The sequence below is a fragment of the Acinetobacter sp. YH12046 genome (assembly GCF_013419905.1).
Classification (GTDB): Bacteria; Pseudomonadota; Gammaproteobacteria; order Pseudomonadales; family Moraxellaceae; genus Acinetobacter.
The window spans coordinates 1-213,308 of record NZ_VOZF01000003.1; the positions used below are offsets into that span (position 1 = coordinate 1).

General features: G+C 41.8%; 220 protein-coding genes, 13 tRNA genes, 1 other RNA gene and 2 pseudogenes. 104 read left to right on the forward strand and 132 right to left on the reverse strand.

Annotated features, from left to right (window positions below; all coding sequences use genetic code 11):
• Positions 1-158: 158 nt before the first annotated feature.
• Positions 159-1,340: a S1C family serine protease gene (locus FTU03_RS02955; RefSeq protein WP_004782756.1), complete on the reverse strand. Its 1,182-nt coding sequence runs from the start codon at positions 1,338-1,340 to the stop codon at positions 159-161.
• A gap of 170 nt (positions 1,341-1,510) precedes the next feature.
• On the opposite strand from FTU03_RS02955, the gene FTU03_RS02960 reads away from it, so the two are divergent.
• From FTU03_RS02960 to FTU03_RS02990, 7 genes are all read left to right on the forward strand, one after another.
• Entirely contained in the window at positions 1,511-2,269 is a 759-nt protein-coding gene (locus tag FTU03_RS02960; protein WP_179991999.1) for a Nif3-like dinuclear metal center hexameric protein, read from the forward strand.
• Between the two features lie 153 nt (positions 2,270-2,422).
• A complete protein-coding gene (locus FTU03_RS02965) occupies positions 2,423-3,049 on the forward strand; it encodes a superoxide dismutase (protein ID WP_004782758.1) in 627 nt (208 codons plus the stop codon).
• Positions 3,050-3,197: 148 nt separating this feature from the next.
• Positions 3,198-3,273: transfer RNA gene (locus FTU03_RS02970), tRNA-Asn, on the forward strand.
• A 6-nt stretch (positions 3,274-3,279) separates the two neighbouring features.
• A tRNA-Asn gene (locus tag FTU03_RS02975) sits at positions 3,280-3,355 on the forward strand.
• A gap of 277 nt (positions 3,356-3,632) precedes the next feature.
• Positions 3,633-3,708, forward strand: a tRNA-Asn gene (locus tag FTU03_RS02980).
• A gap of 6 nt (positions 3,709-3,714) precedes the next feature.
• A tRNA-Asn gene (locus FTU03_RS02985) sits at positions 3,715-3,790 on the forward strand.
• A gap of 71 nt (positions 3,791-3,861) precedes the next feature.
• Entirely contained in the window at positions 3,862-4,296 is a 435-nt protein-coding gene (locus FTU03_RS02990; RefSeq protein WP_125279766.1) for a DUF2726 domain-containing protein, read from the forward strand.
• Between the two features lie 5 nt (positions 4,297-4,301).
• Here the strand turns inward: FTU03_RS02990 and FTU03_RS02995 are convergent, their stop codons facing one another.
• The 6 genes from FTU03_RS02995 to glnA form a co-directional block, all read right to left on the reverse strand.
• The gene (locus tag FTU03_RS02995; RefSeq protein ID WP_179992000.1) at positions 4,302-4,562 is read right to left on the reverse strand and encodes a hypothetical protein; all 261 of its coding nucleotides are present in this window, start codon (positions 4,560-4,562) and stop codon (positions 4,302-4,304) included.
• Between the two features lie 110 nt (positions 4,563-4,672).
• Positions 4,673-5,923 carry a S9 family peptidase gene (locus FTU03_RS03000; RefSeq protein WP_179992001.1) on the reverse strand — a complete coding sequence of 417 codons (1,251 nt, stop codon included), beginning with the start codon at positions 5,921-5,923 and terminating at the stop codon, positions 4,673-4,675.
• Between the two features lie 106 nt (positions 5,924-6,029).
• Positions 6,030-6,908: a 4-hydroxybenzoate octaprenyltransferase gene (gene ubiA, locus FTU03_RS03005; protein ID WP_179992002.1), complete on the reverse strand. Its 879-nt coding sequence runs from the start codon at positions 6,906-6,908 to the stop codon at positions 6,030-6,032.
• 6 nt (positions 6,909-6,914) lie between these two features.
• The gene (locus FTU03_RS03010) at positions 6,915-7,436 is read right to left on the reverse strand and encodes a chorismate lyase (protein ID WP_257224146.1); all 522 of its coding nucleotides are present in this window, start codon (positions 7,434-7,436) and stop codon (positions 6,915-6,917) included.
• Positions 7,429-7,704 (reverse strand): hypothetical protein, encoded by a 276-nt coding sequence (locus tag FTU03_RS03015; RefSeq protein ID WP_179992003.1) that lies wholly within the window; start codon positions 7,702-7,704, stop codon positions 7,429-7,431. Before FTU03_RS03015 ends, FTU03_RS03010 begins: the two co-directional genes overlap by 8 nt.
• Before the next feature lie 86 nt (positions 7,705-7,790).
• Complete coding sequence (gene glnA, locus FTU03_RS03020) at positions 7,791-9,206, reverse strand: type I glutamate--ammonia ligase (RefSeq protein WP_171064793.1); 1,416 nt, start codon at positions 9,204-9,206, stop codon at positions 7,791-7,793.
• A gap of 990 nt (positions 9,207-10,196) precedes the next feature.
• Between glnA and FTU03_RS03025 the strand changes: the two genes are divergently transcribed.
• On the forward strand, positions 10,197-11,411 hold the full coding sequence (locus tag FTU03_RS03025; protein WP_179992004.1) for an integrase arm-type DNA-binding domain-containing protein: 1,215 nt from the start codon (positions 10,197-10,199) through the stop codon (positions 11,409-11,411).
• 12 nt (positions 11,412-11,423) lie between these two features.
• The gene (locus FTU03_RS03030; protein WP_179992005.1) at positions 11,424-11,663 is read left to right on the forward strand and encodes a hypothetical protein; all 240 of its coding nucleotides are present in this window, start codon (positions 11,424-11,426) and stop codon (positions 11,661-11,663) included.
• A gap of 193 nt (positions 11,664-11,856) precedes the next feature.
• Here the strand turns inward: FTU03_RS03030 and FTU03_RS03035 are convergent, their stop codons facing one another.
• On the reverse strand, positions 11,857-12,372 hold the full coding sequence (locus tag FTU03_RS03035) for a glycosyl hydrolase 108 family protein (RefSeq protein ID WP_179992129.1): 516 nt from the start codon (positions 12,370-12,372) through the stop codon (positions 11,857-11,859).
• Positions 12,373-12,620: 248 nt separating this feature from the next.
• Positions 12,621-13,181: a hypothetical protein gene (locus FTU03_RS03040; RefSeq protein ID WP_179992006.1), complete on the reverse strand. Its 561-nt coding sequence runs from the start codon at positions 13,179-13,181 to the stop codon at positions 12,621-12,623.
• Positions 13,182-13,328: 147 nt separating this feature from the next.
• On the opposite strand from FTU03_RS03040, the gene FTU03_RS03045 reads away from it, so the two are divergent.
• Complete coding sequence (locus FTU03_RS03045; protein ID WP_179992007.1) at positions 13,329-15,266, forward strand: acyltransferase family protein; 1,938 nt, start codon at positions 13,329-13,331, stop codon at positions 15,264-15,266.
• Between the two features lie 37 nt (positions 15,267-15,303).
• Here the strand turns inward: FTU03_RS03045 and FTU03_RS03050 are convergent, their stop codons facing one another.
• From FTU03_RS03050 to FTU03_RS03255, 42 genes are all read right to left on the reverse strand, one after another.
• Positions 15,304-17,358 (reverse strand): polysaccharide deacetylase family protein, encoded by a 2,055-nt coding sequence (locus tag FTU03_RS03050; RefSeq protein WP_179992008.1) that lies wholly within the window; start codon positions 17,356-17,358, stop codon positions 15,304-15,306.
• A gap of 39 nt (positions 17,359-17,397) precedes the next feature.
• A complete protein-coding gene (locus FTU03_RS03055) occupies positions 17,398-20,271 on the reverse strand; it encodes a host specificity factor TipJ family phage tail protein (RefSeq protein WP_179992009.1) in 2,874 nt (957 codons plus the stop codon).
• Positions 20,246-20,620 carry a hypothetical protein gene (locus tag FTU03_RS03060; protein ID WP_179992010.1) on the reverse strand — a complete coding sequence of 125 codons (375 nt, stop codon included), beginning with the start codon at positions 20,618-20,620 and terminating at the stop codon, positions 20,246-20,248. The genes FTU03_RS03055 and FTU03_RS03060 overlap by 26 nt, the downstream gene beginning before the upstream one ends.
• Positions 20,617-21,141, reverse strand: coding sequence for a DUF1833 family protein (locus FTU03_RS03065; RefSeq protein WP_179992011.1), 525 nt, complete (start codon positions 21,139-21,141; stop codon positions 20,617-20,619). The genes FTU03_RS03060 and FTU03_RS03065 overlap by 4 nt, the downstream gene beginning before the upstream one ends.
• Positions 21,141-21,617 carry a hypothetical protein gene (locus FTU03_RS03070; RefSeq protein ID WP_373684489.1) on the reverse strand — a complete coding sequence of 159 codons (477 nt, stop codon included), beginning with the start codon at positions 21,615-21,617 and terminating at the stop codon, positions 21,141-21,143. Before FTU03_RS03070 ends, FTU03_RS03065 begins: the two co-directional genes overlap by 1 nt.
• Positions 21,617-24,523: a hypothetical protein gene (locus tag FTU03_RS03075; RefSeq protein WP_179992012.1), complete on the reverse strand. Its 2,907-nt coding sequence runs from the start codon at positions 24,521-24,523 to the stop codon at positions 21,617-21,619. The genes FTU03_RS03070 and FTU03_RS03075 overlap by 1 nt, the downstream gene beginning before the upstream one ends.
• 60 nt (positions 24,524-24,583) lie before the next feature.
• Entirely contained in the window at positions 24,584-24,985 is a 402-nt protein-coding gene (locus FTU03_RS03080; protein WP_179992013.1) for a J517_1871 family lipoprotein, read from the reverse strand.
• A 9-nt stretch (positions 24,986-24,994) separates the two neighbouring features.
• On the reverse strand, positions 24,995-25,426 hold the full coding sequence (locus tag FTU03_RS03085) for a hypothetical protein (protein WP_179992014.1): 432 nt from the start codon (positions 25,424-25,426) through the stop codon (positions 24,995-24,997).
• A 64-nt stretch (positions 25,427-25,490) separates the two neighbouring features.
• A complete protein-coding gene (locus FTU03_RS03090) occupies positions 25,491-25,766 on the reverse strand; it encodes a hypothetical protein (RefSeq protein ID WP_306669514.1) in 276 nt (91 codons plus the stop codon).
• Between the two features lie 32 nt (positions 25,767-25,798).
• Positions 25,799-26,131: a phage tail assembly chaperone family protein, TAC gene (locus tag FTU03_RS03095; protein WP_179992015.1), complete on the reverse strand. Its 333-nt coding sequence runs from the start codon at positions 26,129-26,131 to the stop codon at positions 25,799-25,801.
• On the reverse strand, positions 26,128-26,610 hold the full coding sequence (locus FTU03_RS03100; protein WP_179992016.1) for a phage tail tube protein: 483 nt from the start codon (positions 26,608-26,610) through the stop codon (positions 26,128-26,130). Before FTU03_RS03100 ends, FTU03_RS03095 begins: the two co-directional genes overlap by 4 nt.
• 68 nt (positions 26,611-26,678) lie before the next feature.
• Complete coding sequence (locus FTU03_RS03105) at positions 26,679-26,900, reverse strand: hypothetical protein (protein ID WP_179992017.1); 222 nt, start codon at positions 26,898-26,900, stop codon at positions 26,679-26,681.
• Between the two features lie 3 nt (positions 26,901-26,903).
• On the reverse strand, positions 26,904-27,275 hold the full coding sequence (locus FTU03_RS03110) for a DUF3168 domain-containing protein (protein ID WP_179992018.1): 372 nt from the start codon (positions 27,273-27,275) through the stop codon (positions 26,904-26,906).
• Positions 27,272-27,730: an HK97-gp10 family putative phage morphogenesis protein gene (locus FTU03_RS03115; protein ID WP_179992019.1), complete on the reverse strand. Its 459-nt coding sequence runs from the start codon at positions 27,728-27,730 to the stop codon at positions 27,272-27,274. Before FTU03_RS03115 ends, FTU03_RS03110 begins: the two co-directional genes overlap by 4 nt.
• A 26-nt stretch (positions 27,731-27,756) precedes the next feature.
• Entirely contained in the window at positions 27,757-28,032 is a 276-nt protein-coding gene (locus FTU03_RS03120; RefSeq protein ID WP_179992020.1) for a hypothetical protein, read from the reverse strand.
• Between the two features lie 104 nt (positions 28,033-28,136).
• The gene (locus tag FTU03_RS03125) at positions 28,137-28,466 is read right to left on the reverse strand and encodes a phage head closure protein (protein WP_179992021.1); all 330 of its coding nucleotides are present in this window, start codon (positions 28,464-28,466) and stop codon (positions 28,137-28,139) included.
• A gap of 146 nt (positions 28,467-28,612) precedes the next feature.
• The gene (locus FTU03_RS03130) at positions 28,613-28,903 is read right to left on the reverse strand and encodes a head-tail connector protein (protein ID WP_179992022.1); all 291 of its coding nucleotides are present in this window, start codon (positions 28,901-28,903) and stop codon (positions 28,613-28,615) included.
• Positions 28,900-30,342 carry a phage portal protein gene (locus tag FTU03_RS03135; protein WP_179992023.1) on the reverse strand — a complete coding sequence of 481 codons (1,443 nt, stop codon included), beginning with the start codon at positions 30,340-30,342 and terminating at the stop codon, positions 28,900-28,902. The genes FTU03_RS03130 and FTU03_RS03135 overlap by 4 nt, the downstream gene beginning before the upstream one ends.
• 10 nt (positions 30,343-30,352) lie before the next feature.
• On the reverse strand, positions 30,353-30,520 hold the full coding sequence (locus tag FTU03_RS03140; RefSeq protein WP_179992024.1) for a hypothetical protein: 168 nt from the start codon (positions 30,518-30,520) through the stop codon (positions 30,353-30,355).
• Between the two features lie 83 nt (positions 30,521-30,603).
• Positions 30,604-31,938: a phage major capsid protein gene (locus FTU03_RS03145; RefSeq protein WP_179992025.1), complete on the reverse strand. Its 1,335-nt coding sequence runs from the start codon at positions 31,936-31,938 to the stop codon at positions 30,604-30,606.
• Positions 31,935-32,543: an HK97 family phage prohead protease gene (locus FTU03_RS03150; RefSeq protein WP_179992026.1), complete on the reverse strand. Its 609-nt coding sequence runs from the start codon at positions 32,541-32,543 to the stop codon at positions 31,935-31,937. Before FTU03_RS03150 ends, FTU03_RS03145 begins: the two co-directional genes overlap by 4 nt.
• 54 nt (positions 32,544-32,597) lie before the next feature.
• A complete protein-coding gene (locus FTU03_RS03155) occupies positions 32,598-34,277 on the reverse strand; it encodes a terminase large subunit (protein WP_179992027.1) in 1,680 nt (559 codons plus the stop codon).
• A gap of 4 nt (positions 34,278-34,281) precedes the next feature.
• Positions 34,282-34,734 (reverse strand): terminase small subunit, encoded by a 453-nt coding sequence (locus FTU03_RS03160; RefSeq protein WP_179992028.1) that lies wholly within the window; start codon positions 34,732-34,734, stop codon positions 34,282-34,284.
• A 114-nt stretch (positions 34,735-34,848) separates the two neighbouring features.
• Positions 34,849-35,628 carry an AAA family ATPase gene (locus FTU03_RS03165; protein ID WP_179992029.1) on the reverse strand — a complete coding sequence of 260 codons (780 nt, stop codon included), beginning with the start codon at positions 35,626-35,628 and terminating at the stop codon, positions 34,849-34,851.
• Positions 35,629-35,633: 5 nt separating this feature from the next.
• The gene (locus FTU03_RS03170; RefSeq protein ID WP_179992030.1) at positions 35,634-35,831 is read right to left on the reverse strand and encodes a hypothetical protein; all 198 of its coding nucleotides are present in this window, start codon (positions 35,829-35,831) and stop codon (positions 35,634-35,636) included.
• A 53-nt stretch (positions 35,832-35,884) separates the two neighbouring features.
• Positions 35,885-36,373 carry a recombination protein NinB gene (locus tag FTU03_RS03175; protein ID WP_179992031.1) on the reverse strand — a complete coding sequence of 163 codons (489 nt, stop codon included), beginning with the start codon at positions 36,371-36,373 and terminating at the stop codon, positions 35,885-35,887.
• A 19-nt stretch (positions 36,374-36,392) separates the two neighbouring features.
• Positions 36,393-36,599, reverse strand: a complete 207-nt coding sequence (locus tag FTU03_RS03180) for a hypothetical protein (protein ID WP_179992032.1) — start codon at positions 36,597-36,599, stop codon at positions 36,393-36,395.
• Positions 36,600-36,633: 34 nt separating this feature from the next.
• Positions 36,634-36,909 (reverse strand): hypothetical protein, encoded by a 276-nt coding sequence (locus tag FTU03_RS03185; RefSeq protein ID WP_179992033.1) that lies wholly within the window; start codon positions 36,907-36,909, stop codon positions 36,634-36,636.
• Complete coding sequence (locus tag FTU03_RS03190; protein ID WP_004731361.1) at positions 36,902-37,075, reverse strand: hypothetical protein; 174 nt, start codon at positions 37,073-37,075, stop codon at positions 36,902-36,904. Before FTU03_RS03190 ends, FTU03_RS03185 begins: the two co-directional genes overlap by 8 nt.
• Positions 37,076-37,456: 381 nt before the next feature.
• Positions 37,457-37,777 carry a hypothetical protein gene (locus tag FTU03_RS03195; RefSeq protein ID WP_179992034.1) on the reverse strand — a complete coding sequence of 107 codons (321 nt, stop codon included), beginning with the start codon at positions 37,775-37,777 and terminating at the stop codon, positions 37,457-37,459.
• A gap of 189 nt (positions 37,778-37,966) precedes the next feature.
• The gene (locus FTU03_RS03200) at positions 37,967-38,407 is read right to left on the reverse strand and encodes a hypothetical protein (RefSeq protein WP_179992035.1); all 441 of its coding nucleotides are present in this window, start codon (positions 38,405-38,407) and stop codon (positions 37,967-37,969) included.
• Positions 38,408-38,418: 11 nt separating this feature from the next.
• Positions 38,419-38,931, reverse strand: coding sequence for a RusA family crossover junction endodeoxyribonuclease (locus tag FTU03_RS03205; RefSeq protein WP_004645338.1), 513 nt, complete (start codon positions 38,929-38,931; stop codon positions 38,419-38,421).
• Complete coding sequence (locus FTU03_RS03210) at positions 38,924-39,424, reverse strand: hypothetical protein (protein ID WP_179991996.1); 501 nt, start codon at positions 39,422-39,424, stop codon at positions 38,924-38,926. Before FTU03_RS03210 ends, FTU03_RS03205 begins: the two co-directional genes overlap by 8 nt.
• Entirely contained in the window at positions 39,417-39,701 is a 285-nt protein-coding gene (locus FTU03_RS03215; protein ID WP_179992036.1) for a DUF3310 domain-containing protein, read from the reverse strand. The genes FTU03_RS03210 and FTU03_RS03215 overlap by 8 nt, the downstream gene beginning before the upstream one ends.
• Positions 39,698-39,862: a hypothetical protein gene (locus FTU03_RS03220; RefSeq protein WP_179992037.1), complete on the reverse strand. Its 165-nt coding sequence runs from the start codon at positions 39,860-39,862 to the stop codon at positions 39,698-39,700. Before FTU03_RS03220 ends, FTU03_RS03215 begins: the two co-directional genes overlap by 4 nt.
• On the reverse strand, positions 39,859-40,176 hold the full coding sequence (locus FTU03_RS03225; RefSeq protein ID WP_179992038.1) for a hypothetical protein: 318 nt from the start codon (positions 40,174-40,176) through the stop codon (positions 39,859-39,861). Before FTU03_RS03225 ends, FTU03_RS03220 begins: the two co-directional genes overlap by 4 nt.
• Positions 40,173-40,343, reverse strand: a complete 171-nt coding sequence (locus tag FTU03_RS03230) for a hypothetical protein (RefSeq protein WP_179992039.1) — start codon at positions 40,341-40,343, stop codon at positions 40,173-40,175. Before FTU03_RS03230 ends, FTU03_RS03225 begins: the two co-directional genes overlap by 4 nt.
• Positions 40,340-40,939 carry a restriction endonuclease gene (locus FTU03_RS03235; RefSeq protein ID WP_179992040.1) on the reverse strand — a complete coding sequence of 200 codons (600 nt, stop codon included), beginning with the start codon at positions 40,937-40,939 and terminating at the stop codon, positions 40,340-40,342. Before FTU03_RS03235 ends, FTU03_RS03230 begins: the two co-directional genes overlap by 4 nt.
• On the reverse strand, positions 40,939-41,694 hold the full coding sequence (locus FTU03_RS03240) for a replication protein (protein WP_179992041.1): 756 nt from the start codon (positions 41,692-41,694) through the stop codon (positions 40,939-40,941). The genes FTU03_RS03235 and FTU03_RS03240 overlap by 1 nt, the downstream gene beginning before the upstream one ends.
• Complete coding sequence (locus FTU03_RS03245; protein WP_179992042.1) at positions 41,691-42,410, reverse strand: phage antirepressor KilAC domain-containing protein; 720 nt, start codon at positions 42,408-42,410, stop codon at positions 41,691-41,693. Before FTU03_RS03245 ends, FTU03_RS03240 begins: the two co-directional genes overlap by 4 nt.
• Before the next feature lie 51 nt (positions 42,411-42,461).
• Positions 42,462-42,926, reverse strand: coding sequence for a phage regulatory CII family protein (locus FTU03_RS03250; protein ID WP_179992043.1), 465 nt, complete (start codon positions 42,924-42,926; stop codon positions 42,462-42,464).
• A 51-nt stretch (positions 42,927-42,977) separates the two neighbouring features.
• A complete protein-coding gene (locus FTU03_RS03255) occupies positions 42,978-43,181 on the reverse strand; it encodes a helix-turn-helix domain-containing protein (RefSeq protein ID WP_179992044.1) in 204 nt (67 codons plus the stop codon).
• A 110-nt stretch (positions 43,182-43,291) separates the two neighbouring features.
• Here FTU03_RS03255 and FTU03_RS03260 point away from each other — a divergent pair, with 110 nt between their 5' ends.
• The 16 genes from FTU03_RS03260 (at position 43,292) to trpC (ending at position 51,337) form a co-directional block, all read left to right on the forward strand.
• On the forward strand, positions 43,292-43,957 hold the full coding sequence (locus FTU03_RS03260; protein WP_218949846.1) for a S24 family peptidase: 666 nt from the start codon (positions 43,292-43,294) through the stop codon (positions 43,955-43,957).
• A 301-nt stretch (positions 43,958-44,258) separates the two neighbouring features.
• A complete protein-coding gene (locus FTU03_RS03265; RefSeq protein ID WP_306669515.1) occupies positions 44,259-44,555 on the forward strand; it encodes a hypothetical protein in 297 nt (98 codons plus the stop codon).
• Entirely contained in the window at positions 44,552-44,887 is a 336-nt protein-coding gene (locus tag FTU03_RS03270; protein ID WP_179991997.1) for a hypothetical protein, read from the forward strand. Before FTU03_RS03265 ends, FTU03_RS03270 begins: the two co-directional genes overlap by 4 nt.
• Positions 44,884-45,183 carry a hypothetical protein gene (locus FTU03_RS03275; protein WP_179992045.1) on the forward strand — a complete coding sequence of 100 codons (300 nt, stop codon included), beginning with the start codon at positions 44,884-44,886 and terminating at the stop codon, positions 45,181-45,183. The genes FTU03_RS03270 and FTU03_RS03275 overlap by 4 nt, the downstream gene beginning before the upstream one ends.
• Before the next feature lie 10 nt (positions 45,184-45,193).
• On the forward strand, positions 45,194-46,069 hold the full coding sequence (locus FTU03_RS03280; RefSeq protein ID WP_179992046.1) for an ATP-binding protein: 876 nt from the start codon (positions 45,194-45,196) through the stop codon (positions 46,067-46,069).
• Complete coding sequence (locus FTU03_RS03285; protein WP_179992047.1) at positions 46,066-46,422, forward strand: hypothetical protein; 357 nt, start codon at positions 46,066-46,068, stop codon at positions 46,420-46,422. Before FTU03_RS03280 ends, FTU03_RS03285 begins: the two co-directional genes overlap by 4 nt.
• A 1-nt stretch (position 46,423) precedes the next feature.
• The gene (locus tag FTU03_RS03290; protein WP_179992048.1) at positions 46,424-46,660 is read left to right on the forward strand and encodes a hypothetical protein; all 237 of its coding nucleotides are present in this window, start codon (positions 46,424-46,426) and stop codon (positions 46,658-46,660) included.
• Positions 46,657-46,944: a hypothetical protein gene (locus FTU03_RS03295; protein WP_179992049.1), complete on the forward strand. Its 288-nt coding sequence runs from the start codon at positions 46,657-46,659 to the stop codon at positions 46,942-46,944. Before FTU03_RS03290 ends, FTU03_RS03295 begins: the two co-directional genes overlap by 4 nt.
• Positions 46,941-47,327 (forward strand): hypothetical protein, encoded by a 387-nt coding sequence (locus FTU03_RS03300; RefSeq protein ID WP_179992050.1) that lies wholly within the window; start codon positions 46,941-46,943, stop codon positions 47,325-47,327. The genes FTU03_RS03295 and FTU03_RS03300 overlap by 4 nt, the downstream gene beginning before the upstream one ends.
• Positions 47,320-47,709, forward strand: a complete 390-nt coding sequence (locus FTU03_RS03305) for a hypothetical protein (RefSeq protein WP_179992051.1) — start codon at positions 47,320-47,322, stop codon at positions 47,707-47,709. The genes FTU03_RS03300 and FTU03_RS03305 overlap by 8 nt, the downstream gene beginning before the upstream one ends.
• Before the next feature lie 14 nt (positions 47,710-47,723).
• Positions 47,724-48,143 carry a hypothetical protein gene (locus FTU03_RS03310; protein ID WP_179992052.1) on the forward strand — a complete coding sequence of 140 codons (420 nt, stop codon included), beginning with the start codon at positions 47,724-47,726 and terminating at the stop codon, positions 48,141-48,143.
• Positions 48,140-48,484 carry a hypothetical protein gene (locus FTU03_RS03315; protein WP_179992053.1) on the forward strand — a complete coding sequence of 115 codons (345 nt, stop codon included), beginning with the start codon at positions 48,140-48,142 and terminating at the stop codon, positions 48,482-48,484. Before FTU03_RS03310 ends, FTU03_RS03315 begins: the two co-directional genes overlap by 4 nt.
• Positions 48,474-48,743 carry a hypothetical protein gene (locus FTU03_RS03320; RefSeq protein ID WP_034701783.1) on the forward strand — a complete coding sequence of 90 codons (270 nt, stop codon included), beginning with the start codon at positions 48,474-48,476 and terminating at the stop codon, positions 48,741-48,743. Before FTU03_RS03315 ends, FTU03_RS03320 begins: the two co-directional genes overlap by 11 nt.
• 118 nt (positions 48,744-48,861) lie before the next feature.
• Positions 48,862-49,446 carry an aminodeoxychorismate/anthranilate synthase component II gene (locus FTU03_RS03325; protein ID WP_004782771.1) on the forward strand — a complete coding sequence of 195 codons (585 nt, stop codon included), beginning with the start codon at positions 48,862-48,864 and terminating at the stop codon, positions 49,444-49,446.
• A 17-nt stretch (positions 49,447-49,463) separates the two neighbouring features.
• On the forward strand, positions 49,464-50,510 hold the full coding sequence (trpD, locus tag FTU03_RS03330; RefSeq protein ID WP_034590018.1) for an anthranilate phosphoribosyltransferase: 1,047 nt from the start codon (positions 49,464-49,466) through the stop codon (positions 50,508-50,510).
• A 20-nt stretch (positions 50,511-50,530) separates the two neighbouring features.
• Positions 50,531-51,337, forward strand: a complete 807-nt coding sequence (gene trpC / locus FTU03_RS03335; protein ID WP_159124402.1) for an indole-3-glycerol phosphate synthase TrpC — start codon at positions 50,531-50,533, stop codon at positions 51,335-51,337.
• Between the two features lie 67 nt (positions 51,338-51,404).
• On the opposite strand, the gene FTU03_RS03340 is transcribed toward trpC, so the two are convergent.
• Positions 51,405-51,845, reverse strand: a complete 441-nt coding sequence (locus tag FTU03_RS03340; protein ID WP_179992054.1) for a GFA family protein — start codon at positions 51,843-51,845, stop codon at positions 51,405-51,407.
• Between the two features lie 252 nt (positions 51,846-52,097).
• Between FTU03_RS03340 and FTU03_RS03345 the strand changes: the two genes are divergently transcribed.
• From FTU03_RS03345 to FTU03_RS03360, 4 genes are all read left to right on the forward strand, one after another.
• Positions 52,098-52,781 carry a Smr/MutS family protein gene (locus FTU03_RS03345; RefSeq protein WP_034590020.1) on the forward strand — a complete coding sequence of 228 codons (684 nt, stop codon included), beginning with the start codon at positions 52,098-52,100 and terminating at the stop codon, positions 52,779-52,781.
• A gap of 93 nt (positions 52,782-52,874) precedes the next feature.
• Positions 52,875-53,423 carry a GTP cyclohydrolase I FolE gene (gene folE / locus FTU03_RS03350; protein WP_171064799.1) on the forward strand — a complete coding sequence of 183 codons (549 nt, stop codon included), beginning with the start codon at positions 52,875-52,877 and terminating at the stop codon, positions 53,421-53,423.
• A 64-nt stretch (positions 53,424-53,487) separates the two neighbouring features.
• A complete protein-coding gene (locus tag FTU03_RS03355; protein WP_159124404.1) occupies positions 53,488-53,847 on the forward strand; it encodes a cupin domain-containing protein in 360 nt (119 codons plus the stop codon).
• 267 nt (positions 53,848-54,114) lie between these two features.
• Positions 54,115-54,669, forward strand: coding sequence for a DUF4385 domain-containing protein (locus FTU03_RS03360; protein WP_179992055.1), 555 nt, complete (start codon positions 54,115-54,117; stop codon positions 54,667-54,669).
• Here FTU03_RS03360 and FTU03_RS03365 read toward each other — a convergent pair.
• From FTU03_RS03365 to hemE, 5 genes are all read right to left on the reverse strand, one after another.
• A complete protein-coding gene (locus tag FTU03_RS03365; protein WP_179992056.1) occupies positions 54,666-56,063 on the reverse strand; it encodes a diguanylate cyclase in 1,398 nt (465 codons plus the stop codon). The two genes, FTU03_RS03360 and FTU03_RS03365, sit on opposite strands and share 4 nt — an antisense overlap.
• 204 nt (positions 56,064-56,267) lie before the next feature.
• Complete coding sequence (locus FTU03_RS03370; RefSeq protein WP_179992057.1) at positions 56,268-58,154, reverse strand: DUF4105 domain-containing protein; 1,887 nt, start codon at positions 58,152-58,154, stop codon at positions 56,268-56,270.
• Positions 58,155-58,227: 73 nt separating this feature from the next.
• A complete protein-coding gene (locus tag FTU03_RS03375; protein ID WP_004782788.1) occupies positions 58,228-58,698 on the reverse strand; it encodes a DUF3015 family protein in 471 nt (156 codons plus the stop codon).
• Between the two features lie 143 nt (positions 58,699-58,841).
• Positions 58,842-59,645, reverse strand: a complete 804-nt coding sequence (locus FTU03_RS03380; protein ID WP_179992058.1) for a DUF817 family protein — start codon at positions 59,643-59,645, stop codon at positions 58,842-58,844.
• 10 nt (positions 59,646-59,655) lie between these two features.
• Positions 59,656-60,726, reverse strand: a complete 1,071-nt coding sequence (hemE, locus tag FTU03_RS03385; RefSeq protein WP_179992059.1) for a uroporphyrinogen decarboxylase — start codon at positions 60,724-60,726, stop codon at positions 59,656-59,658.
• Positions 60,727-60,932: 206 nt separating this feature from the next.
• On the opposite strand from hemE, the gene FTU03_RS03390 reads away from it, so the two are divergent.
• The 5 genes and pseudogenes from FTU03_RS03390 (at position 60,933) to FTU03_RS03405 (ending at position 67,463) form a co-directional block, all read left to right on the forward strand.
• A complete protein-coding gene (locus FTU03_RS03390; protein ID WP_179992060.1) occupies positions 60,933-62,150 on the forward strand; it encodes a L,D-transpeptidase family protein in 1,218 nt (405 codons plus the stop codon).
• Between the two features lie 163 nt (positions 62,151-62,313).
• Positions 62,314-63,012 (forward strand): pirin-like bicupin family protein, encoded by a 699-nt coding sequence (locus FTU03_RS03395; RefSeq protein WP_179992061.1) that lies wholly within the window; start codon positions 62,314-62,316, stop codon positions 63,010-63,012.
• A gap of 305 nt (positions 63,013-63,317) precedes the next feature.
• Entirely contained in the window at positions 63,318-64,298 is a 981-nt protein-coding gene (locus FTU03_RS03400; RefSeq protein WP_179992062.1) for a class I SAM-dependent methyltransferase, read from the forward strand.
• A gap of 236 nt (positions 64,299-64,534) precedes the next feature.
• Positions 64,535-64,882: a hypothetical protein gene (locus FTU03_RS16155; RefSeq protein ID WP_257224147.1), complete on the forward strand. Its 348-nt coding sequence runs from the start codon at positions 64,535-64,537 to the stop codon at positions 64,880-64,882.
• Positions 64,883-64,930: 48 nt separating this feature from the next.
• Positions 64,931-67,463, forward strand: a pseudogene (locus FTU03_RS03405) (ImpA family metalloprotease).
• Between the two features lie 104 nt (positions 67,464-67,567).
• On the opposite strand, the gene FTU03_RS03410 reads toward FTU03_RS03405, so the two are convergent.
• The 8 genes from FTU03_RS03410 to FTU03_RS03445 form a co-directional block, all read right to left on the reverse strand.
• The gene (locus FTU03_RS03410; RefSeq protein ID WP_034706081.1) at positions 67,568-68,053 is read right to left on the reverse strand and encodes a CinA family protein; all 486 of its coding nucleotides are present in this window, start codon (positions 68,051-68,053) and stop codon (positions 67,568-67,570) included.
• 476 nt (positions 68,054-68,529) lie between these two features.
• Positions 68,530-68,727, reverse strand: a complete 198-nt coding sequence (locus FTU03_RS03415; RefSeq protein WP_034706083.1) for a hypothetical protein — start codon at positions 68,725-68,727, stop codon at positions 68,530-68,532.
• A 70-nt stretch (positions 68,728-68,797) separates the two neighbouring features.
• A complete protein-coding gene (locus FTU03_RS03420; protein WP_004782813.1) occupies positions 68,798-69,025 on the reverse strand; it encodes a hypothetical protein in 228 nt (75 codons plus the stop codon).
• A 64-nt stretch (positions 69,026-69,089) separates the two neighbouring features.
• A complete protein-coding gene (locus tag FTU03_RS03425; RefSeq protein WP_004782814.1) occupies positions 69,090-69,305 on the reverse strand; it encodes a cold-shock protein in 216 nt (71 codons plus the stop codon).
• A gap of 427 nt (positions 69,306-69,732) precedes the next feature.
• Entirely contained in the window at positions 69,733-71,433 is a 1,701-nt protein-coding gene (locus tag FTU03_RS03430) for an NAD-dependent malic enzyme (protein ID WP_179992063.1), read from the reverse strand.
• A 424-nt stretch (positions 71,434-71,857) separates the two neighbouring features.
• Positions 71,858-71,948, reverse strand: a tRNA-Ser gene (locus FTU03_RS03435).
• 87 nt (positions 71,949-72,035) lie between these two features.
• The gene (locus tag FTU03_RS03440) at positions 72,036-74,072 is read right to left on the reverse strand and encodes an NADPH-dependent 2,4-dienoyl-CoA reductase (RefSeq protein WP_179992064.1); all 2,037 of its coding nucleotides are present in this window, start codon (positions 74,070-74,072) and stop codon (positions 72,036-72,038) included.
• A gap of 147 nt (positions 74,073-74,219) precedes the next feature.
• Positions 74,220-74,573 (reverse strand): hypothetical protein, encoded by a 354-nt coding sequence (locus tag FTU03_RS03445; protein WP_004782834.1) that lies wholly within the window; start codon positions 74,571-74,573, stop codon positions 74,220-74,222.
• Positions 74,574-74,818: 245 nt separating this feature from the next.
• Here FTU03_RS03445 and argG point away from each other — a divergent pair, with 245 nt between their 5' ends.
• Positions 74,819-76,162, forward strand: a complete 1,344-nt coding sequence (argG, locus tag FTU03_RS03450) for an argininosuccinate synthase (protein WP_005234795.1) — start codon at positions 74,819-74,821, stop codon at positions 76,160-76,162.
• A gap of 57 nt (positions 76,163-76,219) precedes the next feature.
• Here the strand turns inward: argG and FTU03_RS03455 are convergent, their stop codons facing one another.
• Complete coding sequence (locus FTU03_RS03455; RefSeq protein WP_166138230.1) at positions 76,220-77,491, reverse strand: GGDEF domain-containing protein; 1,272 nt, start codon at positions 77,489-77,491, stop codon at positions 76,220-76,222.
• A 152-nt stretch (positions 77,492-77,643) separates the two neighbouring features.
• Here FTU03_RS03455 and pyrC point away from each other — a divergent pair, with 152 nt between their 5' ends.
• The 13 genes from pyrC to FTU03_RS03520 all read left to right on the forward strand — a co-directional run bounded on the left by pyrC (position 77,644) and on the right by FTU03_RS03520 (position 87,395).
• On the forward strand, positions 77,644-78,678 hold the full coding sequence (gene pyrC, locus FTU03_RS03460) for a dihydroorotase (RefSeq protein ID WP_179992065.1): 1,035 nt from the start codon (positions 77,644-77,646) through the stop codon (positions 78,676-78,678).
• Entirely contained in the window at positions 78,663-79,322 is a 660-nt protein-coding gene (gene rnt, locus FTU03_RS03465) for a ribonuclease T (RefSeq protein ID WP_179992066.1), read from the forward strand. Before pyrC ends, rnt begins: the two co-directional genes overlap by 16 nt.
• Before the next feature lie 20 nt (positions 79,323-79,342).
• Positions 79,343-79,418, forward strand: a tRNA-Glu gene (locus FTU03_RS03470).
• Positions 79,419-79,577: 159 nt separating this feature from the next.
• Positions 79,578-79,733: a hypothetical protein gene (locus FTU03_RS03475; RefSeq protein WP_004782839.1), complete on the forward strand. Its 156-nt coding sequence runs from the start codon at positions 79,578-79,580 to the stop codon at positions 79,731-79,733.
• A gap of 132 nt (positions 79,734-79,865) precedes the next feature.
• Entirely contained in the window at positions 79,866-81,296 is a 1,431-nt protein-coding gene (locus FTU03_RS03480; RefSeq protein WP_179992067.1) for an amino acid permease, read from the forward strand.
• A gap of 210 nt (positions 81,297-81,506) precedes the next feature.
• A tRNA-Glu gene (locus tag FTU03_RS03485) sits at positions 81,507-81,582 on the forward strand.
• A gap of 109 nt (positions 81,583-81,691) precedes the next feature.
• On the forward strand, positions 81,692-83,104 hold the full coding sequence (locus FTU03_RS03490) for an amino acid permease (RefSeq protein WP_179992068.1): 1,413 nt from the start codon (positions 81,692-81,694) through the stop codon (positions 83,102-83,104).
• An 84-nt stretch (positions 83,105-83,188) separates the two neighbouring features.
• A complete protein-coding gene (locus tag FTU03_RS03495) occupies positions 83,189-84,082 on the forward strand; it encodes an alpha/beta fold hydrolase (RefSeq protein WP_179992069.1) in 894 nt (297 codons plus the stop codon).
• 248 nt (positions 84,083-84,330) lie between these two features.
• Positions 84,331-85,242, forward strand: a complete 912-nt coding sequence (locus FTU03_RS03500; RefSeq protein WP_179992070.1) for an alpha/beta hydrolase — start codon at positions 84,331-84,333, stop codon at positions 85,240-85,242.
• Positions 85,243-85,373: 131 nt separating this feature from the next.
• Positions 85,374-85,449: transfer RNA gene (locus tag FTU03_RS03505), tRNA-Glu, on the forward strand.
• A 24-nt stretch (positions 85,450-85,473) separates the two neighbouring features.
• A tRNA-Glu gene (locus FTU03_RS03510) sits at positions 85,474-85,549 on the forward strand.
• A 45-nt stretch (positions 85,550-85,594) separates the two neighbouring features.
• Positions 85,595-85,670 (forward strand) — tRNA-Glu (locus FTU03_RS03515).
• 303 nt (positions 85,671-85,973) lie between these two features.
• Complete coding sequence (locus FTU03_RS03520; RefSeq protein WP_179992071.1) at positions 85,974-87,395, forward strand: iron-containing redox enzyme family protein; 1,422 nt, start codon at positions 85,974-85,976, stop codon at positions 87,393-87,395.
• Positions 87,396-87,462: 67 nt separating this feature from the next.
• Here the strand turns inward: FTU03_RS03520 and FTU03_RS03525 are convergent, their stop codons facing one another.
• The 5 genes from FTU03_RS03525 to FTU03_RS03545 all read right to left on the reverse strand — a co-directional run bounded on the left by FTU03_RS03525 (position 87,463) and on the right by FTU03_RS03545 (position 96,062).
• Positions 87,463-88,707, reverse strand: coding sequence for an NADH:flavin oxidoreductase/NADH oxidase family protein (locus FTU03_RS03525; protein ID WP_179992072.1), 1,245 nt, complete (start codon positions 88,705-88,707; stop codon positions 87,463-87,465).
• A 127-nt stretch (positions 88,708-88,834) separates the two neighbouring features.
• Complete coding sequence (locus tag FTU03_RS03530) at positions 88,835-89,845, reverse strand: ABC transporter permease (protein WP_166138250.1); 1,011 nt, start codon at positions 89,843-89,845, stop codon at positions 88,835-88,837.
• Complete coding sequence (locus FTU03_RS03535) at positions 89,845-90,888, reverse strand: ABC transporter permease subunit (protein WP_179992073.1); 1,044 nt, start codon at positions 90,886-90,888, stop codon at positions 89,845-89,847. Before FTU03_RS03535 ends, FTU03_RS03530 begins: the two co-directional genes overlap by 1 nt.
• A gap of 22 nt (positions 90,889-90,910) precedes the next feature.
• Positions 90,911-92,743 (reverse strand): extracellular solute-binding protein, encoded by a 1,833-nt coding sequence (locus FTU03_RS03540; protein WP_179992074.1) that lies wholly within the window; start codon positions 92,741-92,743, stop codon positions 90,911-90,913.
• Between the two features lie 16 nt (positions 92,744-92,759).
• Positions 92,760-96,062, reverse strand: a complete 3,303-nt coding sequence (locus FTU03_RS03545; protein ID WP_179992075.1) for a LysM peptidoglycan-binding domain-containing protein — start codon at positions 96,060-96,062, stop codon at positions 92,760-92,762.
• 208 nt (positions 96,063-96,270) lie between these two features.
• On the opposite strand from FTU03_RS03545, the gene dnaQ reads away from it, so the two are divergent.
• The 3 genes from dnaQ (at position 96,271) to nudC (ending at position 100,193) form a co-directional block, all read left to right on the forward strand.
• The gene (gene dnaQ, locus FTU03_RS03550; protein ID WP_179992076.1) at positions 96,271-97,644 is read left to right on the forward strand and encodes a DNA polymerase III subunit epsilon; all 1,374 of its coding nucleotides are present in this window, start codon (positions 96,271-96,273) and stop codon (positions 97,642-97,644) included.
• 126 nt (positions 97,645-97,770) lie between these two features.
• Entirely contained in the window at positions 97,771-99,414 is a 1,644-nt protein-coding gene (locus FTU03_RS03555; protein ID WP_179992077.1) for a chemotaxis protein, read from the forward strand.
• Positions 99,414-100,193, forward strand: coding sequence for an NAD(+) diphosphatase (gene nudC, locus FTU03_RS03560; protein WP_125278943.1), 780 nt, complete (start codon positions 99,414-99,416; stop codon positions 100,191-100,193). The genes FTU03_RS03555 and nudC overlap by 1 nt, the downstream gene beginning before the upstream one ends.
• 69 nt (positions 100,194-100,262) lie before the next feature.
• Here the strand turns inward: nudC and FTU03_RS03565 are convergent, their stop codons facing one another.
• From FTU03_RS03565 to FTU03_RS03580, 4 genes are all read right to left on the reverse strand, one after another.
• On the reverse strand, positions 100,263-101,141 hold the full coding sequence (locus tag FTU03_RS03565; RefSeq protein ID WP_179992078.1) for an alpha/beta hydrolase: 879 nt from the start codon (positions 101,139-101,141) through the stop codon (positions 100,263-100,265).
• The gene (locus FTU03_RS03570; RefSeq protein WP_159123345.1) at positions 101,131-101,823 is read right to left on the reverse strand and encodes a BON domain-containing protein; all 693 of its coding nucleotides are present in this window, start codon (positions 101,821-101,823) and stop codon (positions 101,131-101,133) included. Before FTU03_RS03570 ends, FTU03_RS03565 begins: the two co-directional genes overlap by 11 nt.
• A gap of 136 nt (positions 101,824-101,959) precedes the next feature.
• Positions 101,960-102,373 carry a YraN family protein gene (locus FTU03_RS03575; protein WP_159123344.1) on the reverse strand — a complete coding sequence of 138 codons (414 nt, stop codon included), beginning with the start codon at positions 102,371-102,373 and terminating at the stop codon, positions 101,960-101,962.
• A gap of 9 nt (positions 102,374-102,382) precedes the next feature.
• The gene (locus FTU03_RS03580; RefSeq protein ID WP_166138268.1) at positions 102,383-103,342 is read right to left on the reverse strand and encodes a penicillin-binding protein activator; all 960 of its coding nucleotides are present in this window, start codon (positions 103,340-103,342) and stop codon (positions 102,383-102,385) included.
• Between the two features lie 10 nt (positions 103,343-103,352).
• On the opposite strand from FTU03_RS03580, the gene rsmI reads away from it, so the two are divergent.
• Complete coding sequence (rsmI, locus tag FTU03_RS03585) at positions 103,353-104,195, forward strand: 16S rRNA (cytidine(1402)-2'-O)-methyltransferase (RefSeq protein WP_179992079.1); 843 nt, start codon at positions 103,353-103,355, stop codon at positions 104,193-104,195.
• A 68-nt stretch (positions 104,196-104,263) separates the two neighbouring features.
• On the opposite strand, the gene FTU03_RS03590 is transcribed toward rsmI, so the two are convergent.
• The 4 genes from FTU03_RS03590 to FTU03_RS03605 form a co-directional block, all read right to left on the reverse strand.
• Entirely contained in the window at positions 104,264-104,515 is a 252-nt protein-coding gene (locus FTU03_RS03590) for a hypothetical protein (RefSeq protein ID WP_004782870.1), read from the reverse strand.
• Positions 104,516-104,689: 174 nt separating this feature from the next.
• The gene (locus FTU03_RS03595; RefSeq protein ID WP_179992080.1) at positions 104,690-105,937 is read right to left on the reverse strand and encodes an FAD-dependent monooxygenase; all 1,248 of its coding nucleotides are present in this window, start codon (positions 105,935-105,937) and stop codon (positions 104,690-104,692) included.
• Complete coding sequence (ubiH, locus tag FTU03_RS03600; RefSeq protein ID WP_034703738.1) at positions 105,934-107,142, reverse strand: 2-octaprenyl-6-methoxyphenyl hydroxylase; 1,209 nt, start codon at positions 107,140-107,142, stop codon at positions 105,934-105,936. The genes FTU03_RS03595 and ubiH overlap by 4 nt, the downstream gene beginning before the upstream one ends.
• A 412-nt stretch (positions 107,143-107,554) precedes the next feature.
• Positions 107,555-107,995, reverse strand: a complete 441-nt coding sequence (locus FTU03_RS03605) for a BLUF domain-containing protein (RefSeq protein ID WP_004782875.1) — start codon at positions 107,993-107,995, stop codon at positions 107,555-107,557.
• 1,200 nt (positions 107,996-109,195) lie between these two features.
• Between FTU03_RS03605 and FTU03_RS03610 the strand changes: the two genes are divergently transcribed.
• Entirely contained in the window at positions 109,196-110,239 is a 1,044-nt protein-coding gene (locus FTU03_RS03610; RefSeq protein WP_257218392.1) for an acyltransferase, read from the forward strand.
• A 190-nt stretch (positions 110,240-110,429) separates the two neighbouring features.
• Here the strand turns inward: FTU03_RS03610 and FTU03_RS03615 are convergent, their stop codons facing one another.
• From FTU03_RS03615 to FTU03_RS03625, 3 genes are all read right to left on the reverse strand, one after another.
• The gene (locus FTU03_RS03615; RefSeq protein ID WP_034703714.1) at positions 110,430-110,669 is read right to left on the reverse strand and encodes a DUF378 domain-containing protein; all 240 of its coding nucleotides are present in this window, start codon (positions 110,667-110,669) and stop codon (positions 110,430-110,432) included.
• A 393-nt stretch (positions 110,670-111,062) separates the two neighbouring features.
• Positions 111,063-112,397, reverse strand: coding sequence for a Xaa-Pro aminopeptidase (gene pepP / locus FTU03_RS03620; RefSeq protein ID WP_179992082.1), 1,335 nt, complete (start codon positions 112,395-112,397; stop codon positions 111,063-111,065).
• Positions 112,398-112,547: 150 nt separating this feature from the next.
• Positions 112,548-113,180: a UPF0149 family protein gene (locus FTU03_RS03625; RefSeq protein WP_179992083.1), complete on the reverse strand. Its 633-nt coding sequence runs from the start codon at positions 113,178-113,180 to the stop codon at positions 112,548-112,550.
• 65 nt (positions 113,181-113,245) lie between these two features.
• On the opposite strand from FTU03_RS03625, the gene FTU03_RS03630 reads away from it, so the two are divergent.
• The 5 genes from FTU03_RS03630 to lon all read left to right on the forward strand — a co-directional run bounded on the left by FTU03_RS03630 (position 113,246) and on the right by lon (position 117,813).
• Entirely contained in the window at positions 113,246-113,803 is a 558-nt protein-coding gene (locus tag FTU03_RS03630; protein ID WP_004782884.1) for a hypothetical protein, read from the forward strand.
• Positions 113,800-114,087, forward strand: coding sequence for a cell division protein ZapA (locus FTU03_RS03635; protein WP_005234746.1), 288 nt, complete (start codon positions 113,800-113,802; stop codon positions 114,085-114,087). Before FTU03_RS03630 ends, FTU03_RS03635 begins: the two co-directional genes overlap by 4 nt.
• 97 nt (positions 114,088-114,184) lie before the next feature.
• Positions 114,185-114,369: non-coding RNA, 6S RNA (gene ssrS / locus FTU03_RS03640), on the forward strand.
• Positions 114,370-114,657: 288 nt separating this feature from the next.
• A complete protein-coding gene (locus tag FTU03_RS03645) occupies positions 114,658-115,239 on the forward strand; it encodes a 5-formyltetrahydrofolate cyclo-ligase (RefSeq protein WP_159123362.1) in 582 nt (193 codons plus the stop codon).
• Positions 115,240-115,386: 147 nt separating this feature from the next.
• Positions 115,387-117,813, forward strand: a complete 2,427-nt coding sequence (gene lon / locus FTU03_RS03650) for an endopeptidase La (protein ID WP_034703702.1) — start codon at positions 115,387-115,389, stop codon at positions 117,811-117,813.
• Positions 117,814-117,878: 65 nt separating this feature from the next.
• On the opposite strand, the gene FTU03_RS03655 is transcribed toward lon, so the two are convergent.
• Positions 117,879-118,838, reverse strand: a complete 960-nt coding sequence (locus FTU03_RS03655) for a M28 family peptidase (RefSeq protein WP_179992084.1) — start codon at positions 118,836-118,838, stop codon at positions 117,879-117,881.
• Between the two features lie 155 nt (positions 118,839-118,993).
• On the opposite strand from FTU03_RS03655, the gene rlmH reads away from it, so the two are divergent.
• From rlmH to FTU03_RS03670, 3 genes are all read left to right on the forward strand, one after another.
• The gene (rlmH, locus tag FTU03_RS03660; RefSeq protein WP_179992085.1) at positions 118,994-119,476 is read left to right on the forward strand and encodes a 23S rRNA (pseudouridine(1915)-N(3))-methyltransferase RlmH; all 483 of its coding nucleotides are present in this window, start codon (positions 118,994-118,996) and stop codon (positions 119,474-119,476) included.
• A 106-nt stretch (positions 119,477-119,582) separates the two neighbouring features.
• Positions 119,583-120,359, forward strand: a complete 777-nt coding sequence (locus FTU03_RS03665) for a dioxygenase (protein WP_004782897.1) — start codon at positions 119,583-119,585, stop codon at positions 120,357-120,359.
• 139 nt (positions 120,360-120,498) lie between these two features.
• Positions 120,499-121,281: an META and DUF4377 domain-containing protein gene (locus tag FTU03_RS03670; protein WP_179992086.1), complete on the forward strand. Its 783-nt coding sequence runs from the start codon at positions 120,499-120,501 to the stop codon at positions 121,279-121,281.
• A gap of 69 nt (positions 121,282-121,350) precedes the next feature.
• On the opposite strand, the gene gdhA is transcribed toward FTU03_RS03670, so the two are convergent.
• Positions 121,351-122,694 carry an NADP-specific glutamate dehydrogenase gene (gene gdhA / locus FTU03_RS03675; RefSeq protein WP_179992087.1) on the reverse strand — a complete coding sequence of 448 codons (1,344 nt, stop codon included), beginning with the start codon at positions 122,692-122,694 and terminating at the stop codon, positions 121,351-121,353.
• A 347-nt stretch (positions 122,695-123,041) separates the two neighbouring features.
• Between gdhA and FTU03_RS03680 the strand changes: the two genes are divergently transcribed.
• Entirely contained in the window at positions 123,042-123,833 is a 792-nt protein-coding gene (locus FTU03_RS03680; protein WP_179992088.1) for an RnfABCDGE type electron transport complex subunit B, read from the forward strand.
• A 4-nt stretch (positions 123,834-123,837) separates the two neighbouring features.
• Positions 123,838-124,551 carry an endonuclease III gene (gene nth, locus FTU03_RS03685; RefSeq protein WP_034703692.1) on the forward strand — a complete coding sequence of 238 codons (714 nt, stop codon included), beginning with the start codon at positions 123,838-123,840 and terminating at the stop codon, positions 124,549-124,551.
• A gap of 35 nt (positions 124,552-124,586) precedes the next feature.
• Here nth and FTU03_RS03690 read toward each other — a convergent pair whose 3' ends face one another.
• The 4 genes from FTU03_RS03690 to FTU03_RS03705 form a co-directional block, all read right to left on the reverse strand.
• Positions 124,587-124,796 carry a hypothetical protein gene (locus tag FTU03_RS03690; protein WP_004782905.1) on the reverse strand — a complete coding sequence of 70 codons (210 nt, stop codon included), beginning with the start codon at positions 124,794-124,796 and terminating at the stop codon, positions 124,587-124,589.
• 82 nt (positions 124,797-124,878) lie between these two features.
• The gene (gene adk, locus FTU03_RS03695) at positions 124,879-125,538 is read right to left on the reverse strand and encodes an adenylate kinase (RefSeq protein ID WP_004782907.1); all 660 of its coding nucleotides are present in this window, start codon (positions 125,536-125,538) and stop codon (positions 124,879-124,881) included.
• Positions 125,539-125,620: 82 nt separating this feature from the next.
• Positions 125,621-126,937 carry a membrane protein gene (locus FTU03_RS03700; RefSeq protein WP_034170491.1) on the reverse strand — a complete coding sequence of 439 codons (1,317 nt, stop codon included), beginning with the start codon at positions 126,935-126,937 and terminating at the stop codon, positions 125,621-125,623.
• Positions 126,938-127,002: 65 nt separating this feature from the next.
• Positions 127,003-127,521, reverse strand: coding sequence for a hypothetical protein (locus FTU03_RS03705; RefSeq protein WP_034170492.1), 519 nt, complete (start codon positions 127,519-127,521; stop codon positions 127,003-127,005).
• Positions 127,522-127,755: 234 nt separating this feature from the next.
• Here FTU03_RS03705 and mrdA point away from each other — a divergent pair, with 234 nt between their 5' ends.
• Positions 127,756-129,798 carry a penicillin-binding protein 2 gene (gene mrdA / locus FTU03_RS03710; RefSeq protein WP_179992089.1) on the forward strand — a complete coding sequence of 681 codons (2,043 nt, stop codon included), beginning with the start codon at positions 127,756-127,758 and terminating at the stop codon, positions 129,796-129,798.
• 3 nt (positions 129,799-129,801) lie between these two features.
• Complete coding sequence (gene rsmD, locus FTU03_RS03715) at positions 129,802-130,359, forward strand: 16S rRNA (guanine(966)-N(2))-methyltransferase RsmD (RefSeq protein ID WP_179992090.1); 558 nt, start codon at positions 129,802-129,804, stop codon at positions 130,357-130,359.
• A gap of 75 nt (positions 130,360-130,434) precedes the next feature.
• Here the strand turns inward: rsmD and FTU03_RS03720 are convergent, their stop codons facing one another.
• Positions 130,435-130,641, reverse strand: a complete 207-nt coding sequence (locus tag FTU03_RS03720; RefSeq protein ID WP_004782913.1) for a hypothetical protein — start codon at positions 130,639-130,641, stop codon at positions 130,435-130,437.
• 244 nt (positions 130,642-130,885) lie between these two features.
• On the opposite strand from FTU03_RS03720, the gene FTU03_RS03725 reads away from it, so the two are divergent.
• The 3 genes from FTU03_RS03725 (at position 130,886) to FTU03_RS03735 (ending at position 132,937) form a co-directional block, all read left to right on the forward strand.
• Positions 130,886-131,635, forward strand: a complete 750-nt coding sequence (locus FTU03_RS03725; RefSeq protein WP_166136933.1) for a sulfite exporter TauE/SafE family protein — start codon at positions 130,886-130,888, stop codon at positions 131,633-131,635.
• Positions 131,636-131,719: 84 nt separating this feature from the next.
• Positions 131,720-132,481 carry a 3-oxoacyl-ACP reductase gene (locus tag FTU03_RS03730; RefSeq protein WP_179992091.1) on the forward strand — a complete coding sequence of 254 codons (762 nt, stop codon included), beginning with the start codon at positions 131,720-131,722 and terminating at the stop codon, positions 132,479-132,481.
• A gap of 132 nt (positions 132,482-132,613) precedes the next feature.
• Positions 132,614-132,937: a hypothetical protein gene (locus FTU03_RS03735; protein WP_125278719.1), complete on the forward strand. Its 324-nt coding sequence runs from the start codon at positions 132,614-132,616 to the stop codon at positions 132,935-132,937.
• Between the two features lie 64 nt (positions 132,938-133,001).
• Here FTU03_RS03735 and FTU03_RS03740 read toward each other — a convergent pair whose 3' ends face one another.
• A complete protein-coding gene (locus FTU03_RS03740; protein WP_125278720.1) occupies positions 133,002-133,580 on the reverse strand; it encodes a 1-acyl-sn-glycerol-3-phosphate acyltransferase in 579 nt (192 codons plus the stop codon).
• Between the two features lie 308 nt (positions 133,581-133,888).
• Between FTU03_RS03740 and FTU03_RS03745 the strand changes: the two genes are divergently transcribed.
• Entirely contained in the window at positions 133,889-135,073 is a 1,185-nt protein-coding gene (locus FTU03_RS03745; RefSeq protein ID WP_179992092.1) for a hypothetical protein, read from the forward strand.
• Between the two features lie 38 nt (positions 135,074-135,111).
• Here the strand turns inward: FTU03_RS03745 and FTU03_RS03750 are convergent, their stop codons facing one another.
• Positions 135,112-136,266 carry a helix-turn-helix transcriptional regulator gene (locus FTU03_RS03750; protein WP_179992093.1) on the reverse strand — a complete coding sequence of 385 codons (1,155 nt, stop codon included), beginning with the start codon at positions 136,264-136,266 and terminating at the stop codon, positions 135,112-135,114.
• Positions 136,267-136,496: 230 nt separating this feature from the next.
• On the opposite strand from FTU03_RS03750, the gene FTU03_RS03755 reads away from it, so the two are divergent.
• Positions 136,497-137,003, forward strand: coding sequence for a copper resistance protein NlpE (locus FTU03_RS03755; protein WP_179992094.1), 507 nt, complete (start codon positions 136,497-136,499; stop codon positions 137,001-137,003).
• Between the two features lie 70 nt (positions 137,004-137,073).
• Here the strand turns inward: FTU03_RS03755 and FTU03_RS03760 are convergent, their stop codons facing one another.
• On the reverse strand, positions 137,074-138,750 hold the full coding sequence (locus FTU03_RS03760; RefSeq protein WP_179992095.1) for a YadA C-terminal domain-containing protein: 1,677 nt from the start codon (positions 138,748-138,750) through the stop codon (positions 137,074-137,076).
• 510 nt (positions 138,751-139,260) lie between these two features.
• Between FTU03_RS03760 and FTU03_RS03765 the strand changes: the two genes are divergently transcribed.
• Entirely contained in the window at positions 139,261-139,638 is a 378-nt protein-coding gene (locus tag FTU03_RS03765) for a hypothetical protein (RefSeq protein WP_179992096.1), read from the forward strand.
• A gap of 432 nt (positions 139,639-140,070) precedes the next feature.
• On the opposite strand, the gene groL is transcribed toward FTU03_RS03765, so the two are convergent.
• The 4 genes from groL to FTU03_RS03785 all read right to left on the reverse strand — a co-directional run bounded on the left by groL (position 140,071) and on the right by FTU03_RS03785 (position 143,939).
• The gene (gene groL / locus FTU03_RS03770) at positions 140,071-141,705 is read right to left on the reverse strand and encodes a chaperonin GroEL (protein WP_005234685.1); all 1,635 of its coding nucleotides are present in this window, start codon (positions 141,703-141,705) and stop codon (positions 140,071-140,073) included.
• A 69-nt stretch (positions 141,706-141,774) separates the two neighbouring features.
• On the reverse strand, positions 141,775-142,065 hold the full coding sequence (gene groES / locus FTU03_RS03775) for a co-chaperone GroES (RefSeq protein WP_004646315.1): 291 nt from the start codon (positions 142,063-142,065) through the stop codon (positions 141,775-141,777).
• Between the two features lie 178 nt (positions 142,066-142,243).
• Positions 142,244-143,020 (reverse strand): metallophosphoesterase, encoded by a 777-nt coding sequence (locus FTU03_RS03780; RefSeq protein ID WP_179992097.1) that lies wholly within the window; start codon positions 143,018-143,020, stop codon positions 142,244-142,246.
• A complete protein-coding gene (locus FTU03_RS03785; RefSeq protein WP_179992098.1) occupies positions 143,001-143,939 on the reverse strand; it encodes a diacylglycerol kinase family protein in 939 nt (312 codons plus the stop codon). Before FTU03_RS03785 ends, FTU03_RS03780 begins: the two co-directional genes overlap by 20 nt.
• A 414-nt stretch (positions 143,940-144,353) precedes the next feature.
• Between FTU03_RS03785 and FTU03_RS03790 the strand changes: the two genes are divergently transcribed.
• From FTU03_RS03790 to FTU03_RS03800, 3 genes are all read left to right on the forward strand, one after another.
• Complete coding sequence (locus FTU03_RS03790; RefSeq protein WP_034706283.1) at positions 144,354-146,183, forward strand: phosphoenolpyruvate carboxykinase (GTP); 1,830 nt, start codon at positions 144,354-144,356, stop codon at positions 146,181-146,183.
• Between the two features lie 355 nt (positions 146,184-146,538).
• Positions 146,539-147,891 carry an MFS transporter gene (locus FTU03_RS03795; RefSeq protein WP_171523054.1) on the forward strand — a complete coding sequence of 451 codons (1,353 nt, stop codon included), beginning with the start codon at positions 146,539-146,541 and terminating at the stop codon, positions 147,889-147,891.
• 136 nt (positions 147,892-148,027) lie between these two features.
• Entirely contained in the window at positions 148,028-148,450 is a 423-nt protein-coding gene (locus tag FTU03_RS03800; RefSeq protein ID WP_034590028.1) for a hypothetical protein, read from the forward strand.
• A gap of 55 nt (positions 148,451-148,505) precedes the next feature.
• Here the strand turns inward: FTU03_RS03800 and FTU03_RS03805 are convergent, their stop codons facing one another.
• Complete coding sequence (locus tag FTU03_RS03805; protein WP_179992099.1) at positions 148,506-149,174, reverse strand: methyltransferase; 669 nt, start codon at positions 149,172-149,174, stop codon at positions 148,506-148,508.
• Between the two features lie 263 nt (positions 149,175-149,437).
• Entirely contained in the window at positions 149,438-150,286 is an 849-nt protein-coding gene (folD, locus tag FTU03_RS03810; RefSeq protein ID WP_004782941.1) for a bifunctional methylenetetrahydrofolate dehydrogenase/methenyltetrahydrofolate cyclohydrolase FolD, read from the reverse strand.
• Between the two features lie 153 nt (positions 150,287-150,439).
• Between folD and FTU03_RS03815 the strand changes: the two genes are divergently transcribed.
• Together FTU03_RS03815 and FTU03_RS03820 are read left to right on the forward strand one after the other, a co-directional pair.
• Positions 150,440-150,513 (forward strand) — tRNA-Cys (locus FTU03_RS03815).
• Between the two features lie 11 nt (positions 150,514-150,524).
• A tRNA-Leu gene (locus tag FTU03_RS03820) sits at positions 150,525-150,610 on the forward strand.
• 131 nt (positions 150,611-150,741) lie between these two features.
• On the opposite strand, the gene FTU03_RS03825 is transcribed toward FTU03_RS03820, so the two are convergent.
• From FTU03_RS03825 to FTU03_RS03835, 3 genes are all read right to left on the reverse strand, one after another.
• Positions 150,742-151,647, reverse strand: a complete 906-nt coding sequence (locus FTU03_RS03825; protein WP_179992100.1) for a YafY family protein — start codon at positions 151,645-151,647, stop codon at positions 150,742-150,744.
• Positions 151,648-151,786: 139 nt separating this feature from the next.
• Complete coding sequence (locus tag FTU03_RS03830; protein WP_179992101.1) at positions 151,787-151,987, reverse strand: hypothetical protein; 201 nt, start codon at positions 151,985-151,987, stop codon at positions 151,787-151,789.
• A 237-nt stretch (positions 151,988-152,224) separates the two neighbouring features.
• Positions 152,225-153,217 (reverse strand): NAD(P)H-quinone oxidoreductase, encoded by a 993-nt coding sequence (locus FTU03_RS03835; protein ID WP_179992102.1) that lies wholly within the window; start codon positions 153,215-153,217, stop codon positions 152,225-152,227.
• 129 nt (positions 153,218-153,346) lie between these two features.
• On the opposite strand from FTU03_RS03835, the gene FTU03_RS03840 reads away from it, so the two are divergent.
• Together FTU03_RS03840 and FTU03_RS03845 are read left to right on the forward strand one after the other, a co-directional pair.
• Positions 153,347-153,787, forward strand: coding sequence for an N-acetyltransferase (locus tag FTU03_RS03840; protein ID WP_179992103.1), 441 nt, complete (start codon positions 153,347-153,349; stop codon positions 153,785-153,787).
• Positions 153,788-153,811: 24 nt separating this feature from the next.
• Complete coding sequence (locus FTU03_RS03845) at positions 153,812-154,162, forward strand: co-chaperone YbbN (RefSeq protein ID WP_179992104.1); 351 nt, start codon at positions 153,812-153,814, stop codon at positions 154,160-154,162.
• A gap of 17 nt (positions 154,163-154,179) precedes the next feature.
• On the opposite strand, the gene FTU03_RS03850 is transcribed toward FTU03_RS03845, so the two are convergent.
• Genes FTU03_RS03850 through FTU03_RS03860 form a run of 3 tightly spaced genes read right to left on the reverse strand, consistent with a single transcriptional unit; the run spans position 154,180 to position 155,295 of the window.
• Positions 154,180-154,440: a DUF2798 domain-containing protein gene (locus FTU03_RS03850; protein WP_179992105.1), complete on the reverse strand. Its 261-nt coding sequence runs from the start codon at positions 154,438-154,440 to the stop codon at positions 154,180-154,182.
• An 18-nt stretch (positions 154,441-154,458) separates the two neighbouring features.
• Complete coding sequence (locus FTU03_RS03855) at positions 154,459-154,770, reverse strand: DUF3861 domain-containing protein (protein ID WP_179992106.1); 312 nt, start codon at positions 154,768-154,770, stop codon at positions 154,459-154,461.
• 9 nt (positions 154,771-154,779) lie between these two features.
• Complete coding sequence (locus FTU03_RS03860) at positions 154,780-155,295, reverse strand: PadR family transcriptional regulator (RefSeq protein ID WP_179992107.1); 516 nt, start codon at positions 155,293-155,295, stop codon at positions 154,780-154,782.
• A 162-nt stretch (positions 155,296-155,457) separates the two neighbouring features.
• Here FTU03_RS03860 and FTU03_RS03865 point away from each other — a divergent pair, with 162 nt between their 5' ends.
• Entirely contained in the window at positions 155,458-156,072 is a 615-nt protein-coding gene (locus tag FTU03_RS03865) for a hypothetical protein (protein WP_179992108.1), read from the forward strand.
• A 21-nt stretch (positions 156,073-156,093) separates the two neighbouring features.
• Entirely contained in the window at positions 156,094-156,930 is an 837-nt protein-coding gene (locus FTU03_RS03870) for a hypothetical protein (protein ID WP_004782954.1), read from the forward strand.
• A gap of 45 nt (positions 156,931-156,975) precedes the next feature.
• On the opposite strand, the gene FTU03_RS03875 is transcribed toward FTU03_RS03870, so the two are convergent.
• The 3 genes from FTU03_RS03875 to cysD form a co-directional block, all read right to left on the reverse strand.
• The gene (locus tag FTU03_RS03875; protein ID WP_179992109.1) at positions 156,976-157,242 is read right to left on the reverse strand and encodes a hypothetical protein; all 267 of its coding nucleotides are present in this window, start codon (positions 157,240-157,242) and stop codon (positions 156,976-156,978) included.
• Between the two features lie 146 nt (positions 157,243-157,388).
• Positions 157,389-159,002 (reverse strand): sulfate adenylyltransferase subunit CysN, encoded by a 1,614-nt coding sequence (gene cysN, locus FTU03_RS03880; protein WP_179992110.1) that lies wholly within the window; start codon positions 159,000-159,002, stop codon positions 157,389-157,391.
• 153 nt (positions 159,003-159,155) lie between these two features.
• A complete protein-coding gene (gene cysD / locus FTU03_RS03885; RefSeq protein ID WP_034170514.1) occupies positions 159,156-160,070 on the reverse strand; it encodes a sulfate adenylyltransferase subunit CysD in 915 nt (304 codons plus the stop codon).
• 317 nt (positions 160,071-160,387) lie between these two features.
• Here cysD and FTU03_RS03890 point away from each other — a divergent pair, with 317 nt between their 5' ends.
• The 3 genes from FTU03_RS03890 (at position 160,388) to FTU03_RS03900 (ending at position 163,605) form a co-directional block, all read left to right on the forward strand.
• Complete coding sequence (locus FTU03_RS03890) at positions 160,388-160,930, forward strand: hypothetical protein (protein WP_034704963.1); 543 nt, start codon at positions 160,388-160,390, stop codon at positions 160,928-160,930.
• Positions 160,931-161,199: 269 nt separating this feature from the next.
• Positions 161,200-161,835: a YqiJ family protein gene (locus FTU03_RS03895; RefSeq protein ID WP_004782965.1), complete on the forward strand. Its 636-nt coding sequence runs from the start codon at positions 161,200-161,202 to the stop codon at positions 161,833-161,835.
• Between the two features lie 51 nt (positions 161,836-161,886).
• The gene (locus tag FTU03_RS03900) at positions 161,887-163,605 is read left to right on the forward strand and encodes a flotillin family protein (RefSeq protein ID WP_179992111.1); all 1,719 of its coding nucleotides are present in this window, start codon (positions 161,887-161,889) and stop codon (positions 163,603-163,605) included.
• A 101-nt stretch (positions 163,606-163,706) separates the two neighbouring features.
• Here FTU03_RS03900 and sucD read toward each other — a convergent pair whose 3' ends face one another.
• The 9 genes from sucD to sdhC form a co-directional block, all read right to left on the reverse strand.
• Positions 163,707-164,597, reverse strand: coding sequence for a succinate--CoA ligase subunit alpha (sucD, locus tag FTU03_RS03905; RefSeq protein WP_004782969.1), 891 nt, complete (start codon positions 164,595-164,597; stop codon positions 163,707-163,709).
• 11 nt (positions 164,598-164,608) lie between these two features.
• Entirely contained in the window at positions 164,609-165,775 is a 1,167-nt protein-coding gene (gene sucC / locus FTU03_RS03910; protein WP_004782971.1) for an ADP-forming succinate--CoA ligase subunit beta, read from the reverse strand.
• Positions 165,776-165,959: 184 nt separating this feature from the next.
• Positions 165,960-167,390 carry a dihydrolipoyl dehydrogenase gene (gene lpdA / locus FTU03_RS03915; protein WP_179992112.1) on the reverse strand — a complete coding sequence of 477 codons (1,431 nt, stop codon included), beginning with the start codon at positions 167,388-167,390 and terminating at the stop codon, positions 165,960-165,962.
• Between the two features lie 95 nt (positions 167,391-167,485).
• Positions 167,486-168,700, reverse strand: a complete 1,215-nt coding sequence (gene odhB, locus FTU03_RS03920) for a 2-oxoglutarate dehydrogenase complex dihydrolipoyllysine-residue succinyltransferase (RefSeq protein ID WP_179992113.1) — start codon at positions 168,698-168,700, stop codon at positions 167,486-167,488.
• A gap of 18 nt (positions 168,701-168,718) precedes the next feature.
• On the reverse strand, positions 168,719-171,541 hold the full coding sequence (locus tag FTU03_RS03925; protein WP_005234618.1) for a 2-oxoglutarate dehydrogenase E1 component: 2,823 nt from the start codon (positions 171,539-171,541) through the stop codon (positions 168,719-168,721).
• Between the two features lie 822 nt (positions 171,542-172,363).
• Complete coding sequence (locus FTU03_RS03930; protein WP_004782977.1) at positions 172,364-173,074, reverse strand: succinate dehydrogenase iron-sulfur subunit; 711 nt, start codon at positions 173,072-173,074, stop codon at positions 172,364-172,366.
• 14 nt (positions 173,075-173,088) lie between these two features.
• Positions 173,089-174,987 (reverse strand): FAD-binding protein, encoded by a 1,899-nt coding sequence (locus tag FTU03_RS03935; RefSeq protein ID WP_004782979.1) that lies wholly within the window; start codon positions 174,985-174,987, stop codon positions 173,089-173,091.
• A gap of 12 nt (positions 174,988-174,999) precedes the next feature.
• Entirely contained in the window at positions 175,000-175,365 is a 366-nt protein-coding gene (gene sdhD / locus FTU03_RS03940) for a succinate dehydrogenase, hydrophobic membrane anchor protein (protein ID WP_004782980.1), read from the reverse strand.
• Positions 175,365-175,763, reverse strand: a complete 399-nt coding sequence (sdhC, locus tag FTU03_RS03945) for a succinate dehydrogenase, cytochrome b556 subunit (RefSeq protein WP_034705238.1) — start codon at positions 175,761-175,763, stop codon at positions 175,365-175,367. Before sdhC ends, sdhD begins: the two co-directional genes overlap by 1 nt.
• A gap of 1,004 nt (positions 175,764-176,767) precedes the next feature.
• Between sdhC and gltA the strand changes: the two genes are divergently transcribed.
• The 3 genes from gltA (at position 176,768) to FTU03_RS03960 (ending at position 180,714) form a co-directional block, all read left to right on the forward strand.
• Positions 176,768-178,042 (forward strand): citrate synthase, encoded by a 1,275-nt coding sequence (gene gltA / locus FTU03_RS03950; protein WP_004782984.1) that lies wholly within the window; start codon positions 176,768-176,770, stop codon positions 178,040-178,042.
• A gap of 169 nt (positions 178,043-178,211) precedes the next feature.
• The gene (locus FTU03_RS03955) at positions 178,212-178,715 is read left to right on the forward strand and encodes a hypothetical protein (RefSeq protein ID WP_179992114.1); all 504 of its coding nucleotides are present in this window, start codon (positions 178,212-178,214) and stop codon (positions 178,713-178,715) included.
• A 373-nt stretch (positions 178,716-179,088) separates the two neighbouring features.
• Positions 179,089-180,714, forward strand: a complete 1,626-nt coding sequence (locus tag FTU03_RS03960; RefSeq protein ID WP_159122816.1) for an NAD+ synthase — start codon at positions 179,089-179,091, stop codon at positions 180,712-180,714.
• Positions 180,715-180,915: 201 nt separating this feature from the next.
• Here FTU03_RS03960 and FTU03_RS03965 read toward each other — a convergent pair.
• Positions 180,916-180,992: transfer RNA gene (locus FTU03_RS03965), tRNA-Met, on the reverse strand.
• Positions 180,993-181,317: 325 nt separating this feature from the next.
• Here FTU03_RS03965 and FTU03_RS16160 point away from each other — a divergent pair.
• The gene (locus FTU03_RS16160) at positions 181,318-181,584 is read left to right on the forward strand and encodes a hypothetical protein (RefSeq protein ID WP_257218389.1); all 267 of its coding nucleotides are present in this window, start codon (positions 181,318-181,320) and stop codon (positions 181,582-181,584) included.
• A 564-nt stretch (positions 181,585-182,148) separates the two neighbouring features.
• Positions 182,149-182,589, forward strand: a complete 441-nt coding sequence (locus FTU03_RS03975) for a universal stress protein (protein ID WP_004782991.1) — start codon at positions 182,149-182,151, stop codon at positions 182,587-182,589.
• Positions 182,590-182,627: 38 nt separating this feature from the next.
• Here the strand turns inward: FTU03_RS03975 and FTU03_RS03980 are convergent, their stop codons facing one another.
• Both FTU03_RS03980 and FTU03_RS03985 read right to left on the reverse strand, forming a co-directional pair.
• Complete coding sequence (locus FTU03_RS03980; protein WP_125278749.1) at positions 182,628-182,924, reverse strand: MGMT family protein; 297 nt, start codon at positions 182,922-182,924, stop codon at positions 182,628-182,630.
• A 65-nt stretch (positions 182,925-182,989) separates the two neighbouring features.
• The gene (locus tag FTU03_RS03985) at positions 182,990-184,489 is read right to left on the reverse strand and encodes a sodium:proton antiporter (protein ID WP_179992115.1); all 1,500 of its coding nucleotides are present in this window, start codon (positions 184,487-184,489) and stop codon (positions 182,990-182,992) included.
• Between the two features lie 216 nt (positions 184,490-184,705).
• On the opposite strand from FTU03_RS03985, the gene FTU03_RS03990 reads away from it, so the two are divergent.
• Positions 184,706-185,260: a hypothetical protein gene (locus FTU03_RS03990; protein ID WP_179992116.1), complete on the forward strand. Its 555-nt coding sequence runs from the start codon at positions 184,706-184,708 to the stop codon at positions 185,258-185,260.
• A gap of 49 nt (positions 185,261-185,309) precedes the next feature.
• Here the strand turns inward: FTU03_RS03990 and FTU03_RS03995 are convergent, their stop codons facing one another.
• Complete coding sequence (locus FTU03_RS03995; protein WP_179992117.1) at positions 185,310-186,212, reverse strand: neutral zinc metallopeptidase; 903 nt, start codon at positions 186,210-186,212, stop codon at positions 185,310-185,312.
• A gap of 48 nt (positions 186,213-186,260) precedes the next feature.
• Positions 186,261-187,187 carry a DUF808 domain-containing protein gene (locus FTU03_RS04000; RefSeq protein WP_166137010.1) on the reverse strand — a complete coding sequence of 309 codons (927 nt, stop codon included), beginning with the start codon at positions 187,185-187,187 and terminating at the stop codon, positions 186,261-186,263.
• Between the two features lie 190 nt (positions 187,188-187,377).
• Here FTU03_RS04000 and trpS point away from each other — a divergent pair, with 190 nt between their 5' ends.
• Entirely contained in the window at positions 187,378-188,391 is a 1,014-nt protein-coding gene (gene trpS / locus FTU03_RS04005) for a tryptophan--tRNA ligase (RefSeq protein ID WP_005234596.1), read from the forward strand.
• A 344-nt stretch (positions 188,392-188,735) separates the two neighbouring features.
• Here the strand turns inward: trpS and FTU03_RS04010 are convergent, their stop codons facing one another.
• Together FTU03_RS04010 and lysS are read right to left on the reverse strand one after the other, a co-directional pair.
• Entirely contained in the window at positions 188,736-190,187 is a 1,452-nt protein-coding gene (locus FTU03_RS04010) for a capsule assembly Wzi family protein (RefSeq protein ID WP_179992118.1), read from the reverse strand.
• Between the two features lie 271 nt (positions 190,188-190,458).
• Positions 190,459-191,985, reverse strand: a complete 1,527-nt coding sequence (gene lysS / locus FTU03_RS04015) for a lysine--tRNA ligase (RefSeq protein ID WP_034704199.1) — start codon at positions 191,983-191,985, stop codon at positions 190,459-190,461.
• Positions 191,986-192,363: 378 nt separating this feature from the next.
• Between lysS and FTU03_RS04020 the strand changes: the two genes are divergently transcribed.
• The gene (locus tag FTU03_RS04020) at positions 192,364-192,858 is read left to right on the forward strand and encodes a YqiA/YcfP family alpha/beta fold hydrolase (protein ID WP_034704192.1); all 495 of its coding nucleotides are present in this window, start codon (positions 192,364-192,366) and stop codon (positions 192,856-192,858) included.
• Positions 192,859-192,897: 39 nt separating this feature from the next.
• Here FTU03_RS04020 and FTU03_RS04025 read toward each other — a convergent pair whose 3' ends face one another.
• On the reverse strand, positions 192,898-193,440 hold the full coding sequence (locus tag FTU03_RS04025) for an adenine phosphoribosyltransferase (RefSeq protein WP_004783009.1): 543 nt from the start codon (positions 193,438-193,440) through the stop codon (positions 192,898-192,900).
• Positions 193,441-193,916: 476 nt separating this feature from the next.
• On the opposite strand from FTU03_RS04025, the gene rubA reads away from it, so the two are divergent.
• From rubA to FTU03_RS04050, 5 genes are all read left to right on the forward strand, one after another.
• Positions 193,917-194,081, forward strand: a complete 165-nt coding sequence (rubA, locus tag FTU03_RS04030; RefSeq protein ID WP_004783011.1) for a rubredoxin RubA — start codon at positions 193,917-193,919, stop codon at positions 194,079-194,081.
• 88 nt (positions 194,082-194,169) lie between these two features.
• Positions 194,170-195,348: a rubredoxin reductase RubB gene (rubB, locus tag FTU03_RS04035; protein ID WP_175967056.1), complete on the forward strand. Its 1,179-nt coding sequence runs from the start codon at positions 194,170-194,172 to the stop codon at positions 195,346-195,348.
• A 57-nt stretch (positions 195,349-195,405) separates the two neighbouring features.
• Positions 195,406-196,344 carry an esterase EstB gene (gene estB / locus FTU03_RS04040; protein ID WP_218949847.1) on the forward strand — a complete coding sequence of 313 codons (939 nt, stop codon included), beginning with the start codon at positions 195,406-195,408 and terminating at the stop codon, positions 196,342-196,344.
• 13 nt (positions 196,345-196,357) lie between these two features.
• On the forward strand, positions 196,358-197,266 hold the full coding sequence (gene oxyR, locus FTU03_RS04045) for a LysR family transcriptional regulator OxyR (protein WP_005234587.1): 909 nt from the start codon (positions 196,358-196,360) through the stop codon (positions 197,264-197,266).
• 232 nt (positions 197,267-197,498) lie between these two features.
• The gene (locus FTU03_RS04050; RefSeq protein ID WP_179992119.1) at positions 197,499-198,095 is read left to right on the forward strand and encodes a response regulator transcription factor; all 597 of its coding nucleotides are present in this window, start codon (positions 197,499-197,501) and stop codon (positions 198,093-198,095) included.
• Positions 198,096-198,143: 48 nt separating this feature from the next.
• Here the strand turns inward: FTU03_RS04050 and ppk1 are convergent, their stop codons facing one another.
• The gene (gene ppk1 / locus FTU03_RS04055) at positions 198,144-200,225 is read right to left on the reverse strand and encodes a polyphosphate kinase 1 (RefSeq protein ID WP_034704182.1); all 2,082 of its coding nucleotides are present in this window, start codon (positions 200,223-200,225) and stop codon (positions 198,144-198,146) included.
• 111 nt (positions 200,226-200,336) lie between these two features.
• Positions 200,337-201,011 (reverse strand): monofunctional biosynthetic peptidoglycan transglycosylase, encoded by a 675-nt coding sequence (gene mtgA / locus FTU03_RS04060; RefSeq protein ID WP_179992120.1) that lies wholly within the window; start codon positions 201,009-201,011, stop codon positions 200,337-200,339.
• Positions 201,012-201,088: 77 nt separating this feature from the next.
• On the opposite strand from mtgA, the gene FTU03_RS04065 reads away from it, so the two are divergent.
• Positions 201,089-201,919 carry a rhomboid family intramembrane serine protease gene (locus FTU03_RS04065; RefSeq protein ID WP_179992121.1) on the forward strand — a complete coding sequence of 277 codons (831 nt, stop codon included), beginning with the start codon at positions 201,089-201,091 and terminating at the stop codon, positions 201,917-201,919.
• Between the two features lie 3 nt (positions 201,920-201,922).
• Here FTU03_RS04065 and FTU03_RS04070 read toward each other — a convergent pair whose 3' ends face one another.
• Both FTU03_RS04070 and FTU03_RS04075 read right to left on the reverse strand, forming a co-directional pair.
• Complete coding sequence (locus FTU03_RS04070; RefSeq protein WP_179992122.1) at positions 201,923-204,418, reverse strand: ABC transporter permease; 2,496 nt, start codon at positions 204,416-204,418, stop codon at positions 201,923-201,925.
• 1 nt (position 204,419) lies between these two features.
• The gene (locus FTU03_RS04075; protein ID WP_179992123.1) at positions 204,420-205,145 is read right to left on the reverse strand and encodes an ABC transporter ATP-binding protein; all 726 of its coding nucleotides are present in this window, start codon (positions 205,143-205,145) and stop codon (positions 204,420-204,422) included.
• An 11-nt stretch (positions 205,146-205,156) separates the two neighbouring features.
• Here FTU03_RS04075 and FTU03_RS04080 point away from each other — a divergent pair, with 11 nt between their 5' ends.
• The gene (locus FTU03_RS04080) at positions 205,157-205,786 is read left to right on the forward strand and encodes an arylesterase (RefSeq protein ID WP_179992124.1); all 630 of its coding nucleotides are present in this window, start codon (positions 205,157-205,159) and stop codon (positions 205,784-205,786) included.
• Between the two features lie 34 nt (positions 205,787-205,820).
• Here FTU03_RS04080 and FTU03_RS04085 read toward each other — a convergent pair whose 3' ends face one another.
• Positions 205,821-206,435 carry a carbonic anhydrase gene (locus tag FTU03_RS04085; RefSeq protein ID WP_004783034.1) on the reverse strand — a complete coding sequence of 205 codons (615 nt, stop codon included), beginning with the start codon at positions 206,433-206,435 and terminating at the stop codon, positions 205,821-205,823.
• Between the two features lie 308 nt (positions 206,436-206,743).
• Between FTU03_RS04085 and FTU03_RS04090 the strand changes: the two genes are divergently transcribed.
• Both FTU03_RS04090 and FTU03_RS04095 read left to right on the forward strand, forming a co-directional pair.
• Positions 206,744-207,781 (forward strand): alpha/beta fold hydrolase, encoded by a 1,038-nt coding sequence (locus FTU03_RS04090; RefSeq protein ID WP_179992125.1) that lies wholly within the window; start codon positions 206,744-206,746, stop codon positions 207,779-207,781.
• A gap of 14 nt (positions 207,782-207,795) precedes the next feature.
• Positions 207,796-208,803 carry a hypothetical protein gene (locus FTU03_RS04095; RefSeq protein WP_179992126.1) on the forward strand — a complete coding sequence of 336 codons (1,008 nt, stop codon included), beginning with the start codon at positions 207,796-207,798 and terminating at the stop codon, positions 208,801-208,803.
• Between the two features lie 38 nt (positions 208,804-208,841).
• Here FTU03_RS04095 and FTU03_RS04100 read toward each other — a convergent pair whose 3' ends face one another.
• The gene (locus FTU03_RS04100) at positions 208,842-210,911 is read right to left on the reverse strand and encodes a TonB-dependent receptor domain-containing protein (protein ID WP_179992127.1); all 2,070 of its coding nucleotides are present in this window, start codon (positions 210,909-210,911) and stop codon (positions 208,842-208,844) included.
• A 178-nt stretch (positions 210,912-211,089) separates the two neighbouring features.
• Positions 211,090-211,728, reverse strand: coding sequence for a Fe-S biogenesis protein NfuA (gene nfuA / locus FTU03_RS04105; RefSeq protein WP_034705129.1), 639 nt, complete (start codon positions 211,726-211,728; stop codon positions 211,090-211,092).
• Between the two features lie 158 nt (positions 211,729-211,886).
• Between nfuA and FTU03_RS04110 the strand changes: the two genes are divergently transcribed.
• From FTU03_RS04110 to FTU03_RS16080, 3 genes are all read left to right on the forward strand, one after another.
• Positions 211,887-212,504: a rhomboid family intramembrane serine protease gene (locus FTU03_RS04110; protein WP_004783040.1), complete on the forward strand. Its 618-nt coding sequence runs from the start codon at positions 211,887-211,889 to the stop codon at positions 212,502-212,504.
• A 116-nt stretch (positions 212,505-212,620) separates the two neighbouring features.
• Positions 212,621-212,803, forward strand: a complete 183-nt coding sequence (locus FTU03_RS16165) for a hypothetical protein (RefSeq protein WP_179991998.1) — start codon at positions 212,621-212,623, stop codon at positions 212,801-212,803.
• A gap of 3 nt (positions 212,804-212,806) precedes the next feature.
• Positions 212,807-213,148 (forward strand): hypothetical protein, encoded by a 342-nt coding sequence (locus FTU03_RS16080; RefSeq protein WP_257225549.1) that lies wholly within the window; start codon positions 212,807-212,809, stop codon positions 213,146-213,148.
• Here the strand turns inward: FTU03_RS16080 and FTU03_RS04120 are convergent.
• A pseudogene (locus tag FTU03_RS04120) lies at positions 213,137-213,308 on the reverse strand (IS982 family transposase); the annotation flags it as partial. The gene FTU03_RS16080 and the pseudogene FTU03_RS04120 sit on opposite strands and share 12 nt — an antisense overlap.

Here is a 213,308-nt window from a genome sequence, read left to right on the forward strand (position 1 = left end):
AAGTGAAGGTAAAGAATGTTGAAGGGTGCAATCTAAATTTTCAGATAAAGTCATAAAAAAATGAGCGTATTTACATACACTCATTTTTACTACATTTTACTAATATTTGCTTAACTGACTGGCATTACTCACATGGAGGGATTTTCCTGAAGAAAAAATTACTGACCTGGTAAAGGAATATATTGTGAAGAACTGCTTTGCGTTTTACGTTCACTAATCACCACATCCAGTGTCATAGTTTTTCCAGCGCGTTCTACTTCAATCTGAACAGTACTGTTTGGGGCCTGTAAAGCGACAAAATTAATCAGATGTGAGGCAGAAGTAATCACTTCATTATTCACCTTAATGATTTTATCACCACGCTGGATGCCAGCTTTTGCTGCAGGTCCATTTTCCAGCACTTCAGCGACCACTACACCTGATTCTTTAGGTTGTAATACATCATTACGTTCTGTCGGCAACAGACTGATACCCAGCCAGCCACGAACGACACGGCCATCTTTCAGGATTGCATTCATCACTTGCTGACAGATTTTAGCGGGAATCGCAAAACCAATCCCCAGTGAGCCACCTGTTTGGGAGAAGATTGCTGTATTTACCCCGATCAGGTTACCAGCAACATCAATCAATGCACCACCCGAGTTACCCGGGTTAATTGCAGCATCTGTCTGAATAAAGTCTTCATAGGTATTGATGCCCAGATCAGAACGGCCTGTCGCAGAAATAATCCCCTGAGTCACGGTTTGACCGACACCAAACGGGTTACCAATAGCCAGAACAACATCACCGACTTCATTGCCACTCAGCTTGAATGGCAAAACTGGCAATTGTTCAAGTTCGATCTTGATTACAGCCAAATCCGTATCTGGGTCTGTACCCACGACCTTGGCTTCGGCACGGCGTCCATCATGCAAAGCCACCACAATCTGGTCTGCTTGTGCAATCACGTGGTTATTGGTCAGGATATAACCATCAGGACGTACAATTACACCTGAACCTAAACTGTTTTCATTTGGACTCTGACCAAACTGGTCTGGCAACTGATCACCGAAAAATTCACGGAAGACTGGATCAGTCAGTAAAGGGTGCGCCTGCTGTTTTACTTTTTGTGTGGTAAAGATATTCACCACCGCAGGTGCTGCGACTTTCACGGCGGCACTATAGGAGACAACCCCTCCAGAACGCGAAGTATCAATCAACGGTTCTACTTTTTCAGCAGGCATTTTTACGCCATCCGGCGCAATCGGTGATTTAGGTTTCTGCAGCTGCTGCCACCCCAAAAAACCGATAATGACTAAAATCAGTAACACCCAAGGTAACCATGTAAAGGTGCGGCGCACTTTGCTATCCTCTAAAATATTTTAATTCGTTGATGACTAAGTAATTTGTATCCTATTGTAATGCCAAATACATAACTAAACACAAAAAAATCCACAGAGATTTGTGCTGCTTTAGTTACAATTGGACAAATAAATAAGAATTGGCAAGTTTATAAACTGACAGGAATTTTATGGCGAATTTAAACGATATTATCCGCTGGTGCGATCAGACTTTGGCATCTTCCGAATTTAAGGACTATGCACCGAATGGCTTACAGATCGAAGGCCGCACTGAAGTCAATAAAATTTTATGTGCGGTTACTGCCTCACAAACTGCTATCGAAGCTGCGATTGAACAAGGTGCTGATTTGTTACTGGTTCACCATGGTTATTTCTGGAAAGGTGAAGCCTACCCGATTACCGGGATGCGTGGTAAACGAATTAAAAGCCTGATCCAAAATGATATTTCGCTTGTTGGTTATCACCTGCCTTTAGACAGCCATCCAACTCTGGGAAATAATGCTGCGATTGCAGACCTGCTGGAACTGGAAAACCTTGAACAGCTTGATCCGAATGAGCGCCGTCCAATTGGGAATATTGGTTATTTAAAACAGGCCATGACGCCAGAAGGATTCAAAGCCTATGTTTCAGAAAGACTCGGTTATGATGCGTTACATTTACCTGCTGAAAAAAACCTGATTCAAAAAGTCGGTTTCTGTACCGGTGGTGCACAGGATTATATTCATAAAGCGGCAGCACAAGACTGTGATGCTTATATTTCTGGCGAAGTCAGTGAACGTACTTTTTATGATGCTCAGGAACTGGATGTCCATTATTATGCCTGCGGCCACCACGCCACTGAAAAATATGGTGTACAACGTCTGGCTAAAGCTATTTCAGAACAATTTAATATTGAGTATAGTTATTTCGAATTAAACAATCCGATTTAATTTCGATTGGCAAGTAGATGAGTGGCTTTATCTTTAAATTTTCAGGCTTTATTCTGTATTGTTATTTATACACAGTGCCCATTTTTGCCTAAGAATCTATTACAATAACGCCACTTATTGTCAAAACCCAGCAAAATGCAAGGAATTGAAAACATGACAACCATTACTTTACCACCATTACCATACGACTACGACGCTCTTGCTCCACACATCAGCAAAGAAACTTTAGAATACCACCACGACAAACACCACAATACTTATGTGGTTAACCTGAACAACCTGATCGCTGGTACTGAGCTTGAAGGCAAAACGCTAGAAGAAATCATCAAAGCAACTGCTGGTGATTCATCTAAAGCAGGTGTATTTAACAACGCTGCGCAGGTATGGAACCACACATTCTACTGGAACTGCTTGACTAAAAACGGTGGCGGTAAAGCAACTGGCGCTTTGGCTGCAAAAATTGACGAAGCTTTCGGTTCTTACGAAAAATTTGCTGAAGAGTTCGCAACTGCTGCTGCAACTCAGTTCGGTTCAGGTTGGGCTTGGTTAGTTGCTGATGAAGTAAACGGCAACCTGTCTATCCTTAAAACTTCAAATGCTGACACTCCAATGGCGCACGGTAAAATTGCTGTGTTGACAATCGATGTTTGGGAACACGCTTACTACATCGACTACCGTAACGCTCGTCCTAAATACATCTCTACTTTCCTAGAAAGCCTGGTGAACTGGGACTACGCAAATGCGAAATATGCAGGTCAACCTGCTGGTGTTGAGAAATAATTTTTTATTTCCAGCTTAAAAAAATCACCCTTCATGGGTGATTTTTTTATTTTTAGGTCTGAGATGCATATTAAAAAAGCAAATGATTCATTTCTTTACAGGAATTGATTGACGGTCTTTGTTTTCCTGCCTAAAATGCGCATCAGATTCTCCAATAGCTCAGTCGGTAGAGCGACGGACTGTTAATCCGCAGGTCCCTGGTTCGAGCCCAGGTTGGAGAGCCAATCTATTCTCCCATAGCTCAGTCGGTAGAGCGACGGACTGTTAATCCGCAGGTCCCTGGTTCGAGCCCAGGTGGGAGAGCCAAGATTCTGAAAAAACCCACTCATTATGAAGTGGGTTTTTTTATGTCTGCATTTTGGATTAAATATTTATATGAGTCCTGTTTGTAGTTTTAGCGACTTGCAACCATGGCAGCGAATAATCACACAACCCCTCTACCCTTAATCTGGGTTTACATAAACATAACATTTTGAACTACAATCATTTTTGATTATTTTTAAAACACTTGATTCAGTTTTTTTAGCTTTTTTATAAAAGTGCCTTGACCCCTTTTTAAATCTCTCTATAATCGCTTGCAGATTCTCCAATAGCTCAGTCGGTAGAGCGACGGACTGTTAATCCGCAGGTCCCTGGTTCGAGCCCAGGTTGGAGAGCCAATCTATTCTCCCATAGCTCAGTCGGTAGAGCGACGGACTGTTAATCCGCAGGTCCCTGGTTCGAGCCCAGGTGGGAGAGCCAAGATTCTGAAAAACCCACTCATTGCGAAGTGGGTTTTTTTATTCTTTTCTCTTTTATGATCCGTATTTGATTTGAGTCAGTTTATATTCTTTGTGATTGGCTGTCTGGCAAGCTTTGCCTTAATTTGCCTGCTCTTCCCCCATCTGTTTACCCGCCAGACGAAATTCTATCCCAAGCGTGTCATTACAGCTTTCGAAAGCAAGATGTTTACTCGCCTGAAAGATGCTTTTCCGCATCATCACATTCTGGCACAGGTCGCATTTAGTGCTTTGATCACACATGACAATATGAAAATGCGCAGCAAGTTCAACCGTAAAGTGACCGATTTTGTGGTGATGGACCGGGAATATAATGTAGTGGCGATTATAGAACTGGATGACCCTAGCCATATTGGCAAGGAACAGGAAGATGCGGAACGCGATGCGATGCTGATTGCTGCCGGCTACACAGTCATCCGCTACACTGAAATTCCAACGATCCGGCAGCTTCAAAGAGATTTGAGATAAATAGTTTAATGAGAGGAATTTGTTTCAGCTTCGGAAGCAGCTTGAGTTGCTTGAGCCGCCTGCTCTGCCTTTGATTTTTCAGCCGCTTCGCGTGCTTCAATCTGGGCAATCATGTCAGCCTGTTGCTGTTTATATTTTTCCTGATTTTTCGCATCGCTATTAACTGCCAGAAATGCCATGGTCACCAAAAAAATTGGAACACACAAAGCCAAGGTTCCAAAGATAAGCAATTTTTTGATACTGCGGGGTTTTGTCTGTTCCGACATAACGAGCCTACACTGATAACCTATAATCTTAAGCCACTATAACAAACTTAAATGATTGCTCAAGGCCTAGCATCACAAGGAATAAAAAGGAGCCGAAGCTCCTTTTAGGATTAAGGATTGACAGAAATACCTGAAGGCATATAGGTATTAATAAAGGTCAGCAGCTGGGTTCTGCTTTGTACAATGGCCTCGGTATGTGAAGCATTCTTTACCTCTACAAAATTCACTGTGGTTCCCATATCTTTCAAGCCCTGTTGTAAAGTATTTGTTACTGGATACGGAACAGCCATATCTGCAGTACCTTGAATGATCATCACAGGAACATTAATTTTTTCAGTTGCAGGCTGATTGTTCTCAAGGAACTTTTCAACCGACGAATTATTCTGGAAGTTTTCTACTAATCCCGGATAGTCCACGACCGTTTTTTCCGGATTATTCACCAGATAATCATCAATATCTTGCATATATTCAGTAATCAATGGCCCTAAACAAAGTCCATTTTCTCCAGTCGTGCCTTCCGCCTTTTCAGCCACAATCCCTGCACGGCTTGAGAATATATTGCGATAGTTAAAGCCTGGTTCATAAGCTTTAATCCCTACAGCCACATAAGCCGCATATGCCAGTAATTCTGCATAGACCGCTTTCGCAGCATTATCTTGTCCAGCCTCAACCAAAGCATTAAGCGCTTGCGGTGCTACTTCACTGATAATATAACCCAGACTTGAAGCCGGAGCTGCTGCAATTGCTGCCTTATAATTTGGATCTTCATCGGCAAACTGGGCTGTGGCAAGTGATGCGTGTCCTCCCTGGGATTGTCCCACTGAGACCCAGGCACCATTAAATCGATTTCCTTGTTGTTCTTTAAAGGCTCTTACTGCATAGATAGCCGATTGTGCCGCACTTTTTAAATTTAAATAAGGATGGATCCCCCGAGTACCTAATCCTTCATAATCGGGTGCAACAATCACATATCCCTGTGCAAGCAAGCTGCTGGCCAATCCTCTAAAATTATTATTCAGCTGGTTATTACTTGGTGCACAAGAATCACCGCTACCCACCGTGCCATGTTCCCAAACCACCACCCTCCATCCGTTTTGAGGTTGAGGTATATTTGGATAAAACACCATGGCTGTCGCTTCAGCCCGTTCACCATTTACGTTTGGCATATTATAGCGTATGACTTGAATATCCGATGCTTCAGGCAAGGTATCCTCATCATAAGACTGTTGACTTAAAAATACCCTTTCCTGTGGTCGGAACGAATCATTATCATCGTCATTACACGCAGTCATAAACAATGACATGGAACATACCAGTGCCAGACAGGTTTTTTTGAAACCGTTTTTCACTACATTATTCATATTCTAACCCCTTATTGTTGTTTATGATTTTCATGAAGAATCTTGAATTAAGCATAAAAAAAAGCACCCTTATAGGATGCTTTTGTTATGAATCGACAAGGTGCAGTTACAGAAGCGCGGCAAAGATTCCAAGAAAAATCATCAGCCCCACCCAACGGTTATGACGGAAAGCCCAGAAACAGCGCTGCGGGTCCTTATCTCGAGTTTTTGACCATTGATAAATAAAATCAATTGCGACGGCTAGAAGCCCCATCAGGCCAAATGGAACAAGCAAATCCTCAATCCATAATGCCGTGCCAATCAAGACCAGACTTAGAACCTGTAAGGTACTAATGATCTGAATATCATGCTGACCGAATAAAATGGCTGTCGATTTTACTCCAATCTTTAAATCATACTCACGATCGGTAATCGCATATTGCGTGTCATAGGCTACGGTCCAAGCCAGATTGCCAAAATAGAGAAGCCAGCAGGTTAGGTCTGGTGTCTGCCCGACAGCGGTATAGGCCATCGGAATGGACCAGGAAAATGCAGCTCCCAAAAATACCTGCGGCAAATGGGTATAGCGTTTCATAAACGGATAAATGAACGCTAAAAACAAGGCTCCAAAGGACCAGTAAAAGGTTTCAATCGGCAGGAAAAATAACAGGCAGGCACTGACTGCGACGAGCACCAGAAAGACCATCACTGCTTCTTTAGCACTAATAATACCGGTGGCTAAGGGACGGGTTTTGGTACGCTCGACATGCGCATCCACTTTACGGTCGGCAAAGTCATTAATGGCACAGCCCGCTGCGCGCATAAAAATTACACCTAGAATCATCAGCACTAGAATACTGAGATCAGGGATTCCTTTTGCTGCGACCCATAGCGCCCATATGGTCGGCCAGAAGACCAGCTCTGTGCCAATTGGCTTATCAAAACGACAAAGATAATAATAGGCGCTCAGACGTTCACGCCAGGTAATTGCTTGTGCAGTTGCCATATCAAGTTAAGCCTGTTGATTTTGTATAAAGTGTTCAAATGCCGGTAAAAATGTTTCTTGTACGATAAATTTACAACCATGCCAAGTATAGCAGCTCTGACGGGTCCAACCCTCTTCCAGATAAATCACACGTCGTTCACAGTTTGGATTGGTCCGCTGGAATAATAGCCAGCCAATCGGCTTCGATCCAATATGCTGAAAAATCCGCGCACGTTTTTGCAAGCTTAATATCGGAAATATACTTTTTGCTTTGACCCAAGGCTGCTCTTCACAGCCATATAAATAACTTTCTCGCACCCAGGACGTATGCTGATGTGGCATCTGCATCCAACGGGAATCTACAAATTCCAGACGCTGAAAATGTTCCTGCTGTGGTTCTACCCGAAACTGTCCACCGGCCAGATCTGTTAACTGCTGCGTCAATGATCCCGAGGCATACAGCCATTCTCGAAGCGCGGCGGGTATATGCGGTCCATGCAGATTTTTAAATTTTACACTCACAACGTTATCAACTTCACGATTAGGCATTATCTGTCTTGGCAATCACTTCATACTTTCCACTTGGCAGCTTTTTCAAAATCATGCCATCTGTGGTGAGATAAAAACTTTGTGGATAGTCATAGTTCAGAGCCAGCTCAGGATGACGTAATGCCACAAACTCGACCTGCTTATAACCCTCAGGTGTACGCGCTACTTCTACATAGGTCACTTCAGAAAAATTCAGTTTAAAGCCTTTGCTATGATCCTGAGGATCAATCCAGGGAAAAAAGCCGGTATGTCTTTTACGTTGTGCCATAACTTCATATCTTTGATCAATAACAGCATCATACAAAAAAACCCGCACAAAGGCGGGTCTTTTTTACAGTGAAATTCAGATCAGAATTACAGGCTGTAGTACATGTCGAATTCAACTGGGTGAGTAGTCGTGTTTAGACGACGTACATCTTCAGTCTTAAGTTCGATGTAAGCATCAAGCATTTCTTTAGTAAACACGCCACCTTTAAGCAGGTAGTCATGATCTTCTTTAAGAGATTCAAGTGCCATTTCAAGGCTGTGTGCCACTGTAGGGATTTTCGCTTCTTCTTCAGGAGGAAGATCGTACAGGTTCTTGTCAGCAGCTTCACCTGGGTGAATCTTGTTTTGGATACCGTCGATACCCGCCATCAACAATGCAGCGAAACCTAGGTACGGGTTCATCATTGGATCAGGGAAACGTGCTTCAATACGTTTGCCTTTAGGGCTAGAAACGTAAGGAATACGGATAGAAGCTGAACGGTTACGCGCTGAGTAAGCAAGCATAATCGGTGCTTCGAAGTGCGGTACCAAACGTTTGTATGAGTTTGTAGATGGGTTAGTGATCGCATTCAATGAACGAGCATGTTTGATCACACCACCGATGAAGTACAATGCCATTTCTGAAAGGCCTGCATATTCATCACCAGCAAACAGGTTCTTGCCATCTTTAGAGATCGACATGTGAACGTGCATACCTGAACCGTTATCGCCTACCATTGGTTTAGGCATAAAGGTTGCAGTTTTAGCGTATTGGTGCGCAACGTTCCAAACAGCATATTTGAACTGTTGTACTTCGTCAGCTTTACGAACCATTGTGTTGAAGCTCACGCCAATTTCTAACTGGCAAGATGCAACTTCGTGATGATGTACTTCTACACGACCTGGGCCCATGATTTCTTCAATTTTTGCACACATGTCTGCACGCATATCTTGATGAGAATCAACAGGAGGAACTGGGAAATAACCACCTTTAACACGTGGACGGTGACCTGAGTTACCTGCTTCGTAATCTTTACCAGTAGACCAGGCAGCTTCTTCAGCGATCAATGTGTGGCGAGCGCCAGACATGTCGATGTCCCATTTCACTTCGTCAAATACGAAGAATTCTGGTTCTGGACCGAAGAATGCAGTATCACCGATACCTGTAGATTTCAGGTATTCTTCTGCACGGCGAGCAATCGAACGTGGGTCACGTTCATAACCTTGACCAGTTGATGGTTCGATAACGTCACAAGTCACAACAACAGTTGGCTCTGCAAAGAACGGGTCGATGAAACCTGTTTCTGCATCTGGACGTAAGATCATGTCCGATGCTTCGATGCCTTTCCAACCTGCGATTGAAGAACCGTCAAACATTTTGCCGTCTTCAAACGTATCTTCATCAATACTGTCTGCTGGATAAGTAACGTGCTGTTCTTTACCCTTGGTATCAGTAAAGCGAAAATCGACCCATTTCGCGCCACTTTCTTGTATGAGTTGAAGGACCTTGTTCGCCATGCTCATTTTGCTCCGATGTTTTTTGTTGCACTCGCAAAGTGCGTGTTAGAAGTTGGTATCTATTAAGCAATTAGCGTACCAACTTTTAAAAGTATATCTAAAATCTTGAAATCTTTATAAGAAAACATAGGAAGATAAAAATACCTTGTCGCTATTATACTGTGACTTAAACTAAATGCACTATATTCAAGCATTCTTCCTGAGATTTGTTACAGGTATTTTTTTAGCGCACCTAAATAGTGCGACGATTTCATATTAGGTAAGAATAGGAGCACTTTTCAGTGAGGATTTGCGTTTTTATGCTAATTTAGTTTAAAAAATATTCAATTTCGTTTAATTCTGGTTAATTTTTACCAGTTACAAAGCGCAATATGTAGGTTTATGTACTTAAAAATATCACTATTTTGAGTCACTTTTATTCAAATTGCCGATCTTATCGTTTGATTTATCCCATGCATTATTATTCAAATGATGTTTTTTTCAGCATCATTACTTTAATAATTTAAAACCTATTTATTTTTAATTTAAAAAAATAATAACTGCAATATTTATTTAAACTTACTTTTCGTCAGTTAATTACTTATACGCACATTTAAAATATTTAAAAGGCTGTGAGCTAATCACCAGGCTGAAAATTGAAAAATTATTGCGCCCGATGTGGCTATTTTTTGCTATGATGAGGCGTGCTTTATTTTCACACAATGAAATCAACGATTTAGTCGTGTATTCCCTAGACTTGCAACAAGTCCCGATAAAGCTCAATCTGGATCACTTTAGCACAGTTAAGTGCAATAATTTCAATAGGTTAAGCTCATGCTTCTAATGATCGAAAATGAGCACAGCAATTAAATACTATAAAATGCCATTAAACCAATTTTTCACCTTCTTTATTTTCCAGCCTTCCGTATTAAATGCCCTTAAATGGAATTAAATTGTATTAATCACATTTGTGAGTAAGATTGTGAGTAACAACATTCAATTTTTTTCGTTACTCACATGCTCAACGATACAAAGCTCAAAAAACTAAAACCAATGGAGAAGGCATACCGTATTGCCGATCAAGGCGGCCTATGTATTGAAGTCCGTTCCACCGGTGCAAAGCTCTGGCGTGTTCGCTATCGTTTCGCTGGCAAGGCATCCATGATCAGTCTGGGTGAATACCCTATTGTTAGCCTGGCTGAAGCACGGCAAAAGCAGGAAGAAATTAAATCGCTGCTTGCTAACAACATCGATCCGGCTGTACATCGCCAGCAGGAAAAAGCCAGCATGTTGTGTGATGAGAATAGTTTTGAAGCCATTGCCAAAGAATATGCCGCTAATCGCCTGCAGGATAAATCTCAAACCTATATCGATGCCTTTCACCGGGCAATGGAAAAAGACATTTATAAAGTGATTGGTCACAAGAATATTAAAGATGTCACCTCTGCCGATGTTCTGAAGATCATGCAAAATACGGTGAAACGGGTTAAAGGTCAGGATAACCATGGCACTGGTGAAGTGACCGCGATTGAAAACAGAAAGAAGGTTGGTTCTGTGATGCGGTATGCCATTGCAACATTAAGAGCCGAGAATGATCCAACTTATGCAGTCCGTGAAGTCATCGCACGACCAGATGTAGAACATGCCAGACCATTAACCCTGACCGAAAGGAAAATGTTTAGAGCACGGATCGATAGTTATGGTGGTGCTGAGTCAACGGTCAATTCTATTTTATTTTTGTTCTATACCATGCTTCGTACGATTGAAGTGCGGCGTCTACAGTGGTCATTTATCGACTTTGAAAACCGCATTATTACGTTTGAAAAGCAGTCTAGGGAACAGCTTAAAAAAGGCATGCGCCTGACTAAGAAAAATAGAACCCATGTTGTTCCGATGTCAGAGCAGGTGTATCAGTTGTTGCTTAAACAAAAGAAGCTTACTGGCCGCAAAAAGTATGTTTTTGAAGGCGTCTATAATGGTGGGATGATGCCAGCCACTACGATCAACCGGGCATTGCAGTATATTATGCAGAATGTCACAGCACATGATTTCAGGGCTACTGCATCCACCCTGCTGAATGAGCTTGGTTATGATGAAAAGTGGATTGAAACGCAGCTGGCTCATGCTGATGAGAATAAAACACGTGCCACCTATAACCATGCTAAGTATCTAGCGGACCGTAAAAAAATGATGCAGGATTGGGCTGATATTGTGGATGGGTGGAAACAATAAAAAGGAATAATAATGAGCTACGGCTACCCTCACTATATAAAGAAGAATGACAAATATTTGGCCTATCGGATCCAGACTGATGAGTATGATTTCTGGGAAGTGTCTGAACTGGATGCTATGTATTCAGGTGGCTGGTACTGGGATAAGGATTTTGAGAAAGCTAAACAGTTCTATAGCAAGTATGAGGCTGAGAAGTTTTTGAGAGATAAGCGCGGGGAGTTTTGGGAAGGTGTGGAGATAACAAGACAATGAAAACATGGACCTACTTTTATATAGTGCACACGATAAAGAATGGGGAGATTTTTAGGAAGGAAGCTGGGTGGGCAGTAAATAAGTAAATGTAGCCAAAGCCCTCACTTAGAGGGCTTTTACGCATATCCCAACATTCACATTCGTTGTAATTGAATGAGCTGTGCAGCCTGATAGGAGGAGGCACAGCATTAAACTAATTGTCTTGAGCTGCATATTTTAGATTATCCGCAACACGATTAGTCCAGCCTTTGCCCCATGTCGGCCAAGTGCTTAAGGACGTGTAAAACCTTAGTCGCTCAGCAGTTAAAGTTAGAATCACATCATTTAGATCTTGAGCATTCACGGCTTCCATGGTTTTAGGTCCAATAATTCCATCTGCAGTTACGCCAACCGCCTGCTGTAATTCTTGGATTGCACGCTTCTTACCGGCATTAATTGCGAAATCCCAGAGTTGAAAGGTAATCGCTGAATGTATGCCATTGCCGCCTAATTTATCCCACCAGTCTTTTTTGTAGATTTCTTTGGCCTGAGCAAGTGATAAATTTTTAATATCCAGATTTGGATAAGTATTTGCAGCAATACCGTACTTAGTGCCTTTTAATACGCCTACCCCTACCTTACCACCAGTCCAGTTGCCCGGGTCGCGCTTATCATTGGTATACCCGCCTTCATGACCGATCAAGCGCCGGAATGCTTCATCAAAAGTAATTGAATCCACTGGTAACTTTGCAAAGCCCAGAATAGTTGGCTCTGGGTGTAGCTCGGGCTGATATTTCTTTTTACCAAAGTAGGCCAGTGCAGGCAGTACGATGGTTAAAATCAGTGAATGGTATTCAGCCGGAATGAGCTGTGTATTGATTCCTTCCTGCAGTAAAACAGGAATAACGCCCAATAAAAAAGCCCCAATTAGGGGCCATTTAACACTGGTATATTTCAGTGCATTTTCTTGTATAAATTTCATTTTGTGTCACCCATATAGTTTCGTTCATAAAGCTTATTTCGGATTTCTTCCACTGTTCTTAAAAGCTGATCAGATTGTTTTTCAAGGACCTGAATTTTTTGACTATTCGCCATTGCCAAGGTATTCACCGTGTCACTCTTAGCTGTTTGATTGTTCCATGCAGCTGCAAATACCCCGATTATTGCTATACCGCCCCAACGTACCAGATTAGTAACGCTGTCGATTTTAGTCTTGCTTTCATTCAGCACTCGAATCTGCATATCAACTTCCTTATGCTTAACCTCAGCATCCATTCGCAGCTGCTTTATATCAGCTCGAATACTTGATTTTGTTCGGTCTAGATCTGCTTCAAAATCCCCTTTTGCCTGTTGCAGGTTGTTATCCAGGTGTTTTTGCTTTTCCTGAAGTTGATCAAACTGCATGCTCATCCGGTCAATCTTTTGAGGCACATCAGCCAATTTTTCCATGCTTTGCCGCAACTGATTGATGTTGTCTGAAATTGCGTAAAGCTGACTTGGTGTTATTGGTGGCGGATCAGTTGAATAATCGTTGGACATTGCGCCCCCTAAATTTTGGTAATAAAAAACCCTGATCTAATTAAAGATCAGGGTTGGTAGTGGTTTGTTGGGTAGTAAAAGTCATTTAACTTTTATCAGTTAGTCTATAAAATCGATTCGATTTTTTATAGAAAAATACAACATATTATGAGTCAAAAATTTAGATACGATATTAATGGATTAAGAGCCTACGCAGTTGCGCTGGTTGTATTATTCCACTTTGGAGTTTTTGGCTTCGCTGGCGGTTTTGTTGGTGTAGATGTTTTCTTTGTCATTTCGGGTTTTTTAATGACAAGTATCATTGTTAAGGGTTTAGAAAATAGAACCTTTAACTTTCTAAAATTCTATCTCTCACGCGCAAACCGAATAATTCCAGCCTTATTTGTCCTATGCTCTGTAGTCGGATTGGTTGGATGGTTCACCCTAACACCGCAAGAACTCAAGGAATACGCAAAACACGCCATAACCAGCTTAGGTTTTATTTCAAATATTCAGTACTTTAAAGAAGCCGGGTATTTTGATGCGGCTTCTCATGAAAAATTACTGTTACACACTTGGTCCCTCTCCGTTGAGTGGCAATTCTATATTTTATTGCCGATATTCTTATTCATTATTTATCGCATCAAACAAAGTAAAAATGCCATAAAAATTGCCTTTACTGGATTATTTGCAGCCTCTTTGGTTTTAGCTCTTTATTTGACTCCAAAAATGCCAACTGCATCCTTTTTCCTTTTGCCAACTCGTGCTTGGGAAATGCTGGCGGGTGGTTTAATATTTTTATTTTTCAATAAAATTAATTTAACTCAGCAACGGTCAACTGCAATTGAACTGGTTGGATTTGCATTGATTGCCCTATCCGTTGCTTCGTTCACCGGTTCGACACCATGGCCTTCATACAATGCAATATTGCCAGTCTTAGGTACTTTTTTAATACTATTAGCATCTAATCAAAGTTCATTATTAACGAACAATAAAGTTGCTCAGTTTTTAGGAAATACATCTTATTCAATATACTTATGGCATTGGCCATTGGTTTTCTATCTAAACTATTTAGAAAAATCAAATAATGCGTTGTGGATCATAAGTGCAATTATTTTATCTGTGGTTTTAGGATGGTTGTCATATAGATATATTGAAAATCCATCGCGTAAATTTTTATCAAATCTCAGCTTGACTAACGGATATGTGGTTACGTTTATCTATGTTGCTATTCCTATAGTTATTTTTGCTTTAATTTTTATCAAAAATGGATTTCCTTCTAGATTAACGCAAGAAGAACAAATAATTATTGCTCAAGCAGATAATAAAAATCCAATGATGTCAAAATGCCATATTTTCAGCGGCTTGAATCTTCCGGAGTGTGTGCACGGGAATGGAGATATAGGTTTACTTGTCGTTGGTGATAGTCATGCTATGGCAATGATGCCCGGAGTAATCAAGTCTCTTCCTTCAAACAAATCAGCAATAGAATGGAGTTATTCTGGTTGCCCTGCTGCTGAAGGTGTTAAGAAGTTAAATAGCCCTGAACTTAAATGTAGCGAATTTATTGATACTGTTCTTGAGAAAAAAGACAAATACCCTAATACCCCTATTCTCATCATCAACCGAACAAATACATTATTTCATGGTGCACCCGATGCTGACCCAGATCTAACGAAACCATTGCGATATATTGGAGAGCCTTCATCTACTTATAGCGATGTGTACTATGCAAAAATGAAAAATGCTTATATTGATACGCTATGTAAGTTTTCTGAAAACCATGAGGTGTACGTAACAACACCTGTACCAGTCTACCCAAGAAATGTTCCAAAATCACTAGCCCACCAATCCATGATAACTGGAAAATCAGATTGGAAAATCCCTTATATTGAACACAAAAAACTCAGCGCTATAACACTTGATGCTCTTAATATCGCATCAAAAAAATGTGGTATTAAGGTATTGGATACTACTGATTATTTCTGTGATTCTAATTACTGTTACCCGAATAAAGATGGTGTCCCGCTTTATTATGATGATGATCATCTAAGCGTTTTTGGTGCTGAGCAATTAACACCATTGTTCAGAACTATATTTGATTAACAAAAAAGCCTGCTTATTACTATAAGCAGGCTTTTTATCAACTTGCGCCAACTATTTTCCCATTTGCTGTAATCTTAAAACCACTATCATTTTCAACTATATTGCCGAAAGTCTGAAAAGCGTCACGTGGTTTCATAATCTTGCAGCCTTTCGACTTGATGTAATTAATTAATTCGGTTAAGTCAGCGTATGAATTAGCGTCCCAGAAGTTTATGGCAGAAACATGCGTACAGATGACAAGCCAACCATTGCTTGCGGCAGCCTGATCAACCAAAGCTTTGTGTCTTGCAACTCTATCGACTTGCTTACCCCAGCTTGTTCGGCTAATTAGCTCGTTTCTGATGGTTGTAAAAGTTTCAACCCTTACAGCGCCATCATAGTCGTAACAAGCAGGATAGTACATCTGCACAATACTTCGGGCTTCCGCATCATCTTTACCGTATGGCAAAACAAAACCATTCGCTTCAAATCCATTTTGAGTACACCATTGTTTTGCTTTGTAGACTTCTTGATGCTTTTGCTCTGTTGTTAGCCCACCTTCAACTAAATTAGCATGTGTGTAAGCGTGGTTTAACACTTCAAAATACTTTTCATCACTATGCAGTTCTTGTAGTTGAGCCATCGTCATAAAATTAGTCTGACCAATGTTTGTCGGTACAATTGCAGCACCGAAAGGGACATCCATACTTTTCATGAATGGGTATAGCCCACTATAAACTTCCGCCTTACCATCATCATCAATAAATGATACTACCCCACCAGTTGCGAGGCTAGGGGTTCTGTACAGTGAGTTAAAATCAAATACAGCCGCTTGACTAATCTTTTCACTTAAAGCGTTGACCTTCAGGTCAACATCACGTTTATAAGCAACATCGGAGCTATTAGTAATTTTAACCGCTGCGATAGCTTTGGCTAAATCAAGCGCAGTGCCTGCTTGATTGCGTAAAAAGAATCTAACATACGGGGCGCTTTCTGAGATTGTTATCGAGTATGAACTATTGTTGATCCAAAGAGTGCCATTGTGTGGTACTTTGGCTGTTTGTGAAGTATTTACGCCGAAAAAATACCCCCCATTTGGTCTTGAAAAGTTAATAACAGTACCCGGCAACATCTTGTAAACAGGCGATCTTGCAGCGATTGTTGATTCAGTTTCATCTCCAGACACATTAACGTACCCAAGAACAAAGTCGTTATACAGGTTTACACTAACTTTTTCAGCTTTTGCAGCGATTGTTGGATTTGCTGAAGCAGTAGTAACTTCTATAAATCTCTTAGCACCCTCATTGATAACAACTTTAGCCACCCCATCCTTATCAGTTAAAGGTGCGCCCATCCACTGCGAGCGGATAAAGCCATCCTCAGTAATGGTTGTTGTTGTTTCTATAGGTGTTGCATAAGTCGAAGGTTGTACAGAGCGTACAAATACGCCGCTTGCGTCATAAACAAGAATCGCAGGATAATTACCTCCCCCAGAAGAATTTGTTTTGGTAAACACGCTAACCACATCACCAGATTTCACAGAAATCAAGTCCGTAGATGCGGCGTTAGCAGATTGCAGCTTGTTATTATTTGCATTGTAATAATAGGGATCATAGAATGCAGAGCTATTGCACCGAGTAGCCCCGTCATTCGCGTTCACATAAGCCTTGGCATTCTCTTCCGCGGCATTGGCTTTGGTGGTTGCGTCTGCTGCTGCAAGATCCTTATCACTCAAACCAGTATCGACCCAAGTACCCGTAACAGGCGTGACTCCTTCAGCACTAGTGCGATTCCAACGATAGATTTTGCGAGTATCATCGGCACGTGCACGCATTTCAGCAACAGCGGGTTTGGCAGCCAGAAGTAGAGCTTCGGTGGTGTATCCCTTGTAGAAGCCCTGAGCCACCACTTGATCAGCCTTGGCATTCAAAGCAGCTACAGCTGCAATACCATTATCTTCAATTTCTTTAATCGCCAATGGAGCTGATTTATATTGGTCGCCATACCGAGGGGTTACAATTGTTTCCTCATTCACCGCCTTGCCAAGATTATCCACATCGATATCGGCATTAATTAACTTTTCTCTTGTCACTGGTTGTTGTTGATCAGCCATATTTCTCTCCGGCATTAAAAAACCACCCGAAGGTGGCTGTTAAATCAAATTGTTTATGTGGTCTTTGTCGTTGCTGTAGTAGCGCCTATCGTATTTGATTGCAGTTATCCCGGTTTCAAAAGTTCCACTCGGTGATTTTTCCTGTATCAAATAGGCTTCACTTTCCCGATCGCTTGCCTTGGTGATGCTATAGGTGGCACTTACAACCTTGCCTATAACCAAAGGCATAAGGGGTATTCGGGCCAACTGCACTTGGTTTGAATTAAGTTGGTCAACAATATTAATAACATCAACTGATCCATCTTTTAGCTGTAGGTGAATAACATAACTTTCACCTTCCTCAAGATTGACATCATTATCTAGAGTTAAAACTGTATTGTTCTGCGCTTCTACTTCACCACTACCGAGCATTTTAAAAACGTCATCAACTACAGCAATGCGGTCATTGCGTGTAACCAGATCAGCCTCACCGTAGGCGGTAAACTCAATATTTTTACGATTAAAACGAAGTTTATTCCATGCCCGATGTGCTAAAAGATGCGCCTGAACAGCATTGGTCACACCATTGCTTTCGATAGTCTTGTAGTTAGACAGACCGTCATGCGGCAACTTAATGACTGCCTCAGCATAATCATCAGCCTCATCACGCCACTTGAATTCAATGCCTTCATATCCCTCCTGCGTGCCAAACAATCTGGTTTTATTTGGGCTTTCAGGTTTTATATTCCGGTGATTGAATAAAATTAAGGAATTTGGCGTTTCTTTTTCAAAAGTGAAAAAGTGCTTTCCGTTTTCCTGACGCGCTGTACAGAAAACTGCCTCCGCTACTGCAAAGGCCATTTCCTGATAGCTAGATTCCTTGTTATCGAAGGTGTAATTAAACTCACATGCTTTTGATGTTCCGAAGTAAGCCTTAATTTCATCAGAAGCGTCATACAGCGAATCAACATCAACTTCCGATATATCAAAACGGCCAATGAGTGGATCGATAGCCATATTAATGACAATGTCTGCAAAGTTGCTAGTTGGTATGCGTTCAGCAGATCGAGTGCCACTGCGGTATGAATAAAGTTTGCGTACCACTGGCAGGTTCAGTTCTGATGCATTTGTACCAGATCCAATAGCAAGACGTTTTAATCTGATCGTCGTATCGTATTCATAAGCAGTCTTTTTCGTTTCATAGAAACTGTAAGCACTTTCAAATACCACATCATCAATCAGATTTGCACTACTGCCATTATCGTTAATACGCTTGGCACGGAAACGGAATTGACCGGTAAACGGTAATGCCTCACGTACCGTTGCCCCCACTTGGTCACGGTTGTTGGCCTTGCCCTGCATCCCCAATCCTGTTTTGTAGATTTGTCCAGTCGGCACACCGTCAACCACCTGTTGGTAGTGGACTTCAATAGCAACCTGCTTGGCTCGATCCCCTTCATAGATACCATTGGCCGCCAAAAAGTTCAGCATCATGCCTTCGGTGTCTTTATTTCCAGCATAGTACCAACCAATAAAGTTTTCGCTTGTGCCTTTGAATGTGATGCTCCGCCCAAGCATATCTGCAATCTGCTGCTGTGTAAGGCTTGATAAAAGAAGCCAATCCGGATTGACTGATGCTGGATTCACTAGGGTAATATCGTTGGCTGAAACCGATGAAATGGTGTATGTGCCACTAAGGTCGATATTCTCATCATGGTCTGTCAAGACAGCAGACAAAATACCGCTGCCATCCGCTGACATTCGGCCAAAATTAATATTGGTCTCCATATAACTGGATGCTAATTCAACTTCATAGAACCATGCTCCAGCTGAACCGGTCTTGGTGATGCTGGAAACAGAATATTCCCCCGCTAAATTTAATTGTCCTTCTACAGGATCATCAATCGTGAGCGAGGATATGCGAATTTTCTTATAGCTATCTGGATCACTGATATTTACAGAAGATGCAATTGTTAAAATACCAGCGGCCGAAACATCCGTGGTGCCTGAAATATTGGAATTGGGTGCCGAGCCATAAATCGCATTTTCAATAATGATCTGCTCACCATTGACAAAGTGGTCATTAAAGTCAGCGTATGCATTCTGAGATTGATACAAGAATGCCGCTGTGATGCTATCCCATGAATACTTATCTAGTTTTCCTTGCACAGTTGACCCTGAAACAGAAACCGTATTCCCGTTAAAACTTACGCCTTTGTAAACTTTCATGGCGTTATTTGGCGAAATTAACTTCTGTTTACCATCAACCGAACTCACTTGCTTTGCCACAATTGGTGGATCATTAAATGCTTCACCAATCTGAATCTGTGCAGTTCCGGTGGTCAGCGTATTTGGCTCATAAACGCTTAAACTCGCCCCTTCAATTGTATTGATCGGGGTTTCACCTTCTTTGATTTGGTCAGAATCTATTTCAAAATATCCGGTGCCAATCGAAAGTAATGCTTCCTCAACCTGCACATTGTCTGCGTAGTAGCGGTACAGAGGTGCAATCAGATCTGGGATAGATTTTACTTTCCCGTAGATGTCTGGTGCACGCTCACTGGTACGGTGTTTATTCTGACGTGAAGCCAGACTGTTGTTACCCGACCCTGATGCCTGATCAGGAATCTCAGGCATGTTCATGTAGGTGTAGATTGCCAGTGCTGCTGATAGCACGGTTACCACAACCAAGAATATGGTAAGTGGATCCCCAGCATGGCAAAGCACAAAATAATCACCATCTGCATGCAGCAATTGAAGTGCTTCTTCTTTGGTTTTTGGTGTTACATCATTCTGGGCGCAAATGCTGTCTTTATACAGGCGAGCTTCTGGATATTCTTCCCGAATATTTAGCCAGTCTTTAAGCAAGCACTCATACTCTTTTTCACTGTATTCAGTCGGATCAAGCTCATTGGGATAAATACGAAGCTTCATAAAATCTAAACCTTGAATAATTTCGCTCTAGAGACCGAAGTTCCTGAAAATGCACACCGATTTCGGACAGGTGTAAAACACGACCGCAATAAAAAAGCCCCACATGGGAGCTATTTAAAAGATTGGTCATTAGGACAATGCAGCCATCTTTCGGCCTCTCGATCCTTTTGTTTTTGATTGTCGTAACACGCGAAGTCTGGATACTTTGCTTTAAATCACCAGTTAGCCCTATAAAGCTTGGCGAATAATCCTTTTCAAAAAGGTGCTGTGCTGCTTCAATCAGAAAATGCACACAATGATATTTTTTAGGGTCATATTGCCGGTCCAGCAAGGCATCAACACTTTTCATATCAATCCTCTGAGGTCTGGATAGTCCTTAAAGTTATAGGTCCTGCCAGTCCTAACACTGTTCTTTCTAGTGTTTGCCGCTTCGAATGTTGTGGCCTGATAATCCTGATTCATTTGTGCCACATGCAGACCACGAATCAATTCAATCGGTGTGGCCTTGGTAAGCACCATAGAGGCAGCATCAAAAGCAAACGAGCGATAAATTACCTGTGGCTTTTCGTCACTCGATGCATCTTCAATCAACTTGATCAACGGTGGCACCACTTCACCTAAATCCCCAACTGTGATTTTCAGGGATTGATCCAGATCATCAGAGGTATTGCCTCGTTGGATCATCACCGGGATAAATTCAAACATGGCCGGCTGACCATTCTCCAAAGTGACAGAAATGCCATCCGGGTGATTAGTCACAAGGCGAATTGGGTTGGGCCAAAGTGAATGACTAATTTCAAGTGTTTCCAGCAATACCACGCTGGGCGCACTATCCAGATGAAAATCCTTAATATCATCAACTGTAATCATCACACCCCCAAGGCATTCGGCATTGTTTCGTTCACTAGCTTCTCAAGTAAATTCAGCATCTCAAGTGGACTACCTGATTCCCATAAGTCGATAATGCTTTGATCAAAAGCTAAATCACCATTGTTCAATGGTTTACATCGCACTTGAAATGACACGGAATAAACCACACCGCTACGCTCACCGACTGATATGGAATTAGCAACAAACTGACAGGTATGATCCTGTGCTTCAGCTGAGTCAGTTATCAGTCGCCATAAAAATGGCTTTGGATCGAGTGTATGCAATCGCCAAAATGCCCAGAAGTACTGAGCATGGGTTTTGGTTTTAAGCAGTACGGATACATTGGCCACATGCACGTTATTTACAAACATTCTTCGCTGACGGGCGAACCCACCAAGAAGTTGCTGCTCCAGCATGCTGTTGCCAGGTGAAAAGGAATACCCGGCTTGTAACGGGCATAATGCGAAACTGTTCACTATCGCTTCACTCCTGCTGTTGTATTGCGCTGGATTTGCTTGGATTCATACGAGTTAGGATTGCTAAGATTCCCCCAAGACCGCTTAATTTGCTTCTCAACAATATCAATCGTCACAGCACCATCAGCACCGCGACTTTGCTCAGCCGTGTACCCAGGAGGAACATTGATATTGATTTGAGGTCCATTGTTGTTCTGATTGGTAATCATGTTTTTCAAATCGGCATTCGTCCGACTATCAACAACACGTTCGCCCTTATCCAAAAGCCATGTGCCTTCTTTCGGGATATTGTCGATACCATCATGGGCCATACCTGCAATGGTTTGGCCGGCGATGATACCTGCGCTCATGTATCCATTGATCTTGATCAAGGATGAAAGTGGAGCACCAGCAACCGGCCCTAAACCAATAGGAGGTGGTGCCAACGCTGCCGCAGAAGCAACATTGGCATAGATAATTGCTTGGGCTGCTGCCATTGACTGCTGAATCAAAAACATTGCCTTGAAAGCGCTAGACTGCTCACCTTGGCTGTCTTTGACGAGTTGGGTCATGTTGCCCCAAATCGAACTGACTTGAGATAACATTTCACCATACAGGTTCATTTTATTGTTGTATTGCTGAAACTCTAACTCCCACTCTTGGCTTGCATACTCTTCCGTTAGAGCTTTTTTAGCGTCCAGATAGGTTTTATACGCATCATTGAGTCGCGCATATTTTTCTGTTTCACTTAAAAACTCATCATCTTCAATAGCTGCACGAGCAGAATAAAGACTATCAGCAAGCTGAGAATAACCATCTTGCTGGTTGTTATTAATGCTCCATTGGTCATACTGGCTGGAACTTAGAGATGCTTTTGCTCTGGCATTTACACCAATACCCACCATATCGCTGATCGGATTGTTTATTGCGCTGAATGCGGCTTGCTTTTTTGCATCCTGAGCTTTTTTAAACTCGGCGATATCTTTTTCATAAACCAGTCTTTGAAGCTTTAAATACTTCTCACGGCTTGGATCATTTTCTGCAAAAGCCTCCTTGATTTCTTGAATAGAAACGGCATTTTCATACTCAATTTTTTCCTGCCCAGAAAGAAACTCTTTAGCAATAGCATGCTGCTTTCTTAAAGCTTCTTCTCTCAGTTTTTGAGTATCCTCATTAGCCTTTGCAACAATTGACACCTCTGCCTGAGCGTCCTTGAGCATCTCACTCGTTCCTTTATAGCCAAGAACAGAGACATGCACGTGCCCACCAGTAGATCGCCCAGATGGATTCGCATATTCATTAATTGCCTTAATGGTAAAGCCGTATTTTTTGGCTACTTCTTGTAGTCGCTTAATTGAGGCATTGGCTTCACTTGCATCCTTAACAGTAAAGTCAAAAGCCTGACCAACTGCATGCTTGCTATTAGTACCTTTGTGATAGCTGTCATTAAAAGCCGTAAAACGGTTAAGCTGAGAACCCAAAGCATCCTGAGTTAATTTGGCAAATTCCGCTGTATAGCCTCTAACCTGACCACCAGCAATAGACTCACTGGACTTAATACGCAGTCCGTTTAATGCAGAAGCACCAACAAGACCATTAAGTTTTGCTTGTTCTTTCGCTAATTTTTCAGCTGCTTTTGCCTGCTTTTCTTTGGCTTTGGCGTTTTCATCAGCTGTTTTAGTGTCTAAAGCAATACCTTTTGCTGTTTGATTAGAAGCAGTGTTGACGGCCAGAATAGCATTTACCAAATTGTTAGATGATGTGCTTGCGGTTGAATTGGATTCACTTAGTGAATTTATACGAGTGCCATAATCGTCTAAAGTGGCAGCAATATCATCAAACATGATATTCAGGGTATTAATCTTTTCACCCTTAAGTGCTGCAATAGCTGCTGCCACACCACCAATCAATTTACCAGCTATGCTAAAAGCCGCTGAAACTCCAAGCGCAACTTTGGTTACTGTTCTTAATACAGAACCAATGCCCTCACCAACCTGTTGAAGCTGAATACCATTTTTCGATGTACCAAAAATTGCATTTGCTACATCCACGATTGCTGGCATAAATCCAGATACTAACTGGTTTTTCCAGCCTTGAAATTGAAGGTTAACAGCCTGTGTTTGTGCTGCCAGAAGTTGAGATTGCTTGATAGCTTCTTCTGTTTTGAGTATCCCGGCATCTTCCAATGCCCTGCCGTAGTCGTCCAGAAGTTTTCCATTTTCTGCGAATAACGGTGCAAGATTCCCTAGATCTGATGCCAAGCTTTCAAATACAAAGCGACGTTCTTGCGAGGTAACACCAAGCTCATCCAATTTATCATTAAGCATTTGGATTGCTTCAATACCATCCTTGCCCTGAAGTGTTTTGGCGAATGACTTGATCTGATCTTCAGATAGTTTTGTATTATTCTTTAGGGCATCAAAGAAGTCGGCAGCCCCACCACCCTGAGTTGCACTAAATTCACCCAGTTTTTCTTGTGTATCAGCCAGAATAGAACCTAGTTGATCTTGTGACACACCCAAACCTTGGGATGCATACTCCAAGATCTGAAAACTTTTTACGCTTGTATTTGCTCGGTTTGCCAAAACCTGTAATTGACTATCTGCCTTTGCTGTTTCAATTGCTAGATGAGTTAGCCCACCAACAGCAGCCGTTATACCTCCAACCGCCATACCAGCCAGTGCTGCGCCCGCAACAAGAACCCCGCCTTTTAGCGATGCCATTTTGGTATTAAATGAATCAACAAGCGATCCTAATTGCGTTCCACCTAATGCATCTGCAACTTGATCTTTAAATCCAGCAAATGCCTTATTCATGCCATCAGTGGTTTGTTTAGTCTTGCGTTCTGCCTGCGTCATACCCTGTTCAAATGAACCGAGTTTTACTGCTAAATCTAGGGTCAGTCGACCAAGGGATGCTGCTGCCATAACTTTTCCTCAGGCAATAAAAAAGCGCCCTTTCGGACGCTCTAGAACCATTAAATACTTCTATAGATTTTTTTCACAATAAGGTGATGCATTGGTTAATCTCGGATCGGGCTTATAATTAAATGTAGCAGATCCTAAATAGTTAACTTTCAGTGTAAGCTCTTCATTGGTGTTTTTAGTAATGGTTTGTTTTAATCCATTCTGCATATACATCACACCGTCAGCAATTTTAAGCTTTTCTAATGTATTTGAATCACCATAACTTGAACACATTAATCCGGTTCCATCACCATTAAATTTAAATGTCACTAGATAAGGGCCATTGTTGCCAGACCAGTACCCATTTAATGAATTATCATTAGGCAGAATGGTGGTGAAATTATTTTTCAGCATATCGCTGGTTGGGCTAGCGCATCCAATCAAACCCAGACATGCAAACCCTGCAAATAGTATTTTTTTCATACCCATTCCTTAAAGCAAATTATTGGTGTTTGTAATAGCTAGCTTTACACCATAACTACCCTCACCATCATCGTCAAGCCAACCGCCATCGATAACTGCTGGAACTGTTTTATTTATTACTCTTCCAGCTAATTTAGCTGCCTCAACCTTACTTATATAACCAACGGTCAAGCCATTAATCTCAACTTTAATTGCATTTTTATCATATTGGTTAAATGGATCTGACGAAACGTTTGCATAACATTCAAAAAACTTTGATTCTTCTTCTTTTGGTCCTGCTATTTTTTTTAAATTATTTTGATATGCTTGCTCACCCACAATGTTGTACGCGTATGAAATGTTGTTTGGGTTTGGATTTATACTTGTTTCACTTGCTGCCTTTTTAGCTTTCAAAACATACCAAATAATCACACCAACAATTACTGCTATTACTATTTCCACACCCCACCCCAAATATTTGTTATTCAGGACAAGATACTAATTATTAGGTGAAAAAGAAACCAAGCTAACCTGATTTCTTCTTAATAGCCTGCATGCGCTGCTCTTCAAAGGACATTTCTGGTTCATCCTCGTGAGGCATGTAATCATACGGATTGACTTCAACCTCTGGCCCAACATTATGTTGTCTATATTGAGCCATTAAAGCACCTATACTTTGCTCAATCCTGCGCCCTATGAAGAGTGAGCCGCGTTTATTTCTAAATGCAGCCCATTGTGAAACCTCAGCATTCGTCATGCTTAATTTGGCTTCAGCAATCGTGCGACCACCAACCCCATTCAAAACCAGTTCACACCAGAATTCATCATCCAGTGTTAGTCTGACTTTCCCTCTTCATCTAGAGGCGCTTTTTCAATACCAAGAATCGCATTGAAAATTGCTGAAGCTAGTGATTGAGTAAAGTTTGCGGCAACTTGTTTTTTGGTTAAATAAGCCTTGCCGCTTTCATCAACTAAAGCAGCAGAAATCCATTCAGCAACCACATCTTCCCCTTTATTCAAGCGAGTAAATAGTGGCTCTGTCACAGCATAAGGCAATTGTTTGATAGAGATTTCGACAGTTTCTTTTTTGCCGAAATGCTTAAATTCAACAGTCTTGTTATGGATTTCACTTACAAGTGAGCCTTGAATGATTTCATTTAACTTCACGGAGCCACCACCTTAAATTCATCAGTTACTTCAGTTTGGCGTTTCATTGGAATGGTGTGATTTACCAGCGCATCAGCATCAAATACCGGAGAGCCTTTGCGCAGAATTGCACGGAAAGATGACCATGTACGATCTTCTGGGAGTGTCACGGTATTTCCGGAAACTGTTGGTACAGATTCACCATCAGACCAGCCCACATAAACACCTACTTCTGCACGCTCAGCCGCAAGCTGCAGTAAGGTCATGTGAGTTGCGTTTTTAGGATCAGTATCAATCTGGATTGAACCTTCACCCGGTGTAGTTAAACCCCAATCCGAAGTTGCTGTGGTTTCTTCTTCCAGACAGGTTGTATTGATTTCTGTAGTACTGTCATCGCCAAGCACCAGGGCTTTGATGCAGTTCATTTTTGTTAGTGTTGGGGTTGTGCCATGTAAAATCCATACATGCGTACCCTGAGATAAAACACCTTTCTTCGCCATGAGTAGCTACTCCTCAATTTTAGGCATAAAAAAAGCACCCGATTGGGTGCTATGTGGAAATTTGGAATTTAGTTGCGTTTATATTCGACGCATTCTTGATTTGACTGTGGCATTAATTTGCCACCGATAATTACATTGGTTATGCGTGTTTCAGTTTTAACGCAATCCCATTCGGATTTATTTAATTCCATTTTTGGATTGGTAGATTCTTGCCAGATCACATACACCATAAGGCAGGTGAAAGCTGCAATCAGAAGAACAACTATTAGCGCTACAATTTTGTCTTTCATAACCTATCTATCCAAAAACCAATTCGCATCAAAGCCGCGACCAAAAATATTGGTATCGGCAATGCGTTCAAAATGGTTCGGGTGAATATTGGTGACATAGCAATGTGGCTCTAAAGCCTTTCTGATTGCAGCACGGATATCGGATGCTCTTTTCTGCTGAGTGTCGTAAACCACAATCTGGAAGGACACATGATCAAGGTTAGCCGGGCAATCCAAATTGTTTTCAGGATTGGCTGTGACCACCGACCAGACTGCATAAGGGTATGCTGTGCCACTTGGTGCAATATCTTCCCAGACCTTTAAAGGGCTGGTGCCGAGCAATGCTGTGACTTCAGGACTAGCTTTCAGTGTCGGAACTACGGGTAAAATGTTCATAATTTTGCGAGTTCCTTGTCGATTTCTTTATTGAAGTTTTCAGCAAAGCTATTGGTTACGGCTTGGATGTTGTTTTGCAGTGCTGGGCGCATGAATGGAGTTGGTGGATTATGTACAGAGCCAAACTCCAACCAACGCCAGTGACGCGTATCACCACCGCTTGTATTGGGTGGATTTGGATTAGAAAATGACGCACCACCTCGCACACCGACACGCATTATCACTTCATTTGGGTTTCGTGTTTTCCCTGCGCCAATGGCAATATTTTTCCAAATCTTTTCGCTTGTTTGCGGATCATCCAAAGCTTTAGCATTAGCTCTTGCCGCATCACGAACAATTGCCATGGCTTTACGCATTGAACGCCTTGCAGCATTCTTCATCAAGCGAGGATTTGCCAGTCTTTTAAGCTTTTCCTGAACTTCTTCCAAGCCTTCAATATTAAATTCTACTGACATAGACGCCTCGCATTAAAAAACCCGCACTAGGCGGGCTGTTTTTCAAAAATAAATTCCACTTCCATATAGCGCATGGGTTGGTCGGGATCTACTTTCTTAAAATCCAATATTTTTAGCGAATAGCTATTTTCATTCTTAGGCAACACTATGTCATCAATACCACCAATAGAAGTACTTACGCCTATTTGCTGCCACTCCATAATTGCGATAGATGTAAACTTACTACCTAATTCAGCATTTTGGATTTTGGTAATTTCTTCAGGTTTGAACCATTTTTCGAGTTCAATAATATTTTTATTCATTTGCACCTCTGCAAAACCTGATTAATGAGTGCGGAAACTACTCAGGTTAAGCAGCTTTCGGTGATCAGCCTATCCGCTTAATAATCATACCAAAATCAGCACAATTAAGACACTAAAGACAACTCCAACGTCATATAAATCCGACCATTTTCATTGTCTGGTTTAGGTGGTGATACGATCTGGAAGGTCTGTCCATCAAATAAAACACGCATACCAGTATCAATATCTTTGCGCTTGCGCAGTTTTAGCCGTGCTGTGGTTTCTGATCCTGCTGCCTTGGCATTAATGGAGTCTTTTACAGAAAGAAAATCCAGTTTACCCCAGAGCTTTTTGAGCTCAGTCCAGGCTTCAGTTTCATAGTTGTATTCATCATAGACCGTGGTTTTATGCTGAATCGTTACACGGTGGCATAGTTCGCCGGCACGTTGGGCCATACAACCTCCTATATTCTTCGTGGGGGTGCTTTTGGCTCACCAACTACTTTCTTGTGGCAAGGCTGATATCCACCACCTAAACGCACATTCTTACAGGCCCAACACGGGCAGCCCATTAATTTTTTTAGCCACTTCATAAAACCACCTCAAATCGCTGTAGGCTTACGATATGGATAAAGCAGGCTTTGTACTGGCATCGGCAGAAAGTTGCCGTTTACCGGCATTTCCTGCTCAGCGTTGCGGTACTGGTCCCAATATCCACACAGCAATAAAATTGCCTGATGAATTGCTTTAGGATAATCAGATTCAAACTCATCAGTGATGTAATTCAACACCACCGAATCTGCTGCATCCAAATAACCCTGAAGCATCAAGTCATTTGAATCATCGTCATAGCGCAAATGCTCTTTTAGGGTCTCAAGGCTTACAATACTCATTCTCCACCCCATTTCTTTTGCGCTAATTTGAAGTTTTCATGGCTAAATTCGCCCGAATGATCCCTTTCACAGTGCCATAATGAGCCTTTATGAGTCACAAACTGGCCTGATTTATACTGGTTTTCAGCCTTAAAAATGCCTTGATATTGGCTTTTTTGGTCTGAATTTTCGGTATTTTGAGGCGTATTTGGTGCAGATTTACCAAAAGGATCTTCTTTCTGGTCACGTTTAGACAATGCTTCCAACGAATAGTTCTGCTGTTGCATATAAACCGTGTCACCGCCTTCTAGTGGGCCTAAGCCAAGCTTTTGACGCGCTTCATTCGGTGTCATGATTGCTGCACCAACACCTTCTTTAAGTCGCTGCATCTGGGATACTGAATCCATGCGGATTAGTGTATCCAGATCAAGAAAGGCTTCCAGATTGGAGTCTTTAAGCCCCAGGCTTTCATCAAGTAGGTTTTCACGTGATTCAATCAGGCTTTGTAGACAGTCTGAATAATAGATTTCATTCAGATCTGAAACTTTTTGACCTGCCGGAATGGTGCCAATACCCAATTTAAATTGAGGTACATGGAAAACAGCGCAAATCACTTCATTTGTCATTCGCATCTGTTCAATCAACTGGGAATCTGCAGCTGAAACGGTAATGGCTTCAAATTTCAGACCATCGCCAACTACTGCAGTACAACCAGCATTGGCTCCACCGTAATTTTCGTTCCACTGCTGTTTTACAAACCTTGCCTTTTCTTCAGAGATTGGCCCGGGTGCTGTCAAGATCCCACCTGGTCGGCTGTTATTTCTGAAATGGGTGCGCTGGCTTTTCTGAATCTCTAAGCCATGTCCTGCTGCTACCGCACACGCTGTAATCGGTGATAAACCAACGAGCGGATGATAGAAACAGTTAATGCGGTCATGAATGATTTCGGATGCCGGCACGACTTCATGCGATGTCTGATTGAGTCGATCATCGTTAAGCTGATAAAAAACATCACCAGCATCACTAATCAATGGTTTCGTCAGGTCAGGGTTTAACACTTTCAAGCCGACAACTTTGCCTGAGAAGATATCCCGCACCTTCATCACATAGGTATTACCGCGAAGCAATAATGATGTGGTCCATTGTTCGCTAAATTGCTGCCATGTCTGATAATGATTTGGCTTTTTTAGAACATTGAATCGCTCTGGAATATCTTGATCAATCCAGACACCCTGCTGCTTCTTTTTCAGCAGAATCGGCATCTTGCCAATATCTTGCGAAATCAATGAAACGCAGCTAAAAACCGCATGGTGTGCTGCCAAATCTTCCCGGGTCAGCTCATCATTCTTTTGCCAGGCACCAGAATAAGGCTCATGCACAAATAAAGAAGTCCACCCTTGGTTTGAATGGACTCCTTGGAGGGATTTCTTTTTACCAAATAAATTTCCGAAAAAGCCCATTCTTTACATCCTATTCTTTGGTTTTATCTTCTTTTTTCGCTTTTGGTGCTGCTTTTTTCGGTTCTGTATAGACCTCTGCAACACCAATTTTGAGCAGTACATTTGCCTGAAAATCAGGAACCTCTTTCACATCCCCAACATTGGAATCGTGGGTCGTTTTTAAATATTTAATCTTCATAGACTGTTCCTATAGCTAAACAATTGTGATGCTTAGATATAAAAACAGCCCCGATTAAGGAGCTGTTTTTGAGCATTTATAGATTACGGTGTGCTGTAATCAAGGAATGCTGCTGCGATTGGACGACGTTTTGCCCAGGTGATGAACTTCTCAACACGTACCGCAAATTTGTTTTCTTGCCATAAGTAGTGAGTCGTATCACCATCAACCAGAGTTGCTTGGTCAGAGTAAGAAACATCTACGCCACCATCCTGAGCAAGCAGGATTTCAGAAGTTTTAACAAGAATAATCTTGTCGCCAACAGTCTGCGAGGTGATAACCGGAATGCCCATTAAGGTGCGTTCACCACGTAAAGCCATGCCTTGGAAGTAAGTGCCGCCTAGAGCATCACGTAGCAAGCTGATTTGTGCAGCACGTGTTTCTGACATGATGAAGTACGAACCATCAAGTGAAAGGTTTGCAGTCACAAAACTATTAATCAGAGCCAATAGGTCAGCTTCGTACGCTGCCGCAGTAGTGCCGGTATTTGCTGTTGCAGTCACAGCATTTAAAACACCAGCAGGACGAACAGCCGTGCCAGCAGTCGCATCAAGGAATGTGTTGTCAATCAGTGTTGCAGTTGCAGCGATTAAGTCATCACGAACCAAAACATCGACAGCAGGATCAGAGCGACGCATTAATTCCTGTGTATACACAGTAATTGCAGCAAGTTTGTGTTCCTTGATTTCAACTTCGTTGAAAGTTGGGTTTGTTAAAGGTTTTTTGGCACCCTCACCTACCCATGACGCAGTACCAGCAGTTGTTTGACTTGGGATTTTTGAATTAAATGGCACCGCACGGAAGCCGTTTAATTTATCGAATACTGTTGCAGCGCGAAGCATTTCAACAAATTCACCTACCAGGCGGTTTTCGGTAACAAGTGATGCTGCAAAACCAGAGTCTGTAGTAGTGCCCAAAGTTGCCTTTGTCACAAGGTCCTGAACCTCATCACCAAAGCCAAGCTGTTTTGCCATGTCCACTGGTGTGATGTAGTGGCCTTTTTTGGCCTCAAGTGCGGCTGCAAGTTTCGCTCGGGCATATTGAGCAAAGCCAATACCTTTAGCTAAAGGCACGATTTCAATTTTAGAATCGTTGCCTTCAGGGTTCGGATTGCCTTCAGCTGAGGCTTTTGCTTGTGCAGCGGTTTGGCCAGCAGCAGGAGTTGCATTTTTTGCAGCATCTTCTGCCTGTTTGATCATGTCTTTAACGCGGTCAATGTTTTTCTGAATAGTAGCGATTTCAGCATCAATTGCATCAATCTGCTTTTCTTCATCTTCGTTTGGCGTTTGACCACCATCAAGTGCTTTGGTTACGATGCCTTGCTTTTCAGCATTCTTTGCAGCAAGAGCATCAAGCAATTGTTTTAAATATTTATTCATAATTTCACTCCACCCTTTGTTGGGCAATTCAATTTGACTACTACGTGTTTTTGTTCTGCCGAATCGCCAGCAGGGGTCTTTTCTACTTTCGGTTTTTGCGGCTCGTCACCAATCGCGGATTTTTCTTGCTGCTCGAAAGATTTAGAAATCGATTTAACTTCTGTGATGGATGCTTCTGCATTTGCTGGGATAGTTACGGCTGATAATTCAAACCACTCCCACTCTTTAAAATGCAGACCCCATGAACGCGGAATGTCTTCAACTGTGAGGCCACGAAAGCCAATAGATAGACCTTTGACCAGACCTGACTTAATGGACTGCCAAGCCTCATCAATGCGGTCCTTTAATTTTCCTTCTTCTTCAATCTTGGCAATCTGAACAGTCACCTCGATGCCTTTGTCTGTCACCACAGCTTCAGTGACTTCGCCAATTGGCTGTGAGTGCATGTGCTGCCAAAGGAAAGGAATAGGCAAAGCGAACTTGGCACCTTGCGGATCCACAATATCGTCTGCTCGATCCGGGCTTGGGGTTGAAGCAATTCCCTTAATAATTCGTTGCTCAGCATCAAACGACTTGACCTGTAGCAAGCTGTAAGCTTTTTTCATTGGATACCCCAATAAAAAAGCCCGCTTAATGCGAGCTTTGGTTAATTGATTTGGTTAGATAAAGAAGACGTTATATTCTTTTTCGGCCTGTTCAGGGTTCATCGACATTAAGGCTACCGCGTTAAACGTAGCAATCAATGGGTCAATCTTCCCGACACCCGATTCCTGTTTGCTGATCATCATGCCGTTACCCTTCACGACTGCACGCGCATTACCAACACACCAAGTCATTAAGCCTTGGCCTGCATGGTAAAGATTACCTTCAGCTAATTTTCGTTCTGTAGTGAGGATATAGCCCATCAACTTAAAGCCCTGCTGGACCGCAATAAGCTTATCTTCAGGAATGTCAGCACTAAGCAGGCCATCCAGTAGACCGCCAAGCCCTTGTGGATCTAGGCCGATTTTGTCAAGCTTGCCAGAATCAAAAATCTTCTTAGCAATGGCCGCCAACTGATCAATGTCATCACCTACACGCTCAACAATCGTCAAACTACCTTCTTTTTCGTAGTCAGCGTACTTTGGAGCATTCTCTTTACGTCTCTCGACTGCAGTCTTATTACACCAAGCATGATTCCAGAGCCACCAGATTCGAGAATTTCCTTTTAGCCTACCAAGAGCACTAAACCCTAAAAGATCGTCGAGCCCCCCACCATCCACACCTAGTGTGATTAACTCTGATTTCTCAATCAGTCGATCCAGCGTGATAGTGTCTCTAGCCTGTTGCAGCCAATATTCAGCACCCGCCCAGCGATTAGCACGTAGGTTTAGGCCAATTGGTACGTTTAAGTGTTTTGCAAGGAAGTCACGCAGAGATTCTTCGCCAGCGTCTTTAACCTTTTCAAACTCATTAACCAGGTAATCCAGATCAACCGATGCACCTAAGTTTGGATTGGTGACATAGAAGTTTTCAGGTTTTAAGTGCTCACCTGCCTCAAGCATCCACTCAGGAAACTCGTAGATTAGCGGCAAGAACTGAGGATTGACCTTTACACCGTCCCGAATATCACGCGCATAGTCCAGCAGCTGCTTAAATACACCGCATGGAGTTTCATCCGACATGGTAGACAGGTAGATCACACAACCTTCAGGCCGTGATGCCAGACCACCTTTTGCTTCACGAAACATCGATTCAGCGTTTGAGCGTTTCCCAAACAGCCAAACCTCATCAATCAGGATGATTGAAGCCTTTTTACCCGCAGCAGCATTACTTTCCGCAGCAATCACTTTTAAGGTCGCATTGGTACCCAAGTGAGTGACTGTTTTGGTGTGCTCGGAGATATTGAACATTTCCTGTAGTTCGGGATCTGCTTTTATAAAGTCTCGGATCGGGTTAAATGAGTTATCAGCAACCTCTTTTGTCGGTGCCAGAATGATGAGCTCAGCCGACATACGATCATTTAAGATCAAGGCCACCATCATGATTCCAGCTGCAATCGTTGACTTGGTGTTTTTCTTGGATATCAGCAGAAAGAATTCACGGATTAAACGCTTCTTCTGCTCTGGGTCATAAGCACCAAAGATTGCCCGGACAAATTCGATCACCCATAGCAATGTGACTTCGCCCATTTTTGGGCTACCCATCACATCGACCAAGATTAATTCTTTAAAAATCCGCTCTGCTACATCGGCCACTTCTGGAAAAAGTGGCTCACATGGCATGAGTGACTTTTTAGCGACAATACGTTCCTCCCAGTCTGGGCAGGATGTTGTCCATTCTGGGAGCATTGCTGACATAAATTTAACTTCTCAATTGTGAACCCAACGTTCCAAACTTTCCGCCTTGAGTGGCTTTTTTGGCCTCATCAGCCTTGGTTTCTTTTTTGCCTTTCTCAGCAACCTTGCCGTGGAAATATGGAAGGGCTGCTTTTGCTGCATCCATTCGCAATTTCATGTCTTCAACTGGATCAGTCCAGATCTCTTCCAGAAACTTTAGTGGGTCAGCACGGCTGCCAGCAGTCTCAATATCTTTTTTGGTAACAATTGGTCGCGGCTCTGGTTTAGCGTCAGCTTTAACCTCGGTGTTAATCTTGAGTCTTTCGATGTGCGCAACCACATCGGGGTCTTTGGCTAATCTCGATCCAGCTTGTGAAGCTGATTCGGGACTGTAACCCGCGAAAATAGCGGCCTGCTTGTTATCTGCACCATCATGTTTAGATTGGGCAAATGCCTTCTTTTTTGCTGTTAAAGCCATAAGCCCTCCTTTAACATATTTGTGAAATGGGAAATTTTTTTATACGTGGGTCGGCTGGTGGTCAGGATTTTTCAATCGTTTTTTAAGAATCTTTTACCCCCCACCATCGGGAAATCAAATCTCCCATTTACCAACCGATTGAATCTGCTTCTGTTTAACCGACATGGTTCTTCTTTCATCATTCATAATCCTTTCAATGCATTCTTCTTTTGATGTCTCCATGATATGCACTGAGGATGGTTGAAGCTTAGAGACCCACCATCGTCGCTGTGCTGGAGTTGAGCCTGTAAGAATGAGATAGCCACTCTGATTATGCTTAGACATCTGTAGCAGCAAGCTGTTGCGCTTCCTGACAGCCAGTGCAAAGTCCTGCTTATTGCCTTTATAGATTGGCTTACCACCAATGTCAGCAATCATCTCATCCAAGTCGAGGACCACATCATTAGGCTTGGCATGCTCCTTCACCCATGTAGACTTGCCCGAACCTGCACAGCCGAACACGATTGTTAAGCGAGGTATTGGCTCTAACCAGTCAGGCATGAACACGTATGCTGTACTGTTCTTCGACCCTACTTCTTCACGCTGCTTGATAGATGAGTGACAGGACATGCATAGGCTTTGGTGGTTGTCTGTATTCCAGAATAGATCCTGATCACCACGATGCGGTTCAATGTGATCGACCACCTTGGCTTCAGTTACTCTATCTTGCTCCAAGCAGTACACACACAATGGATTGCGCTGTAAGAAGCTTAAGCGATACTTCTGCCACTTGTACCCATATCCACGCTCTGCCGTAGTCTTGCTATCACGCCATGAATCACTGACCTGTTTGATTGGTCTCGGTGCCTTCGGTGTCATCGCCTGTAGTTTGCTTTGCAGTCTGGGTAGTTTCATAACCATCAATCCAAATAAGGTGACTTCTTAGGCTCTTCCTCATCACCTTCCAACTGAATCAATAGCTCATTGATCTGAGCATTCTGTTCATTGTTGATCTGAATGACTTGGGCCACTTGGCTTATTAGTTGATTGTTCTGCTCGATTAGCTTTAGAAGTAAGTCGTTCGATGCACAACCGCATTCTTTCTCTTGATCGCTCATATTGTTTCTCTATCCATTTGCGTCTTGCTTCACAGCCTTGGCATGTCATTAACCTACTCCTGATAACACCACTTCAAATCATCCGGCACAGTCAAATGCACATGCAGCTGAGTCACAGCAAAGTCATGCACATAATTCAAATACTCGGTCATTTGCTTCACTGTCGCCTTGGTTGTACTGCAAAGCCTGATGACCTGTTCACCGATAGCCTTATACTCATCTGGTTCGGTTTGCTTCACCCTGGCAATGGCATGACACATTTCAGCAAACTGCTGGTCATCCCGACGATAGATATAAATCAGGAATTTCTTCTTGAACTCGTAATGGAGTGAATCTTCATCCTGACCAGTCTTTCTTCTAATCTCACCAATCCATTTCCAGTAAAGCCTATTCTGCGCTGCTGACCGCTCATCTGGTGTTTGATTGATCCTCACCACCAACGGCTTACCACTCTCAATCGCCTGAGTGTAATGGGTGTGCATGTAGTTGATGGCTTTGGTGATGTCGGCATGACTCTGGATAGGAAACACGGCTTTTTGCATTTCCTGCTCCTGCCATTACTTAAAACAATTCAATCCGACTAACAAGCAATGTGTAATACCAATTCATTGCATCGTACTGCTCGCTCAACAAAGTCCAATTCTTATCATCAATGAAAGTTGGCTGCTCTTTTTGCAGAAAATCACGCAACTTATCAAGTCGTTCTTTGAGTTGATCTTTTTCTTCAACTACGCGCTGCTCATGTGGTTGTAGTTCTTTATTACTCATCTTCTTCTCACATAAAAAAGAGCTATCTGCTCAGTTAAAAAATCTCTTTGTCTGTTTGACTCAACATCCGATTCACTCTCATCAACCACTGATCAAACATCGCTTCACTCTCTGCCCGATTACCCAATTGAAAGGTATCGAACCGATGGTGACAGGAATGGCATAGCGGCACGGTGAACTCATCACTGGCCTTAATCGATCTACCCTTACCATGCTTGGCACTATTTGAATGTGCAGCCTGACTATTGGGATTACCGCATCGAATACATGGCAGCTTTCTGATTGCTGCTAACCGTTTGGTATCACGCATACAGCGCTTCACGCAAATTCTTAATCCGCTCTTTCAACTTAATCATGATGCCATCGATTGCCAGCAGCTCATTACGCGTCAGGCCGGATCTACTGAGGTTCTGATACTTAGACAGCTCAGCACTGCAAAATTCTAAGTCTTGTTTAGCTTGTACTTTGTCTGTCATAGGTATCACCAGTCTTGTTCTTCTTCATCGAATTTTTTCACTTCAATGCACTTGTATGTTTTCGACCCAACAAAAAAGCCACCTAGCCGCTCACATTCATTTGCCACGTAGATATGCGTATACCAACTGCAAATAACCCATGCCACGATAAAACCAAGTAAAAATTGCCACACGGTCACCACCAATAAGAAAAGAAAAACCCCTCAACATCTAGAATGCGAGGGGCTTTGTTTGCCGTAATACGTTCGGCTAGTGTCACCGAAGTGACAAGGGTTTATTCATCCAGCCATTTACCACACTTACGGCATTCGATCTGGATAAAAATATCAGAGTGATAATCGTAGTGATGAAAGCAGAATAGGCGTTTTAGGAATTGGAGCATCACAGCACCTCGAATTGATCTCCCTCATACACAAACTGAAAACCTAAACAGCGTTCATCGTCGGTTAATGATGGGAACATTGGTGATTTCTCTTTCGAGCAGATAATGGCAATACATTCAGCCTTGCATTTATCTTCACGATCTACAGCAAGAATCTGCTCATTATCATCTTCATCGGGTAGAGACTCAATGACACATGGAGCCAAATAACCAAACTCGTCAGCAATACCCCAGGCGTAATCCCACGCTTTATCACCCGCTTTAGCAATATGCACATCAGCAAACTGGAATTCATTGTTTTGATATTTGATTGTTTTCATGGTTGGCTCGGTTATTTTTAGAATCTGGGTGGCGGCATTAATTTAAAAAGCACTAGAAATTAATGAAACCGCCATAATGCAAAAAGCCCACCATTTGGCGAGCTTCTTTGTCAGTCAAAGTGAATTACTTACACTTCGGTGACTTATAACACAAAATAGCATATTCACATTTAAACGCAAGTTATTTAATCACTTTAGGCGAAGTCTTTTGTCATGGCCTGCTAAGTAATAACTCCCTGCAAAAACCATGTTGTTTATCGAGCTTCTCGATAGAGTAAATTCTCTCTCCATCTGGCCTAATGACATTCCTCTCACATTCTTCTCAATGAATAATTGAACCGCACGCTTACCAGATTCACAAACCGAACTCGACTTATTGAAATCAACAATCAACTTCCGCACCTGCTCAGCCTCAAAGTCACTAATCTGGCAAATGATCTGGTCTTTACGTGGTGCTACCCCTTTGTTATTTTCAAGAATCAGCCAGTGAATCTGATTGATGCCCAAAGTATCAGGCATATTTCCAGACTTCATTCGGCAGGTCTGAATATATGCCCCATACTGCTTAAGCCAATCTTCAATACTAAAACGATCCCAGTTCATAATTTCCGCCTTAACCATCGCATTCATCCCTATTTCCCTCAAACCCTTAACTTTTCAACTTGAATAATCAGCTTCCCGCCTTTTTCTGATGGCAATCGCTTCACGAGCAATTCATCCACCTGGGAATCATCCAAAATCAACCCACCTTTTGATAAAGCATCAAAGCAAGGCTTCACGATGTTATCGATGTCCCGTATTTTCGCATCAGGTGGCGCGTATTCGATCTTTACGCGAACTCTGCCCTGATACCCTGCTGGCTCAATAAAACGCTTCATAACGTCAATAAAGTGGATTGCACGCTTACTTAATCGATTGGTCTTGTTAGCTCCACGAATCCAGTAGTGATTCACCGAAGGAGGTGTAATTAAAACCTCACACCAGAGCAATTCATCATTCATCACACCAAATCCTTTCCCTTCGACCAGATGAGCCGGAACCTTTGGCATTGGATCTGGATTGGATTTCTTTTTCCCCGACTTGGCTGTCACACCAAATCGAGGACCAATACCAGCTTTTCTCGCCTGTGCTGCGGTGATACGGAGATTAGTCATTGGCACCTCGCAGGGCTTCCAGTGCTGACTCAATACCTCTCTGAAGCTTATTCATGCCAGCTCGCGATAAGTCGAATGAATCTAAATGAGCAATTGCCATAGTCACTCGGTGCAAATAATCATGTTTTTGATTGACCAGGTTATTGATGCATTCACCATTCACGCGTTGATATTTTTCCAGATCAGCAATCTTCTCAGCATCCTTCTGCACATCCTCCTTGTAGACAGCTAATTGGGTTTTCAAGCTTTCAATCTGCTTCTCATACTTCCGCAGATCAGTGTCTTGGAGTTTGATTACTTCATCCATTTCTTGAATTGCGGCTTCTTTAAGCTTCCACACTTGCAGCTTATGGATAACAATGCCTTTTGCTGTTCTTCCTTGTCCGCTTGGCATTACAAAACGATCGCCTTCAAACCAGCACTCAATACCATCTTGAGCTATGTATTCAACAAACTCAGCCTTTGATTTTTCGCTTAAAATAAAATCAGTCATGAACAGGCCCTGCATAATTTGGTTGATATTTCTCAGCATCTAAAATCGCTTTAGGAACAATCACACGGCCTTCAACCTCAATCAGCTTACGTTGATACCATTCAGCCTTCTTTAAGTCCTCTAAGCCGTTTTTATGCTTATATCGCCACTGGTATTTGAAGGTGTTCCCGCGAAGGTAGCCAATAAACTCATCACGGCTTAACATGGACTCCATGGCATCGATGCATTCAATTGCACCAGATGCATAGTGACTCGGATTATTTACGTTATCTGTCATTCCCCACTCCAAAAACTGTTTTCAAATTTTTCCGATTCTTGCTTTTCAACCATTACCTGATGTCGCTTTTCCCATTCTTCTTGTGCAGCCTGTTTAATTTCTGGCGATGCTGTATGGCTGAGTCTGATGTCGTTGAGTTCTTTTAATGATTTGCCTGTCATGCTGCTCTCCCTAGTGCATCAACCCACTTATCCAATTCAATCTGAGCAAACTGCTTAATTTCATAGTCCTTGCTATGACTTAAATGGGCCGCCTTAATGATGATTTGCTCTATCTTTTTCTGACTGCTTTTCTCATCCAGCTCAATAATTGAGATGCCATAACTAATTGCATTCCACTGGCTTTCCGAAATCCCTTTTTCCATTAGTGAAACTTTGCTAACGAACTGCCGTGAACAATTTAAAACTTTGGCTAGAGCACTGGTCCGACCCACTCCCATCTCAAGCCAAGCACGTATTTTTTTATTTCTGCTCATCCCTGTGCTCCCACTGCCTGCGCTTCCTTCTTGCGCTTTCTTAAGTCAGCCATGTAGATTCGACATGCTTCACGAGTCTCTGGCGTTCTGATTCCATAGTTGTAGGCTTGGCGCTTTGCCAGAATTTCAACCCAATCCACGGTTTTATTGTCGTTTTGATCTTTCACACCCCACCCCCAAAACCTTTACCAACACGCTTAACCATCGCAGCCAATTCAGGTGGACACGGCACACCAGATCTCGGTGCATAGTTATGACCAATCGCTTTAACTTCCGGCTTTTTCCAAAGTTCCTGAGCACGGCCTTGATCTTTTGCCTTTTGCAGATAGTCCTCGTAAATGTCCTTAAATGCTCTGTGAGCGGCTTTTTGCCCTTCCACATCCAAGATATGGCGAACTTCATCCAAAGCGCATTTAGCGAGAGCTGTGATCGGTTTTGATGGGTCTCCTTCAAAATTCATTGCTTTCGCCCAAGCCTGATCAGCAGTCCACCAGTCAGCAGCAATACACCAGCTACGGAATTCTGGAAGCGATGGACACCATTTCTCAGTTAACATGCGATCTAAGCCGCGTTTGATGTCTTTAGGTGTAAGGCCATTCAAAACAGTACAGGTGGTTTGCTGTAATTGAACTGGATCAATGGATCCAAACTTCTTGTCGAACTCAGCACCGTAAAGTTGCTGTATACGACCTAAAATCTGATCTGCTACTTCAACTGGAAAATCCACAGCGAAGGCATCTTGAAACAACTGAATACTGTTCATTAGTTCACATCCTTCATCTGTGGTTGAGCAAAGCCTTGTCCAAAGCGATGTGCTTTAGGTTGGGTAGACTGATTTTGGTTTTGAGCTTTCACCCACTCCGCCATAAATCCTTTCCATGAGTTCACAACACAGTGTTCAAGGACCTGATTTAAAGTGAGACCAGATTTTTGTTGTTCAGAGATAAGAGACTTGAATGCTGTTTCTGAATTAACAGCTTTCTTCGCTTTACGAACTTCCATGTATTCAGAGATAAGCTTTTGATCTGCTCCTTGAGAAACTAGAGCGTTAGCAAAGTTGAATTTCTCCTTATATATATTTGCTTTTGTAATAGTTGTTTTTGAGTTGTTATTGTGGGTCGGTTTTTCCGACAAGCTCTTGTCGGTTTTTCCGACTACCCCTGTCGTATTTTCCGACAAGTCTTGGTTATTGGTATTCGGTTTTTCCGACAAGCTTGCAATTTCACGCTCAGCCAAATCGCTCAACGTGTAAAGTGTTGGTTGGCGTTCACGGCTAATGCGACTTACAAGACCAAGTGAAACAAGTTTTTCAGCACCAGAAATCACTGCATCTTTGCCATAACCAGTGAACTTCATGAATTGAGATATGCTGATAGCATCTGTTTCTTTCTGCCAGCCGCGAGTTTTACGGACGATCAGGATGTAGATTGCTAAAGCTGCGCCTTTCATTTCAGCCATCACACCATCATCAATTAGTGCATTCGGTAGCTGGAAGCTATTTGGGATAAAACTACTCATGCTGCCACCTCTTCCACTAAACCAGCTTGCTTAACCATTGCAGCTAGGCGAGTCAGCCCTTTTGAGGTGATTCGAGCCTGAGTGAAAACTTGTGGGCCTTTTGATGTTTCAATAACGCGAGTTACTTTTTCAGCCATAACCTTTTGGGCAAGACGTTTGCTATAAGCGCATATAGTGTTGCAGCCATCTTTTGAGCGATAAATCCAGTTCTGAGCCATTAGGAACTGAATAAATTTCTTTTCTGGAACTCCTACAGCTTTTGCAGCATCACGAATACAGAAAGTGCTTTTAGTGTCAGCGATCTGATCCAATGCATCAGCTTTAGGTTCCAGGACGGCTACTTTTTCAGAAAGCTCGATGTTGAGTCTGGCTTGAACTTCGATTGCTTGAAGGAGGTGAGCTGGATTGGTGATGTCGAATTGTCTTTGCTTTAGTACCGCCAAAACATTTTTTCGAACTGATTTTGATTCACGCATGCCAATCAAGGTGCATTGATCAATATTTAAATTGAAACCTTGAGATGTTGTGCCATTAGGATTTCTTACTACGAAAGTTTCGTAGTACTCCCCTTCAAGCTCATCAGCAATACGATTATTAAAATCATTTAGACGAACAGGCTTTTCATTAAATTCCTTTCGCGCCTGATTAATAACTTCCAACAATTCAATGTTGGACATGGTGTTTTGATTATGATTAAATTGTGTCATCATATTCATGTTTACTTTCCTGTCAGTTAGTGAACAACCGGAAAAGCCTGAGGTCGTAACTCAGGCTTTTTCTGTTTCTGGGTTATCAATACAAGCTTGGATTTGTTTATCCAGCTCAGCCAAAGCAACATGCATCTGGTGAATCACCTTTGACATGTCTTGCACTTCACCTTTCGTGATACGGCCATCCGCCATGATTTCGCGGAACAGACTCATTACATCACCGCCCTTCATACCAATGCACAGCACTTTGTCAGTCAGTGACATGTCGCGGCATTCAGGAATTTCAGGTAGATCAATTGCAACTTTTTCATGTTCAGCAGATAGAGCATGCAAAATGCGGAAATCACCAGTTAAAGCCATAAGCTTTGAAGCCTCGGCCAGTGTTAAGTGGTGAGTTTCAGTATTTGGATTTACTTTGCTGTTAAGTACAGCTGGACTTTTAATTCCCATCCGTGGGGCTAGAGCTGAAGCGCCACCCGGGTAGTCATGAACTGTGTTGTACGCTGCATCCGTTATGTTCATTTAAGGTTCCTTTGAACGTGGTTGTTTAAATTCAAATGCTTAATAATTAGATCAAGCAGTTAGGGGTAACTTTTTTCTACTAAGGGGTGTATGTGTTTCTACATTTAAAAATCGCTGGTATCCGGTTGGGACACCGTTGCTTCTCCAGACAGAAATCGTTCCTTTGGAGCAGCCGAGCAATTCTGCTAATTCGGTATCTGATTTGCAGCCATAACGCTCGCGCAAATCATCAACTGTGAATTGATAAACGCTCATAATATTAAACCTAAATCAATTAAAGTTTAACCTATTAAACAATATAGTTTAAGACTCTGTCAATCAATATGTTTAATATTCCAAACATCAACAAATAGGATTCAATTTCCATGATCGAGACCGTGGCCGATCGCATTGACAAGCGAATGAAAGAGCTAAAAATTAAACAGGTCGATCTAATTAATAAAAAAGTGGCAAGCAAAGGGACTATTTCTTTGTGGCTATCTGGTGGGGCTGTTCCAAGTGGCGAACGATTGGTTAAATTGTCTAATGAATTGAAAGTTGATGCGGCTTGGATTTTGACTGGTCAAGGCAGCATAAATGACCAATTGGACAATAATGTTGACTTAAATCCTTTGGCTACAGTAATTTATGCTCCTGTAATATCGTGGGTTCAGGCAGGAGATTTCACCGACATGGAGTCGATAAGCAATTTAGCGGAATGTGAGAAGCTCCCATTAGTACCAGGCGCAGGCAGAAAAAGCTTTTATCTTGAGGTGAAAGGTTTGAGTAATGCGCCATATTTCGAGGAAGGCGAAAAAATCTGTATCGATCCAGATTATCAACTTGAAGACATTCAGACTGGTGAGATGGTTGTTGTGAAGTGCAATGATACAGCAACCTTTAAGGCATTGATTTCAGAGTCAAACGGATACTTTTTAAAGCCTCTTAATCCAAACTGGAATGAGCAGGTAATCCCATTAAATGAAGATTGTATGCTTGTAGGTAAATACGTAGGCTCATTTAAGCCAGCTAAGAAGTTTAACCTGTTCTAAATCTTAAAAGTTTAATAGCCCGCCTAGTGCGGGTTTTTTATTGTCCAGAATTTAAGTATCCAAACATAAAATTAAAAAGTTGTTTAATTTGTCAAACTTTTATATTGACACCTAAGTTTAATTGTTTAAACTAAATATCACAGGAAATAAAAAGCCCCAGCGTAGCCTACGACAACTACCTGGAGCGTGACCCACCCTGAATGTGAGTGAAATTATTATGAATAAAAAACCAATTCGCTTCAACCCAAACATTACAGGAGCTTTGTTCCTGGGTATTTTGGGAACTCTTTCTCTGGGTGCTATGGCATTTGATTCAAGCAAGCCTGTGAGCTTTCAAGCTGAATCTATCCAAGATCAGCCACAAATCAACATCGCTGCCCCATCGTACCAGGTGGAAAACGCAGTCTGCCATCAGTACTGCACAGCGAAAGTTAAAGCTGACGATTACAGCATCTATGTCGAGTATGCCTTGGATGATGGCTCAGTCGAATTCCTAGACATTCTGAACGTGGTCCATTTTGACAAGACGATTAATGCCTATGTTGATCGTTATGAGATTGAAAAGATTAATGCTGCGATTGCTGGGGGTGTGAAGTGAGCTTCGAATATATCAACAAATCCTATGGCGTAAACGCTTGTGTTGGCCGCCGCGTAATCGTTGATGGCGAGCCTGGAATTATTGTTGGCACCAAAAACGCCCACATCAAAGTTAATTTTGATAACACAAAAGCAAGTGACTACTCGTATTGCCATCCTGCATGGCGTGTTGAATACCTTGAAATGGGTAAAGTGCGCAAATTAACTGCGGGTCAAAAGCGCTATCAAGAATATCTTGATGCAGATACAGGCTGCACGTTCGCGGAATGGCTTGGCGTGGATAAAGCATCAAAAGAACGTCGTGAACAATATAAGAACTGGGGGCTTGTATGAACACTTACGCTCAATTCTGTGGATGTGGTGCGGCAATCAGATCTATCGAAGTGGTACGCGCTGAAAGCCAATTGCTGCAGCTTGCAGATGAACTCGAGAGCATGTCTACCGCAGAAGATGTAATCAAGGTTGAAGGCAACACGATCACCCTGACGTATGTGGGTCGCGGCATGGAAATCATTTCCCTTTGTCTTGATGACAGATATTCAGACAGCGCACGCATTCAATATGCACGTGAAAACATAGCCCACCTTGAGAAGATTAGATCGGATCTTCTTGGAAACATGGCTGCCTAAGGAGAGGAATATGAACTCTGAAAATTTCACATTCACCAGAGCAGAAAGGAAAAAGGCAAAGCTGAAGCTAAATCTTAATGGTCCTTCTGGTAGTGGGAAAACCTACAGTGCCTTAAAAATGGCAAGCGGTTTGGGCTCTAAAATCGCAGTAATTGATACTGAAAATGAATCTGCATCTTTGTATGCCAGTGAGTTTACCTTCGACACATTACCTCTTCGCCCACCCTACACACCGGAGCGTTTTGCAGGTGCTGTGTATGCAGCCTACAACATGGGTTATGAGGTTCTGATTATCGACAGTGCTTCGCATGAATGGATTGGTACTGGTGGCTGTTTGGAAATTAACGACCAGACAGCACGAACTAGATTTAAGGGCAATACCTGGTCCGCTTGGTCTGATACTACTCCACGTCATCGTCGATTCATTGATGCGATCTTGCAGACAGATATGCACATCATTACTACCACTCGCGCCAAGACTGAAACAGTTCAAGGTGATGGTAAGAAGATTCTAAAACTCGGCATGAAGGCTGAGCAACGTGATGGGTATGAATACGAGCTGACTGTGGCTTTGGATGTGGTTCATGACAATCACGTTGCGGTACCCACAAAGGACCGTACCAAGTTGTTTAATCCAGATGGTGAGCAGATCACCAAAGAAACTGGTGAACGAATCCTTGCTTGGTTGAATGATGGTAAGTCACAAGAAGAAGCTTTACTTGAGGCATATCAGGAAGCTATTGCAAGAATTGGTGACACCAACGATATAGCGGAACTTGGCATCATCTATACGCAGTTCAAAGGTACTGACTACGAGCAGCAGATCATTGCTGAATGTGCCAATAAAAAGGCAAGTTTATCTGGATCTCAGGGAGTGGTGACATGACTGTGATGCTCTCCCCTAAAGATCAATGGCTTGAAGATTTTGATTCGATGGTCGCAGGTCGTCGCACAGTTAAATTGGTGGACTCGGTTCCGGTTGATGCAAATGGATATGAGTGCCGATTGGGTCAAACTGTTTATCACCGGATCGGTGCTGATGGCTTCTTTTTCTCAAATGGTCGCCTTTGGATTAGACATTCTCTTAATCGTCATTGTTGGGATATTACGAAGATCGGCTGCGATCTTCCAGCAAGCAAAAGGAATCGCATCCCAATGATGGAAGCGCGTATTAAGACAGCTTACAAGCCTCAAGCGACTGAGTATTACCGTCCAGGCTCGAAGTATGTTGGGGATTAAGATGAAAAAACACTACCGAGTCCATCCTCTAATGAGTGAAGCCTTCATTATCTGGCTCACTCACCTTGGGTATAAATGCGTAATTTCCGCTGGCGGTGCACAGTTTTATAACACTGCCACGGGTAAGGGCTTTCCGCGAAACGTAATGATTATGGCGAATGGTCGCTTGAATAAAGCAGCGACTGAGTTGTTTGAAGAATTTAAGAAATACAATCCTTTTGGTGAGGTGGCTACATGAAAAGTGTAATCAAACCTCTAAGCGATTGGCAGGTGCTACGAAATCGCTACTCAAGCACCAGATCATACAAAAACCGAAGTGCTTTAAGTGTATGGCGCAAAGAGGATTTTCAGAACTGGCTGGTTGATCAGGGCGCAGATGTTTTTAACCATACAGAACAGCATGAAGCGCTTAGATTCAAGCTGCATGGTCAATTGGGTATTTGGTATCAAACTGGTTCAGGAAATCTTTTGATGCATGATTTGGCTGAAAAATTTAAAAAAGAAATGGGATTGGTGGCGTGATGGATATTGAAAAATTAAAAGCTGAGTTTGAGCAGTCTGAATGCTTTAAACGTCTTGAGCATGTTGCACAGTACACCTTCTTTGAATTTGGAGCGTATATCAAAAGAACTGATGTGCCAGATGATGTTGAAAAGAAGTGTGAGCACTTAATTACAGCTCTGATTTTTAGCTGGAAAGCATGGAGGGAAGCCAAAGCCCGAGCGGTGCCGGAAGGATTTGTTTTGGTTTCTGCTGAGCAAATGAGCCAATGGGGCCACATGGCTAATTGCGCTCAAGAATATGGCTGCCCTGAATGTTATGAGGCCAGAGGGTATGCGCATAGTTTGGCTTGTGAAATTAATGAATTTTTTGCAATCGAAGCACAGGAGCCAGCCAATGACTGAAATTCAGCAAACGAACATTCAGGTGGCCAACTACATCATTGATCAGCTGTATAAAGAGAAGCCTTTTAATTTGGTTTTGGATGCAGGTCAGACCGGATCTTTATACAACATTGCGAGTGAGTCACATCACTTGCACAGTGACTTTGTGCGAAAACTGGAAGCAACCTTAAGACAGCGCGTGAGCAATGGTACTGGTGTGATTCTTGAGATTAATAGCAATGCTGACCTGTATTACCACATGCTTTCATCATATATCGCAAGGCATGAACAACCTACAAACAACATCGATCACTTCATCCAAAGCGGTGAATTTGATAAGGCTTTTAAAGATGTGTTTGGGTTGCCGAGTGGTGTGGTGAAGAGTTTGGGAGAAGTGTCGTGAAAGCAAAATTAGAAATGGCGCATGATTACTTGCTTAAAATCATTCCGGAATCGCCACTTGTTGATGACGGGGATATTGAATTTGCAGTTGATACAGCATGGAAATACGCCGACGCAATGCAAGCCGAATTAGATAAACGCAATAAGGCTGAAGCGGCGCAGAAACGAAAAGAAATCCGTGAAATGCTGAACGCTCCAAATACATTTGTTGAGCGTGAAGGTCAGCATTTTGATGATGTGGAAGAATGGCAACCAGACTGGAGTCAAGCGCCTGAATGGGCAAGGTATTGGGCAGTGAGAGAGGGTGGCGATACAGCCCTATGGTGCATCAATAAGCCAACCATAACAGACGATTGTTTTTTATCTCATGGTGGCTGTAGTCCAGCCCCAACCTTCGGCTCTACAGGTTCACACATCGTGGAGCGTTCACTATGAATTTAATTGAGCAGTTGGGCGGGTATGAACGGGCTAAACATGAATTTGAAATGATCAAGGAGATGAAGCCAATCTACCCAGGCGAAATTGAAACTAATAATCGCCTGCTTCTTGAATACCGCCGCCAGCACAATATTTTTGAGGTTGGGGATTTGGTTACATACAAAGCTCATTTTAAAGGGATGTGGCGTGAGGGTTTTGGAAAGATTACTGAAATCGATGAAGATTTAGAGATTGTAAATATCGATGAAAATGTAGGTGTTGCCATTTCCGAAATTGAACATGCCAATGATGAAGAAATCAAAGCAGGTAAAAGATTGGAGGTGAAAAGTGATAGTTGAATCTGAGCATAATCTACTCCAAGCCATTTTTGATGAAATGCAGGAGCTCAAACGAGCAATGGCTCATCAGGATGAACGTCGGGTAAGTATCAAGGAATTTGCCAAGCGCATGAACATGAGTGAACCAACTTTGTATGACCGGATCAAAAAAGGAGAAATTGAACAACCTCACAAAGATGGTCCACGAAGTTACTACCTTAATAGTTATGTGAATGAAGTTGTCACAAGGCATTGTAAAAGTGCTAAAGTAGCCGCTTGATTAAGCGGCTTTTTAATGCCCTTAAAATCAATCACTTTATGCAAAGTGAGTAACATTGTGAGTAACGTAATTTTGCAATGTTAAGTAATATACGAAAATTCAAGAGGTTAGGCTCAATATGCTTCTCATGATCGACAACTATGACTCCTTTACTTATAACATCGTCCAGTATTTTGGCGAACTAAATCAAGAAGTAAAAGTAGTCCGCAATGATGCCGTGACATTGGAGGATATTGAGCGATGGCAACCCAAGTATCTGGTGATTGGTCCTGGTCCATGTTCGCCAAGTGAAGCGGGAATTTCGATTCCTGCCATTCAGCATTTTGGCGGCAAGATTCCCCTGCTCGGTGTTTGTTTGGGGCATCAAAGTATTGGTCAGGCTTTTGGTGGCGATATTATTCGTGCCAAACGCGTCATGCATGGGCGTTTGTCTGATATGTATCACAGCGACAAAGGTATTTTCAGCAATCTGCCAAATCCTTTTTCTGCGACGCGTTACCACTCGCTGGTGATTGATCAGGCCACTTTGCCAGAATGCCTGGAAGTGACCTGCTGGACCAATGAAGAAGATGGCTCTATGGAAGAAATCATGGGGATTAAACATAAGACACTACCGATTGAAGGTGTGCAGTTCCATCCGGAATCAATCCTGAGCCAGCATGGTCATCAAATCTTTAAAAACTTTCTTGAAATTTACGCATAATGGGCAAAACGCAAGTCATGAATATTCAACAAGCTTTAAGCAATATTACTAAAAACATTCACCTGACTCAGGAACAAATGGAAGACGTGATGCGCACCATTATGTCTGGCGAAGCAACCGATGCCCAGATCGGTGCTCTGCTCATGGGTCTACGCCTGAAAGGCGAAAGTATTGACGAGATTACTGCTGCAGCACGTGTCATGCGTGAACTGGCAACCAAAATTGATGTCAGTGATGTCCCTCATCTGGTGGATATCGTCGGTACAGGCGGTGATGGACAAAACCTGTTTAACGTATCTACCGCTTCAGCCTTTGTAATTGCAGCAGCTGGTGCAACGATTGCCAAACATGGTAACCGTGGTGTTTCTACCAAATCAGGCTCTTCAGATTTACTGGAACAGGCAGGCATTAATCTTGATTTGAATATGCAGCAAACCGAACGCTGTATCCGTGATATTGGTGTGGGCTTCCTGTTCGCACCGAATCATCACAAAGCCATGAAATATGCGATTGGTCCACGTAAAGAACTGGGTATTCGCAGTATTTTCAACCTGCTCGGCCCGCTTACGAATCCGGCCGGCGTAAAACGTTTGGTCATCGGGGTATTTTCCAATGAACTTTGCCGCCCAATTGCAGAAGTCATGAAACAGCTCGGTGCTGAACATGTCATGGTCGTACATTCACGTGATGGCTTAGATGAAATCAGTCTGGCTTCTTCGACGCATGTGGCTGAGCTGAAAAACGGTGAAATCACTGAATGGGAAATCATTCCTGAACAGGTCGACATTGAATCGCAAACCTTAACTGGCTTAATTATTGAAAGTTCAGCAGAAAGTCTGGCTCTGATTAAAGATGCCTTAGGCAAGAAGAAATCTGAGATCGGTCATAAGGCTGCCAATATGATTGCCCTAAATGCCGGTGCTGGTATTTATGTATCAGGCCTGACTTCAAGCTATAAGCAAGGTGTGGCATTGGCACACGATATTATTTATGGTGGCCAGGCACTGGAAAAAATGAGCGTGCTGTCTGAATTCACCAAAACCATCAAACAATATGAAGCTTAATACGGTCAGGAATTTGAATCATGGTTGATATTGCAAATACAATTTTGGGTAAAATTGTTGATCGTAAGAAAGAAGAGTTCGCTCTTCGTTTGAAGCAGAAAAGCTATAAGGATATAGAAGAGTTAGCTCAAGGCGCGACACCTGTACGTGGTTTTGCTCAATCTTTAATGTCTAAACGTCCGGGTGTAATCGCTGAAATTAAAAAGGCTTCTCCGTCCAAAGGCGTGATTCGTGAAAACTTCAATCCTGCAGAAATTGCGGCGCAATATCAGGATGCCGGCGCTGCCTGTTTATCTGTACTGACTGATGTGGATTTTTTTCAGGGTGCTGATGAAAATATTCAGATCGCCCGTTCGCACTGTGACTTGCCTGCGTTGCGTAAAGACTTCCTGATCGATCCTTATGGCGTGATTGAAGCGCGTGCACTACATGCAGACTGTATCTTGCTGATCGTGGCCTGTCTGTCTGATCAGCAGTTAGAGGAAATGTCTAAAACCGCATTTGAGCATAATCTGGATGTACTGGTTGAAGTGCATGATGAAGAAGAATTAGGACGTGCTTTAAAACTTTCTGATCGTTGTCTGCTGGGTGTGAACAACCGTAATTTAAAAACTTTTGATGTCGACCTGAATACATCACTACGTCTGAAAAAATTACTGGATCCTTCACGCCTGCTGGTCACTGAAAGCGGTATTGCGACCCCTGCTGATGTTTCGATGATGCAGGAACATGATATTCATGCCTTCCTGGTCGGTGAAAGTTTCATGAAACAGCCACGTCCAGATCATGCTTTCCGTGATTTATTCGGTGAGCCTGAATCGGTTTAAAATATTAAGTATAAAAAAAGCCCCATCTCAGCATGGGGCTTTTTTTATTTCTATTAACCAAATTCATTTAATACTGAGTTGAATGATCAAAATAAGAGATTAATTTTTCAAATTCTGGCAGTTCAGAATAGGACTTATCCGCCTTGATTTCATCTGCCCAATCCACCTTCGAGTTCAGACAAAAACTCAGTCTGTGCTGAATTTTGGGTGCTTGATCCAGAAGCCCTAAAGGAATCCAGATCAATGCAATTGTACCTACCTGATTCGGTACAGGCGAGCCACAGTGTTGACAAAAATGAGAACGAAATCCGGTCTCTTTTTGATAGCAGGAAATTGAAGTCTGTTCTGAGGTCCATTCAAAATATTGCTGATGAACTAAAGTTGCTGCATTCGCGGCCGTACCACTCTGTTTACGACATAAACTGCAGTGACAATGATACATGGCCTGAATATTCGTATTTACTTTGAACTGGACATCGCCACACAAACAACTGCCTGAATAACTCATTTTTTTATTTTCCAGGTTTGATTGATTTATATTTAAAGAGAGATGTTCCATCGAGGCAACTGTTAAGATGATAAAAGGAGAATATTCATGAATTATTTTCTATTTAAAGTTCATCAAGCTATACAATCTTAGAAAACTATTGAGAAATTAATGCTGGGTTTGGGATATGTTGTATTTAGTGCAATTCATTTCTCCTTTCAGTCATTTAAGACTATAATTTACCAAATTCAGTATCTCCCCCGTTTCCAGATTATGAGCAAACACGATTCTTCGCTTTCTAAAGATCAGTACAATTTACTCAAAGATCTTAAAAAGCAAATTAGTCATCCTCAGCCTAAGGCTGAACCTGTTGCCCCTGTCGTGAAAACAGCGGAGCAGGAACAGGAGGAAGACCTCGATCTATTTCGCAAGCAGATGCAAGGCGTACAAAAAATTGATGCCGGCAATATTGCGAAAATAGAAAAATCTCCCAAGAAAAAAGTCGATGCGCAAACTTTGGCCAAGCGTGCTGCTGCCGAAGGCCCCATGCATACCGATGAAACCGTCCTGTCTGATACTCAAGCCATGCTCAATCCGGTTGGCAGTCAGGCGAGCTTAAGCTACCGCATTGCGACCTTGCAGCATAAGGTTTTTGAAGATTTAAAAGCAGGCAATCTGCGCTGGTTCGAAGCTGTCGACCTGCATGGTTGTACGGTCGAAGAGGCACGTCAGGCTGTGCTTCAGATTATCCAGATCGCCAAAGATGAAAACCAGAACGTGATCAAGATCGTACATGGCAAAGGGCCGGAAGCGATTTTAAAAACTTATGTCAACGGCTGGTTACGTCAGCACCGTGATGTTCTGGCCTTTGTCAGTGCGCCTGAAAAACAGGGTGGCACTGGCGCAGTTTTAGTTTTGCTAAAACGTGCAGAAAAAAATCCAAAGTTTAAACAGTAAGCGGATTTACCCCCAAAATAAGGCATTGTAAAAGATTTCTGCTACAATGCCGTCCTTGTTCATTCTCAGTTTAAGTGAATACGTCATATGACTATGCAGCAATCTTACGCAAACATTCTTACTGCCGTTGGTGAAGATCTCAATCGCCCTGGTCTCAAAGATACGCCCGTGCGTGCTGCGAAAGCGTTTTCGTATTTAACCTCAGGTTATAGCCAGACTCTGGAAGAAGTGACCAATAGTGCGGTTTTTCCATCAGATAACCGTGAAATGGTTTTAGTGAAAAATATCGAATTTTATTCACTCTGCGAACACCATTTATTGCCATTTTATGGCCGTGTACATATTGCCTATTTACCTGAAGGCAAGGTATTGGGGCTGTCTAAATTTGCCCGAATTACTGAAATGTTTGCCCGTCGTTTGCAGATTCAGGAAAATCTGACCCAGCAAATCGCAGAAGCGGTTGCTGAAGTCACCAATGCACGTGGTGTGGCTGTGATGATTGATTCAGCACATATGTGTATGATGATGCGTGGTGTTGGCAAACAGGAATCGACGACGCGTACGGTGTCATTTATCGGTGACTTTAAAACCGATAAAGAAGTCCGCCGTGAGTTTTTAGGCGCTGTACCAGAAAGTTATTAATATAGATTCATACATGAAAGCCTCAATTGATATTGGGGCTTTTTTACACGGTGAGGTTACGAAAATGTCATCTATTTGGATTGCGGGTCAAGGTTTAGGCCAGGCTGAAGAAAGTATCGATTATCCACGGCCAGACCGGCTGGTTAAAGGCAATCCTAAACGCCTGACTCAGAGTGCCTATCAACATCCCAATATGGATTGCGGAATCTGGCAATGTGAAGTGGGTGCGTGGAATATCGTATTTGCCGAGAATAAACAGGAATTCTTTCAGGTAATCGAAGGGATCGTCCGTTTACATGATGCTCAAAGACAATCCTTTGTTGAAATCAAAGCAGGTGAAGCCGGCATTATTCCACCCGGTTTTATTGGCACTTTTGAAGTGGTTGAAGCCGTTAAAAAATATTATGTCGTGGTAGAAAGTTAAAAGATAAGTACGAATTCAATATCTTCATCAGTTAAGGAATTTTGCAATCAATTCCTTAACTTTTCTACGTATTCATTCAATTTCTTAAAATTTTATCCCTACATTCTTTTCAAAAAGTTGTCTCATTAACTTAACTTCCCTAGTTTTAAAAATAAACAAATTGATGCTGCATAATTAATTTCCTGACTACATTTCCTGCCATGTTTAAATACAGATCTTTTGTTTAGAAGGCTGCATGATCCAAGTGTATAAATTCTGGAAACAGCCATGAGTAGAAAACAGCCTGATCCGCCTAAACGCCCTTCACGTGTTCATTCAAATAGTTTTGACTATAGTCTAGATTTTAAAAAAATTGATTTCCGTAAACGTCCAGACTTATACCGGATTGGACGCGGTGAGCAAGGCGTGCTTTTAGTAGAACCTTATAAGTCGGAAATTCTGCCCCACTGGCGTTTTGCAGATGCGGAAAAAGCCCAAGCCAGTAGTGAAAAAATTTATGCCCTGTTTCTAGAATATTTAAAACAGGAAGATTTCGTCGGGGCCGATATGGCACGCAAGTTTTTACAAATGGGTTATACCCGCGCCCGACGTTATGCCAATCATAAAGGCGGCAAAAAATACGATGGTCCGGTTCCAGATGATAAAAAGGGTTTAAGTGGTGCGCATGGGCGTGAGGAATTGCCGCGCAGTTCTGAAGATCCGGTTAAAGCTGCTGCAGCGAAAATATTTAAACAAAAATGGGATAAAGCCAAAGTCCATCCCGAATATGTACGGCAAAAACAGCAATTTCAGGCTGCGATTCAGCAGCAAATTTTAAATTAGACAGACGCTTTTTGTGCGCCCTGAATTTGAGAAGGTTGCGCCAGATAGACCCGGTTACGCCCTGTATTTTTAGCCATATACAGTGCAGCATCTGCGGCATCCAGGAATCTTTGGTAATCCGGATGACCATCAAATAACGCGCAGCCGATACTAACTGTGAGTCTAAATTGCTGTCCTTGAGCCGTACTGATCAGGCCATGCTCTACATATGTACGGATATTTTCAGCAATATTTAGCGCGCGTCTTTCATCGGAATCCACCAGCAGCAGCAGGAATTCCTCACCACCGACACGGAACGCATAGTCACTGCCCTGAATGTATTTCTGTAGGGCATCAGCAATAAATTTTAAGGCCAGATCGCCGGCTGCATGACCATATTTATCATTAATGGCTTTGAAGAAGTCGGCATCAATCGCTAGCAAGGATAATGGTGTCTGGTTATCACGAGAGAAATTGATTTCACGTGAAATAATGGTATTTAAATAACGGCGATTCAATAACTGGGTTAGAGAGTCATTTCCAGATTCGATGTAATCTGCAACCTGGAATAATTGATCGACCAAGTGCTGTATTTCACGGTTTAAGTCACGAATACTTTGAATCAGATTCAGCATCTGATCTTTTTCAGTACATTCCAGCACTGCCTGATTCAGCGTATCGATCTGATAAATTCGCTCGATAATTAAATCGACCTGATCAGAACCGGTAAAGGCATAAGACGCCTTATGAATAAACCATAAGCCAAATTCTGACTTGGACAGCATTTGATGTCTAATGCCTGTAGTTCCAGAAAAGACCTTGAACATCAGCTCATTTTCCCAATCCAGCAATGAACTGCGCTGTTTATCTTTTTGTACCGCGACATCTTGCATTGCAGAAAATACCCGGTAACTGTGCTTCATTTCCTGATTCTGGACGGATTTCGCCTCATAGGAACGACACATAATTTCTGTGGCAAATCCCATGATTTGTACAATATAACTACAGGTAGTAAGCATGTTCGGCTGCGGATTTAAACTCAGCAATTCAAACATTTTGCGCTGAATTTCTCGTACACCGCGCATAATCAGCCAGGATGGAATCCCGACGCGTGCATGCACATGTCCAACGATATTCTGTTTTTGCACAGCCTCTGCATAACGCTTATTCAGCGCTACACTAAAACTTTCTGAAAGCCATTGATGTAAAGTATCGCGTAAACGCTGCTGAATCAGCTCATCAGTAAAATACTGAGATGCTTCTTCTTCCAGAAGCATATTTTTATAGAATTCTTCTACCAGTACCAAAGAGTGGTCTTGAATAAACTGAAATGCGTGTAGCAAATCATCTGATGAATAATTTTGACAGATTTGCTTCCACTGCTCCGCCAGCATAGCCATACACTCATTATTCATATAACTTTTCCCGATACTTTGCGATTCGCAGTGATATTATGTGACAAATACAACAATATTCAGGCATTTTAACCCAATTATTGAATACAATCTTTGATAATATCGGTAGAAGTCTCCGAACATAAATTTATTTTAAACATTCAAATACAAGTCATTTGATCTATAAAATTAATTTACTCAATATTCGATGTTATGTTAGCCAAATTAAAAATAATGGACTAAGCCCAGACTCCATTTTTCCCAGTCTTTCGATTCCTGTTGCTGATATTCCCAGCCCGCCCGAATGGCATTTTGTGTATTCCATGCATATTGTAACTGGCTTTTCAATTTCAGTTGCCACTGATGGGAGTCTTCCCAATACGGCAGTTCCACCTGTACCAGACTATTGATCTGATCTGTCCAGATATTCTGGCAACCCACCGTTGGCCCCATACCGACACGCCATCCTTTGTCTAGTGCTTTTCCAGCCTGCACATGATTTTGTAGCTGCACATAGCAGAGATGTTCACGTGCTTCATTTGCCCAGCTATAGCCACCCTGAACCTGGAAATTGGCTACACCATGCTGTTGCTCGGTACTAAAATGGCCATACTGATCCAGTGCTTCCTGTTTCCAGCCTAAATTAAAGCCCCAAGATAACGGCGCTTTAAATGCATTGATCGGATTATAGGAATTCACTGTAAGTAGATCCAGGTGCTCCAGCTTCACGCGGTCATCACGGTATTGCAATGCACCATCCAGGAATAATAATTGGGTTCCAGTACGCAGCCCACCTTGCGGATCCATGAGGTCGTGATAAGCCTGACGATGACCCAACTGCACAAAAGTCTCACCCTGTACTTGCCCAGTTTCAAGAACGATATTTCGGGCATGATGGCTTTGAACCGGATCTATTTTTGGACGCTCTGGCTGCTGACGCTGTTTGTCTATCGCCAACTGACTTCTTAGGCCCAATAATTTGCGAAAGCGCGGCTGGGCAAAAGATTCATCTACTTCCTGGCGAAGGAAATCCAGATATAAATGGTCATAGGCCATTTCCAGAATCTTGGCTTGGTCTTCAGCCGGATAATGTTGCAGCATGGCTTCCATTTCAGAGGTTTCTGCATAAGCCACCTGATGCGCAGTTTTTGCCAAGGATTTGCCATGTTGCCGGGCTTGAGCCAGCAATTGAGTTTCCAGCGCCGGACGATAAATTTTCTTCCTGATCAGTCCCTGCTGTTCCACAACTTTTAAAGTTTCGACCGGAATCGCGGCGGTATCGAATTGCTGCTGCAAGTTCAGTTCAGGACGCACCAGATCAAAAAGCCCTAATAGACGATAGGCACAGTTATCATTAATGAAATAATAAGGGAAACTTACCTGCTGCATTTCCCAGAGATGCTTCACCAGAAAACCGGTTTCTTCAGGTGTTAAATTAAGTTCATATTCCCATAAATCGCGGCTTTCAAAGTCACCATATTCCTTGACTTTGCGGTAATACGGCATCAAGGAATATTCCCCCGGATATTGTCCGGTCAGCCCTTTCCAGGCAAAGGACCAATTATCATTACTGTCAACTGTGGCAGCATAATTGACCGCATAAGAAACCAGATTCAGTTGCTGCTGGTCTTTGGGATCCAGACGCAGCAAAGTATGACCAAACATGGAGCTGGGATTGCCCATATAATCGGTGGCATAAATCAGGGTCGCCTGATAAGGCTTGACTTCATTCATCCAGCGCTCAAAATCCGGGCAACTCGCTTCAGGCAATTGCTGTTCAGAAATATTCAGCTGTTGCATTAACCACTGACTACGTGCCGGGAATTTACATCGTACAGACTGATTGGGTTCTGCGGGCTCAAACAATGCTTGTATATTTTGCTCCAATTCAAGTTGCAGATCTGTCTTGCCCTGCTTTGCCAGAAAATAACCAGGATAGCTGACTTCACTTTTTCCTTCAGCATTGGCATACATCAAACGCTTCCAGGTCGCGGTCTGGTGCAATTTTTTTTGTGTGGCTTGTTCTAGATAAGCTTGAATATCTGGAGAAATTTCGGATGCAAAACTTAGGGGACTCCACAGCAAGGCTGGGAGCAAAAAAGCATATTTCATTCAGTCAACGGTTCTTTTCAGTTTTTATTTATAAGAAAACCCTGCCAGGACAGCAGGGTTTTTACAGCGATACTTAGATATAAGCTTTTAATACTTCATCTTTAGCCATGACTGTTTGTAGAGTACTTAACACTTGTAAAGTATTCTGGTTTTCTTCTGAATAGATTTCAGAGAAATTCTGCTTAGATACAGTGAAGAAACGTGCTTTGTCTTCTGCCTTGATATTTAGCAGTTCAGCCAGTACATTCAGGCTTTCACCTTCACCTACGGCCATATCACGTGCCAATGCCTCAGCATTTTCATTGGTAAAAGTCACGACTTGAGCCGTTACTGTACCGCCCTGGCTACATCCTAAAGTACCGAAAGTAATACCCAGCCACTGGTTAGTAAACAGGACGTTTGTTGTACCTGCAAGCAGCTTAGGAATAATGCCTGACTGGCCTGCCCATACCTGGCTACCAATACCACAACCTACATCTCTATCCGCCATCGCCATACCAGAACCCGTTGCCAATACCACAGCGAGCATAATCTTTTTTAACATACTTATTCTCCGGTTATTCTCATGCATCTTTTGTTATTACGCTAATGATGTAATCTTCATTACACATTCAGGAGAGTAGCGGGAAGTCTAATTTGGCGCAATGAAAAAACTGTCTGATTTACATAAAGATAAACAGAATAGTTTTACCGGGTTTTTAGACTCCAGTTACCTTGAGAATTACGCTGTCCTAGAATCTTTAATACCAGCACCAGACTGAGCAATAAAAGTAAATACCAGGAACCGAGCTTACCCCAACCGACCATGTGCCATTTTTCTACCTGGCTTGGATATAGCCAGATCTGATAAAAGGTACTGATGTTCTCAGCCACCCAGATAATGAAAGCCAAAATCAACAGGACAGGTAACATCGGCAGCTGAAAAGCATGCTGATTCAACTGAAATCGAATTCTGGTTTTCCAGAACATCACTACACTCCAGACAAATAACAGCAAACGATAGTCGGGAATGAAGAATTTACTCATAAAGTTGATGTAGGACAGTACTGCCAAAGCCAGCATATGGCTAAAGCGCGGCAATTTTTCAAATGAAACTTGGTATAAGCGTAAGGAACGTGCAAAAAAACTGCCGACAGCCGAATACATAAAGCCGGCAAATAAAGGCACCGTCAGTATTTTAAAAATCGCAGGTTGTGGATATTGCCAGGATGCAATCGCCGGATGGGTCAGGAAAATTTCCATGACCATCGCCATGATATGGAACAAGGCAATTACTTTGGCTTCGGCCCAGGATTCCAGTTTGGTATAGAGTAATACCACCTGAATCAGTAAAGCGAAAAATAATAGATAGTCATAGCGGTAGAAACCGTAAAATAGTTCACTACCCATTGATGCGGTTTGTGCAAAAGCAAGCAGGAGCAGAATCCCAAATAAGGCAGCCGAAGCTGCCTTATAGATAAATTCAAACCCTGATTTAAAAAAGTCGATCAAGGTTTACATCCTAAAGATATTTAGCGCTGTACTCATGTACGGTATCAATAAATACTTTAGGATTGGCTGGATCCACCCACTGGGTAATGCCATGACCTAAGTTGGCTACATAACCGGTTTTTTCACCGTTGGCATAGGCATCATCCAGCATCAACTTGGTTGCTTTAGCAATCGCGTCTGGAGTGCCATATAAAGTTGCCGGATCCAGGTTGCCTTGTAGTGCGGCACGGCCTGCAACAGTCTGACGCGCAACATTGAGCGGTGTAGTCCAGTCCAGACCAAAAGCATCTGCACCGGTCGCAACCATAGGCTCCAGCCATTGACCGCCACCTTTGGTAAACAGAATCACTGGAATCTTGCGGCCATCTTTTTCACGTTGCAAACCTGCCACAATTTTCTGCATATAATTGAGTGAAAATTCAATATATTCACGATGAGCAAGTGCCCCGCCCCAGCTATCAAAGATCTGTACTGCCTGAGCACCGGCATCAATCTGGGCATTCAGATATTCAGTCACAGCATCTGCTAAACGTTCTAATAAAGCATGCAGAACCTCTGGCTGTGCATACATCATGTTTTTAGTGAAGCGGAAGTCTTTGCTCGAACCCCCTTCAACCATATATGTCGCCAAGGTCCACGGACTGCCAGAGAAGCCGATCAATGGTACTTGCCCACCCAAAGCGGAACGAATGGTCGATACTGCATTCATTACATAATCAAGGTCAGACTTGGCATTGAATTTGGGTAAATTAGCCACATCCTGTTCAGTCCGCACAGTTTTGTGGAATTTCGGACCTTCACCTGCTTCAAAATACAGACCCAGACCTAAAGCATCTGGTACAGTCAGAATGTCCGAAAATAAAATGGCCGCATCCAGCTCATAACGGCGTAAAGGCTGCAAAGTCACTTCACAGGCAAATTCAGTATTTTTGCAAAGAGAAAGGAAATCCCCTGCTTTGGCACGTGTTTCTCGATATTCTGGTAAATAACGGCCTGCCTGACGCATCATCCATACAGGGGTAGTATCTACAGGTTCACGTAACAATGCGCGCAGAAAACGATCATTTTTTAAGGTCGTCATTCACTTTCCTATCTATCTTTGATATTGCCCACATCATAACAAAATGGCTGCATTTTGAATAACTTCTCATGACTTTAAAAACCGATCATGTTAAGTGATCAAATGTGAGGAACTACACAAAAGAACTACTGCATCTCCACATTTTTTCTGTAATACTTATAGTGTTTTTTCACATAGTTAACGAAATATTTTTAAGGTTGAGTTACATGTTCGTTCGCACAATGCTCGCTGTGAGTCTAGGTTGCATTTTCGCAGGTACTGTTTTCGCTGCGTCTAATGCTGAACAACCATTAAACCCCCAAGTTGTCACTGATGTTGCGGTTCAGGATCCGATTGATCCTTTAGCGACTGAAGCTTCGGCAGCACAAGCAGAAACTCGAATTAGTGCTCAAGAACAACAAGATCTGAAGAAAGCTTCTGAAGCATTAGATGTATTACAAGATACTGAAGACCAGACTGCCAATATCGGTGCTGCTCTAACCACGACTAAAGCACCGACAAATTCTGCTGCTGCGAAAGCATCTTGGACTTTAGACGGCCTTAATAATGCAAGCTGGTATGAAGATATTGGTAAAGGCCAATTTCCGGTATATGCACGTGCGCATGTCATGTTGAATAATGCCCATGCTTCTCCAGGTGCGATTGACGGTACTAGCGGTAAAAATACCTTGAAAGCGATCGCATCTTTCCAGCAAATGAATGGCATTAAACCAACAGGTACGTTGACTCAGGAAACTTGGGATGCCCTATTGGCTAAACAGGGTTCTAAGCCTGCTTTTGTTGAATACACCATCACTGAAGAAGACCTGAAAGGTCCTTATGCCGAGTCTATTCCTTCTGACTATGCCTTACAGGCAAAAATGAAAGGTCTGTATTACACTCGCGTAACTGAAATGCTGGGTGAAAAATTCCATATGGATGAAGACTTTTTGAAAAAGTTAAATCCAAAAGCTACCTTTAAGAAAGCTGGGGAAAAGCTGATTGTTGCCAATATCCGCAATGAAGTGCCTGAAGATATTCATTTAATTGTGGCGCATAAAGGTGCTAAGCAGCTTTATCTGTTCAATAGCCGTAACCAGATGATCGCTTCTTTCCCTGCAACGATTGGCAGTTCGAGTACTCCATCGCCAACAGGAACTTATAAAGTGACTGGCGTAGCGAAAAACCCATGGTATAGCTACTCACCATCTAACTTTGTTCAAGGCAACAACAAGAAACCACTTTCTTTACCACCTGGTCCAAACGGTCCTGTAGGTAATATCTGGATCGGTTTAAGCAAAAAATCATTTGGTATTCATGGTACGCCAAATCCATCTGCAATCTCTAAAACTGCGTCACATGGTTGTATCCGTCTGACTAACTGGGATGCGAATGATTTAGGCCGTAAAGTGAAATCAGGCGTAACTGTCCGTTTCCTTGAATAATCTTTATTTAAATACCTAAGCCCGCTTACGAGTGGGCTTTTTTATACCTGCTTTCTCTTATATCGTTGCAAAAATGCAATGATCTGTCGCCTGTTTATAATTTTTTAAGAATTAAAACAACGTTATGATGATCTCAAGTTAAAAATTAAAGTGAGATAAATTCATGAAAGCTTTTCTACATCCAAGTGAAAATCGTGGTCATGTAAAAATGGGCTGGCTGGAGTCTAAACACAGCTTCTCATTTGGCAACTGGTACAATCCGAACCATATGGGCGTGAGTGCATTACGCGTTATTAATGATGATCTGATTGATGCACATCAGGGCTTTGGTACCCATCCGCATGACAATATGGAAATCCTGACCTGTGTATTGAAAGGCACGATTACTCATCAGGACAGTATGGGCAATCATGGCGGTATTGCAGCAGGTGAATGGCAACTGATGAGTGCTGGAACCGGTGTACGTCATAGTGAAATGAACCAGGGCGATGAACAGGTGCATCTCCTGCAAATCTGGATCATTCCGAATGAACATGATGCTCAGCCAAATTATCAGCAAATTCGTCTGGACGCAAAAGAACAACCAAATCAATGGCATTTAATTTGTGGACCAAATGACAATGCACCCATGCACATTCGTCAAAATGCAGAAGTCAAAACCGCAGTGATCCAGCAAGGTCAAAGTCTAGATATTAAGGCAACCCAGCATATCAATTATGTACATGTGATTTCTGGTTCAGTACAAATTTCGGAATATACAGTTGAAGCTGGTGGTGCGATTGCCTTTATTGATGACGCAGAAATTAAAGCAATTGAAGATGCTCAGGTGATCTGGTTTGATTTACCAGAAGCTACCCATTAAAACTTCTATTTATATTCAGTCTATGCCGACTCATCATTTTGATCAGTCGGCATTTTTATAGAAAACATATAAAAATAAAAGTGATTCATTCTTTATAAGGATTTGGGCTTCAATATACCACTATACAAATTAAACCAATTCACATCAGTTTTTTACCGAACAACAGTAAATTTTGAGCGAAGATTGAGCTGATCCATTTTGATTGAATCAATATAGCGAATGGCTGTTCTGGTCATTATCTTGTATAGATTAAACAGGTGTATGCACCTTTTCATTTATTCTAAATAAACCGAAGAGCACATCTAATGAACCAGATTTTAGAAATCCAAAGCAGCCAGCAACAAGCTCTGCACTTTTTATTAGACTTTTTAAAACAGCAGCAATATCAGTTTACGGCCATTACCCCACTTTCCCATCAACGGATTCTGGATCGTAAAAGAAGCGAAAAAAATAAATATAAAACCCTACAGGATATCTTTGGCTGGAATCTGGAATTTACAATTACCGATCTTGATCCTGTTCTTTTTTCATTATTATTAGAGCATCAGCTTTTGGAAGTTCAGGATAATACATATAAAAGTCTGATCAGAGTCGCTTCACTCGAAGACGAATTATTTATTCACTCAGCCTTTCCCACCACCCAACAGGACGCTGTTTTTTTTGGTCCTGATACTTACCGTTTTGCCTATCATTTAAAGCAGTATTTATCTTGCCAGGCCAATTCTTTTAAACGGGCGGCTGAAATATGCTGTGGCACTTCTGCTGCTGCAATTCATATAGCTAAACATTTTCCAGATCATGAGGAAATCTTTGTCGCAGATCTGAATCCGAAAGCCCTTCTCTATAGCCAAATTAATATCGACTTTTCAGGTTTTGATACGATTCATCCTGTGCAGAGTAATTTATTTTCTGGTCTTGAAGGCCAGTTTGACCTGATTTTTGCCAATCCTCCTTATTTAATTGATCCAGATCAACGACAATACCGTCATGGAGGCAATGAACTGAATGGCAATGAATTGTCTTTTAAGATTATCAAACAGGGTTTACAGCGACTCAGTCCAGATGGACGTCTATTTTTATATACTGGCGTCACTATTTGTCAGGATGGCAATCGCTTCTTACAGCATCTGGAAGCTTTGATGAAACAGCATCAAAATATTGACTGGTGTTATGAGGAAATTGATCCGGATATTTTCGGTGAGGAGTTAGAGCAACCTGCTTATCAACATGTAGAAAGAATCGCGCTAGCCCTGCTCAAGTTCGAAGTCAAAACTGATAGAACATGAAATTTCAGCTGGGATTGAGGCTATTTTTAAACTGCGGCCTAATTAAAACAAATAAAAATTAAATCAACCCACATCACATTTAAAATTATTTTTAATAATTATTTACCATTGAAAAATATATACTTAAATTAAATATTAGTTCTATTTTATCGACACTTACTTCTATAATTCTCATCTGATATTTACGACAACTTTAAAAATAATGTCGTCTTTTTGGTTATACCTTGGGGAAAATTGTGGAAAGAAATTATTTGAGGTTGAGAACAACCTTACTAGCCTTATCGCTATCGATGAGTCTGATTGCCTGTGGTGGAGGTGGCAGTAGCGGAACATCTTCTCCTGCAGAAACACCAGATTCTGCTGTTAATCCACCATCAACAACTAATCCATCTGATAACGAGGAATCATCCCCCTCACCTGTAGAAACACCTGATGGCAGTACACCACCTTTAAATCCACAAATGCCAACAACCACCCGGATTAATAAGGCATTGAGCACAGGTGATGCCCGACCTTTGATTCAGCAAGATTCCGCTACATTGCTAGACTGGGCCCTGCAGCTCGCCAAGCAACAACAAACATGACAAAAGGGTTTAATTACCTCACTCTATACCAGTTCGAATGGCAAAGTTTTGCAACCTCAACTGCAATTTACGCCAACTGCTTCGATTAATCTTTATCCTTATGATTTAAGCGCAGCTTTACCAATCGCAGTTTCAGATCAAGCCTGCGGCTGGAATTTAAGTCAGCAGGCGAATAAAGGCTGTGGTTTGGGAGTCGCATCACAAATCGGTAAAGGCCGTGCGCTGGCTTTTGGCCAGAATATGCTTGGGGGGATCTCAGCGAATAATCCTGACATGGTAGATTTTGCACCCGTGCTCAACAATGGTTTTCGCTGGCTATTAACTGGGAAAACACAAGCACAGCCTAAACAAGAACTAAAACTTACCGTAAATGGTCTGGCACAAACCAACCTGAGCATGATAGAGAATTATTTTGCCCAGCATTTAGGGGTTAAAGTTACCTTTCTACAATGTAATGTACTGGATCAAACCAATACCTGCTGGAAAGATGCTGACCTGATGATTTTAGGCAGTAATATTGGCGCCAATAATTTTGAATCCAGCTTGATTCAGGAATATCTGGAGGCAGGTAAGCTAATATATTTCCAGGCAATGGGTTATAACGTCACTACACCGATGGAAAAAATCTTTTCGGCATTGAAGATTGAAACCAATAATAATTACTGGCGTGGCCAAGATACTTTACTCATGTCTTCAGGACGTTCCATCACAGATCAATGGAATAAAGTGAATGACATTGATAGTACGATCCAAATGTTGGAATATTTCAAGTCACCAAGTGCGGCACGTCTAGGTGATTTAAATGCCAATAATCCGTTGATTCAAACCATCAATAAAGCTTCTACCAATCTACAAAATTTAAATGCACAAGGCATTACTGCATTTAGCGCAAAAAATAATAATCAGATTCTAAAAGCTTTGGTGTTATTGGCAGATCTCTGGCGTCCAGGCGTGAATTACAGCGGACTGTCGAAAAATGGCGATGCTCTGACTTTTATGCGTACCTATGCCAGCGACTCCTGGACGGACTATAAACGCAAAACCACATTGGTGAATCCAAATGGTGCCGGCGATTATATGCCAGCCTCTGCACAAAACATGGCTGTCAGTGCTCAAGCCGAAACCATTACCGTGACCATTCCACAAGGCAGTGGAATTACCACAATTGGTCGTGCCAGCATTCCGGGCAAACCTGTCAGTATTGAGATTGTTGATGCTCAGGGTGCGCAGCTTTCAGTCCAGACCAGCTATTTACGTGCCTGGGGCAATCCCTTTGATGATGGCGGCTATAAACGTCCTCGCCGTCCCAATAGTTTCACCGTAAAATTAGACGCCACTCAAAGCAATGACTTTATTAGCCCGTTCGGTGGACCATTGATGTTGAATTACAGCAATGCCAAAGCAGGCTCGGTGGTGACCTTAAAAATCAAAGGCGCAGCAAAATATGCGCATTATGATTTTACTCAAATGATCACTGAAGCGGATATTAGCGAAGCAACCAGCATCCTGCAAAGTAGAAACTTCGGCTGGAACACTTTTAAATTTGTTGGTGGTGAAATTCAACAGACCAATGACTATGCCTTAAAAGCCATTGGTGATCGATCGGCACGTACCTATGTGGATCAGATTAAGGGCGTAATCTTTGACAGTAACCACATTGCCAACGGTTATAACAACATGCCGCTGGATAGCAGTACGGCACAGCGTTGTAATGAATTAGGCTGGGATTGTACCGGCACAGTTCATCGTGCCCCGTGTTCAACATTTTGTGGGCTGGATTGCGACCTGTGGCTTCCTGTGCTCAGGAAATCCATCAGATGGGTCAACTGGCATTGATACCGGTTGGGGCTGGGTGCATGAACTGGGACATAATACTGTTCAGGATGTCTTAACCATGGTATTCCCTTCCACTGAAACCGGGAAAACTATTGGTTGCGTAGTGGAATGTAATAACAACATTCTGGCAGGCCTAAGCATGATGCGTAAATATCATCTATATGCTCAGGACAGTAATGCCAGCAATTTCCGTCACCCAACTTTATATGCCAATATCAAGGATACACGAAGTCTTGGTCTGTCAGGTGAGGTACAACGTGCCGCCATGGAAAAACGCTTATGGCAAGATGGCTATCATGTATCGATGCAGGCCTTCCATATCCAGATGGCCATGAACTATACCCGTTTACATCAAGGTAAATCGCGACCTGATCTTCAGGGTGTATTTGAGTTCATACGCCTACTGAATACGGCACAACGTTTATATAACCAGATCGATTTAAGTAAAGCTTCTCAAGCAGATAAGAATAAACTGGGACTAGGTGCATTTAATGCGAAAAACATGAGCCGCCCTGACCTGATTTATGTACTCAGTTCAAAAATCATGGGCTATGATCTTAAAGATTTCTATGCACTTTATGGCTTGCCTTTAACTGCAACCGCACATGCTTCAGTCGCCATGCTTAATCTGCCTACCGCACCTTTGTATTTCTATGCGCAACCAGATGGCGGTTCAAATCGCCTGGCAACAGGACAATGGCTCACCATTCCAGCAAACGGCCCTCTCCCTAACTATCCTTACTAATTGACCAATTTAATATAAAAAAATCCCGGCTTCGGCTGGGATTTTTTATAGCAGAACATTTTCATGATCCGTGTATTAGCGATCAGTGAGAACTAAATAAATAGCTATTTATTTTTCTTGTCTCGACTGCCTTCAAGGATTTCAATTAAGCTCAGATTAATATTTCTCGCCAGTTTTTTTAATTTCTCTCTCGGTTTTCCTCTGCAAAGAAAGCGGAAACTATAGAGCTCATCTTTATAAGAAATCACATAGAAAAAAGTTCCTACTGGCTTTTCTTTAGTTTCTGTCCCGCCTCTTTTTAATAGTCCTGTACAGGCAATATAAATATCAGAATAAAACATTTTCTTGGCTTTTCTGACCATTTCCTGCGTGACTTCCATAGATTCTGGAGTATATTTTTTAATAAATTCAGGTTTGATTTTTAAAATATTCTCTTTGACACCCATGTCATAACAGACCAGTCCGCCATATAAAATATCACCCGAATATTTATTTTGGGAAAATCGGTAAGCCAGGTAACCTGCTGATGCACTCTCTAGAAAAGTAATACTTAATTTTTTTTTGGCGAGTAATTTTATACATTTATTCATAGAGTAAACTCCTGACTTTATGATCATCTATAGAGTATTAAATATTCAAAAATAAAAGATTAAATACTTAGCTTCTGAATGTCCTAGCAAAACTAAAACTGAACTGCCCTTGCTCACCACCTTAAACCAGCTGTATATCCTCAGTCATTTATATGACTTAAGTTCATACCAACGAAACTCATAATAACCTTGACGGGTTTTAACTCTGATTGGCTTTCTGATTTGATGTGTATTAGATTTTTTATAGATTCATGATAGTTTTATGCCTAAAAGCATAAGTAGTAGAAGATATAAAATATAGATCACTGAAATGATGGCTAAGTCGATTTAAGTGTGAACTAAAATGTGCTTATTAATTCAGGGTTTATTTATAAGACGATGAATAGGTTTAATTAAGAAGTGAATAATTTCAAAGACAAAATCCTGGCAAGATACCAGGATTTTTTATATTCACTTTTGGTCATGTCATATGACCACTAAATAATTTTGAAAATTTTGCCGCTGATGGTGCTTTGAAAAAACATTTCAAAACTTGGGCGAATATTTTCACCTTCAACCGTAATATGTTTAACGTTAGAATCCGATTGGGTATGAACAAAATCAGGGTCAACAGTAGCCTGAATCACGTATTGAACACCGAATTGATCTTTCACATTAATATTTTGCTTAAGCATAAATAAACCTTTAGTAATGATTATAAGAGAGATCGGCTAGAAATTGGTTAGCCAATATATAATTTAAATATTAAATAACTTTATGATTTAATTTAAATAATTGATTTAAAGATGTATAAAATGTACGACCGTCTAGATTCAGGTCAACTTCGATTCCTGATTGAAGCAGCACTCTTTTACCTACTTCAATTTCCTTAAAACCTTGACGTGTATTTTGCATTTTATTCAAGGGAATCAAAGAAACAATAATTTCTGTACCATTTTTAGATTTTGCAATTAATTCATTAATTTTTAACAACTTGTATCCTATTTTTATACTTCTTCCAATCTAGAAAAAGCTTTTTAACTTTTATTCTACAGACTTATAGCGCAGTAATATTTACAGCATTTGGGCCTTTTTGACCTTGAACTACGCTGAATTCAACTTGCTGACCTTCCATTAAGGTTTTAAAACCTGAACTAGCAATTTCACTGAAATGAGCAAAAACATCTGGACCAGATTCTTGTTGAATAAAACCGAAACCTTTAGTTTCGTTGAACCACTTTACAGTACCTTTAACAATATTTGAGTTTGACATAATAAAACCTACTAATTTTTAATAATTTTTAGTCATCTGAATGACCAGTTGTAACTTTGAAAATAATAAAGAATGGAACTTAAAATCTGGATAAAACGAAGGATTATGAATAAAACGACGATACTTAAGGAAGATTTTTTGCAACAAGACTTTTTTCTAGTTAAGGCCAGTATACAGGAAGATTTAAAATAATCAAGTTTTCTTATATATATATTTAATTACTTTATAAATATTATTTTATTATTTACAGAATTTTCATTATATTTTATTTAATTTCAACGACTTGATAAAATAAATCCATATTGCTTCAGTGAGTTAAACTTTTACATTTTAGTGTACTTTCGTTTCCTGCAAACAAAGAAGCAGAGAAATAACAATGTCATCGCTCTGCTTTACTTAATTTTAAACTGCCCTTTCCCTAATAATATTAAAAGGTCACACGCTTATATTCCCGGTATTCCGGTATCCAGAAATTCGCATCTATGGCTTTCTGCAGCACCTCAGAACCAACTTTTGGAGCGACGCCATCCTCAATCGCAGCTTGTGCAACCCTTAGAGCAATAATCTTGGAAATATGCTGAATCTGATCCAGATCTGGCAACAAATTGGCGGTTGGGTCTTGAAGTTTTGGAGAGCATTCTGCTAAGGCATTACTTGATGCCATCAGCATATTATCCGTGACTCGTGTAGCGCCTGAAGCAATCACGCCTAGTCCAATTCCCGGGAAAATATAAGAGTTATTACATTGAGAAATAGTATAAATGTGTTCCTGATAATTAACGGGTGCAAATGGGCTACCTGTAGCAATCAGAGCTTTCCCATTGGTCCATTGAATAATATCGGCTGGAACAGCTTCTACGCGAGAAGTAGGATTCGATAAAGGAAAGATGATCGGATGTTCACAATTTTCAGCCATGGTCGTGATTACTTCTTTACTAAATAATCCCGGCTGTCCAGATACCCCAATCAGTACTGTGGGTTTTGCATATTTGATGACATCCAATAGAGAAATAATCTCTTCGGCATTTCCCCATTCAGCAATATTTTCTGGTTCTTGAGCCAGTTTTCTCTGGAAATTTAATAGATTTGGCTGGTTTTGAGTAATAAGGCCGAAGCGGTCCACCATAAAGACCCGCTTACGGGCTTCTGCATCAGTCAGGCCTTCTGCCACCATTTTTGCCACAATCTGTTCAGCGATCCCACAACCGGCCGAACCTGCTCCCAAGAAAGCAATGGTCTGATCTTTTAATTGTTTGTTTGACGCATAGGAAGCTGCAATCAGACTTCCTACTGCCACAGCTGCCGTACCCTGAATATCGTCATTGAAGCAACATACTCGATCGCGATATTTTTCCAGTAAAGGCATGGCATTGTGCTGGGCAAAATCTTCAAATTGAATCAGCGCATCTGGCCATCTTTGCTGAATCGCCTGTATCACCATTTCGACAAATTCATAATATTCATCACCAGTGATACGAGGCTGACGCCATCCCATATAAATCGGATCATTCAACAGCTGCTCATTGTTTGTGCCTACATCCAAAGTAATTGGCAAGGTATAGGCCGGACTAATGCCTCCGCAGGCCGTATATAAAGCCAGCTTTCCAATCGGAATGCCCATTCCGCCAATGCCCTGATCGCCTAAACCAAGAATGCGCTCTCCATCCGTAATCACAATCACTTTGACATTTCTTCGATTTACGTTATGCAGGATGTGCTCAATATGATCCCGATCCGGATAGGAAATGAAAACCCCGCGATGACGACGATAAATCTCGGAAAAATGCTGACATGCTTCTCCTACCGTTGGCGTATAGATGATCGGCATCATTTCGCTTAAGTGATTTTCGATCAAATGATAGAAAAGCGTCTCATTGGTGTCCTGGATGTTACGTAGGTAAATATGCTTATTGATCGCATCATTGAATGAACAATATTGCTGATATGAACGCTGACTTTGTTCCTCAATCGATTCAATCGCTTGGGGCAAAAGTCCATGTAAATTAAAATGAATACGTTCTTCTACAGAGAAAGCTGAGCCTTTATTCAGCAATGGGAGTTCAAGTAATGCAGTACCTGCGTAGGGAATATAAAGTGGACGTTTAGGGTTCAGAGGTTCAGTTGCCATTTTTAACTCGCACTTTAAGATTCGACATAAATGAAAGCCGAAAAGAACAAAAAATTATCCTACTATCCTAGTCGACTTTCAGCTGTTTCAGTCATTCAGCGAATTAATAATGAAAAATGTTCTATTTAATAAACTGATAACGGCAATAAAATAAGCTTTAGATTTTTATATCCTATTGTCAGATAAAAATTTGGATCATACTTTTTTAATTTAGGCTTAAGCTAATTGCTTGAGATTAAATTTTAGAAATTAAAGCTATATATGCATTCGTTTTTATTCATTTATTTTTTAATAAGAAAATATTTTGGAAATTAGATTACTTAGTTTTTTATCTATCTACTCTATCTTAAGAATTAGACAATTTCTGAATAAATAAAACTTAGACAATAAAAAACCCCGATCATTGATCGGGGTTTTTCGTATCTGGCGGAAGCGGTGAGATTCGAACTCACGGAGGGGTATAAGCCCTCGTCGGTTTTCAAGACCGGTGCATTAAACCGCTCTGCCACGCTTCCATGTGCGCAATAATACGGAGCTTTTAGGTGACTGACAAGTGAAAATTACAGTGAATCTCATCAACTGCATATAGTTTCATCAAATCCTTACAATTTTGCTGCCAATTCAGCCCCTTCACGAATTGCACGCTTGGCATCCAGCTCAGCAGCCAGCTTTGCTCCACCAATAATATGGTAATTCGCTAAAGTCTTTTGATCCTCTGAAGGCATAACATCTTTGACTGACTCCTGACCAGCACAAACGACGACCGTATCTACACGCAGCAATTGATCATGCCCATCCACTTCAATCCACAAACCTTCATCCGTAATCGATTTGTAGTGCACACCGCGTAACATGCGCACGCCATGTTTTTTTAATTGGGCACGATGAACCCAGCCCGTGGTTTTACCTAAGCCTGCTCCTAAAGCAGTAGTTTTACGCTGTAATAGATAAATTTCACGTACAGGTGGCTCCACTTCTGCTGGCTGCAGTCCGCCTTCACTTACATAGTTTGCATGCAGATCTACACCCCACTCCCGTTTCCATTCATCTACAGGCTGCGGTTGCGGCTGATGCGGTGGCTTTAATAAAAATTCTGATACATCAAAACCAATTCCTCCGGCACCAATGACAGCGACACGATCTCCTACTGGTGCGCCGCGCAATACTTCAGCATAAGACAGGACTTGAGGTGCATCACTACCGGTAATTTTCAATTCACGCGGAACAACGCCCGTAGCCACAATGACTTCATCAAAACCTTCGCGTTCCAGTTGTTCCCGATTCACTCGGGTATTTAAACGGACATCTACCCCAGTTTTTTCCAGCTGCACTTTGAAATAGCGAATGGTTTCGTGGAATTCTTCTTTGCCTGGAATCACTTTGGCCAGATTAAATTGCCCCCCCACTTCATTAGTGGCTTCAAATAAAGTCACATCATGACCGCGGCTGGCTGCGACTGTGGCTGCGGATAAACCTGCCACTCCACCACCTACTACGGCGATGCCTTTAGGCTTTTTGGTTTTGACATAGACCAGTTCGGTTTCATAGCCGGCACGTGGATTCACCAGACAGGTAGCGCGTTTATTTTTAAAGGTATGATCCAGGCAGGCCTGATTACAGGCGATACAGGTATTAATTTCATCAACACGATTCGTTGCAGTTTTATTCACCCAGAATGCATCTGCTAATAACGGGCGTGCCATTTGCACCATATCTGCCTGTCCCGATGCCAAAATCGCTTCAGCCGTTTCTGGCATATTGATCCGATTCGATGCAATGACTGGAACAGCAACATGCTTTTTGACTTCTGCGGTGTAATCTACGAATGCAGCACGAGGAACAGAAGTGACAATCGTCGGAATACGCGCTTCATGCCAGCCAATACCGGTATTGAGTAAAGTTATTCCAGCCTTCTCCAATGCTTTAGCGACGGTAATCACTTCCTGCATAGTATTGCCATCATGCACCAGATCTAGCAAGGACAAACGGAAACAGATAATAAATCTTTCACCAATTTCAGCACGAATCGCTTTAACAATTTCCACTGCAAAACGCATGCGGTTTTCAATTTCTCCGCCCCAGCGATCAGTACGCTGATTGACATGACGGCTTAAAAATTGGTTAATCAAATACCCTTCAGAGCCCATGATTTCCACGCCGTCATAACCCGCTTTTTTAGCCAGTTTTGCAGTTTTAACATAGTCCTGAATCGTATCCAGAATCTGGTTTTCAGACATCTGACGTGGTTTAAAAGGTGAAATTGGCGATTTGATCGGACTGGCAGATACCACAAAAGGCTGATAGCCATAACGTCCGGCATGCAAAATCTGCAACAGAATCTTGGCCCCATGCTTATGCACGGCATGCGTAACCAGTCGGTGCGGTGCAACATCGCCCAAGGTATTCATGGTTCCGCCAGCAGGCAATAACCAGCCCTGACGATTCGGTGAAATCCCGCCAGTAATCAGGAGACCCACACCACCTTTGGCACGTTCACCAAAATAAGCGGCCAGTTTAGGATAATTATAAAAACGATCTTCCAAGCCCGTATGCATTGATCCCATCACCACACGGTTTTTAATCGTGGTGAAACCCAGATGTAATGGTTTTAAAATATTTGCATAGCGCGTCGTTGTCATAAAATATCCCTGATTCTTATTTGGCTAAAAGCTTAAATCTTATAAATGTACTTTAACTGATTTTCAGGGGCTTTTTATGACTATCAGGTCCGCTTTCTCAGGCACAAATACCAATTGTGATATTCATGCCGTACCTGAGTGATGGATTTATTGCTGCCATTGATTTTTACTGGATTTCCATAACGCAATTACTCCGAGTACTGTACCAATAGGAAAACTGAGCAGCATAAGGATCGCCATAATTCTGGACAAGGTGCGTCCTGAACCATTGCCCTGTTTGACCTTGAGACAGGCCTGAATGTTCAAAACAATCAGCACAGCTAAAAGTAGCAACACAATACCCAGACTCAGCATGGAAATCGTCGACTGCTGATATTCCAGATATAAAAATGCAACCGTACTAAAAACCAGCAAACCGGCATAGATTCCATGCACAATCGACAGGGTTTCATTTTTGGCAGCCGGTTGCAGATTAGGTAAAGGAGGAATATTCGGGCTCATGAGGGCTATCCTAAAGATGTTTTTTCTTAATGATGTTATTGAATCTTCCCAGATTTTCCTATTTTTTAAGCGTTTGTCAAAAATACGGTAATTTTATGATTATCTAAGCCTATTGAATCAAGATTTTGAAACGAGTTTTTCTTTTCTAAAGCAAACCTAAATAAAATAATGATACAATTGATGCAATATGTGTTTTTTCAGGCCACCACTTCTGGCGTGCCTATTTCATATCATTAGGATGAACAATGTCTGATAATGCAACTATCTTGCAGAATGTCCCAGTAGGCAAAAAAGTTGGTATTGCCTTTTCTGGCGGTCTAGATACTTCTGCAGCTCTTTTGTGGATGAAACAAAAAGGCGCTGAACCTTATGCTTATACAGCAAACTTGGGTCAGCCAGACGAAGACGATTACGATGCGATTCCAAAAAAAGCTGAGGCTTATGGCGCAGTAAAAGCACGTTTGATCGACTGCCGTTTACAGCTTGCATTAGAAGGTATTGCTGCAATTCAATGTGGCGCGTTCCACATTTCTACAGGTGGCGTTCCATACTTCAACACGACTCCTCTTGGCCGTGCAGTAACAGGTACCATGCTGGTAACTGCAATGAAAGAAGATGACGTGAACATCTGGGGTGACGGTTCTACTTATAAAGGTAACGACATCGAGCGTTTCTACCGCTACGGTCTGTTGACTAACCCTAACCTGAAAATCTACAAACCTTGGTTAGACCAGACCTTCATTGACGAGCTAGGCGGCCGTGCAGAAATGTCACAGTTCCTGATCGACAATGGCTTTGACTACAAAATGTCAAAAGAGAAAGCTTACTCAACTGACTCAAACATGTTGGGAGCGACTCACGAAGCCAAAGATCTTGAATACCTGAATGCCGGTATCAAAATCGTTGATCCAATCATGGGCGTTGCATTCTGGAAAGAAGAAGTTGAAATCAAACCTGAAGAAGTATCGATTACTTTTGAAGAAGGTTTCCCTGTTGCAATCAATGGTCAACGTATCGAAGATCCTGTTGAGTTCATTCTTGAAGCGAACCGTATTGGTGGCCGTCATGGTCTAGGTATGTCGGATCAGATCGAAAACCGTATCATCGAAGCGAAATCTCGTGGTATCTACGAAGCTCCGGGTATGGCCCTTCTTCACATCGCTTATGAACGTCTGGTCACTGGTATTCATAACGAAGATACCATCGAACAATACCGTATCAACGGTCTTCGTTTGGGTCGTCTTCTGTACCAAGGTCGCTGGTTCGATTCTCAAGCATTGATGCTTCGTGAAACTGCACAGCGTTGGGTAGCTAAAGCTATCACTGGTACTGTGACTTTAGAACTGCGTCGTGGTAATGACTACACCATCATGAACACTGAATCTCCTAACCTCACTTATGAAGCTGAGCGTTTGACTATGGAGAAAGGTGATTCTATGTTCTCTCCAGCGGATCGTATCGGTCAGTTGACTATGCGTAATCTGGACATCACAGATACACGTGCAAAACTGGGTATCTATACAGATTCTGGCTTACTTGCAGTAGGTACAGGTTCTGCAGTACCTCAGTTAAAAGACAAAAACAAATAAGTTTGTTTTAACGTCAAAAAAAACCGCTCATCTGAGCGGTTTTTTTATGGATTCGATTTAGGTATTCACGCTGTTCGGGTTTGCGGTGCGGATCGACTGATAATAAATCTGATTCCGTCCTAGCTGTTTGGCTCGATACAACGCCTGATCGGCAATTCCCAATAAGACATCCTTATCAATAAAGTCTTCACCACGATACACAGTGATGCCCAAACTGATGGTGATGTGATCAGCCACACCAGATTTCTCATGCGGAATTTCCAGACGCTCAATCGCATTAAAAATATTAGAAGCCACTGCATAAGCACCATGAGCATCAGTTTCTGGAAGCAGTACCACAAACTCTTCACCACCATAACGGGCCACGAAATCCATATGCCGGATCGCATTTTTAATAGTAAAGGCAATACTGGAAATGACATCGTCCCCTTTTTGATGTCCATAAAAATCGTTATAGTTTTTAAAATGATCCACATCGATAAATAAAATCGCTAAAGCATGCTGATTACGGCGAGAACGTTCAAAAAAGATATCCAGTGTTTCATCGAAAGTTCGTCGATTAGAGATTTTGGTCAGCTCATCATGCTGGCTTAAATGCAACAATTCTGTGGTATGAATCCGCTGAATTTTCTCACTGATTCTAGCCCGCATGGTATATAGAAAAATCATGCGCTCACGGGCAAAAAGCATATAACTAATCACACATCCCAATAGGCTACTGCCGATCAGAATCCGCCCCAAGACCAGTGCATTAAATTCGATCGATAACACGGATAACAGCCAGACCGTACAAAGTGCAGCAAACAACCCCGTGATTAACATCTGTAAAGGTTTTACTCCGGTCAGAATATAACCCAGAATGTAGATAATAGTGATGATCGCCATCGACTGATGTTGCAAGCTTACTGTTTGAATGGACATGGTCAGATAAGAGGTCGAGACTATCATCCAGAACATTAGCAGCATGGAAGCCTGCGGAAAAAAGCGTTTGATTTTAGGTAGACAGGAGAAGAAATAAAAAGCAAGTAAAGCGAGACTACCATTGATCAGCCCCAGCATGCAGCGCACAAAATCTTGCACGAAATATTGTGAATCGATAATCCAGTAGTCGGTCGGAATCATGACCAGCAGAAAAATAAAATAGGTCAGTACACCTGCCCAGACATACTTTTCGACATGTTTACGTGCCCGCTCCAGGTTTTTGCTCCAGAACTCCTGTTCCAGATTCTGAGGGAAAACCGAGCCTACACGCTGACTTTGCCGTGTGATTAATTCTTCTATTTTTTCTTTTTCATCTTGCAATTTTGCTAGATTGTACTTGTATTCCATTGCCAAGTATTTATGTAATTTTTTTATTAATTTTAAAATATCATACTTTTATAAATTAATTTATAGATATCCCTTATTTTGTATATATTTCTCGTTACCATTTTAGGCATAGATGCATTATCATTTGTTTTATTTCTCCGATTGAATTCGCCTTGAATACGATTACCCTTCTCCAGCCAGACGACTGGCATGCCCACCTGCGTGATGGTCACGCTCTGCAACGCACCGTTCCTGATCTAGCTAAACAGTTTTCCCGCGCCATCTGTATGCCGAACCTTGTTCCACCGGTTAAAACTATGGAAGAAGCATTAAGCTACCGTGAACGTATTATGGCGCATGTTCCTGAAGGTAGCGATTTTGATCCACGCATGGTGCTGTATTTCACAGATAATACCTCTCCAAGTGAAGTCAAAAAGATTAAAGATTCTGAGCATGTCAATGCTATTAAACTTTACCCTGCTGGCGCAACCACCAACTCGGATAGCGGTGTAAGCGACATTCGTAAAGTATATTCAGTCATTGAACAGCTTGAAGAGCATCAGGTGCCTTTATTGCTGCACGGTGAAGTGACGCATAATCATGTCGATATTTTTGACCGTGAAAAACGTTTCCTTGATGAAGTCTTAGCACCATTACTAAAACAGTTCCCGAAACTGAAACTGGTTCTGGAACACATTACTACCAGCGAGGCAGCTAATTTCGTACTGGAACAGGATCGTAATGTGGCTGCGACTATTACCCCACAGCATTTACTGTTTAACCGTAATGATATGCTGGTTGGTGGGATCAAGCCGCACTTCTATTGTCTGCCAATTTTAAAACGTCAGACGCATCAGCAAACGTTGCTTGAAGTGGCAACGAGCGGTAATCCTAAATTTTTCTTAGGCACCGACAGTGCACCGCACTCAAAAAATGCCAAAGAAAATGCGTGTGGCTGCGCAGGATGCTATAGTGCTCCGACTGCAATTGAGTTATATGCTCAGGCCTTTGATCAAGTAGGTAAAATCGACCGCCTAGAAGGTTTTGCCAGCCACTTTGGTGCAGATTTCTACGGCCTCCCACGTAATACCAAAACCATTACGCTGGTCAAAGAAGATCAAGTTATTCCTGAAAGTCTAGACTACTTGGATGGTGAACAAATCGTTCCGCTATATGCAGGAAAAACCATTCAATGGAGAAAAATGTGACAAATGAAACTCTTCCAGTCATTGGTCAGCGTTTCCGTGGATTTTTGCCTGTTGTTGTCGATGTTGAAACAGCAGGCTTTAATGCACAGACTGATGCCTTGTTAGAAATTGCGGCCATTCCTATTGTTTATAATGAAGATGGCCAGTTTGTGCCCGGTGCAGCTTACCACGCACATATCAATCCTTTCGAAGGTGCCAACCTGGATCGCCGCTCTTTGGAATTTATCGGGATTGACCCGTCAAATCCGATGCGGATCGCAATGGCTGAAGATGAAAAAACCGCGTTAAAACGTATTTTTAAATCGGTCAATGAAGTGCGTCGTCAGCAAAATTGTACGCATGCCGTTTTGGTCGGTCACAATGCGCATTTTGATTTGGGCTTTGTACAGGCAGCAATTGCCCGTACCGGAACCAAAAACCAGAATCCGTTTCACAGTTTTTCTGTGTTTGATACCGTGACTTTAAGTGCGGTGATGTTTGGTCAAACGGTTCTGGCTAAATCTTGTATTCAGGCCGGTATTGAGTTTGATGGCAAAGAAGCACACTCTGCGTTATACGATACGCAAAAGACTGCGGAACTGTTTTGCTATATTTTAAACAAACTCGCACCTCACCTGCTTGACACTTTGGTGGCGGATCAATAAGATACCGCCATCTTCTAAACGTCCCTATCGTCTAGAGGCCTAGGACATCGCCCTTTCACGGCGGTAACCGGGGTTCGAATCCCCGTAGGGACGCCATCTTATTTATCCTTCTCTTCTTTCATTTTTTCAAGAAAACTCTTTTTCTTATTATTGCTTTCAATACTATTTTATAAATTCCGATTGACTGAGTTTAGTGCCCTTTCTCGTTTGCTTAGGCTATAATCAAGTTGATGTTAGGTTTTGATCAATTTTCCCATGCTAAAGAAAATCCTGCTTGTTTTACTTATTCTGGCACCTTCAGCGCTTTATATTTATGTGATCAGTCGCGATGATAAAACTGCTGAGAACCGAGCAGAAACTACGCCTGCTGAAAAAACACCGACTGAGCAATACCAGACTCCCGATCACTAGTTTTTAAGAGGCTTTGCAAATATTTATTTTTTAAATTAAAAGAAGAACTTTATGAGGAAATTCCAATTTATGTGATATTTCACATAATTAAAACTAAAATACTTTTTTTAAATCTCTCCTTTTAATTGAGCTATGCAATCTCCCTCTCCACCTTCACAGCATTCGTCTGTTGAGGGTCAAACTCCGTCGTTAAAACGTGCCATGGGCACACGTCATCTGATCATGCTTTCCCTTGGTGGCGCTATTGGTACTGGCCTGTTTATGGGTTCCGGTGAAGTGATTTCACAAGCTGGACCTTTGGGCGCAATACTGGCCTATATTATTGGTGGCTTGATCGCCTATATGGTAATGCTCTGCCTCGGTGAACTGGCCGTACATTTACCCGTGTCTGGTTCTTTTGGTGCCTTTGCAACCCATTATATTGGGCCGGGTACAGGCTATATGGTGTCCTGGATGTACTGGCTCGGCTGGTCAGCCACTTTGGGTACCGAATTCACTGCAGCTGCGATTCTAATGCAGGAATGGTTCCCGCAAACTTCGATCTGGTTATGGACATTGATCTTTGCTGCAGGTGTACTGCTCTCCAATTTAAGCTCAACCCGTACCTTTGCCGAATCAGAATTCTGGCTGTCACTGGTTAAAGTTGCGACTGTACTGATTTTTATTATTCTGGGCTTTGGCTGTATCTTTGGCTTTATTCCATTTCAAGGTTATGAATCTGCGCCACTGTTCAATAATTTGACTGAACATGGCTGGCTACCAAATGGTTTGATCCCATTATTCACTACCCTGCTGATCGTGAATTTTGCCTTTAACGGTACCGAGATGATCGGGATCGCTGCCGGTGAAACCGAAAATCCTGAGAAAAATGTACCGAAAGCGATTCATGCTGCGGTATGGCGTCTGATGATTTTCTTTGTTGGCACCATCATTGTGATCAGCTCGTTACTGACTTATACCGATGCAGGTCTACAGGTCGGTGGTCATGGGGGCTTAAGCAGCAGTCCGTTTGTATCCGTGTTTACCCAGATGGGTATTCCTTATGCCGAAGATTTCATTCGTTTCGTAATTATCACTGCGCTGCTCTCTACTGCAAACTCTGGACTCTATGCAGCTTCACGTATGATGTGGGCATTGTCTTCACAAAACCAGTTACCGCGACTATTTGCCAAAGTCAGCAAATCCGGCGTGCCTTATGTAGCAGTTTGGGTCACCATGATTGGCGGCTTGCCTGGTCTGCTCTCTGAACAATTTGGTGCAGATGTCATCTTTAAAAACCTGATGGGCGTGGCCGCTTTTACCATGGTGATTGTCTGGATGAGTATCTGCTGGAGCCAGTTTAATTTCCGTCGCCAATGGCTGAAGTCTGGTCATAGCGTCTCTGAACTAAAATTCCGTACACCTTGGTTCCCCTTAGTTCCCACTCTAGGTTTTGTAACTTGTACTGCAACCGGTCTGAGTATGGCAGCTGACCCCGAAATGCTCTCTGGTTTTATTGGCTGTTTATTGTTTATGGCAGCATGTTATGCAAGTTATTACTGGCTTTATCATCAAAAAGCTTAAGTTCTAAACTTTTGAACTGAAATAATTTCTTTAATAAACCCAATTCCGATTGGGTTTATTTTTTCATATCAGGTAAATCCGTTCAGAAAATAATATCTTAATAAAATAAAATTTTTGTTTTGCCTAATGTTTAAACTGTTAAATACATTTTAGTAAAAACTCTTTTGACAAAGTCCGGCTTAGTCCTTAATATAGCCATCACCTCGCAACGTCCCTATCGTCTAGAGGCCTAGGACATCGCCCTTTCACGGCGGTAACCGGGGTTCGAATCCCCGTAGGGACGCCATTATCTGATCGCTCACGATCAAGTCTTATACATAATCCATATTAATACGTTGCAGATTTGTAGTTTTTCACTACAATAACCCGCTTCATTCTTTTATTTTTTGACTCCTATGCACTCATCTCCGAATGATGCTACGCATCAGGGCAATTCTGCGCCTTTAAAACGCGCTATGAGTACTCGACATCTGGTCATGATTTCGCTTGGTGGCGCAATCGGAACAGGCCTATTTCTAGGTTCGGGTGAAGTCATTGCACAAACGGGGCCTGTAGGTGCCATTCTTGCTTATCTCCTTGGCGGGATCATCGCTTACATGGTTATGCTATGTCTGGGTGAACTTGCCGTTCATATGCCCGAATCTGGCTCATTTGGCGCCTATGCCAAACGCTATATTGGACCAGGGACTGGCTACACCATTACCTGGCTATACTGGCTGACCTGGTCAGTGACCTTGGGAACTGAATTTACCGCTGCAGCTTTATTAATGCAGGAATGGTTCCCTGATAGCTCCATGTGGATGTGGACACTGATTTTTGGTGCTTTCGTATTCGCACTGAATATGATTTCTACCCGCTGGTTTGCAGAGTCCGAGTTCTGGCTAGCACTGGTGAAAGTCGTTACTGTCGTGACCTTTATCCTGCTTGGCCTACTCGCTATTTTTGGTGTAGTAAGCTACCAAGGACAGGAAACTGCTCCGCTATTCAGTAACCTGACAGCTCAAGGCTGGTTCCCAGAAGGTCTGTTCCCAATCTTCACCACCATGCTGATTGTAAACTTTGCATTCTCTGGCACAGAACTGATTGGTGTGGCTGCGGGTGAAACCAAAGATCCTGCCAAAAATGTACCAAAAGCGATTAATACTGCAATTTTCCGCTTACTGATTTTCTTTGTAGGTACGATTATTGTGGTGACCTCCCTTCTTCCGCATCAGGAAGCAGGTCTGGCAGCTGAAGGTGTCAGTAGCAGCCCATTCGTGACAGTATTCCAGCATATCGGTATTCCTTATGCCGAAGATATTATCCGCTTTGTGATTATCACAGCATTGCTATCTGCTGCTAACTCAGGTCTATTTGCTGCATCCCGTATGATGTGGTCATTGTCTTACAGTAAACAGTTACCAGCGGTATTTTCACGCCTAAATGCGCGTGGTGTACCTTATATTGCAGTCATTGTCACCATGATTGGCGGTATGCCTGGTTTGCTGTCTGAACAGTTCGCACCGGAAACTATCTTCACGAACTTGCTAGGTATTGCAGCATTTACCATGGTAGTGGTCTGGATGAGCATCTGTCTCAGCATGTTCAACTTCCGCCGTGAATGGTACAAACAGGGTAAAACAGCGAAGGATCTTGATTTTGCTGCGCCATTATTCCCGATCGTACCGATTCTGGGTTTTCTGTTCTGTCTGATTACCTGTATCAGTATGGTGTTTGATCCGAGCATGCGTATCAGTTTCTTTGGCTGTCTGGTATTTATTGCACTGTGCTATGCCAGCTACTACAAGTTCTATCACAAAAATGCTTAAACATTAAAATGACTAAAAGAGCAGCTTCGGCTGCTCTTTTTTATTTATACTGAAAATGTTCTAGGCAGCCAGCGTGGTGTGTCGATGAAAATTATTTATATTCATGGCATGAATAAGCAGAAATTTAGCTCTGCGTCCCTGCGTCAACGTTGGCTGAGTTTGCTAAAACATGGTCTGGAACAGTCGCATCAACAAACACGTTTTGCCTACCTCAAACGGCATATCCGTATCCCTTTTTATGGCGACTTACTGTCACGTCATCATTTACATAATGTGCTAAATGCCAGTACATTGATGCCGCAAGACTGGCCTCGCTTTCCTTTCCAGTCTCCAGTTAAATCCCAGCCACCACCACCCCATCTCAATCAATATTCACCTGAAATTTGTGAAATTCCCGAGCTAAAGGTTGAGGATGCCATGACCTTTAACCAGAAGCTGCAGTTTATTAGTACATTAAGCCGGAATACTCTATTACGGGATTTTGTGATCTTACTGAATCATTTCCCTCGCCTGCATGATACGCTGATCAAAAAATTTCTGATTGAAACCTATTCTTATCTGGCAAATTCCACATTCATGCAGCAGGTGCATCAGCGAATTGGCCAGCAACTGCATGGCGATAAACCCTGTATCCTAATGGCTCATTCTTTAGGAAGTGTGATTGCCTATCATTATCTGCTTTTGCACCCGGAACTGAATGTACAGCGTTTTATCAGCATGGGATCACCAATGGCTTTCCGGGTCATTCAGGAACATTTGCCCCAGCCTGTTCATCGGCCAAAAGCTATTAAAGGTGACTGGATTAATTTTTATTGCAGTGATGACTTTTTAACTGCCTTTCCATTATCAGAACCGCCTTTTCAGTTTCAGCCAGCGATTATTAATCAGGAGATTCGTACTTCGATTTATCATCCGCATGATATTGATGGCTATGTCCAGCATCCAGAAGTCATCAAAGCCCTGCTGGAAATGCTCTAAAAAGCATCTTAATTTACAGATTTAATTTTACTATTTCCTTTGCATTATTTTTCTGCTGAGTAAAATTCTTTATTCATACCTACTCATTTTGTGGTTTATTTATGACTCTTTTATAAATATACATATGTCTGTTAATTATTGTTTTATCAAAGATAATTTACACATTAACACCACAAAAAGCGCTGCTTTTGCTACGTTAATATTTTCTATACTGTAAATATAATTCTATCGAACTCAGTGGGGTGTCGATGAAAGTTATTTTTATTCATGGAATGAATCAGCAACATCATAGCGCTGCCTCCATCCGCCAGCGCTGGCTCCATATACTTCAAAAAGGGATGCGCAAACATCAACAAGATGCCAGATTTAGTTATTTAAAACGCCACATTCGTATTCCATTTTATGGCGATCTGCTTTCACGTTATAACGTCCGTAATATTCTAGAAGCTGGCACCCTGATGCCCCAGGAATGGCCTAGCTTTCCTTTTCGTAAGCCTGCTCAACCTCAGCTTCCTCCCCCTGTTCCACGTCCTGGTTGGCGTAGGCCCACAATTACCGATTTCGCCCAACCCAGCCCAAGTGATACCATGGATTTCAGACAGAAATTCAATTATTTTACCGCCCTCGGCAAGAATGTGGCGCTTCGGGATTTTGCCTTATTACTCAATTATTTTCCCACTCTGCATCGCACTCTATTGCAGAGATTTCTGATTGAAACTTATCTTTATCTCGATAACCCTGATTTCATGAGGAAAGTGCATGAACGGATTGCCCGACAACTGAGTGGTCGCAAACCCTGCATTGTCATTGCTCATTCTTTAGGAAGTGTGATTGCCTATAATCATCTTATCCAGCACCCTGAACTGAATGTACAGCGTTTTATTACTTTAGGTTCGCCATTAGCCTTTCAGGTGATTCAATCCAGCTTGGCACAGCCGGTGGTACGACCTAAGGCAATTAAAGGCGACTGGATCAATTTCTACTCAACGGATGATTATCTCACCGCCATTCCGCTTACCCAACCGCCATTCAAGTTTGAACCTGAAATCATCAATCATGGCATTCGTACGCATATTCACCGTCCACATGATATTACTGGCTATTTACTGCATCCTCAGGTTGTTGAAGCCATTCTGGAATTGCTTAAAAATCCGGCCTAAATCCTGCATTTTTCAAGTATTCTGCTAATATTGTTTTAAATTTATGCACTCAAAAGAAAATTTCCAAAAAACTCTGGAAAAGCGTTTGACACCCCCCTGTTTTCACCCTAATATACGCCCACCTCTGAAACGTCCCTATCGTCTAGAGGCCTAGGACATCGCCCTTTCACGGCGGTAACCGGGGTTCGAATCCCCGTAGGGACGCCAATTTCAGAAGTAATATTTTATTAAGTCCCTATCGTCTAGAGGCCTAGGACATCGCCCTTTCACGGCGGTAACCGGGGTTCGAATCCCCGTAGGGACGCCATTACTTTAGATCAAAAGTTCTGGTTTAAAATATCACTTCTACATTGTCCCTATCGTCTAGAGGCCTAGGACATCGCCCTTTCACGGCGGTAACCGGGGTTCGAATCCCCGTAGGGACGCCATATTCGAGATGGTTAATTTAATTAACTTCTCATAAAAAAGCCCAAGCATGATGACTTGGGCTTTTTTATTGCTTGTTCCTTCATTCCTGTTTTTAACGTTTGATCAAATTTCTTTGATTGCAATTTTATTTGTTTATAAATTAATTCATTCAAAAATCTTATTCTTTTACATTTCTCTTCAACTCGTTATCCATTCATATTCATTTACAGCAATCGCACTATAAATCCGAACAAAAAATCAACACCGGTGGTATAAGCATGCCGTTAAGTTAGAAAGCATAATATATCTGCAAGGATCAGATTATGTTCGTCAGTACAAAGTTAAGTTCGCCTGAATCATCTATTAAAAATCATAATCATCAATTTAATAACTTTAAAGATTGGGTCAACTTCTTTCAAGATCAACAGATTTCGACGGCAGTAAAGACCGAACAGGCTGAGAACTATTTAAGAGATTTAATCCAGCAAGTTGATGTGACTGGGCTGGAATGGCTGGATCAACCCAGACATGTAGAGCAACATTTTCTGGAACAGCACCACCAAACCTGCGCAATCTTCCAGTCTTATGTAGAGCGGCGTAGACAGCAGCAAGGACGTGAATACTTCCCGACTGTGTCACATGCATTTGAGTTCCTGGCCAAAGTCGCACCTGTAAAACTGGTAGACGGCTCATGGCTGTATTCAACTGTGCAAAACTGGAATCGTCCGGAAACCAAAGACCTGATTTATATCTATCTGGAAGAACTAGGCATGGGTCATACCCGTGCCAATCATGTTACCATGTATCAGGACTTGCTGAATCATTATGAGCTGAACAGCTATGCTGAGCAACTGGATGCCAGCTATTATGAACAAGCAGCCGTACAGCTGGCTTTGGCCTATGCGCCGCCAGAATATCTGCCGTTAGTAATTGGTTTCAATCTGGGTTATGAGCAGCTGCCATTACATCTGTTAATTACCAATTATGAGCTGTCTGAACTCGGTATTGATCCACATTATTTCAATGTACACATTACCATTGATAATGCTCACAACGGTCATGCACAAAAATCGCTGCAAGCCTATTTAGATCAGTATGCACTCGCTGAAGATCCTGCCCAGTATCTAGACCTGATTAAAAAAGGTTATGTGCTGAATGACATTGGTAAAAGTTCTTCCCAGATCATCAAGCGGCTGGATACTGAAAAACTGGCTTTGAAAGTGTTCCAGAACAAAGCGCTGATTGGACAATATATCCATAACCAGAAATGCCAGTTTAGTGGCAAGACCATTAATGAGTGGTTATCCGATCCGGCACAGATTGCAGACTTCTTGAAAGTCATGATTGAAAAAGGCTGGATTGTAAAAGATGCACCTGTAGAACAAAGCCGGTTCTGGAAAATGATTGATGATCCAGATGGCAAAATGTTTGGTGTATTTAATGCGACTGAAAAACAGATTATTAAAGACTGGATTCAAGGTGAGACTTTTGCCGCTCGTCTGTCATCACGTAGCAGATCTCAAGTTCATAACCAGATGGAACCGGTATTGAACCGTATTGACCAGCAACAGATCCATCAGCTGAAAAGCCGTCTGAATCGCTGCGCTGCTGCCGAACAAAAGATTGATTTATTGATTCCTTACGTGGCACCGCATATGCATCATCAGGAAGTGGGCTTGTGGGCAACACGTCAGCTTTCTCAGTTGCTCTTCCCTTTTCAGACTCAAGCCATGACTTATTCTTAAAAAGGTCATTCATAAAAAAAACAGGGCATTTTATATGCCCTGTTTTTGCTTCAATGCATTATACAAATTAAGCCGATTTACGTGAATTGATCTGACCTTTAATCACAGCTTTCACATTACCTTTTACGTAATTTAAAAATACCTTTAAAGGCGACAGTTTTGGATTTGGTCGATTACCTTTGGCAATTTCTTTAAATTGTGCGGCATACCAAATGATTTCCATAATCGCCATTTTATCGATCATTGGAATACCGGTTTTAATTTTCTCAACTGCATAACGTACATCCTGTCCAGCCACCAGACGGTTACCCAGATCAGGCTCGACCGCAAATGGACGTGCAATACCGACAAAATCACATGCGCCGCTGTCAAGGGCTGCATTCATACCCACTGCGGTACGGAAGCCCCCCGTCACCATCAAATGACAATTAACTTCCTGACGGATCTTTTCGGCAAAATCGAGGAAATAGGCTTCGCGGGCAACCGTTGATGCTTTACGTTTCTCTGCTTTTACTCCGGCCATTGCAGGTGCTTCATAGGTTCCGCCAGAAACTTCAATCATATCGATCCCGACTGCATCCATCGCCTTAAAGACATAAATAACGTCTTCTTCACTAATGCCACCGCGCTGAAAGTCTGCCGAGTTTAATTTCACTGAAATGATAAAATTCTCTGAAGTTGCTGCACGCACTGCCTTATAAGCCTCTAGCAAGAATCGGCTGCGGTTTTCAATACTGCCACCCCACTGGTCTTGGCGCTTATTGGTCAGGGGCGATAAAAACTGGCTAATTAGATAACCATGCGCCCCATGTAACTGCACGCCTTCAAATCCCGCCTTTTCGCAAATGGCAGCTGAAGTCGCAAAGCGCTGGATAATATCTAAAATTTCATCTTCACGCAGTTCACGTGGCGTACCGAAACTCATCGCCAATGCTGGACTAAAAGGTACAGCTGAAGGTGCTACGGTTTCTTTATTCAAGCCTTTTGGGCACTGACGTCCAGGATGAGATAACTGTACCAGTTGCACCATGCCATGACGTTTGCCGACATTCGCCCAAGCTTTTAACTTTTCCAGGTCACGTTCAGTTTCTACTACCACTACACCGGGTTCATTCTTGGCACGAAAATCCACCATGACATTACCCGTAATCGCACAGCCTAAACCACCTTTGGCCCAAGCTTCATATAACTTTAAATGGGCCTGATTGGGTTGGCCTGCATCATTGGCCAACGCCTCACTCATGGCACCTTTAATGATACGGTTTTTAAACTGGGTATTACGGATCTGGATGGAATCGGCCAATTGTGTCATGTACTTTCCTGAAATGTTTATCTTATTTTGTATGTGTTATAACCTAACTTGCCATAATTGACAATTCATATTGTCAAATGGATACAAATTTTATTTGTAGATATTAAATCAGTCTTAAAAAATCATTTTAAATTTTGGGATCGAAAGCATCCCGGATGGCTTCACCGATATAGATGAGTAAAGACAAGACAATGGCTAAAGTCAGAAACCCGGATAAAGCCAACCACGGCGCATTGAGATTATTTTTACCCTGCAGTAATAATTCACCTAGAGAAGCGGTTTCGGGTGGCAAACCATAACCTAAAAAGTCCAGTGCAGTTAGTGCGCTAATATTGGCAGTCAGCATAAAAGGTAGTTGTGACAGGCTGGAACCCATCACATTGGGTAAAATATGCCTGAACATGATCCGGCCATGCCCTGCACCAATACTTTTCGCTGCCCAGACATATTCCAGATTTCTGGCCCGTAAAAATTCAGCGCGCACCATCGACACCAGTGTTGTCCAGCCAAAAAATAGCATGATCACAAATAGCCAGTAAATATTCGGACTAAACACACTGACCAGAATCATGACCATAAACAGCATCGGCAGGCTGCTCCAGACCTCAAGTGCACGTTGCCCGATCAGGTCAATCCAGCCACCATAATAGCCTTGAACTGCACCGACCAGCACACCTAATCCTGCCGACAGCAAAGTCAGTGCAAAGCCAAACAGCAAGGAAATACGCAAGCCATATAGAATCCGTGCCAGCACATCCCGTCCCTGATCATCTGTTCCTAGCCAATTTTGCCTGCTTGGAGGTGAAGGTACTGGAATATCGAGTGCCAAATTGGGTGTGTCATAGCCGAAGCGGATCACCGGCCAGATTGCCCAGCCTTTGGCATTAATCAGCTGCTGTACCGCAGGATCCTGATACTCGGCTTCAGTTTCAAAGACACCCCCAAAAGTCGTTTCAGGATATGACTTTATTACTGGCAGATAATAGGAGTCCTCATACTTGATCAGTAAAGGCTTATCGTTAGCGATCAGCTCAGCACCAAGTGACAAGATAAAAATAATGACAAAGGCAATGCAGCAGGCAAATCCGGTTTTATTATTTTTAAAACGTTGCAGGCTGGCGCGTAGCATTGGTGACATTATTTCAATCCTCGCGAATCGAAATGAATCCGGGGATCAATTACCCGATACAGCACATCACTGATCAAACGCAGCACCAAGCCCAATAAGGTAAAAATAAACAAAGTTCCAAAAATGACCGGATAATCCCGCTGCAGAATCGCTTCAAATCCCAGCATGCCCAAACCATCCAGATTAAAGATGATTTCAATAAACAGGTTCCCGACAAATAAAATACCGAGCAAAGCTTCTGGCAATCCAGCGATCAACACCAGCACTGCATTGCGCAGTACATGCCGATAGAGTACTGCCCTTTCCTGTAGTCCCTTCGCTTTTGCTGCCAGTACATAGTGTTTACTGAGTTCTTCCATAAAGGAAAATTTCACCAGATAAGTCAGCCGTGCAAAACCACCTAGCACCATGGCCAGCAATGGCAAAGCCATATGCGAGAAATAATCTCGAATTTTTCCAAAGAAAGATAATTCATCAAAATTTTCCGAGCTTAACCCTTGTAAAGGAAACCATTGCAGATAGGAACCACCTGCAAAAAATACAATCAGCAAAATAGCAAAGATAAAGGCTGGAATGGCATAGCCCACAGCCAGCAGCAAAGACGTAGTTTGATCAAACAGACTGCCATGCTTTTTGGCTTTCTGGATGCCAAGAGGAATAGAGACCAGATAAATGAGCAAGGTACTCCAGAAACCTAGAGACAGTGAAACTGGCAGTTTTTCCCAGATCAGTTCAGTCACAGCTTGGCCTTTAAAAAAGCTCTGGCCCAAATCAAACTGAGCATAGCTTTTTAACATTTCCCAGAACCGTAAATGAACCGGTTGATCAAATCCATACTGAATCTTGATCTGCTCCAGCATTTCGGGCGTCAGGCCTTGCTGTCCCTGATACTGCAAGCCACCAATCGCCAAATTATTCGCATGCTGTGCCTGATAGATGGCCTGTTCCACTGGACCACCCGGCGCAAGCTGAATCACTACAAAATTGATCAGTAGAACCATCAATAATGTCGGAATCATAAGAAGCAAACGTTTGACGATATAAGTGCTCATGGCACTCCCCGAAGCTGGAAATCTAGCGATATTTTAAGTATGGTGCCACTTTTCTGGCTTTAGCTGCATCCACCCACCAGTAATCAATACCCGCAGAAAGCTTGGGCTTGATTTTAGGCTGCTGATACATATTCCAGTAAGCATACCAGTATTCACCCGTACCATAGGTCGGAATATGATAATAACCGGCTCGCAATAAACGGTCTAAAGCTCGGGTACTATAAATCAGCTGCTCACGACTTTGTGCCTGAACTACCTGATCAATCACCCGATCAATCACCGGATTTTGAATACCGGCATAATTATAATTGCCAGGCTGACGTGCCGCCTCACTGCCCCAAAACTGTTTCTGTTCCTGCCCCGGTGTCAGCGATTGCGGCATGGTATCCATAATCATATCAAACTGATAATTTCTTAGTCGCTCATAATACTGAGCCGTTTCCACCATCCGAATGTGAGCCTGAATTCCTAAACGTTTCAAATGCCGTAGATAAGGCATCAGATGACGCTGCTGTTCAGCTTGATGCAACAGAAATTCAATCTGTACAGGTTGACCTTGAGCAGTCACCAGTTTCCCCTGCTGATAACGGTAACCGGCATTCAATAAAATTTGTCGCGCCTGTAATAAATTTTTGCGGTTAAACCCGGAGGCATCTGATTGCGGATAATGCCAATCCTGTAATACCGCCTGACGTTGCACCGGATGCAATTTTGATAAATTTGGCTGTAATATTTCCAGCTCCTGAGCACTCGGCTTGCTTGTAGATGCCAGTTCACTATTACTAAAAAAGCTGTTCAGACGCTGATATTCTCCATGAAACAAGGCTTTATTTAGCCATTCAAAATCATAGGCCAGAGTTAAAGCTTGCCGGAAGCGAATATCAGCAAAGGGCTGACGTCGCGTATTAAAAATCAGGCTTTGTGTAGGAATCGGATTGTGATGCTGAAAACGATAGGTTTTGATTTGGCCTTGTTGTACCGCAGGAAACCGATAATCACTTACCCAGCGGTTGACCTGTTTTTCTTCATGCAGCGTAAACTGGCCAGATTTAAATGCCTCAAACTTGATTTCCGGACTACGGTAATAGCGATACTGTATGCGATCAAAATTATAACGGCCGCGATTGGCCAGCAGGTCTTTACCCCAATAATGCGGATTACGTTTATAGGAAATACTGCGTCCTGCATCAATACGTTCAATCACATAGGGCCCAGAACCCAAGATCGGTTTCAGGTTAATGTCCTTGAAGTTGCGCTTTTGCCACTCCTGCTGAGAATAGATCGGCATTTGCGTCACAATCATCGCCATTTCCGGATTATGGCGAGATTTAAAACTAATCTTAACTTTTGAAGGTGACAGGACTTCGGTTTTTTTAATATCTGCCAGATACATCTGTAAGCCAAAATTGGACTGGGTCTGGTACAGATCAAAACTGTATTTTACATCTTTAGCCGTCACTGACTGACCATTACTGAATCTGGCCTTAGGATTTAAATGGAAAATTATATAAGCAGTCTGCTTTGGGTCGAAACTGACTTTCTCAGCCAGCAAGGGATAATAAACGCCGGGTTCATCCAGGGATTTTGACATGAGGCTGTCAAAAATATAGTTAATCCCTTCAGTGACATTGCCCTTACCATTCATGCTGTTCAGATTATTAAAACTGCCATCGGCTGCCTGAATAAGAATGCCACCTTTGGGCGCTTGCGGATTGGCATAAGGCAGAGATTTAGCCTGTGCATATTTGGGTACACTATGCAGTGCAATATAAGGCGTCGTAATGACTGCTGCCCCGCTGGAACTGATGATCCAGGGGGCAGCAAGAATCCATAAGATATGGACGGGATTAAACAATTTCACGATCCAGAAATTAGTTTGGAACCTTAATCACATCACCAATACGCAATTGAGTATTGGGTTTCAGTTCATTCATTTCTGCCAGTTCATTGGTTGCCATACCATAACGGGATGCCAGGCCGATCAAGGTATCGCCACGCTTCACCTTGTATTCAGTGACAAGTTTTGGAAGCTGAAGCGTTTGGCCCACACGTAAACCGGCACGTGGACTAAGATTGTTCAGGCTCGCCAGATCAGTAACGGGTACTCCTACACGATTGGCAATCGCAATCAGAGATTCCCCGGATTTTACCGTATAGGATTCTGTCGCCTTAGAAGATGCAGATTTTGTTGCGACTTTCACTACCGGCTCTTTTTTGGCGATCTGAATATCTTCATTAATTTTTAAACGCTGTCCAATCCGCACATTGCTATTGGTATTCAAACCATTCAAGTCTGCCAGATAACGTAATTGCAGATGATATTGGCGGGCAATCGAGCTTAAGGTTTCACCAGATTTCACGATGTGAGTATCTGATTTAACATTCTTTTCCTGAGTCTCGGTGACCACTTCCTGCACAGGTTCAGGACTGCCAGATAATTTCAGATGCTGACCCACACGCAGATTGGCACTACGAGAAATATTGTTCAGGTTGGCAATTTGATCCATCGACAGATTATATTTTGCTGCAATCCCAGTCAGCGTATCACCCGATTGAACCGTATAACTGTCAGGAACCTGACTACCAGCTGGAATCTTGATGGTTTGACCAATGCGTAAGCCGCTGTTTGCAGACAGGCCATTTAACGCAGCCAGTTCAGATACCGTCAATTTACTTTGATTGGCAATGCTGTACAGGGTTTCACCACGTTTGACCTGATAGTTTTCTGTTGGCGTATGATCAACCTTAACGTTCTCAAACTTCTGTTCGACTTTTTCGGTTTTCTTACTGCTCGCAGTCAGTTCTTCAACTTCATTAAGAGGAACATTAATCTTCTGTCCGACCATCAAACTGCTACCCGCAGTTAAACCCGGAGTTAGTGCAGCAAGTTCTGCATTCGACAATGCGTAGCGATCTGCAATCAATTTCAGATACTCACCACGTTTAACGGTATAGGACTTGGTCTGAACTTTGGCAGTTTCGGCTTTTTTACTGTCTTCAGCTTTCGCTTTGCTGGTACTTTCTTTCAGGGAAAGCTTTTGCCCCACAAATAAACCACTGGTCGTACTCAGATCATTATAATCAGCCAACTGTTTGACGCTCAGGCTGAACTGACTGGCAACACTGGTCAAAGAATCATTAGCTTGAACCACATAGCTTTCCGGTTTCTCTTTGGCTTTCGGTGCTTCCTGTACGGGCTTGGCATCATAGAGATAAATTGTCGTACCTACATACAGTGTAGAGTTTGGATCAATCTGGTTCCATTTCGCGACATCACGCCAGTTCACGCCATTTTTGGCTGCAATCAATGCCAGATTATCACCCGGTAAAACCTTATAGGTACTGCGCTTACCTTTCGGTGCCACAACCACGACTTCTGAATCAGTTTTTACATAGTTTTTGCCCTGATTGAGTCGAGCTTCAACTGAATCTGCACTGGTGTTTACAGCGACTTCTTTCGGATATGAGAATCCTTTGGTCAGCTCCTTACCCTGCTGCTCGGCAATAGACTGACTGGTCTGAATTGCAGTCAGTTTGATCTTGCCATCATAAGGGTCAACAATTTCTGTGCCTGCAGGTGCCAGTGCTTTCAGCTCTTCAATGACCTGTGCCTGTTCAGCCGCAGTTGCTACAGGTTGTAAAAGCTCATCCACGGTTTTATTAATTTCTTCTGCTGACACCACTTTCTGGATTTGCTGACGTTCAGCTGCGGTAATTGGTGGCTCGACCTGGATAGGCTTCACCGAAGCAACTGGCGTCACAGCAACTGGAATACGTGGCGCACTTGGAATAGGCAATTCACTTTTTGCAGCAAATTCAGCAAGTGCTTCAGAACCACGTGGAGTACTGACCCGTTTAGTGGTTTGTGCAGTTAGATTAGGTGTCGTGGTGGTTGACACTGCTGCTGGTGCAGTCGTAGCTGGTTTAGGTGTTGTGGTCGCAGTTGGAGCTTTAGTTGCTGTTGCAGTCTTAGCAGTCGTAGTTGCAAGCACCGGTGGAGTCTGCTTGGCAGGTACGATGGTGGTACTGGTTGATGCTGGTGCTACAGTTGGCTTTGGAGTTACTGTAGTGGTCGTTTTAGGCGAGTTACTGACAGTACCTGCCCATAAGCCGCTTGAGCTAGATTGCAATTTTTTCAGTTTTTCATCTATCGATGGACTTAAGTCAGCCGGAATCAAAATACGGCGTGGACTTTCCGGATCAATACGGTCACCACGATGTCCCGGGTTAAGCTGATACAGTTCAGCACGACTTAAACCCGTAATCGCTGCGATCTCATTTAAATTGGCTGCACCGACAGTCACTTCACGGAAGTGAGGACGGTTGGCAATCGGTGGCAAACTCACACCATAAGTACCCGGATTTTTCACAATCTGCGCAACTGCCAGGAAACGCGGCACATAGTTCATGGTTTCCTGAGGCAGTTTCAAGGACCAGTAATCGGTAGGTAAACCTGCGGCCTTATTACGGTTAATCGCCTGCTGGATACGGCCTGGACCGGCATTATAAGAGGCCAAAGCCAATTCCCACGAACCAAACTGGTTATATAAGCTACCCAAGAATTCATAAGCCGCACGGGTCGATTCCACCACATCACGACGGCCATCGTAAAGTGAGGTTTGTTTCAAACCATAAATACGGCCGGTACTCGGAATAAACTGCCATAAACCTGCCGCTGCTGCACTACTGGTCGCCGCCGGGTCATAAGAACTCTCAATAATCGGTAATAAAGCCAGTTCCGTAGGCATACCACGGCGCTCTGCTTCTTTCACCGTATAATAGAGATAACGTGATGCACGGGCACTCAGGCGGTCCAGATACGGCTGACGGGAAATAAACCAGCCACGCTGTGCATCAATACGCGGATTCCAGGTATTCAGATCCATCTTGAAACCCACGGTCATCCGTTTCCAGATATCACCATGCTTCAAAATCAGTAAACGGTCACCTTCAACCGCACGCATATCCGTTGCAGAAAGTAAATCTTCCAGCCCATCCAAACTGCTTGCATCTAGATATTGTGAGCCAACCTGCTTGCTTGACGCTTTTTGGGTCGCACTTTGTGTAGATGAACAGCCCGTCAGTCCCAAGGAAGCGAGTGCCGTTCCAAGTACAGAAAATTTTAAAAATGCTGGTAATGCGGGCTGCCACAAAATTGCGGTTGGTTTATACATAAAGAAATCCAAACAATTCGTATATAAATTTATTTTTTAGATATGCCATTGTAGTGAAGCATGTCGTGGACACAAGGCATTAATTTACCCCGATTTCACGTTAAATGTTACAAGAAATTAAAAAAACTGGTGCATCTAGACGCATCAAGCGTATTTGCGTTATACAATATCCGCTTCAGCAAGTTCTTTTTTGATCGGATTTTAATTTATGTCTCACACTATCACGCTATATGTTGATGGCGCCTGTCGCGGCAACCCGGGTTTAGGCGGTTGGGGTGCGTACATAATTACCGAACAGAAGGAACACAAAATTTGCGGTGGCGAAGATCATACCACCAATAACCGCATGGAGCTGACCGCGGCGATTGAAGGCATCCAGTTCTGTCCGAAAGATGCCAAGCTGGTCATTTATACCGATTCCAATTATGTCAAACAAGGCATTACCGAATGGATTCATGGCTGGAAAAAGAAAAACTGGAAAGACGTTAAAAATCCGGATCTATGGCAAAAACTGGATGCCACCTGCCAAGGTCGGGATATTGAATGGCACTGGGTAAAAGGCCATGCTGGACATCCTGGCAATGAAATGGCCGATCAACTGGCCAATCAGGGCGCAGATGAAACCTTAAAAAAATCCAAATCAGTGACTGCAATCACTGAAAATAAAAAAAAATCTGAACCTGACTGGCTTCTAGACGACCCTTTCGGGCTGGATCTTGTCGATAGTGAAGAAGAACTCGAAGAGAGCATGGAAATGGCTGAAGAAGAAATGGAACAGACTGAAAATTTGGAAACAACAGAAAATACCGATGAATCCGCTTCAGTCGCTTCAGATCCAATCGAGTTACATCCGCAAATTGTGATTACACCGCCGACCTTAGAGCTGCATGGCCCTCGTCAATTGATTCTGGATACTGAAACCACCGGTTTCTATTATCAGGATGGTGACCGGATCATTGAGGTCGGTGCGATTGAAATGATTAACCGGAAACTTACCGGCAGCTCAATCCATATTTATATCAACCCGAAAAAACCGGTTGGTGATTCGGTGAATGTCCACGGTATCACCGACGAGTTCCTGCAAGACAAGCCGCTGTTTGAGGAAATCTCTCAGGTGCTTTTTGACTATCTGCAAGGTGCCGAAATTATTGCGCATAACGCAACCTTCGATATGAACTTCCTGGATATGGAGTTCAAGCGTGCAGGTTTTGTCGCGCTTTCTGAAGTTTGTGAAGTGACCGATACCCTGGCAATGGCCAAATCCAAGCATCCGGGACAAAAAAACTCCCTGGATGCCCTCGTGCGTCGTTATGAAATTCCACAGCGTGACCGTACCTTCCACGGTGCCTTGCTCGATGCGGAAATTCTGTCCGATGTTTATCTGGCCATGACCGGTGGACAAGTCTCTTTTGATATGGATGCCCTGTCACATACCGAAGAACAAGGCGGCAGTTCAGGCACTGTAAAAATTGAAATTGAATTGCCTGTGATTCTTCCATCAGATGAAGAACTTGCCGAACATGAGAAATGGGTCAAACAATTTGAAGAAAAGCATGGAACGCCTTGCCTTTTTGCCAAATAAAATCTAAATTTCAAGCAGTAATTTCGCTTTTAAAATACAGTTCTTCAGTTATAGTAATTCCAAAGAGGCCCCGTCCGATAAAGCGGGGCTCATATATAGATAATACTCAAGGAAAGGTGCAGATCCATGTCTTACCAAACCTCTATACATTTTGATCCAACAGCTTTACTGATAATAAAAAATGAGGTTGATAACTCGATCAAGTTAGTCGAATCAGCAGTAAGCACCTTGGTAGAAGATCAGACTTTACCTTTTGGCATTGACGATGCATTAAATCAGTTCGAACAATGTGCACAGGTACTGGCACTGATTGATATGCCGAATCTGGCACAAATTGCACAATATTCAGCAGAACTGATGCGCAAGATTATGGGGAATCCGGCGCAGGTCAACACTCAGGATGTGATCGCATTGAGTGAAGGCACCACCATGCTGAAACGCTATATCGAATTTATCTGCTTGCGTGAAGTGAAAATTCCACAGTTCCTGCTCGATACCCTGAACCGTCTGGAACTAGCGCTTGGTAAACCATTAACCACTGAAGGTCAGCATATTGAACCTTTGCTTGATCTGATTACCCCTGACTTCCAGTTACCCCAAGTACCAGGTCTGGAAAAATCCAAATATGTGCAACGCCTGTACAAGCTGTCTCTTAACAAACTGCTGAAACAGGAAGAAAGCGAGATGGACCTGCAAGCGATCAAACTGGTCGGTACTTATCTGGCAGGCCTTTCAGCAAATCATCCAAGCAAGCAATACTGGCATCTGGTGCATGTTGCTTTTGATAATATTGATCACCTGCTCATCAATGAACCACGTTTACGTACTTTAATCAGTATTGAACGCAACATGGCGCAGTACTTTAGTTCAGCCGACAGCTTCAAAGCCTCTCTGTCTGATCTGGCAAATGTATTAAGCTTATGTATTAGTCAGGAAGATGCAACTGCACAGCAAATCCGTAGCCAGCTGAATATTGGTGATGATCTACTGACAGATATGCAACTTCAGGTGTTCAGCCGTCACCTATATGGTCCGGACTTCGAAACCATGCATACCATTAGCGAACTGGTGACTGCGGAAATGACCCAGATCCGCAATGATATCGAATATAACTATCAGCACATGACACCTGAAAAAACTCAGGAACTCCAGACTCAGCTGAATAGCTTGGCCAATATCTTCAAGGTTCTGAATCTGAATGAAGCCTATCATGACTTAAACCGTCAGGCAGCTTCACTCAGCCAGGCAGATATTCTGAAAGATGAGTCTTTTGCCCAACAATTGATGAATGTAATTCTATCCGCGATGAACTCGATTGGTGTATTGGAGCGCCATCATACTTCGAGCCGCTTGCAGCTACGTGTGAATAACATGAATATCTCGCTGGATCGTCTGGACGAAGCACATAACGCTTTGTTGAATGAAACCAAGGCAATGATTGAATTATCTAGCCAGATTCTGACTGATTATCTGCAGGATCAAGATCTGACCAAACTCGAACCTGTACCCATCCAGTTCTGTGAAATTGGCGGTGCTATGCTGTTCCTGAATGCTGAACATGTGAAAGCTGCATTCAATACAACTGCCCTGTTCATTAAAAACCGTATTGAACAGTCGGTTGCATTAACACCAGCAGAAATTCATCATGCGCTGGATGCATTGGCTAGTGCCGATATGATGATCGACAACTTAAAGAACAAACAGCCTGTATTACAGTCTATGTTTAAGGTAGCATTAGACAGTAGTGAGAAACTGAAAATCGTTGCCTAATGTCTAAAAAATTATCACTTGCTTATATTTTCCAGCAGCAACAGTTGCTGGTCGATCAACACTTTCAACTGCCTCAAGTTGAAGCTCTGGCAAGTGATTTGCTGCTGAATCCGGGTGATCAGGTGGTTGCCCGTGATCTTCTTCCAGATGAGCCGATTCCTGAAGGCTTGCAACTGGTTCCAATCCGTCAATTATTACAGTTTTGGAATGTTCAGCAATTTGAACAGGCCAGTCGTGCTGTGCAACTCTTGGAATGGCGCCGGAATCACAAGTTCTGTAGCCATTGTGGTACTCCGACTGAAGCCCATGCTGTTGAATATGCCATGGTTTGCCCAGCTTGCCATTATCGTCAGTATCCAAGGGTGCAACCTTGTGTGATTACTGTGATTACCCGCGGTGAAGATGAAATTTTGCTGGCCAAAAATGCACGTAATACCAAAAGCCAGATGTATGGTCTGATTGCCGGATTTGTCGAAGTTGGGGAAACGCTTGAAGAAGCGGTACGTCGCGAGACGCTGGAAGAAGTCGGCTTGAAAGTGAAAAATATCCAGTATTTGGCCAGTCAGCCATGGCCTTTCCCGAGTAATTTGATGATTGCCTTCAAAGCAGAATATGCTGGCGGTGAGCTGCAATTGCAGGAAGAAGAAATTAGCGATGCGAAATTCTTCAAGTTTGATCAGCTGCCTGAAATTCCATTTAAAGGCAGTATTGCCCATGCCATGATCATGCATGTGACTCAAGGTACACCGGTCGCAGATGATACCCGTAAATGGCTCTAAGGTTTTCAATTAAAAAAGCCCGGTTTTTATACCAGGCTTTTTTATGGGAATTACCACGATCACAGATCTTCACTTGAAAGCATCTTCTAGCGCCCACATCACACGCGGCTTGGTTTCAAAGAACCGGCTAAACAAACTGGACAATGAACCGATCATCGTAATATGACCCAGTTTCGGAATGGTAATCAGCTCACTATGATTGCCATGGTCTTTTAAAACCCGGTCCAGATCCTGACTGTTGAAATGACCGACAATATTGTCCCGCTCTGCCATGAACAGATAATGTTTGGTGGAGGTATTTTCCACAAAATAATATGGCATGACCTGCTGATACGGAATCGACTGGTCAAAAGCATCGGCACAGATCGGATCATCTTTATAGTCAAAATGATAAGGACCTGCCAGTCCAATAATGGCGCGGATCTGTTCCCGCTCAATCATGGCCTTTTGTGGATGGTATAGCGCTGACATGACATTAAATGCCCCGGCTGAATGCCCAATCAAGACCAGATTTTCCGTAGAAACATTTAACTGGTCTGCATGCTGCTGCAAATGATTTAGCAATAAATGCAGGTCATTAATATAAATCGGGAAAATATGTTCAGGCGCTAGATGATAATTCATCACCACCACATCATAACCTTCTTTGGCAAAGGCCTCGCCGATGAAGTGGTAATCCTTTTTATCACCATGCAGCCAGGCACCACCATGGACAAAGATAATCAGGGGGCGATGTGCTAATGGCTGATGGCTTAAAAACAGATCAAAACGTTGACGGGCTTTTAAGCCATAGGCTAACTGGGTTTCAACACTATAACCCTGTTTGGGGGTTAACCGGTTCAGCGCATAACTGCCAAAATCATAGATCCGGAAATCTTTATAACGTTGTTGGACTTCAAGGATCTGATCTGACAGCTGCGTTTTAAATTGACTGACCTTATGGAACATCGGTCGGTTCAACTGTATCAGGATCGATGGCGACTGGAGTCTGTTCAACACCCGACTGTGCATAAGATGCAGGCGCTGCAAAATTCTGGTTAGTACTATAACCAGAGCGCTGATCCACGTTGTCGATGAGCGTGACAATTTTCGTGATATTCCCCACTTGTTGCAGCACCTGATTCAGGTCATCGATTTCAGCACTGTTCAGACGTCCCATCACATACAGTACACCATCTTCAGTATGCACATGCACTTTACTGTCAGACACCACCGGTGCTTTCATAATCAAACCACGGGTATTTGCCGTCACGGCGGTATCCTGCATGATCGTAGTGTAGCTGCTCTGGTTACCCACAGTGATAAAGTTATGCACCGCTCTGACATCACTCATGGATTTGACATTATCTTCTGCCAATTGCTTGAGATGCGCATCCGGCACCTGCCCGGTCAACAGGACATTACCATGGAAGCTTTCAATATTGACCCTTGACTGTTTAAAACGTGAATCCAGTTTATAAAGATTAATTTTTGCAGTACGTACAATAGAAGAATCGATAAATACCTGTCCTAGCGTCCGAGCTCCATTTTCGGTACCTACAGGAGCCGTACCAGTACCGCTAGAAATAAAGCTGGCACAACCCGATAAACTTGCGACACACAGCATTGTTATTGCAATACGCTTAACCACTCAGCAAGACTCCTTAATTTTAATCAGTCTTATTTCAATATAATAATCTGTTTTTTCAAGGCCAGATGTTCTTCATCATACTTGAACTTTCCCATGATGCTGCAAATTTTATCTGCCGCATCAGATCTTATTTTATTCAAAGATTAATAAACTCTTGATCAAAAGTAAAAGCATTTTCAAACCAGTGCAGATCATAAGGGTATTGAGAAAAATCATGCTGTATGGTTTTTGCAAAATACCGATTAAAATCAAAACAAATCACATCAAAACGATAGTAATAATGTGCAAACTGTGGATTTTTTTGAATAAAACATACAGCCGTTTGTAGGACTTTTCGTTGCTTGGCAGAGGAAACAGATTCATAAGCCAATGCATAACCCGTTTTAGCTCGTGCTTTTACTTCGACAAAGACCAGTTCCTGCTCACGCTGCATGACCAGATCAAGTTCACCATAGCGGCTATGCCAGTTTCTGGCAATGAGCTGAAAGTCTTGTTGTTGCATCAGTTGCGCAGCTTGTTGTTCTGCCCATACACCTAATTGTTTCTGCATCGCTGACTCTTATAGTGCCTTGAGACCTTTGGCACTCTGCTGAAAACAGGATGGTGTACGTTGTATGCCCTGATCCGATACCCGAATCATTCCAGTACGACCCTGGAATTCAATATTGCGTATTTTTTTATTATTTAAATAATACTGGGTGATTTGCCAGGCATCGCCACCAAAAGCAATCAAGCGCTGATAGGACATATTCACCGGTGCCTGTTGATGAGCCTGCATCACATCAGGCCAGTTAGCAAAATAAAGTACCGGCACATCGCAGAACTTGATGCCTCGTGGCGGAACATGCTGTTCATTAATTGCATTTGCGACTGTATAAATCCGTTTATGTCCCAAACCCTGTAAGGATGCCAGCCAGTCCGCATTGCCAAGCAATAATATCCCCTGCTTGCTCTTCAGAAAAAATGGTGGCTTCTGGATCATTTCCAGTTGCAGCTCACTCTGACTAAGTAGTGACATTAGCAGAAGTTCATGTTCTGACTCACTACCCGGTTGGCGCATCACAAACAGTTGCTGAATCCCATCTTGCGCAATCTGCTTCTGTAAGGCAGCCGCATCTTCTTTTTTCGACAGGCTAAATTGCCAGATATTTGGCGCTGTAAGACTACTTTCATTCAAACTCAGTGTACGAATCTTGGGTTTAGTTTGCACCAGTTGCTCTACATCCTGACGTGCCAGAGGGCCGATCACCATTTGCGTCTTTTTACTGACATGCTGTTTGAGTAACTGAGAGATTTTTTTCTGATCTGAATTGACCCATTTCAATGGTACTTTCTGTCCGGACGCTGTATATGCACTGAGAAATCCTTGCTTGATACTCGAAGCGGCTCGCGCCAAGGGGCCGCTTTCAGGTAGAATAATCAGCACTTCTGCTTGTACGCTGCTGACGCAGGCCAGTAACCCCAAGCCCAAAATTTTATTTTGAATCTTCCATTTTTTATTATTCGATTTATTCCACATGGAGAAACCTATGAGTGCTCAGTTATTTGTTGTTGCGACTCCAATCGGGCACTTAGATGATATTAGTTATCGTGCAATTAATGTATTGAAATCGGTGAGTCTTATTGCAGCTGAGGATACACGAACTTCTGCACAATTACTTAAACACTTTAATATTCAAACACCTTTGACAGCCTGCCATGAACATAATGAAAGCAACAAGATTGATCAGTTGATTCAACGCCTGCTTAATGGTGAAGATATGGCATTAATCAGTGATGCAGGCACACCACTGATTAGCGATCCAGGATTCAAGTTTGTCCGTGCTGCCCAAGAACATAATATTCGTGTGGTTCCTGTGCCGGGCGCATGTGCTGCAATTGCCGCTTTAAGCGCAGTAGGTTTACCAAGTGACCGTTTCAGCTTTGAAGGTTTTTTGCCGTCTAAACAAAGCCAGCGGCTCTTGACTCTGGAAAAACTGAAAGATGAAACCCAGACCTTAATTTTCTATGAAGCGCCACACCGCATTTTGGAATGTGTCAAAGATCTGGCAGCGGTATTCGGTGCAGAACGTCCTGTAGGTTTTGCCCGTGAAATTACCAAGACCTTTGAAACTATCAGGAAAATGACACTGGGTGAATTAGTCGAATTTGTTGCCAATGACCATAACCAGCAAAAAGGTGAAATCGTACTGGTCATTGGCGGTTCTATCGAAGAAAAAGATCTGGATCAGGAAAAACTGGATAAATTGTTACTGCGTTTATTACAAGACCTGTCTGTCAAAGCAGCTTCACAGCTGGCTGCTGATTTGACTGGAATCAAGAAAAAAATTGCCTATCAACGTGCTTTGGAACTAACCTCTGCCAACGATTAATTTTTCTTTACCCATAAAAAACACCACAATCAATGTGGTGTTTTTTTATTCGTTAATATCAAGTGCAATTATTCTCTTGCAACGGATTCATCAGCTGGAACTTCAGTAATACGGCCACCGCTTGCCAGGAAAGCCGCAATTTCATCTTCAAGTGCCTGACGTTTTTTCTGCTTAGCAGTTACAGTTAAAGTTTCAGCTTCTAATACATCTGTATCATTCACAACTTCTTCGCTACTTGCAGCACCTTTTTCTGCTGCTTTTGCTTCATCGTCGTCGATTACAGGATCTTCTACATCATCATAATCATTTACGTCTGTCATTTTGCTCTCCCCACAAATGGCTTCGCTTTTATCTATTAAACCAAGCTTTAAATTAACTGAAATTTAGCAATCTCTTTGGTCTTCGCCTAGCCCTAATTTTCAAAAAATCGTATCTTTTTTAAACAAAATGGTTACTCTTTATAGATGTTTGTTTAAAAAATTTACATTCGGCCGCTAGGCTGAATAACGTGTATCTTTGAGTAAGCTTAAACCATTCGCCTGAGCCATAAATGCATCTTTCAGGACTGTCTGTTGCTCGACCTGTTTCAGCCCGAAATTACGTGCCCACACCACTGGGAAAAGCTCTGTAGTTTCCACCCAGCCAATCGCCGACATGCTATGCATCATCGCATCATTCTGGCCTTTACGGCGATGCTCATAACGTTTCAAGGTCTGTTCATGGGCCCACACTCCACGCGCTTTGTCATGCAGCAACACGTCACAGAGTACGGCAGCATCCAGACAGCCGATATTAACCCCTTGTCCAGCGAGCGGATGAATCACATGCGCAGCGTCACCAATCAGCGCCAAGCCATCTTGTACATACTGCTGTGCAGCACGAGCTTTGAGTGGGAATTTAGCTCGTGCTGTCGCTTCCAGCACTTCACCCAGCATATGATAGCTTTCACGGGTCAATAGTTGAGTGAAGTCAGCATCTGATAGCGCTGCATACTCATCGGCATAATCATCAGGTAATGTCCAGACTATGGATTGCCAGTGGCCTTGCTCTTCTTCTTTAAGACTCGCCATTGGCAGATAAGCCAAAGGACCAGTTTCCAGAAAAATCTGACGGGCCACATGCTGATGTGGCTGGGCTGTTCTAATTGCGCAGCTGATTCCGGCCTGTTTATAGTCCAGTACATCGATATCGATAAAGGCTTGCTCGCGCACAAAGGAGTTCGCGCCATCTGCGCCAATGACCAACTTAGTTTTGAGCTGGGTACCATCTGCCAGATGAATGATCCAAACATCTACTCCACGTTCAACCCGGTTAACTTTGACCTGTGTGCGGTAATCTTGCACCTCTTCAAGCATCTTTTGCTGGATGGCCAGATTCAGAATACTCGGTTCCACCATTGAGCCTAGCGCCTGCTCTACAGAAGGTGTTCTTTCTGAAGAATGACCAAAGTTAATTTCACCATAGCCATTTTTATTCCAGACCTGCATTCCAGTATATGGCTGCTGGCGTGCAAGTTTTTCCCACACACCTACGGTTTTTAATAAATGAATAGTCGCCTGACTTAGCGCCAAAACCCGCGGATTGGCTACACTTAAAGTTTTGTCTGCATCCAGAATAGGCGCAGCATCCAGAACAGTCGCTTGCACACCACCTTGAGCCAGTAATAAAGCGGTCAAGCCACCTACTAGTCCACCACCAACAATGACAACATCTAATACATCAGAACTTGGATTCAGACTCATGCTTTTAACCCCATGGCATAGTTAGCGACCAGTGGCTTGATACCAGGAATGGTATCAAAAGCAATCAGTCCGGTATTGCGGATCAGTTTCAAGAATGGATTCTGGTTACTAAATCCACGTACGACTGAATCACAGAACTTAATCACTCTTTGCTGGTCATTCAAACGGGATTTTTCATAATCCTGTAATACTGCTGCATCACCTAAGTCTGCACCTTGTGACTGCTGTTCTTTCAGGTAGCGCACCAATACATGCGCATCTCGCATACACAGGTTAAAACCCTGACCCGCTACTGGATGAATTGTATGTGCAGCATTACCCATCAAGACCACGCGGCCCACAGCCTGTTTTTCTGCTAATACTTGGGACAATGGAAAACTGAAGCGCTTACCTGTTTTCTGGAATTTACCGGCACGATCGCCATAGGTTTCTTGTAAGGCGTTCAGGAAATGCTGGTCATTTTCTTCACCCAGCCATTCTCCTTCCGTTCCTTTTTTCACAGGCCAGACTACAGAACGACGATATTCACCTGGAAGTGGTAATAAGGCTAATGGGCCTAAGTGGCTAAACCGTTCAAAGCCAACATGATTATGTGGCTTAGAAGTTTGAACGGTAGTGACAATGGCGACCTGATCATAGTCATGTTCTGAAGCCCCAATACCGAGCGCTTTACGACAGAAAGAATCACGCCCATCAGCAGCAATCACCACTTTGGATTGAAGTTTCAATAAAGCATCACCACGTTGTGCTTCAAGATAAGCAAACTCAGCATCTTGAGTCAGAGAGCTGACCTGAACCCCATCAATCAGTTCAATGAGTGGTTCTTTTTTGACTTGAGTTAATAGCACACGACCTAGCCAGGCATTTTCAATCACTTGGCCAAAGCTTTCGACTTTTTCCTGTTCTGCAATTAAGCGCGCCTTACCAAAACTGCCCTGCTCAGTGATATTCACTTCAAGAATCGGCGTTGCATGTTCCTGCAAGGCATCCCAAAGCCCAAGTTCCTGATAAATCTGTACACTACGGCGTGACAAGGCACTATTACGTGCATCAAAGCTGGAATGATAGGGTGCAAGGTTTACATCATCATAATCTGGATATTTGATCGCTTCCAAAAGTTTGACTGCAATATTGGTTTTGGCCAACATCAGCGCGAGACTCAAGCCGACCATACCACCACCGACAATGATGACTTCTTGTTGCATGCTGTAATCCTTTCAATGGCGTACCTATATATAGATACTTATAATCATGATGAATTTTATATTAGCCTAAAAAATTTCTTTTTTATAATAAATTAGGTTGCGGTTTCGAAGCGAAGTCTGCTTGTGGTTAATTTATAGCTCACCTCAACGTCCTACTTAAATTTTTCAAAATACAGAAGTATCATCTGCCTGATAAAAAGCAGAAGAATTTTGGCACTGATTGTTAGGTTTAAAAGCTTGGCTTGGTATGAAATAATGATGAAGATGGGATCTGGATATAATTTTTTGAATTAACAATATTTATGTTTTGAATTTATATAATATTTTTTATTTAACTTATTTAAAGTAAATACTCATTTTAAAAAATCATGCGATACGTAGCTTTAGCTTATATCGCATGATGATGTAAGGATTAACTTGCTTTCAATGTATAGGCATGGTCATTCAAACTTGCCAATATCTGTATAAATTGAGGAATGGTCTCGGCATTCAAGGTATAAGGATTGAATTCATCCAGATTATGTTCGGCAAAGAATCCAAGAATATCCTGATGGATATTGGCATATTTCATATGCCAGTCTGAGAAGAGACGGTCATTCACATCTTCAAAATACAGAACTTCACAATTTTTATGTCGAGGATCTTTCAAGATTTTTTTATAGAACAGATCTTCAATCTTGTTCCTATCTCCTTCCAGACATTGAACAAAGTAACCATTTCCATAATACAGAGCCCCAAAAATCGCATTACGTGAATTGAAATTCAACGCTTCTGTCAGAATATTGAATAGATCATTCATTGGATCTTCGCAATCATACAACTTACTAACATATAAAAGTCTTGCGTCGCTCATTGTCTACCTCAATATTTTAGATTATGTACATTACTCAATATTTTTCTGTTTAATATATATAACTGATTTTATAAAAATTTTCTATGATCAGATACAAAATAATTTATCGAATAGTAAAATAACTTGAAAAATAAAATAAATTTTTATATAAATTCAGCTACTTGCTTTTAACACGCATTTTCCAAATATTTCTATATTAAAAAGCTTCAAAATTTTGCTATTTGAGATCTGCCATCAAGTATCAGTTTTTTACTTTCTAAATGCTCATGTAATTTGAGCACCAGTTATCTTTGCCAGAACATCAGCAAGCCAGCAAAAATGTAAATCAGCGATTTGTTCTCAATCAATAGTGCAAGTGCTACGAATACGATAGCAAAGATGAAGGAACGGATTAAAGTCGCGATGTTTAATTTAGAAACGACAGTCTAAGTCGAGCTCAAGCAACTTATTAAGTATGTACTTTCTTACACCTCTCTTCTTATAATATTTTTAAAAGGTAATTGTTTTTAATTTCTAAATGATACAAAAACATGCTTATTTAATAATCAATCTTGTACTCTTTGACTTACAGCTATTCAAGTCCTTTACCCCTATTTTAGTTAAATGAATTTTCATATGATGATTACATCAGGAACAAGGAGTTCCACATAAGAATAACAATAGATAAGCACAAGGACAGTAAGGTACGACAGGAGTTATACCAAGCTAACCAATACGAAAAACCCCGGCAGGATGCCGGGGTTTTTTATTATTTAATGATTAAAAATTTGAAGATGATACTGAAGTTTCTAAACAGAAATCTTAGCAATCACTACTACCTATATCTTTCATCTACTTATAGAAAATTCCCAAATTTTGGTGTGAAGTTAATAATGTATACGTGATCTTTGAATTAATTCATCAATGGTTTCTGGAATTTCTTTTATTAAGCTGAATACTTTTACTTTTTATTAAAATTTTGAAACATATTTTAAGCCGGTTAATAAATAATAATAATTAATAAAAAATTCATTTTTTACCAGTTTCTAAACTCTAGTGAATATTTGAGTTCCCGTAAAATACGGCTACTTTTATATAAAACCAACCGTAATGATTTTAGATTAAATAATTAGTAATATTCACGGTCTTTCACTAGGTATATTTGTTAAACAAACATTGAGTATGGTAGTTTAAATTAAATACTTTAATAAAATAATAACTATGCTTTATTCAGTGCAATTTCTTAGGGGGATTGCTGCCTTAATGGTAGTTATAAGTCATACCTCCTTTAAAGGACAACAATACAGTGTTGATACACTTCAGTGGTATCACATAGGTGGTTCTGGCGTTGATTTATTTTTCATAATATCTGGCTTTATTATGTGTTATACAACATATAATAAAAAAGTTAATTTTCTAAATTTCATGAGAAACCGATTCATCCGAATCATTCCTCTTTATTGGGTTCTCAGTTTTTTTGCTTTAATTGTATTTCTGATTTCTCCAAATCTTATAAATTCATCCGGTGGTGAAACAGGAATTTTCGAATCTTTCTTTTTAATTCCGAATGGCAGTAAATTTTTAATTAATAATGGATGGACTTTAAGCTACGAATTTTATTATTATTTTATATTTTCTTTTTTCCTAATCTTTTTATTAAAAGACTTATATAAATATCTTTTTATCATTCTATATTTTTCAGTTGTTGTGGCTATAGGTTTAATACTCCAACCAAAATCTGAATTTCTGATGTTTTTAACCCATAATCTTTTGCTTGAATTCGCTTTAGGCGTTCTGGCATTTATCATTATAAAAAATACTAGTCTTTCCCGATTAATGTCTATATTTATGATTCTTGTCGGTGCTTCCCTATTAGTCTATCAAAACTTTTATAAACTACCTGATTTCATCACCTTGAGATCATTAAAAATCGGGATCCCAATGTTTTTCATTTTTGTTGGATGCGTAGCTTTAGAAGACTTAATCACAGAAACTAAATCACTAATTTTAAGATTCTTTAATCATCTTGGAGATTCATCTTACTCTTTATATTTGATTCATCCTTTTACTTTAAGCCCAGTTGCTATGGTTTTAAACAAACTCAATATATTAAACCCTTACCTATTTAGCTCTATACTTATTACCTCTTCGATCTTGGCAGGCTCTATTACGTATCTAGTTTTAGAAAAAAGGTTAATTAAATTAGGCAAAGAACCATTTAACTTCTTTAGGTATTTTTATCCGGTCGATAGAAAAAACTTATAGAGATTTTTTGATCACTTTATACGGTTTTTATCGATTTAAAATTTTATATAGGTTGACTAATTTACAAATGGAAAACGGAGCTTAAGCTCCGTTTCTGTTAAATGTCCTTTATATCTTTTAGATTAACTAATCTGTTATAGAAATCAGTTAATTAAAAAAATATAAATGACTTCAATTAACTTTTAGTCAGTTAACGTACTACTCGAGCTTGAGACTCATGATGTACATCACGTCGACCCAATTTTGTACCAGTATAGATCAGATACAAGGCAGACAAACCAACCAATACATAGATAATTCGAGATAGTGCACTCATTTCACCAAAGATGGCAGCGACTAAATCAAAGTTAAACGCACCAACCAGCCCCCAGTTGATGCCACCAATAATCGCTAAAGCATAAGCAATCCAGTCAAGCGTATTTAGTCTCATCATTTTTCTCCTGCTCTTCTTTGAGTTTATTTAAGGAACAGGTCAAGTATGAGAACGAAATCGGAATTAATATGTTGCTTTGATGCTAAAAACTCAATTGCTGTGTTGAATTCCTGTCATCTTATAATTCTCAATTTTAACAAAGTTAATTTTATTTGAATAAGTCGCGATTAACGTAAGTAAAAGTCTTGCATGTTTCTTGATAGTATCTTTGTTTTATGTAGCCATTGGATAACTTATTGCCTAAGAAATTAATCCATTTTTTCTTAAAATTTTATAAATATTCATTTTAATATCAATAAATTAAAAAATTACTATCATTCACGAATACATTTTTAACTTTCTACTATATAAAAAAGCCGGTGAGATCACCGGCTTTTTTATATCTTTCATTTAAGCAGCATGGGCTTTGGCCATTAAGGCTTCAATATCTTCCACGGTTTTCACAACTTTTGCAGTTAGCACTAGTGGGCCATTTTTGGTAGCAACCACATCATCTTCAATCCGGATTCCGATACCACGCCATTTAACATCTACAGTTTCATCATCTGGCGCAATATAAAGACCCGGCTCAACTGTCACGACCATACCTTCTTCATATGCACGCCATTCACCGTTGGCTTTATAAGTACCTACATCATGTACATCCATACCCAGCCAATGTCCAGTACCGTGCATATAGAACTGGCGGAAACTTTCCGTCTGGATAATTTCTTCAAGATCTCCCTGCATAATCCCCAGATCAAGTAAACCTTGAACCAGAATGCGAACCGCCACATTATGCGGCTCTTTATAAGAGTTCCCGATTTGAACTGCATTGATGGCAGCAATCTGTGCATCCAGTACGACATTATATAAAGCTTTTTGTTCCGGACTGAATTTACCATTCACCGGGAAAGTACGGGTAATGTCCGAAGCATAAAACTGATATTCACATGCAGCATCAATCAGAACCAGATCACCATCTTTCAGTTCTTTGTCATTCTCTACATAATGCAGAATACAGGCATTTTCACCGCCACCAACAATACTGTTGTACGATGGTACACAGCCATTTTTACCAAAAACATAATTTAATTCTGCTTCTAAAGCATATTCCATCATGCCTGGACGAACTTTCTGCATAGCCAGTGTATGCGCTTCTGCAGAAATATCTGATGCAAGCTGCATCAGTTCAATTTCATTTTCATCTTTATGCAGACGCATTTCATCAATGATACGATCCAGCTGCATGATCTGTGCCGGTGCAGAAGTACCACGGCGGCTTTCACCACTGGCTGTTACGATCCATTTGGCTACACGTGCATCAAATTCGGCATTGTGTCCAATCCGGTAGAAAAGCTTGTCTTTGTTCTGAAGCTTGGTGAGGATTTCCTCATCCAGTAGATCAATCGCATAAGCTTCGTCTGCTTCATAATCATCAACGGCGCCATCTACTCCGGCACGGTAGCCGTTCCAGATTTCCATTTCACGATCACGTTCACGGCAGAACAGGCTATAGGTATAGCCTTCTTCTTCAGTATCGAAAGTTTCAATGACTGCAACTGCTTCAGGCTCAGCAAATCCGGTCAGGTAAAAGAAACTGCTGTCCGCGCGGTATTTATAATCTGCATCACGGTTACGCAGGGCAACCGGGCTGGTGGCAATAATCGCGATACTACGTAATCCCATTTCCCCTGCGAGGATGTCACGACGTTCCTGAAAATCGGCTTGAGTCAGTTTCTTCATTACACCTTACTTCTTATCAATTGCTACTGTTATTTAAAATTTGTTCCTGAAAACAGGTCAGATTAATTTACTATCATCATGAGAAGGATCAGCAAAAAATATGCCGGTTTTCAGAACCGTTTTTTAATTTGTGTTTAGAACCGCTTGAACTTAACTCGGACGTTTCGGCGAGAAAATTTCAACTACAGATTGCGCTTCAGTTGCAGAAGCTGGAGTAGGTGCTTTTTGCGTGAATTTCTGCAATAAAGGTGTTTCTTCAACTTCTAATTTCTTACGGCCGACGGACAGGCTTACCGGAATCAGACGAACAAACTCATACAGCTCCTGATAGCTTTCTTCGCCTTCGGCATCGTCATCAGAATCTTCAAACTCGACTGCTGCAACATCTTGTAAATGTTCAATCAGTTCCATTTCATCATTGCGGATATGCCCTGAAGCCAGACCGAAACCAAGCACTACGCCTGCACACCAGTCAGCCAATGCCTGAACGCGTTCAGCCAAGCTATGCTCATCATCTGGTAGTAATGGCAGATAATCCAGCTCATCTTCAGACAGCGCATGAAATATGTCTTCTGCCTCACCCGTTAACAATTCTAATGTTTCAGGGTTCAGTTCAGGAACATCTAGCGTTTTTAGAATCTGTACCCATTCATCATTTGAAGGTGCCTGAGTGACACAGACAATTCCGGTAAGCAAACCATGCAGTTCGCTTGGGCTAGAAATTTCTTCAATTGAGGAAAAATTGCGGTACCATTCTGACCAACCTGAAATATCGTCTTGCATTCGTTTATCCAATCTCTATACTGCTTTATATATTACCTTTGTTTGCAACACTGTGCGACCTCGATATGTTAGAAGAATTACAGCGTCTACAAGTGCATATTGGCGTTTTAAAAACGCGACTTGCACAACTTGAAAGTGAGAATACCAGTTTACGGGAGAAGCAAGAGGCTTCAAGCGTGCAACATGAAACTCAAATTGAACAAAAAAATAGCTTTATTGCGCAAAAACAACAAGAAATCCAGAATCTCAATCAGCAACTGACAGAATCACGTAACCAGTTTCAGCATTTAAACCAGGATGCTACAGCACTGGCAGATCGTTATAGCCGTCTGGAAAAAAGTTGTACTGATCTAAAGAACCGTTTTCAGGAAATTCTGGCTGAACGCAATGAGTTACGCGTGCTGAAAGAAAAGTTATTGCTGGAACAGCGTCATGCCCAGCAGGAAATTCAGCGGCTGAATCAGGAATCTGAACGTCTTACCCAGAAAAATGAAAATGCCAAAGCTAAAGTTGAAGCCATTATTCAACGTCTGGCAATTTTGGGAACAGCCCAGGATCAAAATGCACAGGAAATTCAGCAATTGGCCCATCCTACTGAAGTGACTGAGGAAGCTTCATCATGAGTGAACAAATCGCAATCGACTTAAAGGTATTGGGTCACAGTTTCCGTCTGGCCTCCACTGCGGATCAGCAGGATGAACTACAACGTGCAGCGCAATTACTCAATGAAAAATACGATGAATTTCGCCGTAAAGCACCTCGTATGGAACCAAGTAAACTGATCATTATGGTGGCACTGGAACTGATGCAGGAAGTATTGACGATGAATAAATCCCTGCAACAATATGCACACTGCGAACGTTTGTTACAAACTATTTTGGAAGAAGTTGAAGAACTAACTGAATAATCGAGTTTTTTGTTTAAACTTCGGTCGTTCGACTAAACTGTTTACAGTTCACGAACAGCATAGAGTTGCCACATCAACATTATCGTTTATACTTAGTCTAACTCTGAGATGTTCGCCAGCGGGTCAGATTCCCCTGAGCCGATATTTAAATCTTAGGATTGAGTTCTGCATATTTAGAGTGTATGCCCATCCGGTATGGGAAACCCAGCAAGTATGCGTCTCGTCCACCTTGAACTTTAGGGTTCAAGGGTAATGACATGCAGCGGCATCCTCGGAGTGCTTCTATTTTTCTCAAAATATTTCATCATTTATCTTCTTTTCTAAATCTTAAATTCATTGCATTTTTCTTGGTTTAGCGTCCTATACTCGTACCTTTTTCGTCTTTTAAAAAATTGCCTAGATCTAAATATAGTTCGATTAATTCATCATAAATGTTTCATTATTTTTAAAATTTAATCAAAAATTCATACTGATGCCTATAATACTCGCTATGTTGCTACCCTCTATTTAAGCTATGGCATTTTATTAATCTAATGCCCTAAAATCCTGAAGACCATATTTATGACGACGATGAATCTTTCCGAACTTCGCAAACAGCTACGTAAACAGCGCCGTCAACTCTCTCGATTTACCCAGAAACAGACTCAACAACGTATCCTGAATATGATTCGGACTTTGCCAGAATTTCATGCAAGCAAATCTGTTGGGGTTTATCTGGATGCTTTCGGTGAGGTTCGGACTCAGGCGCTGATTGAATACTGCTTTAAGCATCATAAACGGGTTTATCTCCCCAATATTTGCAATATGAACCAGCAACTCACTTGGGTAGAAATCAGCCAGAATCAATATCGTTCCCAGCGTTTTGCTCATCATCGGTTGGGAATGCGTGAACCCATGGCTACACGTGGTCTGCATGTCTCAAAACTAGATCTTTTAGTTATGCCACTATTAGCCTGTGATCAATATGGCACCCGAATTGGTATGGGTGGTGGCTATTATGATCGTACGCTGGCAACAGCACCGCACCGTCCTTTTCGTCTGGGGTTAGCACATGACTTTCAGCTGATCCCACAGCCTTTAACCCGAGAAGTTTGGGACCAGCCTCTAGATGCCCTGCTTACGCCTACACTTTTACAACGTTTTAAGCGTTAAACAATGTATTTCCAAATACATAAGTACTTTAAAATCACATAATTAGTCATTTTTTATACAATTTAGTCGCTATAGCCCTTGTAATTTTTAAATTACCCATCACTATTAAAAACATGGCAACACCGTTGTCACTCATTAGGAGTGCCCATGTCTGAAATTATTATGAATCAAGAAACCTTAGAGCCTCAGGTTCCAAGTGTATTACCACTTTTGGCGCTACGTGATGTGGTGGTGTACCCACACATGCAAATTGCGCTATTTGTCGGTCGTGAAAAATCGATCAATGCAGTTGATGTGGCTCGTAACAGTGACAATCTAGTATTTGTAGTTGCGCAAAAAGATTCGCTTACAGAAGAAATTGATCACGACAACTTATATCAATACGGTACTGTCGCGAAGATTGTGCAAGTTGTGAATCACGAAAATGATGAAAACTGTATTAAAGTCCTGATTGAGGGACTGTATCGTGCCAAGCTCAAAACCATCATTGATGAAAATGAGTATTTGACTGCTGAGCATGAACTTAGCCCAATGACTGTGTCAGTCGATGAAACAACTCAAGCTACGCGCTTGCAGGAGCTGCGTGCCCTGTTCGCTCAGTATGCTGAAGCAAAACTTCGTAATGCTCGTGAGCTGATTGCAGCTGCGAATAAAATCGAAGACTTGTTGCAACTGTTATTCTTCGTAGCGACCCGTGTTCCTTTGAATATCGAAGTGAAACAGAAATTCCTGGAATATGACGAGTTCGATGCACATTTAACTGAGTTGATGACTTATCTACTGCAACAGTCTGAAGAACAGCAGATCGAACAGACTTTGCATGACTCTGTTAAACGCCAGATGGAAAAAAACCAGCGCGAATACTTCCTGAATGAAAAAATGAAAGTCATTCAGCGCGAGCTTTCCGATATGAATGGCGGTGCAGAAGATGACGTTGCGGAAATCGAAAAACGTCTGGCTGAAGCTGATCTGCCTGAGCATGTGCGTAAAAAAGCGGAATCTGAGTTCCGTAAACTCAAAGCAATGCAACCAGCCTCTAGCGAAGCTGCGGTAGTTCGCAACTATCTAGAAGTGATTCTAGATACGCCATGGAACAAAGCCAGCAAAGTTAGCATTAACTTGAATAAAGCTCAGGAAATCCTGGATGCCGATCACTATGGTCTGGACGATGTCAAAGACCGTATTGTGGAATATCTGGCGGTTCAGTCTCGCGTGAAAAAATTACGCGGTCCAATCCTGTGTCTAGTTGGTCCTCCAGGTGTAGGTAAAACTTCCTTGGGTGAATCGATTGCCAAAGCGACTGGCCGTGAGTTTGTCCGTATGGCCCTAGGTGGTGTACGTGACGAAGCAGAAATTCGTGGTCACCGTCGTACCTACATTGGTGCGATGCCAGGTAAGATCGTGCAGTCATTGACCAAAGTTGGCGTGAAAAACCCGCTGTTCTTGCTCGATGAGATTGACAAGATGGCTCAAGACTACCGCGGTGATCCAGCTTCTGCGATGCTTGAAGTACTTGATCCATCACAGAACAACAAGTTCAATGATCACTATCTTGATTTGGACCTTGACCTGTCAGAAGTGATGTTCATCTGTACTGCCAACAGCATGAATATTCCTGAAGCCCTCTTGGACCGTATGGAAGTGATTCGTCTGCCTGGCTATACCGAAGAAGAGAAAGTTAACATTGCTGACCGTTACCTTGTTCCTAAAGCAATCAAGAACAATGGTTTACGTGCTAAAGAGTTGACTGTGCATGAAGAAGCGATTCGTGACATCGTGCGTCGTTATACTCGTGAAGCCGGTGTTCGTAACCTTGAACGTGAAGTGTCTAAAATTGCACGTAAGGTAGTGAAAGAAGCAGTTAGCAAGAAAGCTAAAAATCTTCAGGTTGAAGTGAATGCGGGTAATCTTCCAGATTACTTAGGTCCACACAAATTTGACTACGGTATGGCGGAAGAAGAGGCTCAAATCGGCCGTGTAAATGGCTTGGCTTGGACTTCAGTGGGTGGTGAGTTACTGACTATTGAAGTTGCAGCAGTACCTGGTAAAGGTAAATTCATTACCACCGGTTCACTTGGTGATGTAATGAAAGAATCGATTACCGCTGCCATGACTGTCGTTCGTACCCGTGCGGCTGAGCTAGGTATCGAAGCGTCTCGCTTTGAAGAAACTGATGTGCACGTGCATTTACCAGAAGGTGCGACTCCGAAAGATGGTCCATCTGCAGGTTTGGCACTGACCACTGCTCTAGTTTCTGCATTCACCGGTATTGCGATTCGTCCAGATATTGCGATGACAGGTGAAACCAGCTTAAGTGGCCGTGCAATGCGTATCGGTGGCCTGAAAGAGAAACTGCTTGCTGCGCACCGTGGTGGCATTAAACTGGTGTTCATTCCACAGGAAAACGTTCGTGACCTTGCGGAAATTCCTGAAAATGTAAAAGAAGGCTTAGAAATCAAAGCTGTGAAATCGATTGATGAGATTTTACCTCTGGCTTTGATCGATATGCCGAAAGCACTGGTGAAACCACCAATTGTGAAAGCAAGTGAAGAAGCTAAAGCTGCACGTCATTAAGACCTAAAGGCTTTGAAAAACACCCTGCTCTGGCAGGGTGTTTTTGTATTTAGGCGAGGTTAATTTTAAAGACGAATCACCATATCGACCAAGCCATTCACGACCTGAGCCATCTTGGTCAGATCCAGTTTATCTAAGGTATCCTGCTCGGTATTGTAGTAAGGATTACGATAATGCGCTGTGTCTGTAATCAGCATAGTTGAATAGTTAAACTTGGCATAATTCAGATAACCAGAAAAATTCATGTCCTGAGCGAATGCCGGACTGACAAAACGCTGACAGTCCAGACGCTTGAAACGTTGCATGGACGCACAGTAATCTCCTGTCAAACCGGCCGATGCCAAATGTCCAATCGCAGCAATAAAGTTTCCATGTCGGGGATAGATCCATTTCAATCCTGTCGGATAGGTCTGCACCAGATTTTCATCATAATAACCAATAGAATCCAGAATAATGACACCTTTCACTTTTTGTTTCTGGGCCTTTAATGCTTTGGCATGTAGATAGCTTCCCATATGTTCAGTCTTGAAATAGGGTGGCTCCTCCAGTGTATAGAAAGCAAACTCGATATTATGTTTGAGTTTTGACTTTTGTAAGGCCAATAATCGAGCTGTTTCCAGTACCCCTGCTACACCGGAAGCATTGTTATCTGCTCCATACAGATCACTAAAGACATCATAATGCGCACCAATAACCAGTTTGGTTTTGGCTTTAGCATTAAGCTGACATACCACATTTCTATAGCTTAGGCTATTTACGATATAATTTTGGAACTGACATGGGATGCCAAGCAGACGCATCTGTTCTTTGAGCCATGCTGAGACCCGGTTTAATTCACTGGTATTTTTAAAATTCCGGTATTCGTCCACACTGATAATCTGTTTGATAAACAGTTCCAGATATTCTGGCTGTGCCTGTTTGGAGGAAAAATTTGCAGGCGCAGCAAAGCTCATGCCTGAACTGGTTAAACCGAGAATAATTAGTAGAAAAGTACAATATCTTTTAATAATGAAACTGGTCCGCATTTCTTATTATCCATTCCTTTATTATCAAGCGGATACTTGAATCATGGATATTAAAGCAACATTAAATTCATGATTTCAATTTCAATTTGTTTCCCTAGCTCAACTTCGTGTTGTTTGATCGTTATAATGAAGTATCTAATTATTGATCCAGTTCTATGAAAATCCGTATCTTGACCATCGGCCAGAAAATGCCGGCTTGGGTGTTGACAGGCTTTGAAGACTATTTCAAACGTATCCAGCCTTTTGTACAGACTCAGGTGGTTGAATTGCCCATGGCGAAACGGGGCAAAAACGATTCTGAAGCCGATATTATGAAATACCGGAATATTGAAGGTGACAGTATTTTAAATGCCTTAAAACAGAATGAAGTCCTGATTGCACTAGAAGTCGGTGGCCGTGAGTTTAGTACGGAAAAACTGGCTGAAACCATGAAAGGCTGGATGCTGGAAGGTCATGATATTGCCTTGGCGATTGGTGGGCCAGATGGCCATTCTGAAGCAGTCCGAAAAGCAGCAGCCTGGCATTGGTCCCTGTCTAAACTCACCTTGCCACATCCGCTAGTCCGTGTAATGCTGATTGAACAACTGTATCGCGCCATGAGCATCAACCATAATCATCCTTATCACCGTGCAGGCTGATCTGTTGATGCGTTCTGATTATGCAACGTTTTGTTGAACAATTCCCCCTGCCTTTGCTTCTCTTTTTATTGCATGATTAAAACATTGAATTAATGTGGTTTGACTTATGAACTTACAGACTTTGCCCGGCTTATTTATTTCTCATGGTTCCCCTATGCTCGCGCTCAATCCTGAGCAGGTTGGCCCGGCATTGCACCGTTTAAGCCTGAATCTGCCACGTCCAACTGCCATTATTGTTATGTCGGCACATTGGGAAAGTGAAGCTCTGGAAGTCAATACAGGTATTCGTCCTGAAACCTGGCATGACTTCCGTGGCTTTCCACCTGAGTTATATGAGTTACGCTACCCTGCTCCCGGCAATCCAGAGCTGGCTGAGCAAGTCTTGGGCTTATTGGCCAATGCCGGGTTCTCTGCACATGCCAACAGCACCCGTCCACGTGATCATGGCGTCTGGATGCCGCTCTTACATATGTATCCAGAAGCAGACATCCCGGTGGTTGAAATTTCTTTACCAATGTCGATGAGTGCAGAAGAGATTTACAAGATTGGCCAGACGTTGGCGCCACTTCGTGAGCAGCAGGTTTTTCTGATCGGGTCAGGCAGTATTACCCATAATTTGCGTGAATTGTCCTGGCAGGGAAATAGCGATGAAGTTCCGGAATGGGCATCGACCTTCCGCAACTATGTGGCCAATAAATTAACCCATAGCGATTTTGATGCTGTGCTGGACTGGCAATCCATTCCTCAACTGAAACGCAACCATCCAACGCTGGAACACTTTGCGCCGCTATTCTTTGCCATGGGCACCGGCAACCGTTTCAGTATCGTGCATAGCAGTTTTACGATGGGCGCTTTGGGAATGGATATTTACCGTTTTGACTGACAGTAAACTTCAACCATTTAACATCCGACTTTTTAATTTGGATACATTTTGTTAGCAAAAGCTACGTTTTGTATCCATATTTTTTGTTAATCTCTTGATTATAATCACGTTGAAACTTTAGCACATAGAATATAAACCAATGAAATTCAGTATTTTTGCGCTTGCCCTATTCCCTTTGGCTTTAACTGCATGTCAATCTTCTCATCTTCCTGCCGCTTCAGGAGATACAGCTATTTCTACTCTATCCACCACATTAAAAACGCCTACACAAATTTTACCCGCTTATACTTGGGAATTTGATCGTGGGCTGCAACGCCCGATTGTTCTGAGCTTTGATCAGCAAGGCAGACTGAGTGTAGCTTCTGGCTGTAATGGCCTTGGCACGAGCTGGACTGTTAAAGATAATACCCTGAGTACTGGTGACATGATGGGTACCATGATGGCGTGTGATGCACCATTAATGGAACAGGAACGTTTTATCAGCCAGCTTCTGCAAAAGCGTGATATTCCGTTTAGTCTGGATCTAAGTGATGCCAATCAGCCAAAACTGAGTATTACTACAGCTGATGGTCAAAAATATGTCTTTACCGGAAAAATGACACCGGAAACCAAATACCAAGGTCAGGCAGAAACCATTTTCCTGGAAGTTTCGCCACAGACTAAAGCCTGTACGGGTGTAGCTCAGCAAACCTGCTTACAGGTGAAAGAAATCAAATATGATGAAAAAGGTTTAAAGACTCAAGTAGATAAAGACTGGACTTTATTTTACGATCAGATTGAAGGTTTTCAGCATACACCGAATGAGCGTCAGATTATTCGGGTAAAACGTTATGAAATCAAAAATCCGGCAGCTGACCAGTCTAAATATGCCTATATATTCGACATGGCTGTAGAGCGTGAAACAGTCAAAGGCACTCTTTAAAGATAAAATCTGAACATAAAAAAACCGAGGCATTCACCTCGGTTTTTTTAAGCTTAAACTAAGTCAGACTTAGAATACGCCTTGAGAAAGCATTGCATCAGCAACTTTTACGAAGCCAGCGATGTTTGCGCCGTCTACATAGTTTACAATACCGTCTTCTTTAGTACCGTATTTCACACAGTTGCGGTGAATTTCTTTCATGATCGCATGCAGACGTTCGTCAACTTCTTCGAAAGTCCAGCCTAAACGCAATGCGTTTTGAGACATTTCAAGACCAGAAGTTGCTACACCACCGGCGTTAGATGCTTTACCTGGAGCATAAAGGATTTTCGCTTCAACGAATTTCTCAACTGCTTCAAGTGTAGAAGGCATGTTCGCGCCTTCAGCAACACAAATTACGCCGTTTGCAAGAAGCGCTGCTGCATCATTCGCATCAAGTTCGTTTTGAGTCGCACATGGAAGCGCGATATCACATTTGATACCCCAAGGACGTTGACCTTCAAGGTATTCAAAACCGTGTTTAGATGCAAATTCAGAGATACGGCCACGTTTAATGTTTTTCAGTTCCATCACTTCAGCAAGAAGCTCTTCAGTGAAACCGTCTTTAACGTGAACAGTACCCGCAGAGTCAGATAGAGAAACAACTTTAGCACCCAGGAACATTGCTTTTTCAGCAGCGTACTGGGCAACGTTACCAGAACCAGAGATTGTTACCACTTTATCTTTGAAGCTTTCGCCACGAGTTTTCAGCATCTCTTCAGCGAAATACACTGTACCGTAACCAGTTGCTTCTGGACGAGCCAGAGAACCACCGAAAGTCAGGCCTTTACCAGTGAATACACATGAAGTGTCATTGCTGAGTTTTTTCATCATACCAGCCATGTAACCAACTTCACGGCCACCCACACCGATATCACCCGCTGGGATATCTGTATTAGAACCAAGATGACGATAAAGCTCGATGATTAACGCTTGGCAGAAACGCATGATTTCGCCTTCTGATTTGCCTTTAGGGTCAAAATCAGAACCGCCTTTACCACCACCCATAGGCAATGTAGTCAGGGCATTTTTGAAAGTTTGCTCGAAACCGAGGAATTTCAAAATAGAAAGGTTCACTGACGGGTGGAAACGCATACCACCTTTGAATGGACCAATCGCTGAGTTGTACTGTACGCGGAACGCACGGTTAACCTGTGTTTGACCTTGGTCATCTACCCAAGCAACACGGAACTGGATCGCACGCTCAGGTTCAACTAGACGTTCTAGTAAACCATGTGCTGCGTATTGTGGATTCTTTTCAATGAATGGCCACAAACTGGTCATCACTTCTTCTACAGCTTGAAGAAATTCGGGTTGATGTGCATCACGTGATTTTACGTAATCTAGGAACTCATTAAGTGTGTTGTATTTCAACGCTTAATCCTCAGCAGAAAATGGATCAAAATTGGTCAAATTTACAATCAATGTTAAATTTTGGCGCAAAATATTAAATATCTTTTGTAACTAATCTACAATACTTTTTTGAAAAATAGTTTAAATTTAATTTGATAACAATTATTTATATTGATTATGAATATTTTTTCTGTGTGCTTAAATGCCAATTGAATCAATGCTTAATTGTTAATTTATGCCTGATAATAATGCACAAAGTGACCTTTAATCGTGCATAACTTAGTTCCTTAAAAACATGTTAAAATTGTTAAATTGACATATTTTGTTTCATTCACTCTAAGGCTCAGCCCGAGCAGCCTAGGTTATTCATGAATTCGCAGATCTCTCTAGTCCAGTCTATTGATGCTTTATTGCCCCAAACCCAGTGCGGTTTATGTGGTCATCGTGATGGCTGCTTGCCCTATGCTCAATCCATTGCTGAGGGCGAAGATGCCAATAAATGTGTACCGGGTGGACAGCCCGTCGCTGATGCTCTGGCAACATTGTTAAATCGTTCTAAACTGCCCGCTGAAGAAAGTGTCTGGCCCATTCAGACGGATGGTCGTCCTCAGCGCATGAAAGCCATCATTCGTGAAGATGAATGTATTGGTTGTACCAAATGCATCAGTGCCTGTCCGGTCGATGCGATTATTGGCTCAGGTAAATTAATGCATACTGTGCTCACTGACTTGTGTACCGGCTGTGAACTCTGCATTTCGCCTTGCCCGGTAGACTGTATTGATCTGGTCGAAGACCTTCAGCCTTTGCCAAACGAAACTCAGCGTATTGCTGAACAGGATGACTTGCGCAAACGTTACTACGCGCATATTCAACGCGAAGAAAAACGTCGCATCGACCGTAAGGGACCTGTCGTTCGTGCCGAGATTAATACTACCCTATTTGCCCAGTTCTCTGCTCAGGTCGATCAGGTTCCAGCCATTGAAATCGTGAAAAAACCAGCAGATGAAGTGGTTACACTTGATGCCAAAACCACGATTGAACTTGCAAAATTACGTACACAAATCAAAAAGTTAGAAAAACAGCTTTCGGTCCGTGAGGATGCACGCAAACGTCTGCAACTTGAAGAACTGATGCAGCAATTACAGGCTTTACAGGGATAAGATCATGACTACAGTAACAGCCAAGCCTGTAAAAAACATGACTAAAAAACAGATTCAGACTTTCTTTGAGCGCCTGCGTGAGCAGCGTCCGAATCCAAAAACTGAATTGAATTATTCCAGTCCATTTGAATTACTGGTTGCAGTGACCCTGTCTGCCCAAGCTACGGATGTGAGCGTCAATAAAGCCACCGATAAACTGTTTCCGGTCGCCAATACACCGGAAGCGATTTATGCACTCGGCGTGGATGGGCTGAAGGAATATATCAAAACGATTGGCCTGTATAACTCCAAAGCTGTGAACGTCATTAAAGCCTGTGAAATGCTCATCAAGAAGCATAACAGCGTAGTACCGGACAATCGTGCAGATCTGGAAGCTTTACCGGGTGTAGGACGCAAAACAGCGAATGTGGTGCTAAATACCGCCTTTGGCCAACCGACCATGGCTGTGGATACGCATATCTTTCGTGTTGGTAACCGTACCGGGTTGGCGGTGGGTAAAAACGTGCTTGAGGTCGAGCATCGTCTGGTCAAAGTGATTCCAAAAGAATTTATTATTGATTCACATCACTGGCTGATTTTACATGGCCGCTATTGCTGCATCGCACGTAAACCGAAGTGTCATGAATGTGTGGTCGCCGATGTCTGCAATTGGCCCGACCGTTTTGAATTTGGCGCAGGTCGCGCAATTCCGGTGAAAAATATTGAAGCTGAACGCTAGGTTCAGCTTTTTAATTTAAGTACTCGAAAAGTTTTTTATTTTTTATTTTGCTCAGCCTGTTCTTGCTTGCGCTTTTGCTCAAGCTCGGCCTGTAATTTGGGATGCAGCTGACGCTCAGGCACCTTACCCACATTCTCAGCACGTTCTTCCTGACGTACTTTTTTCAGCATCTTGAAGCTGACATAGAACAGCGCAAACAGTACTGCCAGAAATACAATCATCAATCCCAATACAGCAAATTTCACAGCAGATCCTTTTGAACAATACAATAAAAAGAGCCCTAATATGACTTAGGGCTCTTTGAAAGTCAAAATGATCGGAAACCGATTATTTTGCTTGATCCAGAATCGCGAAAAGATCTTTTTGAACTTCTTCGATTGGACGTAGACCGTTTAACTTGTCATAAGTCGGTGCATTTTCGCCTGAAGCTGCACGGCCTTGATAGAAGCCAACCAGCTGTTCAGTTTCAGTGTGGTATGAACCTAAACGGCGACGAATAGTTTCTTCCTGGTCATCTGGACGTTGTACCAGATCTTCACCAGTTTCATCATCTTTACCTTCCACTTTTGGCGGGTTGTAAACGATGTGATAAACGCGACCAGACGCCGGGTGTTGACGACGACCAGATAGACGTTGAACGATTTCTTCATCCGGCACATCAATTTCAATCACATGATCAATTGCAATGCCTTCTTTTTCCAGCGCTTCAGCTTGAGGAATCGTACGTGGGAAACCATCAAAGATGCAGCCATTTGCACAGTCAGGTTGTGCAATACGCTCTTTGACCAGACCAATGATCAATTCATCAGAAACCAAACCGCCATTGTCCATGACGCTTTTAGCTTGTAGACCTAATTCAGTTCCTTCACGAATTGCAGCACGGAGCATATCACCGGTTGAAATTTGTGGGATATTGTAGCGCTTACAGATCAACTGAGCTTGTGTACCTTTACCTGCTCCAGGTGGTCCGAGTAAGATAATGCGCATATATAAACATCCTCATTTTTTAACTATGTATAAGATACCCAGCTTCACACGACCAAAACGTGTGCTGCTCTTTGGCATCTAATTATAAGAAAGCCACAAACAAATGGATTAAACCCGCAACAAAACCGGTAACTCCCCCCAGGACAATCAAGATCCATTCATCTTCCTGAAAAGCAGGACGTAATAGATTCTGAAACTCGTTAGGCGTCAAATCACGTATGCGGTCTCTAAACATTTGATAGATCTTCTGTGCACGGCTCGCATTAAACGCAGGGTCGCTTACAGGCACCATCGTAATTTCAATCGAGCGATCGATCAAGTCTGTCTTGAGTTTTGCATACTCTTTTGGTCCTAAAGACAACTGTAAAGAGGTCCGAACCAGCGGTGTTTCCATAATTTCGTTAATATGACGTTTGACAATACGGCGGGTTTTATCTTTTTTACCACCATACATCATTTCTGTCATGATCGATTTTAGCGTAATCAGATCTTCTGTGACCACACTTGCAAATACGTCAGAGACTTCCTCCTGACGTTTCATAAATGCGCCTTGTATGTTATAGGTGCCAATTCTTGGAATCACCGGCTTGATCCAAGGGAATCTATGATCGGCTGTACGCTTAAAGAATTGCGGGTATTTAATATAATGCGGTTCTACCGGATTAAACACCATCCAGATCGCAATCCAGTTAGTCAGGAAGCCCCAGATAGCAGCCCAGAACGGTACGGTCCAGTGCCATGGCACCACAAACCAGACCACCATCTGGAACAGGCCAAAGAACATCCCGATCAGGGCACTGATATGCCAGATAAAGTTGATTTCTTTCTGTCCGACTTTCAGGAACATGCGCACCATTAAACGACGATCGCCTTCCATTTGACTGACCACCATGTCGCGCATATCGACCAGTGACTCGACGTTCATGGTCAGTTCAGTCACCAATTCTTTTAATACCTGTGGCAGCTGTTTATGGGCTTGGGCATAAATACGGCGCTTGATTGAATAAGGCAAGTTTTCCCATAACACCGCATTTCGGTCCATCATGACTTCATCAATCAGATGTTCCAGTTCAAAACCGACCTGTTCCCCGATAATACGTGCCATATCATCCGGATCCATTGCCTGCAAGAACTCTTGGATAGAACCCAATTTAGACAAGGTATTATCCGTGATAATTCCTGAGATTCTTCCAGCTTTACGCGGCACAATACCTTGCCAGCCAACAGGAACAGGCCCGACATGAAAACCCCAAAAATTAATTGGATAAAACACCATTTTTAGCGCCATCCACACGTGAGCCCATGTTACGAATGCGGTCACCGGGATAATGCTGAGCACTGCCCAAAAATCTGGGCGATTCAAGAAGGCTTGCCACAATTCATTGACGTACTCAAGCATGCATAAATTCCATATTTAATTTTTTGTTCACAGAATACAGGTATTAATAAAGTTGAATATTTTGTCTATAAACCGATACTTAAAGTATAGGAGAATTGTAGTCTGGGTTCAGTTTTGGCTACAACGCGACCATTACTGTCCTGTAATTTCTCCCCCGCCCCAATACCGATACTAAAACTGCTGATCCGTTCTGAACTAAGCAAAACATACGCCAGATCAATGCCCCCACCTAAACGGCTTTCGTATTTGCCATCAACCTGTTTGCTATCGATATGACCGGCATAAGCCCCTACATAATAACCATTTTTGTCCTTGCCGGTGAGGTGTGCAGGATAACGAAAGCCAACTTGTGCTCCAACTGTACGATCATCGTTGAGAAAAGCACCACCTTTCACATAAGCAATCCCATAAGGATTCACCCATTCAGTGTTTAGATGGATAAGTTTCTGGGTAAAACCGACCCCAACATTAAATGCTTTAGGCTCACGATCCTCAGTTCTGTTTGTCGTATTATTCACTTGATCATGTGCATATACCCCATTTGCAAAGAATGCAAATGCCAACAAAGGGTAAACTTTGTTCATTCCTTCACCATCTTCCTTAATTATAGTTTTTGGTAGAGTCCTATTTTTATTTAATTTTGACTTTATCAGAATTATTAAAACTCTTGTACACAGCACTTTACAATTTTCATGTCTGCAAAGTCAAAGTTTAAACACAGGAATTGCTATAGCCAGTTTTCCATTATCAAATCCCGTACAGTTGCGCTAGAATACTCCACTTTGATTCCTTTCCCTCTGGCCTTAAGTCGATCGCGTATGAAGCAGCACTTTCCTTTAAAAAATGCACAACAAGAAAAGCGCATCTATAGCAGTCGGGTCTGGATCTCTGTCGGTATTGTGGTTTTCTTTATGCTGCTGCTGGTCAGCCGCTATGCCTATTTGCAAATTTTTAATTTTGAAACCTTCTCTACGGCTTCTGACCAGAACCGTATTCGTCTGCAGCCTTTAGCGCCAGCACGCGGTTATATTTACGATCGTAACGGTATTTTACTTGCCGATAATTATCCTGTTTTCACAGCTACCTTAAGCCGCGCCGATGTGCAGGATATTGATGATACGCTGAAACGTCTTACACCTATTCTGGAATTAACCGAAGAAGATATTGAACGTTTTCAGGCACGCATCAAGACGGCGCGTAAAACTGAGCGTGTGTCAATCAAGCTGAATCTGAATGAAAATGATATTGCCCGTTTTAGTGAGGTGAAATATCTATTTCCGGGCGTCAATATTGAAACGCAGATGACCCGTTATTATCCGCATGGTGAACTCTTCGCGCATGTGATTGGTTATGTTGGCCGTATTAATGACAAAGAACTCAAAGAAATTGATAAGGACCTATATGCCGGATCTAACCTGATCGGGAAAATCGGGGTAGAAAAATACTATGAAGATTTATTACATGGTGTGCCGGGTAATGAATCTGTTGAGGCTGATGCTTTCGGTAATGTTCTGCGTCACTTAGGCCGTAAAGAGCCGGTACGCGGTAATGATCTGTATTTATCACTGGATTATGGTCTACAAACCATTGCCACTGAACAACTGGCCGGTCGTCGTGGTGCTATTGTCGCGATTGACCCACGTACAGGTGAAATTCTGGCGCTGGTTTCCAGTCCAAGTTTTAACCCTAATTTATTTGTCACCGGGATTAGTAGCAAAGACTATTCAGGCCTTCGTGACAGTTTGGATCAGCCACTCTATAACCGTGCTGTTCAAGGGGCCTATCCTCCAGGTTCGACCATTAAACCGATGTTTGGCCTGGGTGGCCTTCATTATGGCCTGGTCGATTGGGATACAGCAATTTCCGATCCCGGCTATTTCACACTTCCGGGCGATTCGCATAAATTCCGCGACTGGAAAAAGTCAGGACACGGCGTAGTCAACTTGCATAAATCGCAAGTGGTCTCGTGCGATACCTTCTTCTACATTTTGTCGTTCCGTATGGGCATTGAAAAAATGAACACATGGATGCGCCAGTTTGGCTTTGGCGAAAAAACTGGTGTCGATTTACCAAGTGAAAGCTCAGGACTTTACCCAAGTCCGGAATGGAAAATGCGTACCCGTAAATCCAAATGGTCACGTGGTGAAACCATCTCGGTGAGTATTGGTCAGGGTGCCTTTACCGCCACACCATTACAGCTCGCCATGGCAACTGCTATTACAGCAAATCAAGGCTCACATGTTACGCCTCACGTACTGCGTGAAAGTAAAGGTGCCAAACCTTTCACCGTACATAATGCCCCTAATGGTAAAATCGACTTTAATGGTCAACCAGATGACTGGATCAAAATGCGTGATGCGATGATCGATGTGGTTCAGTCAGGGACAGGTCGCGGAATCCGCACGCCGATGTATCAAATCGCAGGTAAAACCGGTACGGCACAGGTAAAAAGTATTGCCCAAGGTAAGCGCTATAATGAAGCCCTGCTGACTGAACGCCAGCTGGATCATGGTCTATTTGTTGGTTTTGCACCTGCTGAAGCCCCTGAAATTGCAGTAGTCGTTGTCTGGGAAAATGGCCGACATGGGGGTTCTGCTGCGCAACTGGCTAAACCGTTATTTGACTACTGGTTACTGTCTCGCGATAAAAATCCGATTCACCCTGCCGGCCATCAAATTAGTGGCGGTCTCATGACAGCAGGTATTAAACCGGGCGAATTGCCAAGTGGACCAAACCTGTTAAGTGCAGACCCGAATGCTACCCCAACTCAAGAAGGCAGTCAGGCGACCCATGCACAGCCAAACAATCCGCAACCTGCAACTTCTCGCTCTGCTCCTGCAGCCAATGACGATCAGGAATAATTCATGAAAAACCAACTTAGAATTATTGGTGGTGACTGGAAACGCCGTCAATTGGCTTTTGCCAGTATCGAAGGATTACGTCCCACACCTGATCGTGTGCGTGAAACTTTATTTAACTGGCTAATGTGGGATGTCCAGAATACCTGTGTCTTGGATCTGTGTACCGGTTCAGGCGCTTTATCCTTTGAAGCTTTATCACGTGGTGCAGCTTCAGTGGTGATGATTGAGCCGGATCGTACTCAGGCACAATTCCTCACCCAAAATCTGGAATTACTCAAAGTCACCAAAGCACGTGCGCAACTCAAAATTGCGACAGCACAACAAGCATTAACCAGCCTGAAACAGCAGTTTGATCTGGTCTTTCTAGACCCACCGTATAGTCTGGACCTATGGGAAACTTTGGCCACTCAAGCTGATCCACTGATCAAAGAAGATGGTTTTATCTATGTAGAAGCCGATCGTGAACTGAGTACATTGAAGTTACCAAGTTCATGGCGTTTAGTTAAAAATACCAAAGCCGGTACAGTACGCGCAGGGCTGTATCAGAAAAAAGCGGCTTAAGACCTACTTATATTAAATACTTAAATAAAAAAGGATTCCTTAAAGGAATCCTTTTTCATAAATGGAAGGTAACGATTAACGATTACGACGCCAATCCCGATCGCCTCTGTCACGTTTCCAGTCACGATGATCTTTATGTTTTTTCCAGTCCTTATCACCACGATCCCGATCATAATGTCCATTACGATCATGATGACCGCGATAACCTTCATCCCAAGGATCAACCACACAGCCTGTTAGCGCTACTGCCAATACAGATGACAGTAATATCATTTTTTTCATTTTCATCACCTCTATACCGCACTCAATTAGTATCAAGTGATTTCATGAAGAGTACGCGGAGCCATTGTTGCACTCTTGTATGATTTTGTTCATTTTCCATACTTAATTAAAGGATTTGTCTCGGATTTAATAAAAATCATTTATGCATATTTACACTTAGATTCGCATAAATACAGCTAAGGATCTGCTTGGTTTTTCTAGCCATATTTTGAATACTACAAACTTTTCCAATATCCTGATTTTTATGACCTGGCTACTCTTTATTCTTGGTGCAATTATCGCAGGATTTGTACAGGGACTTACCGGTTTTGCTTTTGCATTAATTGCCATGTCATTCTGGGTATGGGGATTAAGTCCTCAACTTGCTGCGCCCTTAGTGGTTTTTGCCTCGGTGTGGAGTCACCTCATTTCATTATCCAATGAACCTAGACTTCCTCATCTGCACCGAACCTTATATCTACCTTATTTAATTGCTGGTCTGATCGGTGTCCCACTCGGCACCTGGTTACTGAATATCGTTGAGGCGAGTACTTTTCGTATTTTGCTTGGTATATTTCTCGTGATCTGGTGTCCACTGATGTTGCTTAATCCACAGGTTAAATTGATTCAGCATTCAGGCAAAACTGCGGACGTAGGCATTGGTTTGATCGGTGGTATTTTAGGAGGTTTAGGGGGATTCTGCGGTTCTGTGCCATCTGCCTGGCTGATGCTGAAACAACTACCGAAAGAACAGCAGCGCTATATATTGCGTCATTTTAATTTTGCCATACAGGTGTTTACCTTGGCCGCCTATTTACTGCAAGGCACCTTAAATCAGACTCACCTTCCCTATATGGCGGTACTCATTCTAGCTGTAAGTATTCCCGCTATTTTAGGCGCACGTCTGTTTCATCAAATTTCAGAATTACGTTTTAAACAGATTGTCTTAGGCTTGCTCTTCAGCTCGGGCTGCTTTCTCCTGATCAAAGAAGGCATTGACTCATTTGCGCGATAGAGCAGCTCTAAAACCTTACATCACTTTGCTTTCAGCCCTATTGCTGTTATGTTAGCCCGAATGATTCTCAGGCGGATATAAGCAATGCAAATTCGTGATCAAATTATCCTTGTGACTGGTGGTGCTCGTGGATTGGGACTAGCCATTACCCAGCTCCTGATTCAGGAAGGTGCACGTGTGGTAGTAAATTACCATAGCAGCAAAACCCAAGCTGAAGCTTTGCAAAATCAGTATCCTGATCAGATCTTTGCCTGTCAGGCAGATGTAACACAAGCTGATCAGGTACAAGCTTTATTCACTGCCAGCAAGGCCCATTTTGGAGAAGCCATCCATTCCGTTATTAATAATGCGCTGGTGCAGTTTGAGTTTAATGGTGATGAGCGACCTAAAGTTGAAGATCTGACTTGGGAAAGCATGGCCCGTCAGTTTAGTGGAGCAGTTCAAGCCTGTTTAAATACGACGCAAGCTGCATTAGAAGATATGAAACAGGCACATTTTGGTCGTATCGTGAATATTGGGACTAACCTGGTTCAAAACCCTGTCGTTCCTTATCATGATTATACGACTGGGAAAGCGGCGCTATTGGCCTTTACCCGAACTACTGCGCAAGACCTGGGTCAGTATGGGATTAACGTGAACATGCTTTCAGGCGGATTACTGCAAACTACAGATGCAAGTAAAGCAACGCCTGACTTTGTCTTTGACCTGATTGCTCAATCCACTCCTTTACGTCGCGTGATTACACCTGAAGAATTTGCGTCTGCTATTCTGATGTTCCTGTCACCTTATTCACGTGCAGTGACAGGTCAAAACTTGATTGTCGATGGCGGACTGGTTAAAGGTTAAAGATCGCCAAGGAAGAATGAGATTCTGAATTTTATTCTTCTATTTTTTGACCAGTTGTTGAATAAAACTACTTTTGCATAGCGCATTTACTTCTACAATAGTGCGCTCCCCATCAAAGTTCATCTATTTTCTATGAAACTCCTAACGGCATTGCTCAGTAGCATGTTACTGGCAGGTTGTATGTCCAATGATCTTAAAAAGTCAGAACAGCTTCTGCGAAACTTCAATTGTGCCAAGATTGATACAGCGCAAATGCCACACAGTAGTATGACGGATTATTATCAACACATGCTATACAGCAGCAAAACCAAGGTCGAATCTTATATTGAGCAATATCATCAAGGAGAAGAGCTTTTTGACCTGCCTTTATATGAAGTGGTAGAACAGCAATACAATCTTTATAAAGATGCCTGCCAGAATCTGGGGGGAATTTTATCTGAAGAGAATCAAAATTAAATTCGGTATTTATATATCGTACAGAAAAGCAGAGTCCATCCCTCTGCTTTTATTTTTCCTGAAATTAAAAATAGCGTTGATCAATACTGAATTTTTCAGGAAATTTAGGTTCAATATTGGCATAGAACGTCATGATCTCAGCCATATCCTGTTCATAATTTCCTGTTGGATAAATGATTTTACCTACGCCCGCTTCTTTTTTTGCATAATCCATATAAGCCAGCGCAATTGGCACACCCGCATTGATCGCCACATGATAAAAACCAGTTTTCCATTGTTCCTGACGGGCGCGTGTGCCTTCCGGCGTAACCAGCATGACTAGTTTAGGATGCTCTTTAAATAGACCTGTCATGACCTGAACCATGCTTGGACGTGGCTCACCCGGTTGTTTGGGACGACGGTCAATACCAATTCCACCCATTGCACGTACAAAAGGCCCAAATGGAAATTTCATATAGCTGTCTTTAATGGTCAGACGCACATTCACTTTTAATGCCTTTAAGGCCAAACGTGCATATAGTGCATCCCAGTTACTGGTATGTGGCGCTGCAATCATCACACATTGATCAAGGTCTTCGGGCCATTGGTCATCGGTTTTCCAGCCCATTAAATTTAAAGTTTTCTCAGCTAAATTTTCAAACACAGCTACATCACAATCATTATCAAAATTTCGCCACAGTCTAACAATGCAGCAGAATATAGATAGTGCATCCTGATCAATAAAACATCAATTAATATATATTTGTATTTTTAAGCTTTAGGAAGAATTTCAATTTATTGTTATTTGAATATTTCTTCTTTCACTACCTATTGCAAGCTCACTCTTTTAAGCAAATAGTGAGTTCAATTTATTTTACTGATTTATATATTTTTCCATCCTAATTTTAGGATATGTCGATTTTAGCTTTCTTTCTATACTTCGCTGACATAATAAATTTCAGGAAGATTTTCATGAAAAAGACTTTAATTTGTCTTGCCTTAGCGGGGTTACTTACAGCATGTGGCGGTTCAGATAATGATCGTACAGAGGGTTCATCACCTGTTCCACCTACAGCTCCGGTCGGGACCGAAACTGGTGTACTGACAGATGGAATTATCTCAGGGGTAACATATATCACCAGCAGCGGTGCGGAAGGGGTTACTAATGAAAAAGGTGAATTTAAATTTAATGATGGAGAAAAGGTTAAATTCCTGATTGGTGACGTACAACTAGGTCAAGAAATTGAAGCGAAAGAACGTGTTACTCCGTTAGATTTAGCACAAACTGAAAATGCACGTACCAATCTGATGGTGCTTTTACAGTCTTTAGATACAGATAGTAATCATGACAATGGGATTAGCATCAGTACTGAAGCTGCTAATGCCCTTCTTAATAAAAGTTTAGATTTTTCTAAGGCCCCTACAGCATTTGCTACAGACGTGGTATCAACAGGCGTAGTTACCACAGAAAAATTGATTACACCTGAAAAAGCTGCAGAAAACTTCCAGTCAACTTTCTATAAAGATATTGCCGGTACTTGGGAAATTGGCCGTAATGCAAACAGCGCTGTTCTAATCCATATTTTAGAAGATGGCCGTTATGCCTTAGGTCAAGCAGAAGCTGCTGATGGTGATGGAACGCCTGGCATTGAAACTGGAGAGTTAAACTGGAATGCAACTACCAGTGTAATTTCACCGCGTATTATTCAAGACAGTAATGGTGAATGGGGACTCTCACATCCTGCAGAAGGCAAACCTTATACGTTAAACTATGATGGAATGACCTTAATTCTGACAGAACCGGGGATCAATACCGAATACCGTTTAAGCCGCGTCAAACAGTCTGCTAATGGTCTGGTAGGTGCATGGAGATTTAGTGACACCCATTTATTTGCCTTCTTTGACACAAACTATTATTTCTTCCTGGACACTGAAGGCGGAGATGATTGTGGCTGGCCTGGTATTGAATATGGCAAATTTATCCTCTCAGGTAATACACTTACGACCACTGAAGTTTTATTCGATACCAATGAATGTGGCGGATTACAAGACAGTTCCGATGGCAGCAAGACCATTGCAAACATCAATGTATCGGCTGAAACTCTGATCTTGCATCCACAAGGTGAAGGTCCTGTAACATTACAGCGCGTTAGATAATGAGCACTGCCTACCTAAAGAATTATCTTTAGGTAGGTTTAATTAATATGTTCAAAATGAATCGTACATCCCATCAATAAGTGCATCAGCTCAATTTGTGAAGTGCAGTCAGTTTTTTCATAAATATTCTTAAAATAAGTGCGTACTGAACTTAAAGTGATCCCACATTTCACTGCAATTTCTTCTAATTTATAGCCATTGATTAAAAGTTCACACAAATCAAATTCACGTTTTGACAGTTGATATGCTTGCTGCAAATAAGCTCTAGATAATGAATAATGCCGGTTTTTGTCTGTCATAAATACAGCAATCTGATGCTGAGCTTCAGAAAATTGCTGCATTTTTCTCAACCTTTTAAAAGGCACAACAGTGAGCATCAATTGCTGTCCTTTAGAATCCTGCAAAGCCAAGACCCCGCCTATTTCACTCGACATACTGGTATCTTCCAGCAAAGCACTCGATAGCAATCTTTCCAGACGTTCCTGATCACCTACCGGTGTTTTCAGCCGGTTATGCATATCCATTTCCAGACATGTTGAAGCTTCAATCATGCTTTGTGCTAGTGGATTTGAATAAGATAACTTGAGATCCTGATCCAGCAAAATAATACCGATTTTTAAACAGTCTAATACGGTATATAAGCTGATATTGTCTTGTTGTACCAAACTGATTTGCCGATGAATCTGTAAAGAGCGACGCAAATGTATGCCGATCCGTTTGAGAAAATTCAGTTCAGCTGCTTCAAAACCTTGAGTGTGCGGAGCACGATGTAGTCCCATGACTGCCCAGCGATAATTTCCTCTGTCCAGTAATACTCCCGCCATATATCCTATCCCTGTAGGCTTAAGGCATTTTTCATAAAAGATATACTGTTCTGTTCCAGGTTGATCTGCATAATGACGGCAGTCCTGATTAAGTGCCTCCCCCATATCAATTTCATTCCATAAAGGCATATGCAGCTTCATGTCAATGACCCGAATCCGTTCATCCTGATAAGCAGCCAGACTTTCTTCCGGGATATTGTAAGTATAAACAAAGTCATAGGCGGGATTGAATTGATCAAGACCGGTAAAAATTGCACTATGACTCTGGGTATATTGCACAATATCCTGAATGACCTCTAGCCATAAAGCAGGCAATAAAGCAGCATCATATATTTTCGCGATGATATTATTTTCCTGTTCTGCTTTCATGACCGCTCTTATTAATAATTATTTTTATCAAATCATAACCTTAAGGTTTATAAAATAAAACTAAAGAAAACCTATCGCTTATTTTGTATTTTAATTATCTTCGTTTCTCATCTACATATATTTAATCCGTTTCACTTAACGAATCAATTTTTAACAAGATCTCTCTGTATATTGATAGCTCATACTTTTAATGTAAATCCTAATACAGAAGAACAAGAGGATGATCTTCAATGAAAAAAATATTATGGCCTGCTTTATTGGTAGTAACAGTTACTAGTTTAAGTGCATGTTCTAAACAGAATGACCGCGATATGGCCAGTGCAGATACTCAATCTAATACCACAAATGCTCCTGTTACTACAGAGACTACAAATAGTCAAAGCAATATGAGTACTGAGATGAGCAGTAATGCTACTGTCAACTCAAACTGGGCAGGCGAATATGAGGGTGTTTTCCCGTGTGCTGACTGCGAAGGGATTAAAGTTGAACTAGATCTTAATCCTGACAAAACTTATGAATTGAGTGAGGAATATTTAGGTAAAACTGGAAATAATGAAACTGAGACCAAAGGTAGCTTCACTTTCGATTCTCAACAACCTTCTATTATCGTCCTAGATGGAAAAGCTGAAAACCGGAAGTTTTATGTAGGTGATAATTTCGTTGAAGCTCGTGATATAGAAACAGGTAAGGAAATACAGAGTAATCTGAATTATAAATTAGTTAAAAAATCACCTTAATCATTTTCTAACTTAATAAAAAATCCCCGCAAATGCGGGGATTTTTTATTTCAACTATGTTGAGGGTAAATTATTTACCGCCAAACACATATGAAACACCTACACGGCCACCAACTTCGTTACCGCCAGCGAAACCAAGAGCAGCACTTAGAGAAGTACGGCCATCAGCGAATACGCTTGCAACACCTAAAGCACCGGCAGTTTCACCTTCATAGTGACCTACACCACCGAATACTGCGAATTGACCAGCACCGATGTTAGGAATTTGTTGTTGAGCAGCTAAAGCAATTGCAACACCACGGTAAGCAGTTTGCTCTACGTCATCAATACGGCTGTTCAAACGAGCTGCTGTAGAATTGAATTGAGTTAAACGAGAATCAACTTCCACTAGAGCAGCATCAACTTTAGCATCAACAGCTTTAGAAGTTTCTTCTAAGTAGCCTTTCACAGAAGTTTTTGAACCAGTAGCAGCGTCAACAAAAGCGATGTCACCAGTGGTTTCAATACCAGCTGCAGTTACTGTAGTTTGCGCTGTAACTTTACCATCTGTAGTATTTGTAGCTTGTAAACCGTAAGTTTTATTACCTGCTTCATCTACTGCAATAATGCCAGTTTTTACATCCTTAGTTGATGTAGATACTGGAGCATTAGAAGTTACTGTATATTTATTACCACTTGTATCATTTGCAACTAATGGGTCTGTACTAGAAATTTTGATTTCACCAGCATTTGGGGCTTTAGAAACAGACTCACCATAGGTAACGTTTAGATTTGATACTAAACCAGTATTTACTGTAGTAGTACGATCGCCACCAGTTGTTTCATCAGCTGTACCTTTACCTACTTTAGTTAAGTTAGCATCACTAGTATCGCCAGTGTAAGCAGTCAAAGTATTATCAGTTGCTTTGAAATATTTACCATTAAATTCAACTACACGATTACCATCTTTATCATCGTAAGCATTTAGTACTGCTGTTGGTGCAGTTGTAGTAGTGCCTGTAACTGAAGTTGTAGTTACTGTACCTTTCTCAAGATCAACCACTCCACCTTTCGCCACATCCAAGACAGCTAAACCATTGCCTGTAACACCAGCTACAGCAGTATTGGCATCAGCTTCAGTTTTAATTGTTGCAAGAGTACCTTGAACATTTTTTCCAGCTAAAGTGAAATCGTATTTAGCTTTACCAGCTGTATCACGATCTTCTTCAGTAATGTTACCAATTTGAACATCTTTTTTAACTGAAACTACATCAGTTGCAGTAGTTGCTGGTGATGTTTCACCTGTAAAAGTGATTTTCTCATCAACTAGACCATTATTACCATGCCAGTCAGTATTTACTAACTGACCTTCAAGAGTATAAGTTCCGGCTGTTGTTGTTGTGGTGGTGGTGGTTGATCCACCAAAAGACCAATAATTATTTTGGTCTACATTACCATCAAAGCTTAAACCACCTGTTGTAGTACCACCTGTTGTAGATGGAGTTGATTCTGTAATTTGGACTTGACCAGCAGACACTACGATTGTGTAATCTTTTGTTTCACCTGTAAATGCTGTTAGCTTATTGCCTTCAAGCTTATACCAACCATTTTGAACAACCCCATTGCTGTCATTAGCATCTTCTACTTTAACAAGAACATCACCTTCAGCATTTGCGTATTTTACTACATCTGCTTGGTTCACTGCTGCTAGCGCACCAAAACTTACTGCTGCTAATGCAGCTGCCAATAAGGTTTTTTGAAATTTCATATAAATTTCCTTCAATTTTTATAAAAAGACTGGCCTACCCTAGGATCATGTAAACCAGCAAAACTGTTACGAATGCGTGGTTAAAAGGGAATTACGCCATTCATACCCCACCGCCACCGCGGTCCTGAGGCAATAATATACAAAACATAACAAATTTATCAATCAAAATTTGATTTATTTTTTAAATATTAATTTATCTATTATGTTTAATATTAATTTATATGTATAACTTTATGTTTTTATTGCATATATAATTGGATTATAATCATCAACTAAAAGTTTATGTTGTTAGAATTATTTACTAATATTTGAATTAAGCTGAGCTAAATAAATTTGATTTAAGAAATAAAGAAAATTCATTACAAATAATTACAACAAGTTATCTTAAATAAAGTTGTTACAATTGAAATATTTTCGAAGTTTTCTTAAAATTAGGCTCTGAAACATTGTAGTATTTAAAATACTTTTTAAGGCTAGGCTTAAAAGTATAGGAATAGATAGAAGGAATTTATGAGCAGCCAAAAAGAAAAAAATCTATTTGCTGAACGGCTGAAAAGTGCTTTAACAAATGCAAGACATCCTATAAGTCCTACTTATTTATCAAAAGAATTTAATTATCGTTATGACGGTCCAGCTATTTCAGTACAGTCAGCAAATAACTGGTTGTTAGGAAAGGCAATTCCTAGCCAAGATAAATTGGCAATACTCGCAATTTGGCTTAATGTTTCCAACCAATGGTTAAGATTTGGAGACCATGATTTTAATCCTGCCCCTCAAGTTTCAGAACATGATACTGAAGATTTGGATTATTATTTAAAGTTTCGCTCTTTAAAAAATACCCAGAAAGATATTATTAAAAAGTTGATTGATGAATTTAATCAATTGTAATCTTTTGAGTGAAGTAAGCTAATAGCTTTCTATGTTCATATTCACTTTTCTTTAAACGATCTTCATACTCTCTTAATTTTCGGTATAAAGATTTTAATTCATCCTTACTCACCAATACAAGTTTAGATTGATCATCTGAATTCTCACCCTCATTTATAACTGTATTGCTCATATTGCCATATATATCAATTATATTTTGATCAAATAATAAATCAAAACTTTACAAAAACCAAGCCTAAAAATATTACAAAAGTAAACATTTTTCATTTATTTAAAAAAAATTGAATACTTCATCAATCATTTATGACTATAAGTCAACTTAAGTCTCAAATTCTACTATATTTTTCATGAAAATCTCACTTTTATTTTATTTAAAATTAAAAAAATCCCCGCAAAAGCGGGGATTTTTTGAGCATATAATCGGGTAATGAATTACATCATACCGCCCATTCCACCCATGCCGCCCATATCAGGCATCGCTGGTTTTTCTTCTGGGATTTCAGTAATCATACATTCAGTTGTCAACATCAAGCCAGCAACAGAAGCTGCATGCTCAAGTGCAGAACGAGTTACTTTCGCAGGGTCAAGAATACCCATTTCCAGCATGTCGCCATATTCACCTGTCGCAGCGTTATAACCATAGTTACCTTCACCGTTCTTCACAGCATTGATCACAACAGATGGCTCATCACCAGCATTGGCTACGATTTGACGAAGAGGAGCTTCGATTGCACGACGAAGAATGTTGATACCTACGTTTTGGTCATCGTTAGCACCAGTCAGACCATCAAGTGCAGATGCAGCACGTACCAGTGCAACACCACCACCCGCAACAACACCTTCTTCAACTGCAGCACGAGTTGCATGAAGTGCGTCGTCTACACGGTCTTTCTTTTCTTTCATTTCAACTTCAGTTGCAGCACCGATTTTGATAACTGCTACACCGCCTGCCAATTTAGCAACGCGTTCTTGAAGTTTTTCTTTGTCGTATTCAGAAGTAGATTCTTCGATTTGTGCACGGATTTGCTGAACACGCTCAGAAATCTGATTTGCATCACCAGCACCATCAACAATCACTGTATTTTCTTTAGATACAGTCACTTTGTGTGCAGTACCTAAGTGTTCAAGTGAAGTTTGATCTAACTGCATACCGATTTCTTCAGAAATCACAGTACCGCCAGTCAGGATCGCGATATCTTGAAGCATTGCTTTACGACGGTCACCGAAGCCAGGTGCTTTAACCGCACATACTTTGATAATGCCGCGCATGTTATTTACTACAAGTGTAGCCAACGCTTCGCCTTCAACATCTTCAGCGATGATAAGAAGAGGCTTACCAGTTTTCGCAACAGCTTCCAAAACAGTGATCAATTCACGGATGTTGCTAATTTTCTTGTCAACCAACAGGATGTATGGGTTTTCAAGTTCAGCAGTCAACGTGTCTTGTTTGTTTGCAAAGTATGGAGAAATATAACCGCGGTCAAACTGCATACCTTCTACAACATCAAGCGAATCTTCGAAGCCTGAACCTTCCTCAACAGTGATTACGCCTTCTTTGCCTACTTTTTCCATTGCTTGTGCAATCAGAGAACCCACAGTGGTGTCAGAGTTTGCAGAGATCGAACCGACTTGCTCAATCGCTTTAGAATCAGAAGCTGGTTTTGCAGTTTGTTTAATATTTTCAACAACAGTTTTAACTGCAAGGTCGATACCACGTTTCAGATCCATTGGGTTCATACCCGCAGTTACTGACTTGATCCCTTCGTTCAGGATTGCTTGAGCCAATACAGTTGCAGTTGTTGTACCGTCACCTGCGATATCATTGGTTTTTGAAGAAACTTCACGAACCAGTTGCGCACCCATGTTTTCGAATTTGTCTTTCAGGGTAATTTCTTTCGCAACAGATACACCATCTTTAGTAATGTGCGGTGCACCGAAAGAACGGTCGATTACAACGTTACGGCCTTTAGGACCTAAAGTCACTTTCACCGCATCTGCAAGGATGTTCACACCAGCGATCATTTTTGAACGAGCTGAATCACCAAATTTTACGTCTTTAGCTGACATATTTGACTCCGAATATTGTTGTATCTTTACAAAATCTGAATTGGAATGAGTAAAACGATCTGGCGCAGATTAAGCTTCTAATACTGCCAGAATGTCAGACTCTTTCATGATTAAAAGTTCTTCGCCGTTTACTTTTACAGTTGTACCTGCATAAGTACCGAACAATACTTTGTCGCCAACTTTTACGTCTAACGCGCGTACGCCATTGTCAGTGATTTGACCATTACCAACTGCAATGATTTCACCTTGTGCAGGTTTTTCAGCAGCAGAACCTGGAAGTAAGATGCCCCCAGCTGTTTTTGTTTCTTCTTCAACACGACGAATAACAACGCGGTCATGTAATGGACGAATGTTGCTCATAAATAACTCCATCAGACTAAGTCTTTTTTAGATCACCGATGACGACTTATTTATTCCATTGGTCATCATCAAAATTTTTTGATGTCCTTTTTATGGAGATGGAATAAAACGCTTCAAGGGCAAAAATGAAAAAAAATTGGTTTTTTTTTAATTTTTTGATGGATTGCGTATTTTTTGTCTATTTATTTATGGGATCAGGCTGTGGAACAAAGGTTTTTAACTGTTCATCAAAACAATATTGCGTAATTTTTCCTGTTGCATCAATTGCATTAAAGCTATTCGGCTGATTCTTATGGAGCCGATGTGACGCAGAAGTCCCGGCATGTACATCATAAACCGGATGATTTCCTCCCAATTCGAATATACGGTTCAAATCATAGACTGCGGTACGATGCAAATGCCCATGCAATACAGCAAACAGCCCATGCTGCGACCAGGACTCCAATGCAATTTTGGCCATCAGGGGAATATCCTTAAAACCCTGCCTATTCTGAAATGGCACATAAAAAGGTTGATGACTGACAATAATCTTGATTTTGGAATCAGGTGCCTGCTGTAGTTTCAGGTCAATCCTTTGAATCTGTTCGAGTGATAAATGCCCTTTAGTATGATATCGACGTCTAATCGAATTTACCCCAATCAGATAAAAATGTTCGGTTTCTAAAACAGGCTCGAGTTCACCGAAAAATAATTGATAACGGGTAAATGGAGTAAATAATCGATTCCATAAATGATAAAGCGGAATATCATGATTCCCCGGGATCACCAGATAAGGCGTATTCAACTGATCCAGAAACCGTTTACAAGCAAAGAACTGCCCCAAACGTGCTCGCTGGGTGAGATCGCCGCTGACTACCACCGCTTCCAATGCATGATCCCGACAAAATTGTTGGATGGCTTCCAAACATTCAGGCCTTTCTGTACCAAAATGCAGATCAGAGAGATGCAGAATCATGCGGCACCATTACACTTAAACTATTTTTTAAAACTGAAATATTTAACGGTGGTGTCATTTCTACCGTTTCCCCATCTATGGCAACCATTAATTTTTTGCGTTTAGACTCAATTCGCACCTGATCTGCAGCAAAACTATAGACATCGGAGGCTTGATCAATCTTGCCCCGGATTAACTGATATACCAGCTTGAATAACGTCAGCTTGTCACTTTTAGAGACCACAACCCCAGCCACCTTCCCTTGCTCAGCAGCTTGGGCAATCCGCATTTTCATGTCTACTAACTGTAGTGGATTATTGCCAAAGAAAATCAGTGGAGTTTTGACCGGATATTTCTTCTGATCTACCCAGATTTCCAGTTTTAATTCTTTACGGTCACGAATCAACACATCGAGTGCTGAGGTATAGGCATGTAAAGGGAAACGGCCAAATATGCGATTATAGTCTTCACGTTTTTTAATAAATAAGGGATATAAGCCCAGACTAGCATTGTTCAGGTAGATTTCCTGATTAATACGCGCTACATGGATACATTTGGTTTGACCCGTTGCAATGACTTGTGCGGCTTCAACCAAATCTAAGGGAATATCCAGCAATCTTGCCGCATAGTTAAAAGTACCTAGAGGCAATATTCCGACTGGAATATCAGTTTCAAGCAGGTGTTTGGCGACTGAATTGAGCGTTCCATCTCCTCCTGCTGCCACGATCACACCATGATCTGGCGATTGTTGATGCCGTTGCAGCACTTCAGCAATGACTTTTTTGAACTGTTCTGGATCGTTGATTTCAAAAGCTTTAGTCTCAAAATCATGCGCTGCAAAAATATCTAGTAATTGCTCATATTTTTCTTGTTGGTCGAATAGACGGAAACCAGAATTATGATTATAAATAATGGATAAGGGTTTAGATTGATTAGACATTTTTTACACAGATTGATGCACACCTATTGGCATTTTGTCCAATTCATAAACAATTAATAGTTGCTTTATGTAAAATTCGAATGGCGACCATTTATTTAATCAATAACAAATATAACTGAACAATTTTATTTAAAGGTTTGATTTAAATAAAAATAATTAAAATAAATACCACACATAAAGCTAATAAATACATATTTAAGATTTTGAATTTATTCATATCTTATTGTTTTATATAAATTTAAACAGAAAATAGCATAATATTCCAAATAAAATCCAGCACTTCTTTAGTCTTATTTTTTTGATGATTTTATGCTTTAATACAGCCACTTTTTTTCATATTTCATCTGGCCAGTATTTTATTGACCAGATTGTACTTTGTACAAAATTTTGTACACATTTGAGATAGGCCTCACCATGACCCAAGTGAACGCACCAGAATTCGTTCGTCACCCTAAGCTTATTGCATGGGTGGAAGAAATTGCTAAATTAACAAAACCAGCAAAAATTGAATGGTGTGACGGTAGCGCAGAAGAATATCAACGTTATATCGACTTGATGATCGCTAACGGCACAATGCAAGCGCTTAACCAAGAGAAACATCCTGGTTCTTATCTTGCAAATTCTGATCCTTCTGACGTTGCTCGTGTTGAAGACCGTACTTTTATCTGTTCTGCAAATAAAGAAGACGCTGGCGCGACCAATAACTGGGAAGATCCAGCAGTTATGCGCGAAAAATTGAATGGTCTGTTTGACGGTTCAATGAAAGGTCGTACCCTGTATGTGGTTCCATTCTCTATGGGTCCTTTGGGTTCACACATTGCGCACATCGGTATCGAATTAACTGACTCTCCTTATGTGGCAGTCAGCATGTCTAAAATGGCTCGTATGGGTAAAGCTGTTTATGACGTTCTAGGTACAGATGGCGAATTTGTCCCTTGCGTACACACTGTGGGTGCACCACTTGAAGAAGGTCAAAAAGATGTTGCTTGGCCTTGCAACAAAGAAAAATACATCGTGCACTACCCAGAAACTCGTGAAATCTGGTCATTTGGTTCTGGTTACGGCGGTAACGCATTGTTAGGTAAAAAATGCCTGGCTTTACGTATTGCATCTTATATGGGTCGTCAACAAGGCTGGTTAGCTGAACATATGCTAATCCTTGGCGTGACTAGCCCTAAAGGCGAAAAACACTACATCGCAGCTGCATTCCCATCTGCTTGTGGTAAAACAAACTTCGCGATGCTGATTCCACCAGCAGGTTATGAAGGTTGGAAAATTGAAACTGTAGGTGACGATATTGCCTGGATCAAACCAGGTGAAGATGGTCGCTTATATGCAATCAACCCTGAAGCTGGTTTCTTCGGTGTAGCTCCTGGTACAAATACCAAAACGAATCCGAACTGTATGGCAACGCTTCATAAAGACGTAATCTATACAAACGTTGCTGTGACTGACAACGGTGAAGTTTGGTGGGAAGGTCTGACTAAAGAAGCACCTGCGAATCTGACTAACTGGAAAGGTCAACCACACACTGGCGAAGAAAAAGCGGCTCATCCGAACGCTCGTTTCACAGTTTCTGCTGGTCAATGCCCTTCTATCGATGCGGATTGGGAAAATCCAGCAGGTGTTCCAATTTCTGCGTTCATCTTCGGTGGTCGCCGTGCAGACACAGTGCCTCTGATTTCAGAAGCATTTGACTGGGTTGATGGTGTTTATAAAGCTGCAACCATGGGTTCTGAAACAACTGCTGCTGCTGTTGGTCAACAAGGTATCGTTCGTCGCGACCCATTTGCGATGCTTCCATTTGCTGGCTACAACATGGCTGACTACTTCACTCACTGGTTAGAAATGGGTGAGAAAGTTGGCGAGAAAGCTGCTGCTGCTGGTAACAAGCTTCCTGGTATCTACAACGTGAACTGGTTCCGTCGTGATGCTGAAGGTAACTTCGTATGGCCTGGTTTCGGTCAAAACATGCGTGTTCTTGAGTGGATCATCGATCGTTGTGAAGGTCGTGCTGATGCTGTTGAAACTCCAATCGGCCGTGTACCTACTTACGAACAGCTAAACTGGACTGGTTCTGATTTCACTAAAGAACAATTTGACCTGGTAACTTCTCAAGACAAAGATCAATGGATCAAAGAACTTGAAAGCCACACTGAATTGTTCAACAAATTGGGTGATCGTCTGCCAGAAGCGTTGAAAAAACGCCAAGCTGAACTTCTTGAAGCGGTTAAATCTGCTTAATTGCTGATTTAATTTTAAAAAGGTCGCGTAAGCGGCCTTTTTTATTACCTTAAGATAAGGTTAAAGCCAATTTTTTAATCTATTTTACATCTAAATAAAAACTACCTTTACCATTCATTAATCCCCTTAAAGAACAGCATTTAACCAGTTAATCCAATATAAAAATCAAGCAATTAATCTAAACAAATGGTAAATTTATGTTTTATAAAAATATTTGAAAATTCCACTATTTATTAAGACTAAAGTCCTATAAAAAGAGAAAACTTGGAGGCGTATAAGTATATGAAATCTCCTCACTTTCTCTCTCACTAAAACATAACTTTTTAGATTTTATAGCAATGAAAATTTAAAAAAGATGTGTTTTACAGCATTCCTTTGGAGCAATGTTGTGAATCAGCCACTTCCTGAAGCTGCTACACCGCAGCTTGATCGTAAAACACGGGTTAAATCTATTCTCGGTGGTTCTGCAGGTAACCTGGTCGAATGGTACGACTGGTATGTTTATGCAGCCTTTACCTTATATTTCGCTTCACAGTTCTTCCCTGATGGCGACAATACCGTCAAACTTCTTCAGGCTGCTGCTGTATTCGCACTTGGTTTCTTGATGCGTCCGATTGGCGCATGGATTATGGGGATTTACGCTGACCGTAAGGGTCGTAAAGCCGGTTTAACACTTTCTGTATCTTTGATGTGTGTCGGTTCCCTGATTATTGCCTGTGCACCCACCTATGATTCAGTGGGCATGCTCGCCCCTGCGCTGCTGTTATTTGCTCGTTTATTACAAGGTTTGAGTGTAGGTGGTGAATACGGTTCAAGTGCCACTTACTTGACTGAAATGGCAGGTAAAAATCATCGTGGTTTCTACTCAAGCTTCCAGTATGTGACCCTGATCTCAGGTCAACTATTGGCACTCTGTGTCTTGATCTTCCTACAACGCACTTTGACTGAAGCACAACTCACTGAATGGGGCTGGCGTATTCCCTTCTTGATTGGTGCATTCTTAGCGATTGTGGTGTTCTGGATCCGTCGCGGTCTGGTAGAAACACAATCTTCAAAACAGGCTGTTGAACAGGCGAAAAAAGGTGGCCCTAAATCCGGTGCCTTAGCTTTATTCACTAAATATCCTAAACAGGCATTTACCGTGATCATGCTAACTGCAGGTGGTACTTTAGCTTTCAATACTTTCACTACTTATTTGCAGAAATATCTGGTGAACACCTCAGGATTTGAAAAAACCACAGCGACTGAAATCACGACTCTTGCGATCTTTGTATTCATGCTCTTGCAACCTGTGATTGGTGCACTTTCTGACAAGATCGGCCGTAAGCCAATCATGATTGCCTTTGGTGTGCTTGGTGTACTATTTACCATTCCTATCTTTAATGGCTTAGGCTCAACTACCAACCCAACTACAGCATTCATGTTATGTATGAGCGGTATGGTAATTGTAACTGGTTATACAGCGATTAACGCAGTGGTAAAAGCTGAGCTATTCCCTGCCCATATCCGTGCCTTAGGCGTAGCTTTGCCTTATGCGATTGCCAATACACTATTTGGGGGTACAGCAGAACTGGTGGCTTTAAGCTTTAAAAATGCCGGCCATGAAAACTACTTCTTCTATTACATTACTTTTATGATTGGCCTGTCGCTGCTCACTTATGTCTTTATGAAAGACACTAAAAAGCACAGCATGATTACTGATGACTAAGTAACTGTATTGCTTTAGGAGCTTTCCGGATGGAAACATTCGGAAAGCTTTTTTATTGGAATTTTATGTTTACTGCCATTCCGCTATTTCGTTGCTATGGCATACTTGTCTGATAAAAATACGGGAAATCATCATGATGAAAAAAACAGTTTTTTTACTCGGCTTAACTATCGGCACTTTAGGCCTGACAGCATGTCAGACGGCACCTCAACAATTTAACGGTCAGACCGGTTATGAAATTCTGGAACGTTCAGAAAATTCCGCAACCTTAAGCTATACATTAGCAGGACGACCAAGTCAGGATGAAAACAGGTTACAGGCTGCTTGCAGACAAGTTCTTGGAACCTCTAAAAGTTATAATATCCAGATTATTAATAGTCAGGAAATAGTTAACCCAACTCCTGAACAGGTTCAGTATGGCCGTCAACTCGGGGATAGCCGCACCCAAATCAGTTTGAGTAATACACCTGATTTATATAACAGTGAAAATCCGGGTGCCCGAGAGGCATTAGAAGCTCGCCCTACCACTGTACGTGTGATTCGCTATACCTGCTCATAAAACAGAGCATAAAAAAGGGCTTGATGCCCTTTTTTTCTTTTTCAATTCTTGGATGTTATTTAGTTCGATAGAAGCTGACATTACGGAATTCTGGTGATTCATCCAGATCTGGCCAGGTAGTCGCACTACGTTCATCCAGTTTGAGATATTGCGGATGACTAAAATTTTTCACCCGACTATCTGCGACCCAGACTTCTGGTGCAAATCTCAGGAATTCATCCAGGAAGAAACGGTTACACTGATCATAAAGCACATCTGCCGCTAGCAGTATATCCACCTGTTCTGCTTTATAGAGATCATCCAGATATTCCAGCTCAACATCATTTAACTCAGCATTGGCACGACAGGCATTCAGACTGACCTGATCGATATCACAACAGATCACACGTTTGGCTCCTGCCATTTTCGCTGCAATAGCAACAACACCTGATCCTGCACCAAAATCTAGTACCACTTTGTCTTTGACATGATGCGGTTCAGCCAGCAACCACTGTGCCATGGCCAATCCTGATGCCCAGCAGAAGATCCAGTACGGCGTATCATTCCAGATACGACGAATCACTTCATCATCTAGTTTGTCTGTCGGAAAGACTGGTGGAATCAGCCAGAGTGAAATCGGTGTTTCTGGTAGCTGCTGTGCCATCAGTTCACAATTAGGAATAACTTGGTGTAAGGCTTGAAGTAAATGCTCAGGGGCTTTAGGAAATTGGAAAGTACAGCTCATGAAGAAAGCCTTGATGCGAAAATATCTTTATTGGAATTTATACATTAATCGGATACATGACCACGTCATTCGCAGCTGTTCGAGGCAGACTGAAATCTAATTCGTCCTGTTTTTGCGACACATCAACCACGCAAAAGAAATATGACGAGTTCTGCGAATGACAAATGGTTTTGGTTACTTTTGCCGAAACAAAAGTAACGAATGAGCTTCTTACATCTATAGTCACAACGATACAACTCCGCCGTAACTAATTAAAATTTCAATTAACCCAAAGCCTTCTCAGCAGCTTCTACAGTTTGACGAATCAGCGTAGTGATTGTCATAGGACCTACACCACCCGGAACTGGGGTATAAGCAGAAGCAACTTCTTCAATACCGACTAATTGAATATCACCCACACCACCGCCATCACGTGGGTGGAAACCAGCATCAACAACCACTGCACCTGGTTTAATCCAGTCTTTCTGGATCAGTTCAGCTTTACCCACCGCACCCACGATAATGTCAGCTTGTTTTACAAATTCTGGAAGGTTTTGAGTACGTGAATGGCAAATAGTCACTGTAGCATTCGCTTCAAGCAACATTGCTGCCATTGGTTTACCTAGAATCGCAGAACGACCAACCACTACCGCATGTTTACCTGCGATTTCAATATTGTTTTCTTTCAGGATAGTCATGATACCTGCAGGAGTAGCAGAACCATAAGCTGCTTCACCCATCGCCATACGACCATAGCCCAGACAAGTCACACCATCGACGTCTTTTTCAAGCGAGATAGCATCAAAACAAGCACGTTCATCAATTTGCGCAGGTACTGGGTGTTGTAAAAGAATACCGTGAACATCCGGATTTGCATTCAGTTTTTCAATTTCAGCCAGCAATTCTTCAGTAGTCGTTTCTTTTGGAAGCTCAACTTTTAGTGAATCCATACCAACACGGCGGCAAGCATTGCCTTTCATACGAACATAAGTTGCAGATGCGCCATCGTCACCCACTAAAATAGTCGCAAGAATTGGAGTACGACCTGATTTTGCTTTCAGCGCTTCTACGCGAGTTAACAAGTCAGCTTCAATTTGCTTCGCCAATGCACGACCGTCTAAAACTAATGCCACGGCACTTCTCCCAAGTGTTGATATGAATCAATTTTGCACATTCTACATGATAATTCTGAATATTTTCCGCCATATGCTGTTTTTATGCGCATACAAATGAATATCCTATTGTTTTTTTTTCAGAGCTTGATAATATACGCATCAACAAGACGCGGCGGGGTGGCAGAGTGGTCATGCAGCGGACTGCAACTCCGTGGACGCCGGTTCGATTCCGACCTCCGCCTCCAATCTTGTTAAAGCCCGAGTGGTGAAATCGGTAGACACAGGGGATTTAAAATCCCCCGCCCACAAAGCGTGCCAGTTCGAGTCTGGCCTCGGGCACCATTCTTCTACTACTGAAGATGGTGCAAATAAAGAACCCAGCTAAAGCTGGTTTTTTTATGCCTGTAATTTGCTAAATCTAATTCTCAATAGAATTCTATAAGCATTCGCCAACCTGCTCTGCTTTCAAAATATTATCCAGCAGAGCGTAAATAACCTTCCAGATCCTGTTCCAGTTTTTCCTGAAAATGAATCGGCTCAATGATCTTTACATACGGTAGCCAGTAACGTACCAGTGGCAATAACTGCATTTCATGACGAATCTGACAACTAATTAACAATTCTCCAGACTCTGATTCCTGTTCGATCTGCTGTTCCGGAAATAAACGGCGCTCTTTAAAAAATACCGTGACTTCAGGTTGCACCTTCATCAAAACCTGCTGTTTTTGCTGACCAAACCAGATGCTGTCTTCATCTGCCAGCATTTTCAGAACTTCAGGATCATGCTCAAAGCTTTCATTTTCAAAAACCAGTTTGACTTCCTGCAACTGACTTAAACGATAAGTTTTGAGTTCAGCTTCAGTGACACCAGCCAGATACCAGATGCCATGATGATGAATCAATCGGTATGGCTGGATGATCCGTGTTTGTTCGGAATATTGCAGCTCAATCTGCTGCCGTTTATAGATCGCCCCTGCAAGCAGCTTGAAATGCTCGGCAAACTGTTTGGCATCTTCAAAATAATAACCTTTTGCCGAAAATACCTGATTTGCCCGCTCATCCAGCAATTCACGAATAAAAGACATATCCAGTGCCGGATACAGCTCACTGATTCCGGACAACTGTGCAAAATTCTGGATATCCTGCAACTTGAAACGCCCTAAATATGAAGGCTCAAGATAATAGCGTTTGGTATTTTGATCCTGTATGAGCGGTAAATACGCATTCAGACGAACAAAATCACGTTCAATAGTACGGGTGCTGACCTGAAATTCTCGTGCCAGCTCCTGTACACTTAACTGATGCCCTATATTAAGTTTGGTTAAAATATTTGCCAAACGGTCTGCGAGGCGCTCATGCGTTGACGCATTGCCCTTCATAAATACCCTCTTCGTGCCGCTTGTGCAGCACAATGATTCATCTGCTTAGAATTTTTAAATTATGGGAAAATTATACAGCCAAATAAAAACGAGATTAGAGTTATTCACTTCAACTTAAGGCTAATAGGCAAGGTGTTTTTTAAGCTTTTTTACGACGTTTGTAGTGAGGTTTCGGTGCTGAGTGGCTCAGCCGTTCCATATAGCGTTCCAGATGCAACATGGCTTGATACAGCTTGTGTAGATCGGAACGAAGTAACTGATTACGGATAATCGCTTTATGCAAACGCTTCAATGCACGAAAGCCATGTTCATGCGTATAAGGGGTGGACACTATCTTCATAATATACTTCCTTTTAATACGTGACATTTCATCTAATACCAAACAATTTAGTCAGATTATATTTAAGCGCTAATTTACTCCTCAGTTTTGACAGGTTGTGTCGAACAATCGACACTTTTTACCGTTTTTTAAAATTTATATCCCTATTTCAAGCAATTAATTTAAATTAGTTATCGTTTTTTATGCAAAATAAAAGCCAACAAAAGTTGGCTTTTAGTATTTCTATCACAAGAATAATTAGATGATTTCCACCACAATCTTACCGATATGTTCACCCGTATCCATCGTTGCATGCGCATCCTGAATCTGGTCAAATTTGAAGGTTTTATAGATCATCGGTAAACATTCACCTTTTGCCCAGAGTGGTGCCACATGCTCTTTCAGGCCTTGGGCAATTTCAGCTTTCTCAGCCGTATTGCGTGCACGCATGGTAGAACCAGTAATGGTCAAACGTTTCATCATGATTTGACCCAATTTTACATCCTTAGCTTTAGCGCCGCCCAGGAATGCGATATACACCAAACGACCATCACGACGCAGCAGATTCAGATTTTTCTCTAGGTACGGCGCACCCACCATATCCAGAATCACATCTACACCGGCATTATCCGTAGCTTCATTGATAACCTGTTCAAAGTCTTGGGTCTTGTAATTGATTCCTGTCGTCAGATGTGAAATTGCCTGGATTTTTTCATCACTACCTACTGTCGCAAAGGTTTTGATGCCTAATGATTTGCACAGCATTAAGGCTGTGGTTCCAATCCCGCTAGTTCCGCCATGAATCAGTACAGTCTCTCCTGCCTTAGCCTTACCCATCTGGAACACATTTGCCCAAACAGTGAAAAAGGTTTCCGGAATCGCCGCAGCCTGTACAAAACTCACACCTTCAGGAATGTTTAAAGTCTGGCTTTCAGGCACGACGCAATATTCTGCATAACCACCGCCATTGGTCAGACCACAGACTTTGTCACCTACTTTAAACTGGCTTACTTCACTCCCGACTGCAACAACTTCACCGGCAACTTCCAGACCCGGTACAGGAGTCACGCCCTTAGGCATTGGATACAAGCCCTGACGCTGCAAGATATCCGGACGGTTAATCCCGAAAGCATGTACCTTAACCAGCACTTCGTCTGCTTTAGGTTCAGGGATGGCAACCGTTTCATAAGCGAGTTTCTCTACACCACCCGGTTCTGTAATGATGACTTGTTGCATGCTTTGTTGCGTCATGGATTCTTTCCCTAATATTCACGTTTCATATTTTTCGAACTTATTTGAACATAGAAATGCTATGGATTGAAGCAGCATGGACTTATGTATAATCAGCTGCCTATTTAGTAAATTGATATAAGACCACTGATGACAATAATTACAAAAGCGAAAACCGAGGATATCGACGCTATTCTTGAAATCTGGTTCCAGGCTTCTTTAAAGGCGCATGATTTTATTCCTGCTAGTTATTGGGAAAATCAGCTACTTCCAATGCGAGATGTATATTTACCCTTAGCAGAAAACTATGTCCTTAAAGAAAATCATACGGTACTTGGCTTTGTTTCATTATTAAAATCAGAAAATGTATTAGCTGCACTTTTCATTGATCCTGAGCAGCAAGGTGCTGGCTATGGTCGCCGTTTAGTTGACTTCTTAAAACAGCAATGTAATCAGCTGCATTTAAATGTCTATGCTGCAAATACATCAGCAGTTCATTTTTACCAAAAGCAGGGTTTTAAGATGATCAATCAAGGAATCGATGAGAATACCGGTCAGGCTGAACTCACTATGAGCTGGTTTAAATCTTAATTTTGAAATGATGAGAGCAAATTCATGTCAGCAGTCATCCCCTACAATGAAGATAATTACAGTGACTTCGAATGGTTTGAAGGCTTTGCTGTGATCCGTTTCTATGCTGACTGGTGCAAGCCCTGCGTACAGAATTTTTCAGTTTTTGAGGACCTGGCAACACAATATGCTGGGCATGATCCAGAAATTAAGTTCGGTAAAATCAATGTCGATCAATCACCGATTCTGACCTTACGCTATAACGTCTATGGCCTGCCTACTACTCTTATCTTTAAAAATGGGCAGATCATTCAACGCATTGCTGGTGTGAAAAGCCTGACTGAAATGAAATCTATTTTGTCTCAAGTTCTGAATAAGTCATCCGATTCCGACTGATTCGAATAAGCAATTTCTTATTTAGCAGATTGATCTGACATCTGCACAAACTGCATCAGAAATTTGCGTACCAGCGGCAATACAAGCAGAATCAGTGGAAATGCCACCAGCCATGACAGCCCCCAAGCATGTAACCATAGCGAGATAAACGCATCGCTCCAACCTTTATTCAGCAGCATATTAAAGCAGGAAATCGCACCGCTCATAATGCCGGAAAGGATTAAGGGCATTAACCAGTTCAGATGTTTTGAGTGAAATTTTGGGAGATTCTTTTTCATAAATGACCTTTAGAATACTTACTGTTCTTCACTTTGGGCTTTCACTGTCTGTTTTAAGGATTTCATAAACTGGGCAAATTGCGGCAGGAATTCCTTGAAGAGTGGCAACTCTTTATTTTCCAGCATGACTTCACTAAACAGTTTTAAGCCGATAACAAATGCTTTGGTACTTTCCTCATCTAGCAACTGACTGGCTTGAAGTTTTTCCAGTATTTTAAAGATGTCATCGTGATTACCCACCTGAAACTGTAGCGCTTCACTATAGGTTGATGGATTACCTTGAGCATCAGCCAGATGTTGAACAGTCACTTCATAGAGATGTTGTTTCATACCCTGCTCCTACAGTTGACGGATATTAATTGCAGCCTGTTCAATCTGGGCAGCAATATCACTGATCTGCTCTGGACGAAGTTCATTTTGCAGTTTGAATCGTAGTGAAGCTTTCAGGCTTTCCATTGAATTATGGATATCGATATAGCGCTCATCTTCTTGAATGCGGCGACGGGTTTCAAAACGGCTAAGAACTCTTTGTAGAGTTTCCTGATTATCTTTCAGATGCTCACGACCTTTATCAGTAATGTGATATTGCTTACGTTCATCCACACTCATGATCACTTGGGTATATTGCTGTTCTTCAAGATAGTTAATTGTTGGGCAGATCGTACCTGTACTCGGCTTATAGTTACCTCCAACCAGCGCAGCTACATCTTTAATAATGTCATAGCTAAACTTGGGCGCTTGAGCAATAAAATGCAGCACGAGCAGTTTCATTTCACCTGCTTCAAAGAGCCGTCTACGAGGTTTTGGAGAGTTTTTTCGCTCTTCTTTTAATGCAGAATCAGAAGTTCTAGACATACAAAAGATATATCTTAAATTTAATTAAGATACATCTTACCATGATTTACTATGATTTTATTCATTAATTAATACGACGATTTATGACGTAGTAATTTTACAAGTATAAGATTTTTAGAAAAATTCTCGTTATACTGCTAAAAAAATATTCTGGTGATTCAAATGATTGCCAAACTCTTATTAATTCTCAGTTCGCTTTTACTGTCAATTTTAATTTTTATGATCAGCCATGAAGATAGCTGGCTAAATTGGCTAAGTATATCTGTACCAATGACTATAGATTATGTATTAGAAAATCATCGAATTATTTGTTCACATCAGCTATATGAAAACAAAAATATATTATCGTTTATCACTTATGGCTTAATTTTTATAGCTTGTATAGGTATCGGTAAAATTTCAATTTCTTTAGGCAAAACAGGCGCTACAGATAGTATTTCAATCAATTCCATTAACATTATAGAACCAGCTAATGAATATTTTTTACCTATATATTTAAGCTATATTCTTGTAGCTATCAGCATAAGTACTCTAAAAGCTTTCTTAATTATTTTTTTAATGATAGCTACACTACTATTTTTCTCAAAAACTGCTTTTTTTAATCCTGTACTTTTAATCTTAGGTTACCGTTTCTATCATATTACCAATACCAAGGGATTGAAAATCTTACTGATTATAAAATATGATATTAAGAATAAAGATGATTTAAGAAACCAAGATAAAACTCATTCGATCAATGTAAAAAAGATCAATGAATATACTTACATTCAATTCTAAAAATGGGGTGTCAATATACCAATGGATATTTTGCTAGCAAAAGTTAGTAGATCTTTAAAAAAAGTTCTTTGTCAAAATGATATCGAAATCTTTCAAGATTTCAGAGAATTCAGTTTTTCTAGCATCATTGAATATTCTCCCACCTCTACTTTAGATGAGGATCAATGGTTCTATATTAATTTACCTTCTACTACAGAAATTAAGAATCCGATTGAAGTTTGTATAAACGCAAACAGCAATGATTGGGTTCAAATAGGGCCAAATGAATATGACAAAATACGGTATTTAGCCTTAATAGATAAAGTTACAGGGAGAACTTTTTATCAAAGAGTTCCTGAATCTTTATTAATAAAAAAACCTATACTTAATTTATGGGGACTAAATGATCAACCTAATATCACATTCAATCCAGTTATTCTTTTAAACACTATTCCTGATGCTGTTTTTGAAGAAAACACCGGAAGACTCTATTTCAAAGATCTTTCTAAGTTAACGAAAATTTTTCTAGGAATTGATCAATTATTTAAAGAAGCCACTGAGGTAGATGTAAGTAATTTTGTTAATTCTAATATTTTCTCAACTAATTCAGGGTTTGAAATAAAAAAAGTAACAGCTCCCGTACGCAAAAAAATTACCAATGTTTTAAACAGATTTGAAAGTTTCACTGCTGAACAAAAAATAGAGTTTATTGCGAATACTCAAAAATATTTAGGTCACATCCCCTTCCAAAATGGAAAATTCATTATTAGTGGAAATGAAGACGTTAGAGATTTAGCTGATGCTCTTGATCAGAGATTTCACGAAACTCCAATTACTAAAGAGCCGAGAAGAACTCAATCTTACCAAGTACTCTCATAAAGAACTGCTTTTGACAGTTCCTTTATGAGAAAAGCTTAAACAACCTCAATCTTTATACTCTCTTACCATCCGATCACTTACATCTTCCAGATAGCAAAGTGGTGCATATCCGCCAGCACGATTATAAGCACTTCGTTTACCGCAACGACTACCATTACGCGCTGTATTGTATGGACAAGGACAATTTCCCGGATAGCTTTCAATCGACTGTTGAATAATCTTCTGTTTAATTGCTTCTACACTTTGACTGCTCTGCTTGGCTTCAGCTCCAAAAGTTGCACACAAGCCAACCAGCAATAATAATTTTTTCATACATCACCCCACCTGCGGAGCATTGTATAAAGCTTCAACTAAATTGAAAGATCACATTTTAATAAATCGGATAATTTTCCACCAATCAAAATTCAGGCAATAAAAAACCCGCCTTACAGCGGGTTTTTCTTAAAATCAGTTCAGTCTTATAGACGAACCAATTCCACAATTTTCTCAGCCAGTTCTTCAACTGCATCGGCTGTGTAAGTCACATCTGTACCTTCTGCAAGGTCAGTAATCACCACCACACCAGTTTCACGTACAAGCGCAACCTGTTCAGCAGTCAGACCCGCTTTCGCAATCGCAACCACACCTTGTTGGATCAACAGGCTTTCAAGCGCTTGAGTATTTTCCAGTGCTTTTGCAGTTACTGTCACCGCAGCAGGTTTTTGTCCTAAACGTGCAGCACGTGCTTCAGCAGTTACAGGCTCGTTGTGGGCAGTCCATTCTACTGCAGCTTCAACCATACCCGCACCAACAGTCACGTTGCTTAGACGGTCGATGAAAATGAATGAACCTGTGTAACGGCTATCTTGATAACGGTCAAATACCACTGGCGCATCAAATTCGATGGTCACATCAGCAATTGCATTCAGATCCAGCTGCTCTACTTGTAGTTTTTCCAATGTATTGACATTGGTACGGTAGTTAATTTTCGCAACTTTTGCAGGAATCGTTTGAGTACCAAACTTCACATTATAAAGTTTACCAACCACCAGCGGCTGGTCGTTCATCCATACCACAGATGCGCGAGCAGAACGTGAAATCAGTGGTTGTTGGCCAGCTTTCACCAACACGTTACCACGTGAAATATCAATTTCATCATTTAGCGTTAAAGTAACAGCTTGACCAGCTACAGCATGATCCAGATTACCGTCAAAAGTGACAATTTCTTTCACTGTTGATTTCTTGCCAGATGGCAGCGCAACAATTTCATCACCAACTTTTACTTCACCCAGTGCGATCGTACCGCAGAAACCACGGAAGTCGAGGTTAGGACGGTTAACGTACTGAACTGGGAAACGGAATTCGTCTTTGCTGGTATTACGTGTAATTTCTACAGTTTCCAAAGTCTCCATTAAGGTCTGACCTTGGTACCACGGCGTATTTGGTGATTTGTTTACAACATTATCACCGTTCAATGCAGAAATTGGCGTGAATACAATATTTTCAGGTTTACGATCGCTCAGCTGATCCACGAACTTGTTGTACTCAGCCTGAATTTCATTGAAGCGTGCTTCAGAGAATTCAACCAAGTCCATTTTGTTCACTGCAACCACGATATTACGAATACCTAAAAGGCTCGCAATAAATGAGTGACGACGTGTTTGAGTCTGAACACCATAACGCGCATCGATCAGGATAATCGCAAGGTCGGCAGTAGAAGCACCAGTTGCCATGTTACGGGTGTACTGTTCGTGTCCCGGAGTATCGGCAATGATGAACTTACGTTTTTCAGTTGAAAAATAACGGTAAGCCACATCAATGGTAATACCCTGCTCACGTTCAGCTTGCAGACCATCAACTAGTAATGCCAAGTCAGGTGCATCGCCAGTGGTACCCACTTTTTTAGAGTCACGGGTAACGGCTTGCAGCTGATCTTCATAAATCAGTTTTGAATCATAAAGCAGACGGCCGATCAGGGTTGATTTACCATCATCCACGTTACCGCAAGTCAGGAAACGCAATAAGTCTTTATTTTCGTGCTGTTTCAAATAAGCCAAAATGTCTTGGCTAATAAGTTCTGATTGGTGAGACATCGCTCATAGCTCCACAAATACGTTGAAATCGGTTTCTTTTAATCCCTCTAAATCTCCCTTTGTTAAGGGAGACTTTTTTCTCCCCTCTTTGAAAAAGAGGGTGAGCAGCACTGCTGCGCAAGGAGATTCTTAGGAGGAGATTTCTTAAGATTCTTAGAAGTAACCTTCCTGCTTTTTCTTTTCCATCGAACCTGCTTCATCATGGTCGATCATACGGCCTTGACGTTCAGATGTGGTTGCTAAAAGCATTTCCTGGATAATTTCCGGTAAAGTTGTTGCAGTTGATTCAACCGCACCCGTTAATGGGTAACAACCTAAAGTACGGAAACGAACCGATTTCATTTGTGGCACTTCGCCTGGATTCAGGCGCATACGCTCATCATCAACCATGATCAGTGTACCATTACGCTCAACGACTGGACGTTCAGCAGCTAAGTACAATGGAACAAGTTTGATATTTTCTAGGTAGATATATTGCCAGATGTCCAGCTCAGTCCAGTTAGACAATGGAAATACACGAATACTTTCGCCTTTGTTCACTTTACCGTTATAAAGATTCCAAAGTTCTGGACGCTGGTTTTTCGGATCCCAACGGTGTTTAGAATCACGGAATGAATAAACACGTTCTTTGGCACGTGATTTTTCTTCGTCACGACGTGCACCACCGAAAGCAGCATCAAACTGATATTTATCCAGTGCCTGTTTCAGACCTTGGGTTTTCATAATGTCAGTATATTTAGAGCTACCATAGTCGAATGGGTTTACGCCCGCATCACGACCTTCTTTGTTCTGATGCACGATCAGATCAAAGCCATGTTCTTTGGCCATGTTATCACGGAACTTGATCATGTCTTTGAATTTCCAGCCGGTATCTACATGAAGTAGCGGGAATGGAAGTTTTGCAGGATAAAACGCTTTCAGTGCTAAATGCAGCATAACTGCTGAATCTTTACCGATTGAATAAAGCATAACCGGATTTTCAAACTCGGCAGCAACTTCGCGAATGATGTGAATACTCTCAGCTTCAAGCTGTTTAAGATGAGTAAGTCTTTCCTCATTTAATGACATGGACAACCTGCGTATTACACGTGTACTTATTACACTTTATAAAATTTATATTCATTATAGTGATTAACTTTTCATAACGATTGCTTGTTTTGTGATATTCATATATTAAAACGTCATATAAAAATTCACTAATATCAACTATCAGTTTTTATGAATCTGATAGCTTAGCTAAATAAAGACAATTGATTGTTTAGTCAAAGCACTCTGGAAGATTACTTTTAGCAATGAAATGATATATTAATCATCTAAACGGACAGTTCACATCGTGGTGAAAAAAAATTAGAGTAGGATTAGTTCTTCCAATTTATAAACTATGTATGCCTTATAACGAATTTGATTTAGATACTTTAAAATCCCGTCTGGAACAGGCAAAACTTGCCGGTTTTATTTACCAGCACCAGCAACATATTTTGGTTCTTCAGGAACCCTATACTGAAGATGGCAGTCCTTTAAACATTTATATCCAGCATGAATTGACCGCGGATCAGATTGGCATGCAGTTTGGCCTGCGTAAGCTGAACGGTCAATGGGAATACCTGCTCGGTATGACTTATAGCAACCAGCAGGCAGGTTACGAAATAGGTGCCGGCAATCTGAGAAGTGATCAAAAAGCTTTCAATCTGCTTTATGCTTTCTATAACTATCCTAAAGCCTTTTTCTTGGTGGCCCTTCCTTTGTCTGCAAATACTCAGGCATTGGAACAGGCTCTCGACGAACAACTATTTAATCAGCCTGAACTTAAATTTCTGGAGACTGCAGTAAAAACCAATCCAATGGGCGAACAGGTGCAATGGATGAAGAACTATATCCTGCAACAAGCCCTAGAAATGAAAGTCCGTATCCAGACCGCCATCCTTTAATTCTTTTATACATCTACCTAGGGACAGAAAAGCAAATGTACACAATTGCTTTTCTATTCTTGAGATAAAACCTCAGATTCGCCCACCTATAAAATAGTCGACATTTATTTGCAGCTAAGAAAAGCTCATCACATATTGTTAAATTTTGGATTTTATCAAGCTATCCCGATTGGGATTTTTGTTGTTTTTTGCTTACAATTTTATTAATAACTGTTATCTTTAACAGGGTCATAAAATTTCTATAAAACCATAATTAGAGACAGAAACTCATGTGGGAACTGTTCATTCATCCTTCCAACATTGTATTTAGTATCAGTTTAAGCCTGATGCTGATGTTTGCTGCCTTGGAATGTGTCTTGCTGATGCTGGGAGGTGGTTCCCAGAATATGTTCGAACAATTTCTGCCTGAAGAACCGCTTCATCCGGAAGTAGGTATTGATCAGCAGACCGGCCTGTTCAATAAAGTATTCGACTGGCTTTATCTGGGTCGCCTGCCTCTCTTTATCTGGCTCATTATTTTCCTGACCAGTTATGGTCTGAGCGGTTTATTGATCCAAGGCCTGTTCGAACGATTTACCAGTCAGCTTTTAAATGCATGGATTATTTCCCCTGCCTGTTTATTTTTATGCATGCCGATTGTACGTGGGCTGTCCGTGCTTGCTGCCAAAATTCTGCCTCAGGATGAAACCATCGCGATCTATAGCGATGAACTGATCGGACGAACCGCCACGATTATTCTGGGAGATGCCAAAGCTAACTCCCCTGCTCAGGCCAAAGTTCAGGATCAGCATGGTAAGACCCATTATGTGCTGGTCGAACCTGAACGCAATGAAATATTTAATCAAGGTCAGACCGTGGTTTTGACTCAAAAAACTAAAAATGGCTTTCAGGCTATTGAACTTTAATTAAACCAATTTCCTATAAAAATCAAGCTTGCCCAAAGAGACTTTATAACAATGCTAAATTTTGATTTATATAATGTTTTGATTATTGCGGGGATTATATTCGTTGGCCTAGTCACCTTCGGATTAATCATTGCGCGTTTATACCGTCGTTCCAGTAAAGAGATTTCCTTTGTACGTACCGGTTGGGGTGGTGAAAAAGTGATTTTAGGCGGCGGGGCTTTGGTGCTACCGGTGCTACATGAAATCATTCCAGTCAATATGAATACCTTGCGTCTGGAAGTCCGTCGTGCCGATGATCAGGCGCTGATTACCCGTGATCGCATGCGTGTCGATGTCATGGCTGAATTCTATGTACGTGTGAAACCAACGGCTGATTCGATTGCTACGGCAGCACAAACTCTTGGTCAAAAGACCATGTCGCCAAATGAATTAAAGAATCTGGTTGAAGGGAAATTTGTCGACTCTTTACGCGCCGTTGCCGCTGAAATGGCCATGGAAGAATTACATGAAAAACGGGTCGACTTCGTACAAAAAGTACAGCAAGTGGTATCTGAAGATCTGCACAAAAATGGTCTGGAACTGGAAACTGTTTCTTTAACTGGCTTAGATCAAACTGGCTTTAAATATTTCAATCCACAAAATGCTTTCGATGCTGAAGGTTTGACCAAACTCACTGAAACGATTGAAGATCGTCGCCGTAAGCGTAATCATATTGAACAGGATACAGATCTGGCCATTAAAGCCAAAAATCTGGAAGCCGAGCAAGCACGTCTACAAATTATCCGTGAAGAAGAATATGCCAAGCTGCAACAGGAACGTGAAATTTCGATTCGCCGCGCTGAACAGTTAGCTGAAATTGCAGCTCAGGAAGCTGCAAAAAAACGTGAAGCGGAAGAAGCTCGTATTGCTGCTGAACGTGAAGTAGAACTGAAACGCATTTTGGCGGCTCGTGATGTTGAAAATGAAAACATTCAGAAAGCCCAGCTTATTCAAAAAGCCCAAGTTGAACAGAAGAAAACGATTGAACTGGCTGAACAGGATCGTGCAATTGCGATTGCAGAAAAATCACGTGCTGAATCTGAAGCCAAAGCTTTAGCTGATCAGGCACGTGCTCAAGCGGTTAAAGCGGAAGAAGAAGTCGTCACTGTCCGCCAGATCCAGCAAGCAGAACGTCAAAAAGCGGTTGAACTGGTTGCAGCGAAAGAACAGGCTGAGAAAGATGCAATTGCCATTACCGTTGCAGCAGAAGCTGGCAAACAGGCAGCAGCTGATGATGCAGAAGCGGTTCGTATTGCCGCTGAAGCCGAAGCTGAAAAAGTTCGCCTGAAAGCTAAAGGTGAAGCGGATGCAAAAGTCTTACTTGCTCAAGCGATGGAGAAACAGTATCAAGTCGATGCTGAAGGTACTCGCGCAGTGAATGAAGCAAATAATGTACTGTCATCTGAACAGGTGGAAATGCAAATCCGGCTAGCCATGCTGAAATACTTACCTGAAATCATTCGTGAAAGTGTTAAGCCGATGGAAAACATTGATGACATCAAGATTCTGCAAGTGAATGGTTTACATGGCACACATGCGGGCTCTTGTCAGGCAGATGCCCATCATGAAGGTAGCAATGTTGCCCTCTCCGATCAGGTGGTGAATAGTGCTTTGCGTTATCGTAGCCAGGCACCTTTGATTGATAGCCTGATGAATGAATTAGGCATTCAGGGTGGTGACATCAATGGGATGACTCAAAGCCTGAAAGCTAAAGCTGGTATAGATAACTAAATACTCAATTTTCGAATTATCATTTAGTTAGACTTTAATCTCCTTTTGCAGCAATTATAAAAAAGCCCTCAATATTGAGGGCTTTTTATCAGCTTAATAAATTAAGCCAAACCTTTTTCTTTCAAAACCTCAAGCATGGTTGAACCCAACTCTGCAGGACTACGTGTATACGCCATTCCCGCGCGTTCAAAAGCTGCAAACTTCTCTTCAGCAGTTCCTTTACCGCCAGAAATGATGGCACCTGCGTGACCCATACGCTTACCTTTCGGCGCTGTTACACCAGCGATATAACCTACCACCGGCTTGGTCACATGCGACTGGATATACTCAGCTGCTTCTTCTTCCGCAGTACCGCCAATTTCACCAATCATGATAATGGCTTCAGTTTGCGGGTCTTCCTGGAACAGTTTCAAGCAATCAATCTGGTTCATGCCTGGAATCGGATCACCACCGATTCCGATACAGGTTGACTGTCCAAGACCTAATTTAGTGGTTTGTGCAACCGCTTCATAAGTCAAAGTACCTGAACGTGAGATAATGCCGATCTTACCTGGCTGATGAATATGACCCGGCATAATCCCGATCTTACACTCGCCTGGCGTAATGATACCCGGACAGTTTGGACCGATCAGACGCGTACCATTACCATTGGTTTCCAGATAACGTTTAGCTTTTAGCATATCCAGTGTTGGTACGCCTTCAGTAATCACAACAATCAGCTCAATACCTGAGTCAACAGCTTCTACAATAGAATCGAGGACAAAAGGTGCAGGCACATAAATCACAGAAGCATCAGCTTGAGTTTCTTGCACCGCTTCACGCATAGTATTAAATACTGGCAGATCCAGATGTGATTGACCACCTTTACCCGGTGTTACTCCACCAACAACTTTAGTGCCGTAGGCAATAGCCTGTTCAGAGTGGAATGTACCGTTCTTGCCTGTAAAGCCTTGGACTAAAACTTTGGTGTCTTTATTAATTAATACGCTCATTGTGATACTCCTTAAGCTTTTACTGCAGCAACAATTTTTTCTGCAGCATCGGCCAAGCCATTTGCAGAAATCAATTTCAAACCAGATTCATCCAGTAACTTGGCACCAAGCTCTGCATTGTTCCCTTCAAGACGAACGACTACAGGTACAGTGACATTTACCTCCTGAACCGCTGCAATAATTGCCTCAGCAATCATGTCACAACGTACAATTCCACCAAAAATATTAATCAAGACACCTTGTACAGAAGAATCTGCCAAGATAATTTTAAATGCTTCGATGACACGCTCTTTGGTTGCACCACCACCTACATCCAGGAAGTTAGCTGGTTGACCACCATAAAGCTTGATAATGTCCATAGTTGCCATCGCAAGACCGGCACCATTGACCATACAACCAATATTGCCCTCTAAAGCAACGTAGTTCAGGTCAAATTCAGATGCTTTCAGTTCACGCTCATTTTCTTGTGATTTATCACGTAAAGCAGCAACTTCAGGCAGGCGGTACAGTGCATTCGAATCAATACCGACTTTGGCATCGACACAGAGAATGTCACCATTTTCACGTACAGAGAGTGGGTTAATTTCAAATAAAGCAAAATCATTTTCAACAAAAGCTTGATAAGCAGCTGTCATGACTTTAACAAATTGATTGATCTGGCTATCTTTTAACTTAAGTGCAAATGCCACTTCACGTGCTTGGAATGGCAATAAACCCACCAAAGGATCAACTTCTACTTTAATGATTTTTTCAGGATTTTCTTCTGCAACTTTTTCAATTTCGACACCGCCTTCTGTGGATGCCATAAAGGTAATACGACGGCTAGAACGGTCAACCACCGCACCCAAATACAATTCACGCTCAACCGGATACACATCTTCAGACACCAGAATGCTATTGACTGGCTGACCGTTTGCATCGGTTTGATAGGTCACTAAACGTGAACCAATAATCTGATTGGCATATTCAGCTGCTTCTTCAGCCGACTTTACCACTTTTACCCCACCCGCTTTGCCTCGACCACCTGCGTGAACCTGCGCTTTTAATACCGCAAACTTCCCACCAAGCTGCTCAAAAGCATGTACTGTTTCCTCAGCATTGGTAGCAAGAATACCTTCTTGTACAGGCATCCCATATTTTTTTAATAACGCTTTTGCTTGATACTCATGTAAATTCATTGATTAACCTTTTACTACTTATTTGACTTTGTTATTACACGTATTCCCAATATTTCTTGGTTCACATCAATCAATATTGGTATTTTTGGATCTTAAATTTTACTTATCTTTATTTTTAGATGATTATTCATTCAAAAACAACCACCAAATGTAAAAAGAGCGGCCGGAGCCGCTCTTCGAAGAATTACTTACGCTTACGTTGGATCGCGTGAATCGCACGACCATCAACTGCAAGAGCAGCTTCATGTACGACTTCAGAGAACGTTGGGTGACCGAAAGTCATCAACTGTAGGTCCTCTACTGAAGAAACAAATTCAAGAGCGATCATACCTTGGTGTACGATATCAGACGCAGCAGGTCCAATCACGTGCATACCCAGTAGACGGTCAGTTTTTGCATCAGCAACAAACTTCACGAAACCAGCATTTTCGCCCGCAGCCATTGCACGACCATTCGCAGCGAAACCGAATTGACCCGTTTTAACTTCGTGGCCTTTTTCTTTCGCCTGCTCTTCTGTTAAACCTACCCACGCCGCTTCTGGGTGTGTGTAAATTACAGAAATGATCGTATCGTAGTTGACTTGTGCAGCATGACCGTGAATACGTTCAACTGCCATTACACCTTCTTCCATTGCTTTATGGGCAAGCATTGGACCACGTACCAAGTCACCAATTGCGTATACGCCTTCAACAGAAGTTGCACACCAATCGTTTACTTCAACCAGACCACGTTCAGTGAGTTTAATGCCTGAATCTTCAGCCAATAGGCCTTCAGCATAAGCACGACGACCAACACAAACGATCAACTTGTCGAAAGTTTGAGTTTTGTCTTCACCACCTTGAGTGTACTGAACAGTAACTTCACGACCGTTCACTTCAGTACCAGATACTTTCGCACCAACGCGGATATCCAGACCTTGTTTAGTCAATACTTTTTGGTAGTCTTTCGCCAATGCCTTATCAGCCATTGGTAAGAATGCGTCCATTGCTTCAAATACAACAACTTCAGCACCAAGACGACGCCATACTGAACCAAGTTCAAGACCGATGACACCTGCACCGATGACACCAAGACGTTTAGGTACTTCCTGGAATTCAAGCGCGCCAGTAGAGTCAACAATGATGTCTTGATCTACAGGAGCAACAGGAATATTTACAGGTACAGAACCAGTCGCAAGAATCACGTATTTAGGTTCTAAAACTTGAGTTTCGCCTTCGTGTGAAACGAACTCAACTTTTTTACCAGCAAGCAATTTACCAGTACCTTTTAACCATTCAACGCCATTACCTTTCAGCAGGCCGTCGATACCCATGGTCAATTGGTTTACGATTTTGTCTTTACGTGCAAGAAGTTTTGCAAGATCAAACTTCACTTCACCAGTCGTAATACCGTGATCATCTAAGTGATGAACAGTATCTTCATAACGGTGAGAAGAATCTAGAAGTGCTTTAGAAGGGATACAACCCACGTTTAGGCAAGTACCGCCTAAAGATGGTTTACCTTTATGAATACGTTTTTCGATACAAGCAACTTTGAAACCAAGTTGCGCAGCACGAATTGCAGCTTCGTAGCCACCTGGGCCACCACCAATTACAACTAAATCGAATTGAGACATTTTTATCTCCAAAGAATCCCCCTACATCCCCCTTTAACACAGGGGGACAGCCCCTCTTTAGAAAGAGGGGTTTGGGGAGATTTTAAATGTATAAATTATAGGTCAAGGATCAGACGAGCTGGTTCTTCTAACAATTCTTTGATTGTTACCAGGAAGCCAACTGCTTCTTTACCATCGATTAAACGGTGGTCATAAGAAAGCGCTAAGTACATCATTGGTAAGATTTCTACTTGACCATTCACTGCCATAGGACGTTCTTGGATTTTGTGCATACCCAGAATCGCAGTTTGTGGTGTGTTTAGAATTGGCGTTGAAAGTAATGAACCGAAAGTACCACCGTTGGTAATTGTGAAAGTACCACCAGTCATGTCTTCAATCGCAAGTTTACCTTCACGCGCTTTACCAGCGTATGCACGGATACCGTTTTCAACTTCAGCATAGTTCATGCGGTCTGTATCACGAAGAACAGGAACCACCAGACCACGGTCAGAAGAAACCGCTACACCGATGTCATAGTAACCATGGTAAACGATATCGTCGCCATCGATAGACGCATTCACTGCTGGATAGCGTTTCAGCGCTTCAGTCGCCGCTTTAACAAAGAATGACATGAAGCCTAGACGCGCACCATGACGTTTTTCAAACGCCTCTTTGTACTGGTTACGCATTTCCATGATCGGTTTCATGTTTACTTCGTTGAACGTCGTCAACATTGCTGTTTCTTGAGTTGCAGCAAGTAGACGTTCAGCAACACGTTTACGCAGACGAGTCATTGGAACGCGTTTTTCGATACGTTCACCGACTGCAACGCTAAGCGGTGCAGCAGCAGGCGCTGCAGGTTTAGATTGATGGTTCGCAACATCTTCTTTAGTGATGCGACCGCCACGGCCTGTACCGGATACGTCAGCAGCATTAATTCCAGATTCAGTCAATGCTTTACGTACTGCTGGAGCCTGGTCTTGAACCTGGCTACGCTCAACGATTGGTGAATTGCCCGCTTCAGTTTGTGCAGCTGCTTGTTCAACTTTCTCTTCAGATTGAACTGCTTGAGTTTGGCTCGCGCCAGATACTGCACCTTCTTCGAATTGAGCAATCACTTCAGCAGAAAGCACTGTATCGCCTTCATTTTTAACGATTGATGCAATTGTACCGTCTGCAGGAGCAACAACTTCTAAAACAACTTTATCAGTTTCAATATCACAGATCACTTCATCACGTGATACTGCTTCACCTGGTTGTTTGTGCCAAGTTGCGATCGTACCGTCCGCAACTGACTCTGGAAATACCGGTGCTTTAATTTCGGTTGCCATTATTTAGAATCTCCTGGATTATTCAGCATCGATCGCTAGAGCGTCGTTAACGAGCTGAGCTTGTTGTTTTGCATGCAAGTATGGTGAACCACACGCCGGTGCAGCTGAAGCTTCACGGCCTGCGTAACTAATACGGATTTGTTTGCCCGCTTTCATCACATCGTCATATAAACGAGGCGCGATGAACAACCAAGCACCTTGGTTTTTCGGCTCTTCTTGTGCCCAAACTAGTTCTTTCACGTTTGGATACTGAGCAAGAACTTCTGCAAGACGTGCTTCTGGGTACGGATACAATTGTTCAATACGTACAATTGCAGTGTTGTTCAATTCTTTTTCACGACGTTTTTCAACCAGATCGTAGTAAACCTTACCACCACACAGTACCAGACGGGTTACGTCTGCTTTGTTGATGTTATCTACTTCGTCGATCACAGTCTGGAATGTACCGTTAGCCAGTTCTTCCAGATTAGACACCGCTAATTTGTGACGAAGCAATGATTTAGGTGACATAATGATCATTGGCTTACGGATCGGGCGGATTGCCTGACGACGTAACGCGTGGAAGATCTGTGCAGGTGTAGTTGGAGTCATTACTTGCATGTTGTCTTCAGCACATAGTTGCAAGAAACGTTCCAGACGTGCAGATGAGTGCTCAGGACCTTGACCTTCAAAACCGTGTGGCAGAAGCATAGTCAGACCACATACACGTTCCCATTTGGTTTCACCAGATGAGATGAACTGGTCGATCACCACCTGTGCACAGTTTGCAAAGTCACCAAACTGAGCTTCCCAAATGATCAGGCTCTTAGGAAGAGTAGTCGCATAACCGTATTCAAATGCCAGTACTGCCATTTCAGACAATAAAGAGTCATAGATCGCAACACGCGGTTGGTTTTCTTTGATATGGCAAAGTGGAATATAAGTTGAGCCATCTACCTGGTTATGCAGTTTTGCATGACGGTGTGAGAATGTACCACGACCCACGTCTTCACCAGTTAAACGAACCAGATAACCATCATCTAGCAGTGATGCATAGGCTAGAGTTTCAGCAGCACCCCAGTTCAGCGGCATTTCACCAGTTTGCATTTTCAGACGGTCGTCAATCACTTTAGATACCTGACGCTGCATCACGAAGCCTTCTGGAAGCTCACGCATTTTGCGGCCAAGCTCTTTAAGACGTTCTAGATCACAAGTAGTATCCCACTCATCTGTGTATTCATGACCCAGGTACGGTGTCCAGTCTACGAACATTTTTTTGTTCGGCTCTAGAACCAATGCATTGGCAACATGTTTACCTGCTTCAAGATCAGAACGGTATTGTTCAACCATTTGATCTGCAGTTGCGCGATCAAGCACACCTTCTTGAACCAGTTTGTCAGCATAAAGCGTACGAGTGGTCGCTTTTTTGTTGATCACTTGGTACATCATTGGCTGAGTTGCCGCTGGTTCGTCCGCTTCATTATGACCACGACGACGGTAACAGAACATATCAATCACAACGTCTTTACGGAAAGTATGACGGAAGTCATGTGCAAGCTGAGCAACAAACAACACAGCTTCAGGATCGTCACCATTTACATGGAAGATCGGTGCCTGAATCATTTTCGCGATGTCAGTACAGTATTCTGTAGAACGTGCATCACGTGGATCAGATGTGGTGAAACCAACCTGGTTGTTCACTACGATATGAACTGTACCACCTACTGTGTAACCACGAGTCTGTGACATCTGGAAAGTTTCTTGGTTTACGCCCTGACCTGCAAATGCAGCATCACCGTGAACAATCACTGGTAACACGTCATCACCGCCAATGTCTTTACGACGTACTTGACGTGCACGTACAGAACCTTCAACTACAGGTCCAACGATTTCAAGGTGAGATGGGTTAAACGCCAATGCCAAGTGAACTTCACCACCTGGAGTCATTACGTTAGAAGAGAAACCTTGGTGATACTTAACGTCACCAGAACCTTTCTTGTGTAGTGATTTGCCTTCGAACTCACCAAACAGGTCAGCCGGGTTTTTACCCATGATGTTAACCAGAAGGTTCAGACGACCACGGTGTGGCATACCGATCACCACTTCTTTACAGCCTACAGAACCGGCACGCTGGATCAATTCATTCACCATAGGAATGAAAGACTCACCACCTTCAACACCAAAACGTTTTGCACCTACGAATTTATTACCGAGGTATTTTTCCAGACCTTCAGCCGCAGTTAAACGTTCAAGAACATGTTTTTTCTGATCAGCACTCAGGCCATATTGACCACGTGCGCTTTCAAGACGTTGCTGGATCCAGCGTTTTTCTTTGGTATCCACGATGTGCATGTATTCAGCACCGATAGAGCTACAGTAAGTCGCTTCCATCGCTTGGACCATTTCGCCCAAAGTCGCTGCTTCCTTACCAATCGCAAGGTTACCGGTATTGAATATAGTGTCTAGATCAGACTGAGTTAAACCGTGCGCAGAAAGATCAAGATCTGGCACAACTTCACGCTTAGCCAGACCTAATGGATCCAATTTTGCTTTTTGGTGGCCACGGTTACGGTACGCAGCAATCAGCTGTAAAACGCCAATTTGACGACGTTCATGCTCTGAACTTACTGTCGATTGGATAACAGGCTGAATACGGCTTGAATTGCGACCTAAAAGTAGGAATTGCTCACGTACATTGCTGTGTGGTTGATCACCTTTTGGGAATTTATCGAAGTACGCTCTCCAGTCAGCACCCACTGAGTCTGGAGCAGTGAGGTACTGCTCATAAAGTTCTTCAATATACGCTGCACTATCAGCGGAAAGTTCAGTGTCAAGACGCAGAGCGTCAGCAACTTCTTGCATTTGTGGACCCATTTCCTATTGCAAAAACATTTTCAGGATGCTTTTTAAGCAAAACCCAGGATTAGTAATGTCAAATTGATAATTCAACATTAGTCCCCCATAAGGCATAAGCCATGAGGCGTTATCACCACACCAAGAAAATTCTTGATATGTTTAATGAACAATAACGCCCCTCAGCGGCATCATCACTCATTGAATACCCGATCGTGACCGAGCAATTTTTTGCAAATCGACTTAGAAAAAACAAAGATTTAAACTATATTTTTTCTAAAGCGACTTTGACTTACATTTATATACCAGTCTCAACTTCTTTCGTGTTTAAAAAATGTACATCGGCCCACACATTTTTTAAATATAGTCTTGTGCTAAATGCTATCACGATCTCGACTAATCAATTGATTTTTTTGACGAGGAACGCATGTTTTTTAGTCAAATACTTCCGTCAGAAATTACTCTAACATAGGGAGCTTTAAATGAAAAACACATTCAGCGTAGACCAAAGTCCTACATCTTTTTGATAAACAAAAAGAGAGTAAATCTTCCAATCCACTCCCTTTGCAACTTTGCGTTATATAATAACATTATTGAAAACCTTTTTCAGTCCACAATTACATCTAAAAATCACAAATACCTCAAACAACATCATAATAGTGCATAAATCCGACCAAAATGTTCTGCAATGATTCATCACCCGATTTGATCATATGAGATACAGCACCAATAACAGCAGTTTTCACGACCACTGTTCGTTTATGGAGCCCTATAAAGCAAAAAGCACACCAAGTGGTGTGCTTTTTGAAAAACTGTTTATTGCAGTCTAAATTAGCCAGCCATATCTAGAAGCATGTTACGGATGTGACCGATTGCTTTAGTAGGGTTCAAGCCTTTAGGACATACAGATACACAGTTCATGATACCTTTACAACGGAACAGAGAGAACGGATCGTCAAGACGAGCCAGACGCTCTTGAGTACCTGTATCACGCGAATCGATGATGAAACGGTATGCATTCAATAATGCTGAAGGACCCAAGAACTTGTCTGGGTTCCACCAGAATGATGGGCATGAAGTTGAACAACATGCACAAAGAATACATTCATACAGACCATTCAAGTGTTCACGTTCTTCAGGAGACTGCAGACGCTCTTTAGGAGGTGCAGGCTGGTTGTTGATCAAGAACGGATGAATCTTGTTGTACTGGTCGTAGAACTGGTTCATGTCAACTACAAGGTCTTTGATTACTGGAAGACCAGGTAGTGGACGAATCGTGATTTCATTTGGTAAATCGTTCAGGTTCCAAAGACACGCCAAACCGTTTTTACCATTAATGTTCACACCATCAGAACCACAGATCCCTTCACGGCATGAACGACGGAATGTCAAAGATTCGTCCTGTACTTTTAATGCAAGAAGCGCATCAAGCAACATACGGTGCTTATCAGTCAGTTCAAGCTTAAAAGTTTGCATATACGGTGCTTTATCCTTATCAGGATCGTAGCGGTAGATATGAAATGTACGAGTACCTCTACTCATCTTAAATCTCCTGATTAGAATGTACGTGGTTTCGGTGGAATTGCATCAACCGAAAGTGGTTTGTAACGCACTGGCTTGTACTCAAGACGATTATCAGCAGAGAACCACAAGGTGTGTTTCATCCACTCGTCGTCACGACGGCCATATGGATACTCTGGGTGATCTGGTGGTAATTCGAAATCTACCACAGTGTGAGCACCACGACATTCTTTACGTGCAGCAGCTGAAATCAAGGTCGCTTTAGCAACTTCATACAGGTTTTCAACTTCTAGAGCTTCAATACGTGCAGTATTGAATACTTTAGATTTGTCTTTCAAGTGAATGTTGCGAACACGCGGCTCAATTGCAAGAATTTGTTTTACACCTTCTTCAAGCAGCGCAGTTGTACGGAATACACCCGCGTGGTCTTGAACGATGTCACGGATTGCATCAGCAACTTCTTGAGCATTCTCACCAGTTGTTGATTCATCCAGCTTACGAACACGCTTAATTGTGTTTTCAAGCACAGTTGTAGGAAGCGGTTCATACTCATCACCGTGGTGTTTAGTCACGTAGTCGATGATGTGCTGGCCAGCAGCCTTACCAAATACAACCAAATCAAGCAGTGAGTTTGTACCTAAACGGTTTGCACCGTGTACAGATACACATGAACATTCACCGATCGCATAGAAGCCTTTCACTGGTTTCGTGAAGTTGCGACCTTCTTGGTTAGTAGAATAGGTATCAGTATTCTTGTCGTAGTTCGTTACTAGAGCTTCAGATTCTGGAGACTCAGGAACAACTACCTGACCATGAATATTTGTAGGAATACCACCCATTTGGTAATGGATTGTAGGTACTACAGGAATTGGCTCTTTAGTAATGTCAACGTTCGCGAATTTCTTACCAATCTCGAATACAGATGGCAGACGTTTCATGATGGTGTCAGCACCCAAGTGAGTCATATCAAGAAGGATATAATCACCTTTAGGACCACAACCACGACCTTCTTTGATTTCCTGGTCCATAGAACGTGATACGAAGTCACGAGGAGCCAAGTCTTTCAGAGTCGGTGCATAACGTTCCATGAACGGTTCGCCGTCTTTATTACGAAGGATTGCACCTTCACCACGACAACCTTCAGTCAACAGTACGCCTGCGCCCGCAACACCTGTAGGGTGGAATTGCCAGAATTCCATATCTTGTAATGGAATACCTGCACGAGCTGCCATACCAAGACCGTCACCAGTGTTGATATATGCGTTAGTAGATGCACGATAAACACGACCAGCACCACCTGTAGCGAACAATGTAGCTTTCGCCTGGAATACGGCAATTTTACCAGTTTCCTGATCGATTGCTGTCACACCCAGTACATCACCAGCTTCGTTACGGATCAGGTCAAGCGCGATCCATTCAACGAAGAACTGAGTACCCATTTTCACATTGCTTTGATAAAGCGTATGAAGAAGCGCGTGACCTGTACGGTCGGCTGCAGCACATGCACGTGGAACTGCTTTTTCACCGTAGTTTGCAGAGTGACCACCAAATGGACGTTGGTAAATCGTACCGTCTGCGTTACGGTCAAATGGCATACCTAAATGTTCTAATTCGTATACCACTTGCGGTGCTTCGCGAGTCATGAACTCGATCGCGTCTTGGTCACCTAACCAGTCAGAACCTTTAACTGTGTCGTAGAAGTGGTAATGCCAGTTATCTTCTTGCATGTTACCAAGAGATGCACCGATACCACCCTGCGCTGCTACAGTGTGAGAACGTGTTGGGAATACTTTAGTCAGTACCGCAACTTTCAAACCTGCTTGAGCAAGTTGGTAAGAAGCGCGCATACCAGAACCACCACCACCAACGATAACTGCATCGAAAGTTTCGTGTGGAATATTTGTGTAATCTTCTTTAGGGGTTATAGCGCCCATGATTGTTTCCTATCAATTCGCCCAAAAAATCTGGATTGCCCAGATCGCATATGCAAATACAGCAATAATCACTGCTGAAGTCAGTACAAGGCGTAAACCTGATGCTGATGGACCCATTTGACGAGTAGTCACATAGTCAGTGAATACCTGCCACATACCGATCCATGCATGCGCAACAAGAGATAAGACTGCCAACAAAGACATGATCTTCATTGGAACTGTCATCATAAAGCCGTACCATTGCTCGTAGTTGAAGCCACCATTCAGTAGGATCCAACCAAACACCACAACGGTATAAACAGCTAGAACTACAGCACTGATGCGTTGGACAAACCAATCACGAGAACCTGAACCTGTTAAACCAGTAGCACTTTTCATTAGAGTACGATCCATACAAATGCTGCAACAATACCGATTGCAGACAAGATTAATGAAATAGTAGCTGCAGTACGACCGCTTTGCAGTTCTTCTGCAACGCCGATATCTGCAAGTAAGTGCTTAATACCAGTGAACAAATGATAAATTAAGCCGGCTACAAATACCCATACGATAAAGCGGACAAAGAAACCGTTAAAGATTTCCTGCACTTCAGCAAAACCTTCTGCTGAAGACAATGATTTATCCAACAGCCACAAAAGGACCGGTACGAGTAAAAATACGATGACACCTGAAAGACGGTGTAGAATTGATGCAATAGCCACGGGTGATTTTAAGTTTACTTCTAAAACTTGACCCATGGACAAATTGACAGGTCTGTTGCTTTTCACAGCGGGCATCCTGTAGTTAAAAACTCCATCCGGAGTTTGTTGGAATTAATTCGAAGGAAAGCTGGCATTATCAGGCAAATACATGCCTAAACATAAAACGACACTGAATTATAAAACGTGAACTATTAAAATACAAACAACTGTATTTGGCTTTTTGAACAAAAAACCTTTAAATAAGAATCATTAACAATAACTTTAAGTTCTCCCCCACTTACTTTATCTTCATATTCTCATTCTAGATATTTGTTTTTTAATAATTAACTTGATTAATTTAGTCTGTTATCTAGCCAAGCTTCGACTAAGTAGATTTAGACTAAAGATGAACAGCAAAAATATAATTTCGATCCTAAATCCTTATTAATCCCAAGTAAAATCATAAGGATATATTTCACAAATAAATAATGACTATTTATATAAAGGCATCTCAATTTAGAATTTTTATACTAAAACCTACTTATCTCTTTGTAGATCATAGTTTTTTTGATGTTTTTAGACATTTTATATTCAAAAAAACACTTATTTATTTTTGTTTAAGTTGTATTAAACAAAGTGAAGTAAATTTACGAGCTATTTTTTAGCCGATTAAACAGAGCCAAAAAGAAAATTTATTGCTTTTATTTATAATTCAAGTTTGAAGTAAAAACTTAAGGAAATCGATGTAAGTTACGAGATTTATATAATTTTAAGTTGCAGTCTTAGAATATTTTCTCAATTTCTCCTTTATTTTTTGCTAGGAAAAAACGCTTACAAATACGGCAAAGACTATATTTTTTTCTGCACCTTCTGTTCAATTTGACTTATTATAGAGGTTTGGTACTGTGATTTTATTAAACTTTTTATACCAAGATAAATGACTAAACCACTGTGAGAATGTCATTTTTCATCCATAAGTATAATTGACAAAATTTCAGTAGCCACTAATCTTATAGCAAATTTTTGATCCGTCCGTTTTGTGCATTAAAAGATTGATAGGCAACTCGGATATACATTCACCAGGACAGGAGATCTATTGAATGTCTGAAGCAACTGGCAAGAAAGCCGTTTTACAGCTTGATGGCAAAGAAATTGAATTACCAATTTACAGCGGCACATTGGGCCCAGATGTAATCGACGTTAAAGATGTGTTGGCTGCAGGTCACTTTACTTTTGATCCTGGTTTTATGGCAACAGCTGCATGCGAGTCTAAAATCACTTTCATCGATGGTAATAAAGGTGTTCTTTTACACCGTGGCTACCCAATTGACCAGTTAGCAACTAAAGCTGATTACCTAGAAACTTGCTACTTACTTCTTAATGGCGAGCTTCCAACAGCTGAGCAAAAAGAAGAATTCGACGCTAAAGTTCGTAACCACACTATGGTTCACGATCAAGTAAGCCGCTTCTATAACGGTTTCCGTCGTGATGCTCACCCTATGGCAATCATGGTTGGTGTTGTTGGTGCGTTGTCTGCGTTCTATCACAACAATCTGGACATCGAAGATGTTAACCATCGTGAAATCACTGCGATTCGTTTAATCGCTAAGATTCCTACTTTGGCAGCTTGGAGCTACAAATACACTGTTGGTCAACCATTCGTTTACCCACGTAACGATTTGACTTACGCTGAAAACTTCCTGTACATGATGTTTGCAACTCCTGCAGACCGTGACTACAAAGTAGATCCAATCCTTGCGAAAGCAATGGACCGTATCTTCACGCTTCACGCTGACCACGAACAAAATGCTTCTACGTCTACAGTACGTTTAGCTGGTTCTACTGGCGCTAACCCATATGCATGTATCGCTGCTGGTATCTCTGCACTTTGGGGTCCTGCTCACGGTGGTGCGAACGAAGCTGTTCTTAAGATGCTTGATGAAATCGGCACTGTAGAAAACGTTGCTGGCTTCATGGAAAAAGTGAAAACTAAAGAAGTTAAACTCATGGGCTTCGGTCACCGTGTGTACAAAAACTTCGATCCACGTGCGAAAGTAATGAAAGAAACTTGTGACGAAGTTCTTGGTGCTCTTGGCATCAACGATCCACAGCTTGCTCTTGCTATGGAACTTGAACGTATCGCGCTTTCTGACGAATACTTCATCAAACGTAACCTTTACCCTAACGTAGACTTCTACTCAGGTATCATCCTTAAAGCGATTGGTATCCCAACAGAAATGTTTACTGTGATCTTCGCGCTTGCACGTACAGTTGGTTGGATCAGCCACTGGTTAGAAATGCACAGCGGTCCTTACAAGATCGGTCGTCCTCGTCAGCTTTACACTGGTGAAGTTCAACGCGACATCAACCGTTAATTCGGTTAGCGTTGAAAGACGTAAAAACCACCCTTCTGGGTGGTTTTTTTATGACTGACAAAAACCAACACAACCAAGATGTGAAAAACTTAAAATAGTAAACCTGAAGAATTTTCAATTTCTACAAATTTCTAGAAATTACTCTTATATCGTTAAGGATTGAGTTTTAATGCTGTTTTACCTGCTTCCCTTCATCCTGAGAATGATTCGTTTTGATCAGTTTAAAAGCCGGAACTTAACTTCAGGGGAAATCAAGCTTTGCCAGCAAGTCTTTGCTGACCTGATTGACTATTCAGCAGTCCGTGTCATGAATCACCCTTTCCTGCCTTGGCAATCCAAGCATGTGATTATGGCACCAAGTGGTTATATTCACGTCCGCAACTTGAATTATCGGGACGATTATTCTAAAGAAAGCCGTTCTTATCAGGCGCTTTTCATTCATGAAATGGCGCATATTTATCAATATCAGCAGAATATTAATGTGTTGTTTAAGGGCGCTTTTTTACAAGCCGCTTATTTTTTAAGTATGGGAAAATATAATCCTTACAAATATCAATTTAATCCCAACAAATCCTTTTTAGACTATAACATTGAACAACAGGGAGATATTGCACGCGATATTTTTCTAAAAAAAATTCCCAATATTATTTTAAAAAATCAGATAAGCAGATGATATTGAATACTTTTCACTCAAGTATTCTGTTGATTTCTATTTATGAAAAATAAACTTATTTAAATCCAATTGAGTATTTTTGTGCATTTACCAGAATAAAAAAGCACCATAATAAGTCATTTTTGACCATAACTTTGTGCATCTGTTTCAATTCTCCTGAAACAGCTCTAGCATCTGCCTCAAATTTCGATAAAATAAGCCAAGTATGATATTTTTAGCTCGCAAATCAAGATTTAATGATCATGCGGTCATGACTTTTTTAATTTTGGCCATTTGGCATTTTGTTCGTATCAAACTGCACTCAGCTGGATAATTAGAATTTTAAAAATCAGTGATTTAGTGTATTCACCTATAGGAATAGGACTTAATTGGAATGAAAAGTTTTAAAATTGCGATTGCTCAATTCTCTCCACATGTGGGCAATTTAGATGCAAACACGCAGACAATGATAGATTTGGCAAATCAGGCCAAAAAAGATAATGCTGATCTTATTATTTTCCCTGAACTTTCAACTTTAGGTTATCCGGCTGAAGATTTATTAATTCGTCCAAGTCTGGCTAAACGCACAAAGCTGGCGTTTGAAAAACTGACTGAAGTAAAAGATATCGTCATGGTCTTTGGTTTTGTCAATCAAACCGAAGATGGTGAACGCTATAACTCAGCCGCCGTTATGAAAGATGGCGAAGTTTTAGGGGTTTATAATAAACAGACATTGCCAAACTATGGTGTATTTGATGAGAAACGCTATTTTGGTGAAGGACATCAGCATCTGGTCTTCGAATATCTGGGACACAAGTTTGGTGTCCTGATCTGTGAAGATGTCTGGTCATTATCTACGGTTCAACAGCTGGCTCAATTGAATATTGATACTGCACTGGTTCTGAATGCTTCTCCATATGAAGTTGGCAAACCGCAACACCGTATCGATACCATGGCTGCGCTGGTCAAACAGTTGAATATCAATCTGGTGTACTGTAACCAGGTAGGTGGCCAAGATGATCTGATCTTTGACGGCACCAGCTTTGTACTCAATAAATCAGGCGAAGTGGCTCTGCAAGCACCTAGCTTTGAAAAAGGCCTGTATATCGCTGAATATGATGCAGAAAAATTAGAGTTCAGCAAAGGCACGATTACTCCAGCCCTAGAAACTATGGCCGAGATTTATCAAAGTCTGGTGATGGCAACCCGTGATTATGTACAGCGTTCAGGTTTTCCAGGTGTAATTCTGGGTCTGTCTGGTGGTATTGACTCTGCCCTGACTCTTGCCATCGCAGCAGATGCGATTGGCCCTGACAAAGTCCAAGCAGTGATGATGCCTTATACCTATACTGCTCAGATCAGTGTAGAAGATGCTACTGAACAGGCAAAAACCATGGGTGTAACTTTCGGTATTGCCGAGATTAACCCGATTGTAAGTGGCTTCTTGCAAACCCTGTATCCCTTCTTTGGCAATGCCCCTGTAGATGCCACTGAAGAAAACCTGCAAGCACGTGCACGCGGTACGCTATTAATGGCGCTGTCTAACAAGTTCGGCAATCTGGTTCTGGCAACCGGTAATAAATCTGAACTTGCCGTTGGTTACTGCACACTATATGGCGATATGGTCGGTGGTTTTGCGGTATTAAAAGATGTTTATAAAACCATTGTGTTTGAACTGGCGAAATACCGTAACAGCATCGCAGAAACTCCTGTGATTCCTGAGCGTGTCATTACTCGCCCACCATCTGCAGAACTTCGTCCAGATCAGGTCGATCAGGATTCATTACCGGCTTATGAAGTACTTGATGCGATTCTTTATGCTTATATTGAAGAAGATCTGAGCCAGGATGACATCATTGCCAAAGGTTTTGAAGCTGAAGTCGTGAAAAAAGTGATTCGTCTGGTTGATATTAACGAATACAAACGTCGTCAGGGTGCGATTGGTCCACGTATTAGCTCGCGTTCTTATGGTCGTGAACGTCGCTATCCGATCGTTAATGGTTGGAAAGCAGGTATCTAAGTTTTAACTAAACCAGATCAGCCATAATGCCCAAGTAAATGCTTGGGCATTTTTTATCTTTAAAAAATGATTCGGGTTAAAAAATAAAAAAGATTCAAAAATTTAAACAGACAGATATTTAGAAGAACTTTCTCTTAATTTTTTATTGATATTTTTATGGCACAAAAAAAGAGACCAAGCTGAGAGCTTGGTCTTTAAAAATGGTGGCTATGACGGGACTTGAACCTGTGACCCCCGCATTATGAGTGCGGTGCTCTAACCAACTGAGCTACATAGCCGTAAACTGTGTGCGCATTATCGTAATTTCAGGTTGTATCGTCAAGCATTTTAAACCACAAATGTTCAGTCTTTATGCAAATTAATCATAAACTCTTAAACTTTGTACAAATCATGCTTTAATTCGAAACCTATTAGCAAATACTATGAAAATTAGTATCTTTTTTTAAAGCCAAATCTGAATCAAAGTCGTATCACATAATATTTAATTTTAAGAATAACTTGCTGAAGAAAAAAAATAAAAAGTGAATCTAGGACCTTTTCCTATCGCTATAATGCTTTTCCAAATATGACCAATAGTATCTCTGGATTAAAGCAAAACTGAAGATGACGAAATTCAAAATATACCTAAGCCTGCTCCTATTGAGTTTTATAAGTTTAGCCAATGCAACTGTTATTCATCCAAGCAGCAGATTTTCAGGATTTGATGATGTGAAAAGTTTGGCTCAAGAAGTCATGCTCTTTAGACTGAAAGGTGCACCACAGAAATGGATGATTCAGCAAATAAAACAGCACTACGGTACAGCGAATGATCTCCATACTCTGATTGGTATAAAACTTACTGAAAAAGCGTTTAAATATGAAATACCCTAAGATCAGTCTGGACGTTCCGCCTTAATTAAAAACTTTGCAATTGATCACTATAATGAATGTGAGAAATCCATTACAGATCGTGCTCAATTTAAAAAAGAAAATAACGGTATTAACCCACCCTTGGAAAGGGAAGTTTTAGAACACTAAAATTATGCTGATAGAAGGTTACTATTAGAAATAGCAGTCTATCTTTATGCAGTTTGATAGATTTTTCATTATTAAAATCTCAATTTTAAACCTGTTCCTATAGTTTTATATAACAGGGATTTTTTGAATCTAAAATTACAGGTAATAACGCAGTATTAAAATCAGATGGCTTTTTTAAGTGAGTTCATTAATATTCTAAAATCATATTATTTTAATCTCAAAATATAAATATAAATCAAAAACTTATAAAATATACCAACCATTAAAAATTATTGCTTTGTTAAACATAATACTGAGGTATTTACTTGGTTTTATTTTTATAAAATACGCGTTATGATCAAAGTATAAACAACAATTCGTATACGATTTTAACGCGTCATATTTTTATAAAACTTATTTCCGATAAGGAGAATTCTAATGTCATTTGAACATATTTTAGTACCCGTTGACGGTTCAGAAACTTCCTACGCTGCAGTCGATAAAGCCGTCGAAATTGCCAAAGCATTTAACAGTAAAGTAACAGTGGTTCAGGTGCTGGCACTTGATCCCTATATCGCAGCTGAATACATCACAGCAGCTCAAACCAATGACCTGGTTGAACGTGCCCGTACTGCGATTCTGAAGACACTTGACGAAGCAAAAGCAAAATTTGCTGCGGCAGGTATTGATGCAGAAACTCAATTACTCGAAGGTCAGGTGATTTATAGTGAAATTGTCAAGGCGGCAGAATCCTTGAATACTGATCTGATTGTGATTGGTTCACATGGCCGCACTGGCTTCAAGAAACTGTTCCTAGGAAGTGTTGCGCAAAGCATCTTGGGACAGGCCAATGTTCCTGTAATGGTCATCCGTAAGTAATAAAAAATCCCCACTTCAATCAAGTGGGGATTTCTCTTTCAAACAAATCCATCCCATTGATACTGCTTTAAACTGACCCGATTTCCAGCACATAGAATCCCTTCTGCGCCTAACTTTTGCTGTTGAATATTATGTCCATATTCATCCAGTTTATTGAGACTGATCTTACCTTGAGCATTCAGGACACGATGCCAGGGCAAATCAGTTTCTGTATCAAGCTGACTTAAAACCCTACCCACCAGACGCGCATGTTTGGGTAAGCCAGCCAGTTTAGCGATCTGTCCATAGGTCGCTACCTTCGCATAAGGAATCTGGCTGACCACACTCAGAATCATTTGTGCCATTTCCTGGCTTGCACTTGATGTCATAGGCTTTCAGTCTTGATAGAAAATTCTAATAATTAGAAATTCTCCGGATTCTCTAAACGTTTCACTTCTTGTACTTTGTCAGGATGATGTACCGTTGCTACACCATCGGCATCTTTCTTATCAATCAGCATTTCCGGCTGGAAGATGGTGATGGTTTCATTTCCATTTGCATCCTCGCCTACAATATACTGAAAACCGCGACGGTTCATCTTGTGGCACATGCGCTGATACCAGCCTTTAAAGCCTTGGGTTTCTTCATTCGGGTTGTAATAAAAGGCATTCATTACGGCTGGCAAACCTAGGCCACAAACCACCCCGGAAAGAAGTACCACAATGAAGGTATATCCAATCAGAATACTGCTATACGCTTCCAGTTGTGGAATATTGGCCACTGCCAGAATCAGGGCTAAGGAAATCCCGCCACGTACCCCACCCCAAGACAGAATGGTTAAACTGCCGTTATAACTCTTCTTACGCATTCTAGGGAATAATGCAAAAGACAGATGGTTGGCCAGGAAGCGTGCCAAATGCAGAATTATGAAAGCGACAATCCCGCCTAGGACCAGACTGGTGCTTAGATCAATAATGAACAATTCCAGACCAATCAAGGTGAACAGGAAGGAATTGATAATCCCCTCTACCGTATGCCAGAAATGGTTTACATCACCGATGTCTGCATCAGCCAGAATTTCTTTCCATTTATTACCGACGATCAAGCCGCCAATTACACAGGCAATTGGTGCAGAAGCATGCGCCAGTAAAGCAATCAGATATGAACCACAAGCCAACAGTGCAGTAGTTAATATCAGTGATTCCATTTCATGTTTACCGCGCAGAATACGTAGAATCGCCAGACCAAAACCGATCCCGATCAAGACTGCCACGACAATTTCATAAAGCAATGTTTGCAGGACGGCGAGTACGGTAAAGTTTTCACCTTGCAGTACATTCAGTAAGGTCATAAATAATGCAATACACATCGCATCATTAAACAGCGACTCACCTTCCAGCTTCACGATCAAATGATGGGGTGCGCGTACCGAACTGAGTACACCTTTAATCCCAATTGGATCCGTTGCTCCGAGCGCAGCACCCAGCAATAGTAGGACCAATATATCGACGTGGTTACCAATCAGGAACTGATAACCGTATAGCGCAATACCAAAGAAAACTGCACAGAAAACTAATGCCAGACTGGCCAGAATACCAATCGGCCGCCAGTGATTGCGTAAATCTGAAACCTTAAACTTCAATGCGGATGATGTCAGAATGAAACAGATCACCCCATTAATCAGGAAGTCATAAAAATCGACATGGCGGACTGCTTTCTCAATATTATCAATATTGATGCTAAAAAATGGATTACCCTGTAGCAGACTTGCACACCATTGCAGGATAAAAACAAAAATAGCGGAAACAATCGGCACACCAATGGCTTGAGGAAAACTTAGAACACGTTTGTTGAACATGGTAGTGGCAATTGACAGAGCAAAGACCACTGTCAACAGTTGTAAAAAAAAGAAACTTCCCATTAGGTTTCCTAAGATTTGGCAATTTGCAGCCGTGAGCTGAAAGATTTACTTGAAATATAAATTTAAAAAAACAGTATATTTTAGCGGATCAAGTTTAGTCCCATTTTTTTTCGAATTAAGTTAAGTTTCTTTTCAATATTCACAACTGATGATTTAACATACAGCCTTAAAGCACTTTATTGCTCACCTCTTCTTTATATTTAGAAATTTTCTCCCATGCATCAAACTGTCAAAACCATATTCCGTCTGTGCCTCGCTGCTGTCATTTTTCTGGTCACACTTTCCTTGATGTTCACCTGTGTTGCCAAAGTTCAGGAAATTCTGAAAGCAGATCAACATTATCAGCAAGCCGTGAGCATTCCTTTAAAAAGCAGCGCCAAAGCGCAATATGTACTAGTGTCTAATAATCAACGTCCAGACAATGCCTTGTTTATCCTGATTGCCGGAAATGGTTATGTAGCAAAAATCAGCTGTGAGCATTATGCTGCCCTATGTACTGATGACTATAACCAGTCACATACCCGGCAGATTCAAAATGTTAATTTATTAAAAGCGAGAAATTATTTTTATATTGAAAATATTCAGTTCCAAGATAGTCGAACTGGTCAAATCACTACACTCAGCTATTCCAAAAATGAATTGAAGCAATTTTATAATAATGACATCAGCAATTTAAAATATATTCTCTTTGCGATTTCGCTATTTGCCCTGGCTGCCTTGTTTGTCAGTATCAAGATTTTGAAAAACTTCCGTCGTTTTCTGGAAAAATAACTATTCAATCATGAGGGGAGCATTTGCTCCCCTTTTTTGATCTTTAGTTTTAGATATTTTGATTAAAAGTATCACAAGCAGACATTTGACCTGATTTCAGACCGGTATTAAACCATTTTACCCGCTGTGCACTGGTACCATGCGTAAAGCTGTCCGGCACGACATGGCCTTGTGCCTTTTTCTGCAGATAGTCATCACCGATCTTGTGTGCCGCATCCATAGCTTCTTGTACATCACCCTGCTCCAGGAACTGCGTACGCTCATGGTTATGATAAGCCCATACCCCAGCCAGACAATCCGCCTGTAGTTCTTGACGTACAGAAAGCTGATTACCCTGCGCTTGAGTGGCTTGTTGACGTGCCTGCTGTACCTGTGAAGAAATACCTAAAATGGTCTGGATATGATGACCCACCTCATGTGCTACCACATAGGCTTGAGCAAAATCGCCTGCCTGATCATTGCGAGATAACTCGGTTGAGTTCTGTTCCCCGCTAATTCCCATCTGAGTACGCATATCTTTAAAGAATGCCGTATCAATATAAACTTTCTGGTCTGCCGGACAGTAGAAAGGCCCCATGGCCGATTGCGCTGTACCACAACCAGAATTTACTACCCCACTAAATAGAACCAGTTTAGGCGGAGTATATTGCTGGTTCAGCTGCTGCTGAAATACTTGAGACCAGGTATCTTCTGTATCGGCAAGCACAGTTCCTACAAAATCGATCGCTTCTTGCTGTTCTGGCGTTGGATTTTCCAGACCCCGTGTTTCTGCACTAGAAACCCCTTGCGTGACCTGCTTGGTGGTTTGATAGGCTTGCTGTGGATCAACGCCAAAAAACTTCCAGGCCACGAAAGCAATAATCAACCCGAGAATACTGATTCCACCGGCTTTGGCACCACCGCCACGACGGTCTTCTACATTGCTACTAACACGACGTCCTTTCCAGCGCATAGTGAGATTCCTTATAGTTTAAAGTCAGCTTATTTTAACGGGCCTGATTTATGCCTGCTTTGATTTCGATCTGATTTTTTGAATAAAGCCAATCAAGATAAATACGATTAACCCTGCCACAAAACCAATCACCAGATTAATAAGTGTAGGCGTAACAGCCCCTACGATACTGCCCAGACTAGGCATATGCTCTACATACTCAACCGAATCTTCAGTGAAATGATGAAACCATGGAATGGTATGAGCAATAATCCCGCCACCGACCAGGAACATTGCAATCGTACCTACAATCGTCAGGGTTTTCATCAATTTAGGAGCAAAAGCCAGCAATCCACAGCCTATACTTTGTTTGAAGCTGGATGCCTGCTTAGTCAGGTACAAACCTAAATCATCAATTTTAACAATCATGGCGACGAAGCCGTACACCCCGACTGTCATTAATATGGCAATTCCTGCCAGTACGATGACCTTGGTGGTAAAAGCTGCGGCTGCCACCGTACCCAAAGAAATCACTACAATTTCCGCAGATAAAATAAAGTCAGTTCGGATCGCACCCTTAATTTTCTCTTTTTCAAATGTGGCCAAATCGGTTTCGATCGTAGTGAATTCAGCCTCAGCATCTTCTTCAGTCTTGGCTTTCTTATGCTTTAAACTATGTAGAACTTTCTCTACGCCTTCATAACAGAGAAATAAACCGCCAATCATCAGTAAAGGATTGATTAACCAAGGCGCAACCACACTAATAAGTAAAGCCAAAGGAACAAGAATCAGCTTATTAATAAAAGAACCTTTCGCTACTCCCCACACCACAGGAAGTTCACGTTCTGCCCGTACACCGCTGACTTGCTGGGCATTTAACGCCAAGTCATCCCCCAAGACACCTGCCGTCTTTTTTGCAGCCATCTTGCTCATCACGGCAACATCGTCTAAAACAGTCGCAATATCATCCAATAATATTAATAAGCTGCTCGCCATTCTTGTTATCCTTATCATCTTTAGACATATTTTAATGAAAATATTTAAAAAATATTGTATTCACTTGTTTAATTAATAAGATTTTTTTACTGCGGCTTTTTTTCTGGCTGACATTCAAAAACAGAATGCCGTACAATGTGGCCATTCGTTAAAATATAGATGTAGTACAGACTACTTTTTGGAATAGATAATGAGTAATCAAGATAATCGTCCAGTAATCTTGACTGGCGACCGTCCTACCGGACAGCTTCACCTTGGCCATTTTGTCGGTTCATTACGCTCTCGCGTAGGTTTACAAGATTCTCACCATCAACATTTGTTACTCGCTGATGCTCAAGCCCTGACAGATAATGCAGACAACTTTGAAAAAGTACGTCGCAATATTATTGAAGTAGCAACAGATTATCTGGCTGTCGGTATTGATCCAACCAAAACTACTATCTGTGTTCAGTCTTGCCTGCCAGCCTTAAACGAACTGACGATGCTCTATCTGAACTTTGTGACAGTTTCACGTCTAGAGCGCAACCCGACCATTAAATCAGAAATTCAGATGCGTGGTTTTGAGCGTGATATTCCTGCAGGTTTCTTATGCTATCCAGTGGCTCAAGCAGCAGATATCACAGCCTTTAAAGCAACTGTAGTTCCGGTGGGCGAAGACCAGATTCCAATGATCGAACAGACCAATGAGATTGTACGTCGCCTTAACCGTCAGATTGGCCGTGAATTACTGCCTGAATGTAAAGCGCTGCTTTCTAATGTGGGACGCTTACCAGGTTTTGACGGTAAAGCGAAAATGTCTAAATCATTAGGTAATACTATTGTTCTAGATGCCTCTGACAAAGACATCAAAAAAGCTGTCAATGCGATGTATACCGATCCGAATCACCTTCGCATCGAAGATCCAGGCCAGGTTGAAGGCAATGTGGTATTTACTTACCTGGATGCATTCGACACCAATAAAGAAGAACTGGAAGAACTGAAAGCACATTATCGCCGTGGTGGTTTAGGTGATGGTACGGTGAAAAAACGTCTGGAAGGTATTCTGAAAGAGCTGATCGGTCCGATTCGTGAACGTCGTATGGAACTGGCTAAAGACCCGGATTACATCATGGATATTTTGAAAACGGGTACAGATAAATGCCGTGACATTACACAGGCCACTTTAGATGAAGTGAAAACAGGCTTAGGTGTTTTCCATTTCTAAGCTAGACAATATTTAAAAAAGCCCTTCATAAAGGGCTTTTTTTATTTAAGGCCAAAATGCGCAAAAATAAGGCAAGTTTCCACACAGATTCTTCATAGTTTTAACCTTACTTAACATCTATTAACATGAATACTGATGAGTCACATGAGAATGAGTCCTAATATACTTACATACAGTAAGGAATCAAATTTAACTCTCTCCACAGTTAATCTTGATTTAGTTTTGAAAGAAACTTCCTTTTTCTACGCAATGACAACCCCAATCATTGCGTTTTTTTTGTCTGTAATTTTTGAAAATATAAAAAAATCCTGCCAGATGAGCAGGATTTTGTTGTGTCTTGAATATTAATATTTGAACAAGCCTTTTTCTAATGGAATTTCAATTCCAATAGAGGCACCGCCATCCTGACCATTTACATCTGAGTCACTTATCCAGGCATTAATTTTAAGTGGCATTTCTGGACGAATATAATGCGACCAGGTGACATCTAGTGCTTTAATTTCATCATCAAAAGCAAAAGCAGCATTATTTACACTTGCACGCTCAGACTGATTGACTTCAGCAAACAATACCCGCCCAGATAAACGGTTCATCGGATCAAAACGGATATCACCACCTACTGAAACCATCTGTGCATCACCACCTAAAGCATGTGCCAGCGGATAACCATGCTGATAAAAACCATCAGTATAATTGGTATGGTTATAAGAAATACCTCGCACCTTGCCGTTAGTACGTGTATCTGCCCATTCTGTATAAAGTTGATATGGCATATTTCTTACAGTCGAAGAATAGTCTATTCCAGCCAGATACATTTTCTTCGCAGGCAGACCACCCGCTTCATCTTCACCTACATATTGCCCATAGAAGCCCATAGGTACCTGTGTCAAAGGAAACAGGTTCAGGCGTGCATCGAAACCAGCAATCTGGTTTGATGGGTCAGGTTCACCCGTACCACCATTATCTTTATTCCCGACAAAAGCATCCCATAATGAACTTAAGCTTTCAGGACGTCCTTCCCCACCCCATTGAATCGCACGAGAAGCACCTAGCTCCAAGTAAGATAAAGGTTGTGCTGTTACACGAAGACCAATTAGTTTGGCATCTGGAACGGCAGTATAATCATCCAATTGTCCTGCAAAAGCCTGATATTGCCACGGTCCAATCCAGGACAGCCATTTAGTTTCAAAAGCTGTTTGTTCTGCACGTTGTGCCATAAATCCATATACTGGGCGGCTAGCATCGCCGCGAATCAAGCTGCCATCATGTCCCGGACCCCAATAGGTCGGAATTTGGCCGGCAATCAGCCATTGATTCCAGAGTTTCCCTGCTAGATAAGATCCTTCCAGATTTACATCCTGATCATTCTCAATTTGTCGATCTTTTTCGGCATTAACCCGGAGTTTGGCATCCCAGTTTTCGCCACCTGCATTAAACTCTAAAGCTGCCTGAAATTGTGCCTTTTGCTGATCGCCAAAGGCTTGAGGAATATCTTTTGGATCACTTTCCGCAAATAAGCCTACTTTGAGCTGCTGATTGTCTGCTGTTAATTTTGCCAGAACTGAACCAATAACACGTTGTTGTACTTTGTTACTCACTTGTGCATTGGATAGAGCACGTTGAATTTCATCACCACTGAGCGGCCAGGTCGAGGTACTGATCTGGATCACCCCTTGCTGGTTTAACCAGTTCAAGTCAGTACGAAGATTTGCATCATTCAGAACCAGCCCTTGAGCAAAAACAGGAAGTGAAAGTGTCGTAAGAAGTACACTTAATAATGGTTTTTTTAGAAACATGGGATCAATATTCTCAAGTTTATTTTTGCCTAACCATAGATATTTCAAAAACAATATTCAATGGCGAAACTGTATCAGTATAATATGAAACCCTAGATTTAATTGACTTTCAAAATAATAAATCGCTTCGAGAAATGAGATAGAAATACAAAAATGAAATTACAAATGTAAAAAATAGAATTAAATAATGCTGGGTTTTAATTTTATTTAAAATAAATACTGAACACATAAAAAAGGCAGTTTTAAAAACTGCCTTTTTTCGAATAAGTCATTAGTGTTTATGACGCATATGCGGGAATAAGATTACATCACGGATACTTGGTGCATTCGCAAAGATCATCACCAGACGGTCAATACCGATCCCTTCACCTGCTGTAGGAGGCAGACCATATTCCAGAGCTTCAATGAAGTCAGCATCATAGTGCATTGCTTCATCATCACCCGCATCTTTCTCAGCAACCTGTGCCTGGAAGCGTTCAGCCTGATCAATCGGGTCATTTAATTCTGAGAAGCCATTTGCCAGTTCACGACCACCGATAAAGAATTCAAAACGGTCTGTAATATGCGGATTTTGATCATTACGGCGAGCTAGTGGAGAAGTTTCCGCTGGATATTCAGTCACGAATGTAGGCTGACGTAGTTGAGTTTCTACCGTTTCTTCAAATACGATGGTTTGCAGTTTACCCAGACCAAAACCTGGTTTTACCTGTTCTTTCAGTTCTTCCTGAATGAATTTCGCCAGGAACTCACGGTCATTGACATTTTCTGGAGTGAACTGTGGATTGTGCTCAAGAATGGCGTCAAACATTGAGATCTTTTTAAATGGTCCTTTGAAGCTAAAGACTTCATCGCCATAAGGCACATCAGTGGTACCCAGAATATCAATTGCCAGTTTTTCCAGCATTTGCTCTGTCAATTCCATCAGGTCTTTGTAATCTGCATACGCCTGGTAGAATTCGATCATAGTGAATTCAGGGTTATGACGAGTAGAAACACCTTCATTACGGAAGTTACGGTTAATTTCGAATACGCGCTCGAAACCACCCACAACCAGACGTTTCAAATAAAGCTCAGGTGCAATACGCAGGAACAACGGCATATCCAGTGCATTATGATGCGTTTCAAATGGACGCGCAGATGCTCCACCAGGAATTACGTGCATCATCGGGGTTTCAACTTCCATAAAACGTTTGTCGTTCAGGAAGCTACGAATACCGGCAACAACTTTGGCACGAACTTCAAAAGTTTTACGGGTTTCTTCATTTACGATCAGATCAAGATAACGTTTACGATACTTCACTTCAGTATCAGTTAAACCGTGGAACTTGTCTGGAAGTGGACGTAATGATTTAGTCAGTAATTCAAAATGTTCGATATGAACATACAGATCACCTTTACCAGAACGACCGATATAACCTTCAACTGCAATGATATCGCCCAGATCCAGGCCTTTGATCGTTGCAAGTACTTCTGGCTCAAGTTCTTTACGTGGAACATAAAGCTGAATACGACCGGTCATATCCTGAATCACGATGAATGAACCGCGGTTCAACATCACACGACCTGCTACTTTTACATGAACGTGTTCGCCAGCTTCAATTTCTTCTTTAGATTTATCAGCAAACTGGTCTTGTAAGTCTTGCGCATAATGTTCACGTTTAAATGTGTTTGGCCATGGGCTAACACCAGTTTCTTTTGCGTGGTCTTGAATCTGCTTTAACTTGGCATGACGCTGTGCAATTAAATCGTTTTCGGAAATGATTTGTTCAGAAGTCGATTGAGCGTTATTTTGCGTCATCTCTGCCTCGGATAAGATTAGTTAAAAAATAGAAGTTGCATAGAATAGCAGAAATCTGCATCAAATCGTAGCGTAAAGACTTCCTACACGTGGCTTTTCTTGAGAAAAATTTCTGGATATATGAAATTCTTAAAGGCAAATGTTTTTCAGTTTCGAATTTTATGATTGGTTTTTTTAGAATATTGCCCAACTTTTGTTAGATGAAAGTCCAAGACCTCAATCCTCTGCACAAATTCTGCCTTTATATCCCATATCAGCTTAGACCAATAGCTAACTGCTTCCTCGAAATAGACGTTTTACAATAATGACCATATTAGAAGGTGGTGTCTTAACACCCTGACCACGACTTTGCCATGTCCGATAAAAATGAGTAAAAATATGTCTAAAATATTGTTTTTTCATGGCTTGGATTCGTCAAAACAGTCCACGAAATTTCATGCAATTGATGCAATGCATAAATATTGTATAGATGTGGATTATCGCAATCTGAGCTACCAGTCGGTAGCCGATTTCTACCACGAAATGGTTGAAACCATTAAACCGGATATTCTGGTCGGACACAGTCTGGGCGGTTATTGGGCGCTAAAAATGTCACAAGCTCATCAGATCCCTTGTGTGATCGCGAATCCTAGCTTGCAACCGAATTTCCGCGATGATTATCCTGCGATTTGTGACAGTGATTTGCAGCATGATATTCCGCAAATGGCCTATCTGGAATTAGGCGATGAAATTCTGGATATGCATGCAGCACAGGCACAGCTTGAAGATTATATGCAAATTCATGCCATTGAAGGTGGTCATCATCGTCTGGAACATCCCGAACAGATTAACGACCTGATTCAGGAAATTGAATATCATTTTATCCGGCAATAAAAAAGCCCCAATAGTTGGGGCTTTTTTGATCATTCAGACTTAAGCAACTGCAGCTTCAGGCTGGGATTTATCGTCAAGTACTGACCAGATGTCCAAGCCTAATTCACCGTGTAAATCTGGCAGATCAAGGAAGATGCTCGCACCTAGAACCTGATGCTGACATTTCTCAGCCAATTCATGAACTGCTTTCAATGTACCACCAGTTGCCAGTACATCATCCACGATAATCACTTTTTGTCCCTGAACCTCTGCAGACATTTCCAGACGGTCCAGACCATATTCAAGGCTATAACCTACACCTACGACTGGAGGCGGCAATTTACCTGCTTTACGAACCAGTAATAAGCCTTTGCCCGTACGCTGCGCCAACAGACTTGCCAGCACGAAACCACGTGCTTCCACTGCCACAAAGCTGTCTACTTCAGCTAGCTTTTCTTCAGGAATGCTGGCAATCAAAGCATCAGTTAATGGACCCAGATTATTCATGAATAATGGAGTCAAATCGAAGAAACAAATGCCTGGTTTTGGGAAATTCTGGACAGTACGAATGTGAGACCACAGAGAAGTAGACAAATTGCTCATGGGAGATCTTTAAACAAGGAAAGGAATAGGTGAATTTTAAACTAAATTAACAATGTGTAACAACAACGACTGTGCAACATTAAAGCAGAAAATAATACTAACCAGCTGATTTAAATATATAAATTTATTTTAAAAAATATTTAATAAAGACTTTGCTGAGTCTAAGTTAACTGATTTTAATCATTTTTTCTGCCCGACTTTGGTCTACAGCTTAATCTAAGTCAGAAGAGTATTTTATAAAACTAAAAATACAACTCTTTGCCTAACCTTAAATATATTTCTAGTAGTGAAATATCTAGGGACTGACCTTTCTGCTGTTAATTTCACTGATTAAACTTTTATTCGCTTTACTTTATGAATAGAACTGCGTAAAAATTTAGCCAAATATGTTTACTATTAAAAGTCATATTCTTTAGGGTCTTGCCATTTGTGGATTTTAAGCTGACAGCTACAGTTGGTCAGTTTTGGAGAGTTATATGAAAAAATATCAATGCATCGTTTGTGGATGGATTTATGACGAGGCAGAAGGTTGGCCTCAGGACGGAATCGTTCCTGGAACCAAATGGGAAGATATTCCTGATGACTGGACTTGTCCGGATTGTGGTGTTTCTAAAGTCGATTTTGAAATGATTGAAATCTAATCATGTTCTTTTAAAGACCATATTGAATGGTCTTTTTTATGTCCTTTATACCTGAAAAAAACTAATTTAAAAAAGCATGGAGAATCGTATGCATCCTATCGTCATCATTGGTTCGGGCATGGCGGGTTATGCTGTTGCCCGTGAGTTTCGCAAACTCAACCCAGACCATGAACTTGTCATGATTTGTGCTGATGATGCGACTAATTATGCAAAACCTACGCTTTCTAATGCTTTAGCAGGAAACAAAGCGCCAGAACACATCCCTTTGGGTGATGCAGAAAAAATGTCAGCACAGCTGAAAATGCGCATCGAAAAAAACACCTGGGTCAAAGTGATTCATCCTGAACAACATCAGCTAACTTTAGAAAAAGACGGTCAGGAAAGCACACAGGATTATTCTAAACTGGTGCTAGCTGTAGGTGCCAATCCAGTACGCCTAGCCATTGCCGGTGATGCCAGCGACGATATTCATATGGTCAATAACCTGACTGACTATAAAGCTTTCCGTCATAATCTGGCAGCACGTGAGGATAAACGCGTGGTGATTCTAGGCGCAGGCCTGATCGGCTGTGAATTTGCCAATGACTTGCAGCATACCAATCATCAGGTCACTGTGATTGATCTGGCACCCCAGCCTTTAGGTCGCTTATTACCAGCTCATGTCGCAGATGCTTTTCAGCAAAATCTTGAAGAGACGGGCATTCATTTTGTATTAGGAACAACAGTTGAAAAAGTCTCTAAAGTTGAAAATGGTGACTATCTGGTAACACTTGCCAATGGCCAATCAGTAGTTGCTGACGTGGTGCTCTCTGCTGTGGGCTTACAACCGAATATTTCTGTCGCAAAAGAAGCCGATATTCATACCAGTCGCGGGATTCTGACCAATACAAAACTAGAAACCAATCAACCGGACATTTATGCAGTAGGCGACTGTGCGGAAGTAAATGGAATGCTTTTGCCATATGTCATGCCAATCATGCAGCAGGCCCGCGCCCTGTCTAAAACATTGAATGGCGAACATACTGCAGTCCATTATCCAGCAATGCCTGTTGCGGTAAAAACGCCAGCTGCGCCATTGACTGTCCTTCCTGCTCCGGTTGATGTCGAAGTAACTTGGGAAAATGAAGAGTTTGATGACGGTATGCTGGCCAAAGCCTTTGATGCCAGCGGTACTTTGCGTGGATTTGTCCTGCTTGGTGCCACTGCTGCCAAACAACGCCTGGCATTGACCAAGCAGGTTCCTGACTTGATTCCAGCTACAGTTTAGATGTTTAATACAAAGGACATTTTTTAAGCGAAATGTCCTTTAATCAGGAAATACATCATGCACAGTGCCCTGCAGTTCAATCATTCTCCGTATACAGCTTTCATGCGTGAAACCAAGGCCGATCTTCGCAATGGCATCGAATTGCACGTGGAAGTCGGAGGAAATCCTGAACACCCGACCATTCTGCTGATTATGGGACTTGGGGCACAGATGCTATACTGGCCCGATTTCTTCTGTAAATCACTCATTGATCAGGGCTATCATCTGGTGCGTTTTGACAACCGGGATATTGGTTTATCTTCCAAGATTCACCATAAAGGGCCTCGCTTAAACACCTTAAAAATGATGAGCCGTTTTGTACTGGGTTTAGGCAATCAGGGCGCGCCTTATACGCTGTACGATATGGCAGATGATGTACATCTTCTGATTGAAAAAATGGGACTGGGTCAGGTCTATGTGCTCGGTGCCTCTATGGGCGGCATGATTGCCCAGATTCTGGCCGCACGTTATCCTGACAAAGTTAAAAAAATGGGCTTACTGTTTACCAGTAATAACCAGCCACTGTTACCCCCGCCTTTTCCAAAGCAACTCTTTAGTTTAATTGACAAACCCGCTTCCACAGATGAAGATGGCATTGTCGATCATAGCTTGAAGCTGTTTAATATTATTGGCTCACCGGGTTATGTGAATCATCTGGAAGCGATTCAGACCGCCCGTAAGTTATATAAGCGAAGTTACCATCCAGCGGGTGTACTTCAACAGTTTTTAGCAATATTATGTACGGGTTCATTGCTGCAACTGGACAAGCAAATCCAACAAGAGACCCTGGTGGTTCATGGTGCTCGTGACAGATTGCTGCCTCCTAGTCATGGTAAGGCTGTTGCAAAAGCAATTTCAGGGGCTAAATTTGAATTAATTGATGGAATGGGGCATGATATCCCTCCGCATTTTATTCCATATCTTAGCGAATTATTTGCTGATCATTTTAAATCATAAACATTAGGACACTATGGCTGCATTACCATCCCTAAGACAGCTGTCATACCTCGTAACACTGTCTGAGACGCTGCATTTTACAGAAGCTGCTCGCCGCTCATTTGTTACCCAGTCAACTTTGTCTGGCGGTATTATGGAGCTGGAGCGTTTACTCGGTGGCGTTCTTGTTGAACGCGATCGCCAGAATGTACGTTTAACGCCGCTTGGTGAACAAGTGGTTGCACGTGCCCGTGTTCTACTGGCTGATGCTCAGGACTTAATGCGTTTAAGTCGTGAAATGAGTGAACCATTAACCGGTGATCTGCATCTTGGCGTTATTCCAACCATTGCCCCTTTCATCCTGTCGCAATTTCTGGATGAAGTGCATCAGCAGCTACCGAAAATTCAGCTACATTTACATGAAGCTCAAAGTGAGAAAATTGTAGAGAAACTGGAGCATGGTAATCTGGATATGGTGGTGCTAGCGCTGCCTTTCGATACCCGTAGCCTGAAAGTTGCTGAAATTGCCAAAGAGAATCTGTATCTGGTACATCACAAATCTGACCAGAATGCGGCTCAAGCCAAATCTCTGGAAGATCTGGACCTGTCTCGCCTGATGCTGCTTGAAGAAGGTCATTGCTTGCGTGATCATGCATTGAGTGCCTGCCCGATTGGTGAGCGTAAAAATGATCACCGCCTGAAAGCAAGTTCATTACCGACGTTAATTGAAATGGTGTCTGCTGATCTTGGTTTCACCCTGTTGCCAGAAATTGCGCTGCATACCAATATGATCAAAGCCAATCCGGATCTGCGCATCAATCCAATCAACGCAGCACCAAGCCGTACTCTGGCACTGGTCACTCGTAAGAGCACACCGCTACAAAGCGAATTCGATGTGTTATTACAAATTTTGCAAAAAATTACTGCCCATGATGCAGCTTAATTAAGCCCTAAGAAAAAAGGAGCACTTAGATTGCTCCTTTTTTATTGCCTGTGTCTTCTGATAAAGTAAATTTTTATAAATTCAGTCAATTAAAATGATCCAAAAACCAGTTTTTCAAACTTTAACTACTTATAATATATAAAAATTAAATTCCTATTTCTGGGGATTGGCATTGAAACCAATTTAAGCCAAAATACATCTGTATATTAATTACTCTCAGGATAAGATTTCTTTGGCCTCATTTTTGCCCGCACCCGTATTATTGGTGCAACCTTATCCACCCTCGCTCTCTTCCAATCTTGATCTTGCATTGCTACAGCTCGGTTATCAACCGGATATGCTGTCCTATACCGATCATCTGTCTGCTCAATCCCATATTGAACAGTATCTTCCCAATCTAGTGTTATATGAGATTCATGAGAAAGCACAACTTAAGAATCTTAATATAATTCAAGCACGAATCCAGATTCCTCATCTGATTGCAGTTTTAGCTGATGATTCAGCTGAAATGATTAATTTATTCTTGTCATCTGGCGTGGATCGATATCTGATTGCATCGCATCCTGTTTCAAAAATAGTAGCGAGCCTGAAAATTATCCTACGCGGTGGTGCCGATTTACATCCTGAATTAGCCCGTTATTTAGTGAGTCAGGAAACAAAAATACATTTTTTAAATCAGACTGAAGTACAGATTTTAAAGTATTTCAGCCAAGACCTGACTTTGGCCGAAATTCAAAACAGATTAAGTCTGCACGATTACCAGATTTATGCTGCTATTCGCAAAATCTATCAAAAACTCGCGAATCCATTTATCCATTCTCAAAATTAACAAAATATAAAAAAGGCTGAATCATCAACCTTTTTTAGTTTGTTTGAGTTATTTAAAGGTTTCCAATAAAGTACGCTGTGCATTATGTGGTTGTTCACCTTCAGCGACTTGAGCACGCACCCAGGTTCCATCTCCCTGTAACAACCAGGCCTGTTGATTGTCTTTCAGGTAATTTAATAAACCTTGCTGGTAAATGCGTTTCTTTAATGCTTCATCTTCGATCGGGAAACAGGCTTCTACACGATTAAACAGGTTGCGATCCATCCAGTCTGCGCTTGAGCAATAAATACGAGAATTACCATTATTACTAAAATAAAATACGCGCGTATGTTCCAGGAAACGGCCGACGATTGAACGTACCCGAATATTCTCTGAAAGTCCCGGCAAGCCTGGACGTAGACAACAAATCGAGCGGATAATCAGATCAATCTGTACACCTGCTTGAGAAGCTTCATACAGTTTATTGATCAGTTGCAGCTCAGTTAAAGCATTGACCTTCACGATGATCTGGGCTTTCTTGCCCGCTTTGGCATTGGCTATTTCATTATCAATATAGTTGATGAGCTGGGCATGCAAGGTAAATGGAGCATGGAGCAGCTTTTTCAGCTTGGCCATTTTCCCCATTCCGGTCAATTCCTGAAAGATACGATGCACATCTTCACACAGATCCTTGTCCGTGGTTAAGAGACCATAGTCGGTATAAATTCGCGCATTGCCGGCATGATAATTCCCGGTACCCAGATGTACATAACGCACCAGCTTGTTATTTTCTCGGCGTACCACCAGAATCATTTTGGCATGGGTTTTATAGCCGACAATGCCATAGACCACGACAGCCCCCGCCTCTTGCAGTACATTAGCAACTGCAATATTGGATTCTTCATCAAAACGAGCACGCAGCTCGATGACTGCAGTCACTTCCTTACCGTTACGGGCCGCTTCTGCCAGCACCTGCACGATCTCGGAATCTGGACCACTACGATACAATGTCTGCTTGATTGCCAGTACCTGAGGGTCACGTGCTGCTTCACGTAACAGCGTAATCACTGGTGCAAAAGATTCAAATGGATGATGTAGCAAAATATCCTGCTTCTGCATGGCACTGAAAACATTTTCAGATTTTTTCAGTACTTTAGGCAGAATTGGCGTATGTGAATCATAACGCAAATGTGGACGTTTGAAGTTGGAAAGTAACCGCGCCAGATTAACCGGTCCTGCCACTTTATAGAGCTGTTCTTCATCCAGATCAAATTCTTCCAGCAGATATTCATAAATATGCTGCGGACAATTTTCAGTCACTTCCAGACGGACTGCACGACCAAAACGGCGTGAACTCAGTTCACCTTTTAAGGCTTTGGCCAGGTCTTCAACATCTTCATTTAAGGCTAGATCGGCATTCCGGGTGACACGGAATTGGTAACATCCCGTCGCGGTCATGCCCGGGAACAGGTCAGACACATGTTCATGAATGATGGCGGATAACATCACATGATGTTCTTTACCATCAGTCAGTTCATCCGGTAAACGCACAACACGTGGCAATGAACGTGGCGCAGGAACAACCGCAAGATCAATCTGACGGCCAAAGGCATCTTTCCCTTCGAGCGTCACAATAAAATTCAGGGATTTATTCACCAGACGTGGGAATGGATGTGCCGGATCAAGGCTAATAGGCGTAAGAACTGGAGCAACCTGTTCCTGAAAATATTTTTTCACCCAGGCCGATTGTGCCGGTGTTAGCTCTCCACGGCGCAAGAAGCAGATATCTTCCTCACGCAGTTTAGGCAAAATCTCTTCATTTAAAATACGGTACTGACGTTCAATGGCGGCATGTGCAGTTTCGGCAATCTGCTCTAATACTTGTTTTGGCGTCAAACCATCTGGACTGCGGCTTTCATTGCCCAAATCCAGTTGTTCCATGACGCCAGCCACACGAATTTCAAAAAACTCATCCAGATTACGTGAAAAGATCAGTAGAAAATTCATGCGTTCCAGCAAAGGATGCAGAGGATCAACCGCCTGTTCCAGCACTCGCAAATGGAAATCCAGAATAGACAGTTCACGATTAATGTAACGATCATTATAAGTATATTCGGTTGGTGCCGAAGTCGTACTGGCTGCCGTATTCATATCAAACCTACGCTATTTTCAAGTCTTGCTTATTGCTTTTAGTATGCTTCAAATTAATGACATTTTCATAAAAAAAGCCCAAATATTTGGGCTTTATCTTGATATTTTTATTTAAGGGATTTCGGCATAGCGCATATAACGTTGAATCATACGTTTACGTGCTTTTAGTGCAGATGCATTACGATGATCTTCAAAATATTTTGGATTGGTGAGAATCGCTGCCAGGAAGATGGCCTGATCACGGGTCAGGCTCTCTGCAGTCTTACCAAAATAATGTTTGGCTGCCGCTTCTGCTCCATAGATATTGTCTCCAAACTCAATCGAGTTTAAATACACTTCCAGAATACGCTCTTTAGACCACATGCGTTCCATCATCCAGGTCGCGACAGCTTCCTGACCTTTACGCAGGAATGAACGCTTGTTGACGAGGAACAGGTTTTTAGCCAGCTGCTGGGAAATGGTTGACCCTCCTGCCACAACACGGCCTTCATTCTTGTTACGGCTGAGTGCAGTCTGAATACCATCCCAGTCAAAGCCATGATGGTGCATGAATTTTCCATCTTCTGCCGTCACTACCGCCTGCTTGAGATTGGTACTGATTTCATCATAAGGGCGCCACTGATGTTGAATGGGCTTGGAGGGTTCAGTCCAATAATCGATCCGCATCATCATGGTGGTATTCACTGGATTGGTTCGCCACCAGGCTAAACTTGCAAAAATCCACAGTTGAACAAGTAGAATCACACTGACAATCACGAGAAGGGTGCGGGTCAGAAAGGCTTTCATGTCAGTGCGTTACTCCTGAAAATTCAATTTTTCGTGTTAAGCTTATTCGAAATATACAATCACAGCAAAAAAATAGCATGCCTGAATATTCTCCCCCAACAACACATCGCAAACTGGAAATGCAGCTCTGGTGGATGACCGCACTCCTGATCTGTATCAATGTCGGCCTGTTTGGCTGGCAGGTTCTGAATGGAATGGACATCACACAGCCAAGTTCTCCAGATGCCATTCGCTGGGGAGCAGATTATGCACCTTTAACGTATTTAGCGGAACCCATACGCCTGTTTAGTAGCATGTTTTTTCATTTTGGCTTAATTCACCTGATGTTGAATATGTGGGCACTGTATATTTTTGGTAGTGTCGCTGAACAAATTTTTGGCCGGATCTATTTTACAGGTCTTTATATTTGTGCCGGCCTGATGGGTAGTTTGCTCAGTGGCTATATGAGTATCCAGGACAGTTATGCCTTAATCGAAGGCGGTGTAGCCAATCCTGGCTTATTGCCGGGTGTTAGTGCGGGTGCTTCGGGTGCAGTCATGGGTCTCGGTGCCTCCCTGACTGTTCTATCTTTACTGCCAATGTTGCCCCGTCAGCCTTTTATTCTGGATAAAAAAACGCTCGTAATGATCATGGGCCTTAACCTGGCGATGGGCTTTATGATCAGCGGAATTAACAATGCCGCACATATTGGCGGCATGATCATGGGGGCCGGACTAACAGCGCTCTGGTATCTTGGTCAGAAAATGCAGCGTGGCCGTTTGGTCAGTCTGGTTGCCTTACTGCTCGGCGTCGCTGCCTGTATCGTGCTGTATCAATATAATTTGGCTTTGCTTGAACCGATCCGCCCACTCTGGCAAGAGATTTTACAAATGCTACAACAGCAGTTGGCGGATCAACCTGCAAGATAAATCTTATTGATTCATCTCACGCAGGCTTTGCAAGGGCGGAATTTCGGAAAGATGACTCAGACGATAACGCCCAATCAAGGTACATAACACAGTCATAAACACAGGTAAGATAACCCAGATTTCCCAATGAGGCTGGATGATCAGATCCATCTTATAGCTGGCAATGGCGCTGATCACTTCTGCAAACAGACATGAAACAATACCGGCGAATAGTCCGATAAAACCGATTTCCAGACTCATCATGGTTTTCAGCTTCTGTTTGGAACTACCAAAAGACCGGAGCAAAGCCACTTCACGTTTACGTTCATCCATGAGCAGGTTTAGACAGGCCATCAGTACCAGAAAACCGGATACGCTGACCAGCACAGCCAGAATGGTAATGATCTGCACCAGTACATTCACAATCCGTTTGATTTCTTCCAGAATCAGGCTGACATCAATAAATACCGTATTGGAAAACCGCTGAACCAGATTCACCAGTTTATCTTTATCTGTTTCCGGTACATAGAAACTGCCCAGATAACTGCCCGCATTGGCATCCATAGTATTCGGTGCAAAGATAAAGAAGAAGTTTGGACTAAAACTCTCCCACTCTACCGTTCTGAGATTCACCACTTTGGCTTCGAGTATGCCTTCAGGCAGGCTAAAGCTGAGCTTATCTCCCAGTTTGATGCCCAGCTCTTGTGCAGTATTGGCTTCGACCGAAACCTCACCCGGCTGTTTCAATCCTGCCTCCCCCTGAACAATCACATTATCCTGAGGATAGCGATCCGACTGGGTCAGATTCAGTTCACGTCTTAAGGTATTACTCTTTTTGACCAGTTCAGCAGCAAAAGGATGATCATTTTTCGCTACCAGGCGCCCGCGAATATTGGGATAAAGCGGCGTGCTTTTCCAGCCATTCTGTTCTAACTGAGCTTTTAAGTCAGGCATATCAAAAGGCGGCAGACCATAGACAAACTGGTTGGGTGTCCCTTCCGGCAACTGTTGCTGCCATCGATCAAGTAAATCTGTACGCAGTACAGCCAGCACACTAATCAAACTGAGTCCTAAAGCTAAGGCAGTAATCTGTAAAGCGGTCTGATACGGTGTCCGTACATAGGCAGACAGATTGAATTTCAGATTACGCAGCAGTTTTAAAATACTCCAGACCGTAAAATACAGAACAGCACAAAGCAGAATAATGGCCCCAATCACCCAAGCTGTCAGCACGATATTTTCCGTTAAAATCACACTGAAAATAATCAGACTTAAGGTTCCGGTCAGTAACATCCACAACATCGAATGGACGGATTTTTCCTGCTGACGAATGACCCGAATCGGAGGAGTATTTAAGAGTTGAAACAGACTGGGCATGACAAAGCCCAGTAACACCACTGCACTGGTCAGCATGGCAATTGGCAAGGGCCCCAGCAGCATCGCCGTAGCAGAGAACTCAAGCTGCAAGTTTGGAATAAGCTGTAGCATGAGCTGCAGCAAGCCATAACCCAATGCAACACCTATCACGCTACCAATCAACATGGCGATTAAAAGCACTAAACCCAGCAAAGCCAGATAAGCGGCTAGAATCTGATTTTTGGTCGCGCCAATACAACGCATCAGGGCAATATGATCCTGGTTCTGCTGTACATAACGTTGTGCGGTTAAAGCAATGGCAATCCCGCATAATAAAATGGTGAGAATATTCGCCAGTTGCAGAAAAGTATCCAGATTGGCAATTGGTTTCATTAAACGGGTATTGCCTTCGCTGGCATTACGCAAGCGTAGACTGCCCTGCTGTTCCAGTTCTTGTCCCTCAACCTCAGCATCTGCTTCATCTGAAGTCCCATTTTCAGATTTTATCTTCTGCTTGAACCAGGTTTCATATTGCCGGGTATCGGCTGGATTGCCTGCCATTAATAAACGGTAATCAATCCGGCTACCGACCTGAATCGCATTGGTGCGCGCCACTTCTGACTGAGCAATAATCACAGTCGGCAAAAAGCCAGAAAAACCCAGCTCCTGATTAGAATCCTGCTCAATTTTTGCAGTAACCTTAAATTTGGCATCGGCGATATTCAGTTCATCACCCAGTTTGACCTTGAGCAGATCCATGGCCCGTGAACTCAGCCAGATTTCCCCCGCTTGGATTTTATCTGCTGCAGGCTGAACCCGTAGCTCTCCTCGTAAAGGAAAAGCCTGATCAATAGCCTTAACATTGACCATGACAAACTGATCATTGGTATAAGCCATCGTACTGAAAAATGTGACTTCAGATTGCTGTAAATCGAGCTGCCTGGCCTGATCACGCCATTCCTGAGCTAGCGGCTCATTATCAGAAAGTACCAAATCTCCCGCCAGCATTTCAGCTGCCTGTAAAGCAACGGCGTTCTGAATCTGTTCATTACTGAACTTTAGTGCCGTTGTGGCACTAATCGCTAAGGTCAGCGCGATGATTAGCAGATAAATCCCTGTCGTATTAAAACTTTGTCTGAGTAAAGGACGAAACAGATGCTGCATATCAGCCTCCACTCGCATGTTCAATCAGCTGACCATTGACCAGTTCAAAATGACGCTGGCATTGTCGGGCCAGATCAGGATCATGGGTAACCAGAACCAGCGTAGTGCCTAATTCACGATTCAACTGAAAGAGCAGCTGTTCGATTTCTTGGGCAGTTTCCCCATCCAGATTACCTGTCGGTTCATCAGCAAAAATGATTTTGGGTTCACTGACCAATGCGCGGGCAATGGCGACACGTTGCTGCTCCCCACCCGACAGTACTTTTGGTGTTTGCTGAGCCTGACGCTCTAATCCGACTTTTTGTAGCAATGCCAGCGCCTTTTGTTCGGCATCACTATATTTAAAATCTGGCTGTAAACGTAAAGGCAGCATGACATTTTCAAGTGCCGTAAGATGAGGCAAAAGCTGGAAAGACTGAAATACAAAGCCAATATTTTTTAGCCGGACTAAAGCACGTTGCTCTTCATTCAAGCTCGATACCAGCTCCCCACAAACCGTTAACTGCCCGGAACTGGTCTGATCCAAAGTGGCCAAAATGCCCAATAAAGTCGACTTTCCTGAACCGGAACGCCCGGTAATGGCGACCTGTTCTCCAGTCAAAATTTCCAGCGAAAGATCTTCAAAAATAGTCAGTTGTTTTTGTGAAAGTTGTATCTTTTGTGTCAATTTCTGGGCAGAAATAATCGCTTGTGGCATGATGGTCGAATCGTTGCTGCTTTGAATCATACGTGTCCTATATGAAAGATCTAAATCAGAAAAATCGTGTATTGCCTTGCCTGGTATTCTTTGGACTATGCCTGATTCCTTTTAGTCTGTCGGCAAAGACCATTATGATTGTGGGTGACAGTATAAGTGCTGGTTATGGCATGCAACCACAGCAAGGTTGGGTACATTTATTACAAAAGCGTTTGGACCAACACTATCCGAAACAGCATAAAGTGGTCAATGCAAGTGTGAGCGGTGAAACCACCAGTGGTGCCTTGGCAAGGCTGCCGAAACTGCTACAGACGCACCGTCCAGATATTGTGGTGATTGAGCTTGGCGGGAATGATGGCCTGCGTGGACAGCCACCCCAAATGATTCAAAAAAATTTAGCAGCTCTGGTACAACAAAGTCAGAAAGCCAAGGCGAATGTGGTTGTTTTTGGAATGAAAATGCCACCAAATTATGGCCAGGCATATAGTAAGGCTTTTGAAAATAACTATAAGGTGGTCAGTCAGCAGTATAAGGTCAAACTACTACCCTTTTTTATGCAAGGCGTCGCTGGTAATAAAAGTCTGATGCAACAGGATCAGATTCATCCCAACACCAAAGCCCAGACTATTTTATTAAATAATGCTTATCCTTATATTAAAGGCGCCCTCTAAGGCGCCTTTAACTGAATTAAATCTTAAAATTTTCTTAGAAGTCAAAGAAAGTTACTTCACCGGTTTCAAGTGAATATTCTGCACCAATCACCTGTAGCTTACCTTTAGCAATCAGGCTTTCCAGAACTGCAGAACCATGACGTAATTGATTTACTGAAGCAAATACATTGGAACGGACTGCATGTTTAGACAGTTTATTCAGGTCATCTTTCAGTTCAGTCTGCATTAGAATTTCAACTGATGGACGTACACGGTTCACGATTGACATCAGATTTGCAGATGGCGGCGTTGCTGGATTGGTTAATGCTTCAATTGTTGAATGAATAGCGCCACAATGTGTATGACCCAAGACAATTACAATCGGACAGCCAAAACTTTCTGCTGCGAATTCGACACTCCCGACTTGAGACGGTGCAACAATATTACCTGCTACCCGAATGACAAACAGATCACCTAGCCCTTGGTCAAAGACCATTTCTGCGGGTACACGTGAATCTGAACATCCTAAAACAATAGCAAATGGTTCCTGACTTTCTGCCATCTCAGCACGTTGCTGATGCGATAATAATTTTAAATGCTGCGTTTCACCATTGACAAAGCGCTGGTTACCCTTTTTAAGACGATCTATAGCTTCCTGAGCTGTGAGCATTCTTTTTTACCATCGATGTTTTTAGTGGGAATATCTTACTGCTAGATTTTTTGAATGTCACTTGCAAAAAAAATTAGCTGTAAAATTTTTAGCGCTTTGATGATTTCTTGTTCTGATAATTTTTCTGTGAAGTTCATCACGTTTTTTGGGCAGTTTTTCTGCTCAAGCTAATAATTAACAGATGTACAATATTAAGGAATGCTTTAAAATAAGTGAAAGATTACGATTTGATTCATCTATAAATTGCAAATCGATAACACGGAAGTATTTTGAGCGTTTTTGCTCAGTTTTTTCAGGGGACAGTGCTAATGAAGAAAATAATAAAATTGCGCTCAAAAATTATCTATTCCACTTTAGTCGCTCTGGGTCTTAGCCTATCTAGCCTGAGCCATAGCCAATATCTGTTTACGCCGCCGAAAGCCAAGTCTGCCGAAGTTTTACAGCTGTATCTGAGCCAGCAACGCATCCAGGCGGGTCTACAATCCAAAACCTTAAAAATCGGTGATGTGACCTGGAGTTATAATGAAGGCGGGGCAAAAAACAAACCCTCGATTATCCTGATTCATGGACTGGCAGGTACACGCGACAACTGGAATCGTGTCGCCCAGTTTTTGACACCTTATTATCATGTCATCATTCCGGATTTGCCGAGCAATGGCGATACCCGGGTTCCAGCAGATTTTGATTTGTCTGTACCCAATGTCACTTCGCAATTACGTACTTTTGTCGAAACCTTGAAGATTGAAAAAAATCTGCATGTCGCTGGCCATTCTCTAGGCGGTTCAATTGCGACAGTTTATGCATCCCAATACCCTTTCGATACCCAAAGCCTGTTTCTAGTAAATAGTGCCGGCATCTATAAAATGGGCAATACGCCTTATACCAAAGACCCACATGCGCTCAAAGATCTGATTGTCAGTAAACCGGGCGATCTGGAAGATGTCTCCAAACAGCTGATGCAGAATCCACCAGCGATGCCTTACCAGTTAAGACATGCGCAGGAAAAACTGTTGATTGCCCGTTCGGAACAAACCAGCAAATCGATTGATCAGGTGGTAATGCTCAACCGGCTGTATACGCCTGATACCTTTGCTCGTCTGACCCGTACAGTGGAAGCCCCGACTTTAATTTTATGGGGAAAACAGGATCGAATTATTAATGTCGAAGTGGTGAAAGAGCTATATTCTTTATTGAAACGTGCTGAAACTCCGGTAATTTTAAATAATGTTGGTCATATGCCGATTCTGGAAGCAGAGAAACAGGTTGCCCAACATTATTTGCCTTTCCTGGCCAAGACACAGACCCTAAAAAATCCACTTGCTGATAAACTCATTCCTTTCAATTAAGTTTCAGAGAAGTTATGCAGAAACACCCGATGATTGAGCAGTTGATTGATGCTCAACTTGATTTTCTTGATCAGGTATTTTCTCAATCTGAAACCATTCAAAGCGAGTTTCATGAGTTTTATCTCTGGTTGCGCAAGCAGACCCTAAAAGATCTGTGGAGCTGTGAACTGATCAATCAGCTGCTACAAAAGCAGATTCTGGATACTGCTGCCAGTTCTTTTCTAATTGAGCAGATTGCCGAACATATCCGTTTTGCACTGGTCCATCCGGCCAATGATACAACCAAAATCGCCGATGTCATTCCGGTACTGACCATAGATAAAATTGCACAATATGTGGCCAGCAAAAGTGGTCATCGTCAGCGCCTAATCAAAGCGGTGGTGAATAATCCTGCTTTTTCAGCCATGATTACGCAACTGATCCAACATTCGATTCAGGATTATCTGGATAATTCTGTGATTGCCAAGAGTGTTCCGGGCGTTTCCCGCTTCATGAAAATGGGCAAATCTGTTCTGGAAAATGTTACGGATTCCAGTCTGGACAATACAGTTGCCCGTTATTTGCAAAAAAATATTTTAAAACTCAGCCAAATGAGTGAGCATGTGCTGAACCAGCACTTTGATGATGACAAGCTATACCATTTTCAGGCCAATCTCTGGCATAAGATCAAAGACATGCCGCTGTCCGTGCTCAAGAACTATATTGAAACCCAGGATCTGAACCAGACGGTAAGTTTGGGGCACGAAATCTGGGATCATATGCGCCAGACGGAATATATGCAGCAGCAACTGCATGACGGGATTTATACTTGGTATGTACGTAATCAGGAACATACTTTTGATCAGTTATTACGAGATCTGAATATTGATGAATCGCTGATCCAGACCGAACTGAATGAATTGCTGACACCGATTATTCAGCAGATGATTCATCAGGGCTATTTACGTGAACGTGCCCGTGCCTATCTGGAAAAATTCTATTATGCTGAAAATACCTTAAAAATTTTAAAGGTTGCAGAATAAAAAAAGCCGCTAGAAAGCGGCTTTTTCATATCTATGAATTAGAATTTGATATTCATACCCACGGTGTATCTACGACCATCAAGTACAATGTCATAATCGCCATTGGTAATTTCTTTATTTGCAATGTTATAAATACCAGCGGTCAACCTTAAGTTATCTGTCGCTTTAAAGACTGCACCGGCATCAAAAGTACCATATCCCGGTGTCCCATTATCCATAGAAGTACGGCTTAAATAATCACTGGTTTTGCCACGGTAATTATAGTCCATCCAGGTCGTCCAGGTATCTGAAACATCATAATCCAGACCGACATTCAGCATATGTTTTGGCATTTTATTTAAAGGCTGGCCTTTAAATTCGCCACTTTTTTGCTCAGTTTTTGTATAAGTATAACTTGTACTCGCGTGAAGATTATCCAGTACATCATAGTCTAATGTGAATTCAGCACCTTTCATTTCTGCATCGGAAACGTTTTTCATTTGGCTAACAAATCGATATGGCTTGCCATTTGCCGAACATTTCCATTCTTCTACAGGAGAACTATTTGTTGTTCCTGGCGTGTCACATAAACGATCTTCAACAATTTTATCTTTAAAATCAGATTTAAAGACCATTAAACTGCTTGTTAAACCAAGTTCAGGAGCCGAATAGTTAAATCCGAATTCATAGCTCGTACTTTTTTCTGGAGACAAATCAGGGTTACCAATGATGACAGCACTGCCTTTTCCTGTTCTGCTACCAAAACCTTCTGAAATTTGGCTAATCGTTGGTTGTTTATAGCCTGTACTTACACCACCTTTCAAAGTTAAAGCATCAGTTAAATGATAAACACCATAGACGCGCGGTGTAATTTCACCACCAAAGTATTCATCTTTATTGTAGCGGGCGCCCACAGTTAAAGCGAAATCATCGGTAATGCTCCACTCATTTTCTGCATATAAGGCAAATAACCAACGGTCGAGTGAAGTGACCCCAGTAATATCGGCTAGACCATTTGTGGTATCAGTGATTTTTTCTTTTTGATATTGACCACCCACTGTTAATGCATGGTTACCCAAAAAGAATGAGCCTTGTGTATTAAAGACTTTTAATTCTTCATTTTTTTCGTCAGCCACGACACCACTATAAACTTTTTTAGTTGTCTCATCTTGATAGTATGAATCAAGGGTAAAATTATCGTAACGTGCTTTATGCGTTAAGGTATATAGATTTTTCTCATTTTCATTGATAGAGGCTTGAGTGGCAACATCCACACTTTTACCCAGTGTTGTAGTGTACTGCTGCCCTGTAAAATCATATCTCAAACCAATATCGTTATGTTCATCGACATTCCAAACCAGTTCAGTACCGAGCTTTCTCACTTTCTTCTCAGACTCACTTGAACCAGATTTTTGCCCTTCTCCACCGACAAAGTCACTTTCGTCATTCCCCTGGAAGTTACCATCTATACTTAAAGATAATTTATCTTGAATTAATGGGCCTGTGACATACATGCTGACGCCATAACTATCATTTGCATAATCATTATCAGACTTCGTATATTCAGGAGAAATACTTCCATACCAATTACTAGCAGACGCTTTTTTAGTAATAATATTAATTACACCCCCCATAGCATCTGAACCATAAAGTGATGACATTGGACCACGTACGACTTCGATACGTTCAATCATGTCAATTGGTGGTAAATATGCACCAATTTTCCCACCGTCTGTACCATTACCATTCACTGCCCTACCGGCGCTAATTGGTCTGCCATCAACAAGGTATTTCGTATAGGTTGCACCCATACCTCGGATTGTAATCTCTTTATTATTGCCGCCACCTTGCACAGAGACGCCTGGCATATTTTTTACAGCATCAATTACATCTGTATATGATTTTTTTTGTAATTCTTCCGCGGTAATGACTGAAATAGAAGCGGGTGCATCTGCAATATTTTGTTCAAAACCGCCCGCTGTGGTTACCACAATGGTCTGCAATTTAGTAGTTTCAGTCTGTAATGTTGCTTTTTGTTCTTCAGTTACCTGGTCTTGTGCTTGTACTGAAGCAGCCAATGTTGAAAGTACAGCAAAAGCTAAAGTCGATTTCATAAACGGCTTGTTCATATCCGAAGGTGCCCCACAGGTAATTTATGAATAAAAGTGATGAATTTTTGAAGCATTGTAACGAAAAAACATCCAAATGCAATTGTTATTAATAATTATTATCATTAACTTTAGTATTGTTAAAAAAACCTCGAATATTCGAGGTCTTTTTTAAGTTAAACTTAAATAGCTTAAAGACTTATTTGAAATAAGCACCTTCAGCTTGGGTATGGTCAGTCTGGTCAACGACACGTGCCAACTCAGGAATGTGCTGTTTCAAGGTTGTTTCAACGCCTTGTTTTAAAGTCACATCAATTGCTGAACAGCCCTGGCAACCACCACCAAACTTAAGAACTGCAGTTAAGCCATGCTCAGGATCTTCAATCACTTCAACCAGTGCACAGTTACCACCGTGACCTGCCAGACCCGGGTTAATTTCTGACTGAAGCACATAGGTAATACGCTCTTCTACAGAGGCATCAGGACCGACGCGTGGCACTTTAGAGTTTGGTGCACGGAAAGTCAGCTGACCACCAAAACGGTCTTTATTGTAGTCAATAACTGCATCTAGCAAGTATGGAATTGACGGAGAGTCAATATAGGCCGGAAAATCAGGATATTCCTGCTTATAGTCTGTAGGTACAACCTCATCAGGTGCACTATAAGCCATGCAACATTCAGCGCGCGGTGTACCCGGATTTTCTACAAACACACGTACGCCAATACCTGGTGTATTCTGTTTGTCCAATAGATCCTTTAAATACTCTTGTGCTGTCGGTGTAATCAAAAGATTTGGAATTTCTTCTGCAACCGGAGTGTTGCTGTTCTCAGTCGACATAACAATAATTTCCTCAAGCTGAAGCTGCTATTTTAACTGAAGATGCGGGGTAATTATAAAAATTCAACCAAAATTGTCGGATTTATTATAAAAGTCGCACTTTAGATTTGTTTTAATGGCATGATCATTGTCAAATAGATAGAACCAGAATTACTTATATGCTTGATTTACCTTTTAATCATACCGTCACTATTATTCTGATCACCTGTATTGTTTCTTTTATTGCTTTTTCAAAAGAAACAGTAATGAATCGTCTGATTTTCTGGCCGCCTGCCATGCAACGTGGTCAATATGACCGTTTCATTACCCATGGGTTTATTCATGCAGATGGCACGCATTTACTGTTCAATATGATCACGCTGTTCTTTTTCGGCAGCATTATTGAAAGTTTTTATCGCCAGTATTTATATGATCTGGGCTTTATCCTGTTTTATCTCGGTGGTCTGGTTGCAGCAATTTTGCCAAGTTATCTGAAACATAAAAATGATGCGCGCTGGGCCAGCTTGGGTGCTTCCGGTGCAGTATCCGCCGTTCTGTTCGCTTACATTCTATTTGAGCCATGGAAGCTGATTTTCGTATTCTTTATTCCAGTCCCTGCGATTATTTTTGCTGTTTTATATGTGGCCTATAGTATCTGGTCGGGCAAACGCGGCAACAGTAATATCAATCACAGTGCCCATCTGTGGGGTGCAGCTTATGGTGTGGTGATGACGATTATTCTGGAGCCGCGACTTATTCCACATTTCCTGAATAAACTAACCCAAATCCCTTTCTAAAGTCTTGGATGATTAAGAAGGGATAGCCAGTATCCCTTTTTTAATCATTCACATATGAAAATGATTTTCATTTCCAAAAATTATGCTAATCTTGTCGCGAATTTAGAGGAATAAACATGAAATTTAAGACTTTAGCACTTGCCACAATATTAGGACTGACAACTTCCTTTACAGTTTCTGCACAGGTCACTTTCGACTATAAAAACCAAAATATTCAACTCAAAAAAGCCCCGAAAAAGATCGCAGTATATGACCTTTCGGCACTGGATACCTTGAATGCACTAGGGCTTGAAGCTTAACTGGTGCCTGCAGCAAACTTTGCAGGCAACTTAAGCAAATACCAGCAGGACAAATTCACCAAAGCTGGTTCACTGTTCGAACCGGATCTCAATGTACTAAAAACTGCAAAACCTGATCTGATTATTGTCGGTGGCCGTTCGGCTTCTAAAGCCGAGGCAGTTAAAGGTATTGCTCCGACTTTAGATCTTTCTCCAGATACTAGCCAATATATTGCCAATCTGACGGAACGTACCCATGTCTTGGCTCGTGCATTTGGTAAAGAGAAAATTGCTACTGAAAAGCTCGGTAAAATCGCAACGCTGCAGCAACAGCTTAAAAAACCCGAATCCTGCTTAAGCCGATGACTTCATAATTTGAATTGTTGGCTTATTTTTATGGATCAGTTGATATGCACACAAGGACGCGTAAATCCCTCCTAGAAATCCATGAACACTACGTGCTTTGCTTGTCACTAAATTGTACTGACCTTTCAATAAACTGAATAAAGTCTCTATCTTATTGCGC

What these genes read in the sequence shown, in the direction of transcription:
- FTU03_RS02960 (WP_179991999.1), top strand. Translation starts at nt 1,511, where the DNA reads ATGGCGAATTTAAACGATATTATCCGCTGGTGCGATCAGACTTTGGCA.
- FTU03_RS02965 (WP_004782758.1), top strand. Translation starts at nt 2,423, where the DNA reads ATGACAACCATTACTTTACCACCATTACCATACGACTACGACGCTCTT.
- FTU03_RS02995 (WP_179992000.1), bottom strand. Translation starts at nt 4,562, where the DNA reads ATGTCGGAACAGACAAAACCCCGCAGTATCAAAAAATTGCTTATCTTT.
- FTU03_RS03000 (WP_179992001.1), bottom strand. Translation starts at nt 5,923, where the DNA reads ATGAATAATGTAGTGAAAAACGGTTTCAAAAAAACCTGTCTGGCACTG.
- ubiA (WP_179992002.1), bottom strand. Translation starts at nt 6,908, where the DNA reads ATGGCAACTGCACAAGCAATTACCTGGCGTGAACGTCTGAGCGCCTAT.
- FTU03_RS03010 (WP_257224146.1), bottom strand. Translation starts at nt 7,436, where the DNA reads ATGCCTAATCGTGAAGTTGATAACGTTGTGAGTGTAAAATTTAAAAAT.
- FTU03_RS03015 (WP_179992003.1), bottom strand. Translation starts at nt 7,704, where the DNA reads ATGGCACAACGTAAAAGACATACCGGCTTTTTTCCCTGGATTGATCCT.
- glnA (WP_171064793.1), bottom strand. Translation starts at nt 9,206, where the DNA reads ATGAGCATGGCGAACAAGGTCCTTCAACTCATACAAGAAAGTGGCGCG.
- FTU03_RS03025 (WP_179992004.1), top strand. Translation starts at nt 10,197, where the DNA reads ATGCTCAACGATACAAAGCTCAAAAAACTAAAACCAATGGAGAAGGCA.
- FTU03_RS03030 (WP_179992005.1), top strand. Translation starts at nt 11,424, where the DNA reads ATGAGCTACGGCTACCCTCACTATATAAAGAAGAATGACAAATATTTG.
- FTU03_RS03040 (WP_179992006.1), bottom strand. Translation starts at nt 13,181, where the DNA reads ATGTCCAACGATTATTCAACTGATCCGCCACCAATAACACCAAGTCAG.
- FTU03_RS03045 (WP_179992007.1), top strand. Translation starts at nt 13,329, where the DNA reads ATGAGTCAAAAATTTAGATACGATATTAATGGATTAAGAGCCTACGCA.
- FTU03_RS03050 (WP_179992008.1), bottom strand. Translation starts at nt 17,358, where the DNA reads ATGGCTGATCAACAACAACCAGTGACAAGAGAAAAGTTAATTAATGCC.
- FTU03_RS03055 (WP_179992009.1), bottom strand. Translation starts at nt 20,271, where the DNA reads ATGAAGCTTCGTATTTATCCCAATGAGCTTGATCCGACTGAATACAGT.
- FTU03_RS03060 (WP_179992010.1), bottom strand. Translation starts at nt 20,620, where the DNA reads ATGAAAAGTGTTGATGCCTTGCTGGACCGGCAATATGACCCTAAAAAA.
- FTU03_RS03065 (WP_179992011.1), bottom strand. Translation starts at nt 21,141, where the DNA reads ATGATTACAGTTGATGATATTAAGGATTTTCATCTGGATAGTGCGCCC.
- FTU03_RS03075 (WP_179992012.1), bottom strand. Translation starts at nt 24,523, where the DNA reads ATGGCAGCAGCATCCCTTGGTCGACTGACCCTAGATTTAGCAGTAAAA.
- FTU03_RS03080 (WP_179992013.1), bottom strand. Translation starts at nt 24,985, where the DNA reads ATGAAAAAAATACTATTTGCAGGGTTTGCATGTCTGGGTTTGATTGGA.
- FTU03_RS03100 (WP_179992016.1), bottom strand. Translation starts at nt 26,610, where the DNA reads ATGGCGAAGAAAGGTGTTTTATCTCAGGGTACGCATGTATGGATTTTA.
- FTU03_RS03105 (WP_179992017.1), bottom strand. Translation starts at nt 26,900, where the DNA reads ATGAAAGACAAAATTGTAGCGCTAATAGTTGTTCTTCTGATTGCAGCT.
- FTU03_RS03110 (WP_179992018.1), bottom strand. Translation starts at nt 27,275, where the DNA reads ATGAACATTTTACCCGTAGTTCCGACACTGAAAGCTAGTCCTGAAGTC.
- FTU03_RS03115 (WP_179992019.1), bottom strand. Translation starts at nt 27,730, where the DNA reads ATGTCAGTAGAATTTAATATTGAAGGCTTGGAAGAAGTTCAGGAAAAG.
- FTU03_RS03120 (WP_179992020.1), bottom strand. Translation starts at nt 28,032, where the DNA reads ATGAATAAAAATATTATTGAACTCGAAAAATGGTTCAAACCTGAAGAA.
- FTU03_RS03125 (WP_179992021.1), bottom strand. Translation starts at nt 28,466, where the DNA reads ATGGCCCAACGTGCCGGCGAACTATGCCACCGTGTAACGATTCAGCAT.
- FTU03_RS03130 (WP_179992022.1), bottom strand. Translation starts at nt 28,903, where the DNA reads ATGAGTATTGTAAGCCTTGAGACCCTAAAAGAGCATTTGCGCTATGAC.
- FTU03_RS03135 (WP_179992023.1), bottom strand. Translation starts at nt 30,342, where the DNA reads ATGGGCTTTTTCGGAAATTTATTTGGTAAAAAGAAATCCCTCCAAGGA.
- FTU03_RS03140 (WP_179992024.1), bottom strand. Translation starts at nt 30,520, where the DNA reads ATGAAGATTAAATATTTAAAAACGACCCACGATTCCAATGTTGGGGAT.
- FTU03_RS03145 (WP_179992025.1), bottom strand. Translation starts at nt 31,938, where the DNA reads ATGAATAAATATTTAAAACAATTGCTTGATGCTCTTGCTGCAAAGAAT.
- FTU03_RS03150 (WP_179992026.1), bottom strand. Translation starts at nt 32,543, where the DNA reads ATGAAAAAAGCTTACAGCTTGCTACAGGTCAAGTCGTTTGATGCTGAG.
- FTU03_RS03155 (WP_179992027.1), bottom strand. Translation starts at nt 34,277, where the DNA reads ATGTCAGCAATGCTCCCAGAATGGACAACATCCTGCCCAGACTGGGAG.
- FTU03_RS03160 (WP_179992028.1), bottom strand. Translation starts at nt 34,734, where the DNA reads ATGGCTTTAACAGCAAAAAAGAAGGCATTTGCCCAATCTAAACATGAT.
- FTU03_RS03165 (WP_179992029.1), bottom strand. Translation starts at nt 35,628, where the DNA reads ATGAAACTACCCAGACTGCAAAGCAAACTACAGGCGATGACACCGAAG.
- FTU03_RS03170 (WP_179992030.1), bottom strand. Translation starts at nt 35,831, where the DNA reads ATGAGCGATCAAGAGAAAGAATGCGGTTGTGCATCGAACGACTTACTT.
- FTU03_RS03175 (WP_179992031.1), bottom strand. Translation starts at nt 36,373, where the DNA reads ATGCAAAAAGCCGTGTTTCCTATCCAGAGTCATGCCGACATCACCAAA.
- FTU03_RS03180 (WP_179992032.1), bottom strand. Translation starts at nt 36,599, where the DNA reads ATGAGTAATAAAGAACTACAACCACATGAGCAGCGCGTAGTTGAAGAA.
- FTU03_RS03185 (WP_179992033.1), bottom strand. Translation starts at nt 36,909, where the DNA reads ATGCGTGATACCAAACGGTTAGCAGCAATCAGAAAGCTGCCATGTATT.
- FTU03_RS03190 (WP_004731361.1), bottom strand. Translation starts at nt 37,075, where the DNA reads ATGACAGACAAAGTACAAGCTAAACAAGACTTAGAATTTTGCAGTGCT.
- FTU03_RS03195 (WP_179992034.1), bottom strand. Translation starts at nt 37,777, where the DNA reads ATGAAAACAATCAAATATCAAAACAATGAATTCCAGTTTGCTGATGTG.
- FTU03_RS03200 (WP_179992035.1), bottom strand. Translation starts at nt 38,407, where the DNA reads ATGAATGCGATGGTTAAGGCGGAAATTATGAACTGGGATCGTTTTAGT.
- FTU03_RS03205 (WP_004645338.1), bottom strand. Translation starts at nt 38,931, where the DNA reads ATGACTAATCTCCGTATCACCGCAGCACAGGCGAGAAAAGCTGGTATT.
- FTU03_RS03210 (WP_179991996.1), bottom strand. Translation starts at nt 39,424, where the DNA reads ATGACTGATTTTATTTTAAGCGAAAAATCAAAGGCTGAGTTTGTTGAA.
- FTU03_RS03215 (WP_179992036.1), bottom strand. Translation starts at nt 39,701, where the DNA reads ATGACAGATAACGTAAATAATCCGAGTCACTATGCATCTGGTGCAATT.
- FTU03_RS03220 (WP_179992037.1), bottom strand. Translation starts at nt 39,862, where the DNA reads ATGACAGGCAAATCATTAAAAGAACTCAACGACATCAGACTCAGCCAT.
- FTU03_RS03225 (WP_179992038.1), bottom strand. Translation starts at nt 40,176, where the DNA reads ATGAGCAGAAATAAAAAAATACGTGCTTGGCTTGAGATGGGAGTGGGT.
- FTU03_RS03235 (WP_179992040.1), bottom strand. Translation starts at nt 40,939, where the DNA reads ATGAACAGTATTCAGTTGTTTCAAGATGCCTTCGCTGTGGATTTTCCA.
- FTU03_RS03240 (WP_179992041.1), bottom strand. Translation starts at nt 41,694, where the DNA reads ATGAGTAGTTTTATCCCAAATAGCTTCCAGCTACCGAATGCACTAATT.
- FTU03_RS03245 (WP_179992042.1), bottom strand. Translation starts at nt 42,410, where the DNA reads ATGAATATGATGACACAATTTAATCATAATCAAAACACCATGTCCAAC.
- FTU03_RS03250 (WP_179992043.1), bottom strand. Translation starts at nt 42,926, where the DNA reads ATGAACATAACGGATGCAGCGTACAACACAGTTCATGACTACCCGGGT.
- FTU03_RS03255 (WP_179992044.1), bottom strand. Translation starts at nt 43,181, where the DNA reads ATGAGCGTTTATCAATTCACAGTTGATGATTTGCGCGAGCGTTATGGC.
- FTU03_RS03260 (WP_218949846.1), top strand. Translation starts at nt 43,292, where the DNA reads ATGATCGAGACCGTGGCCGATCGCATTGACAAGCGAATGAAAGAGCTA.
- FTU03_RS03265 (WP_306669515.1), top strand. Translation starts at nt 44,259, where the DNA reads ATGGCATTTGATTCAAGCAAGCCTGTGAGCTTTCAAGCTGAATCTATC.
- FTU03_RS03275 (WP_179992045.1), top strand. Translation starts at nt 44,884, where the DNA reads ATGAACACTTACGCTCAATTCTGTGGATGTGGTGCGGCAATCAGATCT.
- FTU03_RS03280 (WP_179992046.1), top strand. Translation starts at nt 45,194, where the DNA reads ATGAACTCTGAAAATTTCACATTCACCAGAGCAGAAAGGAAAAAGGCA.
- FTU03_RS03285 (WP_179992047.1), top strand. Translation starts at nt 46,066, where the DNA reads ATGACTGTGATGCTCTCCCCTAAAGATCAATGGCTTGAAGATTTTGAT.
- FTU03_RS03290 (WP_179992048.1), top strand. Translation starts at nt 46,424, where the DNA reads ATGAAAAAACACTACCGAGTCCATCCTCTAATGAGTGAAGCCTTCATT.
- FTU03_RS03295 (WP_179992049.1), top strand. Translation starts at nt 46,657, where the DNA reads ATGAAAAGTGTAATCAAACCTCTAAGCGATTGGCAGGTGCTACGAAAT.
- FTU03_RS03305 (WP_179992051.1), top strand. Translation starts at nt 47,320, where the DNA reads ATGACTGAAATTCAGCAAACGAACATTCAGGTGGCCAACTACATCATT.
- FTU03_RS03310 (WP_179992052.1), top strand. Translation starts at nt 47,724, where the DNA reads ATGGCGCATGATTACTTGCTTAAAATCATTCCGGAATCGCCACTTGTT.
- FTU03_RS03315 (WP_179992053.1), top strand. Translation starts at nt 48,140, where the DNA reads ATGAATTTAATTGAGCAGTTGGGCGGGTATGAACGGGCTAAACATGAA.
- FTU03_RS03325 (WP_004782771.1), top strand. Translation starts at nt 48,862, where the DNA reads ATGCTTCTCATGATCGACAACTATGACTCCTTTACTTATAACATCGTC.
- trpD (WP_034590018.1), top strand. Translation starts at nt 49,464, where the DNA reads ATGAATATTCAACAAGCTTTAAGCAATATTACTAAAAACATTCACCTG.
- trpC (WP_159124402.1), top strand. Translation starts at nt 50,531, where the DNA reads ATGGTTGATATTGCAAATACAATTTTGGGTAAAATTGTTGATCGTAAG.
- FTU03_RS03340 (WP_179992054.1), bottom strand. Translation starts at nt 51,845, where the DNA reads ATGAGTTATTCAGGCAGTTGTTTGTGTGGCGATGTCCAGTTCAAAGTA.
- FTU03_RS03345 (WP_034590020.1), top strand. Translation starts at nt 52,098, where the DNA reads ATGAGCAAACACGATTCTTCGCTTTCTAAAGATCAGTACAATTTACTC.
- folE (WP_171064799.1), top strand. Translation starts at nt 52,875, where the DNA reads ATGCAGCAATCTTACGCAAACATTCTTACTGCCGTTGGTGAAGATCTC.
- FTU03_RS03355 (WP_159124404.1), top strand. Translation starts at nt 53,488, where the DNA reads ATGTCATCTATTTGGATTGCGGGTCAAGGTTTAGGCCAGGCTGAAGAA.
- FTU03_RS03360 (WP_179992055.1), top strand. Translation starts at nt 54,115, where the DNA reads ATGAGTAGAAAACAGCCTGATCCGCCTAAACGCCCTTCACGTGTTCAT.
- FTU03_RS03365 (WP_179992056.1), bottom strand. Translation starts at nt 56,063, where the DNA reads ATGAATAATGAGTGTATGGCTATGCTGGCGGAGCAGTGGAAGCAAATC.
- FTU03_RS03370 (WP_179992057.1), bottom strand. Translation starts at nt 58,154, where the DNA reads ATGAAATATGCTTTTTTGCTCCCAGCCTTGCTGTGGAGTCCCCTAAGT.
- FTU03_RS03375 (WP_004782788.1), bottom strand. Translation starts at nt 58,698, where the DNA reads ATGTTAAAAAAGATTATGCTCGCTGTGGTATTGGCAACGGGTTCTGGT.
- hemE (WP_179992059.1), bottom strand. Translation starts at nt 60,726, where the DNA reads ATGACGACCTTAAAAAATGATCGTTTTCTGCGCGCATTGTTACGTGAA.
- FTU03_RS03390 (WP_179992060.1), top strand. Translation starts at nt 60,933, where the DNA reads ATGTTCGTTCGCACAATGCTCGCTGTGAGTCTAGGTTGCATTTTCGCA.
- FTU03_RS03395 (WP_179992061.1), top strand. Translation starts at nt 62,314, where the DNA reads ATGAAAGCTTTTCTACATCCAAGTGAAAATCGTGGTCATGTAAAAATG.
- FTU03_RS03400 (WP_179992062.1), top strand. Translation starts at nt 63,318, where the DNA reads ATGAACCAGATTTTAGAAATCCAAAGCAGCCAGCAACAAGCTCTGCAC.
- FTU03_RS03410 (WP_034706081.1), bottom strand. Translation starts at nt 68,053, where the DNA reads ATGAATAAATGTATAAAATTACTCGCCAAAAAAAAATTAAGTATTACT.
- FTU03_RS03415 (WP_034706083.1), bottom strand. Translation starts at nt 68,727, where the DNA reads ATGCTTAAGCAAAATATTAATGTGAAAGATCAATTCGGTGTTCAATAC.
- FTU03_RS03425 (WP_004782814.1), bottom strand. Translation starts at nt 69,305, where the DNA reads ATGTCAAACTCAAATATTGTTAAAGGTACTGTAAAGTGGTTCAACGAA.
- FTU03_RS03430 (WP_179992063.1), bottom strand. Translation starts at nt 71,433, where the DNA reads ATGGCAACTGAACCTCTGAACCCTAAACGTCCACTTTATATTCCCTAC.
- FTU03_RS03440 (WP_179992064.1), bottom strand. Translation starts at nt 74,072, where the DNA reads ATGACAACGACGCGCTATGCAAATATTTTAAAACCATTACATCTGGGT.
- FTU03_RS03445 (WP_004782834.1), bottom strand. Translation starts at nt 74,573, where the DNA reads ATGAGCCCGAATATTCCTCCTTTACCTAATCTGCAACCGGCTGCCAAA.
- argG (WP_005234795.1), top strand. Translation starts at nt 74,819, where the DNA reads ATGTCTGATAATGCAACTATCTTGCAGAATGTCCCAGTAGGCAAAAAA.
- FTU03_RS03455 (WP_166138230.1), bottom strand. Translation starts at nt 77,491, where the DNA reads ATGGAATACAAGTACAATCTAGCAAAATTGCAAGATGAAAAAGAAAAA.
- rnt (WP_179992066.1), top strand. Translation starts at nt 78,663, where the DNA reads ATGGAGAAAAATGTGACAAATGAAACTCTTCCAGTCATTGGTCAGCGT.
- FTU03_RS03475 (WP_004782839.1), top strand. Translation starts at nt 79,578, where the DNA reads ATGCTAAAGAAAATCCTGCTTGTTTTACTTATTCTGGCACCTTCAGCG.
- FTU03_RS03480 (WP_179992067.1), top strand. Translation starts at nt 79,866, where the DNA reads ATGCAATCTCCCTCTCCACCTTCACAGCATTCGTCTGTTGAGGGTCAA.
- FTU03_RS03490 (WP_179992068.1), top strand. Translation starts at nt 81,692, where the DNA reads ATGCACTCATCTCCGAATGATGCTACGCATCAGGGCAATTCTGCGCCT.
- FTU03_RS03495 (WP_179992069.1), top strand. Translation starts at nt 83,189, where the DNA reads ATGAAAATTATTTATATTCATGGCATGAATAAGCAGAAATTTAGCTCT.
- FTU03_RS03500 (WP_179992070.1), top strand. Translation starts at nt 84,331, where the DNA reads ATGAAAGTTATTTTTATTCATGGAATGAATCAGCAACATCATAGCGCT.
- FTU03_RS03520 (WP_179992071.1), top strand. Translation starts at nt 85,974, where the DNA reads ATGTTCGTCAGTACAAAGTTAAGTTCGCCTGAATCATCTATTAAAAAT.
- FTU03_RS03525 (WP_179992072.1), bottom strand. Translation starts at nt 88,707, where the DNA reads ATGACACAATTGGCCGATTCCATCCAGATCCGTAATACCCAGTTTAAA.
- FTU03_RS03530 (WP_166138250.1), bottom strand. Translation starts at nt 89,845, where the DNA reads ATGTCACCAATGCTACGCGCCAGCCTGCAACGTTTTAAAAATAATAAA.
- FTU03_RS03535 (WP_179992073.1), bottom strand. Translation starts at nt 90,888, where the DNA reads ATGAGCACTTATATCGTCAAACGTTTGCTTCTTATGATTCCGACATTA.
- FTU03_RS03545 (WP_179992075.1), bottom strand. Translation starts at nt 96,062, where the DNA reads ATGTATAAACCAACCGCAATTTTGTGGCAGCCCGCATTACCAGCATTT.
- dnaQ (WP_179992076.1), top strand. Translation starts at nt 96,271, where the DNA reads ATGTCTCACACTATCACGCTATATGTTGATGGCGCCTGTCGCGGCAAC.
- FTU03_RS03555 (WP_179992077.1), top strand. Translation starts at nt 97,771, where the DNA reads ATGTCTTACCAAACCTCTATACATTTTGATCCAACAGCTTTACTGATA.
- nudC (WP_125278943.1), top strand. Translation starts at nt 99,414, where the DNA reads ATGTCTAAAAAATTATCACTTGCTTATATTTTCCAGCAGCAACAGTTG.
- FTU03_RS03565 (WP_179992078.1), bottom strand. Translation starts at nt 101,141, where the DNA reads ATGTTCCATAAGGTCAGTCAATTTAAAACGCAGCTGTCAGATCAGATC.
- FTU03_RS03575 (WP_159123344.1), bottom strand. Translation starts at nt 102,373, where the DNA reads ATGCAGAAACAATTAGGTGTATGGGCAGAACAACAAGCTGCGCAACTG.
- FTU03_RS03580 (WP_166138268.1), bottom strand. Translation starts at nt 103,342, where the DNA reads ATGTGGAATAAATCGAATAATAAAAAATGGAAGATTCAAAATAAAATT.
- rsmI (WP_179992079.1), top strand. Translation starts at nt 103,353, where the DNA reads ATGAGTGCTCAGTTATTTGTTGTTGCGACTCCAATCGGGCACTTAGAT.
- FTU03_RS03590 (WP_004782870.1), bottom strand. Translation starts at nt 104,515, where the DNA reads ATGACAGACGTAAATGATTATGATGATGTAGAAGATCCTGTAATCGAC.
- FTU03_RS03595 (WP_179992080.1), bottom strand. Translation starts at nt 105,937, where the DNA reads ATGAGTCTGAATCCAAGTTCTGATGTATTAGATGTTGTCATTGTTGGT.
- ubiH (WP_034703738.1), bottom strand. Translation starts at nt 107,142, where the DNA reads ATGCAACAAGAAGTCATCATTGTCGGTGGTGGTATGGTCGGCTTGAGT.
- FTU03_RS03605 (WP_004782875.1), bottom strand. Translation starts at nt 107,995, where the DNA reads ATGAGCGACGCAAGACTTTTATATGTTAGTAAGTTGTATGATTGCGAA.
- FTU03_RS03610 (WP_257218392.1), top strand. Translation starts at nt 109,196, where the DNA reads ATGCTTTATTCAGTGCAATTTCTTAGGGGGATTGCTGCCTTAATGGTA.
- FTU03_RS03615 (WP_034703714.1), bottom strand. Translation starts at nt 110,669, where the DNA reads ATGAGACTAAATACGCTTGACTGGATTGCTTATGCTTTAGCGATTATT.
- pepP (WP_179992082.1), bottom strand. Translation starts at nt 112,397, where the DNA reads ATGAAGAAACTGACTCAAGCCGATTTTCAGGAACGTCGTGACATCCTC.
- FTU03_RS03625 (WP_179992083.1), bottom strand. Translation starts at nt 113,180, where the DNA reads ATGCAAGACGATATTTCAGGTTGGTCAGAATGGTACCGCAATTTTTCC.
- FTU03_RS03630 (WP_004782884.1), top strand. Translation starts at nt 113,246, where the DNA reads ATGTTAGAAGAATTACAGCGTCTACAAGTGCATATTGGCGTTTTAAAA.
- FTU03_RS03635 (WP_005234746.1), top strand. Translation starts at nt 113,800, where the DNA reads ATGAGTGAACAAATCGCAATCGACTTAAAGGTATTGGGTCACAGTTTC.
- FTU03_RS03645 (WP_159123362.1), top strand. Translation starts at nt 114,658, where the DNA reads ATGAATCTTTCCGAACTTCGCAAACAGCTACGTAAACAGCGCCGTCAA.
- lon (WP_034703702.1), top strand. Translation starts at nt 115,387, where the DNA reads ATGTCTGAAATTATTATGAATCAAGAAACCTTAGAGCCTCAGGTTCCA.
- FTU03_RS03655 (WP_179992084.1), bottom strand. Translation starts at nt 118,838, where the DNA reads ATGCGGACCAGTTTCATTATTAAAAGATATTGTACTTTTCTACTAATT.
- rlmH (WP_179992085.1), top strand. Translation starts at nt 118,994, where the DNA reads ATGAAAATCCGTATCTTGACCATCGGCCAGAAAATGCCGGCTTGGGTG.
- FTU03_RS03665 (WP_004782897.1), top strand. Translation starts at nt 119,583, where the DNA reads ATGAACTTACAGACTTTGCCCGGCTTATTTATTTCTCATGGTTCCCCT.
- FTU03_RS03670 (WP_179992086.1), top strand. Translation starts at nt 120,499, where the DNA reads ATGAAATTCAGTATTTTTGCGCTTGCCCTATTCCCTTTGGCTTTAACT.
- FTU03_RS03680 (WP_179992088.1), top strand. Translation starts at nt 123,042, where the DNA reads ATGAATTCGCAGATCTCTCTAGTCCAGTCTATTGATGCTTTATTGCCC.
- nth (WP_034703692.1), top strand. Translation starts at nt 123,838, where the DNA reads ATGACTACAGTAACAGCCAAGCCTGTAAAAAACATGACTAAAAAACAG.
- adk (WP_004782907.1), bottom strand. Translation starts at nt 125,538, where the DNA reads ATGCGCATTATCTTACTCGGACCACCTGGAGCAGGTAAAGGTACACAA.
- FTU03_RS03700 (WP_034170491.1), bottom strand. Translation starts at nt 126,937, where the DNA reads ATGCTTGAGTACGTCAATGAATTGTGGCAAGCCTTCTTGAATCGCCCA.
- FTU03_RS03705 (WP_034170492.1), bottom strand. Translation starts at nt 127,521, where the DNA reads ATGAACAAAGTTTACCCTTTGTTGGCATTTGCATTCTTTGCAAATGGG.
- mrdA (WP_179992089.1), top strand. Translation starts at nt 127,756, where the DNA reads ATGAAGCAGCACTTTCCTTTAAAAAATGCACAACAAGAAAAGCGCATC.
- rsmD (WP_179992090.1), top strand. Translation starts at nt 129,802, where the DNA reads ATGAAAAACCAACTTAGAATTATTGGTGGTGACTGGAAACGCCGTCAA.
- FTU03_RS03720 (WP_004782913.1), bottom strand. Translation starts at nt 130,641, where the DNA reads ATGAAAAAAATGATATTACTGTCATCTGTATTGGCAGTAGCGCTAACA.
- FTU03_RS03725 (WP_166136933.1), top strand. Translation starts at nt 130,886, where the DNA reads ATGACCTGGCTACTCTTTATTCTTGGTGCAATTATCGCAGGATTTGTA.
- FTU03_RS03730 (WP_179992091.1), top strand. Translation starts at nt 131,720, where the DNA reads ATGCAAATTCGTGATCAAATTATCCTTGTGACTGGTGGTGCTCGTGGA.
- FTU03_RS03735 (WP_125278719.1), top strand. Translation starts at nt 132,614, where the DNA reads ATGAAACTCCTAACGGCATTGCTCAGTAGCATGTTACTGGCAGGTTGT.
- FTU03_RS03745 (WP_179992092.1), top strand. Translation starts at nt 133,889, where the DNA reads ATGAAAAAGACTTTAATTTGTCTTGCCTTAGCGGGGTTACTTACAGCA.
- FTU03_RS03750 (WP_179992093.1), bottom strand. Translation starts at nt 136,266, where the DNA reads ATGAAAGCAGAACAGGAAAATAATATCATCGCGAAAATATATGATGCT.
- FTU03_RS03755 (WP_179992094.1), top strand. Translation starts at nt 136,497, where the DNA reads ATGAAAAAAATATTATGGCCTGCTTTATTGGTAGTAACAGTTACTAGT.
- FTU03_RS03760 (WP_179992095.1), bottom strand. Translation starts at nt 138,750, where the DNA reads ATGAAATTTCAAAAAACCTTATTGGCAGCTGCATTAGCAGCAGTAAGT.
- FTU03_RS03765 (WP_179992096.1), top strand. Translation starts at nt 139,261, where the DNA reads ATGAGCAGCCAAAAAGAAAAAAATCTATTTGCTGAACGGCTGAAAAGT.
- groL (WP_005234685.1), bottom strand. Translation starts at nt 141,705, where the DNA reads ATGTCAGCTAAAGACGTAAAATTTGGTGATTCAGCTCGTTCAAAAATG.
- groES (WP_004646315.1), bottom strand. Translation starts at nt 142,065, where the DNA reads ATGAGCAACATTCGTCCATTACATGACCGCGTTGTTATTCGTCGTGTT.
- FTU03_RS03780 (WP_179992097.1), bottom strand. Translation starts at nt 143,020, where the DNA reads ATGATTCTGCATCTCTCTGATCTGCATTTTGGTACAGAAAGGCCTGAA.
- FTU03_RS03785 (WP_179992098.1), bottom strand. Translation starts at nt 143,939, where the DNA reads ATGTCTAATCAATCTAAACCCTTATCCATTATTTATAATCATAATTCT.
- FTU03_RS03790 (WP_034706283.1), top strand. Translation starts at nt 144,354, where the DNA reads ATGACCCAAGTGAACGCACCAGAATTCGTTCGTCACCCTAAGCTTATT.
- FTU03_RS03795 (WP_171523054.1), top strand. Translation starts at nt 146,539, where the DNA reads ATGTGTTTTACAGCATTCCTTTGGAGCAATGTTGTGAATCAGCCACTT.
- FTU03_RS03800 (WP_034590028.1), top strand. Translation starts at nt 148,028, where the DNA reads ATGAAAAAAACAGTTTTTTTACTCGGCTTAACTATCGGCACTTTAGGC.
- FTU03_RS03805 (WP_179992099.1), bottom strand. Translation starts at nt 149,174, where the DNA reads ATGAGCTGTACTTTCCAATTTCCTAAAGCCCCTGAGCATTTACTTCAA.
- FTU03_RS03825 (WP_179992100.1), bottom strand. Translation starts at nt 151,647, where the DNA reads ATGAAGGGCAATGCGTCAACGCATGAGCGCCTCGCAGACCGTTTGGCA.
- FTU03_RS03830 (WP_179992101.1), bottom strand. Translation starts at nt 151,987, where the DNA reads ATGAAGATAGTGTCCACCCCTTATACGCATGAACATGGCTTTCGTGCA.
- FTU03_RS03835 (WP_179992102.1), bottom strand. Translation starts at nt 153,217, where the DNA reads ATGACGCAACAAAGCATGCAACAAGTCATCATTACAGAACCGGGTGGT.
- FTU03_RS03840 (WP_179992103.1), top strand. Translation starts at nt 153,347, where the DNA reads ATGACAATAATTACAAAAGCGAAAACCGAGGATATCGACGCTATTCTT.
- FTU03_RS03845 (WP_179992104.1), top strand. Translation starts at nt 153,812, where the DNA reads ATGTCAGCAGTCATCCCCTACAATGAAGATAATTACAGTGACTTCGAA.
- FTU03_RS03850 (WP_179992105.1), bottom strand. Translation starts at nt 154,440, where the DNA reads ATGAAAAAGAATCTCCCAAAATTTCACTCAAAACATCTGAACTGGTTA.
- FTU03_RS03855 (WP_179992106.1), bottom strand. Translation starts at nt 154,770, where the DNA reads ATGAAACAACATCTCTATGAAGTGACTGTTCAACATCTGGCTGATGCT.
- FTU03_RS03860 (WP_179992107.1), bottom strand. Translation starts at nt 155,295, where the DNA reads ATGTCTAGAACTTCTGATTCTGCATTAAAAGAAGAGCGAAAAAACTCT.
- FTU03_RS03865 (WP_179992108.1), top strand. Translation starts at nt 155,458, where the DNA reads ATGATTGCCAAACTCTTATTAATTCTCAGTTCGCTTTTACTGTCAATT.
- FTU03_RS03870 (WP_004782954.1), top strand. Translation starts at nt 156,094, where the DNA reads ATGGATATTTTGCTAGCAAAAGTTAGTAGATCTTTAAAAAAAGTTCTT.
- FTU03_RS03875 (WP_179992109.1), bottom strand. Translation starts at nt 157,242, where the DNA reads ATGAAAAAATTATTATTGCTGGTTGGCTTGTGTGCAACTTTTGGAGCT.
- cysN (WP_179992110.1), bottom strand. Translation starts at nt 159,002, where the DNA reads ATGTCTCACCAATCAGAACTTATTAGCCAAGACATTTTGGCTTATTTG.
- cysD (WP_034170514.1), bottom strand. Translation starts at nt 160,070, where the DNA reads ATGTCATTAAATGAGGAAAGACTTACTCATCTTAAACAGCTTGAAGCT.
- FTU03_RS03890 (WP_034704963.1), top strand. Translation starts at nt 160,388, where the DNA reads ATGCCTTATAACGAATTTGATTTAGATACTTTAAAATCCCGTCTGGAA.
- FTU03_RS03895 (WP_004782965.1), top strand. Translation starts at nt 161,200, where the DNA reads ATGTGGGAACTGTTCATTCATCCTTCCAACATTGTATTTAGTATCAGT.
- FTU03_RS03900 (WP_179992111.1), top strand. Translation starts at nt 161,887, where the DNA reads ATGCTAAATTTTGATTTATATAATGTTTTGATTATTGCGGGGATTATA.
- sucD (WP_004782969.1), bottom strand. Translation starts at nt 164,597, where the DNA reads ATGAGCGTATTAATTAATAAAGACACCAAAGTTTTAGTCCAAGGCTTT.
- sucC (WP_004782971.1), bottom strand. Translation starts at nt 165,775, where the DNA reads ATGAATTTACATGAGTATCAAGCAAAAGCGTTATTAAAAAAATATGGG.
- lpdA (WP_179992112.1), bottom strand. Translation starts at nt 167,390, where the DNA reads ATGTCTCAATTCGATTTAGTTGTAATTGGTGGTGGCCCAGGTGGCTAC.
- odhB (WP_179992113.1), bottom strand. Translation starts at nt 168,700, where the DNA reads ATGGCAACCGAAATTAAAGCACCGGTATTTCCAGAGTCAGTTGCGGAC.
- FTU03_RS03925 (WP_005234618.1), bottom strand. Translation starts at nt 171,541, where the DNA reads ATGCAAGAAGTTGCTGACGCTCTGCGTCTTGACACTGAACTTTCCGCT.
- FTU03_RS03930 (WP_004782977.1), bottom strand. Translation starts at nt 173,074, where the DNA reads ATGAGTAGAGGTACTCGTACATTTCATATCTACCGCTACGATCCTGAT.
- FTU03_RS03935 (WP_004782979.1), bottom strand. Translation starts at nt 174,987, where the DNA reads ATGGGCGCTATAACCCCTAAAGAAGATTACACAAATATTCCACACGAA.
- sdhD (WP_004782980.1), bottom strand. Translation starts at nt 175,365, where the DNA reads ATGAAAAGTGCTACTGGTTTAACAGGTTCAGGTTCTCGTGATTGGTTT.
- sdhC (WP_034705238.1), bottom strand. Translation starts at nt 175,763, where the DNA reads ATGCCCGCTGTGAAAAGCAACAGACCTGTCAATTTGTCCATGGGTCAA.
- gltA (WP_004782984.1), top strand. Translation starts at nt 176,768, where the DNA reads ATGTCTGAAGCAACTGGCAAGAAAGCCGTTTTACAGCTTGATGGCAAA.
- FTU03_RS03955 (WP_179992114.1), top strand. Translation starts at nt 178,212, where the DNA reads ATGCTGTTTTACCTGCTTCCCTTCATCCTGAGAATGATTCGTTTTGAT.
- FTU03_RS03960 (WP_159122816.1), top strand. Translation starts at nt 179,089, where the DNA reads ATGAAAAGTTTTAAAATTGCGATTGCTCAATTCTCTCCACATGTGGGC.
- FTU03_RS16160 (WP_257218389.1), top strand. Translation starts at nt 181,318, where the DNA reads ATGACGAAATTCAAAATATACCTAAGCCTGCTCCTATTGAGTTTTATA.
- FTU03_RS03975 (WP_004782991.1), top strand. Translation starts at nt 182,149, where the DNA reads ATGTCATTTGAACATATTTTAGTACCCGTTGACGGTTCAGAAACTTCC.
- FTU03_RS03980 (WP_125278749.1), bottom strand. Translation starts at nt 182,924, where the DNA reads ATGATTCTGAGTGTGGTCAGCCAGATTCCTTATGCGAAGGTAGCGACC.
- FTU03_RS03985 (WP_179992115.1), bottom strand. Translation starts at nt 184,489, where the DNA reads ATGGGAAGTTTCTTTTTTTTACAACTGTTGACAGTGGTCTTTGCTCTG.
- FTU03_RS03990 (WP_179992116.1), top strand. Translation starts at nt 184,706, where the DNA reads ATGCATCAAACTGTCAAAACCATATTCCGTCTGTGCCTCGCTGCTGTC.
- FTU03_RS03995 (WP_179992117.1), bottom strand. Translation starts at nt 186,212, where the DNA reads ATGCGCTGGAAAGGACGTCGTGTTAGTAGCAATGTAGAAGACCGTCGT.
- FTU03_RS04000 (WP_166137010.1), bottom strand. Translation starts at nt 187,187, where the DNA reads ATGGCGAGCAGCTTATTAATATTATTGGATGATATTGCGACTGTTTTA.
- trpS (WP_005234596.1), top strand. Translation starts at nt 187,378, where the DNA reads ATGAGTAATCAAGATAATCGTCCAGTAATCTTGACTGGCGACCGTCCT.
- FTU03_RS04010 (WP_179992118.1), bottom strand. Translation starts at nt 190,187, where the DNA reads ATGTTTCTAAAAAAACCATTATTAAGTGTACTTCTTACGACACTTTCA.
- lysS (WP_034704199.1), bottom strand. Translation starts at nt 191,985, where the DNA reads ATGACGCAAAATAACGCTCAATCGACTTCTGAACAAATCATTTCCGAA.
- FTU03_RS04020 (WP_034704192.1), top strand. Translation starts at nt 192,364, where the DNA reads ATGTCTAAAATATTGTTTTTTCATGGCTTGGATTCGTCAAAACAGTCC.
- FTU03_RS04025 (WP_004783009.1), bottom strand. Translation starts at nt 193,440, where the DNA reads ATGAGCAATTTGTCTACTTCTCTGTGGTCTCACATTCGTACTGTCCAG.
- rubA (WP_004783011.1), top strand. Translation starts at nt 193,917, where the DNA reads ATGAAAAAATATCAATGCATCGTTTGTGGATGGATTTATGACGAGGCA.
- rubB (WP_175967056.1), top strand. Translation starts at nt 194,170, where the DNA reads ATGCATCCTATCGTCATCATTGGTTCGGGCATGGCGGGTTATGCTGTT.
- estB (WP_218949847.1), top strand. Translation starts at nt 195,406, where the DNA reads ATGCACAGTGCCCTGCAGTTCAATCATTCTCCGTATACAGCTTTCATG.
- oxyR (WP_005234587.1), top strand. Translation starts at nt 196,358, where the DNA reads ATGGCTGCATTACCATCCCTAAGACAGCTGTCATACCTCGTAACACTG.
- ppk1 (WP_034704182.1), bottom strand. Translation starts at nt 200,225, where the DNA reads ATGAATACGGCAGCCAGTACGACTTCGGCACCAACCGAATATACTTAT.
- mtgA (WP_179992120.1), bottom strand. Translation starts at nt 201,011, where the DNA reads ATGAAAGCCTTTCTGACCCGCACCCTTCTCGTGATTGTCAGTGTGATT.
- FTU03_RS04065 (WP_179992121.1), top strand. Translation starts at nt 201,089, where the DNA reads ATGCCTGAATATTCTCCCCCAACAACACATCGCAAACTGGAAATGCAG.
- FTU03_RS04070 (WP_179992122.1), bottom strand. Translation starts at nt 204,418, where the DNA reads ATGCAGCATCTGTTTCGTCCTTTACTCAGACAAAGTTTTAATACGACA.
- FTU03_RS04075 (WP_179992123.1), bottom strand. Translation starts at nt 205,145, where the DNA reads ATGATTCAAAGCAGCAACGATTCGACCATCATGCCACAAGCGATTATT.
- FTU03_RS04080 (WP_179992124.1), top strand. Translation starts at nt 205,157, where the DNA reads ATGAAAGATCTAAATCAGAAAAATCGTGTATTGCCTTGCCTGGTATTC.
- FTU03_RS04085 (WP_004783034.1), bottom strand. Translation starts at nt 206,435, where the DNA reads ATGCTCACAGCTCAGGAAGCTATAGATCGTCTTAAAAAGGGTAACCAG.
- FTU03_RS04090 (WP_179992125.1), top strand. Translation starts at nt 206,744, where the DNA reads ATGAAGAAAATAATAAAATTGCGCTCAAAAATTATCTATTCCACTTTA.
- FTU03_RS04095 (WP_179992126.1), top strand. Translation starts at nt 207,796, where the DNA reads ATGCAGAAACACCCGATGATTGAGCAGTTGATTGATGCTCAACTTGAT.
- FTU03_RS04100 (WP_179992127.1), bottom strand. Translation starts at nt 210,911, where the DNA reads ATGAACAAGCCGTTTATGAAATCGACTTTAGCTTTTGCTGTACTTTCA.
- nfuA (WP_034705129.1), bottom strand. Translation starts at nt 211,728, where the DNA reads ATGTCGACTGAGAACAGCAACACTCCGGTTGCAGAAGAAATTCCAAAT.
- FTU03_RS04110 (WP_004783040.1), top strand. Translation starts at nt 211,887, where the DNA reads ATGCTTGATTTACCTTTTAATCATACCGTCACTATTATTCTGATCACC.
- FTU03_RS16165 (WP_179991998.1), top strand. Translation starts at nt 212,621, where the DNA reads ATGAAATTTAAGACTTTAGCACTTGCCACAATATTAGGACTGACAACT.